Origin of the sequence: Streptomyces sp. NPDC049813 (assembly GCF_044465085.1) — a bacterium.
Lineage (GTDB): Bacteria > Actinomycetota > Actinomycetes > Streptomycetales > Streptomycetaceae > Streptomyces.
The window spans coordinates 739,261-917,243 of sequence record NZ_JBITLI010000001.1; the positions used below are offsets into that span (position 1 = coordinate 739,261).

General features: G+C 72.8%; 161 protein-coding genes, 1 pseudogene and 1 riboswitch. Of the genes and pseudogenes, 84 read left to right on the plus strand and 78 right to left on the minus strand.

Annotation, left to right across the window (positions count from 1 at the left end):
• Nucleotides 1-188: 188 nt before the first annotated feature.
• The gene (locus ACIBW6_RS03265) at nucleotides 189-908 is read right to left on the minus strand and encodes an MIP family channel protein (RefSeq protein ID WP_399056002.1); all 720 of its coding nucleotides are present in this window, start codon (nucleotides 906-908) and stop codon (nucleotides 189-191) included.
• Nucleotides 909-1,047: 139 nt separating this feature from the next.
• Entirely contained in the window at nucleotides 1,048-1,215 is a 168-nt protein-coding gene (locus ACIBW6_RS03270) for a hypothetical protein (RefSeq protein WP_399056004.1), read from the minus strand.
• A 176-nt stretch (nucleotides 1,216-1,391) separates the two neighbouring features.
• On the opposite strand from ACIBW6_RS03270, the gene ACIBW6_RS03275 reads away from it, so the two are divergent.
• Nucleotides 1,392-1,604 carry a hypothetical protein gene (locus ACIBW6_RS03275; protein WP_399056006.1) on the plus strand — a complete coding sequence of 71 codons (213 nt, stop codon included), beginning with the start codon at nucleotides 1,392-1,394 and terminating at the stop codon, nucleotides 1,602-1,604.
• A 93-nt stretch (nucleotides 1,605-1,697) separates the two neighbouring features.
• Here ACIBW6_RS03275 and ACIBW6_RS03280 read toward each other — a convergent pair whose 3' ends face one another.
• From ACIBW6_RS03280 to ACIBW6_RS03320, 9 genes are all read right to left on the minus strand, one after another.
• Nucleotides 1,698-2,348, minus strand: coding sequence for a fasciclin domain-containing protein (locus ACIBW6_RS03280; protein ID WP_399056008.1), 651 nt, complete (start codon nucleotides 2,346-2,348; stop codon nucleotides 1,698-1,700).
• Nucleotides 2,349-2,554: 206 nt separating this feature from the next.
• Nucleotides 2,555-3,301 (minus strand): anti-sigma factor domain-containing protein, encoded by a 747-nt coding sequence (locus ACIBW6_RS03285; RefSeq protein ID WP_399056010.1) that lies wholly within the window; start codon nucleotides 3,299-3,301, stop codon nucleotides 2,555-2,557.
• On the minus strand, nucleotides 3,298-3,882 hold the full coding sequence (gene sigK / locus ACIBW6_RS03290; protein WP_399056415.1) for an ECF RNA polymerase sigma factor SigK: 585 nt from the start codon (nucleotides 3,880-3,882) through the stop codon (nucleotides 3,298-3,300). Before sigK ends, ACIBW6_RS03285 begins: the two co-directional genes overlap by 4 nt.
• A gap of 155 nt (nucleotides 3,883-4,037) precedes the next feature.
• Nucleotides 4,038-5,543, minus strand: coding sequence for an SDR family oxidoreductase (locus ACIBW6_RS03295; RefSeq protein WP_399056012.1), 1,506 nt, complete (start codon nucleotides 5,541-5,543; stop codon nucleotides 4,038-4,040).
• Nucleotides 5,544-5,649: 106 nt separating this feature from the next.
• On the minus strand, nucleotides 5,650-7,998 hold the full coding sequence (locus ACIBW6_RS03300) for an AbfB domain-containing protein (RefSeq protein ID WP_399056014.1): 2,349 nt from the start codon (nucleotides 7,996-7,998) through the stop codon (nucleotides 5,650-5,652).
• A 156-nt stretch (nucleotides 7,999-8,154) separates the two neighbouring features.
• Complete coding sequence (locus ACIBW6_RS03305; RefSeq protein WP_399056016.1) at nucleotides 8,155-8,841, minus strand: TetR/AcrR family transcriptional regulator; 687 nt, start codon at nucleotides 8,839-8,841, stop codon at nucleotides 8,155-8,157.
• A 216-nt stretch (nucleotides 8,842-9,057) separates the two neighbouring features.
• A complete protein-coding gene (locus ACIBW6_RS03310; RefSeq protein WP_399056018.1) occupies nucleotides 9,058-11,418 on the minus strand; it encodes a GH92 family glycosyl hydrolase in 2,361 nt (786 codons plus the stop codon).
• A 194-nt stretch (nucleotides 11,419-11,612) separates the two neighbouring features.
• Nucleotides 11,613-13,715, minus strand: coding sequence for a glycogen debranching protein GlgX (gene glgX / locus ACIBW6_RS03315; protein WP_399056020.1), 2,103 nt, complete (start codon nucleotides 13,713-13,715; stop codon nucleotides 11,613-11,615).
• The gene (locus ACIBW6_RS03320) at nucleotides 13,712-14,206 is read right to left on the minus strand and encodes a pep a2 (RefSeq protein ID WP_399056022.1); all 495 of its coding nucleotides are present in this window, start codon (nucleotides 14,204-14,206) and stop codon (nucleotides 13,712-13,714) included. The genes glgX and ACIBW6_RS03320 overlap by 4 nt, the downstream gene beginning before the upstream one ends.
• A gap of 292 nt (nucleotides 14,207-14,498) precedes the next feature.
• Here ACIBW6_RS03320 and ACIBW6_RS03325 point away from each other — a divergent pair, with 292 nt between their 5' ends.
• The 6 genes from ACIBW6_RS03325 to ACIBW6_RS03350 all read left to right on the plus strand — a co-directional run bounded on the left by ACIBW6_RS03325 (nucleotide 14,499) and on the right by ACIBW6_RS03350 (nucleotide 23,955).
• Nucleotides 14,499-14,723 carry a DUF5133 domain-containing protein gene (locus tag ACIBW6_RS03325; RefSeq protein WP_399056024.1) on the plus strand — a complete coding sequence of 75 codons (225 nt, stop codon included), beginning with the start codon at nucleotides 14,499-14,501 and terminating at the stop codon, nucleotides 14,721-14,723.
• A 16-nt stretch (nucleotides 14,724-14,739) separates the two neighbouring features.
• Nucleotides 14,740-16,683: a maltotransferase domain-containing protein gene (locus tag ACIBW6_RS03330; protein ID WP_399056026.1), complete on the plus strand. Its 1,944-nt coding sequence runs from the start codon at nucleotides 14,740-14,742 to the stop codon at nucleotides 16,681-16,683.
• Nucleotides 16,684-16,731: 48 nt separating this feature from the next.
• Nucleotides 16,732-18,456, plus strand: a complete 1,725-nt coding sequence (gene treS / locus ACIBW6_RS03335; protein ID WP_399056028.1) for a maltose alpha-D-glucosyltransferase — start codon at nucleotides 16,732-16,734, stop codon at nucleotides 18,454-18,456.
• Nucleotides 18,457-18,459: 3 nt separating this feature from the next.
• Nucleotides 18,460-19,875, plus strand: coding sequence for a maltokinase (locus ACIBW6_RS03340; RefSeq protein WP_399056030.1), 1,416 nt, complete (start codon nucleotides 18,460-18,462; stop codon nucleotides 19,873-19,875).
• Between the two features lies 1 nt (nucleotide 19,876).
• Nucleotides 19,877-22,123: a 1,4-alpha-glucan branching enzyme gene (gene glgB / locus ACIBW6_RS03345; RefSeq protein WP_399056032.1), complete on the plus strand. Its 2,247-nt coding sequence runs from the start codon at nucleotides 19,877-19,879 to the stop codon at nucleotides 22,121-22,123.
• A gap of 350 nt (nucleotides 22,124-22,473) precedes the next feature.
• Nucleotides 22,474-23,955: a hypothetical protein gene (locus tag ACIBW6_RS03350; protein WP_399056034.1), complete on the plus strand. Its 1,482-nt coding sequence runs from the start codon at nucleotides 22,474-22,476 to the stop codon at nucleotides 23,953-23,955.
• A 42-nt stretch (nucleotides 23,956-23,997) separates the two neighbouring features.
• On the opposite strand, the gene ACIBW6_RS03355 is transcribed toward ACIBW6_RS03350, so the two are convergent.
• Entirely contained in the window at nucleotides 23,998-24,501 is a 504-nt protein-coding gene (locus ACIBW6_RS03355) for a carboxymuconolactone decarboxylase family protein (RefSeq protein WP_399056417.1), read from the minus strand.
• Between the two features lie 150 nt (nucleotides 24,502-24,651).
• On the opposite strand from ACIBW6_RS03355, the gene ACIBW6_RS03360 reads away from it, so the two are divergent.
• Together ACIBW6_RS03360 and ACIBW6_RS03365 are read left to right on the plus strand one after the other, a co-directional pair.
• On the plus strand, nucleotides 24,652-25,563 hold the full coding sequence (locus ACIBW6_RS03360; protein ID WP_399056036.1) for a pirin family protein: 912 nt from the start codon (nucleotides 24,652-24,654) through the stop codon (nucleotides 25,561-25,563).
• 4 nt (nucleotides 25,564-25,567) lie between these two features.
• Nucleotides 25,568-26,482 (plus strand): SMI1/KNR4 family protein, encoded by a 915-nt coding sequence (locus ACIBW6_RS03365; protein WP_399056038.1) that lies wholly within the window; start codon nucleotides 25,568-25,570, stop codon nucleotides 26,480-26,482.
• A gap of 196 nt (nucleotides 26,483-26,678) precedes the next feature.
• Here ACIBW6_RS03365 and ACIBW6_RS03370 read toward each other — a convergent pair whose 3' ends face one another.
• Both ACIBW6_RS03370 and ACIBW6_RS03375 read right to left on the minus strand, forming a co-directional pair.
• Entirely contained in the window at nucleotides 26,679-27,323 is a 645-nt protein-coding gene (locus ACIBW6_RS03370; protein WP_399056041.1) for a class F sortase, read from the minus strand.
• An 82-nt stretch (nucleotides 27,324-27,405) separates the two neighbouring features.
• Complete coding sequence (locus ACIBW6_RS03375; RefSeq protein ID WP_399056043.1) at nucleotides 27,406-27,840, minus strand: hypothetical protein; 435 nt, start codon at nucleotides 27,838-27,840, stop codon at nucleotides 27,406-27,408.
• Nucleotides 27,841-28,149: 309 nt separating this feature from the next.
• On the opposite strand from ACIBW6_RS03375, the gene ACIBW6_RS03380 reads away from it, so the two are divergent.
• A complete protein-coding gene (locus tag ACIBW6_RS03380; RefSeq protein WP_399056045.1) occupies nucleotides 28,150-28,632 on the plus strand; it encodes an SRPBCC family protein in 483 nt (160 codons plus the stop codon).
• A gap of 25 nt (nucleotides 28,633-28,657) precedes the next feature.
• Here the strand turns inward: ACIBW6_RS03380 and ACIBW6_RS03385 are convergent, their stop codons facing one another.
• Nucleotides 28,658-29,713: a phosphotransferase gene (locus ACIBW6_RS03385; protein WP_399056047.1), complete on the minus strand. Its 1,056-nt coding sequence runs from the start codon at nucleotides 29,711-29,713 to the stop codon at nucleotides 28,658-28,660.
• An 89-nt stretch (nucleotides 29,714-29,802) separates the two neighbouring features.
• Entirely contained in the window at nucleotides 29,803-30,354 is a 552-nt protein-coding gene (locus tag ACIBW6_RS03390; RefSeq protein ID WP_399056049.1) for a TetR/AcrR family transcriptional regulator, read from the minus strand.
• A 152-nt stretch (nucleotides 30,355-30,506) separates the two neighbouring features.
• Between ACIBW6_RS03390 and ACIBW6_RS03395 the strand changes: the two genes are divergently transcribed.
• Nucleotides 30,507-31,556: an aldo/keto reductase gene (locus ACIBW6_RS03395; protein WP_399056051.1), complete on the plus strand. Its 1,050-nt coding sequence runs from the start codon at nucleotides 30,507-30,509 to the stop codon at nucleotides 31,554-31,556.
• A 138-nt stretch (nucleotides 31,557-31,694) separates the two neighbouring features.
• Nucleotides 31,695-32,285 carry a hypothetical protein gene (locus ACIBW6_RS03400; RefSeq protein WP_399056053.1) on the plus strand — a complete coding sequence of 197 codons (591 nt, stop codon included), beginning with the start codon at nucleotides 31,695-31,697 and terminating at the stop codon, nucleotides 32,283-32,285.
• A gap of 41 nt (nucleotides 32,286-32,326) precedes the next feature.
• On the opposite strand, the gene ACIBW6_RS03405 is transcribed toward ACIBW6_RS03400, so the two are convergent.
• Complete coding sequence (locus ACIBW6_RS03405) at nucleotides 32,327-36,214, minus strand: amino acid adenylation domain-containing protein (protein WP_399056055.1); 3,888 nt, start codon at nucleotides 36,212-36,214, stop codon at nucleotides 32,327-32,329.
• Between the two features lie 305 nt (nucleotides 36,215-36,519).
• Between ACIBW6_RS03405 and ACIBW6_RS03410 the strand changes: the two genes are divergently transcribed.
• The 8 genes from ACIBW6_RS03410 (at nucleotide 36,520) to ACIBW6_RS03445 (ending at nucleotide 42,799) form a co-directional block, all read left to right on the plus strand.
• Complete coding sequence (locus ACIBW6_RS03410) at nucleotides 36,520-37,101, plus strand: NADPH-dependent FMN reductase (RefSeq protein ID WP_399056057.1); 582 nt, start codon at nucleotides 36,520-36,522, stop codon at nucleotides 37,099-37,101.
• Between the two features lie 124 nt (nucleotides 37,102-37,225).
• Nucleotides 37,226-37,840, plus strand: a complete 615-nt coding sequence (gene epsC / locus ACIBW6_RS03415) for a serine O-acetyltransferase EpsC (RefSeq protein ID WP_399056059.1) — start codon at nucleotides 37,226-37,228, stop codon at nucleotides 37,838-37,840.
• Nucleotides 37,841-37,993: 153 nt separating this feature from the next.
• Nucleotides 37,994-39,040, plus strand: coding sequence for a PLP-dependent cysteine synthase family protein (locus ACIBW6_RS03420; RefSeq protein WP_399056061.1), 1,047 nt, complete (start codon nucleotides 37,994-37,996; stop codon nucleotides 39,038-39,040).
• A gap of 8 nt (nucleotides 39,041-39,048) precedes the next feature.
• Complete coding sequence (gene cysK / locus ACIBW6_RS03425) at nucleotides 39,049-40,038, plus strand: cysteine synthase A (protein ID WP_399056062.1); 990 nt, start codon at nucleotides 39,049-39,051, stop codon at nucleotides 40,036-40,038.
• Complete coding sequence (locus ACIBW6_RS03430; protein ID WP_399056064.1) at nucleotides 40,029-40,250, plus strand: 4-oxalocrotonate tautomerase family protein; 222 nt, start codon at nucleotides 40,029-40,031, stop codon at nucleotides 40,248-40,250. Before cysK ends, ACIBW6_RS03430 begins: the two co-directional genes overlap by 10 nt.
• Entirely contained in the window at nucleotides 40,247-41,074 is an 828-nt protein-coding gene (locus ACIBW6_RS03435; RefSeq protein WP_399056066.1) for a hypothetical protein, read from the plus strand. The genes ACIBW6_RS03430 and ACIBW6_RS03435 overlap by 4 nt, the downstream gene beginning before the upstream one ends.
• Nucleotides 41,075-41,116: 42 nt before the next feature.
• Entirely contained in the window at nucleotides 41,117-42,370 is a 1,254-nt protein-coding gene (locus tag ACIBW6_RS03440; RefSeq protein WP_399056068.1) for a hypothetical protein, read from the plus strand.
• 204 nt (nucleotides 42,371-42,574) lie between these two features.
• Complete coding sequence (locus tag ACIBW6_RS03445; protein ID WP_399056070.1) at nucleotides 42,575-42,799, plus strand: hypothetical protein; 225 nt, start codon at nucleotides 42,575-42,577, stop codon at nucleotides 42,797-42,799.
• A 49-nt stretch (nucleotides 42,800-42,848) separates the two neighbouring features.
• On the opposite strand, the gene ACIBW6_RS03450 is transcribed toward ACIBW6_RS03445, so the two are convergent.
• The gene (locus ACIBW6_RS03450) at nucleotides 42,849-45,866 is read right to left on the minus strand and encodes a BTAD domain-containing putative transcriptional regulator (RefSeq protein WP_399056072.1); all 3,018 of its coding nucleotides are present in this window, start codon (nucleotides 45,864-45,866) and stop codon (nucleotides 42,849-42,851) included.
• A gap of 176 nt (nucleotides 45,867-46,042) precedes the next feature.
• Between ACIBW6_RS03450 and ACIBW6_RS03455 the strand changes: the two genes are divergently transcribed.
• On the plus strand, nucleotides 46,043-47,344 hold the full coding sequence (locus ACIBW6_RS03455; protein ID WP_399056075.1) for an MFS transporter: 1,302 nt from the start codon (nucleotides 46,043-46,045) through the stop codon (nucleotides 47,342-47,344).
• 10 nt (nucleotides 47,345-47,354) lie between these two features.
• Here the strand turns inward: ACIBW6_RS03455 and ACIBW6_RS03460 are convergent, their stop codons facing one another.
• Nucleotides 47,355-47,933, minus strand: coding sequence for a TetR/AcrR family transcriptional regulator (locus ACIBW6_RS03460; RefSeq protein ID WP_399056077.1), 579 nt, complete (start codon nucleotides 47,931-47,933; stop codon nucleotides 47,355-47,357).
• A gap of 83 nt (nucleotides 47,934-48,016) precedes the next feature.
• Between ACIBW6_RS03460 and ACIBW6_RS03465 the strand changes: the two genes are divergently transcribed.
• Nucleotides 48,017-48,379 (plus strand): VOC family protein, encoded by a 363-nt coding sequence (locus tag ACIBW6_RS03465; RefSeq protein WP_399056079.1) that lies wholly within the window; start codon nucleotides 48,017-48,019, stop codon nucleotides 48,377-48,379.
• A gap of 140 nt (nucleotides 48,380-48,519) precedes the next feature.
• On the opposite strand, the gene ACIBW6_RS03470 is transcribed toward ACIBW6_RS03465, so the two are convergent.
• The 5 genes from ACIBW6_RS03470 to ACIBW6_RS03490 all read right to left on the minus strand — a co-directional run bounded on the left by ACIBW6_RS03470 (nucleotide 48,520) and on the right by ACIBW6_RS03490 (nucleotide 53,977).
• Nucleotides 48,520-49,380: an STM4011 family radical SAM protein gene (locus ACIBW6_RS03470; RefSeq protein WP_399056081.1), complete on the minus strand. Its 861-nt coding sequence runs from the start codon at nucleotides 49,378-49,380 to the stop codon at nucleotides 48,520-48,522.
• 20 nt (nucleotides 49,381-49,400) lie between these two features.
• Nucleotides 49,401-50,867 carry an STM4012 family radical SAM protein gene (locus ACIBW6_RS03475; protein WP_399056084.1) on the minus strand — a complete coding sequence of 489 codons (1,467 nt, stop codon included), beginning with the start codon at nucleotides 50,865-50,867 and terminating at the stop codon, nucleotides 49,401-49,403.
• Complete coding sequence (locus ACIBW6_RS03480) at nucleotides 50,864-51,670, minus strand: STM4013/SEN3800 family hydrolase (protein WP_399056086.1); 807 nt, start codon at nucleotides 51,668-51,670, stop codon at nucleotides 50,864-50,866. Before ACIBW6_RS03480 ends, ACIBW6_RS03475 begins: the two co-directional genes overlap by 4 nt.
• A 160-nt stretch (nucleotides 51,671-51,830) precedes the next feature.
• Nucleotides 51,831-53,024: an STM4014 family protein gene (locus ACIBW6_RS03485; RefSeq protein WP_399056088.1), complete on the minus strand. Its 1,194-nt coding sequence runs from the start codon at nucleotides 53,022-53,024 to the stop codon at nucleotides 51,831-51,833.
• A complete protein-coding gene (locus tag ACIBW6_RS03490; protein ID WP_399056090.1) occupies nucleotides 53,021-53,977 on the minus strand; it encodes an STM4015 family protein in 957 nt (318 codons plus the stop codon). The genes ACIBW6_RS03485 and ACIBW6_RS03490 overlap by 4 nt, the downstream gene beginning before the upstream one ends.
• 167 nt (nucleotides 53,978-54,144) lie before the next feature.
• Between ACIBW6_RS03490 and ACIBW6_RS03495 the strand changes: the two genes are divergently transcribed.
• Nucleotides 54,145-54,948 (plus strand): SAM-dependent methyltransferase, encoded by an 804-nt coding sequence (locus tag ACIBW6_RS03495; RefSeq protein WP_399056092.1) that lies wholly within the window; start codon nucleotides 54,145-54,147, stop codon nucleotides 54,946-54,948.
• 91 nt (nucleotides 54,949-55,039) lie between these two features.
• Here ACIBW6_RS03495 and ACIBW6_RS03500 read toward each other — a convergent pair whose 3' ends face one another.
• Together ACIBW6_RS03500 and ACIBW6_RS03505 are read right to left on the minus strand one after the other, a co-directional pair.
• Nucleotides 55,040-56,131 carry a sensor histidine kinase gene (locus ACIBW6_RS03500; protein WP_399056094.1) on the minus strand — a complete coding sequence of 364 codons (1,092 nt, stop codon included), beginning with the start codon at nucleotides 56,129-56,131 and terminating at the stop codon, nucleotides 55,040-55,042.
• Nucleotides 56,124-56,825 (minus strand): response regulator transcription factor, encoded by a 702-nt coding sequence (locus ACIBW6_RS03505; protein WP_399056096.1) that lies wholly within the window; start codon nucleotides 56,823-56,825, stop codon nucleotides 56,124-56,126. The genes ACIBW6_RS03500 and ACIBW6_RS03505 overlap by 8 nt, the downstream gene beginning before the upstream one ends.
• A 132-nt stretch (nucleotides 56,826-56,957) precedes the next feature.
• Between ACIBW6_RS03505 and ACIBW6_RS03510 the strand changes: the two genes are divergently transcribed.
• From ACIBW6_RS03510 to tsaD, 6 genes are all read left to right on the plus strand, one after another.
• A complete protein-coding gene (locus tag ACIBW6_RS03510; RefSeq protein WP_399056098.1) occupies nucleotides 56,958-57,347 on the plus strand; it encodes a VOC family protein in 390 nt (129 codons plus the stop codon).
• A gap of 89 nt (nucleotides 57,348-57,436) precedes the next feature.
• A riboswitch (cobalamin riboswitch) is annotated at nucleotides 57,437-57,623 on the plus strand.
• A 28-nt stretch (nucleotides 57,624-57,651) separates the two neighbouring features.
• Nucleotides 57,652-58,353 carry an energy-coupling factor ABC transporter permease gene (locus tag ACIBW6_RS03515; RefSeq protein WP_399056100.1) on the plus strand — a complete coding sequence of 234 codons (702 nt, stop codon included), beginning with the start codon at nucleotides 57,652-57,654 and terminating at the stop codon, nucleotides 58,351-58,353.
• Entirely contained in the window at nucleotides 58,350-58,736 is a 387-nt protein-coding gene (locus ACIBW6_RS03520) for an energy-coupling factor ABC transporter substrate-binding protein (RefSeq protein WP_399056102.1), read from the plus strand. The genes ACIBW6_RS03515 and ACIBW6_RS03520 overlap by 4 nt, the downstream gene beginning before the upstream one ends.
• A 7-nt stretch (nucleotides 58,737-58,743) precedes the next feature.
• Nucleotides 58,744-59,493 (plus strand): cobalt ECF transporter T component CbiQ, encoded by a 750-nt coding sequence (cbiQ, locus tag ACIBW6_RS03525; RefSeq protein WP_399056104.1) that lies wholly within the window; start codon nucleotides 58,744-58,746, stop codon nucleotides 59,491-59,493.
• Nucleotides 59,490-60,347, plus strand: a complete 858-nt coding sequence (locus tag ACIBW6_RS03530) for an energy-coupling factor ABC transporter ATP-binding protein (RefSeq protein ID WP_399056106.1) — start codon at nucleotides 59,490-59,492, stop codon at nucleotides 60,345-60,347. The genes cbiQ and ACIBW6_RS03530 overlap by 4 nt, the downstream gene beginning before the upstream one ends.
• Before the next feature lie 151 nt (nucleotides 60,348-60,498).
• On the plus strand, nucleotides 60,499-61,557 hold the full coding sequence (gene tsaD, locus ACIBW6_RS03535) for a tRNA (adenosine(37)-N6)-threonylcarbamoyltransferase complex transferase subunit TsaD (RefSeq protein WP_399056420.1): 1,059 nt from the start codon (nucleotides 60,499-60,501) through the stop codon (nucleotides 61,555-61,557).
• A 220-nt stretch (nucleotides 61,558-61,777) separates the two neighbouring features.
• Here the strand turns inward: tsaD and ACIBW6_RS03540 are convergent, their stop codons facing one another.
• Nucleotides 61,778-62,365, minus strand: a complete 588-nt coding sequence (locus ACIBW6_RS03540; protein ID WP_399056108.1) for a helix-turn-helix domain-containing protein — start codon at nucleotides 62,363-62,365, stop codon at nucleotides 61,778-61,780.
• A gap of 98 nt (nucleotides 62,366-62,463) precedes the next feature.
• Between ACIBW6_RS03540 and ACIBW6_RS03545 the strand changes: the two genes are divergently transcribed.
• Together ACIBW6_RS03545 and ACIBW6_RS03550 are read left to right on the plus strand one after the other, a co-directional pair.
• Nucleotides 62,464-63,477, plus strand: coding sequence for an NAD(P)/FAD-dependent oxidoreductase (locus ACIBW6_RS03545; protein ID WP_399056110.1), 1,014 nt, complete (start codon nucleotides 62,464-62,466; stop codon nucleotides 63,475-63,477).
• 107 nt (nucleotides 63,478-63,584) lie between these two features.
• Nucleotides 63,585-65,222, plus strand: a complete 1,638-nt coding sequence (locus tag ACIBW6_RS03550) for an MFS transporter (protein WP_399056112.1) — start codon at nucleotides 63,585-63,587, stop codon at nucleotides 65,220-65,222.
• Nucleotides 65,223-65,329: 107 nt separating this feature from the next.
• On the opposite strand, the gene ACIBW6_RS03555 is transcribed toward ACIBW6_RS03550, so the two are convergent.
• The 7 genes from ACIBW6_RS03555 to ACIBW6_RS03585 form a co-directional block, all read right to left on the minus strand.
• A complete protein-coding gene (locus ACIBW6_RS03555; protein WP_399056114.1) occupies nucleotides 65,330-66,523 on the minus strand; it encodes a M15 family metallopeptidase in 1,194 nt (397 codons plus the stop codon).
• 184 nt (nucleotides 66,524-66,707) lie between these two features.
• Nucleotides 66,708-67,817: an NUDIX domain-containing protein gene (locus tag ACIBW6_RS03560; protein WP_399056117.1), complete on the minus strand. Its 1,110-nt coding sequence runs from the start codon at nucleotides 67,815-67,817 to the stop codon at nucleotides 66,708-66,710.
• A 23-nt stretch (nucleotides 67,818-67,840) separates the two neighbouring features.
• On the minus strand, nucleotides 67,841-69,832 hold the full coding sequence (locus tag ACIBW6_RS03565; protein WP_399056121.1) for an ABC transporter ATP-binding protein: 1,992 nt from the start codon (nucleotides 69,830-69,832) through the stop codon (nucleotides 67,841-67,843).
• Nucleotides 69,833-70,030: 198 nt separating this feature from the next.
• Entirely contained in the window at nucleotides 70,031-70,300 is a 270-nt protein-coding gene (locus tag ACIBW6_RS03570) for a GlsB/YeaQ/YmgE family stress response membrane protein (protein ID WP_399056123.1), read from the minus strand.
• Nucleotides 70,301-70,417: 117 nt separating this feature from the next.
• Nucleotides 70,418-71,491: a TIGR00341 family protein gene (locus tag ACIBW6_RS03575; RefSeq protein ID WP_399056125.1), complete on the minus strand. Its 1,074-nt coding sequence runs from the start codon at nucleotides 71,489-71,491 to the stop codon at nucleotides 70,418-70,420.
• A gap of 42 nt (nucleotides 71,492-71,533) precedes the next feature.
• Complete coding sequence (locus ACIBW6_RS03580) at nucleotides 71,534-73,426, minus strand: alkyl/aryl-sulfatase (RefSeq protein WP_399056128.1); 1,893 nt, start codon at nucleotides 73,424-73,426, stop codon at nucleotides 71,534-71,536.
• Between the two features lie 101 nt (nucleotides 73,427-73,527).
• Complete coding sequence (locus ACIBW6_RS03585) at nucleotides 73,528-74,289, minus strand: maleylpyruvate isomerase family mycothiol-dependent enzyme (protein ID WP_399056130.1); 762 nt, start codon at nucleotides 74,287-74,289, stop codon at nucleotides 73,528-73,530.
• 445 nt (nucleotides 74,290-74,734) lie between these two features.
• On the opposite strand from ACIBW6_RS03585, the gene ACIBW6_RS03590 reads away from it, so the two are divergent.
• Both ACIBW6_RS03590 and ACIBW6_RS03595 read left to right on the plus strand, forming a co-directional pair.
• Entirely contained in the window at nucleotides 74,735-77,371 is a 2,637-nt protein-coding gene (locus ACIBW6_RS03590; RefSeq protein WP_399056132.1) for a S8 family serine peptidase, read from the plus strand.
• A gap of 2 nt (nucleotides 77,372-77,373) precedes the next feature.
• Complete coding sequence (locus ACIBW6_RS03595) at nucleotides 77,374-80,319, plus strand: FG-GAP repeat domain-containing protein (RefSeq protein ID WP_399056134.1); 2,946 nt, start codon at nucleotides 77,374-77,376, stop codon at nucleotides 80,317-80,319.
• A gap of 14 nt (nucleotides 80,320-80,333) precedes the next feature.
• Here ACIBW6_RS03595 and ACIBW6_RS03600 read toward each other — a convergent pair whose 3' ends face one another.
• From ACIBW6_RS03600 to ACIBW6_RS03615, 4 genes are all read right to left on the minus strand, one after another.
• Complete coding sequence (locus ACIBW6_RS03600; protein ID WP_399056136.1) at nucleotides 80,334-81,545, minus strand: acyltransferase family protein; 1,212 nt, start codon at nucleotides 81,543-81,545, stop codon at nucleotides 80,334-80,336.
• Between the two features lie 137 nt (nucleotides 81,546-81,682).
• Nucleotides 81,683-82,570, minus strand: a complete 888-nt coding sequence (locus ACIBW6_RS03605) for a hypothetical protein (RefSeq protein ID WP_399056138.1) — start codon at nucleotides 82,568-82,570, stop codon at nucleotides 81,683-81,685.
• Nucleotides 82,567-82,917, minus strand: coding sequence for a PadR family transcriptional regulator (locus ACIBW6_RS03610; RefSeq protein WP_399056140.1), 351 nt, complete (start codon nucleotides 82,915-82,917; stop codon nucleotides 82,567-82,569). The genes ACIBW6_RS03605 and ACIBW6_RS03610 overlap by 4 nt, the downstream gene beginning before the upstream one ends.
• Before the next feature lie 188 nt (nucleotides 82,918-83,105).
• Nucleotides 83,106-84,089 carry an MBL fold metallo-hydrolase gene (locus tag ACIBW6_RS03615; RefSeq protein WP_399056422.1) on the minus strand — a complete coding sequence of 328 codons (984 nt, stop codon included), beginning with the start codon at nucleotides 84,087-84,089 and terminating at the stop codon, nucleotides 83,106-83,108.
• A 521-nt stretch (nucleotides 84,090-84,610) separates the two neighbouring features.
• Between ACIBW6_RS03615 and ACIBW6_RS03620 the strand changes: the two genes are divergently transcribed.
• The 6 genes from ACIBW6_RS03620 (at nucleotide 84,611) to ACIBW6_RS03645 (ending at nucleotide 90,592) form a co-directional block, all read left to right on the plus strand.
• Nucleotides 84,611-84,946 (plus strand): hypothetical protein, encoded by a 336-nt coding sequence (locus tag ACIBW6_RS03620; RefSeq protein ID WP_399056142.1) that lies wholly within the window; start codon nucleotides 84,611-84,613, stop codon nucleotides 84,944-84,946.
• 89 nt (nucleotides 84,947-85,035) lie between these two features.
• On the plus strand, nucleotides 85,036-85,842 hold the full coding sequence (locus ACIBW6_RS03625; protein ID WP_399056144.1) for a hypothetical protein: 807 nt from the start codon (nucleotides 85,036-85,038) through the stop codon (nucleotides 85,840-85,842).
• Nucleotides 85,843-86,176: 334 nt separating this feature from the next.
• Nucleotides 86,177-87,013, plus strand: coding sequence for an ANTAR domain-containing protein (locus ACIBW6_RS03630; RefSeq protein ID WP_399056146.1), 837 nt, complete (start codon nucleotides 86,177-86,179; stop codon nucleotides 87,011-87,013).
• A 138-nt stretch (nucleotides 87,014-87,151) separates the two neighbouring features.
• Nucleotides 87,152-88,267, plus strand: coding sequence for a TolB family protein (locus ACIBW6_RS03635; RefSeq protein WP_399056148.1), 1,116 nt, complete (start codon nucleotides 87,152-87,154; stop codon nucleotides 88,265-88,267).
• Nucleotides 88,268-88,429: 162 nt separating this feature from the next.
• Nucleotides 88,430-89,539, plus strand: coding sequence for a PP2C family protein-serine/threonine phosphatase (locus ACIBW6_RS03640; RefSeq protein ID WP_399056150.1), 1,110 nt, complete (start codon nucleotides 88,430-88,432; stop codon nucleotides 89,537-89,539).
• Between the two features lie 57 nt (nucleotides 89,540-89,596).
• Nucleotides 89,597-90,592 (plus strand): aldo/keto reductase, encoded by a 996-nt coding sequence (locus ACIBW6_RS03645; protein ID WP_399056152.1) that lies wholly within the window; start codon nucleotides 89,597-89,599, stop codon nucleotides 90,590-90,592.
• A 141-nt stretch (nucleotides 90,593-90,733) separates the two neighbouring features.
• Here the strand turns inward: ACIBW6_RS03645 and ACIBW6_RS03650 are convergent, their stop codons facing one another.
• Both ACIBW6_RS03650 and ACIBW6_RS03655 read right to left on the minus strand, forming a co-directional pair.
• Complete coding sequence (locus tag ACIBW6_RS03650) at nucleotides 90,734-91,345, minus strand: hypothetical protein (protein WP_399056154.1); 612 nt, start codon at nucleotides 91,343-91,345, stop codon at nucleotides 90,734-90,736.
• 61 nt (nucleotides 91,346-91,406) lie between these two features.
• Complete coding sequence (locus ACIBW6_RS03655) at nucleotides 91,407-91,811, minus strand: FKBP-type peptidyl-prolyl cis-trans isomerase (RefSeq protein WP_399056156.1); 405 nt, start codon at nucleotides 91,809-91,811, stop codon at nucleotides 91,407-91,409.
• A gap of 248 nt (nucleotides 91,812-92,059) precedes the next feature.
• Here ACIBW6_RS03655 and ACIBW6_RS03660 point away from each other — a divergent pair, with 248 nt between their 5' ends.
• Nucleotides 92,060-93,400 (plus strand): hypothetical protein, encoded by a 1,341-nt coding sequence (locus ACIBW6_RS03660; RefSeq protein WP_399056158.1) that lies wholly within the window; start codon nucleotides 92,060-92,062, stop codon nucleotides 93,398-93,400.
• Nucleotides 93,401-93,466: 66 nt separating this feature from the next.
• Here ACIBW6_RS03660 and thpR read toward each other — a convergent pair whose 3' ends face one another.
• On the minus strand, nucleotides 93,467-94,141 hold the full coding sequence (thpR, locus tag ACIBW6_RS03665; protein WP_399056160.1) for an RNA 2',3'-cyclic phosphodiesterase: 675 nt from the start codon (nucleotides 94,139-94,141) through the stop codon (nucleotides 93,467-93,469).
• A gap of 82 nt (nucleotides 94,142-94,223) precedes the next feature.
• A complete protein-coding gene (locus ACIBW6_RS03670; protein ID WP_399056162.1) occupies nucleotides 94,224-94,604 on the minus strand; it encodes an STAS domain-containing protein in 381 nt (126 codons plus the stop codon).
• Nucleotides 94,605-94,928: 324 nt separating this feature from the next.
• On the opposite strand from ACIBW6_RS03670, the gene ACIBW6_RS03675 reads away from it, so the two are divergent.
• The 4 genes from ACIBW6_RS03675 to ACIBW6_RS03690 all read left to right on the plus strand — a co-directional run bounded on the left by ACIBW6_RS03675 (nucleotide 94,929) and on the right by ACIBW6_RS03690 (nucleotide 99,241).
• Nucleotides 94,929-96,047: a hypothetical protein gene (locus ACIBW6_RS03675; RefSeq protein ID WP_399056164.1), complete on the plus strand. Its 1,119-nt coding sequence runs from the start codon at nucleotides 94,929-94,931 to the stop codon at nucleotides 96,045-96,047.
• 221 nt (nucleotides 96,048-96,268) lie between these two features.
• Complete coding sequence (locus tag ACIBW6_RS03680; protein ID WP_399056167.1) at nucleotides 96,269-97,141, plus strand: alpha/beta hydrolase; 873 nt, start codon at nucleotides 96,269-96,271, stop codon at nucleotides 97,139-97,141.
• A gap of 196 nt (nucleotides 97,142-97,337) precedes the next feature.
• Complete coding sequence (locus tag ACIBW6_RS03685) at nucleotides 97,338-97,802, plus strand: nuclear transport factor 2 family protein (protein WP_399056169.1); 465 nt, start codon at nucleotides 97,338-97,340, stop codon at nucleotides 97,800-97,802.
• Entirely contained in the window at nucleotides 97,799-99,241 is a 1,443-nt protein-coding gene (locus ACIBW6_RS03690; protein WP_399056172.1) for an MFS transporter, read from the plus strand. The genes ACIBW6_RS03685 and ACIBW6_RS03690 overlap by 4 nt, the downstream gene beginning before the upstream one ends.
• A gap of 57 nt (nucleotides 99,242-99,298) precedes the next feature.
• Here the strand turns inward: ACIBW6_RS03690 and ACIBW6_RS03695 are convergent, their stop codons facing one another.
• Nucleotides 99,299-100,204, minus strand: coding sequence for a LysR family transcriptional regulator (locus ACIBW6_RS03695; RefSeq protein WP_399056174.1), 906 nt, complete (start codon nucleotides 100,202-100,204; stop codon nucleotides 99,299-99,301).
• Nucleotides 100,205-100,360: 156 nt separating this feature from the next.
• Nucleotides 100,361-101,026, minus strand: coding sequence for a hypothetical protein (locus tag ACIBW6_RS03700; protein ID WP_399056176.1), 666 nt, complete (start codon nucleotides 101,024-101,026; stop codon nucleotides 100,361-100,363).
• Between the two features lie 256 nt (nucleotides 101,027-101,282).
• Here ACIBW6_RS03700 and ACIBW6_RS03705 point away from each other — a divergent pair, with 256 nt between their 5' ends.
• Both ACIBW6_RS03705 and ACIBW6_RS03710 read left to right on the plus strand, forming a co-directional pair.
• Nucleotides 101,283-101,951 carry a hypothetical protein gene (locus tag ACIBW6_RS03705; RefSeq protein ID WP_399056178.1) on the plus strand — a complete coding sequence of 223 codons (669 nt, stop codon included), beginning with the start codon at nucleotides 101,283-101,285 and terminating at the stop codon, nucleotides 101,949-101,951.
• Nucleotides 101,952-102,075: 124 nt separating this feature from the next.
• Nucleotides 102,076-102,876: an SDR family NAD(P)-dependent oxidoreductase gene (locus ACIBW6_RS03710; protein ID WP_399056180.1), complete on the plus strand. Its 801-nt coding sequence runs from the start codon at nucleotides 102,076-102,078 to the stop codon at nucleotides 102,874-102,876.
• A 51-nt stretch (nucleotides 102,877-102,927) separates the two neighbouring features.
• Here ACIBW6_RS03710 and ACIBW6_RS03715 read toward each other — a convergent pair whose 3' ends face one another.
• Together ACIBW6_RS03715 and ACIBW6_RS03720 are read right to left on the minus strand one after the other, a co-directional pair.
• On the minus strand, nucleotides 102,928-103,524 hold the full coding sequence (locus ACIBW6_RS03715; protein ID WP_399056182.1) for a TetR/AcrR family transcriptional regulator: 597 nt from the start codon (nucleotides 103,522-103,524) through the stop codon (nucleotides 102,928-102,930).
• A gap of 158 nt (nucleotides 103,525-103,682) precedes the next feature.
• The gene (locus tag ACIBW6_RS03720) at nucleotides 103,683-104,573 is read right to left on the minus strand and encodes an MBL fold metallo-hydrolase (protein ID WP_399056185.1); all 891 of its coding nucleotides are present in this window, start codon (nucleotides 104,571-104,573) and stop codon (nucleotides 103,683-103,685) included.
• A gap of 129 nt (nucleotides 104,574-104,702) precedes the next feature.
• Here ACIBW6_RS03720 and ACIBW6_RS03725 point away from each other — a divergent pair, with 129 nt between their 5' ends.
• Complete coding sequence (locus ACIBW6_RS03725; RefSeq protein WP_399056188.1) at nucleotides 104,703-105,131, plus strand: MarR family winged helix-turn-helix transcriptional regulator; 429 nt, start codon at nucleotides 104,703-104,705, stop codon at nucleotides 105,129-105,131.
• A gap of 99 nt (nucleotides 105,132-105,230) precedes the next feature.
• Here the strand turns inward: ACIBW6_RS03725 and ACIBW6_RS03730 are convergent, their stop codons facing one another.
• Nucleotides 105,231-106,307 (minus strand): GDSL-type esterase/lipase family protein, encoded by a 1,077-nt coding sequence (locus ACIBW6_RS03730; RefSeq protein WP_399056190.1) that lies wholly within the window; start codon nucleotides 106,305-106,307, stop codon nucleotides 105,231-105,233.
• Nucleotides 106,308-106,464: 157 nt separating this feature from the next.
• Here ACIBW6_RS03730 and ACIBW6_RS03735 point away from each other — a divergent pair, with 157 nt between their 5' ends.
• Nucleotides 106,465-107,424 carry an SDR family NAD(P)-dependent oxidoreductase gene (locus ACIBW6_RS03735; RefSeq protein ID WP_399056192.1) on the plus strand — a complete coding sequence of 320 codons (960 nt, stop codon included), beginning with the start codon at nucleotides 106,465-106,467 and terminating at the stop codon, nucleotides 107,422-107,424.
• Nucleotides 107,425-107,536: 112 nt separating this feature from the next.
• Here ACIBW6_RS03735 and map read toward each other — a convergent pair whose 3' ends face one another.
• The 4 genes from map to ACIBW6_RS03755 form a co-directional block, all read right to left on the minus strand.
• Nucleotides 107,537-108,316, minus strand: a complete 780-nt coding sequence (gene map / locus ACIBW6_RS03740) for a type I methionyl aminopeptidase (protein ID WP_399056194.1) — start codon at nucleotides 108,314-108,316, stop codon at nucleotides 107,537-107,539.
• 106 nt (nucleotides 108,317-108,422) lie between these two features.
• Nucleotides 108,423-108,794: a hypothetical protein gene (locus tag ACIBW6_RS03745; protein ID WP_399056196.1), complete on the minus strand. Its 372-nt coding sequence runs from the start codon at nucleotides 108,792-108,794 to the stop codon at nucleotides 108,423-108,425.
• Nucleotides 108,795-108,955: 161 nt separating this feature from the next.
• Nucleotides 108,956-109,516 (minus strand): GNAT family N-acetyltransferase, encoded by a 561-nt coding sequence (locus ACIBW6_RS03750; RefSeq protein ID WP_399056198.1) that lies wholly within the window; start codon nucleotides 109,514-109,516, stop codon nucleotides 108,956-108,958.
• A 108-nt stretch (nucleotides 109,517-109,624) separates the two neighbouring features.
• Nucleotides 109,625-110,557 carry a bacteriocin fulvocin C-related protein gene (locus tag ACIBW6_RS03755; protein WP_399056201.1) on the minus strand — a complete coding sequence of 311 codons (933 nt, stop codon included), beginning with the start codon at nucleotides 110,555-110,557 and terminating at the stop codon, nucleotides 109,625-109,627.
• Between the two features lie 357 nt (nucleotides 110,558-110,914).
• Here ACIBW6_RS03755 and ACIBW6_RS03760 point away from each other — a divergent pair, with 357 nt between their 5' ends.
• On the plus strand, nucleotides 110,915-111,259 hold the full coding sequence (locus ACIBW6_RS03760) for a GNAT family N-acetyltransferase (RefSeq protein WP_399056204.1): 345 nt from the start codon (nucleotides 110,915-110,917) through the stop codon (nucleotides 111,257-111,259).
• A gap of 25 nt (nucleotides 111,260-111,284) precedes the next feature.
• Here ACIBW6_RS03760 and ACIBW6_RS03765 read toward each other — a convergent pair whose 3' ends face one another.
• The 3 genes from ACIBW6_RS03765 to ACIBW6_RS03775 form a co-directional block, all read right to left on the minus strand.
• Nucleotides 111,285-112,277: a hypothetical protein gene (locus tag ACIBW6_RS03765; protein ID WP_399056206.1), complete on the minus strand. Its 993-nt coding sequence runs from the start codon at nucleotides 112,275-112,277 to the stop codon at nucleotides 111,285-111,287.
• 142 nt (nucleotides 112,278-112,419) lie between these two features.
• Entirely contained in the window at nucleotides 112,420-113,205 is a 786-nt protein-coding gene (locus tag ACIBW6_RS03770) for an SAM-dependent methyltransferase (RefSeq protein WP_399056208.1), read from the minus strand.
• Between the two features lie 260 nt (nucleotides 113,206-113,465).
• On the minus strand, nucleotides 113,466-113,672 hold the full coding sequence (locus ACIBW6_RS03775) for a hypothetical protein (RefSeq protein WP_399056210.1): 207 nt from the start codon (nucleotides 113,670-113,672) through the stop codon (nucleotides 113,466-113,468).
• Nucleotides 113,673-113,906: 234 nt separating this feature from the next.
• Between ACIBW6_RS03775 and ACIBW6_RS03780 the strand changes: the two genes are divergently transcribed.
• From ACIBW6_RS03780 to ACIBW6_RS03840, 13 genes are all read left to right on the plus strand, one after another.
• The gene (locus ACIBW6_RS03780) at nucleotides 113,907-114,305 is read left to right on the plus strand and encodes a PRC-barrel domain containing protein (RefSeq protein ID WP_399056212.1); all 399 of its coding nucleotides are present in this window, start codon (nucleotides 113,907-113,909) and stop codon (nucleotides 114,303-114,305) included.
• A gap of 175 nt (nucleotides 114,306-114,480) precedes the next feature.
• The gene (locus ACIBW6_RS03785) at nucleotides 114,481-114,747 is read left to right on the plus strand and encodes a DUF4235 domain-containing protein (RefSeq protein WP_399056214.1); all 267 of its coding nucleotides are present in this window, start codon (nucleotides 114,481-114,483) and stop codon (nucleotides 114,745-114,747) included.
• Nucleotides 114,748-114,946: 199 nt separating this feature from the next.
• On the plus strand, nucleotides 114,947-115,432 hold the full coding sequence (locus ACIBW6_RS03790; RefSeq protein WP_399056216.1) for an SRPBCC family protein: 486 nt from the start codon (nucleotides 114,947-114,949) through the stop codon (nucleotides 115,430-115,432).
• Entirely contained in the window at nucleotides 115,425-117,047 is a 1,623-nt protein-coding gene (locus tag ACIBW6_RS03795; protein WP_399056218.1) for a phytoene desaturase family protein, read from the plus strand. The genes ACIBW6_RS03790 and ACIBW6_RS03795 overlap by 8 nt, the downstream gene beginning before the upstream one ends.
• A 50-nt stretch (nucleotides 117,048-117,097) precedes the next feature.
• Entirely contained in the window at nucleotides 117,098-117,973 is an 876-nt protein-coding gene (locus ACIBW6_RS03800) for an SDR family oxidoreductase (protein ID WP_399056220.1), read from the plus strand.
• Between the two features lie 63 nt (nucleotides 117,974-118,036).
• On the plus strand, nucleotides 118,037-120,505 hold the full coding sequence (gene uvrA / locus ACIBW6_RS03805) for an excinuclease ABC subunit UvrA (protein WP_399056222.1): 2,469 nt from the start codon (nucleotides 118,037-118,039) through the stop codon (nucleotides 120,503-120,505).
• Nucleotides 120,506-120,613: 108 nt separating this feature from the next.
• A complete protein-coding gene (locus ACIBW6_RS03810; protein ID WP_399056224.1) occupies nucleotides 120,614-121,120 on the plus strand; it encodes a MarR family winged helix-turn-helix transcriptional regulator in 507 nt (168 codons plus the stop codon).
• A gap of 247 nt (nucleotides 121,121-121,367) precedes the next feature.
• The gene (locus tag ACIBW6_RS03815) at nucleotides 121,368-122,540 is read left to right on the plus strand and encodes a PP2C family protein-serine/threonine phosphatase (protein WP_399056227.1); all 1,173 of its coding nucleotides are present in this window, start codon (nucleotides 121,368-121,370) and stop codon (nucleotides 122,538-122,540) included.
• Between the two features lie 219 nt (nucleotides 122,541-122,759).
• On the plus strand, nucleotides 122,760-124,424 hold the full coding sequence (locus ACIBW6_RS03820; protein WP_399056229.1) for a PP2C family protein-serine/threonine phosphatase: 1,665 nt from the start codon (nucleotides 122,760-122,762) through the stop codon (nucleotides 124,422-124,424).
• Nucleotides 124,421-125,533, plus strand: a complete 1,113-nt coding sequence (locus tag ACIBW6_RS03825; protein ID WP_399056231.1) for a B12-binding domain-containing protein — start codon at nucleotides 124,421-124,423, stop codon at nucleotides 125,531-125,533. Before ACIBW6_RS03820 ends, ACIBW6_RS03825 begins: the two co-directional genes overlap by 4 nt.
• The gene (locus ACIBW6_RS03830) at nucleotides 125,530-125,991 is read left to right on the plus strand and encodes an STAS domain-containing protein (protein WP_399056233.1); all 462 of its coding nucleotides are present in this window, start codon (nucleotides 125,530-125,532) and stop codon (nucleotides 125,989-125,991) included. The genes ACIBW6_RS03825 and ACIBW6_RS03830 overlap by 4 nt, the downstream gene beginning before the upstream one ends.
• Nucleotides 125,992-126,000: 9 nt before the next feature.
• Nucleotides 126,001-126,483, plus strand: a complete 483-nt coding sequence (locus tag ACIBW6_RS03835; RefSeq protein ID WP_399056235.1) for a MarR family winged helix-turn-helix transcriptional regulator — start codon at nucleotides 126,001-126,003, stop codon at nucleotides 126,481-126,483.
• Between the two features lie 135 nt (nucleotides 126,484-126,618).
• Nucleotides 126,619-128,703: an MMPL family transporter gene (locus ACIBW6_RS03840; RefSeq protein ID WP_399056236.1), complete on the plus strand. Its 2,085-nt coding sequence runs from the start codon at nucleotides 126,619-126,621 to the stop codon at nucleotides 128,701-128,703.
• Nucleotides 128,704-128,770: 67 nt separating this feature from the next.
• Here ACIBW6_RS03840 and ACIBW6_RS03845 read toward each other — a convergent pair whose 3' ends face one another.
• From ACIBW6_RS03845 to ACIBW6_RS03860, 4 genes are all read right to left on the minus strand, one after another.
• The gene (locus ACIBW6_RS03845; RefSeq protein WP_399056238.1) at nucleotides 128,771-129,427 is read right to left on the minus strand and encodes a SnoaL-like polyketide cyclase; all 657 of its coding nucleotides are present in this window, start codon (nucleotides 129,425-129,427) and stop codon (nucleotides 128,771-128,773) included.
• A gap of 218 nt (nucleotides 129,428-129,645) precedes the next feature.
• Nucleotides 129,646-130,512 carry a carbohydrate ABC transporter permease gene (locus ACIBW6_RS03850; protein WP_399056240.1) on the minus strand — a complete coding sequence of 289 codons (867 nt, stop codon included), beginning with the start codon at nucleotides 130,510-130,512 and terminating at the stop codon, nucleotides 129,646-129,648.
• Complete coding sequence (locus ACIBW6_RS03855) at nucleotides 130,509-131,477, minus strand: carbohydrate ABC transporter permease (RefSeq protein WP_399056244.1); 969 nt, start codon at nucleotides 131,475-131,477, stop codon at nucleotides 130,509-130,511. Before ACIBW6_RS03855 ends, ACIBW6_RS03850 begins: the two co-directional genes overlap by 4 nt.
• A 53-nt stretch (nucleotides 131,478-131,530) precedes the next feature.
• Nucleotides 131,531-132,847 carry an ABC transporter substrate-binding protein gene (locus ACIBW6_RS03860; RefSeq protein WP_399056246.1) on the minus strand — a complete coding sequence of 439 codons (1,317 nt, stop codon included), beginning with the start codon at nucleotides 132,845-132,847 and terminating at the stop codon, nucleotides 131,531-131,533.
• 269 nt (nucleotides 132,848-133,116) lie between these two features.
• On the opposite strand from ACIBW6_RS03860, the gene ACIBW6_RS03865 reads away from it, so the two are divergent.
• Together ACIBW6_RS03865 and ACIBW6_RS03870 are read left to right on the plus strand one after the other, a co-directional pair.
• Entirely contained in the window at nucleotides 133,117-135,528 is a 2,412-nt protein-coding gene (locus ACIBW6_RS03865; protein WP_399056248.1) for a glycoside hydrolase family 2 protein, read from the plus strand.
• The gene (locus ACIBW6_RS03870; protein WP_399056250.1) at nucleotides 135,525-136,562 is read left to right on the plus strand and encodes a LacI family DNA-binding transcriptional regulator; all 1,038 of its coding nucleotides are present in this window, start codon (nucleotides 135,525-135,527) and stop codon (nucleotides 136,560-136,562) included. Before ACIBW6_RS03865 ends, ACIBW6_RS03870 begins: the two co-directional genes overlap by 4 nt.
• A 53-nt stretch (nucleotides 136,563-136,615) precedes the next feature.
• Here the strand turns inward: ACIBW6_RS03870 and ACIBW6_RS03875 are convergent, their stop codons facing one another.
• The gene (locus ACIBW6_RS03875) at nucleotides 136,616-137,626 is read right to left on the minus strand and encodes a glycosyl hydrolase (RefSeq protein ID WP_399056252.1); all 1,011 of its coding nucleotides are present in this window, start codon (nucleotides 137,624-137,626) and stop codon (nucleotides 136,616-136,618) included.
• A 178-nt stretch (nucleotides 137,627-137,804) separates the two neighbouring features.
• On the opposite strand from ACIBW6_RS03875, the gene ACIBW6_RS03880 reads away from it, so the two are divergent.
• Nucleotides 137,805-138,857 (plus strand): LacI family DNA-binding transcriptional regulator, encoded by a 1,053-nt coding sequence (locus ACIBW6_RS03880; RefSeq protein ID WP_399056254.1) that lies wholly within the window; start codon nucleotides 137,805-137,807, stop codon nucleotides 138,855-138,857.
• A 208-nt stretch (nucleotides 138,858-139,065) separates the two neighbouring features.
• On the plus strand, nucleotides 139,066-139,563 hold the full coding sequence (locus tag ACIBW6_RS03885; RefSeq protein ID WP_399056256.1) for a GNAT family N-acetyltransferase: 498 nt from the start codon (nucleotides 139,066-139,068) through the stop codon (nucleotides 139,561-139,563).
• Between the two features lie 13 nt (nucleotides 139,564-139,576).
• Here the strand turns inward: ACIBW6_RS03885 and ACIBW6_RS03890 are convergent, their stop codons facing one another.
• On the minus strand, nucleotides 139,577-140,632 hold the full coding sequence (locus ACIBW6_RS03890; protein ID WP_399056258.1) for a hypothetical protein: 1,056 nt from the start codon (nucleotides 140,630-140,632) through the stop codon (nucleotides 139,577-139,579).
• A gap of 258 nt (nucleotides 140,633-140,890) precedes the next feature.
• Here ACIBW6_RS03890 and ACIBW6_RS03895 point away from each other — a divergent pair, with 258 nt between their 5' ends.
• Nucleotides 140,891-141,862, plus strand: a complete 972-nt coding sequence (locus tag ACIBW6_RS03895) for a TIGR03557 family F420-dependent LLM class oxidoreductase (RefSeq protein WP_399056261.1) — start codon at nucleotides 140,891-140,893, stop codon at nucleotides 141,860-141,862.
• Nucleotides 141,863-141,919: 57 nt separating this feature from the next.
• Here ACIBW6_RS03895 and ACIBW6_RS03900 read toward each other — a convergent pair whose 3' ends face one another.
• Complete coding sequence (locus ACIBW6_RS03900) at nucleotides 141,920-142,978, minus strand: VWA domain-containing protein (RefSeq protein ID WP_399056263.1); 1,059 nt, start codon at nucleotides 142,976-142,978, stop codon at nucleotides 141,920-141,922.
• Nucleotides 142,979-143,161: 183 nt separating this feature from the next.
• On the opposite strand from ACIBW6_RS03900, the gene ACIBW6_RS03905 reads away from it, so the two are divergent.
• Nucleotides 143,162-143,437: a DUF3253 domain-containing protein gene (locus ACIBW6_RS03905; protein WP_399056265.1), complete on the plus strand. Its 276-nt coding sequence runs from the start codon at nucleotides 143,162-143,164 to the stop codon at nucleotides 143,435-143,437.
• A gap of 29 nt (nucleotides 143,438-143,466) precedes the next feature.
• Here ACIBW6_RS03905 and ppk2 read toward each other — a convergent pair whose 3' ends face one another.
• The 5 genes from ppk2 to ACIBW6_RS03930 form a co-directional block, all read right to left on the minus strand.
• Nucleotides 143,467-144,450, minus strand: coding sequence for a polyphosphate kinase 2 (gene ppk2 / locus ACIBW6_RS03910; RefSeq protein ID WP_399056267.1), 984 nt, complete (start codon nucleotides 144,448-144,450; stop codon nucleotides 143,467-143,469).
• Nucleotides 144,451-144,794: 344 nt separating this feature from the next.
• Nucleotides 144,795-145,673, minus strand: a complete 879-nt coding sequence (locus tag ACIBW6_RS03915) for a cytochrome c oxidase assembly protein (RefSeq protein ID WP_399056269.1) — start codon at nucleotides 145,671-145,673, stop codon at nucleotides 144,795-144,797.
• Nucleotides 145,673-146,248: a DUF2243 domain-containing protein gene (locus ACIBW6_RS03920; RefSeq protein ID WP_399056271.1), complete on the minus strand. Its 576-nt coding sequence runs from the start codon at nucleotides 146,246-146,248 to the stop codon at nucleotides 145,673-145,675. Before ACIBW6_RS03920 ends, ACIBW6_RS03915 begins: the two co-directional genes overlap by 1 nt.
• Before the next feature lie 141 nt (nucleotides 146,249-146,389).
• A complete protein-coding gene (locus ACIBW6_RS03925; RefSeq protein WP_399056273.1) occupies nucleotides 146,390-146,689 on the minus strand; it encodes a hypothetical protein in 300 nt (99 codons plus the stop codon).
• A 287-nt stretch (nucleotides 146,690-146,976) separates the two neighbouring features.
• The gene (locus ACIBW6_RS03930; protein WP_399056275.1) at nucleotides 146,977-147,888 is read right to left on the minus strand and encodes a LysR family transcriptional regulator; all 912 of its coding nucleotides are present in this window, start codon (nucleotides 147,886-147,888) and stop codon (nucleotides 146,977-146,979) included.
• Nucleotides 147,889-147,981: 93 nt separating this feature from the next.
• Between ACIBW6_RS03930 and ACIBW6_RS03935 the strand changes: the two genes are divergently transcribed.
• The 5 genes from ACIBW6_RS03935 to ACIBW6_RS03955 all read left to right on the plus strand — a co-directional run bounded on the left by ACIBW6_RS03935 (nucleotide 147,982) and on the right by ACIBW6_RS03955 (nucleotide 151,669).
• Complete coding sequence (locus ACIBW6_RS03935; protein WP_399056277.1) at nucleotides 147,982-149,181, plus strand: thiolase family protein; 1,200 nt, start codon at nucleotides 147,982-147,984, stop codon at nucleotides 149,179-149,181.
• A complete protein-coding gene (locus ACIBW6_RS03940) occupies nucleotides 149,178-149,849 on the plus strand; it encodes a 3-oxoacid CoA-transferase subunit A (RefSeq protein WP_399056279.1) in 672 nt (223 codons plus the stop codon). The genes ACIBW6_RS03935 and ACIBW6_RS03940 overlap by 4 nt, the downstream gene beginning before the upstream one ends.
• The gene (locus ACIBW6_RS03945) at nucleotides 149,846-150,526 is read left to right on the plus strand and encodes a 3-oxoacid CoA-transferase subunit B (protein WP_399056281.1); all 681 of its coding nucleotides are present in this window, start codon (nucleotides 149,846-149,848) and stop codon (nucleotides 150,524-150,526) included. Before ACIBW6_RS03940 ends, ACIBW6_RS03945 begins: the two co-directional genes overlap by 4 nt.
• A 70-nt stretch (nucleotides 150,527-150,596) precedes the next feature.
• Nucleotides 150,597-150,740, plus strand: a complete 144-nt coding sequence (locus ACIBW6_RS03950; RefSeq protein WP_399056283.1) for a hypothetical protein — start codon at nucleotides 150,597-150,599, stop codon at nucleotides 150,738-150,740.
• The gene (locus tag ACIBW6_RS03955) at nucleotides 150,737-151,669 is read left to right on the plus strand and encodes an anti-sigma factor RsbA family regulatory protein (protein WP_399056286.1); all 933 of its coding nucleotides are present in this window, start codon (nucleotides 150,737-150,739) and stop codon (nucleotides 151,667-151,669) included. The genes ACIBW6_RS03950 and ACIBW6_RS03955 overlap by 4 nt, the downstream gene beginning before the upstream one ends.
• A 31-nt stretch (nucleotides 151,670-151,700) precedes the next feature.
• On the opposite strand, the gene ACIBW6_RS03960 is transcribed toward ACIBW6_RS03955, so the two are convergent.
• The 4 genes from ACIBW6_RS03960 to ACIBW6_RS03975 all read right to left on the minus strand — a co-directional run bounded on the left by ACIBW6_RS03960 (nucleotide 151,701) and on the right by ACIBW6_RS03975 (nucleotide 155,053).
• Nucleotides 151,701-152,624, minus strand: coding sequence for a LysR family transcriptional regulator (locus tag ACIBW6_RS03960; RefSeq protein WP_399056288.1), 924 nt, complete (start codon nucleotides 152,622-152,624; stop codon nucleotides 151,701-151,703).
• Nucleotides 152,625-152,765: 141 nt separating this feature from the next.
• Nucleotides 152,766-154,004, minus strand: a complete 1,239-nt coding sequence (locus tag ACIBW6_RS03965; RefSeq protein WP_399056291.1) for a CU044_5270 family protein — start codon at nucleotides 154,002-154,004, stop codon at nucleotides 152,766-152,768.
• On the minus strand, nucleotides 154,001-154,558 hold the full coding sequence (locus ACIBW6_RS03970) for an RNA polymerase sigma factor (RefSeq protein ID WP_399056293.1): 558 nt from the start codon (nucleotides 154,556-154,558) through the stop codon (nucleotides 154,001-154,003). The genes ACIBW6_RS03965 and ACIBW6_RS03970 overlap by 4 nt, the downstream gene beginning before the upstream one ends.
• A 186-nt stretch (nucleotides 154,559-154,744) precedes the next feature.
• Nucleotides 154,745-155,053, minus strand: coding sequence for a hypothetical protein (locus ACIBW6_RS03975; RefSeq protein ID WP_356491563.1), 309 nt, complete (start codon nucleotides 155,051-155,053; stop codon nucleotides 154,745-154,747).
• 275 nt (nucleotides 155,054-155,328) lie between these two features.
• On the opposite strand from ACIBW6_RS03975, the gene ACIBW6_RS03980 reads away from it, so the two are divergent.
• The gene (locus ACIBW6_RS03980; protein ID WP_399056296.1) at nucleotides 155,329-155,823 is read left to right on the plus strand and encodes a spore-associated protein A; all 495 of its coding nucleotides are present in this window, start codon (nucleotides 155,329-155,331) and stop codon (nucleotides 155,821-155,823) included.
• 55 nt (nucleotides 155,824-155,878) lie between these two features.
• Here ACIBW6_RS03980 and ACIBW6_RS03985 read toward each other — a convergent pair whose 3' ends face one another.
• From ACIBW6_RS03985 to ACIBW6_RS03995, 3 genes are read right to left on the minus strand one after another with little or no spacing between them, the layout of a single operon-like run.
• Nucleotides 155,879-157,453 carry an FAD-dependent oxidoreductase gene (locus ACIBW6_RS03985; protein WP_399056298.1) on the minus strand — a complete coding sequence of 525 codons (1,575 nt, stop codon included), beginning with the start codon at nucleotides 157,451-157,453 and terminating at the stop codon, nucleotides 155,879-155,881.
• Nucleotides 157,450-158,178, minus strand: coding sequence for a class I SAM-dependent methyltransferase (locus tag ACIBW6_RS03990; protein WP_399056301.1), 729 nt, complete (start codon nucleotides 158,176-158,178; stop codon nucleotides 157,450-157,452). Before ACIBW6_RS03990 ends, ACIBW6_RS03985 begins: the two co-directional genes overlap by 4 nt.
• 25 nt (nucleotides 158,179-158,203) lie before the next feature.
• On the minus strand, nucleotides 158,204-159,391 hold the full coding sequence (locus ACIBW6_RS03995) for a lycopene cyclase family protein (RefSeq protein WP_399056303.1): 1,188 nt from the start codon (nucleotides 159,389-159,391) through the stop codon (nucleotides 158,204-158,206).
• A gap of 199 nt (nucleotides 159,392-159,590) precedes the next feature.
• Between ACIBW6_RS03995 and ACIBW6_RS04000 the strand changes: the two genes are divergently transcribed.
• From ACIBW6_RS04000 to ACIBW6_RS04015, 4 genes are read left to right on the plus strand one after another with little or no spacing between them, the layout of a single operon-like run.
• Nucleotides 159,591-160,850, plus strand: coding sequence for a polyprenyl synthetase family protein (locus ACIBW6_RS04000; protein ID WP_399056305.1), 1,260 nt, complete (start codon nucleotides 159,591-159,593; stop codon nucleotides 160,848-160,850).
• Nucleotides 160,847-162,385: a phytoene desaturase gene (locus tag ACIBW6_RS04005; RefSeq protein ID WP_399056307.1), complete on the plus strand. Its 1,539-nt coding sequence runs from the start codon at nucleotides 160,847-160,849 to the stop codon at nucleotides 162,383-162,385. The genes ACIBW6_RS04000 and ACIBW6_RS04005 overlap by 4 nt, the downstream gene beginning before the upstream one ends.
• The gene (locus tag ACIBW6_RS04010) at nucleotides 162,382-163,386 is read left to right on the plus strand and encodes a phytoene/squalene synthase family protein (RefSeq protein ID WP_399056309.1); all 1,005 of its coding nucleotides are present in this window, start codon (nucleotides 162,382-162,384) and stop codon (nucleotides 163,384-163,386) included. The genes ACIBW6_RS04005 and ACIBW6_RS04010 overlap by 4 nt, the downstream gene beginning before the upstream one ends.
• Nucleotides 163,383-164,393, plus strand: a complete 1,011-nt coding sequence (locus tag ACIBW6_RS04015; RefSeq protein WP_399056311.1) for a DUF5914 domain-containing protein — start codon at nucleotides 163,383-163,385, stop codon at nucleotides 164,391-164,393. The genes ACIBW6_RS04010 and ACIBW6_RS04015 overlap by 4 nt, the downstream gene beginning before the upstream one ends.
• A 67-nt stretch (nucleotides 164,394-164,460) precedes the next feature.
• Here the strand turns inward: ACIBW6_RS04015 and ACIBW6_RS04020 are convergent, their stop codons facing one another.
• The 4 genes from ACIBW6_RS04020 to ACIBW6_RS04035 form a co-directional block, all read right to left on the minus strand.
• The gene (locus ACIBW6_RS04020; protein WP_399056313.1) at nucleotides 164,461-164,640 is read right to left on the minus strand and encodes a DUF6480 family protein; all 180 of its coding nucleotides are present in this window, start codon (nucleotides 164,638-164,640) and stop codon (nucleotides 164,461-164,463) included.
• A gap of 56 nt (nucleotides 164,641-164,696) precedes the next feature.
• Nucleotides 164,697-166,988 (minus strand): FdhF/YdeP family oxidoreductase, encoded by a 2,292-nt coding sequence (locus ACIBW6_RS04025; RefSeq protein WP_399056315.1) that lies wholly within the window; start codon nucleotides 166,986-166,988, stop codon nucleotides 164,697-164,699.
• A gap of 59 nt (nucleotides 166,989-167,047) precedes the next feature.
• On the minus strand, nucleotides 167,048-167,560 hold the full coding sequence (locus ACIBW6_RS04030; protein WP_399056318.1) for an SRPBCC family protein: 513 nt from the start codon (nucleotides 167,558-167,560) through the stop codon (nucleotides 167,048-167,050).
• A 101-nt stretch (nucleotides 167,561-167,661) separates the two neighbouring features.
• Complete coding sequence (locus ACIBW6_RS04035; protein ID WP_399056320.1) at nucleotides 167,662-168,267, minus strand: TetR/AcrR family transcriptional regulator; 606 nt, start codon at nucleotides 168,265-168,267, stop codon at nucleotides 167,662-167,664.
• A gap of 106 nt (nucleotides 168,268-168,373) precedes the next feature.
• Between ACIBW6_RS04035 and ACIBW6_RS04040 the strand changes: the two are divergent.
• Nucleotides 168,374-169,597: pseudogene (locus ACIBW6_RS04040) on the plus strand (MFS transporter); the annotation flags it as partial.
• A 56-nt stretch (nucleotides 169,598-169,653) separates the two neighbouring features.
• On the opposite strand, the gene ACIBW6_RS04045 reads toward ACIBW6_RS04040, so the two are convergent.
• Nucleotides 169,654-170,622, minus strand: coding sequence for an esterase/lipase family protein (locus tag ACIBW6_RS04045; RefSeq protein WP_399056322.1), 969 nt, complete (start codon nucleotides 170,620-170,622; stop codon nucleotides 169,654-169,656).
• Between the two features lie 592 nt (nucleotides 170,623-171,214).
• Between ACIBW6_RS04045 and rph the strand changes: the two genes are divergently transcribed.
• From rph to ACIBW6_RS04070, 5 genes are all read left to right on the plus strand, one after another.
• The gene (rph, locus tag ACIBW6_RS04050; protein ID WP_399056324.1) at nucleotides 171,215-173,839 is read left to right on the plus strand and encodes a rifamycin-inactivating phosphotransferase; all 2,625 of its coding nucleotides are present in this window, start codon (nucleotides 171,215-171,217) and stop codon (nucleotides 173,837-173,839) included.
• Between the two features lie 48 nt (nucleotides 173,840-173,887).
• The gene (locus ACIBW6_RS04055; protein WP_399056329.1) at nucleotides 173,888-174,277 is read left to right on the plus strand and encodes a thiol-disulfide oxidoreductase DCC family protein; all 390 of its coding nucleotides are present in this window, start codon (nucleotides 173,888-173,890) and stop codon (nucleotides 174,275-174,277) included.
• A gap of 126 nt (nucleotides 174,278-174,403) precedes the next feature.
• Nucleotides 174,404-175,138, plus strand: a complete 735-nt coding sequence (locus tag ACIBW6_RS04060; RefSeq protein ID WP_399056331.1) for a D-Ala-D-Ala carboxypeptidase family metallohydrolase — start codon at nucleotides 174,404-174,406, stop codon at nucleotides 175,136-175,138.
• Between the two features lie 54 nt (nucleotides 175,139-175,192).
• On the plus strand, nucleotides 175,193-176,092 hold the full coding sequence (locus ACIBW6_RS04065; RefSeq protein WP_399056333.1) for a GNAT family N-acetyltransferase: 900 nt from the start codon (nucleotides 175,193-175,195) through the stop codon (nucleotides 176,090-176,092).
• A gap of 243 nt (nucleotides 176,093-176,335) precedes the next feature.
• Nucleotides 176,336-177,895, plus strand: coding sequence for an MFS transporter (locus ACIBW6_RS04070; protein ID WP_399056334.1), 1,560 nt, complete (start codon nucleotides 176,336-176,338; stop codon nucleotides 177,893-177,895).
• Nucleotides 177,896-177,983: the final 88 nt, after the last annotated feature.

Here is a 177,983-nt window from a genome sequence, read left to right on the forward strand (position 1 = left end):
GGGGGGGGGGGGGGGGGGGGGGGGGGGGGGGGGGGGGGCGGCCGCGCCGGGGGGGGGGGGGGCGCGCCGCGGCGGGGGGGGGGGGGGGCGGCGGCCGGCCCGGCCCCCCCCCCCCCCCCCCCCCCGCCACCCGCACGACTGCGTCGTGGTGGTGGCGGGCCTGGTCGACCGACGTGGGCGCGCGGCGCTCAGGGAGCCGCGGCGACCTCGTCGGCGATCGTGCGCTCCTCGCCCGCCGGATGCGTCACCCGGTGCGCGAGCGCGGCGATCACTCCGCCGACCAGCGGCGCGACGATGAACAGCCACAGCTGCGACAGCGCGGGCCCGCCCGCGAACAGGGCCGGGCCGAGGCTGCGCGCCGGGTTGACGGAGGTGCCGGTCAGCGGGATGCCGACCAGGTGGATGACGGCCAGGGCGATACCGATCGGCAGGCCGTCGAAGCCGGTGACGGCGACGCGGTGCGTGACCGCGAGCACGACGAACACCAGCAGGAACGTGAGGACGACCTCGGCGAGGAACGCGCCGCCCGTGTTGATGTGCACCGCGGAGCGGTCACCGTAGCCGTTGCTGCCGAAGGCACCCTTGGCGCGGAACCCCGGCACCTGCTTGGCCAGCAGGAAGAGCAGCGCCGCGCCCGCGATGCCGCCGAGGAACTGCGCGATCCAGAAGCCGACCGCGGTCCGCACGTCGATCCGGCGCGCGCACAGCATGCCCAGGGTCACCGCCGGGTTCACGTGGCACCCGGAGATCGGCCCGAGCGCGTAGGCCAGCGCCAGCAGCACGAAGCCGAAGGCCAGCGCGATGCCGAGGGTGCCGATGAACTCGACTCCCAGGACCGCGGTGCCCACGGCGATGAAGACCAGCAGCAGGGTCCCGATGAACTCGGACGCCAACGCTCTCGTGCGCATCGCCACCACCCTCACTCCCTCTACGTCGTCGGTACCAGTCGTAAGGCGAGCCTTGAGCCGGGACCGTCGGCGCGCCTGCCGGGAGCGGCGATGCAGGGCCGAACGGGTGAAGGGTGCGAAAGGTGCGGCGGCGGAGGTTTCAGCTCTCCCGGACGGGTAGGGCGTGCAGCTTCGGCAGGTTCACCACGACCGCCTCCTGGGTGCTGCGGGCGATGACGACCACGGCCTCGTCGGCCTGCGTACCCGTGGCACCGTCGTGGTGCCGGGCTGAGGCGAGTCCCGCGGCACCTAACGACCGCCTCGGCAAGCGCCTCGCCGCGGGCGTCGCCGACGCTTTCGCCGCCGCGCTTCCCGGCCGGGTGAGCGTCCTGGCCTCATGACGGGCGGGGGACAGGCGGCCGTTTTGGACACATCCGGGGTGTGTCTGGCAAGGTCGCCCGTCCGTTCCCCTATGAACCGGAAGGACGTGGCGCGGTGACCGAGGTGAGCACTCGCAGTGTCCAGGAAGCCGTCGCGGTGGAGGAGCTGCGCGCGAGCACCACGACGCTCTCCATCCCCCGGGGCTTCGACCTGTGGCAGCACGAGGAGATGGAGGACTGGCTGAGCGAGGTGGAGGACGACCCGGACGTCTCCGACACCGACTACTACCAGGCCCGCCAGGCGGTCCTGCGCGCGATGGGCAAGGACGCGGACTGACCGGCCTCCCGGCCGCACCGCGGCCGGGAACGGGAAGGCCGGACGTCCCGGGGACGTCCGGTCGGGGTTCCGCGCCACCGCCGCGGTCGTGCGTCAGCTCTTGGGCATCAGCACGGAGTCGATGATGTAGACGTTGGCGTTGGCGGTCTTCACGTTGCCGCAGACGACCTTGGCCGAGTCGTTGACCTTGTACGACTCGCCGGAGCCGGCCGTGGTGAGCTTGGACTTCTCCAGCGTCTCGAACGAGCCCTTCTCCAGGTCCTTGGGCGCCAGCTTCTGGCCCACCACGTGGTACGTGAGGATCTTGGTGAGCTGGGCCTTGTCGTTGAGGACCTTGTCCAGATCGGCCTTCGGGATCTTCGCGAACGCGTCGTTCGTCGGCGCGAACACCGTGATGTTCTCGGCGTTGTTGAGGGTGTCGACGAGGCCCGCCTTCTTCACGGCCGACACCAGCGTGGAGAGCGCGGGGTTGTGCGAGGCGGCCGTGGCGACCGGGTCCTTGGCCATGCCGTCGAAGGAGCCCGCGCCGTCCTTGGGCACCGCGGAACAGCCCGGACCGAACGGCTCCGTCATGGTCCCCATGGAGTCCGAGGGGCTCGCCGGGTCCGAAGCCTTGGAGGAGCCGGCCGAGGCGCTGTCCGACGCCTTGTCCTTGGAGTCGCTGTCGGAGCAGGCGGTCAGGGCCAGGGGCAGGACGGCGCTGACGGTCACGGCTACGGCGATACGACGCAGTTGGATACGCATGGCAACTCCTCGACGAGGTGGTTCACAAAGGCGCTCTGCCTTCGTCACGGGGAATCCGGAGCTGCCTGCCGAGCGGATTGGTCGATCACCCGGAAGAGTGAAAACCGTTCTGCGGGCCCGGAATCCCGGCCCGAATCCCGCCGCCCCGCGGACACGACGGGGCCCCGCGGGGACTCACCCCGCGGGGCCCGTGGGACCGCCCGAACTCAGGCCGGCAGCCGCATCAGCGCCACCGGCCGTGAGGTCGGATGTTCCGACCCGCCCGTGGGCTCGACGGTGATGCCCATGCCCGACGCGTCGCCCACCGCTCCGGCCATGAGGACGGTCTGCGTCGTGCGCCCCGGGTCCATCAGCCCGGCGGGCCGCATCGTGCCGGCGTCGTCGAACCACAGCTGGTAGACCTTGCCGGACGGCGGCTCGGCCAGCGAGGCGGCCACGAACACGGCCTTGTCGCGCTCGGCGGAGACGGTGACGGTGCCGCTCGCACCGTTCGGCAGCCGTGCGCCACGGGTCCGGGCGTCGGGCGCCCCGAGCACGTCGGCCACCTGGTCCGTGACCTGACGGGCCTGTCGGGCCTCCTGCCGCGCGTCCTGCGCCTCCCGGTGCTGCCACACCGTGGTCCCGCCGAGCGCGGCCACCCCCGCGAGGCAGGCGGCCAGCGCCCAGCGCGAGAGCTTGCGGCCGGTCCTGCCCGCCCCGGCGGCCGGACCGGCGACGGTGCGCGGCGGCTCCTGGCGCACCCCGTCGACGCGGCGCAGGACCGCCTCCTTGAAGCCGTCGGGCGGCGGCACGCTGACGGCGAGCCCGAGCCGCGCCGCCGTGGCGGACAGCTCCCGCACCTCTTGGGCGCAGGCCGGGCACGCGTCGAGGTGCCGCTCGAACGCGGCCTCCTCGGCCGGGTCGAGCGCATGCAGGGCATAGGCCCCCGTCAGCGTGTGCAGTTCGGCGCTCATGCGCTCACCCCCAGGCAGTCGCGCAGCCGGATCAGACCGTCGCGCAGGCGCGTCTTGACGGTCCCGAGCGGCACCGCGAGCAGTTCGGCGACCTGGCTGTAGGTGAGGCCGCGGTAATAGGCCAACGAGACGGACTGCTTCTGCAGTTCCGTCAGGGTGCGCAGACAGCGCCGCAGCTGTTCGTGTTCGAGCCGCCGCTCCACCGCCTCGGTCACCTCGTCGAACTCGGGGGTGCGCGCCAGCAGGGCGGCGCGGTGGTCCCGCGCGGCCGCGGCCTCGGCCGAACGGACCCGGTCGATGGCGCGCCGGTGGGCGAGCGTCAGCACCCAGTTGAGCGCGGTGCCGCGGTCGGTACGGTAGCGGGCCGCGTTGCCCCACACCTCGACCAGCACCTCCTGGGCCACCTCCTCCGACTGCGCGCGGTCCCGGAGCACGGCGCGGACCACGCCGAGGACCGCGCCGGCCACGGCGTCGTAGACCCCGGCGAAGGCGTCCTTGTCCCCCTTCGCCACGTCGGCCATGAGCTCCTCCAGGCTGGGTCCGGCTCCTGGGGCGGGACCGATACGGACGGCTTCCTTCACCTTCGCGACCTCCGAGCTGCGTGCGCACACGTGCGATCACGGTGCAGGAGTAATACGGAGCCGCGGCGCGGGCGGATGGGTCGGAACGCGAACGTTTTTCCGACCCCGCGGACGCCGCAGACGCCGCAGACCCCGCGGAACCGGCCGCGGGGCGGTCAGCTCCGATCGCCGCCGTGCTCCGCCGTCGCGGCGATGTTGCGGGCCATCCCGCCGAAGACCACGGAGTGGAAGGGGGCCACGCTCCACCAGTAGGCCTGGCCCGCCAGGCCGTGCGGGTGGAACAGCGCCCGCTGACGGTACCGGGACCGGCCGTCCGCCACCTCTTCCACGGACAGTTCGAGCCAGGCGAGCCCCGGCAGCCGCATCTCGGCCCGCAGCCGCAGCAGCCGCCCCGGCTCGATCTCCTCCACCCGCCAGAAGTCCAGCGAGTCGCCGACCCGCAACCGGGCCGCGTCGCGCCGCCCGCGCCGCAGCCCCACCCCGCCCACCAGCCGGTCGAGCCAGCCGCGCACGGCCCAGGCCAGCGGGAACGAGTACCAGCCGTGCTCGCCGCCGATCCCCTCGACCACGTCCCACAGCCGCCCGGGCGGTGCCTCGACCAGCTGCTCGCGCTCGTCCGTGTACAGGCTGCCGCCCGCCCAGTCCGGGTCGGTGGGCAGCGGATCGCTGGGGGCGCCCGGCACCGCGGCCGAGGACCAGCGGGTGGCGACCTGGGCCTCCTGCACGCGGCGCAGGGCGAGCGTCACGGCCTCGTCGAACCCGATCGGCGCTCCCGGCGGGTCCGGCACGTAGGCGGCGATGTCGTGCTCGTGGCAGATCACCTCGTGGCGCAGCGACTCGCACAGCGGCCGGGCGATGGAGGCGGGCACGGGCGTCACCAGGTTGACCCAGTGGCTGGACAGGCCGGGGCTGAGCATGGGGACCGGGAGCAGCAGCCGCTTCGGGAGCCGGGCGGCGGCCGCGTACCGGACCATCATGTCCCGGTAGGTGAGGACGTCGGGACCGCCGATGTCGAAGGAGCGGGAGACGTCCGCGGGCATCGTGGCGCTGCCGACGAGCGCGCGCAGCACGTCGCGGACCGCGATCGGCTGGATCCGCGTGCGCACCCAGCTCGGGGTGACCATCACCGGCAACCGTTCGGTCAGATAACGCAGCATCTCGAAGGAGGCCGAGCCCGAACCGATGATGACGGCGGCCCGCAGCACCGTCGTGGGCACCCCCGAGCCGGTCAGGATGCGGCCGACCTCGGAGCGGGAGCGCAGGTGCGGGGAGAGCGCGTGCTCCGGCACGCCCTGCGGGGTGAGCCCGCCGAGGTAGACGATGCGCCGTACGCCGGCCTTGCGGGCCTGTTCGCCGAAGACCCGGGCGGCCTCGCGGTCGGTCCGCTCGAAGTCGTGACCGGTGCCCAGCGAGTGCACCAGGTAGTAGGCGACCTCCACCCCTTCCATGGCGGCGGCGACGGACGCCTCGTCCATCACGTCGCCGCGCACGATCTCCGTGTCCTTCGCCCAGGGGTGGTCGCGGAGTTTGGCGGGGGTGCGGGCGAGGCAGCGCACCCGGTACCCGGCGTCCAGGAGTTCGGGCACCAGGCGGCCCCCGATGTACCCGCTCGCCCCGGTCACCAGGCACAGCGTCCCGTTGTCGGCCGCGTCCAAGACCACTCCCTCGTTCGGTGCTGCTGCCTCCACCCTCTGGCGGCCGGCTCGGGTCCGCCAGCGGAGGCGCCGGACGGGTGCCCGCCCGGCGCCGCGCCACACCTCGGGGCGGTCAGGGCGCCCAGGGCGCCTCCACGGCCCACGTCGTGTCCTCGGTGAACAGGTTCGGGCTGTCCGCGGCGCGGGAGCCGCCGGGGACGGCGAGGTACACCTCGGAGTTGTAGTGCCGCAGGTACTGGCCCGGGAAGTTCTGGGCCATCAGCCGGACCCCGCCCTGCCCGGGGACCGCGCAGAACGTGGCGTCGGCGCGGAACAGCGCCGAGCCGTCGCCGGCCTCCCGGTGGACGCGGAAGTCGCGGTGGCGCAGGTACTCGCCCGGATAGTTGCGCGACTCGAAGGAGTAGCAGGCGCCGTCCGCGAGACCGGGCACGACGCGCCAGGTGGCGTCGGACTTCAGCAGGGCGCTGCTGCCGCTGGTGACGACCTCGGTGAACGCGAGGGCGTCTTGGTGGCGGAGGTAGCGGTCGGTGAAGCCGGGCGTGGTGACCCGCAGCGACCGGTAGCCGGTCGGCAGGGTCACCGGCGCCGCCGGACTCCGCGAGGCGGTGATCAGCGCCTGGTTGGCCGCCTTGATCCTGGCCTGGTCGACCTTGGTCACTTGCCGGTCGTACGTCAGCAGGCCGTTGACCTCGTTCTCCACGTCGGTGATCTCGGTGTAGACGGACGCGGAGAGCCCGGCCGGCATCTGCTGGAGGCGCAGCGCGTCGACGAGTCCGACGAAGCGGTTGTTCAGATGCCCGGCGTCGGCCTGGTCCTCGTAGGAGAAGCCGTTGCCGGGCGACCACTCGTGCCCGGACACCCGCAGTCCCAGACCGCCGAACTCCCCGAGCACGGCGGCCCGCGTCGACGACGGCCGGGTCACTCCCGGGCCGACGTAGTTGTGGTGGTCGATCACGTCGCCGTTGCCGCCGTCGACCGCGCCGCAGCAGTTGATGCCGCTCATGTTGTCGACCAGGCGCGAGGGGTCCGCGGCCTTCACCTTGTCGGCGATGCGGGCCTGGTCGTACTGGCCCCAGCCCTCGTTCTCGTCGACCCACATCACCAGCGACGGGGAACTGCGGTGCTCGTCGATGATCTGGTCGAACTCGGCCTCCCACTGGGTGCGGGCCGCCGCGTCCGGTGTCCGGGTGTCCATCGCGGGCATGTCCTGCCACACCAGCAGCCCGAGCCGGTCGGCCCAGTAGAACCAGCGCTGCGGTTCCACCTTGATGTGTTTGCGGACCATGTTGAAGCCGAGGTCCTTGTGCTTCTGCAGGTCGTACTTGAGGGCGTCGTCGGTGGGCGCGGTGTAGATCCCGTCGGGCCAGTACCCCTGGTCGAGGGTGCCGGTCTGGAAGACGAACTTCCCGTTGAGCAGCAGGCGTTGCTTGCCGTCGACAGTGCCGCGCGAGATCGACCGCATGCCCGTGTAGCTGCCGACGGAGTCGGTGACCGTGGAGCCGGAGAGGAGCTCGCCCTTCACGTCGTACAGGAACGGGTCCTCCGGCGACCACAGGTGCGGGTTCGCGACGCGGATCGTCAGCTGCGCGCCGACCGCGCCGGTCGCCGTGCCCACCGTGGTGCCGCCGGAGCTGACGGTCACGCGGGCGCTCTGCCCGCTGACCCCCTCGCCCCGCACGGTGACGCGCAGCGTCGAGTCGGCCAGGTTCGGCACCATGTCGAGCCGGGTGATGTGGGCCGCCGAGGTCGGTTCCAGCCACACGGTCTGCCAGATGCCGGAGGCGGCGGTGTAGAAGATGCCGCCGCCGGGGTGCGGCGTCACGTCGTTGATGCGCTGCTTGCCGACGGCCTGGCCGCCGGTCTGGGTGGGGTCGAACACCGAGACCACGACGGTGTTCGTGCCGCCGTTGAGCAGCGGCGTGATGTCGTAGCCGAAGGCGTCGTAGCCGCCGCTGTGGACGGCGCCCGCCTGCTGCCCGTTCACCCATACCGTCGTACGCCAGTCACTGGCGCCGAAGTTGAGCTGGACGCGGCGGCCGTTCCAGTTCGACGGCACGGTGAAGGTGCGCTTGTACCAGAGCTTGTCGTTCTGGGTGATCTTGCGCTGGATGCCGGAGAGCGCGGACTCCGCGACGAAGGGGACGCGGATCTGGTCGGTGAAGGAGGCGGGCTGGCCGGCGCCGGCGGAGGTGACGGCGAAGTCCCAGATGCCGTTGAGGTTGCTCCAGTCGGGCCGGGTCAGCTGCGGCCTCGGGTACTCCGGCAGCGGGTTGTCCCGGGAGACCTGCCCGGTCCACGGGGTCGTCATGGGCGCCGGTTTCGGGGTCCAGGCGGTGGGTGCGGCCTGTGCTGCGGGGGCCAGGGCGGTGGCGCCGCCCAGCAGCAGCGCGAGGGCGCTCAACAGGATGCCGAGCGCGTGGCGCGCCGGTCTGAGGCGGGTGGGGGTGGGGTGATGGCGCATCGGAGCTCCTCGTGTCGCGGGGCGCGGCCGGGTGGATCCGTGACGGTGTTCCCGTTCTTACATCGTTGTAAGAGCCGTTTGTACGCACTGCGCGAGGACGCGTCAACGCCCCGGACACGCCAATCCGCCGAGCGGCCGACTGCGGCCGAAAACCGCTTACGCCGTCGGGGTACCGCCGCCGCGGTGCGGACCCAACTCGCCGAGGACGTCACCGAGTTGCCCGGCGGTGAGGGCGGACGCGGGCAAGGAGGTGGTGGCGGGCGCGGCCCGCAGGCCGTCGAGGAGCAGCGCGAGCGGGCGGCGCCAGGCGTCGGCGGCGACCGCGGCCGTCAGGGCCGGAACGGCGCGGCCGAGGGCGGCGAGCGCGAAGAGGACGTCCTCGGGGGTCGCGTCGGCGCGCACGGTGCCCTGCTCCCGGCCCCGGGTCAGCAGCAGGTCGAGCGTGTGCCGGTTGTGCGCGTGCACGGCCTCCAGCGCCTCGATGCCCCGCAGCGGCGTGGTCATCAGGTCGTTCGTGCCGCGGTCGGTGGCGAGCACCGCGAAGACGGCGTCGAGGTAACCGGTCAGCCCCGTCCAGGCGTCCGGGACCCGCCGGGCCTCCTCGCCCGCGGTCATGGTGCCGGCGAGCGGCTCGTGGAAGACCGCGTCGACCAGCGCGACCCGGGTCGGGAAGTGCCGGTAGAGCGTCGCGTTGCCCACGCCCGCCCGCCGGGCGATCACGTCGAGCGGCGCTTCCAGGCCCTGCTCGCGGAAGACCTCCCGGGCCGCCTCGGTCAGCAGCTCCCGGTTGCGGCGCGCGTCGCGCCGGCGGGGGGCGGTCCCGCGGTCCGCACCGGTGCTCATCGTCGTCCTCCGTCAGGCGTCACTGGGGCAGCCGGGGAGTGCTCCCCGGCGGAGATGCTATCGTCACTGCCAGGAAGCGGGGAGCACTCCCCGTTTACGGGGGGTGGACGTCCGCGGGCATCACGGGGCCGGGGGCGCCGGGAGGCCCGGCGGACGCCGCACCCGGGGTGCGGCCCCGTCGATCGCCGGTCGGGGGAGGGGCCGCACCCCGGAGTGTCAGTCCCGGGCCACGGCGGGCGGGGCCACTCCGGCGCCCCAACTCGTGGGCCGGTCCGACAGCTTGATCTTCAGCGTGCCGGAGCGCAGCAGGTCCCGGTGGGAGAGCCAGCTCGTGCGCAGCGTGCCCGCGCCGGTGCGCACCGAGGACACGTACTGGAGCTTCGACGCGTCCGCGCCCGGGGCCTCGATGGCGATCCGGCGGCCGTGCGCGGGCCGGATCTCGACCTTCTCGAACATGGGAGCGGAGACGAGGTACTTCGCCGAACCGGGCTGGGCCTCGAAGACACCGGCCATGGCGAAGACGAGCATCGACGAGGTGGCGCCGAGGTCGTCGTTGCCGGGCATGCCGTAGGCGTCGTCGGTGAAGAGCGTGCGCAGTGCGCGCAGCACCGCCGAGGTCTTCCACGGCGCACCCGTCCACGCGTACATCCAGGGCGCGTGGAAGTCGGGTTCGTTGTTCGGGTTGAAGGCGAAGTTGTTGTGGTAGTCGTAGGCGCCCGTCACCCACGACTCGGACGCCGCCTTCGCTGGGTCGCTCAGCACGGTCGGCAGGTCGAAGAACGTGTCGAGCCGCTGCTCAGCCGCCTTCTGACCGCCCATCAGACCGAACAGGGCCTGCGGGTCCTGCTGGCCGAGCCACTGGTACTGCCAGGCCGTGCCCTCGTGGAAGGCGCCGGACTGCGTGGGGTCGGGGTCGCCGGCGACGCTGCCGTCGGCGTTCCGCGTGACCGGGAAGCCGGTGAAGCCCTTCGAGGTGACGCCGGTGTCCCACAGCTTGGCGAAGTTGTCGCAGCGCGCGGCGAGCGTCGCGGCCTTGTCCCGGTGGCCGAGGCCGTCGGCCATCGTGGACAGCGAGCAGTCGGCGAGGGCGTACTCCAGGGTGGCCGACCCGGCCTGGCGGCTGTCGCCGTACAGGTAACCGGGCAGGTTCTGGTAGCCGACGAAACCGTTCTTGACGTAGGTCGGGTTGCCGTCGCGGCCGCGGAAGAGCGACTGGTCCGCGGGGACCTCGTTGGCGTTCTTCCACAGCGCCTCGAAGAGCTGCTGGGAGGTGCGCCGGTCGAGCAGTCCGCGGTTGTACAGGTCGACGACCCACGGAGTGACGGGGTCGCCGCTCATCACGTTGGTCTCACCGCCGCCCAGGCCCCAGCGCGGCAGCCAGCCGCCGTCCTGGTAGACGCGCAGCACGGACTTGGCCATGTCCGCGGCCTTGTCCGGTTCGAGGAGAGCCACCAGCTGGTTCTGCGAGCGGTAGGTGTCCCACAGCGAGAACATCTGGTAGTAGGGCGCGTCCGCGCGGTGCACCTTGTCGTCGAAGCCGCGGTAGCGGTTGTCGACGTCGGAGCCGACCGACGGGTGGAGCAGCGAGTGGTAGAGCGCGCTGTAGTACGTGCGCCGGTCGGCGGTGCTGCCGCCCGCCACCCGCATCCGGTTCAGCTCGTCCCGCCAGGTGTCGTGCGCGCTCGCCCGGGCCCGGTCGAAGGACTTCGGCTGCTCGGCCCGGCGGTTGAGCCGGGCGCCGTCGACCGAGGTGTAGGAAAGGCCCACCGAGGAGCCGACGCGGTCGCCCCCGGCCGGGTCGAAGGAGAGCCAGGCGCCCGCGCGCTTGCTGCCGCGCGTCGCGTCGCGGCGGCCCGGGGTCAGGGTGCTGTCGGTCCAGGTGCCGAACGTGTCGAACTTCCGGTCGAACTTGGCGCTGAAGTAGACCCGGTAGCGCTCCTTGCCGGTCTCGCCGCAGAAGTTGCCGCCCTGCACCCAGCCCTCGACGGTGTCGTCGCCGACCACGTGCACGTCACCGGCGTAGGTGCTGCCGTTGCTCTCGCCGGCCTCGATGAGCACGTTCTGCGGGGCCGTGCCACCCGGATAGGTGTACCGGTGCTGGCCGGTGCGCTGCGTCGCGCTGAGTTCGGCCTCGATGCCGTTGTCGAACGTCACGCCGTAGTACCCGGGCGACCGGGTCTCGTGGTCGTGGCTGAACTTCGCGGCGTATGCGGCGGGGTCGGACGAGGTGACCGCGCCCGTGGTCGGCATGAACCGGATGTTGCCCATGGTCTGACAGCCGACGCCCGACAGGTGCGTATGGCTGAACCCGAGGATGGTGTCCTGCGCGTAGTCGTACGAGGCGTACTTGTTCAGCTGGGTGTCGGGGCTCAGCTGCACCATGCCGAACGGGGCGGCGGCACCCGGGAAGGTGGTGCCGTCACCGTTGTTGCCTATCGACGTGTCGACCGACCGGGTGGGATCGGCGGCGAACCGCGCTCCCTGCTGCTGGGCGTTCGCGGTCCCCGTGGTGACGGAGGCGGACGCCACGGTGGTGATGATCAACAAGGCGGTGGACAGGCGTTTCCACGCTCTCATCGAGATCCTCTCTCGTTCGACAACGTTGTCAAATGCGTGCCTGTCGATCTTTGTGCTTCGGGTGCCGTCCCGTCAATGCCCGTCAGCGCCCGTCAGCGCCCGTCTGAGCCCGTCAGTGCCCGTCGGCGCCTGCCCCGGCACGGCGACGGGCCCGCCGTCCGGCGGGCCCGTTCACCCTCGTGCGCCCGCGCGCCCTACTCCCGCGCGCCGTCCGGCGGCCGGGACAGGACGACGAGGCTGCGCTCCGCCACCAGCAGCCGCGCCTCCGCCTTGTACTCCACCTCGTCGCTCACGCCGTCCTGCTCGGCCGTGTCGATCAGCTTGGTCCAGCGGGCACCGTAGGCGGCGCCCGGCAGCACGAACTCCGTCGGTTCCCAGAAGCAGTTGAACAGCATCAGGAAGGAGTCGTCGACGACCGTGCGGCCCTGCGGGGTCGGGGCCGGGATGCCCTCGCCGTTCAGGAAGACGCCGATCGTGTGGGCGTCCGGCCTGCGCCAGTCCTTCGGGGTCATCTCCGCCGCGTCCGGCCGCAGCCAGACGAGGTCCGGCAGCCGCCGCCCCTCCTGCGGGACCCCCTCGAAGAAGTGGCGCCGGCGCAGGACCGGGTGGGCCTTGCGCAGGGCGATCAGCTCGCGGGTGAACCGGACCAGGTCCTCCTGCTCCGCGTCGAGCCGCCAGTCGATCCAGCTGATCTCGTTGTCCTGGCAGTACACGTTGTTGTTGCCGCCCTGGGTGCGGCCCAGTTCGTCGCCGTGGCTGAGCATCGGGATGCCCTGCGACAGCATCAGCGTCGCCAGGAAGTTGCGCTGCTGTCTGCCGCGCAGCGCCCGCACCGCGGGATCGTCGGTGGGCCCCTCGGCGCCGCAGTTCCAGGACCGGTTGTGCGCCTCGCCGTCCTCGTTGTTCTCCCCGTTGGCCTCGTTGTGCTTGTCGTTGTACGAGACCAGGTCGCGCAGGGTGAACCCGTCGTGGGCGGTGATGAAGTTGACGCTCGCCCGGGGCCGGCGCCGCTCGTGCTCGTACAGGTCGGCCGAGCCGGTCAGGCGGGAGGCGAACTCGGGCAGGGACCGGTCGTCGGCCCGCCAGAAGTCCCGGACGCTGTCGCGGTACTTGCCGTTCCACTCGGACCACAGCGGCGGGAAGTTGCCGACCTGGTAGCCGCCGTCCCCCAGGTCCCAGGGCTCGGCGATCAGCTTGACGCGGCTGATCACCGGGTCCTGCTGGATCACGTCGAAGAAGGCGGAGAGCCGGTCCACCTCGTGGAACTGGCGGGCCAGGGTGGCCGCGAGGTCGAAACGGAAGCCGTCGACGTGGCACTCGGTCACCCAGTACCGCAGCGAGTCCATGATCAGCTGGAGGACGTTCGGGTGCCGCATCAGCAGGCTGTTGCCGGTGCCCGTGGTGTCGTAGTAGTGGCTGAAGTCCTCGTCGGACAGCCGGTAGTAGGACGCGTTGTCGATCCCGCGGAAGGAGATCGTCGGCCCCTTCTCGTTCCCCTCGGCCGTGTGGTTGTAGACCACGTCGAGGATCACTTCGAGCCCCGCGGCGTGCAGGTCCTTGACCATCTGCTTGAACTCGGTGACCTGCTCGCCGAGCGTGCCGCGCGCGGCGTACGCGTGGTGCGGCGCGAAGAAGCCGATCGTGTTGTAGCCCCAGTAGTTGGAGAGCCCCTGGTCCAGCAGGAACCCGTCCTGGATGAACTGGTGCACGGGCATGAGCTCGACCGCGGTCACACCCAGGGACGTCAGGTGTTCGACCACGGGCGGGCTCGCCAGCCCGGCATACGTGCCGCGCAGCTCCTCCGGCACGTCCGGGTGCGTGCGCGACATCCCGCGCACATGTGCCTCGTAGATGACCGATTCGGTGTACGAGTACGACGGCGGCGTGTCCGAGCCCCAGTCGAAGGCGGGGTCGACGACGACCCCGTAGAGGCCGTGCTCCGGGCCGCCCTCGGCCGGCGGCTGCTCGTGGACCGCTTGGGCGTAGGGGTCCAGCAGGAACGCCTCGGGGTCGCAGCGGTGCCCGGACGACGGCTCCCAGGGGCCGTGCACGCGGTAGCCGTAGCGCTGGCGCGGGCCGACACCCGGGACGTAGCCGTGCCACACGAAACCGTCGACCTCGGGCAGCGTCACGGTCCGCTCGGTCCCGTCGGGCTCCGCCAGGACCAGGTCCACCTGACTGGCAACGGCGCTGAACAGGGAGAAGTTCGTGCCGTTGCCGTCGTAGGTGGCGCCGAGCGGGTAGGGGCGCCCGGCCAGGACGCCCCCGCCCGCGGCGTTCGCCGGGCGAGCCGTCACGACGCGGTTCCGGCCGTCTCGGACGGGCGGGCCGCCTTGGCGTGCGCGACCGGGGTCCCCGGCACGGTGAGTGCCTCGCTGGACCACGGCTCCGGCTGCTTGGCGTCGAGCGGCTCGCGGTCGTGGTCGGTCTTGCGCAGGGAGAACCAGACGATGCGCTGGTTGTTCGTGGTGCAGCTGCCCCAGCCGTCGCTCAGCGTCGCGATCTGGCGCAGATGGGGGTGTGCGTCGTCCTGCCGGTCGGAGGCGTCGTGGTGCGAGACCGCGGTGATCAGGTGCTGCCCCGTCCACCACGTCTCGATCTCCACGCGCTCGACCGGATCGGCGGCCGCCGCCTCCAGCAGCAGCCCGACCCCGCGGGTCGCCGAGGTCACCAGCTTCTGCAGCCCCCAGTACCGAAGATGGGCGGCCACGATGCGCTGCATCTGTCCGACCCGCTCCAGCGAGGACTCGACCTCGACGTGGTAGTAGCGGGGATCTGTCCGGTTCATGGTTCTTGCTCCTCACCGCGTGCACTCACGCAGCCGCCGCCTCGAACGGGTCGGTGCGTACGGGTCGTGAGCTCGGGTCGCTCGAGAGTCAAGGTCCACTTTCCGGCCCGTACTCCATCCGTGCAACACGAGAGTGATCGGGTGGTGACGCTCGGCTCAACAGGACGGATGGCCGATCACCCCGCACCATGGGTGGGAAGCGGCCGGTTGTGACGGCTCGCTTGCTCTGCGTGCAATTCCGGGGAGCCGCGACGCGTGCGTCCGCGGAACATTCAGGAGGTCGACGGATGCCATGGACGCATCACAGGTCGGCGAGGAGATCGAGGCGAAGCTGAAGCACTACCGGTGGTGGCAGAGCCGATTCCTCGCCTCTCCCGCAGACGCTCGGATCCGCGCGCGCTTCGCGCGGTCCGTCGAGGTGCTGTGCGCCGCGACGGGGGAGCGGTGCGGACGGGAGGCGGCGTCCACGGCCGAGCGCCGACTGCGCGGCACTGGAGGTGAGAGCGGTGACAGCTAGGGCACAGCTTGTTCCTGTGCAGATCGAGGACGTGCGTCCGCAGGTCCGCGGCGGGCGCCGGACGGCGAAGGCCGCGGTCGGTGAGGCGTTCCCGGTCACGGCCCTGGTCTTCGTCGAGGGGACCGGTGTGGTGCGGCCGCACGCTGTGCTGCGTGACCCGGACGGCCGTACGGTCCAGTGCGCCGCGATGCACGAACTGGTCCCGGGTGAGGACCGGTGGAGCGCCGAGCTGACACCGACGTCCCCCGGACGGTGGAGCTACTCCGTGCAGGCCTGGTGCGACGTGGTGGCCGCCTGGCAGCGCGACGCCGCCATCAAGGTGCCGGCGGGCGTGGACAGCGACCTCACGCTTGAGGAGGGCGCCGTCCACCTGGAGCGCGCCCTGGGACGGGTCACCGACGAGGCCGCGAGGCGCACCCTCTTCGAGGCGATCCGCGTGCTGGAGGACGGCTCGCTCGACGACACGGAGCGGCTCGCCGCGGCCCTGGACCCCGACGTGTGCGCGGTGCTCCGCACCCACCCCCTCCTCGACCGGCTGACCGAGAGCGCCCCGCTGCCCCTGCTGGTGGAGCGGGAGCGGGCGCTCTTCGGGTCCTGGTACGAGTTCTTCCCGCGCTCGGAGGGCGCGGTGGTGGAGGCGGACGCACCGCCGGTGAGCGGCACGTTCGCGACGGCCGCGCGGCGCCTTCCGGCCATTGCGGCGATGGGCTTCGACGTGGTCTACCTGCCGCCGATCCACCCCATCGGCACGACGTTCCGCAAGGGCCCGGACAACAGCCTCTCGCCGGGCCCGGGCGACGTGGGGGTGCCCTGGGCGATCGGCTCGGCCGAGGGAGGCCACGACGCGATCCACCCGGATCTCGGCACGCTCGACGACTTCGACGCGTTCGTGTCCCGCGCCAAGGGGGAGGGCCTCGAAGTGGCTCTCGACTTCGCGTTGCAGTGCTCGCCCGACCACCCCTGGGTGGAGAAGCACCCGGAGTGGTTCCACCACCGGCCTGACGGCTCGATCGCGTACGCGGAGAACCCGCCGAAGAAGTACCAGGACATCTACCCGATCTGCTTCGACCAGGACCTGCCGGGGCTCGTCGCGGAGACGACGAGGGTGCTGCGGCACTGGATGGCGCACGGGGTGCGCATCTTCCGCGTCGACAACCCGCACACCAAGCCGGTGGTGTTCTGGGAACAGGTGATCGCGGACATCAACCGCACCGACCCGGACGTGATCTTCCTGGCCGAGGCGTTCACCCGCCCCGCGATGATGCGGGCGCTGGCCGAGGCCGGCTTCCAGCAGTCGTACACGTACTTCACCTGGCGTAACACCAAGACCGAACTGACGGAGTACGTCGAGGAGTTGGCGGGCGAGTCGGCCGCGGCCATGCGGCCGAACTTCTTCGTCAACACCCCGGACATCCTGCACGAGTTCCTCCAGCACGGCGGCCGTCCCGCCTTCGAGCTGCGGGCCGTCCTCGCCGCGACCCTCTCCCCGTCCTGGGGCGTCTACAGCGGGTACGAACTCTGCGAGAACGCTCCCCTGCGGCCGGGCAGCGAGGAGTATCTGCACTCCGAGAAGTACGAACTGCGGCCCCGCGACTGGGAGTCGGCGCAGCGCGAGGGACGCACCATCGCCCCGCTGCTCACTCGGCTGAACGACATCCGGCGCCGCAACCCCGCCCTGCGCGGACTGCGCAACGTGCACTTCCATCACGCCGACAACGACGCCGTGATCGTGTACTCCAAACGCTCCGGCGCCGACACGGTCCTGGTGGTCGTGAACCTCGACCCGCACCACCCCCAAGAGGCGACGGTCCGCCTCGACTGCGCACAGGTGGGCGTCGGCCCCGACTCCTCGTTCCCCGTGCGCGACGAACTCACCGGGGCCACCTACACGTGGGGAGCCACCAACTACGTGCGCCTCGTCCCGGGGGAGTCACCCGCCCACGTCTTCACCGTCGGCTGACCCTCCACCCCTCCTTTCCTTCATCCGCGTCCACGGAGGCCTATCCGTATGTCCACGGACGAACTGGCGCAGTGCCCGTCCACGCCCGCCAAGAGACCCGACCCCGAGTGGTACAAGCGTGCCGTCTTCTACGAGGTGCTCGTCCGCTCCTTCTACGACAGCAACGGGGACGGCGTCGGTGACCTGAAGGGCATCACGGCGAAACTGGACTACCTGCAGTGGCTCGGCGTGGACTGCCTCTGGCTGCCGCCGTTCTACACCTCGCCGTTGCAGGACGGCGGCTACGACGTCTCCAACTACATCGTCGCGCTGCCCGAGTTCGGCGACCTCGCGGACTTCGTGGAGTTCGTGGACGCGGCGCACCAGCGCGGCATGCGGGTCATCATCGACTTCGTCATGAACCACACCAGCGACCAGCACGAGTGGTTCCAGCAGTCGCGCTCCGACCCGGACGGCCCCTACGGCGACTACTACGTCTGGGCCGACGACGACACCCAGTACGCGGACGCGCGGATCATCTTCGTCGACACCGAGGTCTCGAACTGGACCTTCGACCCGGTCCGCAAGCAGTACTACTGGCACCGCTTCTTCTCCCACCAGCCGGACCTCAACTACGAGAACCCGGCCGTGCAGGAGGAGATCCTCGCGGCCCTACGGTTCTGGCTCGACCTGGGCATCGACGGCTTCCGCCTGGACGCGGTCCCCTACCTCTACGCCGAGGAGGGCACCAACTGCGAGAACCTGCCCGCGTCGCACGAATTCCTCAAGCGGGTCCGCAAGGAGATCGACGCCAACTACCCCGACGTGATGATCCTCGCCGAGGCCAACCAGTGGCCCGAGGACGTCGTCGACTACTTCGGGGACTTCCCCTCCGGCGGCGACGAATGCCACATGGCGTTCCACTTCCCCGTCATGCCCCGCATCTTCATGGCCGTGCGCCGCGAGTCGCGCCACCCGGTCTCGGAGATCCTCGCCAAGACGCCCGCGATCCCCGCCAAGTGCCAGTGGGGCATCTTCCTGCGCAACCACGACGAGCTGACGCTCGAAATGGTCACGGACGAAGAACGCGACTACATGTACGCGGAGTACGCCAAGGAACCCCGGATGCGGGCCAACATCGGCATCCGCCGCCGTCTCGCGCCGCTGCTCGACAACGACCGCAACCAGATCGAGCTGTTCACCGCGCTGCTGCTCTCCCTGCCCGGCTCGCCGATCCTGTACTACGGCGACGAGATCGGGATGGGCGACAACATCTGGCTCGGCGACCGGGACGCGGTCCGCACCCCGATGCAGTGGACGCCCGACCGCAACGCCGGCTTCTCCTCCTGCGACCCGGGCCGCCTCTCGCTCCCCACGATCATGGACCCCGTCCACGGCTACCAGGTCACCAACGTCGAAGCCCAGATGGCCTCACCGTCCTCCCTGCTGCACTGGACGCGCCGGATGATCGAGATCCGCAAGCAGAATCCGGCGTTCGGCCTCGGCACGTACACCGAACTGCCCTCCTCCAACCCGGCCGTGCTCGCCTTCCTGCGCGAGTACAAGGACGACCTGGTCCTGTGCGTGCACAACTTCTCCCGCTTCGCCCAGCCCACCGAGCTCGACCTCCAGGCCTACGACGGCCGCCACCCGGTGGAGCTCATCGGCAACGTCCGCTTCCCCGCGATCGGCGAACTGCCCTACCTCCTCACGCTGGCGGGCCACGGCTTCTACTGGTTCCGGCTGCGCGGCACGAGCCTGACGCCGCGCATGGCACACCACGATTGGACCTGATGCATGACTTCGCCTCTGCTGTCCGAAACAGGAGTCGGTCCCGCGCAGGTACCCGCCTCCTCCCTCGCGGCGCTCCTGGCGCGCTGGCTCCCCCGCCAGCGGTGGTTCACCGGACACAGCCGCGACATCACCGGCGTCTCGGTGGCCGCGGCGACGGCGCTGACGGCCGACTGCTACCACCTGATGGTCCGCGTCGACCAGCGGGGTTCCGCGGACGGTGACCACTACCAGGTGCTGCTCGGCATCGCGGCGCAGGTGCCGCCGCGGATGTCGCCGAGCCTGATCGGCGAGGTGGAGCCCCGGCCCGGGGAGCGGCTGATGGTCTACGACGCCGTCCACGACCACCGCGCGGCGATCGTGCTGCTGGAACGGCTGCGCAGGGGCGGTACCACGGGGCACCTGCGGTTCGAGTCGCTGCCGCGCACCTCGGTGCCGTGCGGACTCACCCCCCGCGTCCTGGACGTCGAGCAGTCGAACACCTCGATCGTCTACGGCGACGAGCTGATCCTCAAGCTCTTCCGCCACGTCCAGCCCGGCATCAACCCGGACCTGGAGGTCACCGGAGCGCTGGCCCGGCACGGCTTCACCCAGGTACCCGCGCCCGTCGGCTGGTTCCAGACCGAGGCACCGTTCTGGAGCACCCTGGGCATGGTCCAGCCGTTCCTGACCGAGTCGACGGACGGCTGGGAACTGGCCCTGGAGTCCAGCAGGCGCCACACCGGCTTCACCGACGAGGCACGCGAACTGGGCCGCACCACCGGCGAGTTGCACGTCGCCCTGGCCAAGGCGTTCCCCACCGACCCCGGCCCGGTGGACCAGCCCGCGCAACTGGCCGACGTGATGACCCACAAGCTGCTGCGCGCGGCCGCCCGGGTGGCGGAGCTGCGCCCGTACGTGCCCGCGCTCCAGGAGATCTACGCGGCCGCCGCCACGGCCGGCGGCCACCCGCCGCTCCAACGCACCCACGGCGACCTGCACCTCGGCCAGGTGCTGCGCGCCCACGGCCGCTGGCACATCGTCGACTTCGAGGGCGAGCCGGCCAAGCCGGTGCCGGAGCGCCGGGCCGACCGGTCCCCGATCGCCGACGTCGCCGGCATGCTGCGCTCCTTCGACTACGCCGCCCAGTCCGGCGGCGAGTTCCACCCGCAATGGGGGGAGCGCTGCCGGGAGGCCTTCTGCGCGGGCTACGCCGAGTCGGGGGGCTTCGACCCGCGCGCCGTACCCGCCGCGCTCAACGCCCACGAGGCCGCCCGCGCCGTCTACGAAGTGGTCTACGAGTCGGTGTACCGGCCCGACCGCATCCAGGTCCCGCTGAACGCGGTGGCACGCCTGTGCGCCACGCCCACCACCGGAGCGGCCGCACCGGCCGGCCCGGCCGATCCGTCGGCACCGTCCGACCGCCTCGCCCAGGAGAGCTGACATGTCCGTCGCCGACCCCGTCCTGCGCGTCGACCGCGCCCCCCGCGTCGCACCGCTGCCCGCGCTGGACGACGGCGAACGGGCCCGCCTCCTCGGCGGCTCCCACCACGACCCGCACTCCGTGCTGGGCGCACACCCGGTGCGCGGCGGGCTCGCGGTGCGCTGCCTGCGGCCCCACGCGCTGGCGGTCTCCGTCGTCGTCGGCACCGGCGTCTGGGAGCTCCACGACGAGGGTGACGGCCTGTTCGCCGGCCGCATCCCGGGCCAGGGGTTCGCGCCGTACCGGCTGCGCGTCACCTACCCCGAGGCCCTCACGGAGACCGAGGACCCCTACTCCTTCCCCCCGGCCCTCGGCGAACTCGACCTGCACCTGATCTCCGAGGGCCGCCACGAGGAGCTGTGGACGGCCCTCGGCTCCCGGGTCCTGGAGTGCCGCGGCGTGCGCGGCACCCGCTTCACCGTCTGGGCGCCGAACGCGCGCGGCGTGCGTGTGCGCGGCGACTTCAACCATTGGGACGGCACGTCGCTGCCGATGCGGTCCCTCGGCTCCTCCGGCGTCTGGGAGCTGTTCGTCCCCGAGGTCGGCCCCGGGGCCCAGTACAAGTACGAGGTGACCGGCCCCGACGGCGCCCGCTTCGACCGGGCCGACCCGATGGCCCGGCGCACGGAGACACCGCCCGCGACCGCCTCGATCGTCGACGAGAGCCAGTACGCCTGGAACGACGGGACGTGGCTGCGGGACCGCGCGGCCCGCCCCGTGCACCGCGCCCCCATGTCCGTCTACGAGGTGCATCTCGCGTCCTGGAAGCCCGGAGCGACCTACCGCTCCCTCGCGCGGGACCTGACGGCCTACGTGTCCGAGCTGGGCTTCACCCACGTCGAGCTGATGCCGGTGGCCGAGCACCCCTTCGGCGGCTCCTGGGGCTACCAGGTCACCGGCTTCTACGCGCCGACGGCCCGGCTCGGCACCCCGGACGACTTCAAGTACCTCGTCGACACCCTGCACCAGGCCGGCATCGGCGTCATCCTCGACTGGGTCCCGGCCCACTTCCCGCGCGACGAATGGGCGCTGGCGCAGTTCGACGGGCGCCCCCTGTACGAACCGCAGGACCCGCGCCGGGCGGCACACCCGGACTGGGGCACCCTCGTCTTCGACTACGGCCGCAAGGAGGTCCGCAACTTCCTGGTGGCCAACGCCCTGTACTGGTGCGAGGAGTTCCACATCGACGGCCTGCGGGTCGACGCGGTGGCCTCCATGCTCTACCTCGACTACTCGCGCGAGGACGGGCAGTGGACCCCGAACGAGTACGGCGGCCGCGAGAACCTCGACGCCGTCTCCTTCCTCCAGGAGATGAACGCCACGCTGTACCGGCGGGTGCCCGGCGTCGTCACCATCGCCGAGGAGTCCACCGCCTGGAACGGGGTCACCCGGCCCACCCACGACGTCGGCCCCGACGGCTTCGGCGGCCTCGGCTTCGGCCTGAAGTGGAACATGGGCTGGATGCACGACTCGCTGGACTACGTGGCCCACGAACCCGTGCACCGGAAGTACCACCACAACGAGATGACCTTCTCGATGGTGTACGCCTACAGCGAGAACTACGTCCTGCCCATCTCCCACGACGAGGTCGTGCACGGCAAGCAGGCCCTCGTGTCGAAGATGCCCGGCGACTGGTGGCAGCAACGCGCCAACCACCGGGCCTACTTGGGCTACATGTGGGCCCACCCCGGCAAGAAGCTGCTCTTCATGGGGCAGGAGTTCGCGCAGGGCGCCGAATGGGTGGAGGACGAGGGACCGCAGTGGTGGGTCCTCGACGAGAACCACCCCGCGCACGGGGACCACCGCGGTGTCCAGCGCCTCGTGGGCGACCTCAACCGCCTCTACGGCGCCCACCCGGCCCTGTGGGAACAGGACACCTGCCCCGAGGGTTTCGCGTGGAGCGACGCGGACGCGGCGGACGACAACGTCTTCGCGTTCGTGCGCCGGGCCGCCGACGGCAGCCCGCTGCTCGCGGTGGTGAACTTCTCGCCGGTGGTGCGGGACGACTACCGGCTCGGCGTCCCGCACACGGCGTCCGGGCAGTGGCGGGAGGTCCTCAACACCGACGCGGCGCGGTACGGCGGCAGCGACGTCCGCCACACCGGTGAGCTGACCGCCGGACCGGAGCCCCGCAACGGCCATCCGGCGTCCCTGGCCCTGCGACTGCCTCCGCTCGCGGCGGTTTGGCTGACGCCGGTTCCTGAATGACCGGTGCGCCGGCGGGCGATGTCACCGGGGCGGCACACCTGACATAGCGTCAGGTGCACCACCTCGGCACCAGCTCCGGGGACCGCGCCGGGTCCGGTCTCGACAGTCGCCAGGTGCCGCGTCGTCGTGACGTCGCGAACCTGGTGGCTGCGGGCGAGCGTATGCGTTCTCGGCCATAGGAGTCGGCCCCCCGTCTGCGCCCCGAAGGGCCTCGTGGCGTAGAAACGCCGTACATCGCGCCATGGGGCACGTGGGGGAAAGCGCGGCGGGAAGGCGGACCTCTCCGCGGGGCGGGCGACCGGGCCCGCCGCCGAACAGCCGCCGGTGGCGGCGTGCCAGGGGAGTGAGCCATGCCGCAGTCGAACGGGTTCCAGGACTTCGGAGCCCTGCGCTTCGGCAGCCGGGCACAGTTCGAGCCCGCGCACGTGCAGGAGGTGTGCGGCGCCGTGCACGACAGCGGAGTGCGTGACCTGTACGTCGTGGTGCACGGGGCCCACAACGACGCGGCCACCTCCGAGACCGTCGACGGCGCGTTCCGGGAGCTGCTCGCCGAGGCCTGGGACGGCGCCACCCAGGACAAGGGGATGCTCGCCGTGCACTGGCCCTCGCTGCTCTTCCGCGACGAGGGCGTCCCCGGCCTCGCGGCGGCGCCGGAAGCCGCCGGCGACCCGGACACCCGGCCCTGGCTCACCCCCGAGACCGCCGATGACCTGCGCCGCCACCTGCCGGACAGCGCCGGCCCGCTGGCCGAGATCGCCGAACTGCTCACCGCGCGCCCCGCACAGGCCCGCGCCTTCGACGACTTCGGCTCGGCCCTGCGCCGCCTGGCGGAGCTGCCGTTGCAGGACCGGGCCGCGGAGTTCGCCGCCGACACGGAGGGCGAGGTGCTGCCGCAGACCGACCCCCTCATGCTGTTCGAGGACACCAGGACGATGTGTGCCGAGTTCGCGGGCGCTGTCGAGGACATACGGCGCTCGCTGGAGGCCGGGGCGGGCAAGCCGACCCGGCACGAGAGCGACGTCGACGCCTCCGAGGTCTCCGAGGAGGGAACGCTGCTGGAGTCCCGGGTAGCGGGACCGCGCCCCGCGGACCCGCTCAGCGAACGGGTCCGGCGCACCGGCACGGTCGCCGCCGGCGGCCCGCTGGGCGAGTCGGCCCGCGCGACGGACTTCGCCGAGCTGTGGGCCGGTGCCCGGGAACTCTTCCGGCAGGTCGTGCGGCACGTGCTGCGCCGCCGGGCCGGCCTGATCGGCGAGGCGGGCCTCGGCCCGTGCCTGCCGATGCTGGCGCAGGGCACCGAGGTCCGCCTCCACCTCGTCGGCCACGGCCTCGGAGCGCGGATGGCCGGCTTCGCGCTACGCGGCCTGGAGGCGAGCGGCGCGGAACCGGTCACGCTCTCCTCCCTGACCCTCCTGCAGGCCGAGATGTCCCACTTCGCCTTCGCCGACATCCTGCCGCAGCAGGTCTCGGGGCACGGCGCGCTGTGGAACCGGCAACGACTCGTCCAGGGCCCGCTGCTCTGCACGTTCTCGCACCTCGACTCCCACCTGGGGGTGCTGTATCCGCTGTCGGCCCAGATGATCGGCGACTCGGCGGAGCTGGCGACGAGCGTGCGCAAGTGGGGCGCGCTCGGCTTCGACGGCATCCAGGGGGTCGAGGGACCGCCGCCGGTCCGGCTCGGGGACGAGGTGGAGGAGGACCCGCGGGGGCTGCCCTACGTCAACGTGGACGCCTCTGAGGTGGTCCGCTCCGATGACCTCCCGATGGGCGGCCACCACCAGGTCTTCCACCCTGCGATCGGACGGCTGCTGCGGCGCGCGGCGGAGTGCTGAGGCGGTTGCGGGCTGGAGGGGGGCTTGGTGTGCCGCAGCTGGTCAGGCGCCGGCCGCCGGGCGGACCGGGTGCTTGCTGAGTACGGAGACCCGGTTGAAGGCGTTGATGGTGATCGCCACCCAGATCAGGGCGGAGATCTCGGCGTCGTCGAGGACCCGGCGGGCCGCGGCGTAGGCGCGCTCCTGACCCGCGCCGTCGGCGGGGGAGGTGGTCGCCTCGGCGAGGGCGAGCGCCGCCCGCTCCCGCTCCGTGAACAGTTCGGTGTCGCGCCAGGCGGCGAGCGTGCCCAGCCGCTGCGTGCTCTCCCCGGCGCGGAGGGCGGCCCGGGTGTGCACGTCGAGGCAGTAGGCGCACCGGTTGATCTGCGACACCCGCAGATTGACCAGTTCGACGAGCCGCCGGTCGAGCCCGGCCTCCGCGGCGGCCGCCCGCACCGCCTCCGACGTCTGCACGAGGGCGTGGTAGGCCTTCGGTGTCTGCTTGTCGACGAAGACACGGCGCTGGGTGGGGGTGGTGGCCGCTTGTGGCGCAGGGCCGCTATTCATGTCGGTGTCGGTGTCGGTGACATTCATGGGGCGCCCCTGGGGTCGGAGTCGGTGGCCGTGGTCCGGGCGCGGGGTCGCGTCACAGGGCATCGGGGCTTATGATCGTCGTCAGTTGTTGAATGTCAAATTACTTGGGGTGGAGGCGCAGGGATGAGCGACGTAGAGGTGCTCACCGCCCGCGACGTGCCGCTGGGCGGCCCGCGCGCGATGACGGTACGGCGCACGCTGCCGCAGCGGGCCCGGACGCTGATCGGGGCGTGGTGCTTCGTCGACCACTACGGCCCCGACGACGTGACGGACACCGGCGGCATGGACGTCGCCCCGCACCCGCACACCGGCCTGCAGACGGTGAGCTGGCTGTTCAGCGGGGAGATCGAGCACCGGGACAGCCTGGGCACGCACGCCATGGTCAGGCCCGGCGAGCTGAACCTCATGACCGGCGGCCTCGGCATCGCCCACTCCGAGGTCTCCACCCCGGCCACCACCCTGCTGCACGGCGTCCAGCTGTGGGTGGCCCTGCCGGAGCGACACCGGCTCACCGCACGGGACTTCCAGCACTACGCGCCGGAGCCCGTCCAGCTCGCCGACGGCGCCGGACTCCGGGTCTTCCTGGGCGCGCTGGCCGGTGCGACGTCCCCCGTGCACACCTTCACGCCCCTGCTCGGCGCGGAACTCCTCCTGGCGCCGGGCGCCACCGTCACCCTGACCGTGGACCCCTCCTTCGAACACGGCCTCCTGGTCGACCAGGGAGAGGTCACGCTGGCCGAAACGCCACTGAAGCAGGCGGAGTTGGGCTACGCACCACCGGGCGCCCCCACTCTCACCCTCACCAACCACACGGACGCACCGGCACGCACGGTCCTGCTGGGCGGGCCGCCCTTCGGCGAGGAGATCGTCATGTGGTGGAACTTCATCGGCCGCTCGCACGAGGACATCGCGCAGGCCCGGGCGGACTGGATGACGGGGGACCGGTTCGGCGACGTGACCGGGTACGACGGGGAGTCACTGCCGGCTCCGGAGCTGCCGAACATGCCGCTGAAGCCGCGGGGGAACCGGCGCTGACCCGGTGCCGACCTTCCTGACTGGCCATCAGGTGATGGGAGCGGCGGACATGCGCCTCTCGCCCCGGACAGCCAGCGAGGTGTACCAGAGGCAGCTGAACTTTCGGACCGAGGACGACGAAGACACCCTCAGTGACCGAACTGCCCGCGCACCGTGGGAACCGACGTGGATACCATTCTGCTCCCTCACCCCTCAAGACACCGCCTGTGGCCTCTACTTGAATGGCGAAACCGGGGAGGTCTGGCAGTGGACCGAATTCGCAGGGCGCGAGCGTGAGTATGCGTCGCTGCCCGCTTACCTGGAACTCATGGCGATCAGCCTGGAAGCCCCCGTCACGGGAGCCGGCCCCGAGAAGCCCGGCATGCTGGACGGGGCCCTGGTATGGGGACCACCTTCTGACGCAGAGTGCCGGGGCCAGTGGATGAGCCACCGCGGCCAGGAATCGCCACGCCATCCTGACAAGACTCTCGGCGCGATCCGGACCGCTCTGCCTGCGGATGCCCGTGATCAGTTCGATGAGCAGCGCGATGCCCTCGTCCTGACCGATCCCGAAGCCGCCGCAGCCTTCCTCGACCAGTGGTGGAGTCGTGCCGTGCAGGCGCAGCAGGAACTGGAGGACGAGGTCGCCGCAGCGCTGGGCGGAAACGTCCTGGCCCGGCCCGGCCGCACCCTGGCGCCGGAGTATGAGGCCACGCTGCCGCCCGCCATTCGCCACCGACCGCCGTCCCTGGACGACATCCGCGCCGCCCTACGCCACGAAGGTGTCCGCGCCCGGTTCAACCGCGACCTCATGGACGCGATCCCGCCGCATTATCCGGCGCTGCTGCTGCGGTGGTGGGACCTCGCCCGCCTGATGGCCGACCCGCGCGGAGACCGTGCCGTACGCGCCGTCATTGCAGGCCGTGACGGCGCGAGCTGACGGTTGTCCAGTCATGGGAGACGCCACCCGCGCCGGCCGTGGCTGCTCGCGCGTCCAGCAGCGTCGACTTCACCTTGCCGAACGCGTTGCGCCGCAGTGTCGGTCTCGAACCCGGACTCGACCCGCTGCTTCCCAGCGGCATCACGGAACCGGACCTTCATCGGCCGCTCGCACGTATACGGGAGTGCCGCCGCTCTCAGCGGTTGTCGCCGGTGAGGTGGGCGCTGACGACGACGTTGCCGTTGTACCGCCCGCGTTGGTGGTCGTAGCCGCCGCCGCAGGTGATGAGGCGCAGTTCCGGGCGGCCGGTGTCGGCGTACACCTTGTCGTCGGGGTAGTCGGCGGCGTCGTAGACGTCGATGGCGTCGACGGTGAAGCGGGCGGTCACCCCGTCCTGGCGGGGCACGTCGACGTGCATGCCGGGCTTCAGGGCGCCGAGGTCGTAGAAGACGGCGCGGCCGGACGGAAGGTCGACGTGTCCGGCGATGATGGCGGTGCCCTGGCTGCCGGGGGAGGGGCCCCGACTCCACCAGCCGGCGATTCCCGGGTCGTCCTCGGGCGGCGCCTCGAGACGGCCGTCGCCGTCGAGGGCCAGTCCGGTCAGTGGGGCGTCGACGCGGAGGGCCGGGATGCGCACGCGCCGGGGCGTTGAGGCCGGCAGGGGCGGTGCGGCGGGGGCCGCGGCGGCCTGGTGCGTGTGGCGCTCGGCCGGCTGCGGCGGTACCGGGTTCTGCTCGATGCCGGTGATCCCGAAGGTGACGGCGGCGCTGCCGACGAGGAGCAGTGCCCAGATACAACCCGCGGCGCGGGATGTGCTGCCTGGATTGCGTTGCGCGGCCACGACCGGGTCCTTCCGGGATCCGTCCTCGGCGCGGGTGCCGCCCAGGGCCCTGCCCTGGTGGCACCCGCCTGCCGGGGTGCTGTCAGTGCTGGCGGCCGGCGGCCGAACGACGGCGCAGGCCGATGCCCGCAGCGGCGACGACGGCGACCGCGCCGGCGGCGGCCAGGGCGGGCACACCGATGGGGCTGGTGGGGCCGGTGCCGGTGTGCATCGCGCCGGAAGGCTTGTGGGTGGGGTTCATGACCGTGTCGCCGCAGATGCGCTGCGCCTCGGAGGCGGCGGAGTCGGCCTTCTGCTTGAGCTGGTCGACGTTGTCCTTCTCGGCCGTGCCGGGGTGGCCGCCGTCATCGATCTGCTTCTGGTAGTCGGCGAGCGCGGACTTGTACGCGCTCTCCGCCTCCTGGGCGGCCGCGGTGGCCGGGTCGCACTGGGTGTCGGAGGCCGACGCCATCGGCGCGGCGAACAGCAGGGCGGCGCTGGCGAGGGTGGTGCCGGTGGCTATCTTCAGCGAACGCATGTACTTCCTCCCGGGGGAAGAGCCCGCAGCACACCGTAGGCCGCTCAGAAGGGCTCATGACTGGAGGTAATCGCGGCGGTACAGCCGGTGCACGGCACGGTGTGCGTGGCCTGGCATGTCGTGACGTACCGCCACGGGTAACTCCGCTGCCGTGAGGGGGAGTTGCTGCTCCCGGGTACCTGGACGCTCCTTGCTCCGAATGGGGGAACCGTGACGGCGTCGGAGCTGTCGGCCATCAGCCTGCCGAATGTCCCCGGCTACTGGGCGCCCCGTCGCCGAGCGGCGGTAGCGAGCATGCGAGGGTGAGGCATGACGACAAGCGAACGTTTCGATGTCACCCGCCAGATCGCCGCGCCCCCGTCGAAGGTCTTCGGGGTCCTGCGATCCCCGCGGGGCCACGTGGCCATCGACAGCTCAGGGATGTTGCAGTCGGCGGAGGGGGAGCCCGTCAGCGGGGTGGGCGACGAGTTCATCGTCCACATGGACCGGGAGGCGCTCGGCGACCTCCCGATGGGGCGGTACGACGTCACCGTGATCATCACGCGGTACGAACCCGACGTGCTGCTGGAATGGACGATCTCCGGCACCATCCAGCCGCCCATCCGGCACCTCTACGGGTACCGACTCGAACCCAGTGAGACGGGAACCCTCGTCACCTCGTACTACGACTGGAGCCAGATCGACGACAAGTACCGGGAGGCGGGCGTCTTCCCCGTCATCCCGGAGGCCGGACTGCGCGCCACGCTCGGGATCCTCGCTCGCACGGTCGAGAACGGTGCGGCCGAGTTCTGACGGCAGATCAGCCGGCGCTCACCCCTCACCAGGGGCGGGAATCGTGCGCGGGCAGCGGCCGCAGGCCCGGCCAGCGCGCCACCAGGCGACCCGCCAGGGTGGAGCTGAGGCGGCCCACGGCGTGCAGGTGGTCGTGGTCGCGGGTCAGGTCGGCGACCACGCCGAGGCGGTGGACGAGCCGTTCGCGGGCGGAGACGTAGCCCCAGGTGAAGTCCTCGGCAGGTACCCGGGCGAGGTGGTCGGCCGTCCCGCGGTGGGCTCGTTCGACGAGCGAGTCCCCCTGGATCAGCCAGCCGGCGCACGCGTCGGCGAGGTCGCCCGGCACGTCCTGGCCGGTGAGGCCGCGCCACGTACTGCGGTATATGTCCTCGACCTCCGCGAGCGGGGCCCGGGCGACCGACATCGCGCACCAGCAGGTGGGGAAGCCGACGCGGAAGTACGCGAGTTCCATCAGCCCGTTGCCGAGCGAGGCCCGTTCGAAGTCGACGAAGCAGACGCCGTCGGCGGTCCGCAGGTCGTTGCCGGGGCACGGATCGCCGTGCAGCAGCGCATGATGCGGGGTGGGGTCCAACCGGTCCAGGAGGGCCGCGAGTTCATCGGGTACCGCGGACGGGATCCGTACGTCCAGCGCACGGGCCAGGGCGAGGAAGGACTCCGCGTCAGCGGTCGTGGGCCCGGACCAGAGCGGGAGCGCGCCCGCGTCGGCCGGTCCGGTCAGGGCGTGCAGCCGGGCGAGCGACTCGGCGTACCCGGGCATCCAGTCGTCCCTCTTGCCGAGGTCGTCCACGTGGTCGAGGACCATCACCCGCGAGGGCAGGTCCGTGGCGAGCAGCGCGGGAGCCACGGCGGGCCCGGTCGCCCGCCCCGCCAGGCGCAACCCGGCGACCTCCCGCGCGAAACGCGTGTCCGCGTCGGACTCCGGGTCCCCGCCGTCAGTGATCTGCTTGACGACCACCGGCCTCCCGTCGGCCAGCCGGACCCGCCACACCCGTGACCGCGGACTGCTGTCCAGCAGCCTGCTCCGGTGCGGAACGCCGACAGCGGAGCGTAACTCTTCGTTGAACGGAAGCCGGTTCAGCATGCGGATGAGCCTAGCCGTCACCGCGTACTCAGGTGGGCGCCATGGTGGGGCTCACCGTGCCGGCGTCGAGCCCGGCTCGCGGGGGCTCGTCACGGGCGGAGGCCGTCGATGGCCAGATCCATGAGGCGGTCCGCCTGGGCGGCGCCCTCCGGGCTGTCCGGTGTGCGCCACAGGCAGCTCAGCAGCATGATCACGTCGACGGGGTCGATGCCGGGCCGCACCTCGCCGGCTTCGGCGCAGGCGTCGAGGAGGCGTCGGACGGCGGCGGTGACCGGAGGCCAGGAGGCGCTGACGACGTCCTGGGCCGCGGCGGAGTGGAGTGCTTCGCCGAGGCCGTGCTTGATGCGGACGTAGCCGGCCAGGGTGGTGAACCAGGCGCGGAACGCCTCCAGCGGAGGGTGGGCGGCAAGGGCGTCGGTCACGGCGTCGGTGAGCCGGTCGATGCCCTGCTGATGCACTTCGAGGAGGAGCGCTTCGCGGGTGGGGAAGTGCCGGTAGAGCGTTCCGGGGCCGATGCCCGCCCGTTTGGCGATGGAGTTGAGCGAGGCGTCGGGGGACTCCTGGAGGGCGTCGTGGGCGACCCGGAGGATCAGTTCCCGGTTCTTGAGCGCGTCGGAGCGCTGGCGCGCGGCCTCCGGCATGAGTCCTCCTGGTGCTGGTGCTGGTGCTGGTACGGCGTGGGCATGGCGCGGAGAGCCGGCTCCGCTTGCGATGCGGAGAGGTCTCCGTTAACGTCGGAGAAGTCAGACGGAGACATCTCCGCTTCTTTCCTGGCCATTCTAGGAGCTTCCCCATGCGTTACATCAAGCTGGGCCGCACCGGCCTTGACGTCTCACCGATCGCCGTCGGCGCGATGACCTACGGCGAGCCCGACCGCGGTCACCCCGTCTGGTCCCTCGACGAGGAGTCGAGCCGCCCCCTGATCAAGCACGCTCTGGAAGCGGGTATCAACTTCTTCGACACCGCGAACATGTACTCCTACGGCTCGTCCGAGGAGATCCTCGGCCGCGCCCTGAAGGACTACGCGGACCGCGACGACGTCGTCATCACCACCAAGGTCCGCCACGCGATGCGCCCCGGGCACCCCAACGGCGGCGGCCTGTCCCGCAAGGCGATCATGTCCGAGATCGACGCCAGCCTGCGCCGCCTGGGCACCGACCACGTCGACGTCTACATGATCCATCGGTTCGACAACGAGACGCCGCTGGAGGAGACCCTTGAGGCGCTCCACGACGTGGTGAAGGCCGGCAAGGCCCGCTACCTCGGAGCGTCCTCGATGCACGCCTGGCAGTTCGCCAAGGCGCTGCACCTCCAGGAGCGGCACGGCTGGGCCCGCTTCGCGACCATGCAGGACCACTACAACCTCCTCGCCCGCGAGGAGGAACGCGAGATGCTTCCCCTGTGCGCCGACGAGGGCGTGGCGACCATGGTCTGGAGCCCGCTGGCCCGTGGGCGTCTCGCCCGCCCCTTCGAGGAGGCGAACGCCGGCACCCGCGCGGCCACCGACGGCGGCTTCGCCGACATGCTCTACAAGGCGAACGCCGACAGCGACCGGCTGATCATCGACGAGGTCGGCGCCATCGCCGACGCCCACGGCGTCAGCCGCGCCCAGGTCGCCCTGGCCTGGTTGCGCCGCAACCCCGTCGTCGCGGCCCCGCTGGTCGGCGCCCGCACCGTCCAGCAGATCGACGACGCGGTCGCCTCCCTCGACCTCGACCTCACCGACGACGAGGCCCGCCGCCTGGAACTCCCGTACACCCCGCGCCACGACTTCCAGGGCGTCTCCGACGAGCGTGAACTGGAACGCATCAAGGCCACCATTCCTGGCTACGCCAACGTCTGAGCCGGCCACCGGCGAGGTGTCTGCGATCCGGTGCTGCCGCACCTCAGAACCTCCTCAAAGCAGGTATGCGCAGCCGTGCGGCAGGGGATTCTGCACGCACTGCCCGTCGACCCGGGCGTCGGACGTGAGGGGTGCAGCATGGCGGATCCGGACAACGTCGCCCGCTTGATAGCGACCGGCAGTGCCGTCGCCGCGGCGGCCAACGCGACGCTCACCTATGCGAACTTCCGGCGGAAGCGGCCCACCGTCCATGTCACGCACGCGGCCTTTCGGCTCAAGAGCCGAGAGGCCGCGGCCGACGGGTCCGCAGGGCAGGCCGTGCCGACCTTCAGCGCGAGGCTGACCACCCGCAGTGAGGTGGACGTCAAGATCGGCTCTGTGGTCGTGCTCTTCTACGACTACAAGTGGGTTCTCATCAAGACGCGGCACGGGCAGGTCCGGAAGAAGGAACTGCGGTACCTGGGCACGTATCCGCTCCGCACCGAGGGCGCCGAACAGATCACGATGGAGGCGTTCGGGCGCAGGACCCCGCAGTGGGTCCTGCCGCCCCGCCCGGACGACAGCGAAGGCGTGCACCCCGCCCGGGCCAGGCTCCGGCTGGAGCTCTCGAACGGCCAGACGGTCAGCAGCCGGTGGATCAACGTCCCGCATCCGGTGTTCCCCACATGCCGGTGCCCCCGGTGCGCGACGCCTTGGACCCAGCTGACGTTCGACGATGCCGCTGGGTAGGCGAGCGCGCCGCAGACGTGCGTCCGCAGGCCGCCGGGGCATCACATGGTGCCCACCGAATTCACCGACTCGCTGATCCGGCGTGTGAGTTCGCCGATGCCGTGGGCCTTGAGGACGCCGTAGTGGTCGCCCTCCAGGTCGACGACCGTGGGGGGCTGTGCCGAGTAGCCGGAGTGGTTCTCGATGAAGGAGTAGTCGTCGCCCCGGGCCTTGAAGAGGGTCACCGGTGCGTCGAGGGTGCGTTCCATGAGTTCGTGGAAGGTGTAGTCGAACTCGTAGGTCGTGGCGACGATGTGGGTGATGCGACGGATCGTGGCCGTGTCCAGGGCGGGCAGCAGCGTGTGGATGTGGGCTGTGAAGCTGTCCTCGTCGTGCGTGGAGGCGAGGCAGCTGTCGAGTGCCGGGCCCCGGATCGCGCCGGTGAAGACCGAGAAGAGGATCGTCACGTACGCGGGGTTGGCGAAGGACGCCGCACGGCCCCAGGATCGGCCGTCGTGGTCGCGCAGTCTCGGGTTGCCGGGGCAGATGAGGAAGAGGTTCTCGACCTTCTCCCCGGCCTGTTCCAGCTGCCAGGCGGCCTCGAAGGCGACGCGGGCGCCGAAGGAGTACCCCCAGAGGGTGTACGGGCCGCTCGGCTGGAGGCGGCGGATCTCCGCGATGTCGGCCTCGGCCATGGCGCGGATCGTGGGGTACGGGTCCTCACCCGCGTTGATGCCGTGGGCCTGGATGCCGAAGAAGGGGCGGCCGAGATCGTTCTCCTGGGCCAGCAGGCGCAGGTTCATCGGGTAGCCGCCCAGGCCCGGCCAGCAGAAGACGGGGCTCAGGTCGCCGTCGGGGGCCAGGGGGACGAGCCGTGTCGTGGGCGAGGAGGCCGGCGCGGACGCGTCTTCGTCGATACGGCGCGCCAGGTCGCCCAGCCGGGGCGTCTCGAAGATCGCCTGGAGCGGCAGGGAGATACCGAAGTGCCGGTTGATCCTGTTGGTCAGCGTCACCGAGATCAGGGAGTTCCCGCCGCCGGCGAAGAAGTCGTCCTGGGTCGAGACCGGGCTGTCCTGCGGGTACTTGAGGGCCTTCGCCCACGCCTCCGCCAGCCACTTCTCCGTGCCGGTGGCCGGGGCCACGTACGGGCAGGAGGGGCGGGCCGCGGCCACCTGCGGGGAGGCGGCGAGGGCCTTGAGGTCCACCTTGCCGTTGGCCGTCTGGGGCAGGGAGTCGAGCACCAGGACGCGGCTCGGCACCATGTAGTCGGGCAGGAAGGCGGACAGCTCGTCGCGGATCATCTCGGCCGGCCCCTTGGTGTGCACCGAGTCCTCGTACATGCCCTCGCTCGCGACCTGTTCGTCGCTGACGCGGCCGCCCAGGCAGAAGTACGAGGCCCCGCCCGGGATGCCCGCGGCCGCGAGGATGTCGTCGAGGCGGCGTGCGGCGGGCAGCGGATTGCCGGTCTTCGAGGAGTAGCCGGAGGCCATGAAGCCGAACCCCGGGACGCGCTGGAGGTGGTGGAGCCGGGTGCCGAGGCCGATGTAGTCGAGCCACGGTTCACGGGCGCGGCCGACCGCGCTGATGCCGAGGCTCGCGCGCCGGTAGACCCCCTGGTTGATGGCGATGACGTGCCGGTCCTCGATCAACTGGTCGCCGATACGCGTCAGTCGGCCCGCGTCGTAGCGGTATTGGCCGCGAGGAAGCCCGTCCACATCGTCCCCGTGGACCTGTACGTACAGTTCGACGGCGGCCGTCCGGGGGTGGTCGGCGGCCTCCGCTATGGAGAACGTGCCCAGGTAGTGGTCGTCCGCGGCCACGTCCAGAGCCGGCTTGACGTCGGCGAAGTGCCCCAGGGGGGCGATGGACAGGCCGAGGGCCGGGAGCTTCTCCTCCAGGACGCCGAGCGCGTGCCCCGTCTCGAACTCCAGGACCTCCTGGATGTTGTTCTTGTACACGGGCTCGATCGCCTCGCGCTTGCCGAGGAAGTGGACGAGGAGGCCCCCGGCGGGGCAGTGCCCGGTGCCGTCGCTCACCCGGACCAGCGTGTGGTCCACCGGGTGGTAGTAGTACACGCCCGCCGCGAGCCCCGCCACGCCGCCCGACTCCACGTACAGCTGCGTCGCGTACAGCGCACCGGGAGAGGCGTAGGCGTACTTCGGCAACAACCGCTCCGCGCTGTGGAACTGGCCGAACCAGCGCAGGAGGTGACCGAACTCGGCATGCGTGAGGTCGGCGAGCGGGCGCGGTCGGGGCGTCGCGCGCCGGGGAGCGAGCAGCGCGAGGACGTCGGCGCGTGTGACGCGGCCGCCCTCGTAGAAGCGGTACGTCTTGCGTGCGAAGGCCTCCCGACGCTGGTCCGGGGAGGCGTCGCGGCCGGGCAGCGCGATCACGGGACGCCCGGCGAGCGCGGCGCGCGACCGCACACCGGGACTGGACAACTGCGCCTTGACCTGGAGCTTCGACGCCTTGGACTGGTGGTGGGCGCCGTGCGCGCCCTGGTCCATGACGGCGGCGGTCTTCGGATTCAGCTCCACGCACGCCACGAGCGCCGGATGACCGGTGCGCGCGTCGTCGACGACGACGGTGGCGGCCCGCCGCACCCACGTGTGTTCCTCGACACGCGAGGAGACCTCCTCCAACTCGACGCGGTAGCCACGGAGTTTGACCTGGTTGTCGGTGCGGCCGGCGAACTGGAGCGTGCCGTCCGGATTCCACAGGCACACGTCGCCCGTGCGGTACAGCCGCTGGGCCGGATCGAGGGGCGAGCGCACGAAACGCCGGGCGGTCTGCTCCGGCCTTCCCAGGTATCCGCGGGCCAACTGAGCGCCGCCCACGTACAGTTCGCCCGGTTCGCCGATGTCGACCGGGGCCAGCTCCTCGTCGAGGACGTACGCGCTCACGCCGTCCACGGGGACGCCGATGGGCACCGTGGCGGACGCCTCGCCCCCGACGCACAGCGGATCGACCTGGTGGGCGGTGGCGTTGATGGTGGTCTCGGTCGGGCCGTACAGGTTGACCAGGGCGACGCCCGGCATCTCGTGGAAGAAGTCGCGGGCCAGGCTGTGCGTCAGGGCCTCACCGCCGGAGAACACACGGTTCAGGCTGGTGCAGGAGGCGAAGTCCTCCGTGTCGAGCAGCGCCTGGAGCAAGGTGGGCACGCACTGCAGGGCGGTGACCTGGTGGGCCGCGATGGTCCGGACGATGGCCTGCGGGTCCCGGTAGATGCCGGGGGCGCCCATGACGACGCGGGCGCCGGCCGCCGGCGCGAGGATCTCCCACTGGGCGGCGTCGAAGCTCATCGGGGTCTTCTGCACCAGCGTGACCTGCGGACCGACGTACCCGCAGGCGGCCAGCCACCGCATCTGGTGGGCGATCGAACGGTGCTCGATCATGACGCCCTTGGGCTTGCCGGTGCTGCCCGAGGTGTAGATGACGTAGGCGAGATCCTCCCCGCGCGGCGACGGTACGCGGGCTTCGGAGGCGGCGGTGGCCGGACCCGGGGGCGCCGGGTCGGCGAGCGCCTCGGACACCGTGATGACGGTGGTGTCCTGGGGGGCGAGGGCCACGAGACGCTCCCGCAGGTGGTCCTGGGTGACGATGACCCGCGTACCGGAGTCCTCGATCATGTAGCGCAGGCGGTCCTCGGGGTAGTCCGGGGACAGCGGAAGATAGGCGGCGCCCGCGGCGAGGACGCCCCAGGCGCCGACCATGAGTTCGCTGGACGGATCGGTGAACAGGCCGACGCAGTGGTCGGGACCGGCGCCGAGCCCCGCCAGCCGCGCGGCAAGGCGACGGCACCGGTCGTGCAACTCACGGAACGAGAGCCGCTCGCCGCCGTGGACGACGGCGATGTCGTCGGGCCGCAGGACGCTCTGCCGGGCCAGCAGCTCCGGCAGGCAAGGGCCCGTGAGGGCCGGGCTTGACGTGGGTGCACTCGCAGTCTTCATTGCATCGTCCCCGATTCGTGGTGAGCGACGGGTGGCGGAACCTTGCCCCCCTGGCGCCTTTCGGTCGGCCGCCGCCCGCGTCCCCCTGGCCGTGGTGGCCGTACGGGAGACCGGTGCGCCGGCCCCCCGCGACGCGCTGGCTGCGCCGACGCCGGGGACCTGCGGCCCGGGGTCAGGCTGGGCGTGACCGCTCCCGGGACGTTCCCGTTCCCCTCCTGGCCCAGGACGGGACCGGACCGGGACCGGACCGGGACCGACGGCGGTCAGGCTGCGGACCAGTCGAGTTCCGTGAAAGGCGGTACACCGTGGCCGATGTCGTTCTGATCTCCGGGAGTCTGCGCAAGGACTCCCTCAACACCACCGCCCTGCGGACCGTGGCCCGGCTCCTGCGCGAACCGGAGGACACGCTCGGGAGCGTCCACACGGCGACGCTGCTGCCGGTGGGGCTGCTGCCCCTCTACGACGGGGACGTCGAACTGGCGGACAGCTCCGACGCCGTGCGCGACGCCAAGGCGCTGGTCGGGGCGGCGGACGTGTTGATCATCAGCACGCCCGCCTACAACGGGGAGATGTCCGGCGCCCTGAAGAACGCCCTGGACTGGCTCTCGCGTCCGGCGGGCGGCGGCGCGCTCGCCGGGAAGCACGTCGCCGTGCTGAGCGCCTCGCCCGGCGCGCGTGGCGGGCTCGACGCGCAGGCCGCCCTGGTGGGGGTGTTGCGCCGGTGCGGTGCCGAGGTACTGGGGTGTGCTCCGGTCGCCTTCGGCGCGGCCCACGACATCGCGTCGGCGGACGGCGAGTTCACGGATCCGGGGGTCGTCGCCGAGCTGGCCGCGCTCGTCGACGCGGTGCTTGATGCGGCGGGGCACCGGGCGGGTGCGCGGACCTGACACGGCTCGCTCCCGCACCTCGTACCACCGCGCACCTGTCGCCGCGCGTCACGTCACGGCACACACATGTCACGGCACACACGTCGCTGCACACACATGTCGCCGCACACACAACGGAGTTGCCATGCAGGAACAGCAGGCCCCCGGTCTCTGGCGCACGCTGCGCGAGGACCTGGGCGTGGTCGTGGCACGCGACCCGTCCATCCGCAGCCGCCGCGAGGCCCTGTTGCACCCCGCGCTGCCGGCCCTGTGGACCCACCGCGTCGCCCACCGGCTGCACCGCCGCGGTCGACGGCTCACCGCCCGCCTGCTGGCCTATCTGGCCCGGCGGGCGACAGGCGTGGAGATCCACCCGGGCGCCGAGCTCGGCCGGCGCGTGTTCATCGACCACGGTGCCGCCGTGGTGATCGGGGAGACCGCCCAGGTCGGGGACGACGTGACGATCTACCACCAGGTGACGCTGGGAGCGGTCGGCTGGTGGAGCGACGTGAAACGGCCCGCCGGAGAGCGCAGGCACCCCCGGGTCGGGGACGGCGTCGTCCTGGGCACCAACGCGACGGTGCTCGGCCCGGTGACCATCGCGGACCACGCCGTCATCGGCGCCCAGGCGCTCGTGCACAAGGACGTGCCCGCCCACGCCCGGGTGCTGGCCCCCACCGCGGTGATCCGTCCCGTCGGAGACCGGCCGCGCCTGATGGAGGACCTCTTCGCGGCCACGGCGTCGGCGGGCTCGTGGTGAGCCCGCCACGCTCCGCCGACCCCCGCCCCACTCGTGGCGCCGACCCCCTGCGCCCACGGACCCCCTGCGCCGACCGGGCCCCCATGGCCACCAACCCCCCGTGCCCACCGGCCCCCTGGGCCCCCACCCACGCGTGACTGTGAGGACCACACCATGACCCTGCCCCCGGGCGAGACCATCGCCGAAAGCATCGCCGACCTGGTCGGCTCCACCCCCCTCGTGCGGCTGCGCCCCGACGGCGTGGGGCCCGGCGTGCGGGTGCTGGCGAAGCTGGAGGCGGCGAACCCGCTGTCCAGCATCAAGGACCGGGCGGCCCTGTTCATGCTGGACGCGGCCGAGCGGCGCGGCGACCTGCTGCCCGGCGGCACCATCATCGAATCGACGTCCGGCAACACCGGGATCGCGCTGGCCGCCCTCGCCACCGCCCGGGGCCACCGCTGCGTCATCGTGCTGCCCGACAACGCGACACGGGAACGCGTGGCGACCCTGCGCATGCTGGGCGCCGAGGTCGTCTTCACCGACCACCGCCTCGGCTTCGCCGGCTGCGTGGAGCACGCCGAGCTGCTGCACGCCCGTACACCGGGTTCCTGGTACGCCAGTCAGCACACGAACGCGGACAACGTACGAGCCCACTACGCGACGACCGGGCCGGAGATCTGGCGGGACACGGGCGGCCGCGTGGACTACCTGGTCTGCTCCGTGGGCACCGGCGGCACCCTCACGGGCATCGCCCGCTGCCTCAAGGAGCACAACCCGGACCTGACGGTGGTCGCGGTCGAGCCGCTGGGCTCCGCCCTCCTCTCGGGCAGGCAGCCCGGGCCGCACCGCATCCCGGGTCTCAACGGCGGCTTCATCAGCCCCGTCACCGACCGCGACCTGATCGACGAGGTCATCGCGGTGTCGGACGACGACGCGGCCGCCGCCACCCGGGAGATCGCCGCCCGCAACGGGCTGCTCGTCGGCGTCTCGTCCGGCGCCGCCGCCCACGGGTGCAGGGAACTCGTCCGACGCCACGGTCTCACCGACGCCACCGTCGTGACCGTCTTCCCCGACACCGGCGAGCGCTACCTGAGCTGGTGGCCCGAGCAACAGGGCACCGAACCGGACACCACCGTCCGCGACACCGCTCTCCGCGACACCACCGCCGGCGACACCACTGCCGCCGACCCCACCGTCCGCGCCCTCGCGCACGCGGAGTGAGGAGCGCCATGTCTCTCGTCATCGTCGACGGCATCGCCGACCTGGTCGGCTCGACCCCTCTGGTGCGGCTGCGCCCCGACGGCGTGCGGCCCGACGTGCGGGTGCTGGCGAAGCTGGAGGCGGCGAACCCGCTGTCCAGCATCAAGGACCGGGCGGCCCTGTTCATGCTGGACGCGGCCGAGCGGCGCGGCGACCTGCTGCCCGGCGGCACGATCGTCGAGGCGACGTCGGGCAACACGGGGATCGCGCTGGCCGCCCTGGCCGCCGCCCGGGGCCACCGCTGCGTCATCGTGCTGCCGGACAGCGCGAGCGACGAACGCGCGGCCCTGCTGCGGGCGTTCGGCGCCCGGGTCGTGCGGACCCCGCGCGACGCGGGCTACGCCGGGGCCATCGCGAAGGCGGAGGAGATCCATGCCGCCACCCCCGGGTCCTGGCTCTGCCGCCAGCACGAGAACCAGGACAACGTCCGGGCCCACTACGCGACCACCGGTCCCGAGATCTGGGAGGCCACCGGCGGCGACATCGACATGTTCGTGTGCGGCGTCGGCACCGGCGGGACGCTCACCGGCATCGCCCGCTACCTCAAGGAACAGGACCCGGCCGTGCAGGTGGTGGCGGTGGAACCGGCCGGCTCGCCCGTCCTGTCCGCGGGACACGGGGGCCTGCACCGCATCCCCGGCCTCAACGGCGGGTTCGTGGCACCCACCACCGACGTCTCGCTCATCGACCGGATCGTCACCGTCTCCGACGACGACGCGTGGCGGTCGGCCCGCGCGCTCGCCGCGGGCCACGGCCTCTTCGTCGGCGTGTCCTCGGGCGCCGCCGTCCACGCCTGTGCCGAACTGGCCGCCAAGCCCGAGTACGCGGGCCGCACCGTCGTCACCGTGCTGCCCGACTCGGGCGAGCGCTACCTCAGCGTCTGGGACGACGATCCACAGCGCACCCCGCCCCCCAGCCGGACCTCCACCACGCACCAGGGAGAACAGCCATGCCCGTGATCACCGTCGACTGGTGGCAGGGGAACGACCGCGCCGCCCGCGCCGCACTCGTCGCGGAACTCACCGAGAGCGCCGCGCGGATCGCCGGATGCCCGCACAGCTCCGTGACCGTGCTCGTACGGGACGTACCGCACGACCACTGGTCGATCGGCGGCAGGCTCGCCGACGAACTGGTCGCGGCGCCGCGGGCCGGATCGCGGGACGAGCCGTGAGCACCGCCGAACCCCGGCGCCTGCTCCTCGTCGCGGCGGACCCGCGGACCGCGGACCGGGCCGCCGGAGCCGGCTTCCACGTACGGACCCTGCGGTACGCCGCACACCTGACCCCGCAAGGGTTCGCCGCGCGGGTCCGCCGGGCCGCGGCCCGGCACGGCGCCGAAGGGATCGTGTGCCTGGACGACGGGCCCGCGGCCCACGCCGTGCGCGTCGCGGCCGACACCGACGGGCTGGCACTCACCAGCGCCGAGTCGGTGCGCCGGCTGACCGACCCGGCGGGCCTGCGTCAACTCCTCGACGAGGACGGCCGCTTCGACACCCGCGGGCAACCGCCCGCCGGCCCCGGCTTCGGCGTCCACACGCTCACCGTCCACGGCGTGCACCACGTCCTCGTCGTCACCACCCGCCGGCCCGCGACCGGCACCGCGCACATCAGGGAGATCGCCCCGGCCGCCGTCGGTGGTCAGGAACTGGCCGAGCTGCGCTCCGTGGTCACCGCGCTGCTCGACCTCGCGGACTTCCAGTTCGGCTTCGCCGACGTCCACGTCGTCCCGGCCCACGACGGTCCGCGCGTCCTCGCGGTCCGCGCGGGGTCCGGCAGCCGGGCCGGTGAACTGCTGCGCGCGACAGCCGGGTTCGACCCCGAGACGTGGCTCTTCCGCGGGCTCGCCGGGGAGCCGGTGCCGCGCCCGGTGCCGCGGTGCGCGGCCGCCGTGGACGGCCTCGGCCGTGTCCTCGGCACCGCCCCGTCGCCGAGCGCGATCGCCAGGGCCGCAACCGTCCCCGCGGGGGCTTCCACCGCCGTCGCGACCTACACCTGAGCCAACTCCCGGGCCCCGGCCCGCACTTCCCGGAGGTGACGCGTGAGCGTCCTCGTACTGCACCGCTTCCCGCTCGGCCCGTTCCCCTACGACCGCTGGCTCGCCGACCACGACGGCGGCGTCGTGCTGATCGCCGCCCGCGACCGCATCGAGCAGGGCGGCGAACGGGTGCCCGACGGGCCCGGCGGCTACCGGCACCTGGAGATCCTCGACAGCTTCGACGACGACGAAGCGGTGACCCGCCGGGCGCTCGAACTGGCCCGCCGGCACGGCGTCACCCACATCGTCGCCCACCACGAGGCCGAACTCCTGCGCGCCGCACTGCTGCGCGAGGAACTCGCCCTGCCCGGCCCCCGCCGCGACGACGTCCTGCCCTTCCGCGACAAGGTGCTGATGAAGGAGCGCGCCGCCGCGGCCGGCATCGACGTCGCCCCGCACACCCTCGCGCGGACGGCCGCCGACGCCCGGGACTTCGCCGAACGGCACGGCCTGCCGCTGGTGTTCAAGGCGAGGGACGGCTTCGGCTCGGTCGGCCTGCGCATCGTGCGCACCGAGGAGGAACTCGCGGACCACATCGACCGGGAGTTCCCCGCCGGCGCGGCCCCGCGCACGGACGTGCTGGTGGAGGCCTTCGTCCCGGGACGGATGTGCCACGTGGACGGGCTCGTCGCGGGCGGCCGCACGGCGGTGTCCTGCGCGTCGCAGTACCAGTACGATCTGGCCTCGTTCCAGACCGACCGCGGCGCCCGCATCGATCTGACCCTTGACCCGGACGACCCGGTCACCGCCCGGCTCCAGGCGCTCACGGACGAACTCCTGCGGGCCCTGGGGGCCCCGGCCGACACCGCGTTCCACGCGGAGATCTTCCACACCCCGGACGACCGGCTCGTGCTGTGCGAGATCGCGTGCCGGCCGGCCGGCGGCCGCGTCCGCGACGTGGTGCAAGCGGCCTACGGCATCCACCCCGTCGAGTACGCGGCGCGCGCCGAGGCCGGCCTCGCGCTCCCGGCCCTGGACCGGCTGCCGCGGGGCGCGCGGCTGACACCGCACCGGATGGCGGGGCAGGTCCTGATCATGAAGCGCGCGGGCGAGGTGCGCGCCGTGCCGACGCCGCCGGCCGAGCCGTACGTCGAGTTCTACGAGGTGTTCGCGCGCCCCGGTCAGCGGCTCGCTCCGGCCGCTCTGTCCTCGGACTTCCTGGCGGCGGCCGTGCTGACGGGCGACACCCGCGCCGCGTGCGAGGAGCGGCTCCGCGCGCTGGGGGAGCGCTTCGAGCGCGAGATCGTCGTCACCTGAATCCCCTGGCAGGACGGTGCGGGACGACGCCGGGCGACGCCCGAATCCCCTTGTACGGCGACGCACCGTAGTGGACACTGCTCGTTCGGTATCCGGGCGGTACGAGATCGGGAACGGTCGTCGCCACCATGAGGGACATCGCAGGCAGGGCCCGACCGGGCCGCTGCCACCCACCGCAGGTTCGCACCAAGTAGGAGTTCCATCATGCGCACGAAGATCGCCGCCCTCATCGCCCTCAGCGCAGCGGCGCTCGTCGGCACCCTCGTCCCGGCCGCCACGCAGCCCCACGCCGGGGGCTCGGCGGCGACCGCCGCCGTCACCGGCACGAGATCCGGCGGGGACGTGGTCCAGGTGACGAGCGACCAGGAACGCGGGTCGCTGAGCATCGGCCTCTTCACCAACGGCGGCCCGGACTCCCCGGGAGCCTGAGCCCGCCGCGCCCCCCGCGCTGAACGGGGCGGCCCACGGGCCGTCCCGTTCAGCGCGCGAGGACCGGCATCCCCATCGCCGCGAACAGGCCGTCGGCCTCCTCGCGCAGCCGGGCCTCGGCCGCCGCGTCGCCGAGCGCCTTCGAAGCGTCGGCCCTCCCGTCGAGGGCGCGCGCCAGCTCCACGCGGTACTCGATGGAGGCCGCGCAGCGCGCCGCGCTCTCGTGCAGCTCCAGGGCCTGCTCGTACAAGCCTCGTTGGCGGCGCAACCGGCCGACGATGTTCTCCACCTGACAGCGGCGCAGCGCCGTGCCGCGGGTCCGCACCAGTTCCAGGGCCCGCTCCTCGTAGGCCACGACCGACTCGGCGCGGCCCAGGCGCTGCGCGGTGTCGGCGGACAGCGCCAGGGTGAGGGCCAGTTCCTCGGACATCGCCGACCCGTCGCCGAGACCGCGTGCCTCCCGCAGGCAGCCGGCCGCCCGCTCGGGCTCACCCAGGGCGAGCCGGGCGATCGCCAGGTCGTTCAGGGCCGCGACCCCGACGGCGAGGTCACCGTCGCTGCGGCGCAGCGAGACGGCCTCCTCGGCGGCGGCCGCCGACTCCTCGAACCGCCCCAGCCAGGCACAGACCGAACTGAGATTGCACAGCGCCATCTCCTTGCGCATCGGATGCTCGTGCAGGGCAATGCTGCGCAGCAGATGCTCGCGCCCCTCCCGCAGCTCGCCGAGACAGCCGTGCAACAGCCCGAGCTGGTCCAGGCTGACGGCCTCCCCGTGCACGTCACCGCTGGAGCGCGCCAGTTCCAGCGCCTCCGCGGCGGCCGTCAGCCCCTCCCGGAACCGCCCGAGCTTCCAGCGGGAGGAGACCAGGTTGGTCAGACCGTTGTGCAGCACCCGGGCGTCGCCCCGGCGCCGGGCGGAGTCCACCGCGAGCTGGGCCACGGCCCCGTACTCCTCGAAGTAGCTGCGCAGGTGCAGGTGGTAGAGCACATTGCGGGCAAGGAGCCCGGTCTGCGCGTCCAGCCCCTGCTCATGGGCGAGCACCACCGCGCTGAGCAGCGCGGAGTGCTCCCGGGCGAACCAGTCCCGCGCCTGCTGCTCGCTCTCCAGCTCCGGCGACTCGGCCGTCACGGGCGGCGGATGATGGTCGAACCGCCGCGACCTGCCGGGGAACAACACGGCGCAGGCCCGCTCGGAGACCGCGACGTAGTAGTCGACGATCCGCTCCACGGCCTGCTGGTCCGCCACGGCGGGGGTGTCCGGGCGCAGACTCCGCGCGAACGTTCGGACCAGGTCGTGCAGCGTGTAGCGGCCTATCTCCTGCTGCTGCACCAGGTGTTCGTCGAGGAGGCGCTCCAGGACGGCCTCCGCCTCCCACCGGTCCGTGCCCATCAGCGCCGCGAAGGACATCACGTCGATGTCCTTGCCCGGGTGCAGCCCGCCGAGCCGGAACGCGGTCCGGTGCCGCTCGTCCATCGCCTGGTACGAGAGCCGGATCGTCGCGGCGACGCTGCGCTCGCCCGCACTCAGCTCGTTCAGCCGCCGCGTCTCGTCACGCATCCTGTCCACGAGGTACTGCACCGTCCAGCGCCGGCGGTTGCGCAGCCGGGCGCTCGCGATCCGCAGCGCCAGCGGCAGATGGCCGCACAGCTCCGCCAGCGCGGCGGCCGCGTCGGGCTCGGCCGCCATCCGCTGCTCACCGAGCGTCTCCGCGAACATCGCCGCACTGTCCTCGGGCGACAGCACCTCGATGTGCAGCCGCGTGGCACTGTCCAGATCGAGCAGGGCGGCCCGGCTCGTGACCAGCACCAGGCAGCCCGGAGAGGCCGGGAGCAGTGGCAGCACCTGCGCCGAGTTCAGCGCGTTGTCGAGCACCAGGAGCACCTTGCGGCCCGCCACGGTCGCCCGCCACAACGCGGTGCGGCCGCTCTGGTCCTCGGGAATGCGCTGGTCGGGCACGCCCAGCGTGCGCAGCAGCGCGCCGAGGACGGCGGACGCGCCCAGCGGCTGCTCGCCGGGGGAGTACCCCAGCAGATTGATGTACAGCTGCCCGTCCGGGTAGCGGTCGGCGAGCTGGTGCGCGGCCCGCACGGCGAGGGACGTCTTGCCGATGCCGCCCATGCCGTCGACCGCCACGATCCGGGTGCTGCCGCGGTGCTCGTCGGCGCAGGCGAGCAGCCGCTCCAGCTCCGCCTCCCGCCCGGTGAAGTCGGTCAGGTCGTACGGCAGCGTGGACGGCCCCGCCGCCGGGACCCGCGGCGCCGCGGCGCCGGGTGCCTGCGCGGGCGGGGCGGGCTCGGCGAGCACCAGCTCCTCGCTGTTGCGCAGGACGGCCTCGTACAGCTTCGTCAGCCGCGCCCCCGGATCGATGCCGAGTTCCTCGACGAGCATCTCCCGGACCTTGCCGTACTCGGCCAGCGCCTCGGCGGCGCGTCCGGAGCGGTACAGCGCGAGCATCAGCAGCGCCCGCAGCGTCTCCCGCAGCGGATGCTCCGCGACGTACGCGTGCAGGTCCCCGACCAGCTCGGCCGCCTCGCCCTGATCGAGCCGGAGCTGGAAGAGCTGCTCGACGACGGCGACGCGCCGCTCGTCCAGCGCGGTCGCCGCGCTCGTCAGCACGGCGCCGCCGCGGCCGGCCAGGACCGGGCCGCGCCACAGGGCGAGAGCCTCGCGCAGCAGGTCGGCGGCCTCGTGCGGGGCGCCCGCCGCGATCTCCAGGCGCGCCTGCTCGGTCAGGCGTGTGAAGCGGCCGAGATCGAGCTGATCGTCCTGGGGGACCGCCCGGTAGCCGGGGCCGTCGGTCAGGACCAGGGACGCGCCGTCGGGGATCCGCCGGCGCAGATCGGCGACGGCCTTGCGCACCTGGTGGACCGCGGTCGCCGGGGGCTCGTCCTCCCACACCGCCTCGACGAGCCGGGCGACCGGCACGCACTTGCCGGGCTCCAGGAGAAGAGTGACCAGCACCCGCTCCTGGATCGGCCCGCCCAGGCGCAGCCGGTGCTGGTCGACCCAGATCTCCAGGGTGCCGAGAATGTTGTACCGCACCCGGTCCGGTGCTTCCGCGGTCACGTCGATCCCTCCTCGGGCTGGTTCAAAAGCCCAGGTGGGGGCCTTGCGGTACCGAAGATACTCGTTGGCCGGGAGAGCGGGCAGCCCAGGTCGGGAGGAACGGAGCGGGACGTGATCGGGAACACCGTGCGGCAGGCTCCGGGACGCGAAAGACGCCGTACTGCCGAGGAGCCCCCGTGCCCGACGACCACCGTCCCCTGCCGTCACCCCCTCCCGCCCGCCGCTTGCGGTACCTGGCGGCGGTCGCCGCGGAGGCCGTCGGCAGCGGCCTGTACATCCCGGTCTCGCTGCTGTACTTCCACCACGTCACCAGCATCTCCATGCCGCGCATCGGCACCGCCATGACCCTCGCGGCACTTCTTGGCCTCGCCGTCAGCCCACTGGCCGGAACCGTGATCGACCGCTGGGGCGCCCGCGGCGCCGTCGTGGGCGGGTTCGTGATCCGGGGCGTCGGCTTCCTGACCTACCCGCTCATCCACGACTTCTGGCAGGTGCTGCTCTGCGCCACGCTGGTGGCGATCGGCGACCGTTCCTTCCAGGCGTCGATCCAGGCCCTGGTCTCGGAACTGGCCCGGGGAGCGGAGCGGGACCGGCTGCTCGCCTCCCAGTACAGCCTGCGCAACGCCGGGATGGGCGCGGGCGGGCTGCTCGCCGGTCTGGTCCTCGGGGCCGACGCGGACTGGGCGTACCAGAGCGTCGTCATCGGCAGCGGTGTCGGTCTCAGCGTCGCCGCGGCCCTGATCGCCTCCCTGAGGATGCCCGCGCGGCCGACGGGTCCCGCCCCCGGCGCCCGGACGCATCCGGACGGCGGCGCCGCGGGGTACCGCGCCGTGCTGCGCGACCGCCCGTACCTCCAACTGACGGCGGCCAACATCCCCCTCGCCCTGTGCTACTCGTCGCTCAGCGTGATCCTGCCCGTGTACGTCACGCAGTCGCTCAAGGCGTCGCCGTCCGCACCCGGCCTGCTGTTCACCCTGAACACCGTGGTGGTGGCCCTGGCCCAGGTCCCGGTCACCAAGGCGCTGGTCCGGACCCGCAGGACCCGCGCGGCGGCGCTCGGCGGCGTGGTCTTCGCCGCCTCCTTCGCCTGCTTCGGCCTCCTCGACCCGCTCGGCCCGAGCCCCTGGCTCTACGCGGGCCTGGCCCTGGCGACGCTCGCCTACACCTGCGGCGAGCTGCTGCACGGCACCACGTCGGGCGCGCTGGCGTCCGACGCGGCCCCGGAACACATGCGCGGCCGATACCTGTCCACGTACTTCCTGTCGTGGTCCATCGCGAAGGCCGCCGCGCCCGCCCTGTTCACCGCACTGCTGGCCGCCTCCACGGCGCTGACCTGGACCGTCCTCGCGGCAGGCGTTCTGATCGGCAGCCTCGCGCTGCTGCGGGTCGAACCCAGGCTCCCGGCGCGGGCCGTCCACGTCACGGCGCCCGTACCGGTCCCGACGGAGACGGAAGGGGACCTGGCGCGGACGCCATGAGGACAGGTGGTCAGGCGGGGTGCGTGGCGCCGTGACGCAGCCCGTCGAGCAGGAGCCCGGCGATCTGCCGGGCTTCGTCGATCCACCCCTCCGTCGCACGCAGGGTGCACACACCCCCCAGGGCCCGCAGGAGCGTGGCCCCGGTGACGTCGCCGCGCACCGTGCCGGCCGCGCTGCCCGCGTCGAGGAGCCGGGTGAGGGCGTCGGCCATGCGGGTACGGGCGTCGTCGAAGACGGGTGAGTCGGTGGCCATGATGCTCTCCAGAGCGACGGACATCCCCTTGCCCACGGCGGAGTGGTCCACGAGCAGCAGCAAGAACCTCCGCAGCGCGTCGAGCGGGGCGAACCGGTCCAGCAGTCCGTCGGCGGCGGCGCACAGCTCGTCGACCTCGGAGCGCCACACCTCCTCGATCAGCGCTTCGCGGGTCTCGAAGTGGCGGTAGAGCGTGCCCACGGCGACCCCTGCTCCGCGGGCGATGTCCTCCACGTGCACCTCGGCGCCGCCGTCGAGGAAGGCCTGCCGTGCCGCGGACAGCAGCGTCTCGCGGTTGCGGCGCGCGTCGGCCCGCATCGGGCGGGATGTCGGCAAGGGAAACCTCCATAAGGTGAGTCGGGCTCCGTTTAAGTGCTACCTTTTCCGGAGTCGGGTTCACCTTACAAGGGAGGCGCTCCATGTCCTTCACGCTGAGTTCCGTGATCGTCGATGCCGTCGACATCGAGGCCGAGGGCGCCTTCTGGCACCGGTTGCTCGGCGGCTCGATCAGCCGCACACCCACGCACCACTTCATCCAGGCCCCGGGCCTGCCCGTCATCGTCGTCCAGTCGGCGCCCCGGCAGACCGCTCCGGGCTGGCCCGACGGCCCGTCCCAGCAGCTGCACCTGGACTTCACCGTCGACGACCTGGCGGAAGCGGACCGCACCGCCACCGCCGCCGGCGCGACCCGGCTGCGGCCCACCACCGAGGTCACCGACGCCACCGGCAGCCGCGTGTACGCCAGCCCGGCGGGGCACCCGCTGTGCCTGCGTTCCCGCTGAGTGCGCCGCCGGACGAGCCGGGGGCGCACCGGCCCGGCAGCGAGGGCCAAGACCCGGTCGACCGGAGAACTCGCCACGGCCGGAACGGTCCCGGCCGCGGGGGAGTCCGTACGGTCGCTCGCGACGGGGTCCAGGAGCGTCTACACGCTCCGCCCCACCGGCGCCGCCGGTATCCGCTCCAGGACCCCGCCCGCGAAGACGTCGTACAGCGGCAGCGTCTCCAGGTGGACGTAGCCGATGTGGCAGTCGCAGACCGCCAGCGGGCACGCCCGGGGCGCGAGCGCCGCCCGCCAGGAACCGTCGTACAGGTTGCCCAGCTCGGCCGGGACGAAGTGGCAGCGGCGCACCGTGCCCGCACCGTCCACGGAGACGACCGAGGAACCGGTCCGGCAGGGCAGCCCTGCGGAGCGGTGCGGGTGCCTGCTGTACGGGAAGAGGGGGTCGACGGCCGTCCAGGCCGCGGCCTCCTCGTCCGTGTACGTGCGGCCCTCCGCCGCGTTCACCCACAGGTACACCTCGGACGGCAGAGCCCGGCGCAGGGCGCGGGCCTGCGCCAGATGTTCGGGGAAGCCGACCACGCCGACGCTGAACCGCACCCCCTGCCGCGTCAGCTCCCGCGTCTTGCCGAGGAACCGCTCATAGGGCGTCTGCCCCGGGTGGAACGTGCACCACAGGGCCAGCGTCCGCGGATCGGCTTCGGCCAGCCACTCGGTGCGGCAGCTCAGATTGGTCTGGATCGCGACGCGCGCGACGTGCTCGTGGTGCGAGAGCTCGACCATCGCCCGGCGGTACCAGGAACGGACCAGGCCCTCGCCCCACGGCGTGAACAGCACGGACAGCCGGTCCTCCCGCTGTCCCGCTACCCAGCCGGTGAACCTCTCCAGCGCCGCGCGGTCCGCCCGCAACTGCCCGGTGGAGTCACGCCGCTTGGCGAACGGGCAGTACGGACAGTCGTAGTCGCACGACGCCAGCGGCCCCCGGTACAGCAGCGTCAGATCCATCGCTCGCCCATCTGCGTCGGTCACCTCGGCTCGTACGCGGCCATCGCGGCGCGCACCTCGGGGGAGAACAGCTCGGGACCGAGCGCGTCCGAGTGCGCGAGCCCCTCGGCCGTCAGCCGCAGCCGCGCCCCGGGGCCGTACGCGTACGGCTCCAGCCAGCCCCGCGCGGCGAACAGGCCCAGCTCGGCCGGGAAGTCGGCGAACGGGTCCGCGCCGAACCGCACCCGGTAGTCGGCCACGGCCATGCCCCCGGCCTGCAACAGGGATTGCAGCAGATGACGGCGGCGCGCCTCCCGCCCGTCGACGCGGCGGCCGTGCCGCGCCCGCGCGAACTCCTCGGACGTGGTGGCCGTGTAGCCGTCGATGATCGCGCGGATCTCCCGCATGTCGACGGCGTACTCGAACGAGTAGTGCAGCGAGGAGGTGTACGAACGGGCACCGCAGCCCAGGCCGATCATGCCGTCGGTCTGGCAGGCGTGGTCGTCCGGGCCCTGCGCGGGCGCGTCCGCGCGCCGGAACATGCGCATCGACACCTGCTCGTAGCCGTGCTCCAGGAGGTGATCGCGGCCCTGGCGGTACAGGCGCAGCCGCTGCTGGTCCCAGGCCCCGTCGGTGAGCGGGGCGGCGCCGCGGCCCAGGCCGGTCAGGGGCCGGACGTAGAGCGGGTAGAGGTACAGCTCCTCGGGGCGCCAGGCGAGCGCCGCGTCGAGGGAGACGCGCCAGCTCGCCGGGGTCTGGCCGCCGATGCCGTAGATCAGGTCGATGTTCAGCACCGGGATGTCCGTGTCCCGGATGCGGGTGAGGGCGGCCTCGACGTCCGCGCGGCGCTGCGGCCGGACCGCGGCGCGGGCCTCCGCGTCGACGAAACTCTGCACGCCGATGCTGAGCCGGGTCGTGCCGCGCTCGGCGAGGACCGCGAGCCGGTCCGCCGTCGCCGTCGCGGGGGAGGTCTCCACGGACAGCGGCACCGCCCTCAGGTCCGCGCCCGTCCGCAGCTCCGCGATGTCGCACAGCCGGGCCAGCTCGTCGGCGTCGAGGAAGGTCGGGGTGCCACCGCCGAACGCCGCGTTGGCGAACCGCACGTCCGGGCCGTCGCCGAGCGCCTCGCGCACCGCCACGGCCTGCCGCTCCAGAGCGTCCAGATAGCGGCTGGTCAGCTCGTCCGGGGCGCCGATCCGCGTGAACAGGTTGCAGAAGCCGCAGCGGACCTCGCAGAACGGTATGTGCAGGTAGAGGGAGAGAGCGCCCTTGGGCTCGGCGCGCCACAGGTCGCGCAGCGCGGGACGCTCGGGCAGCGGCCGGTAGGCGGTCTTGTGCGGGTACGCGTAGACGTAACTCTGGTACGGGCGCGGGAGGTTGCCGGAGGCGGGCCGGGTGTGTCCGGCCGCTTCGACACCTCTGGCCGTGTCGATGTCTCCATCCGTTTCGACACGTCCGGGCCTCTCGGCGTGTCCGGTCGCTTCGGACGCTTCGGCGGTGGCGGTCATGCGGTCGGCTCCAGGAAGAAGTGGGCGTAGGGCACGGTCCAGACCGCTTCGTGGCCGAGGCGGTGGCCGGTGAAGCCGTCGTCCCCGTAGGCCGTGCCGTGGTCGGAGCAGACGATGGCGAAGCAGCGGCGGCGCGCGCGCATCGCCGCGAACAGCCGCCCCACATGCCGGTCGATGTACTCCAGCGCGGCGGCATGGGACCGGCGGGTGTCGCCCGACGCGCGGGTGGCGCCCGGGAGATGGAACCAGTTGGGCTGGTGCAGCGCCGCCGCGTTCACGAACAGGAACAGCCGCTGCTCGTGCGGGAGCGCGGCGACGACCTGTTCCGCGCACGCCACCTGCGTCTCGAACGACGTGGGTGAGGCGACCCCGAACTCCGGCTCCCAGTGACTCTCCTGGAACAGCCCGGGCAGCACGTTCCCCAGGGCGCCTTGCCGGTTGAAGAAGCCGACGCCGCCGACGCAGACGGTCCGGTACCCGGCCGCGGCCAGGCCCGTCACCAGGTCCGGGGTGTCGAAGACGTAGGTGCGGCCCGCGGTGGTCTCGCTACCGGCGAACCGCGCCGCGAACAGCCGTGGATGCGGTCCCGGCGTCGCGGGGGTCGGCAGGAAACCGGCGAACATCGCCTGGTGGGAGGCGTACGTGAAGCTGCCGGGCGCGTGTCGCTTCTCCCAGGCGCCGCCCGGCAGATGACGCGCCAGATTCGGGATGCGGCCTGCCTTGGCCAGCTCTACGGCGACGTCGTAGCGCAACGTGTCGAGAGTGAGCAGCAGGAGGTCGTCGCGGCCCACCACGTCGTTCATGTCGGGGTCGGCCGTCGGGGTGTGCGCGGTGTGCGCGGTGTTCGCGGCGTTCGGGGTGTTTCGAGTGGTCCCAGTGGTCCCAGTGGACCGAGTGTTTTGAGTGTCATCGATCCGACCGGTACTCGGGGCGGGCAGGCCGGGCGGTGGCGCTGTGGTGGTGTCAGGTGCGGGCATCGAAGGTCCTTGCGAGCGGGTGTGCGGCGGCGGCAGCCGGCCGGGGCGGAGCGGCGAACGCGGCCGGGGCCCGCGCGGGGTGCCCGGGGCCGGTGAAGTGGCGGAGCACGGCGGCGACCTGGGCCGCATAGGTGTCCTGTCCCTCGGCGCCGCTGCCGGGCAGCCCGGTCAGGCGCGGCAGCAGATCGCCGAAGGCATTGACCTCGCCGACGGTGAAGCGCCGCCACCCCACGGACGGCAGCAGGTCGACGCCGACGCACAGGGTGCGGGGGAAGCAGGCCGCGGCGCGCTCGCACAGGTCGAGGGCGTGCGCCCAGGACCCGCCCGCCGCGTGCCGGGCGGCGGCCCACTCACCGCGCAGACCGCCGAGGTGCAGATTGGTCAGCGGGGTCCGGCTGGTGCGCACGACGGCATGCGTCGCGCGCCCGGCGATCACGACGACGCGCAGGTCCGCGGCGCGTCCGTGCAGCGACGCCTTCGGCAGCCAGCGTTCGATGTGCAGACCGTCCGGGGCCAGCGCGTCCACGATCGCCGCGATGTCGCTCTCGCGCGTGTAGCGCCGCACGCGCAGGGAGTTGTGCAGCGCGCCGTCCGCCCGCTCGACGGACGTGGTCGCGCGGATCCGGCCGGGTCCGGCCGTCTCCAGGGCCAGTACGCCGGAGGCCGACGAGCCGTGGGCCGGCTTGACGAAGACCCGGGGCATCCGGTGCTCCGCCATCAGCGCCCGTACGTCGTCCCAGCCGCGCACCCCGGCACCGCCGCCGGAGGTGGGGGAGGCCGGGACGGCGACCCCCGCGTCGGCGAGGACGCGATGGCAGCGGCGCTTGTCGAAGAGCACCGCGACGTCATCGGGATCGTCGAGCCGCACCCCGCCGTCGAGGGACCGGACGGCTGCCAGGAACCGCCGGTACCAGCGGGCGCCGCCCTCGACGCGCGTCGGATCCGACACGTCCCGCAGGGCGCGCTCGACCTCCGCGTCCTCGCCCGCCGAGTCGATCCGCACGATCTCGTCGTCGTCGAAAGAGGCCCCGCCGTCGCGCAGGACGTCCCGCCACGCCACCATCCGCGGCGCCGGCAGCCCGGCGTCCCGTACGGCGGCCGTGAACAGGTCCACCCGGCGGTTGCCAGGATTGCCGACGACGGCGAGACGCGGCCCCGCGGGTACGGTCCGCCCGGTCATTCGCCGACCGCGACGTACCGCCACACGGTGTCGCCGTCCTGGTCCTCGTCCGCGTCGTCGGCGCCGAGGTCGAGCTCGACGCCCGCGGGGACGAGGGAGTCCAGGAAGCGCTCACGCAGCCCGTCGCTCAGGTAGTTGTGACGCAGGTCGAGCCTGCTCAGGTGCGTGAGCGGCCGGCCCGCGAGGAGCGCGGTGGCACCGTCGTCGGTGAGCACGCCCATCGACAGGTCGAGCGTGTCGAGCCGGGCCACCACCGGGGCCGCCGCCACGGCCGCCGCGACGTCGTCCTGGATCTCGCTGTTGCACAGCGCCAGATGCTTGAGGGCGGGCAGCCGGGCGCCCGTCAGCAGGGGCTCCAGGTCGGCGACGGTGGAGTCGCCGCCGTAGTCCGAGGTGCCCAGCCACAGGACGAGGCGGGTCAGGGCGGGCAGGTCGCTCGCCGCGATACCGCGCACCGCCTCGGCGGGCAGCCCACCGGTCTCCACGGTGAGGGAGCGCAGCCGCTCGTGGCGGACCGCCGGGAACGCCAGACTGGTGCCGCCGCGCACGGCGAACTCCGTCAACTCCGGGAAACCGGCCAGCAGCGGGGTCACGTCGCCCTGCGTGATCCAGCTGATCTCGCACTCCTCGAAGACGATGTCGCCGAGGAACAGCGCGCGCAGCCGCGTCAGCCGGTCCCGCGCCGCGAGGAGCGCCGCGATGACCGGCTCAGGACCGTTCTCGTACGGGTCGCTCCACGAGCCGACCACGAGCGCCTTGACGCGCGTGAGGTCCACGGCCGCGGCGAACCGGGCGAACGCCTCCGGCCACGTCTCCTCGCTGTCGTAGGACTCCACGGAGATCCGCCACGCGACGGCGTCGGCGGCCGGCAGCCCCGCCCGCTCCGCGTCCGCCGCCGGAAAGTCGAAAGCGGGCAGGCCGTAAAGCTCCTGCAAGTGGTTTCCGATGGTCATGTCCGCCCCGTTCCCGATCCGTTCGCGATCCTCGCTGGACTGACTTTGTACCAACCGGCACTGACAACGACCGCCCCGGGGCGCAGACGTGAGCGGCGGGCGGTGAAATGAGCGTTGCTGACACCGAGTTGACGATGTCGTCCCCTGCTCCATGTGAAGCTGTGCCCATGGATGATGTGAATGCTGACGTGAAGAGCAGGATGCAGACGGACCGGCCGCACTCGGCGCGCGTCTGGAACTATCTGCTGGGCGGCAAGGACAACTACCCCGTGGACAGCGAGGTCGGGGATGCCATCCTGTCGACCTTCCCGGAATTCGCGGCCGTGGCCCGGCTGCAGCGCGCCTTCCTCACGCGTGCCGTGCGCTTCCTCGCGGCCGAGGCCGGCATCCGGCAGTTCCTCGACATCGGCACCGGCCTGCCGACCGCGGACAACACGCACGAGGTGGCGCAGCGCAGCGCGCCGGAGAGCAGGATCGTCTACGTCGACAACGACCCGCTCGTCCTCGCCCACGCCCGCGCCCTGCTGACGAGCAGCCCGGAGGGGGCGTGCGCGTACATATCGGAGGACGTGCGCAACCCGGAACGCATCCTGGCCGAGGCGGCGAAGACCCTGGACTTCAGCCGGCCGGTCGCCCTGACGCTGTTGGGCATCATGGGCCAGCTGTCGGACGCCGACCGGCCCGGGGAACTGGTCGCCACATACCTGGCGGCGCTGCCCGCCGGAAGCTACGTGGCCCTGAGCGACGGGATCGACACCAACGACGCGCTGAACGCCGCGGTGACCGCGTACAACGCGCAGTCGGCCAACACCTACCACCTGCGCTCGCCGGAGGAGATAGCCGCCTACTTCACGGGACTCGACGTCGTGGAGCCAGGCGTCGTCGCCACGTCGGTCTGGCGCCCGGACGACATGCAGCCGGTGGAGGAGACCGTAGAGGTCGCGTATTGCGGTGTCGCGCGCAAGCGTTGACCCCCGGGCCAGTGCCCCGCCGTGCTGTGTGCCCCCGCCCGACGAGGAGGGCGGGGGCACGTCGGCTCCGGCCCGCCCGGCCGGCCGTACCTCACGGGAGCGGGGGCGTACCTGCGGGGAGTTCCACCGTGATGTACAGGCCGCCGGTGTCGCGCGGGGTCAGGGTGAGGGTGCCGTCGTGTGCGCGGGTGATGGTGGCGACGATGGCAAGGCCGAGGCCGACGCCCGTCTGGTGGGCGTGGATGCGCTCGGTGCCCCGCCGGAACGGCTCGGTGAGCGTCGAGACCAGGTGGGCGGGGAGTACCTCACCGGTGTTCTCGACCGTGAGCGTCGCGCGGCCCGCGTGCACGCCGTTCGTGACCCGGACCCGGCCCTCAGCGGGCAGATTGTGGACGATCGCGTTGTGGACGAGGTTCATGGTCAGTTGCAGCAGCAGCGCCGGCGATCCGCTCGCGGGGGTGACGTCGCCGCGGGTCTCGACGGTGACGCCGTTCTTCTCCGCGAGGGGCAGCAGCGTCTCCGTGGCTTCTTCCGCCAGGAGGGACAGGTCGACCTGTTCGCGGGTGAAGGAACGCTGGTCGGCCCGGCTGAGCAGGAGCAACGCCTCCGTGAGGTCGATCGCCCGGGTGTTGACGGCGCGGAGGCGGTCGAGGATCTCGCCGGTGTCCTGAGCCGGATCGCTGCGGGCCACGTCGAGGAGCGACTTCGAGACGGCCAGCGGGGTGCGTAGTTCGTGCGAGGCGTTGGCCGCGAACCTCCGCTGCTCGGCGACGTGCGCTTCCAGCCGGGCGAGCATCGCGTCGAAGGCGTCGGCCAGTTCGTGGAACTCGTCCTGGCGGCCCGGCATCCGAATGCGGTGCGAGAGCGATCCCGTGGCGGCCGTGCGGGTGGCGTGGGTGATGCGGGCCAGCGGAGCGAGCATCCGGCCGGCGAGGACCCATCCGCCCAGGAGACCGAAGACGAGGAGGAACACCATCACCGCGGCCGCCGTCGGCGCGAACGCCCGCACGAACTCGATGACGGGGTTGCTGCGCCACGCCCCCTCTTCATTGGTCTGCAGCCACCCCTGTCGCAGCAGGAACATCCCTACGGCGGCGAGCGCCAAGGCGCCGGCCAGCATGAGGAACCCGGCGTAGCTGAGGGTGAGCTTGAGGCGGACGCTCGGCCCAGGCGGCCTATCCACGATCGGCTACCTCGTCCCCGTCTGGGGCTTGCGGCTGCGCGTCGATGCGATAGCCGACACCGGGGACCGTGGCGATGATCCACGGCGCACCGAGGCGCTTGCGCAGCGCGGAGACAGTGATCCGGACGGCATTGGTGAAGGGGTCCGCGTTCTCGTCCCACGCGCGCTCCAGCAGCTCCTCGGCGCTGACGACGCCGCCCTCGGCGGCGATGAGGACCTCGAGCACGGCGAACTGCTTGCGCGTCAGCGCGACGTACCGGCCGTCCCGGTGGACCTCGCGCCGGAACGGGTCCAGCCGCAGCCCGGCGATCTCCCGGACCGGGGGCCGGCTGTAGGCACGCCTGCGGTCGAGCGCGCGGAGCCTCAGGACGAGTTCCCGCAGTTCGAACGGTTTCGTGAGGTAGTCGTCGGCCCCGAGATGGAAACCGGACGCCTTGTCGTCGAGCCGGTCGGCCGCGGTCAGCATGAGGATCGGCATGCCGCTGCCGGAGGCGACGATGCGACGGGCGACCTCGTCACCGGACGGGCCGGGGATGTCGCGGTCGAGGACGGCGATGTCGTACCTGTTGACGCCCAGCATCTCCAGCGCCGTGTCACCGTCCCCCGCGAGATCGGCCGCGATCGCCTCCAGCCGCAGACCGTCGCGGATGGCTTCCGCCATATAGGGCTCGTCCTCGACGATCAGCACACGCATGGTCTCGATGGTACGAGTGGGCACATATCGTCCGCGTATCGAGAACCGCGTACGCGGACGACAGGGCTGTGCGGGCTGATGCCTCCGGCGGGCGGCCTACGCTGAACTCCGTCCGTACGAGCGGGGGGAAGCATGACAAGTAGGTTCACCGAGCTGACCGTTGACTGCCATGACCCGGAGCGCCTCGCGGCGTTCTGGTGCGAGGTCCTGGACTTCACGGTGATCGACCGGGGTGAGGGCAAGGTCGAGATCGGCTCCTGGGTCCCGACCGTCGAGGACGTGCGGGCCCGCCAGATGCCGCCCACCCTCGTCTTCATCCGCGTGCCCGAGGGCAAGACCGCCAAGAACCGGCTGCACCTCGATGTCAGCCCGATCGACGGCAGTACGCAGGACGAGGTGACCAGGCTGCTCGGCCTCGGCGCGACCCGGACGGACGTGGGTCAGGGCTCGGCCCGGAACTGGGTGGTCATGGCCGACCCGGAGGGCAACGAGTTCGACGTCCTGCGCACGCTGGCGCCGTAGGACCGGGACGGCCCCCTGACCGGCCTTCAGAACGTGCGGGGCGCAGGTCCCCGCGCGGGGTCGCTGTTGTCATGCGCGATACCTGGGCATTACTGTCCCCTTGCCTTGGTGTACGGGAAATCCGGTGTGGAACCGGTGCGGCCCTCGCCACTGTGATCGGGAAGTCCGGCTCCAGCCCTTCAGTGGGCGGCCACTGGGTCCTCGGACCTGGGAAGGCGGAGATCCGGGCAGTGTCACCCGTCAGCCAGGAGACCGGCCAGGGCGTTTCAACCATCCACGAGGTGCTGGAAAGGTCCGTTCAGCCATGCACATAGCCGAGGGTTTCCTGCCCCCTGCGCACGCGGTCGCCTGGGGCGTCGCGGCCGCGCCGTTCGTCGTCCACGGGGTCCGCTCACTGACCCGGGAGGTGAGGCAGAACCCGGAGAGCACGCTGCTGCTCGGCGCGTCCGGCGCCTTCACCTTCGTCCTGTCCGCACTCAAGCTGCCCTCCGTCACCGGGAGTTGCTCGCACCCCACCGGCACCGGACTCGGGGCCATCCTGTTCCGGCCGCCGATCATGACGGTCCTCGGGACGATCACCCTGCTGTTCCAGGCGCTCCTGCTGGCCCATGGCGGACTCACCACCCTGGGCGCCAACGCGTTCTCCATGGCGATCGTCGGGCCGTGGGCCGGCTACGGCAGCTACCGGCTGTTGCGCCGCTACGGCGTGCCGCTGATGGTCACCGTCTTCTTCGGGGCGTTCGTCGCGGACCTGTCGACCTACTGCGTCACGAGCGTGCAACTCGCCCTGGCCTTCCCCGACCCGAGCAGCGGATTCCTGGGCGCGCTCGGCAAGTTCGGGTCGATCTTCGCGGTCACGCAGATCCCGCTGGCCGTCAGCGAGGGGCTGCTCACCGTGCTCGTGATGCGGCTGCTCGTCCAGTCCAGCAAGGGCGAACTGACCCGCCTCGGCGTCCTCGTCACCGGCGCCCGCCCGGCCACCGCTCCCGAGGCGGTGGCCCGGTGAAGCGGAACACGAAGATCAACCTCCTGCTCCTGATCGTGGTGGCCGCGCTCGCCGTCCTGCCGCTCGCACTGGGTCTCGGCGACCACAAGAAGGAGCCCTTCGCCGGGGCCGACGCCGAGGCGGAGACGGCCATCACCGAGATCGAGCCGGACTACGAGCCGTGGTTCTCCCCGCTCTACGAGCCCCCGTCGGGGGAGATCGAGTCCGCCCTCTTCGCCCTCCAGGCGGCCCTGGGGGCAGGCGTGCTCGCGTACTACTTCGGGCTGCGCCGCGGACGCAGGCAGGGCGAGCGGCGCGCGACGGAAGGCGTCACGGCGGGCACCGCGAACGGTGACCCGGCCGAGGGGACAGCGGCCGCCACCGCGGCCGGGGACCGGAACTGAACCTCTCGTGCTGCCGATCGACGTGGCGGCGCACAGCAGTCGCTGGCGCCGCCGCCACCCCCTGGAAAAAGCCGTCCTCGGCCTCGGACTCACCGCGCTCGCCGTCACCCTGCCACCGTGGCCGGGGGCCGTCCTCGTCCTCGTCGCGGCCCTCGCGCTGCTGCTGGGCCCGGCCGGCGTGGCCGCCCGCAAGGTGTGGCGGGCCTGGCGCGTCCCGCTGGGTTTCTGCCTCACCGGCGCCGCCACCCTGACCGTGCGGATCGGCGGCCCGGGGGCGTTCGTCGCGCTCGCCCCGCACGGGTGGGAGCGCGCGGCGGACGTCCTGCTGCGTTCCTGCGCCGCCTCGCTGGGGGTGCTGTTGTTCGCCTTCACCACCCCCGTGACCGACGTCCTGACCTGGCTGTCGCGGCTGGGCGTGCCCGCGCCGGTCGTGGACGTGGCGCTGGTGATGTACCGGATGATCTTCCTGCTGCTCGCGTCGGTCCGCAGCATCCGCGAGGCCCAGGCCGCGCGGCTCGGCCACGCCACCCGCGCGGCCGCCTTCCGCTCCCTGGCGGGGCTGGGCGGCGTCGCCTTCGTCAAGGCGTTCGACCGTGCGGGACGCATGCAGCAGGGCCTTGCGGGCCGCGGCTACGACGGCACCCTGCGCGTGCTGACCGCCGACACCCCTGTCTCCCCCCGCTTCGTGGCCGGGGCGCTGGGACTGCTCACCGCGCTGGCGGTCCTCACGTACGTACTCGAAAGGCTGCTCCGATGAACGATGACGCCCTGGTGGCCTTGCGCGGGGCGTCGTACGCCTACGAGGACGGTCCCCTCGTGCTCAGCGACCTCGACTTCGCGATCCGTCCCGGACGCGCCCTGGCCCTCCTCGGCAGGAACGGCAGCGGCAAGACCACCCTGATGCGGCTGCTGAGCGGAGGGCTGCGTCCCCGGACCGGGCACCTCGCTCTCGACGGAGTGCCGGTGACCTACGACCGGGCCGGCCTGACCCGCCTGCGGACCACGGTGCAGCTGGTGTTGCAGGACCCGGACGATCAGCTCTTCGCGGCCTCGGTCGCGGAGGACGTCTCCTTCGGGCCGGTCAACCTGGGGCTGCCCCGCGACGAGGTCGCCGGGCGCGTCGCGTGGGCGCTGGCCGCGCTCGCCATCAGCGACCTCGCGGACCGGCCCACCCACCTGCTCTCCTTCGGCCAGCGCAAGCGGGCCGCCATCGCGGGAGCCGTCGCCCTGCGCCCCCGTGTCCTGATCCTCGACGAGCCCACGGCCGGCCTCGACCCCGAAGGGCAGGAGCGTCTGCTGGACACCCTCGCCGGGCTCCGCGCGGACGGCACCACCGTCGTGATGGCCACCCACGACGTGGACCTGGCGCTGCGCTGGGCCGACGACGTCGCCCTGCTCACCCCGTCCGGCCCGCACCTGGGCCCGGCCGCCGCCACGCTCGCCCGCGCGGACCTCCTCGCGCAGGCGGGACTCCGGCCCGCCTGGGGGATCGCCGCCGGGCGGCTCCTGCGCGCACAGCGGCTGATCGAGGACGACGCGCGGGGGCCACGCACGGCGGCGGAACTCGACGCGTACGCCGCGGCCTTACGAGGCGGGGAGGCCGCCGGCTGAGCGGGTCCCCGGGCCGCGCCGTACGCGACGCGACTCCGCCCGCGCCTGGCCGAAGCCGGGCCGCCTCCGGGGGCGGTCCGCCGCACTCGCTTGTTGCACATATATTGCAACTGCGGAGTATGTGCAGAAGGAGGCCGTGGTGAGCGGACCGGTGGTGCTGGGAATCGAGTCGTCGTGCGACGAGACCGGCGCGGGAATCGTGCAGGACGGAAGGCTGCTGGCCCACGTGGTGGCGTCGAGCATGGACGAGCACGCGCGGTTCGGCGGTGTCGTGCCCGAGATCGCCTCGCGCGCCCACCTCCAGGCGTTCCGGCCGGTCGTCCGGCAGGCGCTGGCCGAGGCCGGACTGCGGCTCGGGCAGCTCGACGCGGTGGCCGTCACGACGGGCCCCGGCCTGTCGGGGGCCCTGCAGGTCGGGCTGGCCGGAGCCAAGACGCTCGCGTACGCGGCGGGCGTGCCGCTCTACGGCGTGCACCATCTGGCCGGGCACGTCGCCGCGGACACGCTGGAGCACGGCCCGCTGCCGGAGCCGTGCGTCGTCCTGGTCGTCTCCGGCGGTCACACCTCGCTGCTCCTGGTCCGCGATCTGGTGCGCGAGCCGATCCTGCATCTGGGCGACACCCTGGACGACGCGGCCGGCGAGTGCTTCGACAAGGTCGCCCGCATCCTGGGGCTGCCCTATCCCGGCGGGCCCGCCATCGACCGCGCCGCGCGGGAAGGCGACCCGCGCGCGGTCGCCTTCCCCCGTCCGCTGACCAGACCGGGCGACGACCCGTACGCGTTCTCCTTCTCCGGGCTCAAGACGGCGGCTGCGCGCTGGGTGGAACAGCACCGGCTGCGCGGCGCGGAGCCGTCGGTCGCCGACGGCGCCGCGGCTCTGCAGGAGGCCGTCGCCGACGTCCTCACCCGCAAGGCCCTGCGTGCCTGCCGTGACCACGACGTGCGCACGCTGATCGTCGTCGGGGGAGTGGCCGCGAACTCCCGGGTCCGGGCCCTGGCCGAACAGCGCTGTGCGGCGGCCGGGATCGAACTGCGCGTACCGCCCATGACCTTGTGCACCGACAACGGCGCCATGATCGCGGCGGTCGGTGACCTCCTGGTCCGCTCCGGCGCCGCGCCGGCCCCGCTCGACGTGTCCGTCGACCCGTCCGCCCCCCTGGAGTACGCCTCCCTCACTCCGCTGCCCGCGCCGGCGGTTCGGGCGGCGTGAGGCGAGGCATGCCATGTGGCCCGTGGGGCCGTCGTTCGTCTGCCGCGTCGTCGTGGCTGGTCGCGCAGTTCCCCGCGCCCCTGAAAGGCGCCCTCCGGGCGCCCCTGTCTGTCTGTGCGTCCGGTGGGGGCTGGTCGCGCAGTTCCTCGCGCCCCTGAAGGGCGCTCTGCGTGCGCCTCTGTTTGTCTGGGCGTCCGGTGGGGCTGATCGCACGCGAACCTCAGGGAGCTGCCTGGGCGTCGTCGCCGCCATCGCTCTGGTGGCCGCGGCGGGCGTCGCGGTCGAAGATGCCCAGGATCTCGCAGGGTCCGCCGTCGGCGCCGATCGCGTGGGGCATCATCGTCGGGAACTCGGCGGCCTGGTTGGCCTCCAGGCGGAAGCGGCGGTGGCCGAGCATGAGCACCGCCCGGCCGGACAGTACGACGAACCATTCGCGTCCCGGGTGCGCGCGCATGCGCGCGGGGTTGTCGGGAGGCGGTTCCGTCATGCGCTGGCGGACCACGCTCATCCCGGGATCGGCCTTGACGGTCCAGCGCATGCGGCCGTGGGTGCTGTCGATCGTCGGGCTGGTGACGACGTCCTCGGTGGCGGTCTCCACGAGCTGATCGAGCGTGGTGTCCAGGGCGCGGGCGAGGGTGACCAGCTGATCCAGTGCGAGGCGGCGCCCGCCGTTCTCGATACGGCTCAGCGAGGACTGGCTGAGGTGGGCGCGGGAGGCGAGGTCCTCCAGGGACAAGCCCTGCGCCACCCGCAGAGCACGGATGCGTTTGCGTACGAGGCTGTCCAGGTCGTCGACTTCTTGCGTCATAGGCAAGAGTGTATGCCTTCGCGGCAAGCCGGGCTTAGCGTCGGGTGCAGCTGGTCCGCACCGTCCGGGGACCGACGCACGAGGAAAGGCAGGAGGCCATGACGGTCCACACATCTCCCTACGCGAGTGACGCACTGCCCGCCGAGACCGTCGACGTGGCGGTGCTGGGCGGGGGCGCGGCGGGTCTGAACGGCGCGCTGATGCTCGCCCGCTCCCGCCGTTCGGTCGTCGTCATCGACAGCGGCTCACCGCGCAACGCGCCCGCGCCGGCCATGCACGGCTTCATCGTCCTGGACGGCACCCCGCCGTCCGAGATCCTCCGGCGGGGCCGGGAACAGGTGCGCCAGTACGGAGGGCGCGTCGTCCACGGCGAGGTGGCCGCGGCCGAGCCCGCCGCCCCGACGGCGGACGGCGATCTGCAGTTCGCCGTCACCCTGGCCGACGGCCGGAGCGTGACCGCGCGCCGGATCCTGGTGGCGACCGGCCTGAAGGACGTGCTGCCCGAGGTCCCCGGCATCCAGGCGCACTGGGGCCGCGACGTGGTGCACTGCCCGTACTGCCACGGCTGGGAGGTGCGCGACGAGCCCATCGGCGTCCTCGCCACCGGCCCGGCCTCCGTCGGCCACGCCTTCCTCTTCCGGCAGCTGACCGACGACCTCACCTACTTCACCCGGGGCACCGACCTGGACGAGACAGCCCGCGCCCGCTTCGCCGCCCGCCGCATCCGCGTCGTCGACACCCCGGTGCGGGAGATCGTGGACGACGCCGACGGCACGCTCGCCGGGGTCCGGCTGACCGACGGCCAGGTCGTGGCCCGCCGCGTGCTCGCGGTCGCCACCCGGATGGAAGCCCGCACCGGAGGCCTCGCCGGTCTGCGGCTGCCGGTGGAGGACCTCCCCGACGGCATGGGCCGCCGCTTCGCCTCCGGCATGGCCGGCACCACCGCGGTGCCGGGGGTGTGGGTGGCAGGCAACGCCACCGACCTCACCGCCCAGGTCGGCGCTGCCGCGGCGGCCGGCGCCCTGGCGGGCGCCCACATCAACAGCCTGCTGGCCACGGCGGACACCGACGCCGCCCTTGCCCTGGACCAGAGCAGAACCCCCGCCCTCTGACATCTGGCGTCGCACCGGACCCACACGCCTCTGGCGCGTGCGGGCCCGGCCGATCTGGCGCACCCGGCGACCGGCGATGCCCCGGCCTGCCCTCCTGAGAGGAACTCATGAGTACGAACCAGCCCCCACAGGCCACGCCGCTCGACGGCGGGGGCACTCCCGACGCGCGCCGGCTGCGCGCGATCCTGATCGCCGTCTCGGTCGCCCTGATGGCGGTCATCGCCTCGGTGACCGGACTGAACGTCGCGCAGACCCACATGGCCGTGGAGTTCGACGCCTCCCAGGGCACGGTCCTGTGGATCATCAACGTCTACACCCTCGCCCTCGCGGCGCTGCTGCTGCCGCTCGGCGCCCTGGGCGACCGGATCGGCCGCAAGCCCATGCTTGTCGCCGGACTCGGCGTGTTCGGCGCCGCCACCGTGGCCGCAGCCCTGGCCCCCACCGCGGAGGTGATGCTCGCGGCGCGCGTCGTCAGCGGCATCGGCGCCGCGATGATCATGCCGGTCACGCTGGCCGTCATCACCTCCACCTTCCCCGAGGAGAAGCGCGGCAAGGCGATCGGCGTGTGGACGGGTGTCGCCGGGGGCGGCGGCATCCTGGGCATGTTCCTCGCCGCGCTCCTCGTCGACGCCGCCGACTGGCGCTGGCTGTTCGCGCTGCCCGTGGCCCTGGTCCTGGCGGCCCTGGCCATGACCCTGACGTCGGTTCCCGACTCCCGCGAGACCCCGGCCCACCGGTTCGACACCGTCGGCGCGCTCGTCTCCGCCGTCGCGGTGACCGGCCTCATCTTCGTCCTGCAAGAAGGCCCCGAACGCGGCTGGACCGCGCCCGCCACACTGACCGGCCTGGCCGCCGGGCTCGCCGCCGCCCTCGGCTTCGTGGCGTGGGAACTGCGGCGCCGCGACGCCGCCCTGCTGGACGTACGCATGTTCAAGGAGCGCGGGCTGTCGGGCGGTTCGCTCGTCCTGCTGGTGGTCTTCGGTGTCCAGGCGGGCATCGGCGTGGTCCTCTTCCCGTTCTTCCAGGCCGTGCTCGGCTGGTCGGGCCTGCTGTCCACGGTCGCGATGATGCCGATGGCCGTCGCGATGATGCTCTCCTCCGGCCTGGCCCCCAAGCCGGCCGCACGGTTCGGCGCACGCGCGACCATGGTCGCGGGCATCGCACTGTCCGGCGCCGGCATGGCGTTCATGGCGCTGTTCGTCTCGGTGGGCGGCGGCTACCTCTCCGTCCTGCCCGGCCTGCTCGCCATGGGCGCCGGGATGGGCCTGTCGATGACCCCGTCCACGGAGGCCGTCACCGCCGCCCTGCCGCGCGAGAGGCAGGGCGTCGCCTCCGCCCTCAACGACGTGACGCGCGAGTTCGGCACCGCGCTCGGCGTCGCCCTGCTCGGCGCGCTCGTCTCCGCCGGCTACCGCGACGCCATCGACGACAAGCTGCACGGCATCCCCCGGCCGGCCGCGGACACCGCCCGGGAAGGCGTCGCCAACGCCGTTGAAGCGGCGGACGGCACCGGCCCGCATGCGCAGGAACTGCTCCACGCGGCCCAGCAGTCCTTCGTAGACGGCTGGCAGCAGGCGATGTGGGCAGGCGCCGCTGTCATGGCGGTCCTCCTCGTCCACATCGCGCTCCGCGGACCCGGGAACCCCGCGCCCCGCGACCCAGGGAACACCGCGCTCGGCGGCCCCGGTGACACCCCCTCCACGGTCGCGGACGAGACGGCCCCCGCCGAGGCGGCCACCCGCTGACCGTACGTGCGCCGGTCCGGTGCGCCGAGCGTGGCCGTCGCGGAGGGTCCGGATCCGGTGCGCCCGGCTCGGCCGGCGGCCGGGTCAGGGGCGAAGTCCCCGGTGTGTCAGGGCAGTTCGACCGGCCCGTAGCGCGCGTACGGCTCCTGCCGCAGCAGCGCGTCGTACCGGTCCGCCGCCGAGAAGTGCCAGAACTCCGTTCCGTAGTTCGTGAAGCCCGCGCCCGCCATGGCGTCGAGCAACAGCGTGCGGCGGTGGCGCGCGTCGTCGCTGAGGTTCGTGGCGTGCGTGAAGCAGGCGCCGTCGCTCTCCTCGGGGGAGGCGTTGACGCGGGTGCCGAGGTCGAGTTCGTGGCCGTCCTGGTCGACGAGGGTGACGTCCACGGCGGCGCCCGCCGAGTGGGGCGCGATCTCCGGGGGCGACACGTACCGGCTGGCCGCCCGGTGCAGCTCCTCCGCGGACCAGTCGGGACGAGCCGCGGCCAACTCGTCCCGGTACTCGGTGAAGTAGCGCTGCTGGAGGGCGGGCGGCCGGTACCCCTCCACGAACAGCAGGTCGGTACCGGCGGGCAGCAGCGAGCGGGCATGCTGCAGCCGGGCCAGGACACCCTCGCGCACGTACGCGAAGGCACTCTGCGGGTCCTGCTTACGGGGATCGACGCGGATGCCGTGGTCGCGTACGTCGACGAGCGGCTCCCCGCACTCGCGCACGGGGACGGCGGCGACCTGCGGATCGGACATCAGCACCAGAGGCTTCATCGCTTCTTCCCAGGCCCCGGTGGGCCGCGGCACCGGGACGGCGGAGCCGGCGGCCAGACCGGTCTCGCGCAGGATGCGCGCGACGGTGTCCCGCAACGTGCTCTCGGCCGGGATCACGGTCTCCAGTCCGCCGGGCAGCAGATCCGACTCCCGGTACCAGGAGGTGAGATGGTCGGCCGTGACCTGCTGCCGGTAGACGGCGTCCGCCTTCGACGCGTGCCGGACGAAGGTCGTCTCCAGCGGCACGTCGAGGTAGTAGCAGTGGGAGACCCCGCGGTGGTCCCGTACCAGGGAGGTGACCATGTGGCCGTAGTGGTCGGCGTACAGGATCCCTTCGAGCACGACGTGGAACCCGGCGTCCAGCGCGTCGCGGGCGATCCTGCCCAGCAGGGCGATGTTGGCGCCACGCGCGGTGTCGTGCTCGCGGAGGACGTTCCGGCGGATCACGTCCTGGCCCACGATCGCGACCCCGCGGCCGTACTGGTCGCGCAGGCCCTGGGCCACGCTGGACTTGCCCGACGCCGAGTTGCCGCGGACCACCACGAGCCGGGTGTCCGCACGCCCTGCGGCAGGCGAGGAGGGCGTCCGGCGGCGCGCCCCCCTCACGCGGGCCGTCCCGCCGCGAGCGGGCGGGGCCCGCTGTTCCGGGCGCGGGCGCGGTCGTACGGACCGACAGCGCGCAGTCCGGTCCGTTCTGGTGTTCCTCTGTTCGGACGCGTCATGGTGCTCACAACCGTAGGCCCTCATCCGGGATCTCCTCGACGGTGGTGGGGCGCGCGACGGGCAGGCCCCACCTGTCGTGTGCCAGGGCCGCCGCGAGCTGGGCCTGCCGCGCGCCGGCCGGGCCCCAGCCCAGCAGTGCCGCTGCCTGGGCGGGGGTGGTGAGCAGGCGGGCGACCGTGCGGTCCGTGGCGGGGTCGGCGGCCGCAGGGCCGACGGCGGTGACCCGGGCGGCCAGGCGGAGCCGGGCGTTGGGCCCGGTGCCGCCGTAGACCGCGCCGGTCTCGTCCAGCACCCAGCCCAGACGTACCGGATCGACCAGCGTGAGCTGGGCCTCCTCCGCGGCTTCGCGGTGCAGGGTGTCCTCGGGCGTCGGGTCGGTGTGCTCCGTGGTACCGCCGGGCAGCATGGGCAGAGCGCCTCGGGGGCCCGGGTCGGCGCCGAGGACGACGCGGCCGTCAGGGAGGAAGCACCAGCCCCAGGCCTGCCGCACGTGGAGCCCGTCGGGCACCGTGCCGGGGCGGAGCGGGCGGTCCCACAGGGGCCGGTGGCGGACGTGGACGTCGAGGCGGTCCAGCACCGGGACGCCGAGGACGTGCCGGCCGTCGGCGAGGTGCGCGGTGCCGGTGTGCCCGAGCCGGGCCCGGTAGGCGGCGAGCATGAGCCGCCCGTCCGCGGGCCGCAGTCGCTGCCCCGCTTCCTGGGTGTCCAGGAAGGCGTACGCGGACAGTTCGTCGCGCGGCAGGCGGACCGCCGCCACCTGGGCGGGGGCGAGGGTTCCCCCGTCGAAGACGAACTGGATCTCACCGGGGCACGGCACGTCCGGCCGCACGTCGGGGTGGCCGGAGGCGAAGGAGCGGACGGCGAGCACGGCCGACAGCGGCAGGTCCAGGCCCAGTTCCTCCCTGATCTCGCGCCGGCAGGCGTCGTGCGGATGTTCGCCGGGGTCGACGGCGCCGCCGGGCAGCAGCCACGAGCCGTCCTCGCGGTAGGTGGGGCGCACCAGCAGGACCCGGCCGGCCTCATCGGTGATGAGGGCGGCGGCGCCGAGCCACGCCGCGTGCCGGGACGCGGCGTACCGCGCGGCGGGGTCCAAAGGGGAGAGGGGAGAGGTCATGCTGGCTCTGCCTTTCGGGCGGGTCACACCTGGTCCGGGACGGCGGGTGCGGCAGGGCGGGGCAGGGGAGCGCTCGGGGCGTACTGAGCGGCTTGGGCGTCGAACATCGCGGCGTACTTGCCCTGCTGGGCGAGGAGTTCGTCGTGGGTGCCGTGTTCGGCGAGGTGCCCGTTGCTGAGGACGTAGATGTGGTCGGCGTGGCGGACGCCGGACATGCGGTGGGTGACCAGGACGACGGCCCGGTTCGGGGCGGCCAGGCGGCGGATGCGGTCGAACGCCTCGATCTCGGCCTCGGGGTCGAGGGCGGAGGTCGGCTCGTCCACGATGAGGACGCTGTCCGCCCGCGACGTCGAGCTGCGCCAGTGCGTGCGGGCCAGACCGACCTTCTGCCACTCGCCGCCGGACAGTTCGATGGCGCCGCGGAACACCCGGGCCAGCAGGCTGCGCAGGCCGTCGGGGAGCTTGGCGATGACGGGACCCGCGACGGCGTAGTCGACCGACGGTGCCAGGTCGTCGTCGGTCGCGGGGTGGTCGGGGCGGCCGAGGCGGATGTTCATCGCGGCCGTCACCGGCCAGCGCTGGAAGTCCTGGGTGAGCAGCGAGACCCGCTGGAAGACCTGGGCCCGGTCGAGGCCGGCGATGTCCGACCCGCCCCAGCGCAGGGTGCCGGAGGCGGGCAGCAGCATGCCGGAGAGGATCTTCATCAGGGTGCTCTTGCCGGAGCCGTTCTCGCCCACCACCGCGGTCACCGATCCCATCGGCAGGGTCAGGGTCACGCCGTCCAGGGCCGGGGTGTCGCGGTCGGGGTAGCGGTAGGTGACCCGGTCCAGGACGATCTCCGCGACCCGTTCGGGGACGGGCGCACCGCCCGCGGGCAGCGTCCGCCGGCCGGCCTCGGTGAGGAAGCGGCCGTGGTCGCGGACGTAGAGGCTCTCCTCGTGCAGCTGGTTGACGTTCATCACCAGCGCGCCCAGGCTCGCCGAGCCGGTCCGCACCGCGATGACGGCGGTCCCCGCCACCGCGAGGCTCATGTGCCCGGCCAGGATCAGCCAGAACATGGTGCCGTAGGTCGCGACCATGGCCAGCCCCGACAGGGCGGAGGCCACCCACTCGGTCAGGGCCTTGCTGGAGGCGAGGCGCTCCTGCTCGGCCTCGGCGCTCTCGGCCATGCGTTCGTACCGGCTGAGGAGGAAGGGACCGACCGCGTGCAGCCGGACCTCCTGCGCCGCGGTGCGCTCGGTGAGCAGGTTGCCGATCAGGCGGCTGGCCCGCACGTGCTCGATCCAGCTCATCACGGACACGTACCGCTCCTGGGCGACGCGCATGGCGCCCCAGCCGCGCGGGGCGGCGATGAGGATCAGCATGGGCAGCAGGACCGGGTGCAGGACGGCGAGGACACCCGCGGTGGTGATCAGGGAGATGAGGCCGTTCAGCGCGGCCACGCAGGAGCTGATCATGCGACGCGCGGAGCCGGGGCCCTGCTGGGCGATGTCCACGAGCCGCCGGAAGTCGGGGTCCTCGATGGCCTCCAGCTCGACGCGGGCCGCGGCGGCCAGGTACTGGGTGGTGGCGATCCGCTCGACCTTGGGTTCGAGCCGCCCCGCGCGGGAGGTGGACCAGGCGGACAGGGCGGAGTTGACGACGGCGATGAGCGCGGCGGCCACGAGTCCAGGCAGCAGCGCGTGCAGCCGCTCGGCGGCGCTGCCGTCACCGGCGAGCAGGGCGTGCATGACCGCGTTGACCGCGAGCAGCCCGGCTGCCGCGGCGACGCCCTGGCCGATCTCGCTCACCCCGACCGACAGCAGCGCGCGCCGGTCGGCCTGCCAGGCCAGGCGCAGCGTTGCTGCGACGAGGCCGGGCATGGAGCGCAGCGCGGACAGCATGGTGAGGTCGAGCGTCGCGTGCTCGTGCTGGGACCACCCCATGTCGTAGCGCAACGGCCCGCCGAACAGCTCCTGTTCGGCGTCGGAGACCTGCGGGTCGGCCATCGTGACCGGACCGAAGAACCTCTTCATCGAGCGCCTCCCGTGGGTGAGCATGGGGCAGACCGTGACGGTGTGGGGGTGCGGTGCCGGTCCGGTAAGGGCTCTTCCATCGCTACCCAGAACTGCCCGTCGTGCGCGCGCCACGGAAGGGGAGGGCGTCCCCGCACGCGGAACGGCTCCTCCTTCCGGGGAAGGAGGAGCCGTTGGGGGCTACGCGGGAGCGCGCTGTCAGGCGTGTCGTCGGTTTCCGGCGATGACGCGGTAGAGGATCAGCAGGATCAGCGATCCGACGACGGCGGCTATCCAGGTCGAGAGGTCGAAGAACCCGTCGATGGAGTCGACTCCGAAGATGACCTTGCCCAGCCAGCCGCCGAGCAGCCCGCCCGCGATGCCGATGAGCATCGTGATGATGATGCCGCCGGGGTCCTTGCCGGGCATGAGCAGCTTGGCGATGGCACCCGCGAGCAAGCCGATGACGATCCACGCGATGATGCTCATGAGCTCTCTCCTGTCAGGTGAAATAAAGGCTGTATAAGCGTGTGTTCCGCTTGGCTGCTTTCAAACGCATGCCTTTCGCATAACTGTCGATGAGGAGCAACTCGGCTGCTTCGGGGCTCAGTTGCCAGGAACGGCTGACGTCATGGCGACCCGGGGGCCGGGCCCGGCCGGTCGCGCGACCGAGGTGTCGCGGACGGCGCAGGTGTCCGTGTCCGCCGGGCACCAGTGCGTGCGGCCGCCCACGAGGTGCAGTTCGAGGTCGGCGTCGCGCATGCCGTGGCGGTCGAGAGCGGCGCGCAGCGCGGTGGGGGCCGGCATGGGCGGCAGGCCGAGGACGCCGATGACGACCACGCCGTTGCGGGCCTCGACCGAGGCGATCTGCCACTTGCCCGCGGAGGCCCACCGTTCGGCGACGGGACGGGCGTTCGCGGCGAGGGCACGGTCCCGGGCGACACTGATCGTGCCGGTGGTGAGGGGCACCGCGATCAGCAGGACGACGGCGGCGACCGCCACGAGGGTGCGCCCGTGGAACTGCCCGACCCGGCGGCCGGAGTCCTCGGCCGCGGCCCGGATGCCGTAGACGAGGAAGACGAGGGTGCCGGTGGCCACGATGGCCGCCACGTTGGTCGCGAACAGCAGCGCCGATTCGCTCGCGTCGTGGTAGCGGCCGACCGTGATCAGCAGCCCGGTCACCGCGAGCGGCGGCACGAGGGAGATGGCGATGGCGACGCCGGGCAGCGTGTCGGAGATGTCGGCACGGACCAGGGCGAACGCGCCGACCGTGCCGGTGGCGAGAGCGGCGAGAAGGTCGATCAGGCGCGGGCTGATCCGGGAGCTGACCTGGCTGTTGGAGGCGAAGCCGTCCGGCGGCGCCGCGATCCAGCCGAGCAGCATGCCGACCGCGACGACGGCGAGGGCCCCGCCGAGCACCAGCAGCGCGCAGCGCACCACCTGGGCGCGGTCGGCGAGGACGAGAGCCAGAGCGCTGCCCAGGATCGGCGTCATCAGCGGAGCGACGATCATCGCGCCGATGACGGTCGCCGTGGAGTCGCCGACCACACCCGCGGCGGCGATGACCGCGGCGAGGGCGAGCAGGCCCCAGAAGCGGGTCGAGGTCGGGCTCGTGAAGTCCCGCTCGATGAACAGCGTGTCGGCCATCCGGCGGACCGTGCCGGCGTCGACAGCGGCCATGCGTCACATCCCTTCGGACGGGGAACGGTGTGTTGTCGCCGGTCAGGGCGTGACCATGGGGAAGTCGCGGTCACCGGGGTCGAGGAGCGCCGAGAACCGTTCCAGCGCGCCGAGGTCACCGTCGGCAACGACCCCGGCCTGCTGGAGGCCCTGCGGCGTGAGGCCGGTCGTGGTGAGCGCCGACAGGCCCGGCACGGTGGCGGTGAGAGCGACGTCGGCGGGGGTCTTCTGCGCGGCGCGGGTGTAGGTGAGGACCCCGTTCTCCAGGGTGAGGCGGTAGTGCGCGCCGGCGTCGGTGAGGTGGACGTCGATGGTGATGTGTTCGCCGAACGCCCGCGGGCCGTCGATCTGGACGGCAAGGGCGTCGAAGAGCATGGCGGGGGAGAGGTGCGCGATGATGTCGGGCGACGCGGTGACGGTGGGCGTGCCGAACCGGCCCTGGCGCAGTTCGGTGCTGCCGGACAGATAGAAGTTGCGCCAGGTTCCGTTCTCGGCGCCGTAGCCGAGCTGTTCGAGGGTGTCGGCGAGCAGCTCGCGGGCGGCGCCGTGGCCGGGGTCGGCGAAGACGACGTGGGAGAGGACTTCGGCCGCCCACCGGTAGTCGCCCTCCTCGAAACTGCCCCGCGCCTTGTCCACGACCGTGTCGGCGCCGCCCATGAACTCCACGTAGCGCCGGCCGGCCTCGGCGGGCGGATGCTGCCACAGGTGGGCGGGGTTGCCGTCGAACCAGCCCAGGTAGCGCTGGTAGATCGCCTTGAGGTTGTGGCTGACCGACCCGTAGTAACCGCGGGCGTGCCAGGCGTTCTCCAGCGCGGGCGGCAGCGGGAGGTGTTCGGCGATCTCGGCTCCGGTCCAGCCCTTGTTGATCAGTCGAAGCGACTGGTCGTGGAGGTAGCCGTACAGGTCGCGCTGCTGCTTGAGGAAGGCCACGACCCTCTCCCGGCCCCAGGTGGGCCAGTGGTGCGAGGCGAAGGCGACGTCGGTGACCTCGCCGAACAGGTCGATGGCCTCGGTCAGCGCGTGGGACCACAGGTGCGGGTCGCGGACCACGGCGCCGCGCAGGGTGAGCAGGTTGTGGAGCGTATGGGTGGCGTCCTCGGCCGTGCACAGGGCGCGCAGATCGGGGAAGTGGATGAGCAGTTCGGCCGGGGCCTCGGTGTCGGGGGCCATCTGGAAGACCATCCGGATCCCGTCCACCGTCTCGGTCTGCCCGGTCTCCGTGACGGTCAGGGTCGGCGGGATCAGCGTGACCGTGCCGGTCGACGTGGTCTGCCCGAGACCGGCGCCCACCGCGCCCCGCGGCCCGCGGGCGAGCGCCGCGCCGTACATGTAGGCGGCGCGCCGCCCCATCGCGGTGCCCGCGTACACGTTCTCCGCGACCGCGTGCTCGGTGAAGCCCTCCGGCGCGATGACCGTGACGCGGCCCGCGTCGACGTCCTCCTGCGTGGTGACGCCCTTGACGCCACCGAAGTGGTCGACGTGCGAGTGGGTGTACAGCACCCCGGTCACCGGCCGCGGACCGCGATGCTCCCGGTACAGCTCCAGCGCCGCGGCGGCGGTCTCCGTCGAGATGAGCGGGTCGATGACGAGGACACCCCTGTCGCCCTCGACGAAGGTCACGTTCGACAGGTCGAGCCCGCGGACCTGGTAGACGCCGTCGACGACCTCGAACAGGCCCTGTTCGGCGACCAGTTGAGCCTGGCGCCACAGGCTCGGGTTCACCGTCTCCGGCGCCTCTCCCCGGAGGAAGGCGTAGGTGTCGTTGTCCCACACGGTGCGCCCGTCCTCACCGCGGACGGCGTTCGGGGCGCGGCGGGCGATGAGCCCGCGGGTCGCGTCCTCGAAGTCCTGCCGGTCGGCGAACGGCAGACGCTCGCGCAAGGCGGCCTGCTGACGGGCGATGGGAGGCTGCACAGCCTTCGATGGAGAGGTCATTTGCCAAGATTCGCACCACAAGTAGCATTTCAGTCTCTACGACGCGATCCGCGCCCGGGGTACGACGCCGGCCGCCTCGGCCGCACCCCCGCGGCCCCCGGCTACTCCTCGGGCTCCCAGGCGATCAGCTGCTCGAACACCCGCTGGTCGCCCTCGGTCCTCAGGTCGCGGAGCGTGCGCCGGCCCCAGACGAAGAGGAGCAGCTGCTCGGCCGTGCCGGTGGCCGAGACGGAGGCGGGCGCCGCGTCGTCGGTGAGGGGCGCGGGCCAGGCGCCGGTGCTGTCCAGCGTGAGGAGCCAGGAGCGGCCTTCGGTGGCGTGGTACTGGACGGTGGCCGCCTCGTGCGGCCAGGCCACGGGGGTGGAGTTGCAGGTGTCGAGGAACTCGGCCACGCCGTCGAGCGCCACGTCCGCGGGCATCGGCCGCACCGCTCCCGCGGCGAGCTGGGCGTCGTACGTGTGCACCAGCACCTCGTGCACCCGGCGCCGGGCCACACCCCAGGCGTTCGCGGGCGAGACGCCGGCGCTCCACCAGGTCCAGCACGCGCGCTCCGGGCCTACCGCGCGGAGCGCACGCAGCAGTAGCTCGTGCGCGTCGGCATACCAGGACAGCAGCGCCTCCGTCCCGCGCGGCACCTCAGCGACCTCCTTGGCGGGCGGGGCCCCGGCCGGGCCCGCGGCGACGATCGCGGCCCACCAGCGCTGGCCCGTACCCAGGTGCCGCACCAGATCGAGCACCGTCCACCCCGGGCAGGAGGGCACCGGGGCGTCGAGGCTCGGCGCAGCGGTCACCGCGCTCCGGAAGGCGGCCGACCGCTCGTCGAGCAGGCGCAACAACGTGGGGAACTCAAGACTGACTGTCACCTCGCCTACCTACCACCCGGGTTGAGCCCTCCGCACCCGCTTTTCCAGGGGCGCGCTCCTGCCGCCAGTGACACACGGCCCCTGCCGCCAGTAACGCACGAGTAACGCCCGCACCCGAAGCTGACCGTCCGCGCTCCCCTGGACACACCGGCAACGGGATGGGGAGGGACGCCAGTTGTGGTGGCCCGTGGTCCAGGGGGAGCGTGTGTCGCGGCGCGGCCCTTGCCCGTCCCGCGCCGGTCACCCGGGCCCCACGCCGCCCTCCCGGACCGTGCCGCCCCTCTCGCCCCCTGATCGTGCCCCGATCCGTGCCTGCCCCCGGCGCTCTCCGACAGCCCCCGATTCACAAGGCCCGCCCCTACGCCCCAGCGTTCAGTAATTCCCCAGTAACGGCCCCTTTCTAGCGTGCGAACTCCATCGAACCGTTCCGGAGGAGTGCCACCCGATGCACCTGCCCCGACCGCCCCGGCGCAGAGCCGCCTCATGGGCGGCGGCCGCGTTCACCGCGACCGCGCTGGCCACCGGCGTCCTGCCCGCCGTCGCCGAACCCTCGCCCACGGCCGACTCTGCGAAGGTCGACTCGGCGCTGCGCAGCGCCGTCGCCGAGGGCGGCGAAGCGCAGTTCTTCGTCGTCCTCAAAGACAGGGCCGACCTGACAGCCGCCAAGAAGCAGCCCACCCACGCGAAGGCCGCGAAGGTCGCCTACGACACGCTGAAGGCCACCGCCGAGGACAGCCAGAAGTCGTTGGCCGCCTTCCTCGACAAGAAGAAGGTCGGCCACAAGAACTACTGGATCGCCAACACGGTCCAGGTCACCGGCGACAAGGCCCTCGTCGACACGCTCGCCCGGCGCCCGGACGTGGCCTCGATCATCAAGCAGCGCTCGTTCAAGGTCGACGACGGCGTCACGACCGACAAGAAGATCAGCACGGCACGGGGAACGGACGCACGGGGAACGGACGCACGGGGAACGGACGCACGGGGAACGGACGCACCGGGGACAGGTTCACCGGGAACGGACTCGTCGGCCGACGGCGACACCACACCCGAGTGGGGCGTCTCCGACATCAAGGCGGACCAGGTCTGGGACCAGTACAAGGACCGCGGCGAGGGCATCGTCATCGCCAACGTCGACACCGGCGTGCAGTACGACCACCCGGACCTGGTGAAGCAGTACCGCGGCAACAACGGCGACGGCTCCTTCACCAACGACTACAACTTCTACGACCCGTCGGGCACCTGCCCCGCCGACGGCACCCCGTGCGACAACCACGGCCACGGCACCCACACCATGGGCACGATGGTCGGCGCGAACGGGACCGGCGTCGCGCCGAACGCGAAGTGGATCGCCGCCAAGGGCTGCGAGAGCGGCGAGTGCTCGGAGGGGAACCTGCTCGCCGCCGGCCAGTGGATCCTCGCGCCGACCGACCACAACGGCCGGAACCCGCGCCCGGACCTCGCCCCGAACATCGTCAACAACTCGTGGGGCCAGAAGGACAGCACCACCCCCTTCTACGAGGACATCATCGACGCCTGGAACTCCGCGGGCATCTTCGAGGCGTTCGCGGCCGGCAACGACGGCGACGGCACCACCTGCTCGACGGCCCACCCGCCGGGCGCCCAGGCCCCCACCTACGCGGTCGGCGCCTACGACGCGGCCGGCAAGATCGCCGACTTCTCCGGCTTCGGGCCCTCACCGGTCGACGGCTCGGCCAAGCCGGACATCGCCGCTCCCGGGGTCGACATCCGCTCCACGTACCCGGGTTCGACGTACGCCACCGAGTCCGGTACGTCGATGGCCACCCCGCACCTCGCGGGCGCGGTCGCCCTGTTGTGGTCGGCGGCACCCTCGCTGATCGGCAACATCGACGAGACCCGCCGCCTCCTCGACGCGGGCGCCCGCGACGTCGACGACACGCACTGCGGCGGCACCGCCGGCGCCAACAACGTCTGGGGCGAGGGCAAGCTCGACATCCTGGCCTCCATCGACAAGGCACCGCACACCGCCGTCGACGTCACCGGCAGGGTCACCGACACCGCCACCGGCGCCCCGCTGCAGAACATCACCGTCAGGGCCACCGGCGCCGACGGCGTGCACACCGTGACCACCGGCCCCCAGGGCACGTACAAGGTGCCGCTGACCGCGGGCACGTACGACTTCGCCTTCAGCGGCTACGGCTACGCGGGCAGGAAGCTCACCGGAGTCGAACTGACCGAGGGCAGCCCGCTGACCCAGGACCTCACGCTCATCCCCCTCGCGCAGCACGCCGTCACCGGCACGGTCCTCGACGTCACCGGCAAACCGCTGCCGAAGGCGACCGTCGAGGTGACCGGCACCCCGCTCGCCAAGGCCACCTCCGGCTCCGCCGGCACGTTCACGCTGCCGAAGGTCGCCGAGGGCACGTACACGCTGAAGGTGACACCCGCCGCGCCCGTCCTGTGCAACGGCGAGTTCACGGCCGAGCTGAAGGTCGACGGCGACGAGACCCGTACCGTCCGGCTCCCGAACCGCACGGACGGCTCGGGCACCTCCTGCGCGCCCGCCAAGTACTCCTGGACGGCGGGCGCCCGCAAGGTCGCGCTGAGCGGCGACGAGGACGCCAAGACGGTGCCGCTGCCCTTCCCGGTCTCCTTCTACGGCGTGACGTACTCCAGTGCTGCGGTCACCACCGACGGCCTGGTCGACTTCCTCTCGCCGCGCATCGGGGACTACGCCAACGAGCCGCTGCCGACGCAGACCCAGCCGAACGGCATCGTCGCCCCGCTCTGGGACGACCTGGTCGTCGACAAGAAGGCCGGCGTGCAGACGGCCACCACCGGCAAGGCGGGCCACCGCACGTTCGCCGTCGTCTGGAACAACGTCGCGTTCGCGGACGGTGGCAGCGGCCGCGCCACCTTCGAGGTCCTCTTCGACGAGGCCACCGGCGCGATCACCTTCCAGTACAAGTCCGTCCCGGGCAATGGCTCCTCCGCCACCGTCGGCGTGGAGAACCAGGCCGGCACCGACGCCCTCCAGTACGCGTACGACCAGGCCGTCCTGAAGGCCGGTTCGGCGATCCGCTTCACGCAGGGAGCCAAGTGATCATGAGAGCCACCTCCTCCCGGCGGGCCCTGACGCTCGCCTCCGCCCTGGTCGCGGCGGGACTGACGCTGACGGCGGCGCCGCACGCGCCGGCCGCCGACGGCTCGACCGACGCGACGACGCTGAGCAGCGGCGAGGCCAAGACCCTCGCCGACCACATGGGCGTCGACGTGTACGGGGACGACAACCCGTACGCGGCCGGGCAGGACGCCGCGGGCACGTCCGACGCGCCCGGTGCGTCGGGTACCTCCGACGCTCCCGGCCAGAAGGCGTCGGCGGACGCGTCCACGGCGGACGCCGCCGCCCCGGTCACCTTCACCGGCACATCGACGCTGGAAGGGGCGCGCGGTGTGGCCGCGACCGTCCCGGCCGGCTCCGACGGCAGCTACTTCACCGTGCACAGCCTGGGCAACGTCCAGCTGCACAAGGCGGACGGCTCCACCGCCTGGGCTCGCACCAACGCCTCGTACTACGCGGACTGGCAGGTCAAGCCGGTGCAGCCGTGGCGGACCGAGCCGTACCCGGCGCGCGTCCTGATGGGCTACAACGCCGTCGCCCCCTTCGCGCCCTACTCGGACCAGGGCTTCGACACCGCCGACCTGACCGGTGACGGCACCAAGGACATCGTCTTCTCGGCGGCCGTCGGCATCTTCGACCCCCGGTCCTTCACCTCGCCCGGCTCGTCGCTCACCTCCGGCACGTTCGTGACGGTCCTCGACGGCAGGACCGGCAGGACGGCGTGGTCCAAGCTGTACTCGTACGCCACCAACGTCAAGGTCGTCGACGGCACCCTGCTCATCGCCGACGCGCCACGCCAGAACCGGTCGGCGCCCGCCGACGAGACGGCCACCCTCACCGGTATCCGCTTCTCCCACGCCGACGGGAAGCTCACCCCCGCCTCGACGTGGACGTACGACACCGGGACGACCGCGGCCGCCGGCTGGGCGGCGCTGGAGTCCGCGGGGGACGGCAAGGTCGCCGCCTCCTGGGACCTGCGCAAGACCGCCACGAACGCCGCACGCGGACGCACCGTCCTCCTCGACACGAGCGACGGCTCGCTCACCTGGCAGTCGGACAGCGCGCTCTACGGCCGCCAGCTGCGTCTTGACGCGTCGCGGCGCCGGATCGTCGCCCTGGAACAGGCGGACACCTCCGACGCGGTGCGGTACGAGATCGCCGCGTACGACCTGGCCGACGGCGGGCGGACCACGCTCGACAGCCGCGTAAACGTCCTGCCCACCGCGCTGACCCTCGGTGACGCGGCCGCGGGCGGCGGCAGCGAGATCGCGGTCAGCGAATCGTCGTACACGGCGTCGTTCTACGTGAACGCCAGCACGATCCGGGTCCTGAACGGCTCGGACGGCTCGACGGTCAAGTGGTCGTACACGACCAAGCGCTCCGCCGACAACGCCGAGGACGGCCCCAGCACCTGGAACCTCGTGACCAAGGGCGGGAAGCTCTACGCCGCCGCACAGGACGACCAGGGCATGGGCACCGCGCTCAACCCGGGCGGCCTGCGCTACGGCTCGCTGACCGCGTTCACCAGCGGCGGCAAGGTCACGTGGCGCCGGCACGGGCTGGACGCCTCTCCGATGTACCAGCAGCTGTACGCGTCCGGCGGCACCGACTACGTCCGCACCGTCGACCAGCAGCAGAACATCCACGACTACAAGCTGGGCAACGGCAAGCAGAAGCGCCTTACACCGTTGCAGGGCGACCTCAACTACGGCAAGGCCGCGGACTTCGACGGCGACGGCAAGCAGGACGTCGTCGTCGGCGGCTCCTCGCACGGCGTGTGGGCGTACTCCGGTACGTCGCTCGCCGGCGGGTCCCCGAAGAAGCTGTGGCAGGCCACGGTCCCCGGCGAGGTGCACAACCTCGCCACCGGCGACGTGAACGGCGACGGCACACCCGATGTCGCCGTGGCCGCCGACAGCGCCACCGCGGTGCTCGACGGCAGGACCGGCAAGGTCCTGACGACCATCGACGGCAAGGGCGCCTACGTCCGCTCGGTCACCGTCGCCGACGTGAACCGCGACGGCAGGGCCGAGATCCTCGTCCCCACCGACGCGCTGCGCGTCTACGACGCGCGCGGCACCCGGCTGTGGTCGTACTCCGCGCCGGCGAGCGCGGGAGACGTGGTCTTCTCCGACACCGTGGTCTCCGGCGGGCAGGTGTACACGCAGTACACCAGCCCGAACGCGCTCCAGGTCGCCGACGCCTCCGTCAACGGCGTCGCCCTCGACGGCAAGGGCGCCGTGCGGTGGACCGCCGACCCGAAGGCCCCAGAACAGGCCGCCGACGGCAAGCTGCACGGCGCGGTCCTCGTCAACGGCGTCTTCGCCTCGCCGCACATCCCCTACGCGGACGGTCACGCGGTCGTGTACACCTGGATCGTCCAGGCGGACCCGACCGTGGCCGGCGACCTCGCCACCGCCTCACCGCGCGTGGTGACCGAGATCCGGGACGGGCGCACCGGTGAGCTGATCCGCCAGTTCCTCAACGGCAGCCCCTGGTCGCACGGCAACTACTTCACCGACGACCAGAACGACGTGCTGTACCAGATGAGCTTCGGCGTGATCAAGGGTTATCCCGGCGAGGGCAAGGAGGACACGTACGCCTCGGTGATCGCGCCGCTGCGCACGGTCGGGTTCGTCCACGGCCCCGGCGGGCGCAGGCTGGTGGCGGGCGGCACCGAGGCGGGGCTCGCCGCCTACGACCCGGCACAGCTGACCAACGGCGGGGTCTTCCAGTCCAGCATCGGCGGCGCGAGCCTCATGGGGGGCCGCAGCTACCTCGCCGCCGACCTCGACGGTGACGGCACCGACGAGATGGTCTCGCTCAACTTCGACCACTTCGGCATGAACCGGATGGCGGAGCTACTGGGCGGCGGCGTCCTCTCCCTGGACAACGGCATCCACCAGATGACGACGTACAAGCTCTCCTGACCGCACCACAGTCCTCACTCGAACCCCCTGGGCGTCCGCGTCCAGGGGGTTCGCTGCACCCGGCCGGGACCCGGCGGGCCTGCTCTGCCGGTGGCGTCGGCGTCGAGGGCCGCCGTGAGGCGGTGGCGGAACGGGCCGGTGAGCTTCTGGTCGATCAGGGCGTTCAGCACGGCGGCCAGGAGCAGGGAGAAGAGCAGCCCGGCGGCGATCGCGGGAAGCAGACCGAGCCGGGGGACCACGCTGAGGACACCGCGGCTGACGGGGATGCCCAGGCTCTGGTGCACCAGGTAGAAGGGGTAGGTCAGGGAGCCCGCGAGGACGAGGATCCGCCACTGCAGGTGGCGGAGCGGGCCCGGGCCCGCGAGAGCGAGCAGGACCAGGAAGCCGGTGAGGGCGGCGGCGCTGACCGCCCAGCTCGCGCCGGTGTGCGCGGCGACACGGTCGTCGAGCACGGTCAGGGTGTAGCACCAGGCGAAACCGGCCAGAAGGTACAGGAGCGCGTTCGGGCCGGAGCGGAATATGAGATACAGCGCGATACCGGTGACGAAGAGTCCGGCGTACTGGCTGAGCAGGATCTCGTCCAGGGCGGCCGAGTTCAGCTGCCGGCCGACCGAGGCCAGGACCAGCCACAGGAAGGCGAAGGCGACGACCCGCCGGTAGGTCAGCCCGATCAGCAGCAGCACGGCCATGAGCAGGTAGAAACGGGCTTCCACCCACAACGTCCACGCTACGCCGTCGGTGAGGTCGAGACCGAGCGGGCTGGGGATCATCGTGAGGTTGCCCAGTGTGGTGCGCAGATCCGTGGGGGCCCCCGACCGGTGCCCGAGCGCCACGGTGACGGTGCCCGCGACGGCGATGATCAGGACGACCGCCCAGTACAGCGGGAAGAGCCGGGAGACGCGGGAGACGGCGAACTGGGCCGGGGTGCGGCCCCAGCAGCTCATGCAGATGACGAAGCCGCTGATCAGGAAGAACGCTTCGACGCCGAGCCAGCCGTAGCCTGCGACCGCGTGAAGCACGGGTGCGGCCTGCGCCAGGTCGTGGGCGCGGCCCCAGAAGTGCGGGGTCGGGGTGCCGACGTAGTGATAGGCGGCGACGGCCCCTGCCGCGACCAGCCGCAGACCGTCGACCGCGGCGAGCCGTCTCCCTCCGGGAGCCGTGGGGATGGTGAGTGGCTGAGCCTTACGGCTCTGCAGGGGCGGGCTGCCGGCGGTCTCGGCGGACATGGGAACTCCTGGGGCGGGACGGCCGGGAACGCCGCCGGGACAAGGGCACGTAGTGAGGGGGCCGCCGTCCGCTGCAACTCGCGGCGACGGGCGCGGCTCGTTGCGCGGGACGCGGCCGGGAGCGCGTGGAAGAGCGCTCAGGCTCCGAGCGCGGTACCGGGCCCGCGGCGGCGCAGACGCAGGGCCAGCGCTGTCACCGCGAGGACTCCGAGGGCCGCGAGGACGTCGCCGGTGTCCGCGTACCCGCTGACGTACAGGGTGGTGACGAACGGTGCGCCGGCTCCGGCGAGCCGGGCTGTGGTGCGGATCCGGGCGCAGGCCCGGCGGCCCGCCAGGGCGATGGCCGCGACGGTGGGGACGCCGAGTCGCCACGGCAAGGACAGTCCGATCCCGGTGGGGTCGATCACGGTGACGGCGGCCACCAGGAGCAACGCCCACAGCACCAGGGCGAACTCGCCCGCTCGGGTGCGGACGCGGGGCGCCGGACGCAGATCGGGCGGGCACAGCAACGGGAGCGCTGCCACCAGGACGGGCGCGACGAGGAAACCGAGGAGCCGCCCGTGCGGATCGGACAGCAACTGCCAGTGGGGGGACAGGAATGCCACCGAAGCGCCCACCGTCCCGGCGACCGAGCACAGGCCGCCCCACGCGCGGCGTCCGGCCAGGGCGGAGACGGCCCCGACCAGGGTCGCGAGGTGACAACCGTTCGTGACGGTCACCAAGGGGCCGACGCCGCCGGCGGCGATGACATACCAGTCGGCGGCGCTGGTGAGGAGGTTGAACGCCGCATAGGCGGCGGTCGCGGCCAGTGCGAACGGGGCGATCGCGGCGAAGAACCGTCCACCCGGGTGCGCCGAGCCGACGCGGAAGCGCAGCCGGAGGGCGTGCGCGGCGACGTCGGCGGACTCCCGCAGGCGCACACGACGCCCCGCGCCCCGGGTCGCCTCGTCATAGTGCTGGGCCATCTCGTCACCGAAGGTGCGGCGGAAGTCCGCCGGGTACAGGTGCAGCAGAACGGGGTTCACGCGGAGGCCGCCTTGCCGAGCGCCCGGCCCGCCGCACGCAGGCGACGGGTGGCCTCGCGTGCCGTCGCGGCGATCCGCTCGGCCTCGGCAGCGAGCGCGGCACGGCCCGGTGGGGTGAGTGCGTAGGTGCGGCGCAGCCTGCTGTCGACGATCTCTTCGCTGTGCACCTCGATCAGCCCCTGGTGCAACAGGCGCTCCAGCGCCCCGTACAGCGTGCCGGTGCGCATCTTCACCCGCCCTCCGGAGATCTCTTCCACTTCGCGGCTGATCGCGTAGCCGTGACGCGGCGCGTCGGCGAGCGCGGTGAGAAGCAACAGGGAGGGTTCCTGCATCGCACGGTCGGTCATGAGACCAGCATACTCCGTTGACCGGCATATGTAGGCGCGGGGTCTATGTGGGCCGGTGCGACCGGTGGCGCCCAGGCAGGGCAGGGGCGCGGTGGCTCCCTGCCCTGCCTGGTGGCGAGGCGGACGCGGCCGACCGGGCCAGGACACACGGCAGGACACACGTCAGGACGCGCAGAAGCCCGACGACGTCAGCTGTAGGAGCGTGTGCCGCTCCCCGTCGGCCGCATGGCGCCGTCGTACACGGTCCGGTAGTCCGGGACGACGACCCGCGTCGACGGCGAGGCCGTTGTCACGGCGGCGCTGAACGCATCCAGGTCCATCGCCGGGTCCCGCACGGGAGCGCCCGTCAGGGGCCGTTCGAAGTTGTCCCAGTGGACGGGCACGACGACGCCGGGGGCGCCGAGCGCCGCCACGAGCCGGGGCACGTAGCGCCAGGTGGCGGTGGAGGCCGGTACGGCGAGCATGGCGAGATCGGGGCGCAGCCCCCGTACCGCCCGCTCGTCGAAGTCGCTGGCTCCCATCAGGAACGCCGTCGGGCCGCCGTCTCCGGCCGTGACCCGGAACGAGAGCGTGTCCCCCTCCGGGAGGTCGGCGACCGTCCTGGGCGCTCTGCGCGGCGGGGCGTTGAGCGTGCCGGGGGCGAAGTACCGGTGCTTCTTGTCGCGGCTGTGCAGCGCCGGTACGACCTCCACGACGATCCCGTCAAAGTCCAGCACCTCACCGCCCTTGACTACGATGATCTGTTCCGCCGCGACGCCGAGGGCTCGGAGCAGGTGGTACGTCGTCTCGGTCCCGACGACGCGCGCGCCGGTGGTCCTCGCGATGTGCGGCACGTCGTTGAGGTGGTCCCAGTGGGAGTGGGTGACGAGGACGAGTTCGGGGTGGCCGATGTGCGCGTCCACGACCTCGGGGAGGGTGTGCAGCCGGGTGCGGGGATCGAAGCGGCCGTCGTACAGGCCCGTGCTGTAGCGGGTGAGGTACGGATCGACGAGGACGGTCCGCCCGCCTGTGTCGATGCGCCAGCCGGCGGTACCGAGCCACTTGAAGGACGTGCCGCGCGGAGGTGATCCGCTGACCGCGTGCCCGTGGGTCGCCGCGGCGGCGGCCGTCGTGCCCGGCGTCGTGGCCGGGATCAGCGGCACGGCCGCGCCGAGAGCGGCGCCGCGCAGCACCGTACGCCGGTCCAGCCTGCGAGCGACGGACTCGACGGGTCCGACGGGTGCGACGGACTCAGCAGCTTGGCGGGAGTGGTGTCGTTCGGGCTTCATGGCGCCAGGAGAACAGCACGTCAACTGCCGTGTCCAAGACGGAGATCCGCCGCTATCGATACGAGAACTCGTATGGACCCTGGTCGCATGCCCTGCCGTAGCCACGCGGGGCCCGGCAGAACCGCTGGATGAGACCGTTCGCACGCGGCCGTGGGCGCCCGGCGACTGCGGGGCGAGGGCAAGTGCGCTTTACTGACCGCACATTGATCAACACATGGGGGGACACCATGCAGCGTCGGCATGCCCAACGCACAGCCTTTCTCACCTTCCTGGCAGGGACGCTGGCAGCAGCTCTGCTTGCCTGCTCCGCCCCGCACGACACCAGCGACGACACGGGCGCACACACTCCGGCCCGCGCCTCGGCCGCCTCGGAGTCCGCGGACAGCCGGCAGGACGCGGCCCCCATGGCGACCACCGTCCCTACGGTGTCAGCCGTCCCGTCGCCCGGGCCGGAACGGGTCCGCGACGCCTTCGCCGGCCTGCAAGCCACGCTGGATGACACCTGCACACCACAGGCGGGGGACTGCGCGTACTTCCTGGGGCGGGTGCACGAGGAACTGGTGGGCCTCGAAGCGGCGATGAAGGCCGACCCGAAGGGGCCGGGCCACTTTCCCGAGCCCCTCCGCTGGATCGCCGCACTGCGCACCACCCTCGACGGGGACAGCTCGACGGAGAACCTCGAAGCACACCGCACCCAACTGCTCGGCGTCCGCGACCGGATCAACGTGTGGATGCAGGACCACCCGGAGGACTACCGCTGAGCGGGCCGGAAGGCGCCACCGCCTGCCGTGTCCGTCGTGCCGGGACCGCGTCCCCCGGCCCCGAGAATCCCCGCACCGAAAGACTCCCCATGAAGCCACGACGAAGATCGACCCGAGCCGCACTCCTCTCCCTGCTGACGGCCGTAGGCGTGGTGGTGCTGGGCGCCTGCGGGACCCAGCAGGCACCCGGCGACACCGCCGCGCCGGCCACCACCGCACGCTGGACCTCCGTGGCCCCCATCCGCGTGACCGCCGCACGACTCGCCGAGGACGAGCGCACCTTGAGCGTCGACGCCGACGTGCCGGACGGCCCGCGCCCGTGCGTACGCGACCTCCGAGCGAAGGTGACCGGCACCTCGCAGAGCACGGTGTGGGTGCAGGTCACCTTCCTGTCGCCGGCGGACGACCGCAACGACCGCAGCTCCGGCTGCACCCGCACGGCCAAGGCCACCGCGACCGTGCGGCTGCCCCGTCCGCTCGGGCGGCGGGACGTCAGCGTCGACAGTTTCACCACCTTCACCCCCGACGGCGCCCACGCCCCCGACCTGCGCCTGTGCGGTGAGGCCGGCTGCCACCCGGCCCCCACCGGCTGCACCGCCGCCTCCTACGACCAGGCCGTCCTCGCGCTCGACGTGCCCCGCCACACCTCGCGCGGCCGCGAACACTGCGACGGCACATGGCTGGTCCTCGACACCTCCTCGCCCATGGGACCCGCCTGCCCCGAAGGCACCGCTCCCGGGTGCGGCGCGGCCCACCGCGACCGCTGGTTCCTCCACGCCGGCAGGACCGGGTGGGAGCCGATCACCCGTGGCACCAGGGCGGGTTGCACCGATGTGCACCGGGCCGAACCCGACTTCCCCACGGCGCTGTGCGCCGGGCTTGCTCCGCTCACCTGAGGCCCGCTGCCCAGGACCACTTCCGCGTCCACCCCCGGAAAGGGTGACCGGGGTGTGAGTGCCGGGTGTGCGTGGGCTACCGTCGCAGCAGTGCTTCGGCAGGCAGGCACAGCGCAACCCCACCCCCCCCAGGGTGGAGGTGGGACCACACCGCACGAGCGGTGGGGTCCCTGGTTTGCGCGTGCCCCCTCTGACCGGCGGACGAAAGGCCGTGGCGATGCACCCCTCCGAACCGCGCCCCCAGCATCCCCAGAGCTCCCACCCCCGGCCTTCCGTTCCGTCCGCGCGCCGGGAGCGCCGCGGCGAGCGGCACGGACCCGAGGCGGAGGGCGTGGTGCCCGCGTGGTCGGCCGAGGAACTGCTGCGGATCGAGGCCGGCTCGCTCCAGGAACAACTGGTCAGCCTCACCAAGCAGATGAAGGCCCGCACCCGGGTAGCTCTCGCGCAAGGACTGCTCATGGGCCGCTACGGGCTCGACAGTCCGGAACAGGCCTTCACCCTGCTGCGCCAGACCTCGCAGCGCTTCAACATCAAGCTGCACCAGATCGCCGCCGCGCTGACCACCACCCCGGGACCGGCCGCACCCGTCGGCTCCGGCCCGTGGTTCCCCGGCCGCCCGGCACTCTCCCCGCCCGCACTGTCCGGCCTCAAGGCAGGCGGTCTGGACCCCCGCAACCAGGGGGAGGTCCTGGGCACCGCCATGACCCGCGTGATGGAGGTGGCCGGCGCTCCCTGGGGCAACGCGCAACTCGCCGAGGCGGGGGTGCTGCGGCTGGAGAAGTCCCGCGGGCACTCGCAGGAGTTCGTCGACTACTTCGCCTTCGTCGAGGACGGTACGTCCTGCTCGCGCGCGGCGGAGGCCGCCCGCCAGGTCACCGTGCGCGACATCACGACGACGGCGGTCTTCGACGACGAGACCCGGCAGGTCATCCTCGCCTCCGGCAGCCGCGCCACCCACAGCCTTCCGCTCGTCGGCCGCGACGGCGTGGTGCGCGGCGTCATCTCCACCCACCACCCCGACCCGCTGCCGAACGGCCTCGACCAGCACCGGCTCGCCGAGCTGGAACGCATCCAGCACCTCGTCGGCGGCTGGCTGCAATGGCACGCCGAGACGGTCGTCCTGGACGCGCTGGAACACCTCCACCGGCACGCCGGCCTCTCCGCACCCTGAACCACCGCTCCCCGCGGGACCGGAACCACCCCTCCCGATAGTCATACGACGCATTGACCCCCTGCCGCCGAGGCGGTTGCATGCTGGTGGCCCTCCGGAGGGGAACCGGGAACAGGGCCGCCGCCCAGGGGGGAAAACATGCCGAGAAACATCCGCGAGGTCCGCCGTACCAGACGGGTGCGGGCCGCGGTGAGCGCCACCGCCGTGGTCTGCGCGCTCACCGCGGCCCTGCCCACGACCGCCGCCGCGAAGTCAGGGGCCGCGGCGAGCGGGGGAGCCGGGATCGAGCGCATCAGCGTCGCGACCAGCGGGACCCAGGGAGACGGCGACTCCACCGGCGCCACGATCACCGCCGACGGCCGGCGCGTCGCCTTCCTGTCGGCGGCGACGAACCTGACCTCCGACACCCCGAGTGCGGCGGCGAAGGTGTTCGTCCGCGATCAGCGGGCCGGCCGGACGACGCGGATGAGCAGCGTCGCCGCGCCGCTCGCACCCCCGGTGATCAGTGGCGACGGCGAATACGTCGCCTTCTACGGCCTGATCCAGCGGTACACCCACGTCTTCCTCTCGAAGGTGAGCCTGGGCGCCACGATCGGCACCAACTGCCTGGCCCTGCACTGCACCCAGCCCACGCTCAGCACGGACGGCCGCTACCTCGCCCGGGTCGCGTCGTCCGTCACAGCGCCGCAGTGGCAGCGCGTCGAGCGGTACGACCGGCAGACCGACACCACCCAGACCGTCTTCACGTTCGACCACCTCGCCACGGCCCGGCCGTCCCTCAGCGGCGACGGCCGCTTCGTCGCCTACCAGAACGGTCAGACACAGGACGTCTACGTCTGGGACCAGACCGACGACACCTCCACCGGCCCGATCGAGGGCCCCGCCGAGGCGGCCTCGCTCGTCCAGATCAGCAAGGACGGCAAGAAGGTCGTCTACCTCTCCGGTTCCGACACCTACGTCTACGACGAGGTCGCGGAGACCGCGCAGCTGGTGCCGGACGCGCGGGGCGTGGCCATCGACCCGACCGGCCGTTACCTGCTCTACGCCCCGCCTGGCACGAGCGGGCCCGCGTCGCTCACGCTGCGCGACCTCCAGACGGGCACCGACGAGACCGTCTCGGACCGGCCCGCCACCGCCGGCACCGACGCGGTGAGCGCGTACGGGCGCGACGTGGTCTTCTCCTCGGCGGCCACCGACCTCGTACCGGACGACACCAACGGCAAGGCGGACGTCTTCGTACGCCGCTTCTACTGACGCGACCGCCCCGGCCGGGTGCCACCTCTCCTACCGAGCCGGCGGGCCGGGCCTGCGGCCCCTGGCGGCACCGCGACGACCCGCCCGGGCACGGGCCCGGCCCCCGTCGCCCGTGCCCTGTCTGCTGGTGCGGACGGGGCACGGGCCGTGTAGAGAGGAAGCATGTCGCAAGAGCTCGGCGGACCCGGTCGGCCGACGCGTGCGGGCGGGGCCATGGTCGCGATCCCGGTCGCGTGGATCGTCGTGGTGTCCGTGATCGACTTTCTTGCGCCGCCCCACATCCATCTGGGCCCGCTGCTCGTCGCCGCCCCTGCCATCACACCCTCGCTCGGCGGCCCGCGGACGGTGGGCCTGGTCGCCGCACTGGCGGTCGCCGCGCAGACCGTGATCGGGCTGCTGCGCGACCCCGACACACTCCTGTCGGCCAACCACCAGGCGCAGATAGCCGCCTTGGTGGTCGTCGGCATCAGCCTGGTCCTCTTCTGCGTCGTGCGGGAGCGCCGCGCCAAGGAACTGGAACAGGTCCGGTACGTTTCCGAGGCCGCCCAGCGGGTGGTCCTGCCGCCCCTGCCCAGGCGGCTCGGCCCGCTGCGCACCGCCGTCATGTACCTCGCGGCCGAGGCGGAGGCCCAGATCGGCGGCGACCTCTACGGAGCCGCGCGCACCGCCTCCGGCACCCGGGTCATCGTCGGCGACGTACGCGGCAAGGGCATGACGGCCGTCAGCGACGCGGCGCTGCTGCTCGCGGCGTTCCGGGTCGCGGCGCACCGGCAGGCGCCCCTGGAGGAGCTGGTGGCCTACCTCGACCGGAGCGTGCGCTGGGAGGTGGCCGAGCCGGGGGAGACGGGCCGCTTCGACGAAACGTTCATCACCGCCACCGTCCTGGAGATCCCCGACCAGGACAGCCAGGTCCGCATGGTCTCCTGCGGGCATCCGCCGCCGGTCGTGCTGCGCGGGGGCCGGCCGCGGACGATGAGCGCCCGCCGCTCCGCCCCGCCGCTGGGCCTCGGCGAACTGACCGACCCGCGCTACGACGTCGAGAGCTTCCCGTTCGAGCCCGGCGACCTCCTGCTGCTCTACACGGACGGGGTCACCGAGGCCCGTGGCCCCGGCGGCGGCTTCTACCCGCTGATCGAGCGCATCACCGGCTGGACGGAGACCAGCTGCGACGCGTTCCTCGGCCGCTTCCGGCGCGACCTGCTGAGCCACGTCGACGGACACCTGGACGACGACGCCGTCATGATCGCCCTGGAACGCCCCGCCCTTCCCTGAGTCTTTGTCCACCGCACCGGCACCCCCAGCGCACCCAGCAGAGAGGCACGACAAAAGATGAAGCACACCGCACGCACCCTGCGGGACCTACAGGTCTCCCCCCTCGGCCTCGGCTGCATGGGCATGTCCGCCTTCTACGGGACCGCCGACGAGGCCGAAGGCATCAGGACCATCCAGCGCGCCCGCGAACTGGGCGTGACCTTCCTGGACACCGCCCAGATCTACGGACCCCTCACGAACGAGTCGCTGGTCGGCCGCGCGGTGCGGAGTCAGCGCGACGCGTACGTCATCGCCACGAAGTTCAACCTGCGCATGGACGACGCCGTCCCCGGCGACCCCAGCACGGTCGGGCGGCAGGACGGTTCACCGGAGCACGTCCGCAGCTCGATCGAGGGCTCCCTCACCCGGCTCGGCACCGACTACGTGGACCTGTACTACCAGCACCGCATCGACCCCCAGGTGCCGGTCGAGGAGACCGTCGGGGCGCTGGCGGAGCTGGTCGCGGCGGGGAAGGTGCGCCACATCGGCCTCAGCGAAGCCGGCGCGGAGACGATCCGCCGCGCCCACGCCGAGCACCCGATCACCGCGGTGCAGTCGGAGTACTCGCTGTGGAGCCGGGACCCCGAGGCCGAGGTCCTGCCCACCTGCCGGGAGCTGGGCATCGGCTTCGTGCCGTACTCCCCGCTCGGCCGCGGCTTCCTCGCGGGCAGGTTCTCCTCCCCGGAGGAACTCGACGAGGGCGACTTCCGGCGCACCGGCCCGCGCTTCACCGGGGACAACCTCCAGGCGAACCTCCGGCTCGCCCAGAAGGTGAAGGAGATCGCCTCCGAGAAGGGCGTCACGCCCGCGCAGCTCGCCATCGCGTGGGTGCTGGCACAGGGCGAGGACCTGGTGCCGATCCCGGGCACCAAGCGCCGGACCTACCTCGAACAGAACGTCGGCGCGCTGGACGTCGAGCTCTCCGCGGACGATCTCGCACGCATCGACGCCGAGGTCCCCGAGGCCGCCGGTGAGCGCTACGACCAGCGGGGCATGTCCACCGTGAACAAGTGACGGCACATCGAGGGACGGTCTGACCGCCGTGGCCGGGGGCGGATGTGGCGCGCCTGACGGTCGCCGGTCGACGCGAGGGCGGTGAGCACGGCCGGGGAGCGCTGCGCAGGCGCCGGCCGACGCGGCGGTGGGGAACGCTCCTCAGGCGCCGATCCACGCGACGGCGGTGAGCGCTCCCAGGGCCGCGCCCACGACCGTCTGCAGCACGGTGTGGTACCGCAGCGCCACGCGGGACCAGCACACCGCCGCGGTCACGGCGTACCCCAGGAGCCACCACGGGCTGTGCACGACGGCGAGCAGGGTGACCACGGCGGACGCGACGGCCGAGTCGACGGAGACCTTCCAGGCGGCGTTGACGCCCAGGAGGACGACGGTCATCACCCACAGGGCGATCATCGCCCTGACGATGTCCGAGGGGGCGTGCCCGGCCGTCATCAGCAGGGTGCCGGTGCCGATGGACGCCAGGATGACCAGGAAGATGGGCGCCCGCTTCGTCCGGTCCACGACATGGCGGTCGCCCCACGTGCCGCGTCTGCGTTCGAACTCGATGTAGGCGGCGGGCACGAGCCCCGCGCAGAGCGCGCCGAGCAGGCCCCACGCCATCCCGGCGACCCCGCCCGCGGCGGCCCCGATCGCCAGCATCCCGGCGACGAGGGCGTTGCGAGGTTGCAGTACGTCGGTGACGGTCCGGGCCACGGCGCTGCCGGGCGCGGCAGGGGCGGCAGGTGCGGGGCGTGCGAGGGGCGGGGTCATGACTGTCCTTCGTCGGTCGCGCGGGCCGTGCGCCTCCACGTCGGGACGCACGCGGCAGGGGTCAGGCCGAGGCGTGCCGCGGCGGGGCCCCGGCGACGGTGAGCAGATCCACCACGAAGACCAGCGCGGAGCCCGCCGGGATCAACGGCGAGGGCGACTGCTTGCCGTACCCGAGCCGGGCCGGGACGACGATCTCGCGCCGGCCGCCGGCCTTCATCCCCCGGATGCCGCGGTCCAGGCCCTTGACCGCCTTGCCGCCGCCCACGGCGAACTTGAACGGCCGGTCCTCCTCCCAGGAGGAGTCGAACTCCTTCCCGGAGGCGAACGTGACCCCGACGTAGTGCACCCGCACGACCCTGCCGGGCTGCGCCTCTGGCCCGTCGCCGACGGTCAGGTCCCTGATCGCCAGCTCGGTGGGGACCGCCCCCTGCGGGACCTCGATCACGGGCTTCGTCGGTTCGCTCATCAGGGTCCCCTCGCTCACGGCCGGGAACCTGGGGCCGGCCCGTCCGGACGCACGGACGTTCCATGCGGTGGGCGACCACGGTACCGGCACGGCTGACCACTCCGACCGCCCTGCCCGTGTCCGGGGCGGCCCGCCACGGACCGGACAGCCATCAGGGCGACCAGGGCGCGTCCGCCGGACGAGCGACGGGTCGGAGGGCAAGGATGGCGGGGACGATCTCGAAGCCTTTCCGTAGAGGGGTGCGGTCCATGCCTGACACAAGCCTTGGGGAGGTCGACGGTGCGACGAAACCGGCTGCGGCACACTGGCCGGGCTTCGACACCGGCTTCCCCGCGCGTATCGACCCGTTGGTCCGTTCCACGGCCGGACAGCGGCTGCACGGCGAGCTGAACCAGCTGTTCAAGAAGAGCGACGGGGCGGCGCTGCCGGTCGGCCGGCCCGCCGTCCTCGGCCCTGGCCAGCGGGAACGGCTGACCGAATTCGTGGCGGCGTACCACCGCATGGTCGAGACGATCGTCGCGGCCTGGCGGACGGACCGCCGGCTGCGCGAGACGCTGTCGATGCCCGACGCGCTCACCGCGGACCTGGCGGCCGGCGCGCACCCGCACGACACCCGGGTGCACCTCGCGCGCCTCGACGTGCTGCCGCAGGACGACGGCACGGTCAAGGTGCTGGAGACGAACGCGAACTGCCCCGGGCTCCTGCAGTTCTCCGGCGTCGCCGCGCGCGCCTGGCGCCGCTTCCTGGACGCCCACGGCCACCGGCCGCCCGAGCCGCTCCCCGCCGAGCGGGAGCTGTGGATGGCGCAGTGGTTCCTGCGCGTCGCCGAGGCGGAGACGGGGCAGCGTCCCGCCTTCGTCCCGCTGCTACGGGAGGAGGGCGGCAACCGCTGGGAACTCGACCTCCTACGGGACTGCTTCCTCGCCCTGGGCGTGGAGTCGCGGGAAGCCGACCTGCGCGAGCTCGAACAAGGGCCGCGGGGCGTGCTCCTCGACGGCCGTCCGGTGCGGCACGCCTATCTGAAGTTCGGGATCCAGGAGTTCTGCCGGGTGCGCTCCCAGGTGGAGCCGTTCGTCCGGGCCGTGCGCGAGGGGGACCTGTTCGTGCAGAACCGGCAGCTGGGCCGGTGGGTGGGCGACAACAAACTCTGCCTCGCGGTCCTGTCGGACCCCCGGTTCGGCGGCCTGTTCACCGAGCGGGACCGCGCCCTGGTCGCGCCCGCGATCCCCTGGTCCCGCAACATCGCGCACTGCCCGCCCGAGACGATCGACCGCATCCGCCGCAACCCGCGCGACCACGTCCTCAAACGCCCCCTGGACACGCGCGGCCGGGGCGTCGTGATCGGCCGCGAGAGCGACGGCCGGGCCCAGTGGAAGGCGGCGGTCGGCCTCGCCTGCCGGGAGGGCTGGCTGGTGCAGGAGTACTGCCCCACGCCGCAGATCGACTCCGGCGACGGCGCGGGACCCGTCCGGCACGACCTGGCCCTCGGCGCGATCAACGGCGAGCTGTCCGCCGTCTTCATGCGCACGAGCACCCAGTACCGGGTGAACGTGGCACGGACCGGATGCCTGCACCCCGTCTTCGCCTGAGACGAGGCGCCCCCAGCCCGGAGGCTCCTGTACGCCGATGTCCGGCGGGGCCTGCCGGCGGCGGCCTCAATGCTGTGGCGGCGGCGCGACGGCAGGCCGCCCCGGCCCGCCGTCCACGCGGTGGTTGGCGCGCGGTCCGGTGAAGGGCCAGGTGGCCACGGAGCGGTAGCGGATCGGCCCCGGCCCGCGTCCGAAGTTGCTCGCCACCAGGTGGAGGCCGTCCGGCTGCCAGTCGCGCCCGGTGAAACCGGCGAGGCCCGCGGCGACGTCGACCACGGAGCCCGGATCGTCGCGGCGGGCCCGGGCGAGCGTCAGATGAGGCCGCAGGGCCCGGTCCTCGAACGGCACCCCCTGCTCGCGCACGGCCGCCCGTACGTCCGCGCCCAGCCGGTGCAGCCCCGCCAGGTCACCGGCGACCCCGCTCCACAGCACCCGCTCGTCGAAGTGCCCGCCACCCCGCAGGGCGAGCGTGAGCGGGGGCCGGCCCGCGGCGAGCGCGGCCAGCGGCGGACTCAGCAGCGGCACGGTCGCGGCGGGCAGCTCGCCGAGGAAGAGCAAGGTGATGTGCCAGTCCTCGATCCGGTTCCACCGCATCCGCGGGAAGGCGTCGTACGCGGGCCGGAGCGCCCGGGACAGTTCGTCCTTGGCGTCGTCGGGCGGGGCCAGGGCGACGAAGACCCGGACGGTGTCGGCGGGGCGGGGCCCGGAGTCCGCTGCGGCGGAGGCGTTGCTGGGTGGCACGGGATACTTCGTACCGCACTCGGACGTCCCTTGGCGAGGGAGGCCCCCCGTCGGGGCCGGCCCCGGGGGAGGAGCGGGCGGATCACAAGGGTTCGTCGTGGAGCAGGGTGCGGACCGCGGCCTCAAGTGTCAGGGCCGGGTGGTATAGGTCCAGGAGGCCCGCGACGCGCAGGACTTTGCGGATGATGGGGCGGGGGCAGACCACCGCCAGGCGCCCGTCGCGTTCGTGGACGCGCTGTCGGATGTGGTTCAGCACCCGCAGTCCGGAGGCGTCGAAGAAGGTGGCGGAACCGAGGTCCACCACGACGCGGGGTGCGGATCCCTGGATGGCTGCGGCTAGGCGCGGCGTGATCTGCAGGGCGGCGGCGATGTCGATGTCGCCGTGCAGGGAGAGGATCGTGCAGCCGTGGCTCCGGTGGACATGGAGGCGGCCGACGGATACGAGAGCGGTCTCGGAAGGCATGGCGACACCACCGTGGCATCGGGGGTGCCCGCTTCGGTCGCGAAACGGGCGGACGGCAAAAAGGCCGCACCACCGGGGACTTGGGCGATGCCGTGCGGCGACACTACGTCCGTCCGGATCATCCCGGTACAGATAAACGATTCTGCGGCTCCGACGTTCCTCCGTTGGGTGGATTGTCCCAAGGAGCGGTGGACAACGGGCCGCCGACCCGAACCGCCCCTCCGCGCGGCTCCTCCGCGACGCCCCACCGGCCCCATTCACCCCCTCTTCTCCAGAACGGACCGTTTCATGGACAGGGTCCGGGTATGCCCCGAGACTGTGCGCATGTTTCAACAGGGAGCGGACCGCAATCCGTACGCGCACGTGCTCGCCGCCGATCTCACGCGGACCGCGGCGGCACTCCAGCAGCAGTTTCCCGGGCTGACCATCGAGAGCCGGCTCGGGGCGGCGGACGACCTCTTCTGGACCACACACATACGGCACGGGGCCCTGCCGCTGTCGGTCGTCGACCTCCTCACCACCCTGCTCGGGTTCCTCGGCGCCGAGCAACGCGCGGGCATCACCGTGCAGTTCCTGAGCGACGGCATCATCGCCGACGGTCTGCCCGGTGCCGGGCGGAGCAAAGGCGTACGGCTCATGATCGGCGGCAAGGTGCCGCTGTCCACGAGCGACAAGCTCAACCGGCCGTTCTCCCTCAACCAGGTCTACCGGCTCGGCGCGACAGGGCTCGAGCTGTACCTGGAGTCCGTCGTCGCGCCGCAGCACGGGCGGCAGTACACCCAGCTGCTGCTCACGCACGCGCAGGACATCGGCGTCACCAGATTCGCACTGCTCGCCTCCATGATCGGCGGAAGCCAGGAGGGCGTCTTCGCCTGGGCCAGGTACGGGTTCGTCCCCGAGCCGGACTCGTGGGATGCCATGCGGCGCTCGGGCCTCGCGGTGCTGGCCGGCGACCCGGAGGACCTGCGCGCCCACAACGCGGAGCTGCGGGACATCCTGCTCGACCCCTCGCCGAAGGCGCTGCGGCGGCTCGTCCACCGTTCCTGGGAGTGGCAGGGCGCCACGGTCCACCTCCTGAACCGGGTGCTCGTCGCCGAGCTGAACTGGAAGGGCGAGCTGGACCTCTCCGACCAGGCAGGGTGCCGCTGGCTCCACACCTATGCGCGGCTGCCCAGGGCGGCGGACGCCCTGGACCAGTTCACCGCGCTGCTGCCGACCCCGTCCCCACACCTCGCCCCGCCCGCGGAACTCCCGGCGCAACCGGACACCGCCGCCGACTCCGAGGAGGACGCCAACCCCTTCGGACTCGACGAGGACCAAGAAGTCTCCCTCCTGATCGAGAACGTCCGGACCGGTGACGCCACCCTGGCGGAGATCGAGGCGGAGTACGGGGAGAAGCGGCCGGAGGTCGTGACGAAGGTACGTGCGGGTCTGGACAAGTAAGGAAGCGAGGACGCGAGGCGTGCGCTGGGGCGTCGGCGCCGGCGTGGGGGAGTGGGGCGCGGGGGAGGGGGCGCGCACCACTCCTTAGCGTCGCTCAACATGGCTTTACGGATCGGGCGTTGATCGCTCCGATCCTCGCCTGGAAGCGTGGCGACCCGTTGGTTCCTCTCCGCCTCAGTCGTCCTCTTCCCAGGAGTCCTGTCGTGCCCACACTTGAGCAAGTGACCTTTGCCGGAAGCGCGGGAAAGCTCGTCGGCCACCTCTTCCTGCCCGACGCCCGTGCGACCGGTCCGGTGGCGGGTGTCGTGGTCGCCGGTACCTGGACCTCCGTGAAGGAGCAGATGGCCGACCGGTACGCCGAGGAGCTGGCCCAGCGCGGTTTCGCCGCCCTGGCCTTCGACTTCACCGGATACGGCGAGTCCGAGGGCCTGCCGCGCGACTACGAGTCCCCGCAGCTGAAGACCCGTGACCTGCGCGGGGCGGTCGACTTCCTCACGGCCCATCCCTCGGTGGCGGAGCGGGAGGTGGGGCTGCTGGGGGTGTGCGCCGGAGCGATGTACGTGAGCGCGGCGGCCGCCGAGGACCCCCGGGTGCGCTCCCTCGCCCTGGTGGCACCTTGGCTGCACGACCGCCGTATCTGCGAGGAGAACTACGGTGGCCCGGACGGCGTCGCGGCGAAGATGGCCGCAGCGGACGCGGCCCGGCGCCGGTACGAGGAGACCGGGGAGGTCGCCTACGTGCCCGTCGTCAGCGGCAGCGACCCGGACGCCGCGATGCCCTTCGACATCGACTTCTACCTCGATCCCGAGCGCGGCGGAATCCCCGGCTGGCCCAATCGGTACGCCGTCATGGCCTGGTCCGCATGGCTGGACCTCGACGCCATCGCCCTCGCTCCCCAGGTGACGGCCCCCACCCTGCTGGTGCACAGCGAGGACGCGGCGATCCCGGACGGCGCCCGCCGCTTCCACGCCGCGCTGGCCGGGCCGGGTGAATTCCTGTGGACCGACGGGGTCCAGTTCGACTTCTACGACCAGGCGCGACAGGTGGGCCTCGCGGCCGACGCGGCGTCCGAACACTTCGCCCGCACGCTCTGAACGCCCCCGCGACCCGGCCTGGTACTCCACCAGGACACGTACGCCACCAAGACACCTACGGCGCGAAGACTCGCGCGGTACCGACAGAAAGCTCCTAGCCATGTCCCAGCAGTCCCCGGTACACGACCCGCTCGACCCTGCGCACACTTCCCATGGTTCACCGAAGACGGCCGTGGCGGCCGGGAAGGTGCGACCTGTGGAAACGCCTGAGTCCGTCGTCACCAAACATCTGGTCGCCGAAGTGTGCACCCGGATGGCCGTGCACGCGGACCGCCGGGAGTGGGAGCTGCTGGGCGGCCTGTTCGCCGACAAGGTACTGCTCGACTACACGAGCCTCGCCGGGGGCGAGCCGGTCGAGCTGTCCCCGCGGCAGATCGTCGACGCCTGGTCCACGACGCTCGGCGGTTACGACGCCACCCAGCACCTGATCACCAACCAGCTCGTGGACCTCGACGGGGACCGTGCCGTCTGCACGGCCGCCTTCCAGGCCACGCACCGTCTCGCCACTCCGGCCGGCGCACCGTTGTGGACCCTCGGTGGTTCCTACCGCTGGGAGCTGACCCGGACCGGTGGACGGTGGCTCATCGACACCGTCGTCATGACCGCGCTCTGGGGCGACGGCAACCAGGAGCTGGCCGGGCGGGCGGCCGACCGCTCGTGACCACCGCCCGTTCCGTGTCGTCCGCCGTCGCGCCGCCGGGACCGGTGCGGGGCGGACCGCGTCTGGTACTGCTGGCCGCGCTGCTGGGCTTCTTCCTGATCTCCCTGGACGCCCTGATCGTCACGGTCGCGCTCCCCGACATCGGCCGCGGTCTCGGCGGCGGGATGTCCGGCCTGCAATGGGTGGTGGACGGCTACACACTGATGTTCGCCGCGCTGATGCTCTCGGCGGGAGCGCTCTGCGACCGGATCGGCGCGCGCCGCGCGTTCGGCGGCGGGCTGGTGCTCTTCGCGCTGGCCTCGATGGCGTGCGGATCGGCGCCCGGGCTCGCCGTACTGGTGGCGGCACGCCTGGTGCAGGGCGCCGCGGCCGCCGTGATGATGCCGGCGTCGCTGGCGCTGGTCCGGCAGAACTACCCCGACCGGGCCGAACGGGCGCGGGCGATCGCGGTCTGGACCGTCGGCGGCGCCGTCGCGGTCGCGGCCGGTCCCGTGGTGGGCGGCGCCCTCACCGCCTCGGCGGGCTGGCGGTGGATCTTCTTCGTCAACCTGCCGGCCGCCCTGCTTGCCCTGGCCCTGCTCGCCCGCGTCCCGCGCTCGCCGCGGCTGCCGGCCCGGCTGGACGGGACCGGTCAGGTGACGGCCGTGCTGGCCCTGGGCGGGCTGACGTACGGCGTGATCGAGGGCGGCGCGGAGGGCTTCGGCCGGCCGATGGTCCTGGGGTCGCTGCTCGTGGCTGTGGCGGCGGCCGTCACGTTCCTCTTCGCGCAGGCCAGGGGGGACCGCCCGATGCTCCCGCTGCTCCTGTTCCGTACGCGGGTGGTGGCGGTGTCCCTGGTCGTCGGCTTCATGCTCAACGCCGCCTACTACGGCGGGGTGTTCGTCTTCAGCCTGTATCTGCAGCAGGAGCGGGGGCAGTCGGCGTTGCAGGCGGGCGTGCTGTTCATTCCGATGACGGCTCTGGTCGCCGTGGTGAACCTGGCCTCGGCACGGCTGGCGGCCAGGTTCGGGCCGCGGGTGCCGCTGATCGCGGGTCAACTAGTGGGGGTAGTCGGGCTGTTGACGCTGCTCACGGTCGGCGGCGGGACGGACGTACGGGTGGTGGCGGTGCTGATGGTCCCGGTGGGCCTCGGTGGCGCGTTGGCGGTGCCGGCGCTGACCGCGATGCTGCTGGACGTCGTACCGGCGGACCGGGCGGGGACGGCCGGCGCCGTCCTCAACACCGCGCGGCAGGTGGGCGGGGCCATCGCGGTGGCCGTGTACGGGGCGCTGCTGGCGGGCGCCGGCACGTTCCTGGCCGGGATGCGCTGGAGCGTGCTGGTTGCGGCGGCCGGGCTGCTGGCGACGGCGGCGGCGACGCTGACGCTGCCCCGGCCCGGCGGCCGGACCCAGGACGGCGGGGCCCCGGGCGGTCCGGCCGCGCAGGCCGATGCGGCGTGACGGCGGCGGTGGTCGCGCCGGGCGGGCCGGCGCGTGCCGCGCTTCGCGAGCACGGGCTCACGCGCTCGTCCCGGCCGACCGGGGAGCGACGTCGGCGATCGTGCGGATGAGGGCCTGCACCCCGGGCGGCACGTCCGCCGCGCGCCACATCAACGCGTACTCGACGGGCGGCGCGTCGCTGAAGGGGACGTACGCGATGTCCTCGCGGTGGTGGTACTGCGCTGCCCGCAGCGCGGCCACCGTAGCGCCCCGGCCCGCGCCCACCAGGGACAGCGCCCCTTCCCAGTCGGACGCCGCCGGCCCCTGCGGGATCGGCCGGCCTTCAGGTGTGAGCCGCGGAAAGTGTGCCGCACGCCAGGCGGGGGACACGTGCGCGACCGTGACCAGGGGAATAAGGGCGAGGTCCTCCAGCGTCACGGTCTCCCGCCCGGCGAGTGGGTGTGCGGCGGGGACCAGGAGGGCGCGCCGTTCGCTGAACAGGACCGGGCCCACCGCGACGCCGGGCTCGTCGACGGCTGGTTCCGCGATGATGAGGTCGGCCTCGTGGTTCAGCAACCGCGTCACCATGGCGTGGTAGGTGGCGTTCTGCAGTTCCACCCGGGCTCTCGGGTACCGGTCCGCGAACGTGTCCGCGGCCCGCACGAGCAGGTTCCCGCACCAGGGCGCGGTGAAGCCGGCCCGTACGACGCCGCTGATCTCCTCGAACGCCGCCTGCGCGTCCGCCACGGCCTGTTGGATCCGCCGGTACGCGGGCGAGAGGTCGTCGCGGAGTTGCCGGCCGACCGGTGAGAGGATGACCCGGCGGCTGCTGCGTTCGAACAACAAGCCTCCTACCCGCCGCTCCACCGCCTTGATCGTCTGGCTGACGCGACCGGGCGACACATGGAGACGCTTCGCGGTCCGCGCGAAGTGCAACTCCTCGGCCAGCGTCAGAAACGTCTCGATCTCATGCCGCTCCAGCATGCTCCCCCTCCGCCCCCAGGGCCGCAGCCCGCGCGTCGACGCGGCCTCGGTTCTGGCCGTCGCCGTCCGCGCGGGCCCGACCCTAGGCGGCGTCCGGTACACCGGTCCAGCAGCGCCCGTCCCGCGGCCGGGTGGAGCATGTCGAGGACACATTCTTCAGGGTTGGGGGACCGGGGTACAGGCCTGGGTGCCGCGTGCCGCGCTGCGGTAGGCGGAGATCCCGAAGGCCAGCAACCAGTAGCTCAGGACGGCCCCCATCGAGGCGGTGGTGCCCCAGCCGTTCGCGGCGTAGAAATGCGCGGGGTCGTTGCCGAAGAACAGGGACGGTACGAAGGCCAGATTGACCCCCGCCAGCGCGAGCGCCGAACGGCCGGTCCAGGCCGGTAGCAGCCGCGTACGGGAGACGGTGTGGCCCAGCACGGCCAGGAAGAGGGCGAGCAGGAGGCGGCCGATCGATCCGTAGAGGATGTAGGTGCCGCTGACCGTCACGGTCGGATCGACCGGCTGGTCCGCCGCGATCACCGCGCCCGCTTCGAGGCCGCTGGAGACCAGGGTGACGGTCGCGTAGACGAGCCCGGCGGCGAAGGCCATTGTGCCGGCCCACTCGTACGCGGGGACGGCCCGCTTGACCAGTTCGCGGAAGGCGGTCGCGAACACCAGCAGACCGGCCAGCGCGACGACGCCGATCAGTAGTCTGGCCAGGACGTTCGCGTCCGGTGGCGGGCCGGAGTAGACGAAGTACAGCGGTACTTCGACGATGAGGGCGACGGCGGTGGCGATCCCGGCGAGGCCGGTCAGGCGCCGGGCGGTGGGCTCGTGCACGGTGTCCTCCTCTGGACGGTGGGGACGGCCGATCCGACCGCCCGTCCCCGATGACACGCATCCTGTCGCGCGGGAAGCCGCGGGTCGCTGGGGCAGGACACCCACTGACGGTGGTCCCGACACCACCGGGGGAACGTGCACCCAACCCCCCTCTCGTGCCGGCCGCCGATGCCACCATCGAGGCCACACCTGATCGTCCGTCGGCCGTCCGTCCCCGCGGATGCGGCGGCAGACGGAGACACCGAAGCGGAGGAACATGCACTCCGGACACCCGGTCGACGCGGCCACCGATGGCGACGTACGCGGGCGGCTGCGCCACGTGTACTGGTTGGGCGGCGGAAGCGGCGCAGGCAAGTCGACGACCGCCCGCCGGCTCGCCGAGCGCCACGGATGGCGGCTCTACGCGACCGACGACGCGATGCACGATCACGCGCGGCGGGCCACCCCTGAGGAAGCACCCCACCTGCACGCGTTCACGGCCATGGACATGGACGAACGGTGGGTGGAGCGGACACCCAAGGTCATGTACGAGACGTTCCACTGGTTCCGCGGGGAGGGCTTCGGGCTGATCGTCGAGGACCTGCTGCGTCTGCCGCCGGAGACGTGCGTCCTGGTAGAGGGCTTCCGACTGCTGCCCCACCTCGTGGCCCCCCTCCTCACGACCCCGCGACAGGCCGTCTGGCTGCTCCCCACCCCCGACTTCCGCGAGGCCGCGTTCCAAAGCCGCGCGACACCGGGGGAGGGCTTCCTGCACCGGACCAGCGACCCCGCCACGGCCGCACACAACTTGGCCGTACGCGACGCCCTCTTCACCCAGCACATCGAGCAGGAGACCGACCGCCTGCACCTCCCGGCGCTCCGTGTCGACGCCACCCTGACCGAGGACGCGCTGACGGAGCGGGTGAGCGACGTGTTCGGTCTGTGAGCCCGCGCAGGCGGCGACGGGGCGCGGTCGCATGGGCCAGAGACGTCTACAGCTGTATACTTGTTTTGGTGAGGTCGCGATCCACGGCCCCAGGACAAGAAGGTCCGAGAGAAGGACGAGGAACATGAATCTCAATCTGACCGGGAGGCGCGCGCTCGTCACGGGTTCCAATGCCGGGCTCGGCGAGGCCACCGTGAAGCTGCTGGCGGCCGAAGGGGCGTCGGTCGTGGTGCACGGGCGGGACGAGGACCGTACGGAGAAGGTCGTGCGCGAGATCCGCGAGGCGGGCGGGATCGCCACCGCGGTGCTCGGTGACCTGTCCGACGACACGGCCGCCGCCGATGTCGCCCGGGCCGCCACCGCCGACGGGCCGCTCGACATCCTCGTGAACAACGCGGGTTTCTACCGGCACCTCTCCTGGGCCGAGGCCACCCCCGACGAGTGGCGCGACACCTACAACGTCAACGTCGTCTCCGGCGTGCGCATGATCCAGCACCTGGTGCCCGCGATGCGCGAACGCGGCTGGGGCCGGGTCATCACCATCGGTGGCGGACTCGCCTCCCAGCCGATGAACACCCACCCGCAGTACAACGCCACCCTCGCCGCGCGGCACAATCTCGCGGTGTCGCTGGCGCGTGACCTCAAGGGCACCGGGGTCACCTCGAACGTGGTCTCGCCCGGCGCGATCCTCGTCGAGGCCACCAAGGAACTCGTCACCCAGATCGGACCGGCCCGCGGCTGGGGCGACACCTGGGAGGAGATCCGGCCCAACGCCGTCGACGCCCTCATCCCCAACGACCAGGAGCGGTTCGGCGAACCCGGGGAGATCGCGGGCGCGGTGGCCTACCTCTGCAGCGACTACGCGCAGTACGTCAGTGGCGCCACGATCCGCGTGGACGGCGGGCTCATCCGGTCCGCGTTCTGAGGGCGGGGCCATGACCGGGCCTTGCGCGCGCCGGCCCCGCTCCGCCCCCGGTCAGGCGGAGTCCGGCGCCGTCGGCTCCTCGCCTGTCACGGGTGCCAGCATGTCCGCAAGGAGGGCGGCCAGGGTCTCGTTGTCCACGGCGTGGAGCGCGGCGGTGCCCACGACCGTGCGCAGCAACCACGTCCCCGCGACGAGCGCCAGCCCGAGCTGGGCCCGGACCTCGGGTTCGGGCCCGTCCAGCAACCCCGCGAACCGGCCCCCGACGTGCGCCTCGATACCCCGGCGCAGGACGTCGACCGCGTCGGGGTCCGGCGCCGAGCGCAGCATCAGCAGGAACGGGTCGAGCTGCTCGGCGCCGGGCGCGGTCCGTTCGGCGAGGGTGGTCGCGATGGCGTCCGCAAGACCCTGGCGTTCGTCGCCGACCACCGTGGAGGGCGCGAAGGCCCGGTCGACGGCCTGCGCGAACAGGAGCTCCTTCGAGCCGAAGTAGCGGTTGATCATCATCGCGGTCACCCCCGCGCGTTCGGCGATCTGCCGGACCCCGGCCTTCGCGTATCCGTGTGCGGTGAACTCCACCACGGCAGCGGCGAGGATCGCCTCCCGGGTCGCGGCGCCGTCCCGCTTGCGGGCAGGCTGGGCAGCACTCATGCGCAGGAGCATACGTGGAGCTGCGCGGCGGGCCCGCGTGTGAGGGGTCCGGCGGGCCGGTGCGCGTCCGCCTCCGCCTGCACCGGCCTCGCGCCGAGGCCTGCACCGGCCTCGCGCCGACGGCCTCCGCGTGCGCCCGCCCCACGTGCTCCCACCGATCAGTCCTCCAGCGGTCGCCAGCCCGGGCCGGAACCATCGCGCCGCACCCGCCCGAAGACCACGTCGGCGAAGTGCGCGCCGAAACCGATGGTGTCCGGCTCCGCCAGCTCGGCGATGAGCCGTCGGCGGTGGTCGGCGGAGTGGACGGGGTCGTGGTCGACGACCGCGGACCATGCGGGGTGGTCGACCTGAAGAGGGGAGTGCAGCGCGTCGCCGAAGGCGATCAGCCGCTGCCCGCCCGCCGTGATGACGTACTCCGCGTGCCCGGCCGTGTGTCCGGCGCTGATCCGGACCCGTACGCCGGGGAACACCTCATCGCCGTCGCTCACCGTGCGTACGTACGGGGCGAGACCGGCGATCTCGTCGGCCATGCCCTGGGCCGCCAGCTGCTCTCGCTGGGCCCACTCGGGCCCGGAAACGAGGTGGTCGGCGTGGGCGAACGCGGGACGGTCGCTGCCCGGGGCGGTGCGCCAGGCCCAGCCGAGGTGGTCGGGGTGCAGATGCGTGATCGCCAGCAGTTCGATGTCCTGCGGGCGGCGGCCCAGGTCGGCGAGGTTGTCGAGGAGCGCGCCGCCGTGGATGACGCCGCGCGGAGTGCCCGGGTCGGGAGGCAGCGTCTGCGCGCCGAACCCCGCGTCGATCAGCAGGGCGCGCTCGCCCTTCTCCACGAGCAGGGCGCCGATGCTCGCCACGAGTTGACCCGTCTCGTCCAGGTACTCGGGGTGCCGGTTCCAGATCACGTCGGTGGACGCCGGGAGCCAGCCGCGCGGCGGCAGCCGGACGTCCCCGTCCGGAACGAAGGTCACCTTGGTGTCGCCCAGCCGTACCGAGCGCGGACGCCCGGGCCGCCGCAGCCGCTCGTCCTGGTCCACCACGGAGTACGTCGTCATGGCCGCTCTCCCCCATACGTGTCGGGTCGCCGCCGGGGCTCCGGCGGCGACCCCTCCACCGTAAGGTTCCAGCTAGAAATATTCAAGCTCTAATTATTAGTGCTTGATGGACTTGCTAGAGTGGCGCCCATGACGACATCTCCGGAGCCCCAGGCCGTAGCCGAGCGGGAGCTGTGCGGTCTGGTCAACGGACTCGCGCAGCAGATCGCCGATCACGTGCGCGCCCGGGCCGTCGCGCTCGGCCTCACCGCGGCCCAGGCCACCGCGCTGCGGGAGATGACCGGGCCGATGACGATGCGCGAACTCTCCGAGCGCATGAGCTGCGAGCCCTCCAACACCACGTTCATCGTCGACAAGTTGGAGAAGCGGGGGCTGGTCGAGCGCCGCGCGCATCCCACCGACCGCCGCGCCAAGCACCTCGTCCTCAACGCCGAGGGCACGGCCCTGCGCGAGCGGCTCCTCGACCTCCTCACTCAGGACTCGCCGCTGGCCGGCCTCTCGGCCGACCAGCAGCGCACCTTGCAGAGCCTGTTGGAGCAGGCCATCGTCCGGGCGTGAATCCGGTATCGCCGGCCGGCGTACTGACGCCGGCGTGATCGCGTTCCCCCCCCCCGTGACCCCGGGTCCGGCGTGGCCGGCGCCCGGCGCCGCACGGGGTCAGCCGACGCCGAGCCCGGCCAGCGTCTCGGCGGCGGCCACCGCCATCGCCCGCGCGCCCGCGTCCGACGGGTGGAAGCCGTCGCCGCTGTCGTGGGCGGGGGCGAGGTGTGCCGGCCGGTCCGGGTCCGCGAGGGCGGCGGCGAAGTCGATGACGGGGTAGTCCCGTTGGGCGGCGAGCGTCTTGTTCACGGTGGTGCGCAGGTGCTCGGAGACCGGCTCCTGGAACACTGGGAGTTCCCCCGCGCCGAACGGCGGAACGGTGCCCAGGACCGGCTGGACGCCCCGGTCGCGGGCCTGCGCCGCCAGGGTGAGCAGGCTCCCCGCCAGGTCCTGCGGGGCCGGCTGTTCGTCGCCGTACACGGACGGCAGCGCGATGTCGTTGGTGCCGCCGAGGATGGTCACGTGGGTCGCCTCGGGCACCGCGTCCAGGACCCTGGCGAACCGCTCCACCATCGGCACGCCGTACCCCTCGACGCGCACCCGGTTCGCCCCCAGCCCCGCGTTGAGCACGACCGCCCCCGTGCCCGCGAGCGCGCGCCGCAGATGGTCCGGGTAGCGCGCCTCGCCGTCGACCGTCGTGCCGTCGCCGCGGGTGATGGAGTCGCCGAACGCCACCACGACCGTGCGCGGCCGCTCGTCGTCCACGAGCACCTGGGTGAGCCAGTACAGCGACGTGAACTCCACGTCACCGGCCGAACCGGTGCGCTGCGCCGAGTGCAGGTATGTGGGAGCGGGCGCCCCGTCCGCGACACGCGCCGTCACGACGAGGTCGTCCCCCTCCTCGACCGGCAGCCCGATCTCCGCGCTCGTCTCGACTGCTCCGGAGGGGATCTCCCACCGCCCGAGCCGCCGTTCGCCTTGAGCGCTGCTGACCGTCAATTCCTCCAGGATCAGCGGGCGTTCACCGTACGCGTTGCTGAACACGAGCCGTAGCGCCCGCCCGCCACGCGCGAGCCGCACCGTCTGCCGCACGCTCTGCCCCGACAGGTCCAGCGGGACCGGCAGGAACGGCAGCCGTGCGTCGGGGGCCGCGAGGGCGGCGAAGTGGGCGGTGGTCCAGGTCGGCTGTGTCATGGCGGATCCCCCAGAAGAGTGTGATGTGCGCGCTCTACGACAATCGCGGTCTATGACAATGGCGAGGGCGCGGTAATTCCCGGGCCTGGCGGAGGATCGCCGGCGGGGCGCCGTGTCCCCTTGACTTGGAGTCCGCTCCAATTCGTAGCGTGCAGGCATGAGCACTGCACAGCACAAGATCGGTTCGGGTTTCGGCGCCGACAGCACCGCCGACGAGGTCCTCGACGGCACCGACCTCTCCGGCAAGCTCGCGATCGTCACCGGCGGCTACTCGGGCATCGGCCTGGAGACCACCCGCTCCCTGGCCCGCGCCGGGGCGCGGGTGGTGGTACCGGCGCGGCGCCCGGAGCCGGCCCGTGAGGCGCTGGACGGCATCGACGGCGTGGAGACGGACGAGCTGGACCTCGGGGACCTGGAGAGTGTGCGGGCCTTCGCCGACCGGTTCCTCGCGTCCGGCCGCGCCGTCGACCTCGTCATCGACAGCGCGGGCATCATGGCCTGCCCCCTGACGCGGGTCGGCCCCGGCTGGGAGGCCCAGTTCGCGACCAACCACCTCGGGCACTTCGCCCTCGTCAACCGGTTGTGGCCGGCGATCGCGGCGGGCGGGGCGCGCGTCGTCTCCGTCTCCTCCACCGGCCACCACGCGTCCGGCATCCGCTGGGACGACGTCCACTGGCGCACCGGCTACGACAAGTGGCAGGCGTACGGCCAGGCGAAGACGGCGAACGTGCTGTTCGCCGTCGAACTCGACCGTCTCGGCCGGGAGCACGGCGTACGCGCCTTCGCGGCGCACCCGGGCGGCATCCTCACGCCCCTCCAGCGGCACCTGCCGAAGGAGGAGATGATCGACCGGGGGTGGATCGACGAGACCGGCAGGATCCTGCACCCCGAGAACTTCAAGTCCACGCAGCAGGGTGCGGCCACGCAGGTGTGGGCCGCGACGTCACCGCAGTTGGACGGGGCCGGCGGGGTGTATCTGGAGGACTGCGACGTCGCGGAGCTCGCGCCCGAGGACGGCCCGCGGACCGGCGTGATGCCGTACGCGATCGACCCGGAGGAGGCCAGGCGCCTGTGGGCGCTGTCCGCTGAGCTGACCGGGGTGAATGCCTTCGCCTGACCGGCGGGGGAGCGGGGGCGGCGGGGTCGCGGGACCCCGCTGCGGCCCTGGCGACGGCCCCCGCGCGGTCCCGGCACCGGTCACGGGACCCGGTCGAGCCGGGCCGTCCGCTCTACAGCCCGCTGCTGGGCAGGGTGAGGATCTCGGCCCCGTCGTCGGTGATGGCGATGGTGTGTTCGCTGTGGGCGGTGCGGCAGCCCGTCGCGCTGCGCAGCGTCCAGCCGTCGGCGTCGGTGACGAGTTCGGCGGTGTCGGCCATGACCCAGGGTTCCAGGGCGAGCAGCAGCCCGGGGCGCAGCTTGTACCCGCGGCCCGGCCGGCCGGTGTTCGCGACGTGCGGGTCCTGGTGCATGGTCGAGCCGATGCCGTGGCCCCCGAAGTCGGTGTTGATCGGGTAACCCGCTTCGCCGAGGACCGTGCCGATGGCGTGGGAGAGGTCGCCGATCCGCGCTCCGGGCCTGGCGGCGGCGATGCCGGCGGCCAGCGCCCGTTCGGTCGTCTCGATCATCGCGACGCTCTCCGCGGGCCTGGCCCGGCCGACGAGGAAGCTGATCGCGGAGTCCGCGGCCACTCCGCCCCGGGAGACGGCGAGGTCGAGGGTGAGCAGGTCCCCGTCGGCCAAGGCGTAGTCGTGGGGCCGTCCGTGCAGTACGCCGTCGTTGACCGCCGTGCAGATGTAGTGGCCGAACGGCCCGCGCCCGAAGGAGGGCGCGTAGTCGACGTAGCAGGACTGAGCCTGCGCGTCGGTGATCATTTCCTTGGTCCACCGGTCGATGTCCAGCAGGTTCGTGCCGACCGTGCAGCGCTGCCTCAGCGTGTGCAGGATGTCGCCGACCAGGGTGCCGGTGTCCCTGGCCCGCTCGAGCCGCGTGGAGTTCAGGATCTCGATCATGAGGGCCTCTCAAGTGCGTCCAATAACAATACCGGTCTAACTGTACCGGTATTAGAATGGGGTGCCGCTCAGGACGGTACGACGGCGCGGGCCGGCGCGGAGCAGGTCAGGCCGGTACGAAGGCGTCCTGGGGGACCGCGTCCAGAATGAACCCGTTGTCGAAACGGACGCGCACCGTCACGCGGGGCCCCTGCTCCTGGAAGGCAGCCCAGGCGGGTTCGAGCGCGTCGACCTTGTCCACGAGCTGCTTCCTGCTCTCCGGGGGCATGCCGTCCCCGTAGGAGTCGAGGAGCGACTTGAGCCGTTCGTACTCGCGGACGTCGGCGCTGTCGCGCACGTGCTCGACGACCTCGTCCACGACGCCCTCGGTGCCGGCGGCGAGGGAGAGGATGGGGCCGGCCACCCCTGTGTCCTCGGCCGGGCCGGTCAGGCGGAGGTCGGCGGCCAGCTTGACGCGCCGGCCTTCCTGCAGAGTCATCGTCTCTCCCTGTTCCGAGCGGTCGCCGTCGCCGTCGCGGTCGCCGTCGCCGTGGCTTTCGGCTTCTGGGTGTCGGCGTCGGCGGCGCTGTCGAGCGGTCGGTGCCGTGGTTTCCTCCCCGACCCATGATCGCGCCTTCCGTGCCGCGGCGTCGGGCCGGGCTACCCGGTCCGGTCCCAGTCGTGCCGCAGCAGCTCGTACTCGACCTCGCCCTGCTCGGACCCGGCGATCGCCTCCGGCCAGTGCCCGTGGAAACTGCGGAGAAACGACAGTCCTGCCTTCTCCATCACGCGCCGGGACCGCGTGTTCACCGCCATCGTGTTGGCGGTGACCCGCTCCACCCCGAGGCGCGTGAAGCCCAGCCGGACCAGTGCCCGGGCCCCTTCCGTGGCGTAGCCCCTGCCCCAGGCCGCGCGGTTCAGCCGGTAGCCGAGTTCGACCACGGCGGGGCTGTGCTCGTCCAGGGGACGGAGTTCGAACCAGCCGAGAAAGGTGCCGGTGGCCGTCTCCTCGGCCGCCCAGTAACCGGGAGCGCCCAGGGCCGGACAGACGTGGCGGAGCCGGGGCAGCGTCCGGGTCCGGACGGTATCGCGGTCGGCCGGGAGGCCGCCGTTGATGAAGCGCATGACGGCGGGGTCGTTGTCGAGCGCGAACAGGGAGTCTGCGTCGCTCTCGGCGACGGGACGCAGCGTGAGGCGTGCGGTTTCCAGAGGGGCGTACATGCCGCGATCATCACGACTGGCGGTCGCGCCCGCCACCGAGTTGTCGGCGGGGCGGCGGTGTGCGGCCGGCTCCCGGACGACCGACCGCCATGCGCCGCATCAGTTGCATCAGTTACAGAGTCCGCTGCACGGCCCCAGCCACAGCGGACCGCAGCCGTAGTCGGTCCAGTTGCACGAGCCGTAACAGACGGAGTCACAGCTACCGGTTCCCGCGCACTGCGAGTTGCAGTCCACGGCCAGGGCGCCCCGGTCGCTCCGGGACGCCGCGGACGGGGCGTCCTCGGGGCCCAGCTCCATGAGGAGGGCCCGCGCCCCGCTCGCGCCGAACGCCGCCACCGCGGCCGCCCGCAGCCTTTCGAGGTCGTCACCGGGCCGGCGTCCCACGATGATGCGCGGAGCCAGCCGTGTCGCGTCGTCCAGGACAGCGGACTGTTCGGCCGAAAGGCCGGGATGCCTCTTCCGGTGGTCGGCGAAGTGGGCCACCCACAGGTCGCCGCGGGCCGCCGGGGACAGGGCGCCGTAGATGGCACGCCGGTAGTCGGCGGGCGCGGAGACGAACTCGGCGTAGGCGGTGGGCAGCCGGCCGGCATGGGCCCGCACCCACCGGGTCGCCCTGCTGCTCCTGGCCCGGGTCACGGCCTGGGCGGGCGAGGTGGCCAGACCGCCCGTGACCAGGAACGTGCCGAGGGCCAGGCCCGGCACGGCCCGGAGCAGCCCGCGCCGGCTCGGCGGCCGCAACGCGCGGAGGTCGCCGAGCGCCCGCACCACCCGCAACGAGTCGGACGGCCCCAACAGCCGGGCCAGGCGCACGGAGAGCGCGGTCCCGGTCCAGGCCCGCACCCGGTCGCCGTCGACCGCCAGCAGTGTCGGCGCCCATGCGGCGCCTGCACCCAGGGCTCGCGCGCGCAGGTCACGGACGCGCGGCTCGGTGAGTGCGGCGGTGTTCAGCGTGCCGTCGACGGATCCACGGACCCGTTCCACCACGTCCTCGCAGAAACGGCAGTCGGCGTCGAAGGCCAGCAGCCACTCGGTCACGAGCATCTCCCCACGTTCTTGTGACGAACCGTGCGACGGGCCGCCCGCGGCGCGCTCCACATGCCGGACCGTGGTGCTCCCGCCGCGGGTCGGCCCTCGTGTGCTGCTTCAGGTCTATCCCTGGTCGGTGGCCCGGTATGCGTCGTCGGCCGGGTGTTGCGCAAGATTTGACCGTCACGGACGCACCGCGAGGCCGGCTGGAGCCCGGCCTCGCCCCGGCCCGGACCCGGCCAAGCCCCGGCCCGGACCCGGCCAAGCCCCGGCCCGGACCCGGTCCTGACCTGGCCCGGAGCCCCGAAGTACGCTCTGCCCGGTGGAACTTCGTCCGCCGAAGCCACCCGCCCCGGCACCGAAAGGCCCGCAATGACCCAGCCGCCCGCCACCCCGCCCACCGTCGAACGGATCGACGCCCGCCACCGTTACGCGATCCAGGTCGACGGCAGCACCGCCGGTTTCACCGCGTACCGCGACCGGGGCGACCGGCGTGTCTTCTTCCACACCGAGATCGACGAGGCCTACGCCGGACAGGGCCTCGCCTCCGTCCTCGTACGGGAGGCCCTGGACGACGTACGCCGCGCGGGGCTGCGCGCCGTGCCGGTCTGCCCGTACGTGGCGAAGTTCCTGAAGAAGCACGAGGAGTACGCCGACGTCACCGACCCGGTGACCCCCGAGATCCTGGAGTGGCTGGACGGACAGCTCAAGCGCTGACGCCGCGTCCCGGCCGGGCCCGGCGTCACCGCTGGTCGCGGTCCGGCTCCTGCGCTGCGGCATGCGGCCCGGGCCCCGACCCGGCCCCACAATCCGAACCGGCGCCGGTCGCCGTATCCGGGCCCGTATCCGCATTCGCGTCCGCATCCGCAGGCATGGGCCCGCCCGGCCCCGGCTCCTCGCCCAGCCCGAACACGCTCTCCCGCAGCGCGTGGATCACCCCGTCGAGCTCGGCCACGCCGTGCATCAGCCTCCGGTGCGCGGGCCCCTCACCGATCATCGCCGCCGTGCTGTGCAGGTCGAGACCGGCCTCGAAGATCTTCCGGATCACGCTCTCGCGCAGACCGGCGGCGATCCGGTCCCGCTCCCGGGCGAGGGAGAGGTCGCGCACCTCGGCCTGGAGCGTCGCGTTCGCCACCAACGACGCCCGGACGCGGTCCCGCAACCCGTGCGCGGCCACCGCGATGAGCAGGCTGAGGGCGCTCCAGAGCACCACGCGCCGGCCGATCACGGTGCCGGGCGTGGCCTGCGCGGCGGAGGTGACCGCCTGGACGGCGACCACCGCCACCACCACGCAGGCCGACTCCCACCTCCGGTGGAACAGCACGGACCAGATCAGCGGTACGAGCAGGACGAGCCCCACGCCGCTCACCGCGCCGGACGCCAGGATCAGCTCCATGACGGACGCGGTGTGGAGCAGCGGGACGAGGACGGGCGTCCAGGCGGGCAGCGCGGACCACGGCAGCAGCACCGCGCCGCCGCACAGGAACAGGAGCGCGACACTGACCGCGTACGCCGGCCAGGACTCCAGGGCCGCCTCCGGCATCAGGACGCTGATCGCGGCCACCACGGAGACCAGACCGAACGGGACGGCCCGCAACGCCAGACCCGGCTGCCGGAACTGCCAGCCCACACCGGAACCGTCGGTGTCGACCAGCGCCTGCCAGGGATCGGCCGGTGACTTCACGGCGACACCCCCCGTCGGACCGGAGCGCTCGAAGACCCCACCGGAGGGCATGGGCGACCGTGCGCATCATATCGACGCGGGCCGGGGCGCCGCAGCGAAGTCGGCGTCGAATCCGCCTCCGGGAGTGACCTCGGCGGCGACCGCCCGGGTCACGTCCCCCGGCGTCGTCGCAGCAGAGCGCGGCACGGCCGCGTCACGGCACCCGCGCCACCCCGACGTAGAACCCGCTCAACTCCGCACGAGGCGCGGGCGAATCCTTGTACCACTTGGTCGCGGTGACCAGACCCGGCCGGACGAACTCCAGCCCCTCGAAGAACGGTTCGATCTCGGCCCGCGTCCGCATCCGCAGCGGGATCTCCCCCTTGCGGTAGGTGCTGGTCACCGAGGACACGAGGTGCGGGTGCTCGTCGGTGGTGCCGTGCGAGAACATGAGGTAGCTGCCCGACGGCAGCGCGTCGAGAAGCGTCCGGGTCAGGCCGTACGGGTCCTCGTCATCGGTGATGAAGTGCATCAGCGCGATCATCGACAGGGCGACGGGGCGGCTGAAGTCCAGGAAGGTCCGGGCGTGTTCGAGGATCGCGGCGGGGTCGCGGACATCCGCCTCGACGTAGTCGGTGGCCCCTTCCGGCGTGCTGACGAGCAGCGCCTGCGCGTGCCGCAGCACGATGGGGTCGTTGTCGGCGTACGCGACCCGGGCCGTCGGCAGGATGCGCTGGACGATCTGGTGCAGGTTCGGTTCGGTCGGGATCCCGGTGCCGACGTCGAGGAACTGGTCGATGCCGCTCCCGGCCAGCCAGGCCGCGGCGCGGTGCATGAAGGCGCGGTTGCGCATGGCGTTGAGCCGCGCCTCCGGCGGCAGCTTCTCCGCCACTTCCTGGTCGACGACGTAGTTGTCCTTCCCGCCCAACAGCCAGTCGTAGACGCGTGCCGGATGCGGCCTGCTCGTGTCGATGCGGCCTGCGGAGGGCTGTGCCGTCATGCCTGACTCCAGCGTGCGTCTCGGGGACCGTAGAGGACGCGGCGATTATGTCATTGGCCAGAGCGTCGCCCGGCGTCGCCCGGCCACGTCATCTCGCCGCTTCCCAGCGGGCGTTGAGGCACGGACCACGCCGGGACGTCCGGCGACCGCTGGGCCTCACGCACACCTGCGCGCCGGAGGCCGTCCGCAGATCGCTCCGGGTCCGGGCGCGTACGTCCGTCTCGTTCGGCGGCGCCGAGCAGCTGTTGAGCGACGGCGTCTCAAGCGGCTTCCTCGTGACGGCGGCGGTCCGGGACCGGCTTCTTGCGGCGGCTCCCGTGCCCGTGCCCGGCGACGAGCCGGAGATGTCGTACGCGGTGGCGGCCGGCGGACGGTCGCCCTTCCCCGCTCAGGCGGTCCTCGATCCGGTCCATGCAGGCCAACAGCATCCCCATGACCGGGAGCAGTAGCAGAGCGACTATCAGCATCGGCGGCGTCCTCCCCGCAGCGTCCCTGATCGCCTGCCCCTCGTTCCGGGCTTCATCGGCCGGGCGATGTGGAGATCCCGCAACGTACCGGTTCGGACCGCTTCACACCCTCGGCGCCGCTGGCCCGCAACTCACCTCGGCGTACGTGCCGTTGTCACTCGTCGGGGGGACGTTTCGCCCCCGGACGCCGGGACATGTGGGGAGCAGACAGAGCGGAGAGGAAAGGGTCGGACCATGAACGACAGAGCCCCCATCACCGATGTCACCGCAGGACACGGCACGCAGGTGCTCCCCGCGGCCGCGGACCCCGCGAGCCCGCACCTCGCGCCCGTGGACCTCGTCGGCTACAAGGTCGAGGCGAGCGACGGCTCGGCCGGCACGGTCGACGCCCACACCGAGGAGGTCGGCCCGCACCATCTGGTGGTCGACATGGGCGGCCCGCTGCTGAGCAAGAAGGTGCTGCTGCCGCGGTGGGCCGTGGCACGGGTGGACGAGAGCGAGCGGACGCTCCGGGCGGCCTGCGCCCGGGACCTGATCAAGGCGGCCCCGCGCTTCGACCCGGACATGCGCGTCAGCGACCCCGGTTACCGCATGCGCATCGACGAGCACTACCGCGCGGAGCCCGGTCACTGACCGGCTCCGGAACGCGTCCCGGGCCCGCCGTCGGCGGGCCGCGGCAGCCGGGTGGCCTCCCCGGGTTCGGTGTCGGCCGGATGGGGCACGCGGGGGAGGCGGCCGGACGGCACAGCGGACATGCCGACGGTGACGCGCGGCCGCAGGATGGCCGACAGAGAGACAGGAGGCAGCGATGAACATGGTGAAGATCGCCTACAAGCCGGTCGGCATCGGCCTCGGCATGGCGGCGGGCGCGGTGGCGGGCACCGTCTTCAACCAGGTCTGGAAGCGGATCGGGCACGAGGACGACGCCCCCGACGCCACGGACGAGCAGCGCCACTGGCGCGAGATCCTCCTCGCCGCCGCGCTTCAGGGCGCCATCTTCGCCGTCGTCCGCGCGGCCGTCGAACGCGGCGGCGCGCGCACCACGAAGCGGCTCACGGGCGTCTGGCCCGACTGAGGCGCCCCGGCGCGACACCCCCGCGCCCGACGCCCGGCCCGCCGACGGGATGTGCGGCCAAGATCAAGCCGTGCCTTACTGGAACGTGGCCGGGGCGCCGCCTCCGGGACGCGCTGCCGACGAGGCGGACCGGGCACCCGGCGGGGCAGCAGGCGCAGGACCGCCCACACCAACAGCCACACCAACTCCGGAGGCAGACATGGCGCGGCGTCATCGGATGGTCAAAGCGAGCCCGGCGGCGGTCTGGGCCGTCCTCTCGGACGGCAGCCGGTACGCGGACTGGGTGGTGGGCACGGCCTCGTCCCGGCCGGTGAGCGGCGAGTGGCCGAAGGTCGGCGCCGCCATCGAGTACGAGGTGCAGCTCGGCCCGGTCCACCTCACCAACGAGACGGTGGTCCGGCACTGCGAGGAAGGCACCCTGCTGGAGCTGGAGGCCAAGGCGGGCCCCCTGGGCACCGCGCGGATCTCCCTGCGCCTGCGCCCCTGGGGCGACCACTGCCTGGTCATGGTCGACGAACACCCGCTGCACGGCGCCGCGGGCACCCTGCACAACTTCGGCGTCGAGGCCGTGATCCAGCTGCGGCACCGGGCGATGCTCGCCCGCCTGGCCCGCGTCTGCGAAGAGGAGCAGGCCCACGCGCACGGCTCCGCGGGCCACGCCGGGGGCGGGGCGCGCCATGCCTGACGCCGTGGTGATCGGGGCCGGTCCCAACGGCCTGGTGGCGGCCAACCTGCTGGCGGACGCCGGGTGGAGCGTGACCGTCCTGGAGGAGCAGCCGGAACCCGGCGGCGCGGTCCGGCACGACCGCGGGGTGGACCCCGAGTTCGTCAACGACCTCTTCAGCTCCTTCTACCCGCTCGCCGCGGCCTCCCCGGTCCTGCGGGAGCTGCGGCTCGACGAGCACGGGCTGCGCTGGAGCCACGCCCCGCACGTACTGGCGCACCCCCTGACCGACGGACGCTGCGCCGTGCTCGACCGCAGGGTCGACGTCACGGCGGCCTCGCTCGACCGGTTCCAGCCGGGCGACGGCGACGCCTGGCGCCGTCTGCACGACGTGTGGGAGGACGTCCGGCCGGACATCCTGGGCGCCCTGTTCACGCCGTTCCCGCCGGTCCGCTCGGGCGCCAAGCTCGCCTACCGGCTGCGGACCGCGGGCGGCCTGCGCCTGGCCCGCTCCCTGGTGCTGCCGGCGCGCCGGCTCGGCGAGGAGGAGTTCACCGGTGAGGGCGGCCGGATCCTGCTGGCGGGCAACGCGCTCCACGCCGACCTCGCGCCCGAGGCCGCGGGCAGCGGCGGCTTCGGCTGGCTGATGGCGATGCTCGGCCAGACCTACGGCTTCCCGGTCCCCGTCGGTGGCTCCGGCGAACTCGTCCGGGCCCTGGTCGCCCGGCTCGCGGCGCACGGCGGGACGGTCCAGTGCGGCCGCAAGGCGGAGGAGATCGTCGTACGGGACGGACGGGCCGTCGCCGTGCGCACCGCCGACGGCGAGACGGTCCCCGCCGACCGCGCCGTCCTCGCGGACGTCTCCGTCCCCACGCTCTACGGCGATCTGGTCGCACCGGAGCACCTGCCGTCACAGCTCATGGACGACCTGCGCCGCTTCCAGTGGGACTTCAGCACCTTCAAGGTGGACTGGGCGCTCGACGGCCGCGTGCCCTGGGAGGCCGAGGGCGCGGCCCACGCGGGCACCGTCCACCTGGCCGACGGCGTGGACGAACTCACCCGGTTCGCCGCCCAGATCGCCATGGGCCAGGTACCCGACCGGCCGTTCGCGCTCTTCGGCCAGATGACCACGTCCGACCCGACCCGCTCGCCCACCGGGACCGAGTCGGCCTGGGCCTACACGCACGTACCGCAGCACATCAAGGGCGACGCGGGCGACGAGAAGATCACCGGCGCCTGGACCCGGCAGGAGCAGGAGACCATGGCCGACCGGGTCGAGCGGCAGGTCGAGCGGTTCGCCCCGGGCTTCCGTTCCCTGATCCGGGCCCGGCGCATCCTGGCCCCGCCCACCCTGGAGGCGCTCGACCGCAACCTCCACGGGGGCGCGATCAACGGCGGCACGGCCGCCATGCACCAGCAGCTCGTCTTCCGGCCCGCACCGGGAACCGGCCGCGCGGAGACCCCGCTGCCCGGCCTCTTCCTCGCGTCCGCGGGCGCCCACCCCGGTGGCGGCGTCCACGGGGCGCCGGGAGCCAACGCGGCCCGCGCGGCGCTGCGCCGCCGGGCACCCGCGCCGCTCGCCGCGGCGCAGCGCCTGCTGGCCCGCCGCGACCGGACCGGCCGCAAGCAGCCGTGACGGACCCGGCCGCCGCCGGGCCCCGGACAGCGTCGACGAAGGGCACCCCCATGCACGACAGCCCGCTGAGCGGCCGCACGGTCGTGGTGACCGGGGCCGCACGCGGTGTGGGCGCCGCCCTCGCCCGGGAACTCGCCGGGCGCGGCGCCCGCCTCGCCCTGCTGGGCCACGAGAAGGCGGCCCTCGACCGGGTGGCGGCGTCCCTGCCCACCCCGGCGCTGGCCCTGGAGACGGACGTCACCGACGCCGACGCGCTCCGGGCCGCGGCGCACACGGTCCGGGCCGAGCTGGGCCGCCCCTCCGTCGTCGTCGCCAACGCGGGCATCGCGGAGTCCGGACCGCTGAGCACCGCGGACCAGCGGTCGTGGCGCCGGGTCATCGAGGTCAACCTCACCGGCAGCGCGCTCACCGCCCAGGCCTTCCTCCCCGACCTCGTGCGCACCCGCGGCTACTACCTGCAGATCGCGTCCCTCGCCGCCATCGGGGCGGTGCCCATGATGAGCGCGTACTGCGCGTCCAAGTCGGGGGCGGAGGCCTTCGCGCACGCGCTGCGCGCCGAGACCGCCCACCAGGGCGTGGCCGTCGGCATCGCCTACCTCAACTGGATCGACACCGACATGATCCACGACGCGGACCGGCACCCCGCGCTCCGCGACCTGCGCGCCATGCTGCCGCCCCCGGCCCGCCGCGCCCTGCCCGTCGAGCCGGTCGCGCGGCGGCTCGCCCGTGCGGTGGAGCGGCGCCGCACCTCCGTCCACGTACCCGAGTGGGTGCGTTTGGCGCAGCTGGGCCGGGGGGTGCTGGCACCCGTCATCGCCCGCCGTGCCCGCGTGCACTACGCCCGCCTGGCGGCCGGGCAGCCCACGCAGCAGTCGGGGCCGCTCGGCGCGGGCGGGCTCGCCGACCACGCGCCCGCGGACCGGTAGCGGACGGCCCGCGGGCGGCAGGGCCGGTGCGCGGTCCCGCGCCGGATCAGGTAGGCAGGAGAGGTGGAGAACGACATCTCTGACCGGTTCGTCCGTGTACGGGGCGCGAACGAGCACAATTTGCGGGCTGTCGACGTCGACGTGCCCCGGGACGCGCTGGTCGCCTTCACCGGCGTCTCCGGCTCCGGCAAGTCCTCCCTCGCCTTCGGCACGCTCTACGCCGAGGCGCAGCGCCGGTACTTCGAGTCCGTGGCCCCCTACGCCCGGCGCCTGCTTCAGCAGGTCGGCGCCCCGCACGTCCAGGAGATCACCGGGCTGCCGCCGGCCGTGGCCCTGCAACAGCGGCGCGGCGCCCCCTCCGCCCGCTCCACCGTCGGCACCCTCACCACGCTCTCCAACCTCCTGCGGATGCTCTACTCCCGCGCCGGCACGTACCCGAAGGGGGCCCCGCGCCTGGAGGCCGAGGCCTTCTCGCCGAACACCGCGGCCGGTGCCTGCCCGCACTGCCACGGCCTCGGCGCCGCGCACGACGTCGCCGAGGACCTGCTCGTCCCCGATCCGTCGCTGAGTATCCGCGACGGCGCGATCGCCGCGTGGCCCGGGGCCTGGCAGGGCGCCAATCTGCGCAGCATCGTCAGCGGGCTCGGCATCGACATCGACCGCCCCTGGCGCAGACTGCGCAAGAAGGACCGCGACTGGCTCCTCTACACCGACGAACAGCCCTCGGTCCTGGTCGAACCGGAGGAGGGCCGGATCGACTACGGCTACCACGGCACGTTCTGGAGCGCCCGCGCCCACGTCCTGCACGTCCTCGCCGACTCCAAGAGCGAGCGCATGCGCGAGCGGGCCCTGCGGTTCGTCCGCAGCGTGCCCTGCCCGCGGTGCGGGGGCAGCGGACTCACCCCGGAGGCGCTCGCGGTCACGTTCGCCGGCCGCAGCATCGCCGACGTCAACGCCCTGCCGCTCACCGACGTCGTGCGGCTCCTGCGGCCCGTGGCCGAACTCTCCGACGCCGCCGCGGCCACCGAGAGCGCCCGCTCGGGGGAGCGGACCGAGGTGGCCGCGCGGATCTGCGCCGACATCGTCGCGCGTGTGGAGGTGCTGCTCGATCTCGGCCTGGGCTACCTCGCCCTCGGCCGCGGTTCCACGACGCTCTCGCCCGGCGAGGCGCAACGGCTGCGGATCGCCACCCAGCTGCGCTCCGGGCTCTTCGGCGTCGTGTACGTCCTCGACGAGCCCTCCGCGGGCCTGCACCCGGCCGACGCGGAGCCCCTGCTCGACGTGCTCGACCGGCTGAAGGCGGCGGGCAACTCGCTCTTCGTCGTGGAGCACGACATGGACGTCGTACGCCGGGCCGACTGGGTCGTCGACATCGGGCCCGGCGCGGGCCGGGGCGGCGGCGAGGTGCTCTACAGCGGACCCGTCCCCGGACTCGAACGCGTGACCCAGTCGCCGACGAGCCGGCACCTGTTCGGTCGCGCGGAGCCCTTCGTGCACGCCCCCCGCGCACCGCAGGGGTGGCTGCGGCTCGACGGTGTCCGGCGCCACAACCTGCGCGATGTCTCCGTCGCGGTGCCGCTGGGCGTCCTGACGGCGGTCACCGGGGTCTCCGGCTCGGGCAAGTCGACGCTGGTCACACAGGTCCTCGCCGACATCGTCCGCGGCCACCTCGGCCTCGCGCCGGAGGAGGACGGGGCGGTGGCCGACGCGGAGGTGGCGGAGGTCTCCGGTGTCGAGGCCTTCGACCGCCTGGTCCGGGTCGACCAGCGGCCCATCGGCCGCACCCCCCGCTCGAACCTCGCCACGTACACCGGCCTGTTCGACGCCGTGCGCAAGCTCTACGCGGCGACCGAGGAGGCGCGGGCCCGCGGGTACACGGCCGGGCGGTTCTCCTTCAACGTCGCCGAGGGGCGGTGCGAGACCTGCCAGGGGGAGGGGTTCGTCGCGGTCGAGCTGCTCTTCCTGCCGGGCACCTACGCGCCGTGCCCGGACTGCGCGGGCGCGCGGTACGACGCCGAGACGCTGGAGGTGACCCACCGGGGCAAGAACATCGCGGACGTCCTGGCGCTGCCCGTGGACGACGCGGCACGCTTCCTCCACGACGTCCCCGGCGCGGCCCGCAGCCTCGCGACGCTCCAGGAGGTCGGCCTGGGCTACCTGCGGCTCGGCCAGCCCGCGACGGAGCTGAGCGGCGGCGAGGCCCAGCGCATCAAACTGGCCACCGAACTGCAGCGGGCCCGCCGCGGCCACGCCCTCTACCTCCTCGACGAACCGACGGCGGGGCTGCACCCGGCGGACATCGCGCTCCTGCTGCGCCAGCTGCACCGGCTGGTCGACGCGGGCAACACGGTCGTCCTGGTCGAACACGACCTGGACACCATCGCCACCGCCGACTGGGTCATCGACCTCGGCCCGGGCGGTGGCGGCGCCGGCGGCCGGGTGATCGCCACAGGGCCCCCGGCCCGGGTGGCACGGTCCAGGCGCAGCGTCACGGCGCCGTATCTGGCGCCGCGCCTGCGGCACTCCACCTGAAAGGGCACTCCGCGCGCGATCCGGTACGGAACCGGGGCTGACCCGTGGCGCGTCTCGACGGTAGGCTCAGGGATCGTCGACCTCACTTTCGGACGGGAGGGTGCTGGGATGCCCCGGAGTCTGCCCTTCCGCAGTGCTGAGCACGTGGCCCAGGTCGCCTGCCACGTGTCCGAGCTGCTCGACGTGTTGTGGGGCCGCGGCCAGGAAGCCGCGTCGGCCGGACCGCTTTCGCCCTCCCAGTTCCGCGCGCTGACCGTCATCGAGGACCAGGAGCGGGTCAATCAGCGGACCCTGGGCGAGGCGCTCGGCTCGCGCCCCTCGTCCGTGAGCCGCCTGTGCGACCGCCTGGAGGCGGCGGGCCTGGTCGAGCGGCTCGCCAGCCCCACCAGCCGCCGCGAGGTGGACCTGCGGCTCAGCCGGCGCGGCTCCGCCGTGCTCGACGACTTCCGCGCGTCGCGCGCCCGGGAGATCGAGGCGGTCCTGCAGACCATGTCGCCGGCCCAGCTGCACACCCTGGCCGAGGGGCTGGAGCAGTTCCAGGACGCCGCCGCCGCGCACATCGCTCCGGGCGCCGCCCAGGACGAGGACCAGGGGCCCTCCGAAGCGATCGCCTGACGGGAGCTTCCCTGCCCGGCGGCCCCGGGCGCGGGATACACTCCCTCAACAGTTGCCGCATGACAACGGTTCCCGGTGTTTGGTGCGTGCGGCGTCGAGTGTTCTAAGCTTTTTGCAGTGTTTCGGTCTTATTGGTGTTTTTTCGGTGCTTTGCGTTCCCGCTCGGCTCGTAGGCGCGGTGCAGGATCGTGGTCGTGACCATCTCATCTCCCGCTCGGCAGCCGGCTCGACTTTGAAGAAGGCTGCTGTGACGAACTTCCTGGCCGCGGAGCGCGCTGTCCGCGCCGCCTCCTCGTTCGAGTTGCTGGACGCCGTGCGCGCGGCCCTGACCGAGCACTACGGAGCGCTCCGCGTCGACCTGCTGATGGCCGACTACGGCCTCACCGTGCTCCAGCCCGTGACCGAGCTGCCGCACACCGCCACCCCGCTGCCCCTGCACGACAGCCCGGCGGGCCGGGCCTTCGCCAGCCAGGACCCGCACAGCAGCGCCGTGCGGAGCGAGGACGGGGTGGATCTCTTCCTCCCTGTGACCGTGCGGGGGGACCGGCTCGGCATCCTCTCCGTACGGGTCCCGGAGGAGAGATGCACGCCCGAGGAGATCGCGGAGCTCACCGCTCTCGCGGAGATCCTCGGGCGCGAGATCGTCGTCGCCGACCGCGACACCGACGTCTACCTGCAGGCCCGCCGGGCCAGCCGGCTGACCCTGGCCGCCGAGATGCAGTGGCAGCTCCTGCCGGGCCGGGCCTGCACCCGCCCCGAGTACGCGATCGGCGCACAGCTGGAGCCCGCGTACGCCATCCACGGCGACAACTTCGACTGGTCCGTGACCAGCGAGTCGCTGACCCTGACGATCACCAACGGGATGGGCGAGGGGATCGAGGCCGCCCTCCTGACCAACCTCGCGGTGAACGCGCTGCGCAACGCCCGCCGCGCCGGGATCGGCATCGCCGATCAGGCCGCCCTCGCCGACCAGGCGGTCTACGCACAGCACCGCGGCGAGGAGCACGTGGCGACCCTGCTGCTCTCCTTCGACCTGGAGACCGGACGGGTGCAGGCGGTCGACGCCGGTTCGCCGCAGCTGTGGCGCCAGCGGGGCATGGCCGTCGAGCAGATCCCCTTCGAGGCGCAGCTGCCGCTCGGCATGTTCGAGGAGACCGACTATGTCGTGCAAGAGTTCGACGTGCGCCCGGGTGACCGGCTGCTCTTCGTCAGTGACGGCGTCTACGCCGCCTTGTCCGAGACGGGGGAGGAGTACGGGGAGCGTATGCTCGCGCGCGCCATCCAGGCGGCGAGCCTCCTGCCGGCCTCGGCGGTGCCGCGCGCGATCCTGCAGGAACTGGCGGCTTATGTGAACGCGGTCGCTGACGACGACGCGCTCGTGGTGTGCTTGGACTGGTTCGGTCGCGGCGCCGAGGCATAAGGATCGCCGTACGAGGTACCTACCCTCGATGGCCGACTGTCAGCCGGAAGAGTGGTTGCCCATGAAGCACCGTCCGTGCAACTGTTGCCCTATGGAAACTGTACTGATCGATGCCGAGGCCCGCCCACGACACAGCCGTGGCCCGCAGGGTCGGTTGTTGTCCTGAGGTCCCAGGCGAAAGGTGGTGGGGACCCGCAGTGCGCGGGTCAGCCCCTCGTGATGTTCTCCCCCACGGAGCCGGTGCGCTCCCGAGGCGCAGCAGACGCCGTTCCCCGTCCGCGTGATCCGTATCCGACGGTCACGGTGGACGCGGCGGGCCGCGTCCTGTCCTGCAACGACCAGGCAGGTGCCCTCCTCGACGGGCTCCGCGCCGGTGCGCTGCTCGTGGACACGGCTCCTTCCTGGCTGGCCGAGGCGCACAGCGAGGCGCTCAGGAGCGAGCACACCAGCCCGCCGGTGGCCCGGGGCCGGGTCGACGGCAGGACGGTGGACGCCTTTCCCAGCCGCGGCAGCGACGGCGCCGTCTCCTGGTGGCTGGTCGACGACGGCGACCTGCGCTCCGCCCACGACGAACTGGAGAATGAGCGGACCCGCTCGCGCGTCCTTCAGGAGATCTCCAGCGAACTGCTGGCGTCGCTGAACGCGGACCGGTGCATGGAGGTGACCGCCCGGATGGCTGCCCAGCATCTCGCGGACGCGGCGGTCATCGTCGGTGTCCGCAGCGGCCGCACCTATCCGGTCACCCGCTGTGTCACCGGCGGACAGGTGGTCCAGGAGAAGATCGTGCTGGAGCCCGGCGACCTGCCGGGGCTGTCCGAGGCCCTGATGGGCTTCCCGCCCGTGCCCTCGCGCTGGATCGACCCGGCCCAGGTGCCGCAGTGGGCGATTCCCCCCGAGTTCACCGCCGACGGCGGCCGGATCGGCTCGGTCGTGGTCGTCCCGCTGCCCGGGCACGGACTGCCCGCGGGAGCCATCGTGATGATGCGCCACAGCGAGGAAGCGGCCTTCACCGACGCCGAGGAGGCGTTCGCCCGGCTGTTCGCCGCCCGGGCCGGCGCGGCCCTGTCGGCCGCCCGGATATACGCGGAGCAGACCCACATCACCGACGTGCTGATGCGGGAGCTGCTGCCACCGGTGCTGCAGGGCGTGCGCGGCGTCGACTTCTCCGGCCGCTACCGCGCGGCCGCCGCCGGCGAGCGGATCGGCGGTGACTTCTACGACGTGTACCCGGCCGGCAGCGACGACGAGGAGACCTTCGCGGTCCTGGGTGACGTGTGCGGCAAGGGGCTGGAAGCGGCCGTGCTCACCGGCAAGATCCGCAACACGATCGAGGCGCTGCTGCCCTTCGCCGCCGATCACCACCGGATTCTCACGCTGCTCAACAACGCGCTGCTGACCTCGCACCACACCCGCTTCGCGACCCTCGCCCTGGCCTCCGTGAAGCGGGAGGGCAGCCGGGTGCGGCTGCGGGTCTCCAGTGCCGGGCACCCCACCCCGCTCATCGTGCGGACCGACGGCCGGGTCGAGGAGGCCGACACCATGGGTATGCTGATCGGCGCGCTGCCGACGCACATGGTCAAGGTCACCACCGCGACCGTGGAGCTGGCGCCGGGGGAGACGTGCCTGCTGTACTCGGACGGCGTCACCGAGGCGCACGGCGGCCCGCTCGGCGACACCATGTTCGGCGAGGACCGGCTGCGGAACACGCTGGCGCAGTGCGCCGGCCTGCCGGCCGAGGCCGTCACCGAGTACGTGCAGATGACCGCCGCGCAGTGGGTCGGCACCGGGCCGCACGACGACATGGCGCTGCTGGCGATCACGGCACCGCGAAACAACCACCTCACCGCGGTGGACGGGCATACTCGGGGCAGGTTCACAGCATGACGACACGCGAGACGGGTGCGGGCGCCGCGGAGGCGCTCACCTACGACGAGCTGCGCGAGCAGCTGTGGTCGGCCCTGCTGGACTGCGACGACACCCATGCGGTCGCGCTGGCCCGGTTCGCCGTGGGTGAGAGTGACTCCGAGCGGACCCCGGCGGCGGCCGAGCGGGCCCTGCTCGAACTGATCGCGCCCGTGCAGGAACGTGTCGGCGTCGAGTGGGCGGCCGACCGGATCACCGTCGCGCAGGAGCACGCGGCGACGGCGATCAACGAGAGATGCGTCTCCGCCGTCGCCGACATGGCCGCGCCCGCCCTCGCCGGCCGCCCGTCGCGCGGCCGGCTGACGGTGGCGTGCGTGGACGGCGAATGGCACGCCCTCCCCGCCCGCCTGGTCGCCGAGGTCCTGCGCCTGCGGGGCTGGAGCGTGGACTACCTCGGTGCACAGGTGCCCACCCCGCACCTCATCGCCCACCTCCACCAGCGCAGATGCGACGCCGTCCTGCTGTCCTCGTCGATCCCGGCACATCTGCCCACCGCCCACACCGCGATCAGCGCCTGCCAGGCCACGGGGACCCCCGTCATGGCGGGCGGCGCCGCGTTCGGCCCGCAGGGCCGCTACGCCCACCGGATGCAGGCGGCCTGGGCCCCCGACGCCATCGGCGCGCACGCCCTGCTGGAACAGGGCCTCGTCCGGCCCACCGCCGAGGCGGCACGTCTGCCCGACCTGGACCTGCCGCACCTGTCCGACCAGGAGTACACCCTGGTGGGACAGGGGCGACGGCAGCTGGTCAAACAGACCCTCACCGACGTGGAGGAAGCCTTCCCGCCGATGCGCTCCTACAGCGACGCGCAGCGGGAGCGCACGGCCGAGGACATCGGCCACATCGTCAACTACCTGGTCACCGCCCTGTACGTCGACGACGCCGACCTCTTCACCACGTTCGTCGGCTGGACCGCGGGCATCCTGGAGGCCAGGCGCGTGCCCCCGCAGAGTCTGCTGCCCGCCGTCGACTCACTGCTGCACCAGCTGAAGGACTTCCCCCGTGCCACCGGCATCCTGTCGGCGGCCCGCTCGACTCTGACCGTTCCCGGACCAGGACGGCCCGCATGACCACCTACACCCCCTTGGACCTCGGCGTGACCGGCTCGCGCGACGGCGTGCTCACCCTCCAGGTGGACGGCGCCCTCGACTACGACACCAGCGCCCTGTTCACCGCGTACACCGACCAGGCCCTCGTCGACCACCCCGGCACCCGGGTGCTGCGGCTGCACTGCGCCGGTCTCAGCGGCGTCGACTCGATGGGCCTGTCCACGCTGCTCGGACTGCGCCGCAGGCTCGACGCCAGGCAGGCGGCGCTGGAGATCGTCGAGCGCTCCGCGCGACTGGACCGGCTGCTGACCATCACCGGCACGTTCGACTACCTCGTCGGCGCGGACACCGCGGCCGGGGGCGAGCAGGAGTCGTCCAGCGCCGAGTCCGGCGCGGGCCCCGGGCCCGGTCACGGCGGCGAGGCGGGAGCGGACGCCGGTGATCCACAGCGGAGCCGGAGGCCGAAGGAGCGTCGGTAGGGTGGCCGGGTGGAAAGTCGTGAACCAGACAGGCCGGCCGCGGAACCCCACCCGGATCTGCAGGCCCTCGGCGTACAGCTGCGCCGGCTCAACGGCGAACTGAACCGCCTCGTCCACGGCTTCGCGGCCGGTCAGGGGCTGCACCCCACGGACGTCCAGGCGCTCGCCGCCATCCTGGACTCCGCCGAGCCGCTGACCCCGGGCGCGCTCCGCCAGCGCCTCGGGCTCACCTCCGGGGCGGTCACCGCCTGCGTGGACCGGCTGGAGCGGGCGGGCCACGTCACCCGGGTCCGCGAGAGCACGGACCGGCGGGTCGTCCATCTGCGCTACGTACCCGGGGCGCAGGCACGGGCGCGGCGGTACTTCGGGCCCCTGGCGCAGGCGGCCGACCGGGTCCGCGGCGGGTACAGCGCACCCGAACTGGCCGTGGTGCTGAGGTTTCTGGGCGACCTTAACGAGGAACTCTCGGAGACCAGGAGTCCGCAGACGTAGCGGAGCCGCCTGCATCCACGGAGGCATCCCCCGCGGAAGCGACTGAGAGAAGGGGCACCCGCTCCCCGTATAACTCAATCATTGAGATACTTTTCCATTGAGTTTGTTGTTCCCGCTGCCTGCCTTGGGAGAACCATGTCCCGCACCACACGAGGTACACGCTGGCTCGTGCCCCTCGTCCTGCTGATCGTCTGGCTCGCCGTCGGCGGCACTCTGGGGCCCTACGCCGGCCGGCTCGGCGAGGTCGCGACCAACGACCAGGCGGCGTTCCTGCCCCGCAACGCCGAGTCCACCCGGGTGATCGACGCCCAGCGCGCCTTCCAGCAGGACGAGACGCTGCCCGCGATCGTCGTCTGGACCGCCGCCGACGACGGCACGGTCGACGCCGCCCAGCGCGGCCGGGCGACGCGCGCGCTCGCCCGGCTGGAGGGGACGCCCGGCGTGGTGGGGAAGGTGTCGCCCGCGGTTCCTTCCGGCGACCACAAGGCGTTGCAGGGCGTCGTCCAGCTCCGGCCCGACCTCGGCGACGACCTCTCACCCACCCTCGACCGCGTCGAACACGTCGCGGCCGGGGTCGCGGGCACCACGGTCGCCGTGGCGGGACCGGCGGCGAGCCAGGCCGACCTCTCCGGGGCCTTCGCGGGGATCGACGGACTGCTGCTGGTGGTCGCCCTGGTCACGGTCCTGGTGATCCTGCTGCTGGTCTACCGCAGCGTCCTGCTGCCCTTCGTCATCATCCTGGGTGCGGTGTTCGCCCTCGGGGTCGCCTGCGCCGTCGTCTACGTCCTCGCCGACGACGACGTCGTCCGCGTCGACGGGCAGGTGCAGGGCATCCTGTCGATCCTCGTGATCGGCGCCGCCACCGACTACGCCCTGCTCCTGACCGCCCGCTACCGCGAGGAACTCGCCGCCCGCGCCGACCGGTTCGCCGCCATGCGGGCCGCGCTGCGCCGCTCGACCGGCGCCATCGTCGCCAGCGCCGCGACGGTCGCCCTCGGCCTGCTCGCCCTGCTGCTGAGCGACCTCACCAACAACCGCGCCCTCGGCCCGGTCGGCGCCATCGGCATCGTCAGCGCGGTCCTGAGCACCCTCACGTTCCTGCCCGCGGTGCTGGTGCTGCTGGGCAACGCCGCGTACTGGCCCGCGCGTCCGCGCCCGGCCGACGCGGCGGGCGGCGGCCACGGCGTGTGGTCCCGGGTCGCGCACGCGGTGCGCAAGGCGCCGCGCAGGATCTGGGCCGTGGCCCTGGGCGCCCTGCTCGTGTGCGCCGCCTTCGCCCCGACCCTGGACTCCAAGGGGGTGCCGCTCGACGAGATCTTCGTCAACGACGCGCCGTCGGTCGCCGCCCAGGCGACGCTGGCCGAGCACTTCCCCGGCGGCTCCGGCAACCCGGCCGTGGTGATCGCCGACGCGCGGCACGAGAAGGAGGTCACCGCCCGGGCCGAGCGGACCGGGGGAGTGGCCGCCGCGGCCGCCCTGAACGAACAGGGCAGGCCCGGCGCGGGACCGGCCCGCGTCGTGGACGGCAGGATCCGCGTCGACGTCACCCTGAAGGACGCCGCCGACAGCGACGCGGCCAAGGCGACGGTCGCCCGGCTCCGCTCCGCGCTGCACGGCGTCGACGGGGCCGACGCCCTGGTCGGCGGCTACACCGCGCAGCAGTACGACACGCAGCACACCGCGGAACGGGACCGGGCGCTCATCGTCCCCGTGGTCCTGCTCATCATCCTGGTCATCCTCGTCGGACTGCTCCGCTCGGTCCTGATGCCGCTGCTGCTGGTCGCGACGGTCGCCCTCAACTTCGCGGCCACGCTGGGCATCGCGTCCCTCGTCTTCCCGCACGTCTTCGGTTTCAGCGGCACGGACGCCTCCGTGCCGCTGTACGGGTTCGTGTTCCTCGTGGCGCTCGGCGTGGACTACAACATCTTCCTGATGTCCCGGGCCCGCGAGGAGTCGCTGGAGCACGGGGTCCGCGACGGCATCCTCAAGGCCCTCGTCGCCACCGGCGGGGTCATCACCTCGGCCGGTGTGGTGCTGGCCGCGACCTTCGCCGCCCTCGGTGTCATCCCGCTCGCGTTCCTCGTGCAGATCGCGTTCATCGTGGCGTTCGGGGTGCTGCTCGACACGCTCGTCGTGCGGTCGCTGCTGGTGCCCGCGCTGGTCCGGGACATCGGCCCGAAGGCCTGGTGGCCCGGGCGCCTGAGCCGCCGCGCGGACTGACGGCCCGGCGGCACGGACCCGCCGGCCGGGGGCGGCCCCGCCCGGCAGGTCCGTGCCCCCGGCGCGCTCAGTCCCGGCCGCCGGCCCCGGTCACCGGGCAGCCCCCGGTCAGCTTGCCCAGGAACGCGTTCGGGTCGTAGAAGTGCTCCACCTCCAGCAGTCGCAGCTCGTCGTCGACGCGGGCGAGGCTCATCCCGAACATCTCGACGGTCTCACCGGTGGCGTCGAACCCCTGGTAGGACCCCTCGAAGGCGCCCCAGTGGCGCCACTTGAAGGCGATCGCCGGCGGCCCCGACACCACGTCGGTGACCTCCCAGTAGAAGCCCCCGGGGAAGGCCTGGTGGAAGACGTGGTGCGAGGACTCGAAGGTCTCCGCGCCGTAGAAGACGCTGTCGCCGATCAGGACGTTGTAGCTGCCGCGGTCCGTGATCTCCCGGGCGTCCGCCCAGGGACCGCCGTTGACGCGCGTACGGAACCGGTCCGCGACCATCGACACCCAGGTAGCCGGATCGTGCTTGTGGGAGACCTCCATCTCGAAGACCTGCACGACGCCCTCGACGATCGCCTCCAGGGACCCGGGGGCGTGCCGGGTGCTGCGCTGGCCGGGCATGACCGTGTGGGAGAGGTGGTAGTCCGGCACGCCCTCGCGCCAGTCGGCGGCGTCCGCGGCGGCGATCACCGCGGACCGGCCCTGGAGCCAGAGCGGGGGCTGAGCTTCCGGCATGACGAATCCCTTCCGGGGACGAGGCAGAGACGGCAACGATCGGGAACGGACCGCCGGCGGTCGGCGTTCGACCCGACGGCGTGGCGCCTCATACTGATTCGCTCACACTTTCTACACAACCCCTCAAGGGTGCGCCGTATTCGCCAACACCCCCTCACCTACGCCGACTTGATGATCCGCGTCCCGGGAGGAGCCCGTAGCCCGCCCGCCCCTCGCGCCTACTTGGTCGCCCCCTGGGCGAAGCCGTTGTAGATGTAGCGCTGGAGGAAGAGGAAGACGAGCAGGGTCGGCAGGATCACCAGGACGGCCCCGGCCGAGATCGCCTCCCAGTGCGCGCCGAACGGCCCCTTGAAGCGGAAGAGGGCGGTGGAGATCGTCCCCTTGTCCTCGGACGGCAGATAGAGGAAGGGGATGTAGAAGTCGTTGTACGTGGTGATGCCCTTGACGATGACCACGGTCGCGATCGCCGGCTTGAGCAGCGGCAGGATGATCCTGCGGTAGATGGTGAAGGTGTTCGCCCCGTCCAGCCGGGCGGCCTCGTCCAGCGAGGTCGGGATCCCGCGGATGAACTGCAGGAAGATGTAGATCGAGACGATGTCGGTGCCCATGTAGAGCAGGACCGGGGCCCAGCGGGAGTCGACCAGGTCGAAGCCGTTCACCACCTGGAAGGTCGCCACCTGCGTCGTCACCCCGGGCACGAGCGTCGCGACCAGGAACAGCGCCATCACGGTCTTCTTGAGGCGGAACTCGAAGCGGTCGATCGCGTACGCCGTCATGGAGCCGATGAGCACGGTCCCGGTGAGCGAGAACAGCAGGATGAACGCGGTGTTCCCGAACGCCGTCAGCAGGTGCCCGTCGCGGAACGCCGTGGCGTAGTTGGACAGATGGGTCCAGTCGTCGGGCAGGCTCAGCGCGCCGCTGCCGTCGGCCACTTCGCGGGAGGACTTGAGCGAGGTGAGGAAGACGACGGCGAGCGGTACGAGGACCACGAGTGAGGCGGCGACGAGCGACAGGTAGGTCAGCGCCGTGCCGATGCGCGGCCTGCCGCGGGCGGCGGACCGGCGGTCGGTGGTGAGCGTGGTCATACGAGGTCCACCTTGTCGTCGGGGACGAGCCGGCGCTGGATCCAGGTGACGAGCAGGATGATCAGGAGCAGCACCACGGCGCAGGCCGAGGCGAGGCCCGTCTTGTTGAACTGGAAGGCGAGCTTGACCGTCTGGATGACGAAGGTCGAGGTGCCGGTCGAGCCGCCGGTCATGATGTACGGGATCTCGAAGACGGCCAGCGAGCCGGAGACCGCCAGGATGACGCTGAGACTGAGGACGGGGCGGATGCCCGGCGCGATGATGTGCCGGAACTGCTGCCAGCGGCTCGCGCCGTCGAGCTGCGCGGCCTCGTACAGCTCCCCGGGGATCGACTGGATGGCCCCCAGGAACAGTACGAAGTTCAGGCCGGTGTACCGCCACACGGAGACGCCGGCCAGCGAGGTGTTGGCCGCGTCCGAGGTGCCGAGCCAGGCGTGGTCCCCGTCGGCGCCGAACAGCGCGAGGACCGAGTCGAGGGTGCCGCCGTCCTGGAAGAAGTAGAGGAAGACGAAACCGATCGCCACGCCGTTGATCAGGTACGGGAAGAAGAGGATGCCCTTGAAGAGGTTGCGGAAGCGCAGGTCGAAGCTGAGGACCGTGGCGAAGTAGAGCGCGAGCACGATCTGCACGGCGGACGCGGCCAGGTAGTAGAAGCTGACGAAGAAGACCCGGAACAGCTCGGGCCGGGTGAACAGCTGCGTGTAGTTCCGCACGCCGGTGAAGGTCCGGTCGGGGCTCACCCCGTCCCAGTCCGTGAAGCTGTAGAGGACCATGTCGACCACCGGGACGTACGTGAACGTGATCAGCAGGGCGAGTGGCGCGAGCAGGAAGAGCCAGGGGGTGATCCGGCGCAGCGGGTGGTCGCGCCAGGAGCGGGGGCGTGGCGGGCTCGGGTGGGGGCGGCGCCGGACGGGCACGCGGTGCGGCCCGGGTGCCGGCGGCGCTTTCGATGTGGTGTCAGTCATGCGGAACGGCCCTTTCGTGGTCCGCGACGAGCGACGAGCGACGAGCGACTCCGTCAGTTCCCGGCGACCGCCGCCGCCTCCGCCCAGCGCTTGTCCAGCTCGGCGAAGTACTCGGCCAGGGAGCCCCGCTGGGCGCCGCGGGCGAGGTCGATGAGCCTCTGCCGGTAGTCGGGCTTGGCGAGACCGATCTCGGCGGCGTCGTCGATGGCGTTGACCTGCTCCGTCTGCGCCTCGGAGCGCTCGACGAGCTTGACATCGTTGTCCTGGAAGGGCTTCAGGACCTCGGGGAAGCTCATGGAGGTCAGGGCCGAGACGCCCCCCTCCTTCGCGGCGAAACCGGACTTCTCCGTGAACCAGTCGATCCAGGCACGGGCGGCCGGCTTGTGGTCCGAGTGGGTGTTGACGGCCAGCTGGTAGTCGGAGACCAGCGTCGCGCAGAAGGTGCCGTCCTTCTGGGCCGGGAAGGGCATGAAACCGATGTCGTCCGGGTCCTCCCCGGCCGCGGTGGCGGCCCCGCGCATCTGGTTGACGGCCCAGGAGCCCAGCATCATGCTGCTGATCCTGCCCTTCGCCAACTGGGTCTTGGAGTCCTCCCAGTTGGTGGTCGTGGGGTCCTTCTCGGCGAGCTTGTCGTGGACGATGTCGTACAGGAGCGTGTCGTTGACACGCAGCTCGCCGCCGGGCCGCCACGGCTTGTCGGTCGTGGCCAGCGCGTCCCAGGCCTTGCCGTCACAGCTGACCGAGCCGACGTTGTTGCTCCAGGCGCCGCTCAGCGGCCAGCCGTCCTTGAAGTTCGTGTAGTACGTCGCGCCCGTCTTCTCCTTGACCCGCTTCAGGTCGGCGAGGAACTGGGCCGGGGAGGTGGGCCAGTCCTCGATGCCGGCCTTCTTCCACACGGCCTTGTTGTAGACGAAGCCGTTGGCGGTACCGAAGTTGGCGATGCCGTACGTCTTGCCCCCGACGTCGGTCTTGCCGGTGAACCGGTAGGTCCGTGCCATCTCCTTGGTGGAGCCGAGCGGGGCGAAGAACTTCGGGTAGTCACCCTTGGCGATCACGCCGGGGATCAGCAGGACGTCACCGTAGTTGTCGGTGTTCATCCGGATCTTCACCTCCCCCTCGTAGTCGGTGATGCCCTGGAACTCCACCTTCACCTTGGGGTACGTCTTGCGGAACGTGGCGGCGTACTTCTTCATCGTGCCGTCCTGCACGAGGTCGGTGCGGTTGGTGAGCACGGTGATGGTGCCCGTCACCTCGGCGGGATCGGAGGGCGGGTCGGCCGCCTCCCCCGACGAACTCCCTCCGCCCCCGCACCCCGTGACGGTCAGCAGAGCGGCGGCCAGCACCATCGCGCTCAGCGGCTTCGTCCTCATGTGCCCAACTCCTTCCGAGGGTTACGGCTCAGGCCCAGCGGGCTGACGGCACTATGTCAGCCATCAATGAACCGGTAAAGCCTCGATTTCCGCCGCGATGCTCAATCGTTACCGGCCCTCACCAGTAGGCCAGCAAAGCGCCCTTGTTGTAAGGCCGTTCGGAGATGTGCTGCTGAACTGCGAGGACTAGACCGGTTCACATAGCACGGGTTAGGTTGGCGGGCGTCTCATACGAACCGGGCCCGCGTCCGTCCGATTGGAGCCGCACTATGAAGGACACCGCCCAGCTCAGCGCAGGATGGAGTCTCGAACACGACGGGACGCGCCTGCCCGCCCAGGTGCCCGGCTGCGTCCACACCGACCTGCTCGCCGCCGACCGGATCCCGGATCCCTTCATCGGGCAGAACGAGCGGGAGATCGCCTGGGTGGGCCGCCGCGCGTGGACGTACACCCGCGACCTGGCGGCGGCACAGACCTCCACCGGCACCCATGAGCGCACGGACCTGGTCTTCGACGGCCTCGACACCGTGGCCGCCGTCCGCCTGGACGGCACCGAGCTGGGCCGCACCCGCAACATGCACCGCTCCTACCGCTTCGACGTCACCGGCCGCGCGGGGGAGTTGAGCGTCACCTTCGACTCGGCCTACGACGAGGCGGCCGCCGTGCGGGCGGCGGTGGGGGAGCGGCCCAACGCCTACCCCGAGCCGTTCCAGTACCTCCGCAAGATGGCCTGCAGCTTCGGCTGGGACTGGGGGCCGACCGTGGTGACGGCCGGCATGTGGCGCCCCGTCCGGCTCGAACGCTGGTCGACGGCGCGCCTCGCCCGGGTCAGGCCCCTGGTCACCGTGGACGGCACGCGAGGCCGCGTAGAGCTCCGCGTCGACCTGGAGCGCACCGCCGCCGGAGCCGGCCGGCGGCTGACCGCGCAAGCCACCGTCGCAGGAGCCGCGGCCCGCGCCGAGACGGACGGCGACCTGCTCACCCTGGTCCTCGACGTCCCCGACGTGCGCCTTTGGTGGCCACGCGGCTACGGCGAGCAGCCGCTCTACGACGTCGAGTTGACCCTGTCCGCCGACGGCCGCCCGCTCGATTCCTGGCGGCACCGCGTGGGCTTCCGCACGGTCGAGATCGACCGGACCGCGGACGAGCACGGCACCGGCTGCACGTTCGTCGTCAACGGCACCCGGATGTTCGTACGCGGCGTCAACTGGATCCCCGACGACGTGCTGCCCTCCCGCGTCACCCCCGAGCGCTACCGCACCCGGCTCCAGCAGACCGCCGACGCCCACGTCGACCTGGTCCGCGTCTGGGGCGGCGGGCTCTACGAGGACGACGCCTTCTACGACACGTGCGACGAGCTCGGCCTCATGGTGTGGCAGGACTTCCCCTTCGCCTGCGCCGCCTACCCCGAGGAGCAGCCGCTGCGGGGCGAGGTCGAGGCCGAGGCCCGCGAGAACGTGGTCCGCCTCATGCCGCACCCCAGCCTCGTCGTGTGGAACGGCAACAACGAGAACCTGTGGGGCTTTCGCGACTGGGACTGGGAGGCCTCGCTCGCCGGGAACTCCTGGGGCGAGGGGTACTACCTCGGACTGCTCCCGCGCGTCGTCGCCGAGTCCGACCCGACCCGCCCCTACATGGCGGGCAGCCCCTGGTCCGGGTCCTGGGACCACCACCCGAACGACCCCGACCACGGCACCCACCACTCGTGGGAGGTGTGGAACCGGCAGGACTACACCGAGTACCGCGCGCACGTGCCCCGCTTCGTCGCCGAGTTCGGCTGGCAGGCACCCCCGGCCTACGCCACCCTGCGCCGCGCCCTGCCCGGCGAGCGGCTCGCCCCGGACTCGCCCGGCATGCTCCACCACCAGAAGGCCGAGGACGGCAACGGCAAGCTGAACCGCGGAGCGGCCCGCCACTTCGCCCTGCCCGAGGACGACTTCGACCGCTGGCACTACCTCACCCAGCTGGTCCAGGCGCGCGCCGTCGCCACCGGCATAGAGCACTGGCGCGCGAACTGGCCGCGCTGCGCCGGCACGATCCTCTGGCAGATCAACGACTGCTGGCCCGTCAGCTCCTGGGCGGCCATCGACGGCGACGGCCGGCCCAAACCCCTCTACCACGAGCTGCGCCGCCTCTACGCCGACCGGCTGCTCACCCTGCAACCGGGCGCCGACGGTCCCGAACTCGTCCTGGTCAACCAGGGCGGCACCCCGTGGAGCTGCGACGTGACGCTGCGCCTGATGCGGGCCGACGGCACCCTCGCCGCCCGGGTCTCGCTCGGACTCACCGCCCCGCCCCGCGAGGTCCTGCGGCTGCGGGTGCCGCCGGAGGTGACCCCGGCCACCGGTTCGGCCAAGGAGTACCTGGTCGCCGACGCCGACGGTCTGCGCGCCCTGCACTTCGAGGCCCGGGACCACGAGTTCGCCTATCCGCAGCCCCGCTTCGAGGTCGCCGTCGAGACCATCGGCCAGGGGCGGGATACAGTCGACATCGTGGTGACCGCCCAGACCCTCGTCCGCGACCTGCTGCTGCAGGCCGACCGCATCGCGCCCGACGCCCGGGCCGGGAGCGGACCGACCACACTCCTCCCCGGCGAGAGCACCCGCATCCGGCTGCACGGCGCGCGGGGCGCCGGGGCCAACGCCGTCCGGGCCGCCCTCTTCTGCGTGGAACCCGCGTGAGCGCACCCACGCAGCGCGTCACCATCAAGGACGTCGCCGCCGCCGCCGGAGTGTCCAAGGGTGCGGTCTCCATCGCGTTCAACCACAAACCCGGGCTCTCCGAGGCGACCCGTGAGCGGATCTTCGCGGTGGCCCGGGAGATGGGCTGGGCACCGAACTCCTCGGCCCGCAGCCTCTCCCGGCAGACCACGGACACCGTCGGCCTCGCCCTGTGCCGACCGGCCCGGCTCCTCGGGCTCGAACCGTTCTACATGGAGTTCATCTCCGGCATCGAGAGCGTGCTGGCCGAGCGCTCCTGCTCCCTGCTCCTGCGCCTGGTCAGCAGCAGGGAGGAGGAGATCGAGCTCCAGCAGACCTGGTGGCGCGAGCGGCAGGTCGGCGGCTCCGTCCTGGTCGACTTCGACCGGGACGACCCGCGGATCGAGCCGCTCAGGAAGCTGGGCATGCCCGCCGTGGCGGTCGGCCACCCCGACCTGACCGGCGGCATCCCGTCCGTGTGGACCGACGACGCCACGGCGATGGGCGAGGCCGTCCGCTACCTGGCCGCCCTCGGCCATCGCCGGATCGGACGGGTCGGCGGCCCCGAGGGGCTCGGCCACAGCGCCATCCGCGAGGAGGCGTTCCGCCGGACCATGGAGTCCCTGGGGCTCGACGGCTCGCTGCAGGTGGCGTCCGGTTTCGCCGGGGAAGAGGGGGCACGGGCCACCCGGTCGCTGCTGCTGCGCGCGGAGCGGCCGACCGCCCTCGTCTACGACAACGACATCATGGCGGTGGCCGGCCTCGGGGTCGCCGCCGAGATGGGCGTCTCCGTGCCGGCCGAGCTGTCCCTGCTGGCCTGGGACGACTCGCAGCTGTGCCGTCTGACGCATCCGACCCTGTCGGCGATGAGCCACGACGTGCACGGGTTCGGCGCGGACGTGACGCGGGTGCTGTTCGACCTCATCGAGGGCCGGACGGTCACCTCCCATCCGGTGCCCATGCCGTCGCTGACCCCGCGCGCCTCCACGGCGGCGCCGCGCCCGCACCACCCCTGAGCAGGAGGGCGCGGTGGCCCGGCCCGGCCGGGCCGGGCCCCCGCGCCCACCGCTCACGGCAGCTGGACCTCACCCTGGTTGAGGACGCGCGGGTGGAAGTAGCCCGCCTGGAGTTCGGCGTTGCTGTTGTTCCCCCGCAGCTGCTCCGACCACATCATGAAGTACGCCCAGCGGGTCTGGCCGTCCAGCAGCGCCGCGTTCGGGATCTTGCCCATCTCGGCCAGGGCGATCGGCTTGCCCGCCGCGATGGTCTGCAACTGCTGGTAGTCGGCGGTGCTCGGGTAGTTCTTGTACCAGACGTCGAGGGACGCCACGTCGACGTAGCCGGCGCCCGGGTAGTAACTCGCCCAGTTGCCCGCCGGGTTGTCCTGGACGTTCCAGACCCAGATCAGGTTGGTCAGGCCCTTGGTCACGAGGTAGTCATGGGTGATCCGGTAGAGCTTCGCGCTGCCGTCGGCCCCCGGGCGGTGCCCCCACCAGTTCCAGGACTCGTTCATCTCGTGCAGCGGGCGGAACAGGACGGGCACGCCCGCCGTCTTCAACTGCTGCAAGTAGGGCACCGCTTCGTCGAGGCGGCGCTTCCAGGCGGTGTTCAGGGCCGTGCCGTCCGTGACGACCTGGGAGAACTGCGCGTCCGAGATGCCGGACTTGACGCCGCCCTCGAAGGCGCAGGAACTGCCCATGGTCGGCGGGCAGACGTGCCAGGTCAGCGCCACCAGCGAGCCGTTGGCCCACTCGGTCCTCGCCTGGTCGATCACCCGCTGCCGGTTGGCCACGTCCGCGGCGTTGAACATCAGGTCGCCGCCCCACAGCCCCGGGTACTGGCCGGTGACGTCCTTGACCTGCTGGGTGTACTGCCCGGGGTTGCTCGCGGGCTCCTTGTTGTGCTGACCGGAGACGATGTGCGAACCGCTGATGGAGCGCAGGTAGTCGATCACCTGCTGCCGGGAACGGCCGGGAAATGCCTGGGCGTCGGGGGTGAGGGTCAGGGCCACGAGCGCGGCGGCGAGGAGGGCGACGAGCGGGGTCAGACCGCGCGCCCGCAGCACCGGGATGCTGTGCATGAGAGGAGGTCCCTTCCGTCAGGGTGGGGTGCCTTGACCGTGCTGGCGGGCCACTCTGCACACCGCGGACATCGTTGTCTAGACGTTGAGCAAGTTAAGTAAAGGGCCAGTAATATGACGCCTTCGGTCGGTCACTCCCCATGGGAGAAGGTCTCAACCGGTCTATGCTGAGGACCTCATGAGTCGTCATCAGGTGACCATCAGAGACGTGGCGGACCGTGCCGGAGTCTCGCGGGCCGCCGTCTCCGCGGCCCTCCAGGGCAAGCCGGGGGTGTCCGCCGCGACCCGGGCCCGGATCCTGGCGGTCGCTGGCTCGCTGGGCCGGCAGCCACGGGCGGCGAGCCGCTCACCGCGCCGCCCGGAGTCGGGCACGGTCGGGCTCGTCCTCCGCAGACCCGCGCACCAACTCGGCCTGGAGCCCTTCTACATGGAGTTCATCTCCGGTGTGCAGAGCGTGGTGTCGGCCGGGTCCGGTGCCCTGCTCCTGCGCCTGGTGGGCAGCCTGGACGAGGAGATCGACCTCCAGCGCCACTGGTGGCGGACCCGGCGGACCGCCGGTTCGGTCCTCGTCGACTTCCGCGAGCACGACCCCCGCGGGCCGCTGCTCGCCCGGATCGGCATGCCGGCCGTCGCCATCGGGCACCCCTCGCTCACCGGGCCGTTCCCCGCGCTGTGGACCGACGACGCCACCGCGATCACCGAGGCCGTGCGCTACCTGGCCGCGCTCGGTCACCGTGCCGTCGCCCGGGTCGGCGGCTCTCCCGAACTCGGCCACAGCGCGATCCGCGGTGCCGCCTTCTGCGCGGCGGCGCGGCGAGCGGGTCTGGACGCGGCGCGGCAGCTGTCCACGGACTTCTCCGGCGAGGCGGGGGCCAGGGCCACCCGCTCGCTGCTGACCGCCGAGCGGCGGCCCACGGCGATCGTCTACGACAACGACCTGATGGCCGTCGCCGGACTCGCCGTGGCGGCCGAGCTCGGCCTCGGCGTCCCCGCCGACGTCTCCCTGCTGGCCTGGGACGACTCACAGCTGTGCCGCCTGACGCGGCCGACCCTGTCGGCGATGAGCCACGACATCCACGGCTTCGGGGCCGAGGCCGCCCGCGCCCTGGACGACGTCCTGACCGGGGCCCGCCCCGGGGCCCGCCAGGTGCCGACGCCGAGGCTGATCCCGCGCGGTTCCACGGCGCCCCCGGCGGGGCGGTGTCTGAGGAACGGCGCGGGGGCGGTCTGACACTCCCCAGTGATACGACCGCCCCCGCAGCACATCCTGGAGGGGAGTGTCCCCGAAAACGCCGGTCAATCCTGCGCGAGTGCTTCGACGAGTGTGGCGCTGATCACTCTGGGGCCGGGGGTCTTTGCGGGGACGGCCCGGGCACGGCGGGCGCCGAGGGAGAAAATTCCGTACGGCGGCGTCCCGGGTCGCTGTACTCTCGCCGCTCATGAGCTGGTTGCCTGACGACTTCGTCCACCCTGTCCGCGTGCCCGTACCCGCGACCCCGTTCCATCTGCGGCCGATCAGGGAGGCGGACGCCGCGATCGACTATCCGGCCGTGATGGGTTCCCGGGAGCGCCTGTTCGAGATCTTCGGGCCCGCCTGGGGCTGGCCCGCCGCGACGATGACCTACGAGGCGGACCGCGTCGACCTGCTGCGCCACGAGAAGGAGATAGCGGCCCACGAGTCGTTCAACTACGCCCTGCTGGACGAGGAGGAGACGGTCCTCCTGGGCTGCGTCTACATCGACCCGCCCGAGCGGACCGGCGCCGACGCCGAGATCTCCTGGTGGGTGGTGGACGAGCTGGTCGGCACCGCGGCGGAGCGTGCGCTCGACGCGCTCGTGCCCGAATGGATCGCCGCCGACTGGCCGCTGCGGCAGCCGCGCTTCGTCGGCCGCGACCTCACCTGGCAGGAGTGGCTCGCCCTGCCGCCCCTCGACTGAGCCCCGCCCGCTCTCACTCGTACATGACGTAGGCGGGGCGCGGGGTCAGGGCCAGGACCTCGTCCGGTGTCATCAGACGGCCGCCGCCCTCGGCGTCCTCCTCGAAGAACAGCTTGAAACCGGTGTGCAGCCGCGGCGGCATGACCTTGACCAGCTGCTTCCACGTGTCGCGCTTGAGCCGCGGCGAGCCGATCCCGTCCGCGCTCTTCACGACCGCGACCCCCGCCGGAACCTTCAGCCGGTCCTCGTCCCTGACCACCGACGAGGCGACCTGGTGGTAGACGAAGGCCTTCTCCGGAAGGTCGTGCTCGTCGACGAGTGAGGCCAAGTAGGCCGCGATACGGGTGAGTTCGTCCCCGGTGGTGTGTCCGTAGCTGTCACCCGGCACCTGGTCGGGGCCCATCTCCCACTCCGGGTCCAGGGCGATGCCGACGTCCGGGTGGACCAGCCACTCGCGCAGCGCCTTCACCTCGTCGAGGGCCGCGGCCCGGCCCGGCTGGATGTTCAGGAGCAGCAGGGCCTTGTGGGCGCGTGCCGTCTCGTGGAAGGCGCGGATCGTCTTCGCCGGGGTGCGGCTGCGGTACCGGCCGTCGGGCCCGGCGCCGGAACTGGCGACCACCGCGAGCAGTTCGAGGACCGGCAGTACCGTGCGGCCGTCGGCGTAGGCACGGCCCCGGCGTTCGATCTCCGTGACGCGGTCGTCGAGGTCGCCGGTGCCGAGCCGGCCGAGGGCTTTGGCGCCGGGCAGGCCGCAGTAGCCGACGAGCCGGTGCTCCGGGAAGAGCCGCCGCCCGCCGCGGGGCAGTTCGGGGCGGCGGCGGGTGGGCGTCGGGGTAGGGGAGTGCGAGGTACGCGCCGAGGGAGTGGGGGCCGCCGCGTCGTCGGCGGGCGCGTCGGACGTACCGCAGCCGACCGCGAGGGTGGCCGCGCCCGCGGTGCCGGCCGCGAAGAAGGCGCGCCGCCGCAAGCGGCCCGGGGCCGCGTCCGTGCTGTCGCTGGGGCCGTCCGTCCGCATCGCGCCTCCTGTCCGCCGCTGCCGGTCGCGCGCCGCGACGGTTGTGGTGATCATCGTGTACAAGGCGCCTGTCCTTGGGGCCACGGCACGAAACGTGCGCGGACCCGGCAGTTCCGGACCCGGCCCGCGGGCGCGCCGCCCGCGCGCCGCCCCCGGCCGGGTCCGTGCCCCATCCCGGTGACGCGGCCGCTCCCCGTCGGCGTGGCAGCGTCACCTCCCCGACCCGCTCCGACCAGCATGTCCGCAAGTCCTGGCAGCGGCCGAGGACACCGACGGTGACGCCGACGGGGACACCGACAGGAAAGAGGAACCGTGCAGATCGGTTACAAGCTGGCCGCGGAGGCGTTCGGCCCCGCCGAACTGGTGCGTCAGGCCGTGCTCGCCGAACAGGCCGGTTTCGACTTCGTGGAGATGAGCGACCACTACCATCCCTGGCTGGACGTACAGGGGCACTCGCCCTTCGCCTGGACCGTGTTCGGCACGATCGCGGCGAAGACCGAACGCATCGGTCTGGCCACCGGAGTGACCTGCCCGACGGTCCGCTACCACCCGGCGATCATCGCGCAGGCGGCCGCCACGCTGGCCCTGCTCTCGGACGGCCGGTTCACGCTCGGCGTGGGGTCGGGGGAGCGGCTCAACGAGCACGTCACCGGTGAGGGGTTCCCGAACTCCGTGCCGGAGCGGCACGCCAGGATGCGGGAGGCGCTGGAGATCATCCGCCTGCTCTGGAGCGGCGGCTACCACTCCTACCACGGCCGGTACCTGAAGCTCGACGACGCCCGGGTCTTCGACCTGCCGCCACAGTCGCCGGTCATCGCCGTGGCGGCCGGGGGCCCGCTGTCGGCCCGGATCGCCGCGGAGCTGGGGGACGGACTCTTCGCGACCGACGCGGAGAGCGCGATCGTCGACGCCTACCGTGCGGCCGGCGGTGACGGACCGCGCTACGCCGAGGTGCCCATGGCATGGGCCCCCGACGCGGACACGGCCGCGCGGGCGGCGCTCAAGACCTCCCGGTGGGCGGTGACCGGCTGGAAGGTGATGAGCGAACTGCCCAACCCGGCCAACTTCGAGGCCGCCACGACCACGGTCCGAACCGAGGACATCCTGGAGCAGTTCGCGTGCGGCAGTGACCCCGCACGCTTCGTGGAGGTCGCCCAGCCCTTCGTGGACGCGGGCTTCGACCGGCTGGTGATGCAGAACGCCGGCCCCGACCCCGACGGCTTCATCGACTTCTACCAGCGGGAACTGGACCAGCGCCTGCGCGCACTGCGCCCGTCGGCGTGAACCGGAGCAGCAATCCCGGTCTGTTCTGCTGCCGGCTCAGAACATTCTGCCGCCGGCTCAGAACATGATGAGCAACCGCGTATTCGGCTTGAGCTTCCTGTTGACCGAACGGCTCTGCACATACACCTCCAGCTTCGGATTGTTGCCCGCCTTCACGGACACAGTCCCCTGAATTCCCGTACCGAAGAGAAGATTGCGTGCCGCGTCGCCGGTGTAGGCGCGGTCGGTGTCCTTCTCGACCACGATGACTTCCTTGTTCGGCTGGACCTGGGCCCGCGCTCCCAATTGGTAATAACAGGCGCCACGTTCGTATGTCACCCCGGGGTGCGAATTCACGAAGGGGCGGATCTCGACTTCCTTGTCGACCTTCAGGAGGCGGTACCGGTCGGCCGGAACGGGTTCGAGGCTGGCGCGCACGTCGTCGACGGATATGTCCTGGCCGACCGCGAAGAGGTTCTTGGTGCCGCGCACCCCCTGCTCACGCCCGCGCAGGAAGCTGGTCGCGGCCGCGCGCACCGTGCCGATCGCCTCCTCGACGCCCTTCTGGGAGTCCGCGTCCCAGATCGCGATGTTCCCCGCCGGGAAGCCGTAGTTCTGCGCGGTGCGCTTGGCCAGGGAGTTCGGAACCAGGATCGCCGAGGTCCAGTGGCCGGGCAGACCGCCCATCCGCGTCGTGATCCGGTCCAGCCAGGGGCCGAGGACGGTCATGTCCCCGTCGTGCCGCCGGTCTCCCCCCGACGCGTTCTCCTCGCCGTCCGTCACCACGATCTGCAGGAAACTGTGCTCGCCGTACTCCTCCCAGATGTGTCCCAGGTCGTCCAGGGACTTCAAGGAGGCCTCGATGAGCGCCGTCGCGCCATTGTTGACCTGATACAGCCCGCGCATGGACGGCAGGCGCTTCACGTCCATGTCCCACACCAGATTCTCCACCCGGTGGTCGAAGGAGTAGAGGCTGATCCGCGTCTCGTGGCCGAGGCTGTCGGATTCGGCCTTCAGGCCCGCCACGAACTCGTCCACCACGCGCACCAGTTGATTCTGGTGCGGCCGCATGGAACCCGAACAGTCCACCACCAGCGCGACGTGATTCACCTTGTGCTGAATCCTGTTTGCGGACATGATTCCGCTCCCCCTCCGCTGTTTCCGAGCGATGTATTCACTCTAGAGGGCGGCACTGACAACGGGAGTTGAGCGCGTACCCCCTCGCCGGGCACGGGCGCCGAATCCGGCACGGCGCAGGAACGGCGTCGCCCGCCCCGGCCGTGCGGTGGCGGGGGACGCCGTCGGTGGGAGACTGGAACGGTGAACGACGAGAGCGGACGGACGACGGAACGGCGCCTGGAGCGGGCCATCACCGAACTGCTGGACCGGCGTGATCCGTCGTCGTCGATCTGCCCGTCCGACGCCGCCCGCGCGGTGTACGAGGGCGAGGACGACGGCTGGCGCGAGCTGATGGAGCCGGCCCGCCGGGCGGCCCGCCGGCTCGCGGACGCGGGCGAGGTCGAGATCACGCAGGGCGGGCGCCGCGTCACCACGGACGAGCCGCGTGGCCCGATCCGGATCCGCCGGCCGCGCTGACGTCCCCCGGGGGGCGGACGCCGCCCCCGTCACCCTTCGGACGAGGGCGCGGGACCGGCCGGGCGCGGATGCTGCCCCGGGCCCTCGTGGTAGTCGGCGAGCCGGCTGGGCGACAGGTCCGTCGGCTCCTCGCCGGTCTCCAGCAGCGTGTCGGCGGGGCCGATGACGAGCGGGTCGGCCTTGCCCACCGCGGCCTCGTCCCGGGACTCGTAGTCGAAGCGCAGCAGGAGGTGACGCATGGCCTCAAGGCGTCCGCGGCGCTTGTCGTTCGTCTTCACCACCGTCCACGGCGCATGGCTGGTGTCCGTCGCGCGGAACATCTCCACCTTCGCGCGCGTGTACGCGTCCCACAGGTCGAGCGAGGCGACATCGGTGGGGGAGAGCTTCCACTGGCGGACGGGATCGACCTGGCGGATGGCGAACCGCGTGCGCTGCTCGGCGCGGGAGACGGAGAACCAGAACTTGACCAGCACGATGCCGTCGTCGGTGAGCATCTGCTCGAACAAGGGCGCCTGCTCCAGGAACTGCTGGTGCTGGCCCGGCGTGCAGAAGCCCATGACGGGCTCGACACCGGCCCGGTTGTACCAGGAACGGTCGAAGAAGACGATCTCACCGGCGCTCGGGAGGTGCGCGACGTAGCGCTGGAAGTACCACTGGCCCGACTCCCGCTCGGACGGCTTGTCCAGCGCCACCACGCGCGCGCCACGCGGGTTGAGCCGCTCGGTGAAGCGCTTGATCGTGCCGCCCTTGCCCGCCGCGTCGCGGCCCTCGCAGAGCACCACGACGCGGCGGCCCTGGTCGCGGACCGTCTTCTGCAGCTTCAGCAGTTCGATCTGCAGGAGCCGCTTGCTGCGCTCGTACTCCTTGCGGCCGAGCTTGCGGGTGTACGGGTAGTTCTCCTGCCAGGTGCGCAGGGGGCCGCCCTCCTGGTCGAGGAGGACCGGCCGCTCCGGCTGGGAGTCGTCGACCCACAGTCCGTCGAGAAGCTTCTTCTCCTCGTCCTTGCCGCTCAACGTGGTCTCCTCGGGGTACGGCGATGCGGGTGAAGGAAGGTGCACTGCAGGTCATACCCCGTCATCGCGCTCACAAAAGACGTCACGGAGAGACACGGACGTTCCGTCGCGGGAGGGTACCGGGCGCCCGGTACGGGCTGGGACGCGCGGAATGGGGGCCGTCCGGCCCTTTGCCCGGGTGGGGCCGGTGGTGACACTGGGAGGGTCGGACGGGGCCCGTGCTCCGGCCGGTCGGCGGGGCCCGCTTCGGCAGTGAGGCGGGTGACTGCCTGCCGGGCCCGCCGTCCGGGCCGCCGGACCCGGTCGAGGCCGTACGCCCCGGCGGCCCGGACGGCGGACGAGGGCTATCCGTACGGCAGCTGCGCGGCGTCGGGGATCCCGCCGGGGGTGCGGCGCGGACTCGGCCGGCCGGGACGGGCGGGGCGGGCACGTGCGGGGCGCCAGGTGGCGACGAGGGCCGCGGCCAGGAGGAGTTCGGCGATGTCGCCGCCGTAGTACATGATCTCGGCGCCGCCCCGTACCTGCGTGGCGGGCGCGTGCACGCCGAGGAGGAAGCCGCCGTAGATCAGCTGGGAGATCGTGGCGTGCGCCGCGACGGCGACCCCGAGCACGATGAGCCGCGCGGGCACGCCGGGCCGCGACGGCGCGGGGTCGGGTCCGGCGACGACCCAGGCGAACAGGCAGCCGGAGAGCAGGAAGTGAACGTGCATCAGCGCGTGCAGCGCGGGCCGGGCCATCGTCGCGTCGTACAGCGGCGTGAAGTACAGGACCGGCAGCGTGCCGGTGGCCAGGACCAGGGCGGTGACCGGGTGCGCGAGCAGCCGGGCCGGGCGGCTGTGCAGCAGCCGGGTGAGGGAGCGGGCCCGGGTGGCGGGCAGCGTCCGCAGCAGCAGACTGACCGGCGCGCCGAGGACCAGGGCCAGGGGTGCGTACATGCCGATCAGCATGTGCTGGGCCATGTGCCCGCGGAAGTCTTCGTGCGCGACAGGCGCCAGGGGCGGCGACAGGGCCACGGCGAGCAGGGCGCACCCGGTGAGGAAGCTCAGGGTCCGCGGGCCGCTCCAGCCCAGGACGGGGTTGCGGCGCCGGGCGCGGCGCGCGAGGAGGACGTAACCGGCGGCGAGGACGAGCACCATGGCGGCGGGGAGCAGCACCGGCAGCACCGCCCACAGGTCGCTGCTCGCGTGGTGGTCCTGCATCGGATGGTGCGAGGTGTGCTCCATCAGGCGGGCCGGCCGGGCCGCGCGGCCCCGGCGGGGCCGGGGGCGTCGGGGGCGTCGGGGTCGAAGGGGCGGCCGGAGCGCTGCAGCAGGTGACCGCCGACGACCAGGAGGAGCCCGAGGAGCAGGAAGGCCATGTCCCACCAGATGCGGTGCGGGCCGCCGTGGACATGGTGGATGCCCATGATCTGGTGGTCGAGCAGGCCCTCGACGAGGTTGAACAGGCCCCAGCCGACCAGGATCCAGCCCCACAGCACCCGGGAGGCCCACACCCGGCGGCGGTGGTGGGTGACCCGGGCGTACAGGATCCCGAGGCCCACGATCACCGCGACCCAGCAGACGGCGTGGAAGACGCCGTCCCAGACCGTGTTCATCTCCAGGCCGGAGACGGTGTTCGCCGGGTAGTACTTCACCCCGATCCGGTCACTGTCGGTGCTGGTGAGCATGTGGTGCCACTGGAGCAGCTGGTGCAGCAGGATGCCGTCGACGAAACCGCCGAGCCCCACCCCCAGCACGATGCCCGGCAGGCGGATGCTGCCGGGTGGCGCGCCCGTGCGCGTCTGGTCGGTGCCGGCCATCGTCTGTCCCGTCCGATCTGTCGGTCCGCCGGATACGTGTGCCTGAACGAGTACGCCTTTCCCGCCCTGGCCCCGCTGTCACGAACGGGCGTCCTTTCGGCCGAATCGCGCGCCGGCCGGCGGCGCGCGGCCGTCCGGCGGTCAGGCCCTGACGTGGCGGGCCGCCGTGGCGGGCCGGAGCGTCGCCGTGCGCTCGCGCCGGGCCGCCGGGCGCGAACGTGCCGTCCGGCCCAGCCAGAGGGAGGCCGTGGCCAGCAGCCCGCCGAACACCGCGAGGAGCAGCAGGGACACCCACATCTGCCGGCTCCCCGGGTTCAGCCATCCGGTCCACGCGGCGGACGCCGCCCACAGGAGGGTGCCTCCTCCGTAGAAACCGCGCATGCGGCGCAGCCCGCGCACAGCAGCCGACGGACGCTCGGGAAGCTCAGTGGTAGCTGTCATGCCGGCCCGTGTACCCAGCGATCACCGGATCACCACGCCTTCACCCGGGCGGCCTGTTTTCCGTCATCGTCGCTGACGCCGCCGCTCTGCGCAGAGCCGCGGTGGTGCGCCCGCAACCGCCGCCACCACGGCGGGACCGGCACCAGGACACCTGTGCGAGCGGCCATTTCGCGCCGCCTGCACGGAAGTTGCGGCGGCGGCCCGGGCCGGTGCCGCTAAGGTTGCCCCAGGCTCAACGCCGCATCCCCCCGTGTGCGGCGTTGAGCTCTTCCGCGTTCGCCGCGTCGTCACGGGCACAGCGGCGCACCGTCGCCCGCCGTTCCGGCACACCGCTCGATGACCGAGGCGACCTGTTCCGCGGCGGGGGAGTTGCGGTGCACCCGGCGGGCCAGCAGCAGGTCGACGGCCTCGGGCTCCTCCAGCGGCACGTACGTCACCCCGTCGAGGCTGAGACTGCGCACGGAGCGCGGGACCAGCGCCACCCCGTGACCGGCCGCCACGAAGACGACGAGGGTGGCCGTCTCACCGACCTCGGTCAGCGGCTCCGGCCGGAACCCGGCCCGGGCGCACGCGGCCAGCACCCGCTCGTACATGGAGGAGCGGGCCCGGGACGGATGGATGACGAAGGGCTCACCGGCGAGCGCGCGCAACGGCACGCAGGACCGGCCGGCCAGCGGGTGGTGGCTGGGCACCACGGCCACCAGGGGCTCGGACCGCAGCGGCGTGACGTGCAGCCGCGCGTCGGTGACCGCGCCCCGCAGCACGGCGAGGTCGTACCGGCCGTCGAGCAGCCCCGCCACGAGTTCCGGGGTGAGCAGTTCGCCGCGCAGGTCCATGGTGACCGCAGGCAGCTCCGCCCGTACGGTGCGCGCGACGCGTGGCAGCACGTCGTACGTCGCGGTGCCGATGAACCCCACGGAGACGCGCCCCGCGTGCCCGGTGGCCAGCTCCCGCAGGTGCACGCGGGCCCGCTCCTCCTCGGTGACGAGCGCCCGCGCGTAGTCGGTGAGCTGCCGGCCGGCCTCGGTCGGTTCGACCCGCCGCGTGGAGCGGTGGAACAGCGCGATGCCGAGCTCCCGTTCCAGCTGCTTGATCTGCTGGGACAGGGCGGGCTGGGCCACGTGCAGCCGGGCCGCCGCCCGGCCGAAGTGGCACTCCTCGACGAGCGCGAGGAAGGACCGGAGCTGACGGAGTTCCATGGCTCCACCGTAGGGCGTTTCATGCGGTCGGCTTATCAATCGATGCCGACTCGGTCTTGGACGTGATGAACACCGCGCTCCTAGGGTGAGCCCGTGACCGACAGTTACGTGTACGCGGCAGCACGCACCCCGTTCGGGCGATTCGCGGGCGCCCTGGCGGAGGTCCGCCCCGACGACCTCGCCGCGCTCGCCGTCACCGGGACGCTCGCCAAGACCCCGGACCTGGACCCGGCCCACATCGACGACGTGGTCTGGGGCAACGCCAACGGCGCGGGCGAGGACAACCGGAACGTCGGCCGCATGGCCGTCCTGCTGGCGGGCCTGCCGACCTCGGTGCCCGCCACGACCGTGAACCGCCTCTGCGGCTCCTCCCTGGACGCCGCCCTCATCGCCTCGCGCGCCATCGAGACCGGCGACGCGTCCGTCGTGCTCACCGGCGGGGTGGAGTCGATGACCCGGGCGCCGTGGGTGCTGCCCAAGCCCGCCAAGGCGTTCCCCGCCGGCGACGTGACGGCCGTGTCCACGACCCTGGGCTGGCGCCTCGTCAACGACCGCATGCCCAAGGAGTGGACCGTCTCCCTGGGCGAGGCCAACGAACAGCTGGCCGACCGCTTCGCCGTGGGCCGCGAGCGCCAGGACGCCTTCGCCGCCCGCTCCCACCGCCTCGCCGACGAGGCCTGGAACGCCGGCTTCTACGACGACCTGGTCGTCCCCGTCGACACCGAGGGCGCCACGTTCGGCCGGGACGAAGGCATCCGGCCCGGTTCCACCCCGGAGAAGCTGGCCGCGCTCAAGCCCGTCTTCCGCCCCGACGGTGTGATCACGGCCGGCAACGCCTCCCCCCTGAGCGACGGCGCCTCCGCGGTCCTGCTGGGCTCCGGCGCCGCCGCGGCGCGGATCGGCACCGAACCGCTCGCCCGGATCGCGGGACGCGGCGTGTCCGCCCTGGACCCGCAGCTGTTCGGCTACGCGCCCGTGGAGGCCGCCGGCCGGGCGCTGCGGCGCGCGGGCGTCGCCTGGTCCGACGTCGGGGCCGTCGAGCTGAACGAGGCGTTCGCCGTGCAGTCCCTCGCGTGCGTCGACGCCTGGGGCGTCGACCCGGAACGGGTGAACGCCAAGGGCGGGGCGATCGCCCTCGGCCACCCGCTGGGCGCCTCCGGCGGACGCCTGCTCGGCACCCTGGCGCACCGGCTGCGCGACTCCGGTGAGCGGTGGGGCGTCGCGGCCCTGTGCATCGGAGTCGGCCAGGCCCTCGCCGTCGTCCTGGAGAACGTCACGGGAGGCACCCGATGACCACGCGGGTGTGCGCGGACGCCGACGAGGCCGTGGCCGGGATCGCGGACGGCTCCACGGTGCTGGTCGGCGGGTTCGGCATGGCCGGGATGCCGGTCGAGCTGATCGACGCCCTCATCCGGCAGGGTGCGGGTGACCTCACCGTCGTGTCCAACAACGCAGGCAACGGGGACACCGGACTGGCCGCGCTGCTGGCCGAGGGCCGGGTCCGCAAGGTGATCTGCTCCTTCCCGCGGCAGGCGGACTCATGGGTGTTCGACGGCCTGTACCGGGCGGGCCGCATCGAGCTGGAGGTCGTCCCGCAGGGCAACCTCGCGGAGCGCATGCGGGCGGCCGGGGCCGGGATCGGAGCCTTCTACTGCCCCACCGGCGTCGGGACCCTGCTCGCCGAGGGCAAGGAGACCCGCGTCATCGACGGGCGTACGTATGTGCTGGAGTACCCGATCAAGGGCGACGTCGCGCTGATCGGCGCCCACCGCGCCGACCGGATGGGCAACCTCGTCTACCGCAGGACCGCGCGCAACTTCGGGCCCGTCATGGCCACCGCGGCGACCACGGTGATCGCCCAGGTCCGCGAGGTCGTCGAGACCGGCACGATCGATCCGGAGGCCGTCGTGACCCCGAGCATCTTTGTCGACCGCGTGGTGCAGGAGGCGGGACGCGCATGAACCCGACGAGCGGAACGGAGCCGGCGACCGGCGAGCGCGGCCCGCTGGGCAAGCACGACATCGCCGCCCTCATCGCCCGCGACGTCCCCCACGGCGCCTTCGTCAACCTGGGCATCGGGCAGCCGACCCTCGTCGCCGACCACCTCGGCGCCGACTCCGGGGTGGTGCTGCACACCGAGAACGGCATGCTCAACATGGGGCCCGCCGCCCGGGAAGGCGAGATCGACCCCGATCTGACCAACGCGGGCAAGATTCCCGTCACCGAGCTGCCGGGGGCCGCGTACTTCCACCACGCGGACTCCTTCGCCATGATGCGCGGCGGCCACCTGGACCTCTGCGTCCTCGGCGCGTTCCAGGTCTCGACCACGGGCGACCTCGCCAACTGGCACACGGGCGCGCCGGACGCCGTCCCCGCCGTCGGCGGGGCGATGGACCTGGCGATCGGGGCGAAGCGGGTCTACGTGATGATGACGCTCTTCACCAAGGACGGCGCGCCCAAGCTGGTGCCCGAGTGCGGCTACCCGCTCACCGGCCTCGCCTGCGTCGACCGCGTCTACACGGATCACGCGGTCTTCGACATCACGCCGCGGGGGATCACCGTGCGCCGAACCTTCGGCATCACGCCGGACGACCTCGCGGCGCGCCTGGAGGTCCCGCTCACCTTCGCCGGAGCGTGAGACCGCCCCGGATGTCGGGTGCCCGAGCCCCGGGGTACAGTCCAGAGATCGCAAGGAGTAGGGGCGTGAGGTGACCGGAGCGCGGGCGGAGACGTCGTCGGCCCTCCCCGCGACCTCCGTGATCGAACTGCCGTTCCCCATCTGGGCCGGTGACGCCGGCCCGCACGCGCCCGGGCCGAGCCCCCTGGCCCTCGCCGAGGCGGCCGGCCGATGAGCACCGAGTCGGCCACCCAGCCCTTCGATCATCCGGCGCTGTTCTACCGCGGCGAGCAGGAGTACCTCGCGGGCACCGTGCCGTTCGTCGAGGAGGCCCTCGCCGCCGGGGACCCGGTGGCCGTGGCCGTACCCGGCGCCAACCTCGCGCTCATCCGGGCCGCGCTGGGCGGACAGGCCGCGCGGGTGCGGCTCCTCGACATGGAGCGGGCCGGGCGCAACCCCGGGCGGATCATCCCGCGGGTGCTGCGCGCCTTCGCCGAGGGCCACCCCGGGCGCCGGGCCCGCATCCTCGGCGAGAGCATCTGGGCGGGCCGCACCGCCGTCGAGTACCCCGCCTGCGTCCAGCACGAGGCGCTGACGAACGTGGCGTTCCAGGGCCGCGCAGCAACGATTCGCTGCCTGTACGACGCGGCCCGGCTGGCGGAGTCGGTGCTCGCCGACGCCTACGTCACCCACCCCACGGTCATCGACTCGGGCACGCGCGCCGACAGCGCGGCCTACGCCCCGCAGGAGCTCCTCGCCCGGTACAACCAGCCCCTGAGCGCACCGCCCGACACCCCGGCCACGGCCTACACGGCGACCAGCCTCGGCGAGGTCCGGCACGTGGCCACCCGCAGCGCCGCCGCGTCCGGACTGCGTACCCCGCGGCTCGACGACTTCGAACTGGCCGTCGCCGAGCTGACGACGAACAGCGTGGTCCACGGCGGAGGGCGGGGGACGCTGCGGGTCTGGGCCGATGACCGGCACGTGATCTGCGAGGTCCAGGACGCCGGACTCATCGACGACCCGCTGGCCGGACGCCGCCTGCCGCCCCGGGAGCAGCACGGCGGACGCGGCCTGCTGCTGGTGAACGTGGTGGCGGACCTGGTACGGACGTACAGCGCCCCGGACCGGGGAACGACGACGCGCGTCTACTTCCGCCGCTGACCCGGCGGCCCCGGCGCGGCGTCCCGGCGCGTCACCCGTGCTGGGCCTGGAGGACCGGTGCGCGACCGGGGTCGCCGGGCACCGCCTCGCCCCAGGTCTCCTGACGGAGCAGGCCGAGCAGGGCCGTCTCCGCCGGGCCCGCGTCGTCGCGGAGCACCGCGATGACGGGCTGGGACACGGCCGGGTGGACCGGCCGCGCGAGGTGTTCGTGCCCGGGCGGCACCGTGGACGCCGGGACGAGCGTGATGCCCAGCCCGTCGGCGGCCCAGCGCACGGCCGTCGCGGTCCGGGAGACGCGGGCGGCCGTGACCGGACTCAGCCCGTTCTCCCGCACCACCGCCAGCAGGACGCCGTCGAGCGCGCTCTCCCGGTCGAAGCGCACCCACGGCTCGCCCGCCAGGTCCGCCAGGGCGACCCGGTCCGCGGCGAGCTGCGGATGGCCGGGGCCGAGCACCACGACGAACTCCTCCTCGCCGAGGCGGTGGGCGTCGGCCGGGGTCCGCTCGCACGCCGCCATCAGGGCCAGGCCGAGTCCGCCGCGGTGGCAGAGCCGCTCCAGCTCGGCGGAGCTGGACTGTTCGAGGACGGTGACCTCCAGGCGGGGGTGGCGGCGGCGCAGCGCGCTCAGGGCGCCCGGGAACTGCCGCGTCCCGAAGCCCATCTGCACGGCCACGACCAGCTCGCCCGCCGGTTCGTCGGCGCCGGCCCTGGCCGTCGCCCGCGCCCGCCGCGCCGCCCGCACCGCGACCTCCGCCTCGCGCAGGAAGTCCCGGCCGACGGCGGTGGGGACGAGGCCGGTGGGCGTGCGCGCGAACAGCTCCACGCCGAGGTCTCGCTCCAGACCGCGGATCTGCTGGGACATCGAGGGCTGGGCGACCCGCAGCAGCTCCGCCGCCGCCGTCACCGAACCGGCCTCGGCGACGGCCAGGGCGTACTCGAACTGGCGAAGGCTCATCGGTGGCCGTCTCCTTCTGGGCTCTGCGGCTGGTGGTCGTAGTGCGGTAACTCCGTTCCAGCGGCGCGGATTCCCGCCGGCCGCGAGCGGACCCGGCCGAAAGGTGCGCCCGGGCGGGGGTGGCCGCCCGGGCGCGCGGGCTCAGTACCGGGCGTCGTCCGGCACCGTGATCTGCCGCTCGGCCCAGCCCATGCGGGTCGTCGCCGTGTAGTTCACGGTCGTGCCCGCGGTCAGCCCCGCCGCCCGGGCCCGGGCGGCGGGGGAGACCAGGACCAGCTGCTCACAGAGCATCTCGCCGGTGGCCCCGTCGACAACGAGGCGCTGTTCCACCCTGCCCAGCGGGTTGTCGAAGGTGCCGGGGAAGGTGAAACCGGCGCCGGTACGGCCCAGCGGGTCGGTGACGCGCCCCAGCCCGCGAACGCCCGGCAGGTCGGCCATCACCCGGTAGGCAGCCGCGCGGACAGCGGGCTTGACCGGCATGGTGACGAGGTCGGCCGCCTGGCGCAGGACATAGGCAGTCCGGCCCTGTTCCGCGTCGGCGCCGCTGTCCGCCTTGTAGAGGCTCTCCAGTTCGCGCCGCAACGCATCGCGGCCGGCGGGCAGTTCACGCAGGTCCCGGTAGGTGATGTTCCGCGGGCCCAGAGCGTAGATCTTGTCGCCGGCGTCCGTGCGCATCACCATCGGCGCCTTTCCGTCGCCCAGCTTGTACGCGCGCGTGCCGCCTCGTCCGCCCGCGATCTCGGCCTGCACCGTGGCGGGCGAGCCGGCGGCCCGCCAGCGCGCCCCGTCCGCCGCGGTGCGCGGCTTCGTCTCGGCGTCCACCCCGGTGACCATGAGGCTCCGGGTCCCCGGGCGCACCCCCACGGACCACTTTTCGGTCGAGGTGGAACGCACCGCGAAGGGCTGCCCCTCGCCGCCCGCCGCGCTGACCACGTCCACGTCCTGCGACCGCGTACTGGTCTGCCAGTACGTCCCTTCCGCGGCGGGGGCCTCCGCCCGCTCGGCCACACTCAGCAGCTCCAGGCGCCCGTCCACGGAGGTCGCGGCCCGCCCGTCCGGCGACGACGTGCCCGGGCCCCCGGCGACGGAGTGCGGGCTGCCCTGCGGGCCGTTCCCGTCGAGCGTGCTCACGACCACCGCGGAGGCCGCGACGGCGGCCAGGGCCGCCGCGGTCCCCAGCGGCCGCAGCCCGCCCCGGAAGCGTCCGGGGGCCCGCAGGCGGGTCGCGCGGGCGTCCGTCTCCCCGGCCATGATCCGCGCCAACTCCGTCCGCCCGCGGGGCGAGTCCGCGAGAGCGGCGGGGTCCAGCGCGTCGGGCCGGGCGTCCGCGAGCACCTTCATGACGTCGGGCCGGCCGGACCGTTCGGGGGTGTGCTTCATGTGAGTGCTCCTTCGCGATCGGTGCGGGTCGCCCGCGGTGCTGAGGTCGTGTCGGCCGGATACGCCACGTCGAAGGCCTTCTCCAGGCGGCGCCGCGCCCGGTGCAGGCGGACGGTGAGCGTCGCGATGCTGCAGTTCAGGACCCGCGCCGCCTGTTTGGCGCTGAGACCGTGCCAGGCGAGGAGCGTCAACAGCTCCCGGTCGGCGGCGGACAGGGCCGCCAGGGCCCGCAGCGCGGCCTCCCGTTCGGTGACGTCCGCGGCCACGTCGCCGACGTCCGGCCGGGCGCCGATGCTGATGCGCTGCGCCTCGGCGGCGACGAGGGCGAACTGATGGCTGTCCCTGCGCCGCAGCTCGCGCACGAGGTTGCGGGCCACGCCCAGCAGCCACGGCAGTTCGGGCCGCGGGATGTCCCGCACCCGCCGCCAGGCCACGGTGAAGGTCTCACTCGTGATGTCCTCCCCCGTCTGCCGGCCCACCAGGCTCGTGGTGTACGCGAGGACGCGGGGGTGGCACTCCTCGTAGATCTCCCGGAAACGTTGGGCATGTGTCATGCGCCGTCCCTCTTATCGGCTCTCATACCTAGCAATGCGCCCGACGGTCCGGTTCTTACAGGGGGAACGGAAAAAAGGGTGGTCTACGTAGGCGCCGGGGCAGCCTGACATGCCGTAGGCGGCTGGCTGGTCGCCGGCCGCCTACGGTGCGGTGCGGATCCGAAGAGGGCTCGACGAGCCCCGCCGTCAGACGGCCATGCCGTAGACGATCGTGAAGAGCGTGCCGAGCGAACCGATGATGAACACACCGGTGAGGCCCGCGATGATGAGGCCCTTGCCCTGCTCCGCGCTGAAGGTGTCGCGCAGCGCGGTGGCGCCGACGCGCTGCTTCGCCGCGCCCCAGATCGCGATGGCCAGGCAGAGCAGGATCGCGACGGCCATGACGACCTGGATCATCGTCTTCGCCTCGGTGCCGAGCGCGCCGAAGGGGCCCCAGTCAGGGGCGATGCCGCCGATCAGCGTGCTGATGTCGCCCTTCTCGGCTGCGATCAACATGTGCGTGTCCTCCTTGAGTTGACCCTGCGCTGCTCCCACCGTAGCCGGGGTCGCGCGCGCCGCCAGAGGGGGCGGCGCGGACGGGACGGTGACATCTGGTGACAGAACGGTGACGAGCCGCGCCCCAACCAACTCTCCCGTTCTCCGGTCTTACTCGGTGTGCGGCGCCCGGCAGTCGACCGGCCGGACGCCGCCACCGCGCCCGACCGGCGCACCGGGCCCAGAACACCGGGTCACGGAACCAGACAGAGCACAGGACCACAGGGGGATCCGAAATGAAGCACGTCCGTCACGCCGCCGCCGTCGCCGTCCTCGTCACCGGGGGAGCCCTCGCTCTCGCGGTGCCCGCCACCGCCTCCACCACCGTCTCCGCGGCGGCGCCCGCCGCCGCGCACCCGGCCGCGAAGGCGGCCCCCGCGCCGACGGAGGCCCCCGTCGCGAAGTACAACGGCGCCTGCGGGGCCGGTCACAAGGTGATCGACTCGGCCAACATGGAGCTGCTCGGCACCACTTTCCTCACCTACAACAAGACGACCGGCGAGAACTGTGTGGTCACCGTGCGCACCAAGCCGGGCGCTGCGGTGAGCATGTTCGCCAGGCTCAGCTCCGCGACGGGCGGGACGACGACCGACCGCGGCCGGTTCACCACGTACGCCGGGCCCGTCTTCCTGGAGGCGCGCGGCGAGTGCGTCACCTGGGAGGGCGGCATCAGCACGTACTCCACGAAGGGGACCGGCCACTGCGGCGCGTTCGCGGCGCGGCGCGGCTGACCCCGGGACGCGGCGGTCCTGCCACCCCGGCCGGGGAGGCAGGCCCGCCGCGTGCTCAGCGGGCCGGAACCCACTCGGCGCCCCAGCGCGCGAGCCCGCGCAGCGCGGTGTTCCGGCCGCGCGCGGGGACGGTCCACAGCTCGTGACCGCGCAGCCGCCACCGCTCCAGCAGGGCGTTGGCGGCGAGCATGCCGCTGGTCGCCGCCCGTTCCATCAGTGCCACCGGCAGGCCCGTGCGGACCAGGTCACCGGCCACCATGAGCGCGGGGTTCGACGTACGCACGGCGGGGCGGTCGGCGTACCCGTCCACGGCGAACAAGGGGCAGTCCTGGCGCCATTCGTGCCGGGCGTCGACGACGCGTGCCGCTCGGGTCTCCGGATAGATCCGGTGCAACTGGTCGACCAGGCGCTGCTGTTCGGCCTCCCGGTCGGCGGAGTCGACCGTGTCGGCGACTGCGTAGGCGTGCAGCTCGACCACCGATCCGCCCGTGCGGCGCGACCAGGTGTGGGCCTCGCGCTCCCACCGGTCCAGCACACTGACGTTGTCCAGGCTGCCGAAGCCGCTGGTCCCGAGGAAGCCCGCCCGGTCGGCGGCGAGCGGACGGTCGAGCCAGAGCCGGGAGACGAGGAAGGCGGGCGCGGTCCGCAGCCCCGCGACGCGCGCGTACCAGCCGTCGTCGGCGAGGCCCGGGCTGTCCGCGGCAACCTTCCGCAGGCCGTCGGTGTCGAGCGCGAGGACGCACGCGTCGAACTCCCGCGTGCGCGTCCCCGTGCTCACGCCGAAACCGCCGCCCGGGCCGGCGGTGACGCGGTCGACCGGCGCGGACGTCCGGATGTCGGCACCCATGGACTCCAGGTAGGCGCGCAGGGGTTCCCACAGCGCGGTCGGGAAGGGGTCGTCGGGCACGTCGAAGAGGAGGCCCTCCGCCGACCCGAGGAAGTAGATGTGGAACATGAGCGCCATCTCGGCCGCCGAGAGCCGGCGCGGATCGGCGAAGAAGCTGCGGGAGAACACCTCGAAGGCCAGGTGGTGCGCGGCCGCGGGGAAGCGGATCGAGGCCAGCAGGTCGTGCGCGCTGCACGCGTCCAGCCGCTCGTAGACCTCCGGGACGCGGACGTCCATCAGCGGCAGGGCCCCGCGTGCGTTCATCCGGGGCAGGTCGGCGAGGGTGAAGCTCGGGCTGGTCAGGGCGAAGCCCAGGGCGCTCCACGGCGGTGTCCGCGGCACGTGCCGGAAGCTGTCCCGCATCCCGTCGGCGTGCCACAGCGGGTAGTCGGGCAGCCGCGTCAGCCGCTCCAGGTGCGGATCGGTCCGCCGCAGCAGCGCCCGCAGGTTGTAGTACTGGCGGAAGAAGGCGTGGAAGCCGCGGCTCATCGTGGCCGTCGAACCGTCGGCGAGGCGCGTGCTCCAGCCGGCCAGCCGGCCGCCGAGCGAGGCCTCGCGCTCGAAGAGGGTGACGCGCACGCCGCGTTCGGCCAGCCCCACGGCGGCCGCGAGACCGGCGATGCCCCCGCCGACGACCGCCGCCGACGGCGCGGTCCCGGTGGCCCGCGCCGCACCGGGCGCGGCCGGCACATGGACGGCCCGGCGGTCCGCGGCGCCCGGCGGCAGCCGGTGCCCGCCCGTCATCCGCGCGCCCCCGCACCCGGCACCCGGCCGACGACGGTGTGGGTGATGCCCGTCTGCCAGCCGGGCAGCGGCAGGACCCGCACCCCCGCGAACCCGGCGTCCGTCATCCGGCCCGCGAACCGGTCCGCGGTGTCGAACTCGATGACGCTGCGCCACAGATGCTGGTAGAGCGCGCCGTCCCCCAGCGCGGTCGTGACGGGCAGCAGCCCCGCGCAGACCGCCGACCACACGGCACGGTGCCGGTGCTTGCCGCTCAGCGTGTAGTCGTGCACGGCGAGCCGCCCGCCCGGCGCCAGCACCTCGCGCACCGCCGACAGGATCCGGTCCGGGTCGGCCGTGTTGCGGAACAGGTAGGCCGCGAGGACGGCGTCGAAGGGGCCCGTGACGCCCGCGTCGGCCAGGTGCTCGGCCGGGCTGTGCACGAAGGTGACGTCGCCGGGCCAGCGTTTCGCCGCGGCCCGCTCCAGCATCCCGGCCGAGGCGTCCACGGCGGTGATCCGGGCCTCCGGGAGCACGGACAGCAGCGCGGCGGTCGACGCCCCGGTGCCGCAGCCCAGGTCCAGGACGTGCAGCCCCCGTCCGCGGCCGGGCAGACCCAGGCCCAGGCGCCGCGCCGAGCGGCGCAGTTGGGCGTGGTAGCCGGGATTGGCCCGCACGAGGGCGTCGTAGCTGCGGGCGGCGTGGTCGAAGGCACGGGCGAGGGGCGCGTCGCGCAGGGTCGGCATGGTTCTCCTTGGCGAGCCCCGAGGTTCAGGGCGTGGGGGAGGGGCGCAGCGGACGGGAGGGCAGGGAGGCCGCGCTGCGCAGCAGGGGCAGGACCGGGCTGTGCAGCCCGATGGACAGGTCCTCGTAGAGCGAGGTCGCGCCGTCGAGGAAGCGCAGCAGCCGCTCGGTGGGGACCCGGGAGAACAGCCGCGTGAAGAAGGCAGCCCCCTCCAGACGGCCGCTGGCCAGGGCGTGCAGCAGGACCGCGTCCATCGCGTGGGAGCGCGGCGAGTGCGGCGCGGGCGGCACCGGCCGCCGGCCCGCGAGGAGGGCTTCGGTCAGGGCCGTCGTCTGGCGCTGGATGGCGGCGAAGGTGTAACCGGTCGACGGGCGGGTGGCACCGCCCGCCGCGCCGATCCGGAAGACGGACCCGCCGCTCTGGCGGGCGAACCGGGCGTCCGTCATCGGGATGAGGCCCTCCTCGCGGGCTTCGACCTGGAAGTCGCGCAGGCCGAGCACCTCGTGCAGATAGGCGTGCAGGGCCCGGTCGTACTCCTCGGGCGGCAGCACGGACGACGAGAACTGCGTGTACTCGACCAGGGCGGTGTTCGCGGCCGTGGGCAGGACGTAGGTGAAGGCGAGGCCGCGCTCCGGTTGCGGGGTGCGGAAGTCCATCAGGTCGATGGAGTCCGCGTCGAAGACGGGCCCGGGGGCGCGGACGAACCAGCCGCGGAAGTGCTGGAGCAGCGTCGTCCGGGACCGCGGGAGGCTGCCCAGCGGCCGTGAGTCGAAGACCCAGCGCGCCGACAGGGTCAGGGCCCGGCCGTCGGGCGTGCGCGCCAGCACGTCGGCGCCGGCCGCGGTCCCCTCGACCGCCTCGACCGTCGCCTCCGTGCGCGTCACACCGGGCCGCCCCGCCAGCCGCCGCGCGACCAGCGCCTCGAAGTCGGTGGAGCGGATCATCTTGTACCGCACCGAACCCGTGCGCGCGTCCACCAGGTGGCCGTCGGGGCCGTGGACCCGCATCCGGTTCCAGGCGGCGGTGACGGCCTCGTCGTAGCGGCCCGCGCCCTCCTCCCAGAAACACCAGGTCCGCGGCGCGGGGCGCACCGGGCCCGGGGGTGCCTCGATCAGCCGTACCGAGAGCGCGGACGACGCGGTGCCCAGTCGCTCCGCCAGCGACAGACCCGCGGCGCCCGCGCCGATGATCACGACGTCCGACCGCACCCGCACCTCCGGCTGTAGACCGCTAGCTCCGAGAAGCCCTTCCCGTCCGCGGGCGATCACGGATGCACCCCGCCGCCGAACGCGCGCGGGGTGCGGCGACCGGCAGATCTCAGGTTGCCGCCGTGCGGTGCATCCGATCACGTGGGAGACAGGGAAAGCCTCTGGACAGCACTTTGCCAGCCCTGCCACCCCAGAAGGAGCCGACATGCCCCCCGATGAGGCAACAGGCGCAGCCACGGCTGTGGTGCCGCACGACGGGGCGGACCGCGTCGCGAACGATCTGTCCGCGCGCGTCGGCCGGGCGCCGGTGCCGGTCCGCGCGCGGCAGGTCGACGCCGACGTGACGGGGACCGTCGAGCGCCGCCTCGCCCTGCTCCTGGCCCGTCGGGTCGCGGAGGCCGGCTCGGTCGACGCCGTCTTCGGCGTCGACGTCGCCGAACGCGTCGCCCGCTTCACCCTCGCCGGCGGCCGGCGGATCCGGCCGCAGTTCCTGTGGTGGGGGCTGCGCGCCTGCGGACCGCCCGACGACGGGCAGATCGACGCCGCCCTCCCGCTGGCCGTGGCCCTGGAACTGCTGCAGACCTGCGCGCTCGTCCACGACGACGTCATGGACCGGGCCCCCACTCGGCGTAGCCGCCCCGCCCTGCACGCCGACTACGCGGCGCAGTACGCGCCGCCCGGCCACCCGGGCGGCGCACGGTTCGGCGAATCGGCCGCCATCCTCGCCGGGGACCTCGCGTTGGCCTGGGCCGACGACGAGGTGGCCGCGCTGCCGCTGCCCGCCCGCCGCGCGGGCGCGATCCGCCGGACCTGGTCGCGGATGCGCATGGAGATGGTGGCCGGGCAGTACCTGGACGTCCAGGGCGAGCTGACCCGCGACCGGTCCCTGGGCCAGGCCCTGGGCGTCGCGTGCCTCAAGACGGCCCGCTACACCGTCGAGCGCCCGCTCCAGCTCGGCGCGGTGCTCGGCGGGGCCGACGAGCCGACGCTGCGGGCCCTGTGCGCGGCGGGCCGCGGTGCCGGGCTTGCCTTCCAGCTCCGCGACGACCTCGACGACGTGTTCCCGGGCGCCGCCCGGCGCGGCAAACCCGCGGGCGGCGACCTGCGCGCCGGCAAACCCACCTACCTCGTGGCGCTGGCCCACGCCCGCGCCGAAGCGGCCGGGGACCGGACGTCCCTGCGGGTCCTGGAGCACTGCCTGGGCCGCCCGGGGCTCGACGAGAGCGGCCTGTCCGACGTCCGGCACGTGCTCGAACACACCGGCGCCCGGCAGGACGTCGAGGAGAAGATCAGGACCCTGACCGCGCGCAGCCTGCGCCACCTGGACGCGGCGCCCCTGGACCCGCTGGCCCGCGCCCGCCTGCGTACCCTCGTCCGGCAGGCGGCCGGTCCCGGTGCGCCGCCGGGCGGTGCCAAGTCCGCCCCGGGCGGTGCCGCGTCCGCCCCGGGCGGGGGCGCGGCATGAGGACCGTACGCGGGAAGACGGACCACGTGGTCGTGGTCGGCGCCGGCCTGTCCGGTCTCGCCGCCACGCTCCACCTGCTGGGGGCGGGCCGCCGCGTCACCCTGGTCGAGGCCGGGGACCTGCCCGGCGGCCGGGCGGGGCAGCTGCGGCGCGGGGGGTACCGCATCGACACCGGGCCGACCGTGCTGACCATGCCCGAACTGGCCGACGAGGCCTTCGCCGCCGTCGGGGAGCGGCTGCGCGACCGCGTGGACCTCATCGCGCTGCACCCCGCCTACCGGGCGTCGTTCGCCGATGGCAGCAGCCTCGACGTCCACACCGACGCGGCCGCGATGACCCAGGCCGTCGAGGAGTTCGCCGGCCCCCGGGAAGCGGCCGGCTACACCCGCCTGCGCGACTGGCTGGGGCGCCTCTACCGGGCGCAGATGAAGCACTTCATCGACACGAACTTCGACTCGCCGCTGCAACTGCTCACCCCCGACCTCGCCCGGCTCGCCGCGCTCGGCGGCTTCGGCCGGATGGACGCGCAGATCAGCCGGTTCATCAAGGACGAACGGCTGCGCCGCGTCTTCTCCTTCCAGGCCCTGTACGCCGGGGTCCCCCCGGCCCGCGCCCTGGCGGCCTACGCGGTCATCGCCTACATGGACACCGTCGCCGGCGTCTACTTCCCCCGCGGCGGCATGCACGCCCTGCCCCAGGCCATGGCCGACGCCGCCGCGGCCGCCGGGGCCGAACTGCGCTACGGGCACCGCGTCGAGCGCCTGGAGCGCACCGGCGAGCGGATCACCGCCGTCGTCACCGACGCCGGACGCATCCCCTGCGACGCCGTCGTCCTCACCCCCGACCTGCCCGTCACCTACCGGCTGCTCGGCCGCACCCCGCGCCGCTCCCGGCCGCTGCGGCACGCGCCGTCGGCGGTGATCCTGCACGCGGGCACCGACCGCACCTGGCCGCAACTGGCCCACCACACGCTCTCGTTCGGAGCGGCCTGGCACCACACCTTCGACGAACTCACCCGCCACGGCCGACTGATGAGCGACCCCTCCCTGCTCATCACCCGGCCCACCGCCACCGACCCCGCGCTCGCCCCGCCCGGCCGGCACCTGCACTACATCCTGGCTCCCTGCCCCAACACCGACATCGGGCCGAGCCCGGCCCAGTGGGCCGACCTCGCGCCCCGCTACCGCGCCGGACTCCTCACCGAGCTGGAGCGGCGCGGCCTGGACGGCATCGGCTCCGCCCTCGAAGAGGACTGCCTCGTCACCCCCGCCGACTGGCACGCCCAGAGCCACGCGGCCGGCACCCCGTTCTCCGCCGCGCACACCTTCGCCCAGACCGGCCCCTTCCGGCCCCGCAACCTCGTCCGCGGCACCGCCAACGCGGTCCTCGCCGGCTGCGGGACCACCCCCGGCGTCGGCGTGCCCACCGTCCTGCTGTCCGGGAAGCTCGCCGCCGCCCGGATCACCGGCTCCCGCACCGCCCGCGCCCGCGGCCAGGTCCACCCCCCGAGGCCCCACGGAGGAGCACCCGCGTGACCGCCCGAGAACTCGACGCCGCAGGCATCACCGACCCCGCCCTGCGCGACGCCTACCTGCACTGCCGCCGGCTCAACGCCCGCCACGGCAAGACCTACTTCCTCGCCACCCGGCTGCTCCCCGGCCACCGGCGCCCCGCCGTCCACGCCCTCTACGGCTTCGCCCGCTGGGCCGACGACATCGTCGACTGCCACGGCCGCGACCTCGACCCCGCGCGGCGCGCCGCCGCCCTCGCGGCCCTGTCGGACAGCCTGCGGCACGGCCTGAGCACACGCCGCAGCGCCGAGCCCGTCGTCCACGCCCTCGCCGACACCGCCCACCGCTACGCGATCGACCCGCGCCACTTCCACGACTTCATGGCGTCGATGCGTGACGACCTCACGGTTACGGACTACCCGACCTACGACGACCTGCGCCGGTACATGCACGGCTCGGCCGCCGTGATCGGTCTGCAGATGCTCCCCGTGCTGGGCGCCACCGTGCCCCGCGCCGAGGCCGAACCGTACGCCGCGGCCCTCGGCGTCGCCTTCCAGCTCACCAACTTCCTGCGCGACGTGGGAGAGGACCTCGACCGCGGGCGCGTCTACGTCCCCGCGGACCTGCTGGACGCCCACGGCGTCGACCGCGAGCAGTTGCGGTGGAGCCGGGACACCGGCCGCCGCAACCCGCGCATCACCCGCGCCCTCAAGGCGTTCGAAGCCCTGACCCGCTCCGTCTACCGGCAGGCGGTCCCCGGCATCGCCCTGCTGGATCCGGTCTCCCGGCCCTGCATCCGCACCGCCTTCGTGCTCTACTCCGGCATCCTCGACGCCGTGGCCGACGACGGGTACAGCGTGCTCCACCGGCGCGCGGCGGTCCCGCGCCGCCGCCGCGCGGCCGTGGCCCTGGACGGGCTCGCCCGGATCGCGCACGCCCGGATCAGCCACCGCGCGACGCCCGCCGCCGGCGCCCCGCCCGCCGAGTTCAGGCCGGCCGCGCCCGTCCGGCAGGGGGCGGCGTGAGCGGGCGGCGCGGCTCCGCCCGCTTCCCGCTGACGCTGCGCAGGAACCCGCCCGCGTGGGAGCGGCAGGAACCCACCTGGCGGGCGGCGCGGCCCGCCGTGATCGAGACGGCGCTGAAGCGGGCGCAGGCCCGCCCCTCGGGCAACTGGTACGTCGTCGGGGCCGCAGCGGACGTGCCCCGGCAGGCGCCCCTCGGCCGGACGGTCGCGGGCCGCGAACTCGTCCTGTGGCGCGACGCGCAGGGCCGGATCGCCGCGGGCCCAGGCGCCTGCCCGCACCTGGGCGCGCCGCTCAAGGACAGCCCGGTGCGCTGCGGCACCCTCGTCTGCCACTGGCACGGCATGGCCCTGGACGCGCAGGGCAGGGACGGCTGGCGCACGCTGCCGGTGCACGACGACGGCGTCCTGGTGTGGGTGCGGCTGGACGGCGTCGGCCAGGAGCAGCCGCTGGAGCGGCCGGTCGTCCCGGCGCGGCCGGATCCGGCGCGGTCCGTGCAGGCGGTCTACACCGGCCTGGGCCGCTGCGAGCCCGAGGACGTCGTGGCCAACCGGCTCGACCCCTGGCACGGCGCCTGGTTCCACCCGTACTCGTTCGTCGACCTGCGCGTCACGGAGAGCCCCGAGGGCGACGCGGACACGGAGACGGACCGGTTCGTGGTCGAGGTCAGCTTCCGGCTCACCTCACGACTCGTGGTGCCCGTCCGCGCCGTGTTCACGGCGCCCGAGCCCCGTACCGTCGTCATGCACATCACCGACGGCGAGGGCCGCGACTCGGTGGTCGAGACGCACGCCACGCCGCTGACGGCCGAAGGACACCGCGCGCCGCGGACCGCCGTCGTCGAAGCGGTGATCGCCACGTCCGAGCGGCCCGGTTTCACCCTCGCGCGGCACGCGTCCGTCGTCCTGCGACCGCTGATGCGCGCGGCGGCGGGCCGGCTCTGGCGCGACGACCTGGCCTATGCCGAGCGCCGGTGGACGCTGCGCTCGCGCCCGGACCCGCGCCCGTGACGCGAGCGTCGAGCCCGACGACGGGCGCGGGCGTCGTGCCTGACGGTCGCCGCGTCGTGCCCGGCGGTCAAAGACCCCAGATCCGGGCCACGAAGTAGCCGGCCACCAGGGCGGCTCCGATCACGATGAGCCACGCCCACCAGGCGGGGTGTTCCCACATCCCGCCGTCGGCCCGTTCCTGATGGGCCTCGGCGGTCGAGCCCTCCGCGGGCGGGGTCTCTGTCGGCGGTACGAGTATGTGCGTCATCCCTCCACGGTCTCGCGCGCCGGGGAGGACCGCACCTCGGGCCAGGACCCGGGCCGTCAGCGCGCTTCGAGGCGGACCACGATGCCCTTGGACGTCGGCGTGTTGCTCCCGTCGGCGACGCTGTCCAGCGGCACGAGGACGTTGGCCTCCGGGTAGTACGCGGCGGCGCAGCCGGGCGGCGTCGAGTAGGAGACCAGCCGGAAGTCGTCCGCCCGGCGCTCCGTACCGTCCCGCCAGACGCTGACCACGTCGACCCGCTGACCGTCCTCGAAGCCGAGGGAGCGCAGGTCGGAGGGGTGGACCAGCAGGACGCGGCGGGAGCCGTGGATGCCGCGGTAGCGGTCGTTCGTCGTGTACGGCACCGTGTTCCACTGGTCGTGCGAGCGCAGGGTCTGCAGCAGCAGATGGCCCGCGGGGGCACGCAGCATCTCGAAGTCGTTGCAGGTGAACTGCGCCTTGCCGCTGGGGGTCGGGTAGACGCCGTCGTTGACCGGGTTCGGCAGGCCGAAGCCGCCCGGCTTCGCCACGCGGGCGTTGAAGTTGTGGAAGCCCGGCACGACCCGGGAGATGTGCTCCCGGATGTGGCCGTAGTCCTCCTCGAACGCGGCCCAGGGGACCGCCACCCGGTCCCCGAGTGTGCGGCGGGCGAGCCTGCTGAGGATCGCCACCTCGCTGAGCAGGTGCTTCGAGGCGGGTTCCCGGTGCCCGCGGGAGGCGTGCACCTGGCTCATGGAGTCCTCCACGGTGACGAACTGCTCGCCGCCCTCCTGGCGGTCCCGCTCGGTGCGGCCCAGCGTGGGCAGGATCAGCGCGGTGTCGCCGCACACCGCGTGCGAGCGGTTGAGCTTCGTGGAGATGTGCGCGGTGAGCCGGCAGCGGCGCATCGCGTCCGCGGTCAGGTCGCTGTCGGGCGTGGCCCGCACGAAGTTGCCCGCGAGCCCCAGGAACACCTTGATCCGGCCCTCCGCCATGGCCCGGATGGAGTCCACGGTGTCCAGGCCGTGCGCGGACGGCGGGGTGAAGTCGAACTCGCGCTCCAGCGCGTCCAGGAACGTCTGCGGCATCTGCTCCCAGATGCCCATCGTCCGGTCGCCCTGGACGTTGCTGTGCCCGCGCACCGGGCAGACCCCCGCGCCCGGCCTGCCGATGTTGCCCCGCAGCAGCAGGAAGTTGACGACCTCGCGGATGGTGGGCACCGCGTGCTTCTGCTGGGTGAGCCCCATCGCCCAGCACACGACGATCCGCTCGCTGGCCAGCACCCGGTCCCGCAGCTCCTCGATCTGGGCCCGCCGCAGCCCGGTCGCCGCCAGCACCTGCGGCCAGGAGACGGTACGGCGCAGGTGGTCGGCGAACTTCTCGAAGCCCTCGGTGCGGGCGTCGATGAACGCCCGGTCGAGGACGGTGCCCGGCGCCGCCTCCTCGGCCTCGAGGAGCAGCAGGTTCAGGGCCTGGAGGAGGGCGAGGTCGCCGCCGAGGCGGATCTGCAGGAACTGGTCGGCGATGTTGGTGCCACGACCGATCACGCCGCGCGGCTTCTGCGGGTTCTTGAACCGCATCAGCCCCGCCTCCGGCAGCGGGTTGACGGCGACGATCGTGCCGCCCCTGCGCTTGGTCTCCTCCAGGGCGGAGAGCATCCGGGGGTGGTTGCTGCCCGGATTCTGGCCGAGGCTCAGGACGAGGTCGGCGTGGTGGAGGTCGGGCAGGCTGACGTCGCCCTTGCCGATCCCCAGCGTCTCGTGCAGCGCGGTGCCGCTGGACTCGTGGCACATGTTGGAGCAGTCCGGCAGGTTGTTGGTGCCCAGCGCGCGGGCGAAGAGCTGCAGGACGAACGCCTGCTCGTTGCCGGCCCGGCCCGAGGTGTAGAAGACCGCCTCGTCGGGGGAGTCCAGGGCGCGCAGCTCCTCGGCGATCAGGCCGAGGGCGTCGTGCCAGCTGATGGGCTCGTAGTGGTCGCGGCCCGGCCGCTTCACCATGGGCTGGGTCAGCCGCCCCTGCTGGTTCAGCCACCGGTCCGAGGCCTGCGCCAGCTCGGAGACGGAGTGGCGGGCGAAGAACTCGGGGGTGACGCGCCTCGTCGTGGCTTCGTCGTTCGTGTGCTTCGCGCCGTTCTCGCAGTACTCGTTCGTGTGGCGGTTGCCCGGATCCGGGTCCGGCCAGGCGCAGCCGGGGCAGTCGAACCCCTTGGCCTGGTTCAGCTCCAGCAGGTTCAGGGTCGTACGCCGCGGCGAGGTCTCGGCCAGGGAGTACTGGACCGCGTGCGCGACCGCGGGAACGCCGGCCGCCCAGGTCTTCGGCGGGGTGATCCTCGCCTGCTCGCCGCCGGGGTCCGCGGTCGATGACTCGTCCACCACATCAGCCTTTCGTTCGTCGCCGCCGCTGTGCCCACCGCGCAGAGGCCGGGAAGGGTTCAGCCCGTGGGCCAGTGCGGCACCGGCCGGGGCGCGTGCTCGGCCTCCGGCTCCACCCGGCCGTCGACGACGGTGCCGCGCCAGGCGCCGGTCTCCGCGCCCTGGCCCTCGATGTACTCCTTGAAGCCGCCCACGCAGGCGTGGACCTGACGGCGGACCAGGCCCAGGGAGTCGGCGGCCCGCTCGGTCAGGCCGCCCGGGGTGAAGTCGAGGCGGTAGCGCATCCGGCAGCGGGCGTCGCCCAGGGGCTCGAAGCGGACCGAACCGGTGTGGTGCGGCTCGTGCATGCTGCGCCACACCACCAGCTCGTCGGGGCGCTGCTCGATGACCTTGGCGTCGAACTCGCGGGTCCTGCCGGCGAACCGGGTGACCCAGTGCGAGAGGGTGACCTGCGGCTTGTCGACCCGCTCCACCGCGTCCATGAACCGCGGGAAGGTGTCGAACTGCGTCCACTGGTTGTAGGCCGCCCGCACCGGTACGTCGATGTCGACGACGCCCTCGATCACGCTCATAGCTGCCCTGTCTGTCTGCGTCCGTCTGCGTATGTCTGCGTGTGTATGAGTCTGTCTGCACCAGCGGGTGGGAGCTGCCGGGTACCCGCGCCCGCGCCGGCTCAATCCGCCGGTCCGGGCCCATCCTGCGCCGTCGCCGCGCCGTCCGCCGCCCGTGGACGGTCGATGACGGCGCGGACGACGGCCGCGACCTCCGCGCGGTCGGTGGGCCGGGGGTCGACGGAGTTGTGGATGGAGAACCCCTCGACCAGCGCGTCGAGGGCCCGGGCGGTCAGCGGGTCGAAGTGCGCGGCCAGCGCCGTCCGGCTGGCCCGCATCCAGGAGCGCATGACCGCACGGAGCTCCGGGTGGCGGGCGGCGAAGGCGTACAGCTCGTAGCTGAGGAGCAGGTTGCGGTCGGTGCCCCACACCTTCCCGCAGATGATCTCCACGACGGCGTCCTGTGCCTCCTGCGCCGTGTGCGCCGCCGCCAGCAGGGCTCCGTAACGCGTGGAGACGGTCTCGGCCAGCCGGGTGAACGCCTCGGTCAGCAGGTGCTGCATGTCGTCGAAGTAGTAGGTGAGGGAGCCGAGCGGCACCCCCGCCGCCGTGGCGATCCTGCGGAAGGTCACCTTGATGGCGCCGTGCTCGGCGATGACGTCGAGCGCCGCGTCGAGGATGCGCTCGCGCCGCCGGGGGTCGTTGGGGCCGCGGGTGGTGCCGGTCATCGCAGGTGTCCGCCTTCTCTTCTCCTCGCGGGTCCAAGTATGTACATTTGTACACGCCCGCTCGGCGCGTACGAGTCCGTCGCCGGCCGCCCATTCTCGCGAACTCCAGCGGAGCCCCTCCTTGTCAGACCGTGCCGTACGCCGTCGCCGTCAGGCGCTGTACCTCTTCTTCTTCCTGCCCGGCATCGCCATGTCCTCCTGGGTCACCCGGACCCCGGACGTCCGGGACCGACTGGGCGTCTCCACCGGACAGATGGGGCTCGTCCTGTTCGGGCTCTCCGTCGGATCCATGGCCGGCATCCTCTGCTCCGGCCGGTGCGTGTCGCGGTTCGGGACCCGGCCCGTCATCGCGCTCGGCACCTCGCTGATCATCGTCGGCACGCTCGTCATCGGCGTGGGCGGCGCCGCTGAGTCCGCGCCCGTCGTCACGGCGGGGCTGTGCCTGTTCGGCGCGGGCATGGGCGGCGGCGAGGTCGCGGTGAACGTGGACGGCGCCGACGTGGAGCGCCTCACCGGTGCCGCCGTCCTGCCCACGCTGCACGGCTGCTTCAGTCTGGGCACCGTCGTCGGCGGTCTGGCCGGCATGGCGGCCACCGCGGCCGACGTCCCCGTCCCCTGGCATCTGACCGCGGTCGCGGTCCTCGCGACGGGACTCCTGCTGTACGCGCTGCGCTCGGTCCCGGGCGGCGTCGGGACCAGCACCGCGCCGACCGCGCAGACCGCGCGCACCTCGCGGGGCCCCGGACCGCAGGTGTGGAAGGACCGGCGGCTGCTGCTGATCGGCGCCATCGTGCTGGCCATGGCGCTGGCCGAGGGAGCCGCCAACGACTGGCTGCCGCTGCTCATGGTCGACGGCCACGGACTCGGCGCGACGGCGGGATCACTCGTCTACGTCGGCTTCGCCGCCGCGATGACGCTCGGCCGGTTCAGCGGCACGTTCTTCCTCGACCGGTTCGGCCGGGCCGCCGTCGTACGCGCGAGCGCCGTCTCCGGGGCCGTCGGCCTGCTCCTGGTGATCTTCTCCGACCAGACCGCCGTGGCGGCGGCCGCCGTGCTCTTCTGGGGCCTGGGCGCCTCGCTCGGCTTCCCCGTCGCCCTGTCGGCGGCGGGCGACTCGGGCCCCGACCAGACCGCACGCGTCTCCCTCGTCGCCGTCATCGGGTACGTCGCCTTCCTGGTCGGGCCGCCGTCCCTCGGCTTCCTCGGCGACCACTACGGGCTGCGCGCGGCGATGGTCGCCGTCCTGGTCTTCGTCGCCTCCGCCGTCATCCTGGCACCGGCCGCGGACACCCGCAGCCGGCCGCGGACGCCGGTGGACGTGGAGGCCTGAACCGGCGGGCGCGCGCTCTCGGTACGGGCCCGCTGCCGCCCCGACGCGGCAGCGGGTCACAGGAGCTGCACGCCGAAGTCCCGGCAGTCGGGCCGGAAGCCCGGCGCGCCGTCCGCCAGGGCGTTCATGGTGATCTGCAGGGTCGGACCGTCGTCGAACAGGCCCATGTGCCCCGCCCGGTCGGCCGGACAGACGTCCTGCAACACCACGTTGTCCACGTGCGTGCCCCGGAGCGCCTGCGTGGCGTACGGCGTGACGACGGCGTCGTACTTCGTCATCACGACCGTGTAGTGGGGACCTTCGGGGACCGAGTCGCCGTCGGCCCACATCTCGCGGGTGTAGTCGGAGGTGCGCGTCTGTTCCACGACTCCGGGGAACCGGCCCACGTCCGACAACCGGGTCACGAACCCCATGAGGCCGAGCTGTTCGCCGAGGCCGACGATGCCGTCGAGGTCCGTGCCGTGCGAGCTGGGCGCCCATCCCACATACGTGTCGACCTTCTTGGCGCCGCCCATCTTCTTCATCCACCACATCGGCACGTTCCCGCCGAGCGAGTGTCCGACGATGTCGACCTTGGGCGAGCCCGTCGCGGCGCGGACCTTGTCCACGAAGGCGTCGAGCCGGGCCGCCGACTCCCGGTTCGGGCCGAGCCCGCCGACGCGCCCCAGGGAGAGGGCGGTGAACCCGTAGTTCATGGCGTAGACGCAGTACCCCGCGTTCTTCAGGCGGGGCGCCGTCTTCACGAAGTTCGAGCCGAAGTTGAAGAAGGTGCCCGGCAGCAGGACGACCGGGTCGGGGTGGTCGGCGCCCGGCCGGCACGACCAGTCGTTGGCACCCGGCACGGCACCGGGCGAGCTCACATAGTTCACCAGGGCCTGCGCCACGCCCCCTTCGCGCAGCGGGCGCGCCTCGTCGGCCGGTGCCGGGGCCGCTGCCACCAGGGCGAGAACGGCGGCGGCGCACACGGCCGCGACGGCGGCCGGACCGGTGCGGCGGCTGCGCGGGGACGGCTCGGTCACGGACATACAGGTCTCCTGGGCTGCGGGGTGACGGGCGGGCCGGTGGGCGCGGCCCAGCCTCCGCGGACCGGAGCAGCGCTCCCGGGGGACGACCGCAGCGGCGCCCGCCCCCGACGGCCTGGGCCGGTGTCCGGCGGCCTGGACCGTGCGGCGGGCGAGCCGCGACAGAAGCCGTCCCCGAGGGGAACCCCGCGTGCGGGAGGAAAGATGCGGGGACGGAGGGTACGAGGAGCGGCGCTCACACCAATGGCCCCTGCCGTGACGGTCGCGGCGGGCGGGTGCGCAGAGGTACGCATCTCCGGGGCGGTCCGCTTCCCGACGACGGTCGAGGTGCGCCGTGGGCGCCAGAGTCCTGTGGCGACGGAGAAAGAGCGAGCCCGAAGGTGACTCGCCTGACGAACAAAGGCAGGGAGATGACTCTCCCTGCCACTATCAACCTATAGCGCACCGGGGGGCTTGCGGCAAGGCCCCCGTCATGCCGCAGAATCCTCGGCCGAGGCCAGGACCTGCGGAGATGAGGGCAAGACGTGCGTGTGTGGGCGAGGTTCGGACCGGTCGGCGCGGTGGGACGGGGCGCGGCCCCCGGGGAGGTGGCGCGATGAGTGAGCCGTACGTGGTGGCCCTCGGCGAGGTCGACGAGACGCAGGTGGCGCTCGTCGGCGGCAAGGGTGCCCACCTGGGAGCGCTGACGCGGATCGAGGGCATCCGCGTACCGGACGGGTTCTGCGTGACGACGGAGGCGTTCGGGCGGGCCATGGCCCAGGCGCCGTCGCTGGACGGGCCGCTCGGTGAGCTGGCGCGCGCGGACCCGGAGGACCGGGCCGCGGTCCGCGGTCTCAGCGCGCGGATCCGGCGGATGATCGAGGACGTCCCCGTCCCCGCCGACGTCACCGCGGCGATCCACCGAGCCCTCGCCCGGCAGGACGAAGGGACCGCGTACGCCGTGCGGTCCAGCGCGACCGCGGAGGACCTGCCGACGGCGTCCTTCGCCGGGCAGCAGGACACGTACGTCAACGTCGTGGGGGCCGGGGAGGTGCTGCGGCACATCAGCCGGTGCTGGGCCTCGCTCTTCACCGAGCGGGCCGTGGTCTACCGGCGGCGCCACGGCATCGACCACGGCGCGGTCCGCATGGCCGTCGTCGTGCAGCGGATGGTCTTCCCGGAGGCCGCCGGCATCCTGTTCACGGCCGACCCGGTGACGGGGAACCGGAAAACGGCCACCGTGGACGCCGGCTTCGGCCTCGGCGAGGCACTGGTCTCCGGGATCGTGAACCCGGACGTCTTCACGGTGCGGTCGGGTGCCGTCGTCGCCAGGAAGATCGCCGTCAAACAGCACGCCGTCCAGCCCCTGCCGGGTGGCGGTACGCGGCAGGTGGCGCTCGGCGCGGAGCGGCGCGAGCAGCCGGCGCTGACGGACGCGCAGGCCGTGCGGCTCGTCGGGCTCGGGCGGCGGATCGAGGCGCGGTTCGGCGGCCCGCAGGACATCGAATGGTGTCTGGCGGACGGCGACTTCCAGTTCGTGCAGAGCCGGCCCGTCACGACACTGTTCCCCGTGCCGGAGCGCGGCGACCAGGAGCCGTACGTCTACGTCTCCGTCGGGCACCAGCAGATGATGACCGACGCCATGCGCCCGCTGGGCATCTCCGTGTGGCAGCGGACGGCGATGGCACCGATGCACGAGGCGGGCGGCCGGCTGTTCGTCGACGCCACCCGGACCCTCTCCTCGTCCGCGGGCCGCGCCGGCCTGCTGGCGATGGTGGGCCGCTCCGATCCGCTGACCAAGGACGCACTGGAGAGCGTCCTCGACCGCGACGACTTCGTCCTGCCCCTCGCCGGAGCCGGCGCGGACACCGGCAAGGCGGAAGCGGGTGCGGGTGGACGGCAGGACAGGCGCACCTCCGGCGACCTCCCGACCGACCCGGCCGTCGTCACCGAGCTGATCGCGCGCAACGAAGCGTCCCTGGCCGTCCTGGAGCGCGACATCCAGGCGGTGTCGGGACCGGCGCTCTTCGACTTCCTGCTCGCGGCGTTCGAGGAGCACAAGCGCGTCCTGGGCGACCGGCAGAGCATGCAGGCGGTCATGGCCGGGATGGAAGCCACCTGGTGGCTCAACGACAAGCTGGGCGAGTGGCTGGGCGAGAAGAACGCGGCCGACACGCTCACGCTCTCCGCGCCCGGCAACGTCACGTCCGAGATGGGGCTCGCGCTGCTCGACGTGGCCGACGTGATCCGCCCGTGCCGCGAGGTCGTCGCGTACCTGCGGGACGTCCGGGACGACGCCTTCCTCGACGGGCTGGCGAAGCTCCCGGGCGGGATCGGGGCGCGCGACGCCATCGCGTCCTACCTCGACCGGTACGGCATGCGCTGCGTCGGCGAGATCGACCTCACCAGGCCGCGGTGGAGCGAGCGGCCCAGCACGCTCGTGCCGGTCATCCTGGACCACGTCAGGAACTTCGGGCCCGGCGCCGCCGCCCGGCGTTTCGAGGAGGGGCGGCGCCGGGCGCGGGCCGGGGAGCAGGACGTGCTGGCCCGGCTGCGGGCGCTGCCGGACGGCGAGGAGAAGGCCGCCGAGACCCGGCGGATGATCGAGCGGGTCCGCACCTTCGTCGGGTACCGGGAGTATCCGAAGTACGGCGTCATCCGCCGCTACTTCGTCTACAAGAAGGCTCTGCGCAGGGAGGCCGAGCGTCTCGTGGACGCGGGCGTGCTCGCCGAGCCGGACGATGTCTTCTACCTGACCTTCGAGGAGTTCCACGACGCCGTACGGACCCGGCAGGCGGACGCGGAGCTGATCCGGCGGCGCAAGGAGGCGTACCGGGTCTTCCGGACGCTCACCCCGCCCCGCGTGCTGACCTCCGACGGCGAGGCCGTCATGGGGGCGTACCGGCGCGACGACGTGCCGCCGGGCGCTCTCGCGGGCGTCCCGGTCTCGGCCGGGACCGTCGAGGGCCGGGCCCGCGTCGTGCTCGACATGGAGCACGCCGATCTGGAGACGGGCGACATCCTCGTCACGGCGTTCACGGACCCCAGCTGGTCACCGCTGTTCCTCGGCATCGCGGGCCTGGTGACGGAGGTCGGCGGCCTGATGACCCATGGCGCGGTGATCGCCCGCGAGTACGGTCTGCCCGCCGTCGTGGGTGTGGAGCAGGCCACCCGGCGGATCCGCGACGGACAGCGGATCCGTGTGCACGGCGGCGACGGGTACGTCGAGATCCTCGCCTGACGGGGGGCGGCCCGCCCCCCTCCCGGCGGGCGGGGTCATCATGGAGACATGGTGACTCGTCCCTTGCTCGTGTTCGACGGCGACTGCGGTTTCTGCACCACCTCGGTGCGGTTCGCGGAGCGGTACGTGCGGCCTCGCTGCGCGATCGTCCCCTGGCAGTTCACGGACCTGGAGCCGCTGGGCGTCACGCAGGAGCGGGCCGAGTACGAGGTGCTCTGGGTGACCCCGGCCGGAACGGTGTACGGGGGCGCCCAGGCCGTCGCGAAGGCATTGTTGAGCGCGCGGGGCGCCTGGCCGGTGCTGGGCGCCGTGCTGACGCTGCCGCCGGTGCGCTGGGTCGCCCACGGCGTCTACCGGCTGATCGCCGACAACCGGCACCGCCTGCCCGGCGGGACGGCGGCCTGCGCGGTCCCGGGCCGCCGCCCGCACACCTCGTAGCGCCCGTCCGCCGGCCGGGCGCGAGGCCCAAGTCCCCCTCGCGCGGGCCCTATTGACGCGCGTAGCCGGAGCCGGGCAGTGTCGGTGGCCCCGCACCTCTCCGCATCTCTCGCCCCGGGAGGCACTGTGCTCCGACGGAACCTTCGCGCGCTGCTCGCATTTGTCATGCTCGCATCATTAACGGTGCTCGGGACCGCGGTCACCGCGGGCACGGCGCACGCCGACGAGTGCTACACCTGGAACCGGTCCCTCAGTCAGGGCGCGAGCGGCGAGGACGTGCGACAGCTGCAGATCCGGGTCGCCGGGTACCCCGGATACGGCGCCGTCATCGCCGTGGACGGAGCCTTCGGCCCGGCGACCAAGGCCGCCGTCACCCGTTTCCAGCAGGCCTACGGCCTGCCCGCGGACGGCATCGCCGGGCCCCAGACCTTCAGCAAGCTCTACGCCCTCCAGGACGCGGACTGCACGCCGGCCCACTTCACCTACGCCGAGATGAACCGCTGCAACGCCGACTGGTCCGGCGGTGCCGTCTCCGCGGCCGCCGCCAAGGCCAACGCGCTCCAGCAGATGTGGAAGCTGGAGGCACTGCGGCACGCCCTCGGCGACCGCGCCCTCACCACCAGCAGCGGCTTCCGCTCCCAGGCCTGCAACAACGCCGCGGGCGGCGCCGCGAACAGCAACCACCTCTACGGCCGCGGCATCGACCTCATCGGGACGCCGTCGTACTGCGAGATCGTCAAGCAGGCCAGGAACCACGGCTTCAACGAGATCCTCGGACCGGGCTACCCCGGCCACAGCACCCACGCCCACCTCGGCAGCCAGAGCTCGCGCTACTGGTCGGCGTCCTCCTGCGGCATCTGACGCCCATCCCGAGCGCCCCTGGTTCGTCCGTCATTCTCTGACTAAGGTCAGAGAATGACCGACGAGCAGGTGGACCAGGTACGGCGCTTCAATCGGACGGTCGCGGAGCGCGTGGGCGTGCTGCACGACCAGTACCTCGGCGGCGCGCGCCCCTACGGACAGGCCCGGCTGCTCTGGGAGCTCGGCGGCGAGGGCGCGCACGACGTGCGCAGCCTGCGCGACCGCCTCGGCCTCGACTCGGGATACGTGAGCCGCCTCCTGCGGGCCCTCGAGCGCGACGGGCTGGTCGACGTCGCACCCCACCCCCGGGACCGCCGGGTCCGCACGGCGCGGCTGACGGACGCCGGACACGCGGAGCGTGCCGCGCTCGACGGCCGCAGCGACGCACTCGCCGCGTCGCTCCTCGCCCCTCTCGGTGCCCGGCAGCGGGCGCGGCTGACCTTGGCCATGGCCGAGGTGGAGCGGCTCCTGACCGCCTCGGTCGTCTCCCTGGAAGTGCTCGACCCCGGACACCCGGACGCCGTGCACTGCCTGAAGGCGTACGCCGCGGAGCTCGCCTCCGTCTTCCCGGACGGCTTCGACCCCGCGCACAGCCTGCTGCCGGACCCCGGCGAGCTGCGCCTGCCCCGCGGCCTCTTCCTGGTGGCCCGGCTGCACGGCACGCCGGTCGGCTGCGGCGGGCTCAAGCTGCCGACCGGCGCGCCTGCGGAGATCAAACGCCTGTGGGTCGGCCCCGGCGTCCGCGGGCTCGGCCTGGCCCGGCGCCTCCTGGCCGAGCTGGAGGAACGCGCCGCCGCGCACGGCAGCGACCGGGTGCGGCTCGACACGAACAGGGCCCTGGAGGCCGCCACCCGGCTCTACCGGAGCAGCGGCTACCGCGAGGTGCCCGCCTTCAATGACGAGCCGTACGCCCACCACTGGTTCGAGAAGCGACTCACCGGCAGGCAGCAGTAAATGCGAAATGCAAACGCGACACGGACATGTGACGCGCGTCACACCACCTGATCGCCTCTGACCTGCGTGGAAGGAGCGAGGAGCGGGCAATCGAGGCTCGCTGAAGGTGTTCACCTTTCTGTCCGGGCGATGATGCGCCGCCGCCTCAGGGGGCGCATTCTCGGTCGTGAAGGTCGACGGCGCCGACCGGGAGGGACCGGTCGCGCCCCGCCCGGCAGGAAGCCAGAGGAAGGAAGACCGTCCGTGAGCGCGGAGACGACGCAGGCGGCAAGTGACAGCGAGCCGGAGTGGGACCCGGAGGCGGTACGCCGCCACCGAGGCCTGTTCCGGGCGATCGAGCGGCGGCGCAACCCCAAACTGCGCCGCAGTGACATCACGGTGACCGAGGAGCCCGCGGTGCGGCGCGCGGTAAAGGCCGCGATGCTCGGCAACGCGATGGAGTGGTTCGACTTCGGCATCTACTCCTACATGGCCGTCACGCTGGGCAAGGTGTTCTTCCCGTCGGGCAACCCGACGGCCCAGACCCTCGCCTCCTTCGGCGCCTTCGCCGCGGCCTTCCTGCTGCGGCCCATCGGCGGCTTCGTCTTCGGGCCCCTCGGCGACCGCATCGGCCGCAAGAAGGTCCTCTCCCTCACCATGATCATGATGGCGCTCGGCACCTTCGGCATCGGCCTGGTGCCCTCGTACGCGGCCATCGGGATCTGGGCGCCCGCCCTGCTGCTGCTCTTCCGCGTCATCCAGGGCTTCTCGACCGGCGGTGAGTACGGCGGCGCCGCCACCTTCATCGCCGAGTACGCGCCCGACAAGAAGCGCGGCTTCTTCGGCAGCTACCTGGAGTTCGGCACCCTCGCCGGGTACGTGGGCGCGGCCGGCCTCGTCACCATCCTCACCACGTTCCTCGACGACGGCGCCATGACCTCCTGGGGCTGGCGCGTGCCCTTCCTCGTCGCGGGCCCGCTCGGCCTGATCGGCCTGTACATGCGGCTCAAGCTGGAGGACACCCCGGCCTACCGGGAACTGGAGCGCGAACAGCAGACCTCCGAACGCCCGAAGTTCCGCTTCGGCCCGTTCTTCCGCGACCACTGGCGCGCGCTGCTGCTCTGCATGATCCTCGTGGCCGCGTACGACATCGCCGACTACGGCCTGCTGTCGTACATGCCCACCTACCTCACCGACGAGCTGGACTACGGCTCCACCGCCGGGCTCGTCGCCCTCGTCATCGTCATGGTCGTGCTGATGTGCCTCGTGCACCCGCTCGGCAGCCTCTCCGACCGGGTCGGCCGCAAGCCCGTGCTCCTCGCCGGCATGGCCGGTTTCGTCGTCCTGACCGTGCCCGCGTTCCTGCTGCTGCGCACCGGCGGCCACGTGGCGATCTACGCCGGTCTGCTGCTGCTCGGGCTCTGCCTGCTGACGTTCCTCGCGACGATGTCCGCCGTCCTGCCCGCGCTCTTCCCGACGGAGGTGCGCTACTCGGCGCTCGCGATCTCCTTCAACGTCGCCGGATCGCTCTTCGGCGGCACCACGCCGCTGGTGATGGAGGGCCTGACCAGCGCCACCGGCAACAACCTGATGCCGGCGTTCTACATCATGGCGGCCTCGGTGGTCGGCGCCGTCGCGGTCCTGGGCATAAAGGAGACCGCCCGGCAGCCGCTGGAGGGCTCCCCGCCCGCCGTCTCCACCGCGCAGGAGGCCGGTGACCTGGTCGCCGCGCAGTACGTCCGCGGGCCGCTCTCCCAGTTCCCGGTGGAGGCCCCCGACGGCCCGGCGGCCACGGACCGCGGCGCTCCGGAGCCGGTCGCCTAGGGCGTGTTTTGAAAGTCCCGTCGTCCGCCCGAAGGGCGGGCCCCGCGGCGTCCGGTGCGTGCGATCGCAAGGCGCCGGAGCGTCCTAA

Coding starts and splice junctions, on each gene's coding strand:
- ACIBW6_RS03760 (WP_399056204.1), top strand. CDS start 110,915: ATGACCCAGCCGCCCGCCACCCCGCCCACCGTCGAACGGATCGACGCC.
- ACIBW6_RS03355 (WP_399056417.1), bottom strand. CDS start 24,501: ATGAATAGCGGCCCTGCGCCACAAGCGGCCACCACCCCCACCCAGCGC.
- ACIBW6_RS03920 (WP_399056271.1), bottom strand. CDS start 146,248: ATGGCCGGCACCGACCAGACGCGCACGGGCGCGCCACCCGGCAGCATC.
- ACIBW6_RS04065 (WP_399056333.1), top strand. CDS start 175,193: ATGACCGACGAGCAGGTGGACCAGGTACGGCGCTTCAATCGGACGGTC.
- ACIBW6_RS03305 (WP_399056016.1), bottom strand. CDS start 8,841: ATGAGCACCGGTGCGGACCGCGGGACCGCCCCCCGCCGGCGCGACGCG.
- ACIBW6_RS03850 (WP_399056240.1), bottom strand. CDS start 130,512: ATGACCACGCTCACCACCGACCGCCGGTCCGCCGCCCGCGGCAGGCCG.
- ACIBW6_RS03825 (WP_399056231.1), top strand. CDS start 124,421: ATGACGACACGCGAGACGGGTGCGGGCGCCGCGGAGGCGCTCACCTAC.
- ACIBW6_RS03350 (WP_399056034.1), top strand. CDS start 22,474: ATGCCGCAGTCGAACGGGTTCCAGGACTTCGGAGCCCTGCGCTTCGGC.
- ACIBW6_RS03265 (WP_399056002.1), bottom strand. CDS start 908: ATGCGCACGAGAGCGTTGGCGTCCGAGTTCATCGGGACCCTGCTGCTG.
- ACIBW6_RS03930 (WP_399056275.1), bottom strand. CDS start 147,888: ATGGAACTCCGTCAGCTCCGGTCCTTCCTCGCGCTCGTCGAGGAGTGC.
- ACIBW6_RS03340 (WP_399056030.1), top strand. CDS start 18,460: ATGACTTCGCCTCTGCTGTCCGAAACAGGAGTCGGTCCCGCGCAGGTA.
- ACIBW6_RS03465 (WP_399056079.1), top strand. CDS start 48,017: ATGTCCTTCACGCTGAGTTCCGTGATCGTCGATGCCGTCGACATCGAG.
- ACIBW6_RS04045 (WP_399056322.1), bottom strand. CDS start 170,622: ATGTCCGTGACCGAGCCGTCCCCGCGCAGCCGCCGCACCGGTCCGGCC.
- ACIBW6_RS03800 (WP_399056220.1), top strand. CDS start 117,098: ATGCACGACAGCCCGCTGAGCGGCCGCACGGTCGTGGTGACCGGGGCC.
- ACIBW6_RS03715 (WP_399056182.1), bottom strand. CDS start 103,524: ATGAGTGCTGCCCAGCCTGCCCGCAAGCGGGACGGCGCCGCGACCCGG.
- ACIBW6_RS03890 (WP_399056258.1), bottom strand. CDS start 140,632: ATGATCACCACAACCGTCGCGGCGCGCGACCGGCAGCGGCGGACAGGA.
- ACIBW6_RS03550 (WP_399056112.1), top strand. CDS start 63,585: ATGAGTACGAACCAGCCCCCACAGGCCACGCCGCTCGACGGCGGGGGC.
- rph (WP_399056324.1), top strand. CDS start 171,215: ATGAGTGAGCCGTACGTGGTGGCCCTCGGCGAGGTCGACGAGACGCAG.
- ACIBW6_RS04000 (WP_399056305.1), top strand. CDS start 159,591: ATGCCCCCCGATGAGGCAACAGGCGCAGCCACGGCTGTGGTGCCGCAC.
- ACIBW6_RS03960 (WP_399056288.1), bottom strand. CDS start 152,624: ATGAGCCTTCGCCAGTTCGAGTACGCCCTGGCCGTCGCCGAGGCCGGT.
- ACIBW6_RS03770 (WP_399056208.1), bottom strand. CDS start 113,205: ATGACGGCACAGCCCTCCGCAGGCCGCATCGACACGAGCAGGCCGCAT.
- ACIBW6_RS03670 (WP_399056162.1), bottom strand. CDS start 94,604: ATGCCTTCCGAGACCGCTCTCGTATCCGTCGGCCGCCTCCATGTCCAC.
- ACIBW6_RS03785 (WP_399056214.1), top strand. CDS start 114,481: ATGAACATGGTGAAGATCGCCTACAAGCCGGTCGGCATCGGCCTCGGC.
- ACIBW6_RS03810 (WP_399056224.1), top strand. CDS start 120,614: ATGCCCCGGAGTCTGCCCTTCCGCAGTGCTGAGCACGTGGCCCAGGTC.
- ACIBW6_RS03360 (WP_399056036.1), top strand. CDS start 24,652: ATGAGCGACGTAGAGGTGCTCACCGCCCGCGACGTGCCGCTGGGCGGC.
- ACIBW6_RS03845 (WP_399056238.1), bottom strand. CDS start 129,427: ATGCCGGAAGCTCAGCCCCCGCTCTGGCTCCAGGGCCGGTCCGCGGTG.
- ACIBW6_RS03650 (WP_399056154.1), bottom strand. CDS start 91,345: ATGACCCCGCCCCTCGCACGCCCCGCACCTGCCGCCCCTGCCGCGCCC.
- ACIBW6_RS03580 (WP_399056128.1), bottom strand. CDS start 73,426: ATGACCTCTCCATCGAAGGCTGTGCAGCCTCCCATCGCCCGTCAGCAG.
- ACIBW6_RS03970 (WP_399056293.1), bottom strand. CDS start 154,558: ATGACACATGCCCAACGTTTCCGGGAGATCTACGAGGAGTGCCACCCC.
- glgB (WP_399056032.1), top strand. CDS start 19,877: ATGTCCGTCGCCGACCCCGTCCTGCGCGTCGACCGCGCCCCCCGCGTC.
- ACIBW6_RS03635 (WP_399056148.1), top strand. CDS start 87,152: ATGCCGAGAAACATCCGCGAGGTCCGCCGTACCAGACGGGTGCGGGCC.
- ACIBW6_RS03980 (WP_399056296.1), top strand. CDS start 155,329: ATGAAGCACGTCCGTCACGCCGCCGCCGTCGCCGTCCTCGTCACCGGG.
- ACIBW6_RS03830 (WP_399056233.1), top strand. CDS start 125,530: ATGACCACCTACACCCCCTTGGACCTCGGCGTGACCGGCTCGCGCGAC.
- ACIBW6_RS03320 (WP_399056022.1), bottom strand. CDS start 14,206: ATGAACCGGACAGATCCCCGCTACTACCACGTCGAGGTCGAGTCCTCG.
- ACIBW6_RS03985 (WP_399056298.1), bottom strand. CDS start 157,453: ATGACGGGCGGGCACCGGCTGCCGCCGGGCGCCGCGGACCGCCGGGCC.
- treS (WP_399056028.1), top strand. CDS start 16,732: ATGTCCACGGACGAACTGGCGCAGTGCCCGTCCACGCCCGCCAAGAGA.
- ACIBW6_RS03400 (WP_399056053.1), top strand. CDS start 31,695: ATGGCGGATCCGGACAACGTCGCCCGCTTGATAGCGACCGGCAGTGCC.
- ACIBW6_RS03530 (WP_399056106.1), top strand. CDS start 59,490: ATGAACGATGACGCCCTGGTGGCCTTGCGCGGGGCGTCGTACGCCTAC.
- ACIBW6_RS03955 (WP_399056286.1), top strand. CDS start 150,737: ATGAGCACCGAGTCGGCCACCCAGCCCTTCGATCATCCGGCGCTGTTC.
- ACIBW6_RS03875 (WP_399056252.1), bottom strand. CDS start 137,626: ATGCACAGCATCCCGGTGCTGCGGGCGCGCGGTCTGACCCCGCTCGTC.
- ACIBW6_RS03675 (WP_399056164.1), top strand. CDS start 94,929: ATGTTTCAACAGGGAGCGGACCGCAATCCGTACGCGCACGTGCTCGCC.
- ACIBW6_RS03945 (WP_399056281.1), top strand. CDS start 149,846: ATGAACCCGACGAGCGGAACGGAGCCGGCGACCGGCGAGCGCGGCCCG.
- epsC (WP_399056059.1), top strand. CDS start 37,226: ATGCAGGAACAGCAGGCCCCCGGTCTCTGGCGCACGCTGCGCGAGGAC.
- ACIBW6_RS03745 (WP_399056196.1), bottom strand. CDS start 108,794: ATGACTCTGCAGGAAGGCCGGCGCGTCAAGCTGGCCGCCGACCTCCGC.
- ACIBW6_RS03490 (WP_399056090.1), bottom strand. CDS start 53,977: ATGACCATCGGAAACCACTTGCAGGAGCTTTACGGCCTGCCCGCTTTC.
- ACIBW6_RS03495 (WP_399056092.1), top strand. CDS start 54,145: ATGGATGATGTGAATGCTGACGTGAAGAGCAGGATGCAGACGGACCGG.
- ACIBW6_RS03990 (WP_399056301.1), bottom strand. CDS start 158,178: ATGCCGACCCTGCGCGACGCGCCCCTCGCCCGTGCCTTCGACCACGCC.
- ACIBW6_RS03725 (WP_399056188.1), top strand. CDS start 104,703: ATGACGACATCTCCGGAGCCCCAGGCCGTAGCCGAGCGGGAGCTGTGC.
- ACIBW6_RS03515 (WP_399056100.1), top strand. CDS start 57,652: ATGCACATAGCCGAGGGTTTCCTGCCCCCTGCGCACGCGGTCGCCTGG.
- ACIBW6_RS03795 (WP_399056218.1), top strand. CDS start 115,425: ATGCCTGACGCCGTGGTGATCGGGGCCGGTCCCAACGGCCTGGTGGCG.
- ACIBW6_RS03570 (WP_399056123.1), bottom strand. CDS start 70,300: ATGAGCATCATCGCGTGGATCGTCATCGGCTTGCTCGCGGGTGCCATC.
- ACIBW6_RS03470 (WP_399056081.1), bottom strand. CDS start 49,380: ATGGATCTGACGCTGCTGTACCGGGGGCCGCTGGCGTCGTGCGACTAC.
- ACIBW6_RS03625 (WP_399056144.1), top strand. CDS start 85,036: ATGAAGCCACGACGAAGATCGACCCGAGCCGCACTCCTCTCCCTGCTG.
- ACIBW6_RS03975 (WP_356491563.1), bottom strand. CDS start 155,053: ATGTTGATCGCAGCCGAGAAGGGCGACATCAGCACGCTGATCGGCGGC.
- ACIBW6_RS03820 (WP_399056229.1), top strand. CDS start 122,760: ATGTTCTCCCCCACGGAGCCGGTGCGCTCCCGAGGCGCAGCAGACGCC.
- ACIBW6_RS03860 (WP_399056246.1), bottom strand. CDS start 132,847: ATGAGGACGAAGCCGCTGAGCGCGATGGTGCTGGCCGCCGCTCTGCTG.
- ACIBW6_RS03545 (WP_399056110.1), top strand. CDS start 62,464: ATGACGGTCCACACATCTCCCTACGCGAGTGACGCACTGCCCGCCGAG.
- ACIBW6_RS04020 (WP_399056313.1), bottom strand. CDS start 164,640: ATGACGCACATACTCGTACCGCCGACAGAGACCCCGCCCGCGGAGGGC.
- ACIBW6_RS03750 (WP_399056198.1), bottom strand. CDS start 109,516: ATGTACGCCCCTCTGGAAACCGCACGCCTCACGCTGCGTCCCGTCGCC.
- ACIBW6_RS03445 (WP_399056070.1), top strand. CDS start 42,575: ATGCGCACGAAGATCGCCGCCCTCATCGCCCTCAGCGCAGCGGCGCTC.
- ACIBW6_RS03325 (WP_399056024.1), top strand. CDS start 14,499: ATGGACGCATCACAGGTCGGCGAGGAGATCGAGGCGAAGCTGAAGCAC.
- ACIBW6_RS03940 (WP_399056279.1), top strand. CDS start 149,178: ATGACCACGCGGGTGTGCGCGGACGCCGACGAGGCCGTGGCCGGGATC.
- ACIBW6_RS03480 (WP_399056086.1), bottom strand. CDS start 51,670: ATGAACGACGTGGTGGGCCGCGACGACCTCCTGCTGCTCACTCTCGAC.
- ACIBW6_RS03840 (WP_399056236.1), top strand. CDS start 126,619: ATGTCCCGCACCACACGAGGTACACGCTGGCTCGTGCCCCTCGTCCTG.
- ACIBW6_RS03560 (WP_399056117.1), bottom strand. CDS start 67,817: ATGACCTCTCCCCTCTCCCCTTTGGACCCCGCCGCGCGGTACGCCGCG.
- ACIBW6_RS03280 (WP_399056008.1), bottom strand. CDS start 2,348: ATGCGTATCCAACTGCGTCGTATCGCCGTAGCCGTGACCGTCAGCGCC.
- ACIBW6_RS03380 (WP_399056045.1), top strand. CDS start 28,150: ATGACGACAAGCGAACGTTTCGATGTCACCCGCCAGATCGCCGCGCCC.
- ACIBW6_RS03595 (WP_399056134.1), top strand. CDS start 77,374: ATGAGAGCCACCTCCTCCCGGCGGGCCCTGACGCTCGCCTCCGCCCTG.
- ACIBW6_RS03375 (WP_399056043.1), bottom strand. CDS start 27,840: ATGCGTTCGCTGAAGATAGCCACCGGCACCACCCTCGCCAGCGCCGCC.
- ACIBW6_RS03885 (WP_399056256.1), top strand. CDS start 139,066: ATGAGCTGGTTGCCTGACGACTTCGTCCACCCTGTCCGCGTGCCCGTA.
- ACIBW6_RS03855 (WP_399056244.1), bottom strand. CDS start 131,477: ATGACTGACACCACATCGAAAGCGCCGCCGGCACCCGGGCCGCACCGC.
- ACIBW6_RS03865 (WP_399056248.1), top strand. CDS start 133,117: ATGAAGGACACCGCCCAGCTCAGCGCAGGATGGAGTCTCGAACACGAC.
- ACIBW6_RS03510 (WP_399056098.1), top strand. CDS start 56,958: ATGACAAGTAGGTTCACCGAGCTGACCGTTGACTGCCATGACCCGGAG.
- ACIBW6_RS03505 (WP_399056096.1), bottom strand. CDS start 56,825: ATGCGTGTGCTGATCGTCGAGGACGAGCCCTATATGGCGGAAGCCATC.
- ACIBW6_RS03310 (WP_399056018.1), bottom strand. CDS start 11,418: ATGAGAGCGTGGAAACGCCTGTCCACCGCCTTGTTGATCATCACCACC.
- ACIBW6_RS03540 (WP_399056108.1), bottom strand. CDS start 62,365: ATGACGCAAGAAGTCGACGACCTGGACAGCCTCGTACGCAAACGCATC.
- ACIBW6_RS03430 (WP_399056064.1), top strand. CDS start 40,029: ATGCCCGTGATCACCGTCGACTGGTGGCAGGGGAACGACCGCGCCGCC.
- ACIBW6_RS03915 (WP_399056269.1), bottom strand. CDS start 145,673: ATGGAGCACACCTCGCACCATCCGATGCAGGACCACCACGCGAGCAGC.
- ACIBW6_RS03695 (WP_399056174.1), bottom strand. CDS start 100,204: ATGCTGGAGCGGCATGAGATCGAGACGTTTCTGACGCTGGCCGAGGAG.
- ACIBW6_RS03780 (WP_399056212.1), top strand. CDS start 113,907: ATGAACGACAGAGCCCCCATCACCGATGTCACCGCAGGACACGGCACG.
- ACIBW6_RS03485 (WP_399056088.1), bottom strand. CDS start 53,024: ATGACCGGGCGGACCGTACCCGCGGGGCCGCGTCTCGCCGTCGTCGGC.
- ACIBW6_RS03730 (WP_399056190.1), bottom strand. CDS start 106,307: ATGACACAGCCGACCTGGACCACCGCCCACTTCGCCGCCCTCGCGGCC.
- ACIBW6_RS03735 (WP_399056192.1), top strand. CDS start 106,465: ATGAGCACTGCACAGCACAAGATCGGTTCGGGTTTCGGCGCCGACAGC.
- ACIBW6_RS03385 (WP_399056047.1), bottom strand. CDS start 29,713: ATGCTGAACCGGCTTCCGTTCAACGAAGAGTTACGCTCCGCTGTCGGC.
- ACIBW6_RS03475 (WP_399056084.1), bottom strand. CDS start 50,867: ATGACCGCCACCGCCGAAGCGTCCGAAGCGACCGGACACGCCGAGAGG.
- ACIBW6_RS03600 (WP_399056136.1), bottom strand. CDS start 81,545: ATGTCCGCCGAGACCGCCGGCAGCCCGCCCCTGCAGAGCCGTAAGGCT.
- ACIBW6_RS03405 (WP_399056055.1), bottom strand. CDS start 36,214: ATGAAGACTGCGAGTGCACCCACGTCAAGCCCGGCCCTCACGGGCCCT.
- ACIBW6_RS03390 (WP_399056049.1), bottom strand. CDS start 30,354: ATGCCGGAGGCCGCGCGCCAGCGCTCCGACGCGCTCAAGAACCGGGAA.
- ACIBW6_RS03300 (WP_399056014.1), bottom strand. CDS start 7,998: ATGCGCCATCACCCCACCCCCACCCGCCTCAGACCGGCGCGCCACGCG.
- ACIBW6_RS03655 (WP_399056156.1), bottom strand. CDS start 91,811: ATGAGCGAACCGACGAAGCCCGTGATCGAGGTCCCGCAGGGGGCGGTC.
- ACIBW6_RS03640 (WP_399056150.1), top strand. CDS start 88,430: ATGTCGCAAGAGCTCGGCGGACCCGGTCGGCCGACGCGTGCGGGCGGG.
- ACIBW6_RS03775 (WP_399056210.1), bottom strand. CDS start 113,672: ATGCTGATAGTCGCTCTGCTACTGCTCCCGGTCATGGGGATGCTGTTG.
- ACIBW6_RS04035 (WP_399056320.1), bottom strand. CDS start 168,267: ATGACCGGCACCACCCGCGGCCCCAACGACCCCCGGCGGCGCGAGCGC.
- ACIBW6_RS03790 (WP_399056216.1), top strand. CDS start 114,947: ATGGCGCGGCGTCATCGGATGGTCAAAGCGAGCCCGGCGGCGGTCTGG.
- ACIBW6_RS03705 (WP_399056178.1), top strand. CDS start 101,283: ATGCACTCCGGACACCCGGTCGACGCGGCCACCGATGGCGACGTACGC.
- ACIBW6_RS04055 (WP_399056329.1), top strand. CDS start 173,888: ATGGTGACTCGTCCCTTGCTCGTGTTCGACGGCGACTGCGGTTTCTGC.
- map (WP_399056194.1), bottom strand. CDS start 108,316: ATGATCGAGATCCTGAACTCCACGCGGCTCGAGCGGGCCAGGGACACC.
- ACIBW6_RS03755 (WP_399056201.1), bottom strand. CDS start 110,557: ATGCTCGTGACCGAGTGGCTGCTGGCCTTCGACGCCGACTGCCGTTTC.
- ACIBW6_RS03965 (WP_399056291.1), bottom strand. CDS start 154,004: ATGAAGCACACCCCCGAACGGTCCGGCCGGCCCGACGTCATGAAGGTG.
- ACIBW6_RS03565 (WP_399056121.1), bottom strand. CDS start 69,832: ATGAAGAGGTTCTTCGGTCCGGTCACGATGGCCGACCCGCAGGTCTCC.
- ACIBW6_RS03880 (WP_399056254.1), top strand. CDS start 137,805: ATGAGTCGTCATCAGGTGACCATCAGAGACGTGGCGGACCGTGCCGGA.
- ACIBW6_RS04005 (WP_399056307.1), top strand. CDS start 160,847: ATGAGGACCGTACGCGGGAAGACGGACCACGTGGTCGTGGTCGGCGCC.
- ACIBW6_RS03285 (WP_399056010.1), bottom strand. CDS start 3,301: ATGAGCGCCGAACTGCACACGCTGACGGGGGCCTATGCCCTGCATGCG.
- ACIBW6_RS03765 (WP_399056206.1), bottom strand. CDS start 112,277: ATGCCCTCCGGTGGGGTCTTCGAGCGCTCCGGTCCGACGGGGGGTGTC.
- ACIBW6_RS03900 (WP_399056263.1), bottom strand. CDS start 142,978: ATGTCCGCAAACAGGATTCAGCACAAGGTGAATCACGTCGCGCTGGTG.
- ACIBW6_RS03395 (WP_399056051.1), top strand. CDS start 30,507: ATGCGTTACATCAAGCTGGGCCGCACCGGCCTTGACGTCTCACCGATC.
- ACIBW6_RS03610 (WP_399056140.1), bottom strand. CDS start 82,917: ATGACCGACCGTGCGATGCAGGAACCCTCCCTGTTGCTTCTCACCGCG.
- ACIBW6_RS03575 (WP_399056125.1), bottom strand. CDS start 71,491: ATGGCCGCTGTCGACGCCGGCACGGTCCGCCGGATGGCCGACACGCTG.
- ACIBW6_RS03710 (WP_399056180.1), top strand. CDS start 102,076: ATGAATCTCAATCTGACCGGGAGGCGCGCGCTCGTCACGGGTTCCAAT.
- ACIBW6_RS03925 (WP_399056273.1), bottom strand. CDS start 146,689: ATGACAGCTACCACTGAGCTTCCCGAGCGTCCGTCGGCTGCTGTGCGC.
- ACIBW6_RS03720 (WP_399056185.1), bottom strand. CDS start 104,573: ATGACGACGTACTCCGTGGTGGACCAGGACGAGCGGCTGCGGCGGCCC.
- ACIBW6_RS03590 (WP_399056132.1), top strand. CDS start 74,735: ATGCACCTGCCCCGACCGCCCCGGCGCAGAGCCGCCTCATGGGCGGCG.
- ACIBW6_RS03645 (WP_399056152.1), top strand. CDS start 89,597: ATGAAGCACACCGCACGCACCCTGCGGGACCTACAGGTCTCCCCCCTC.
- ACIBW6_RS03660 (WP_399056158.1), top strand. CDS start 92,060: ATGCCTGACACAAGCCTTGGGGAGGTCGACGGTGCGACGAAACCGGCT.
- ACIBW6_RS04030 (WP_399056318.1), bottom strand. CDS start 167,560: ATGAGCGTGATCGAGGGCGTCGTCGACATCGACGTACCGGTGCGGGCG.
- cysK (WP_399056062.1), top strand. CDS start 39,049: ATGTCTCTCGTCATCGTCGACGGCATCGCCGACCTGGTCGGCTCGACC.
- ACIBW6_RS03420 (WP_399056061.1), top strand. CDS start 37,994: ATGACCCTGCCCCCGGGCGAGACCATCGCCGAAAGCATCGCCGACCTG.